Annotated in this window: 209 protein-coding genes, 1 tRNA gene, 1 other RNA gene and 2 riboswitches (1 of these 213 running past the window's edge); of the genes, 97 read left to right on the top strand and 114 right to left on the bottom strand. The window is 31.3% G+C overall.

The window, feature by feature from the left end; translation table 11 throughout:
- Window positions 1-2 precede the first annotated feature (2 nt).
- Window positions 3-1,619 (bottom strand): ABC transporter substrate-binding protein, encoded by a 1,617-nt coding sequence (locus H0I32_RS02985; protein WP_179314028.1) that lies wholly within the window; start codon window positions 1,617-1,619, stop codon window positions 3-5.
- 45 nt (window positions 1,620-1,664) lie between these two features.
- Here H0I32_RS02985 and mtaB point away from each other — a divergent pair, with 45 nt between their 5' ends.
- Complete coding sequence (mtaB, locus tag H0I32_RS02980) at window positions 1,665-2,999, top strand: tRNA (N(6)-L-threonylcarbamoyladenosine(37)-C(2))-methylthiotransferase MtaB (protein ID WP_179314027.1); 1,335 nt, start codon at window positions 1,665-1,667, stop codon at window positions 2,997-2,999.
- Between the two features lie 78 nt (window positions 3,000-3,077).
- Window positions 3,078-3,578, top strand: a complete 501-nt coding sequence (locus tag H0I32_RS02975; protein WP_173586739.1) for a hypothetical protein — start codon at window positions 3,078-3,080, stop codon at window positions 3,576-3,578.
- A gap of 74 nt (window positions 3,579-3,652) precedes the next feature.
- On the opposite strand, the gene H0I32_RS02970 is transcribed toward H0I32_RS02975, so the two are convergent.
- Window positions 3,653-3,949: an N-acetyltransferase gene (locus H0I32_RS02970; protein WP_173586740.1), complete on the bottom strand. Its 297-nt coding sequence runs from the start codon at window positions 3,947-3,949 to the stop codon at window positions 3,653-3,655.
- 184 nt (window positions 3,950-4,133) lie between these two features.
- Here H0I32_RS02970 and H0I32_RS02965 point away from each other — a divergent pair, with 184 nt between their 5' ends.
- The 4 genes from H0I32_RS02965 (at window position 4,134) to H0I32_RS02950 (ending at window position 8,877) form a co-directional block, all read left to right on the top strand.
- The gene (locus H0I32_RS02965; protein ID WP_179314026.1) at window positions 4,134-4,796 is read left to right on the top strand and encodes an alpha/beta hydrolase; all 663 of its coding nucleotides are present in this window, start codon (window positions 4,134-4,136) and stop codon (window positions 4,794-4,796) included.
- 137 nt (window positions 4,797-4,933) lie between these two features.
- The gene (locus H0I32_RS02960; protein WP_173586742.1) at window positions 4,934-5,890 is read left to right on the top strand and encodes a lytic transglycosylase domain-containing protein; all 957 of its coding nucleotides are present in this window, start codon (window positions 4,934-4,936) and stop codon (window positions 5,888-5,890) included.
- Between the two features lie 3 nt (window positions 5,891-5,893).
- On the top strand, window positions 5,894-7,342 hold the full coding sequence (cls, locus tag H0I32_RS02955; protein WP_218841353.1) for a cardiolipin synthase: 1,449 nt from the start codon (window positions 5,894-5,896) through the stop codon (window positions 7,340-7,342).
- Window positions 7,343-7,419: 77 nt separating this feature from the next.
- A riboswitch (SAM-I-IV-variant riboswitch) is annotated at window positions 7,420-7,515 on the top strand.
- A gap of 48 nt (window positions 7,516-7,563) precedes the next feature.
- Window positions 7,564-8,877, top strand: a complete 1,314-nt coding sequence (locus tag H0I32_RS02950; protein ID WP_173586743.1) for a Na+/H+ antiporter NhaC family protein — start codon at window positions 7,564-7,566, stop codon at window positions 8,875-8,877.
- Window positions 8,878-8,882: 5 nt separating this feature from the next.
- Here the strand turns inward: H0I32_RS02950 and H0I32_RS02945 are convergent, their stop codons facing one another.
- Complete coding sequence (locus tag H0I32_RS02945) at window positions 8,883-9,464, bottom strand: DUF2892 domain-containing protein (RefSeq protein ID WP_173586744.1); 582 nt, start codon at window positions 9,462-9,464, stop codon at window positions 8,883-8,885.
- Window positions 9,465-9,634: 170 nt separating this feature from the next.
- Between H0I32_RS02945 and rpmH the strand changes: the two genes are divergently transcribed.
- From rpmH to H0I32_RS02930, 3 genes are all read left to right on the top strand, one after another.
- Window positions 9,635-9,796, top strand: a complete 162-nt coding sequence (gene rpmH / locus H0I32_RS02940) for a 50S ribosomal protein L34 (RefSeq protein ID WP_173586745.1) — start codon at window positions 9,635-9,637, stop codon at window positions 9,794-9,796.
- 100 nt (window positions 9,797-9,896) lie between these two features.
- Window positions 9,897-12,749 (top strand): carbamoyl-phosphate synthase large subunit, encoded by a 2,853-nt coding sequence (carB, locus tag H0I32_RS02935; RefSeq protein WP_179314025.1) that lies wholly within the window; start codon window positions 9,897-9,899, stop codon window positions 12,747-12,749.
- Window positions 12,750-12,823: 74 nt separating this feature from the next.
- Window positions 12,824-13,132, top strand: coding sequence for a T9SS type A sorting domain-containing protein (locus H0I32_RS02930; RefSeq protein ID WP_179314024.1), 309 nt, complete (start codon window positions 12,824-12,826; stop codon window positions 13,130-13,132).
- A 223-nt stretch (window positions 13,133-13,355) separates the two neighbouring features.
- On the opposite strand, the gene H0I32_RS02925 is transcribed toward H0I32_RS02930, so the two are convergent.
- From H0I32_RS02925 to recF, 3 genes are read right to left on the bottom strand one after another with little or no spacing between them, the layout of a single operon-like run.
- Window positions 13,356-13,652: a DUF721 domain-containing protein gene (locus H0I32_RS02925; RefSeq protein WP_173586748.1), complete on the bottom strand. Its 297-nt coding sequence runs from the start codon at window positions 13,650-13,652 to the stop codon at window positions 13,356-13,358.
- 45 nt (window positions 13,653-13,697) lie between these two features.
- Window positions 13,698-14,123, bottom strand: a complete 426-nt coding sequence (locus H0I32_RS02920; protein WP_179314023.1) for a lipocalin family protein — start codon at window positions 14,121-14,123, stop codon at window positions 13,698-13,700.
- The gene (gene recF / locus H0I32_RS02915; protein ID WP_173586750.1) at window positions 14,120-15,199 is read right to left on the bottom strand and encodes a DNA replication/repair protein RecF; all 1,080 of its coding nucleotides are present in this window, start codon (window positions 15,197-15,199) and stop codon (window positions 14,120-14,122) included. The genes H0I32_RS02920 and recF overlap by 4 nt, the downstream gene beginning before the upstream one ends.
- Before the next feature lie 139 nt (window positions 15,200-15,338).
- On the opposite strand from recF, the gene H0I32_RS02910 reads away from it, so the two are divergent.
- The 8 genes from H0I32_RS02910 to H0I32_RS02875 all read left to right on the top strand — a co-directional run bounded on the left by H0I32_RS02910 (window position 15,339) and on the right by H0I32_RS02875 (window position 21,882).
- Window positions 15,339-16,112, top strand: a complete 774-nt coding sequence (locus tag H0I32_RS02910) for a tetratricopeptide repeat protein (RefSeq protein WP_173586751.1) — start codon at window positions 15,339-15,341, stop codon at window positions 16,110-16,112.
- 3 nt (window positions 16,113-16,115) lie between these two features.
- A complete protein-coding gene (gene ribH / locus H0I32_RS02905) occupies window positions 16,116-16,622 on the top strand; it encodes a 6,7-dimethyl-8-ribityllumazine synthase (RefSeq protein ID WP_179314022.1) in 507 nt (168 codons plus the stop codon).
- Between the two features lie 211 nt (window positions 16,623-16,833).
- Window positions 16,834-17,049: a hypothetical protein gene (locus H0I32_RS02900; RefSeq protein ID WP_179314021.1), complete on the top strand. Its 216-nt coding sequence runs from the start codon at window positions 16,834-16,836 to the stop codon at window positions 17,047-17,049.
- A 7-nt stretch (window positions 17,050-17,056) separates the two neighbouring features.
- Window positions 17,057-17,341 carry a riboflavin synthase subunit beta gene (locus tag H0I32_RS02895; protein WP_173586754.1) on the top strand — a complete coding sequence of 95 codons (285 nt, stop codon included), beginning with the start codon at window positions 17,057-17,059 and terminating at the stop codon, window positions 17,339-17,341.
- The gene (mutL, locus tag H0I32_RS02890; protein WP_179314020.1) at window positions 17,341-19,224 is read left to right on the top strand and encodes a DNA mismatch repair endonuclease MutL; all 1,884 of its coding nucleotides are present in this window, start codon (window positions 17,341-17,343) and stop codon (window positions 19,222-19,224) included. The genes H0I32_RS02895 and mutL overlap by 1 nt, the downstream gene beginning before the upstream one ends.
- Before the next feature lie 3 nt (window positions 19,225-19,227).
- Window positions 19,228-19,980 (top strand): rhomboid family intramembrane serine protease, encoded by a 753-nt coding sequence (locus tag H0I32_RS02885; protein ID WP_179314019.1) that lies wholly within the window; start codon window positions 19,228-19,230, stop codon window positions 19,978-19,980.
- A 2-nt stretch (window positions 19,981-19,982) separates the two neighbouring features.
- Window positions 19,983-20,855: a rhomboid family intramembrane serine protease gene (locus tag H0I32_RS02880; RefSeq protein WP_173586757.1), complete on the top strand. Its 873-nt coding sequence runs from the start codon at window positions 19,983-19,985 to the stop codon at window positions 20,853-20,855.
- 4 nt (window positions 20,856-20,859) lie between these two features.
- Window positions 20,860-21,882 (top strand): endonuclease/exonuclease/phosphatase family protein, encoded by a 1,023-nt coding sequence (locus H0I32_RS02875; protein WP_179314018.1) that lies wholly within the window; start codon window positions 20,860-20,862, stop codon window positions 21,880-21,882.
- On the opposite strand, the gene H0I32_RS02870 is transcribed toward H0I32_RS02875, so the two are convergent.
- From H0I32_RS02870 to H0I32_RS18140, 13 genes are all read right to left on the bottom strand, one after another.
- A complete protein-coding gene (locus tag H0I32_RS02870) occupies window positions 21,883-22,191 on the bottom strand; it encodes a DUF6122 family protein (protein ID WP_179314017.1) in 309 nt (102 codons plus the stop codon).
- Window positions 22,192-22,265: 74 nt separating this feature from the next.
- Window positions 22,266-22,886 carry a WbqC family protein gene (locus H0I32_RS02865; protein ID WP_179314016.1) on the bottom strand — a complete coding sequence of 207 codons (621 nt, stop codon included), beginning with the start codon at window positions 22,884-22,886 and terminating at the stop codon, window positions 22,266-22,268.
- A gap of 3 nt (window positions 22,887-22,889) precedes the next feature.
- The gene (lepB, locus tag H0I32_RS02860; RefSeq protein WP_179314015.1) at window positions 22,890-24,497 is read right to left on the bottom strand and encodes a signal peptidase I; all 1,608 of its coding nucleotides are present in this window, start codon (window positions 24,495-24,497) and stop codon (window positions 22,890-22,892) included.
- A 115-nt stretch (window positions 24,498-24,612) separates the two neighbouring features.
- Window positions 24,613-25,314: a 4-hydroxy-tetrahydrodipicolinate reductase gene (dapB, locus tag H0I32_RS02855; protein WP_179314014.1), complete on the bottom strand. Its 702-nt coding sequence runs from the start codon at window positions 25,312-25,314 to the stop codon at window positions 24,613-24,615.
- A 1-nt stretch (window position 25,315) separates the two neighbouring features.
- A complete protein-coding gene (locus H0I32_RS02850; protein ID WP_218841352.1) occupies window positions 25,316-25,861 on the bottom strand; it encodes a DUF5683 domain-containing protein in 546 nt (181 codons plus the stop codon).
- Window positions 25,862-25,895: 34 nt separating this feature from the next.
- The gene (locus tag H0I32_RS02845) at window positions 25,896-26,798 is read right to left on the bottom strand and encodes a ParB/RepB/Spo0J family partition protein (RefSeq protein ID WP_179314012.1); all 903 of its coding nucleotides are present in this window, start codon (window positions 26,796-26,798) and stop codon (window positions 25,896-25,898) included.
- Between the two features lie 3 nt (window positions 26,799-26,801).
- Entirely contained in the window at window positions 26,802-27,569 is a 768-nt protein-coding gene (locus H0I32_RS02840) for a ParA family protein (RefSeq protein WP_173586765.1), read from the bottom strand.
- Between the two features lie 229 nt (window positions 27,570-27,798).
- The gene (locus H0I32_RS02835; RefSeq protein WP_179314011.1) at window positions 27,799-30,642 is read right to left on the bottom strand and encodes a M16 family metallopeptidase; all 2,844 of its coding nucleotides are present in this window, start codon (window positions 30,640-30,642) and stop codon (window positions 27,799-27,801) included.
- A 401-nt stretch (window positions 30,643-31,043) separates the two neighbouring features.
- Window positions 31,044-33,167, bottom strand: coding sequence for a methylmalonyl-CoA mutase (gene scpA, locus H0I32_RS02830; protein WP_179314010.1), 2,124 nt, complete (start codon window positions 33,165-33,167; stop codon window positions 31,044-31,046).
- 47 nt (window positions 33,168-33,214) lie between these two features.
- On the bottom strand, window positions 33,215-34,582 hold the full coding sequence (locus tag H0I32_RS02825) for a methylmalonyl-CoA mutase subunit beta (protein WP_179314009.1): 1,368 nt from the start codon (window positions 34,580-34,582) through the stop codon (window positions 33,215-33,217).
- Window positions 34,575-34,901, bottom strand: coding sequence for an FtsB family cell division protein (locus H0I32_RS02820; protein WP_173586769.1), 327 nt, complete (start codon window positions 34,899-34,901; stop codon window positions 34,575-34,577). The genes H0I32_RS02825 and H0I32_RS02820 overlap by 8 nt, the downstream gene beginning before the upstream one ends.
- Window positions 34,901-35,506, bottom strand: coding sequence for a uridine kinase (gene udk / locus H0I32_RS02815; RefSeq protein ID WP_173586770.1), 606 nt, complete (start codon window positions 35,504-35,506; stop codon window positions 34,901-34,903). Before udk ends, H0I32_RS02820 begins: the two co-directional genes overlap by 1 nt.
- A gap of 55 nt (window positions 35,507-35,561) precedes the next feature.
- Window positions 35,562-35,873 (bottom strand): c-type cytochrome, encoded by a 312-nt coding sequence (locus tag H0I32_RS18140; protein WP_179314088.1) that lies wholly within the window; start codon window positions 35,871-35,873, stop codon window positions 35,562-35,564.
- 369 nt (window positions 35,874-36,242) lie between these two features.
- Between H0I32_RS18140 and H0I32_RS02805 the strand changes: the two genes are divergently transcribed.
- Window positions 36,243-36,317, top strand: a tRNA-Pro gene (locus tag H0I32_RS02805).
- A gap of 175 nt (window positions 36,318-36,492) precedes the next feature.
- Here H0I32_RS02805 and H0I32_RS02800 read toward each other — a convergent pair.
- From H0I32_RS02800 to H0I32_RS02740, 13 genes are all read right to left on the bottom strand, one after another.
- Window positions 36,493-37,467: a T9SS type A sorting domain-containing protein gene (locus H0I32_RS02800; RefSeq protein ID WP_179314008.1), complete on the bottom strand. Its 975-nt coding sequence runs from the start codon at window positions 37,465-37,467 to the stop codon at window positions 36,493-36,495.
- Entirely contained in the window at window positions 37,464-38,750 is a 1,287-nt protein-coding gene (locus H0I32_RS02795) for a YncE family protein (RefSeq protein WP_179314007.1), read from the bottom strand. The genes H0I32_RS02800 and H0I32_RS02795 overlap by 4 nt, the downstream gene beginning before the upstream one ends.
- Before the next feature lie 21 nt (window positions 38,751-38,771).
- Window positions 38,772-39,860 carry a YncE family protein gene (locus H0I32_RS02790; protein ID WP_179314006.1) on the bottom strand — a complete coding sequence of 363 codons (1,089 nt, stop codon included), beginning with the start codon at window positions 39,858-39,860 and terminating at the stop codon, window positions 38,772-38,774.
- A 3-nt stretch (window positions 39,861-39,863) separates the two neighbouring features.
- Window positions 39,864-41,651 (bottom strand): TonB-dependent receptor plug domain-containing protein, encoded by a 1,788-nt coding sequence (locus tag H0I32_RS02785; RefSeq protein ID WP_179314087.1) that lies wholly within the window; start codon window positions 41,649-41,651, stop codon window positions 39,864-39,866.
- An 81-nt stretch (window positions 41,652-41,732) separates the two neighbouring features.
- A riboswitch (cobalamin riboswitch) is annotated at window positions 41,733-41,963 on the bottom strand.
- 163 nt (window positions 41,964-42,126) lie between these two features.
- Window positions 42,127-43,311, bottom strand: a complete 1,185-nt coding sequence (locus H0I32_RS02780) for an ABC transporter permease (RefSeq protein ID WP_179314005.1) — start codon at window positions 43,309-43,311, stop codon at window positions 42,127-42,129.
- Window positions 43,308-44,453 (bottom strand): ABC transporter permease, encoded by a 1,146-nt coding sequence (locus tag H0I32_RS02775; protein ID WP_246293616.1) that lies wholly within the window; start codon window positions 44,451-44,453, stop codon window positions 43,308-43,310. Before H0I32_RS02775 ends, H0I32_RS02780 begins: the two co-directional genes overlap by 4 nt.
- Window positions 44,454-44,501: 48 nt before the next feature.
- Window positions 44,502-45,476: an HlyD family secretion protein gene (locus tag H0I32_RS02770; RefSeq protein ID WP_179314003.1), complete on the bottom strand. Its 975-nt coding sequence runs from the start codon at window positions 45,474-45,476 to the stop codon at window positions 44,502-44,504.
- On the bottom strand, window positions 45,473-46,942 hold the full coding sequence (locus H0I32_RS02765) for a TolC family protein (RefSeq protein ID WP_179314002.1): 1,470 nt from the start codon (window positions 46,940-46,942) through the stop codon (window positions 45,473-45,475). The genes H0I32_RS02770 and H0I32_RS02765 overlap by 4 nt, the downstream gene beginning before the upstream one ends.
- A 210-nt stretch (window positions 46,943-47,152) precedes the next feature.
- Window positions 47,153-47,635 (bottom strand): DUF4625 domain-containing protein, encoded by a 483-nt coding sequence (locus H0I32_RS02760; RefSeq protein ID WP_179314001.1) that lies wholly within the window; start codon window positions 47,633-47,635, stop codon window positions 47,153-47,155.
- Window positions 47,636-47,692: 57 nt separating this feature from the next.
- Window positions 47,693-48,490, bottom strand: coding sequence for a DUF4625 domain-containing protein (locus tag H0I32_RS02755; protein ID WP_246293615.1), 798 nt, complete (start codon window positions 48,488-48,490; stop codon window positions 47,693-47,695).
- Between the two features lie 25 nt (window positions 48,491-48,515).
- The gene (locus H0I32_RS02750) at window positions 48,516-50,885 is read right to left on the bottom strand and encodes a TonB-dependent receptor (RefSeq protein WP_179314000.1); all 2,370 of its coding nucleotides are present in this window, start codon (window positions 50,883-50,885) and stop codon (window positions 48,516-48,518) included.
- A gap of 188 nt (window positions 50,886-51,073) precedes the next feature.
- A complete protein-coding gene (locus H0I32_RS02745; protein ID WP_179313999.1) occupies window positions 51,074-51,367 on the bottom strand; it encodes a hypothetical protein in 294 nt (97 codons plus the stop codon).
- Window positions 51,368-51,434: 67 nt separating this feature from the next.
- A complete protein-coding gene (locus H0I32_RS02740; protein WP_179313998.1) occupies window positions 51,435-51,824 on the bottom strand; it encodes a MerC domain-containing protein in 390 nt (129 codons plus the stop codon).
- A 135-nt stretch (window positions 51,825-51,959) separates the two neighbouring features.
- On the opposite strand from H0I32_RS02740, the gene H0I32_RS02735 reads away from it, so the two are divergent.
- Entirely contained in the window at window positions 51,960-52,334 is a 375-nt protein-coding gene (locus tag H0I32_RS02735; protein WP_173586784.1) for a Fur family transcriptional regulator, read from the top strand.
- On the opposite strand, the gene H0I32_RS02730 is transcribed toward H0I32_RS02735, so the two are convergent.
- From H0I32_RS02730 to H0I32_RS02705, 6 genes are all read right to left on the bottom strand, one after another.
- Window positions 52,331-53,356, bottom strand: a complete 1,026-nt coding sequence (locus tag H0I32_RS02730; protein ID WP_179313997.1) for a cytochrome-c peroxidase — start codon at window positions 53,354-53,356, stop codon at window positions 52,331-52,333. The genes H0I32_RS02735 and H0I32_RS02730 overlap by 4 nt on opposite strands.
- Window positions 53,357-53,435: 79 nt before the next feature.
- Complete coding sequence (locus H0I32_RS02725) at window positions 53,436-54,302, bottom strand: MbnP family protein (RefSeq protein ID WP_173586786.1); 867 nt, start codon at window positions 54,300-54,302, stop codon at window positions 53,436-53,438.
- A gap of 58 nt (window positions 54,303-54,360) precedes the next feature.
- On the bottom strand, window positions 54,361-54,729 hold the full coding sequence (locus H0I32_RS02720; protein WP_179313996.1) for a hypothetical protein: 369 nt from the start codon (window positions 54,727-54,729) through the stop codon (window positions 54,361-54,363).
- A 5-nt stretch (window positions 54,730-54,734) separates the two neighbouring features.
- A complete protein-coding gene (locus H0I32_RS02715; protein WP_179313995.1) occupies window positions 54,735-56,723 on the bottom strand; it encodes a TonB-dependent receptor plug domain-containing protein in 1,989 nt (662 codons plus the stop codon).
- A 2-nt stretch (window positions 56,724-56,725) separates the two neighbouring features.
- Entirely contained in the window at window positions 56,726-57,649 is a 924-nt protein-coding gene (locus tag H0I32_RS02710; RefSeq protein ID WP_179313994.1) for a hypothetical protein, read from the bottom strand.
- A gap of 307 nt (window positions 57,650-57,956) precedes the next feature.
- On the bottom strand, window positions 57,957-58,322 hold the full coding sequence (locus H0I32_RS02705) for a hypothetical protein (RefSeq protein ID WP_179313993.1): 366 nt from the start codon (window positions 58,320-58,322) through the stop codon (window positions 57,957-57,959).
- A gap of 171 nt (window positions 58,323-58,493) precedes the next feature.
- Between H0I32_RS02705 and H0I32_RS02700 the strand changes: the two genes are divergently transcribed.
- On the top strand, window positions 58,494-59,453 hold the full coding sequence (locus H0I32_RS02700; protein ID WP_179313992.1) for a bile acid:sodium symporter family protein: 960 nt from the start codon (window positions 58,494-58,496) through the stop codon (window positions 59,451-59,453).
- Window positions 59,454-59,469: 16 nt separating this feature from the next.
- Here the strand turns inward: H0I32_RS02700 and H0I32_RS02695 are convergent, their stop codons facing one another.
- Window positions 59,470-59,622 carry a hypothetical protein gene (locus tag H0I32_RS02695; RefSeq protein ID WP_179313991.1) on the bottom strand — a complete coding sequence of 51 codons (153 nt, stop codon included), beginning with the start codon at window positions 59,620-59,622 and terminating at the stop codon, window positions 59,470-59,472.
- 11 nt (window positions 59,623-59,633) lie between these two features.
- A complete protein-coding gene (locus H0I32_RS02690) occupies window positions 59,634-60,998 on the bottom strand; it encodes an NAD-dependent succinate-semialdehyde dehydrogenase (RefSeq protein WP_179313990.1) in 1,365 nt (454 codons plus the stop codon).
- A 197-nt stretch (window positions 60,999-61,195) separates the two neighbouring features.
- On the opposite strand from H0I32_RS02690, the gene H0I32_RS02685 reads away from it, so the two are divergent.
- The 3 genes from H0I32_RS02685 to H0I32_RS02675 are packed head-to-tail and all read left to right on the top strand — an operon-like array spanning window position 61,196 to window position 62,119.
- On the top strand, window positions 61,196-61,528 hold the full coding sequence (locus H0I32_RS02685; protein WP_173586794.1) for a YtxH domain-containing protein: 333 nt from the start codon (window positions 61,196-61,198) through the stop codon (window positions 61,526-61,528).
- A 3-nt stretch (window positions 61,529-61,531) separates the two neighbouring features.
- Window positions 61,532-61,879, top strand: a complete 348-nt coding sequence (locus H0I32_RS02680) for a hypothetical protein (RefSeq protein WP_179313989.1) — start codon at window positions 61,532-61,534, stop codon at window positions 61,877-61,879.
- Window positions 61,880-61,915: 36 nt separating this feature from the next.
- Window positions 61,916-62,119, top strand: coding sequence for a DUF6327 family protein (locus H0I32_RS02675; RefSeq protein ID WP_173586796.1), 204 nt, complete (start codon window positions 61,916-61,918; stop codon window positions 62,117-62,119).
- A gap of 4 nt (window positions 62,120-62,123) precedes the next feature.
- On the opposite strand, the gene H0I32_RS02670 is transcribed toward H0I32_RS02675, so the two are convergent.
- Together H0I32_RS02670 and H0I32_RS02665 are read right to left on the bottom strand one after the other, a co-directional pair.
- Window positions 62,124-63,152 (bottom strand): helix-turn-helix domain-containing protein, encoded by a 1,029-nt coding sequence (locus H0I32_RS02670; protein ID WP_179313988.1) that lies wholly within the window; start codon window positions 63,150-63,152, stop codon window positions 62,124-62,126.
- Window positions 63,153-63,169: 17 nt separating this feature from the next.
- Window positions 63,170-63,712, bottom strand: coding sequence for a DUF2652 domain-containing protein (locus tag H0I32_RS02665; protein ID WP_256928780.1), 543 nt, complete (start codon window positions 63,710-63,712; stop codon window positions 63,170-63,172).
- Between the two features lie 238 nt (window positions 63,713-63,950).
- On the opposite strand from H0I32_RS02665, the gene H0I32_RS02660 reads away from it, so the two are divergent.
- The 12 genes from H0I32_RS02660 to H0I32_RS02605 all read left to right on the top strand — a co-directional run bounded on the left by H0I32_RS02660 (window position 63,951) and on the right by H0I32_RS02605 (window position 74,583).
- A complete protein-coding gene (locus tag H0I32_RS02660; protein ID WP_179313986.1) occupies window positions 63,951-64,385 on the top strand; it encodes a hemerythrin domain-containing protein in 435 nt (144 codons plus the stop codon).
- A gap of 311 nt (window positions 64,386-64,696) precedes the next feature.
- Window positions 64,697-65,146 (top strand): ferritin-like domain-containing protein, encoded by a 450-nt coding sequence (locus tag H0I32_RS02655; RefSeq protein WP_173586800.1) that lies wholly within the window; start codon window positions 64,697-64,699, stop codon window positions 65,144-65,146.
- A 177-nt stretch (window positions 65,147-65,323) separates the two neighbouring features.
- Window positions 65,324-66,031, top strand: coding sequence for an SOS response-associated peptidase family protein (locus H0I32_RS02650; RefSeq protein WP_179313985.1), 708 nt, complete (start codon window positions 65,324-65,326; stop codon window positions 66,029-66,031).
- Window positions 66,032-66,191: 160 nt separating this feature from the next.
- Entirely contained in the window at window positions 66,192-66,353 is a 162-nt protein-coding gene (locus H0I32_RS02645; protein ID WP_173586802.1) for a DUF1328 family protein, read from the top strand.
- A 203-nt stretch (window positions 66,354-66,556) separates the two neighbouring features.
- On the top strand, window positions 66,557-68,449 hold the full coding sequence (locus H0I32_RS02640) for a sensor histidine kinase (RefSeq protein ID WP_179313984.1): 1,893 nt from the start codon (window positions 66,557-66,559) through the stop codon (window positions 68,447-68,449).
- Window positions 68,450-68,452: 3 nt separating this feature from the next.
- Entirely contained in the window at window positions 68,453-69,100 is a 648-nt protein-coding gene (locus H0I32_RS02635; protein ID WP_179313983.1) for a response regulator transcription factor, read from the top strand.
- A 247-nt stretch (window positions 69,101-69,347) separates the two neighbouring features.
- Window positions 69,348-69,770: a hypothetical protein gene (locus tag H0I32_RS02630; protein WP_173586805.1), complete on the top strand. Its 423-nt coding sequence runs from the start codon at window positions 69,348-69,350 to the stop codon at window positions 69,768-69,770.
- Between the two features lie 50 nt (window positions 69,771-69,820).
- Entirely contained in the window at window positions 69,821-70,426 is a 606-nt protein-coding gene (locus H0I32_RS02625; protein ID WP_173586806.1) for an SIMPL domain-containing protein, read from the top strand.
- 434 nt (window positions 70,427-70,860) lie between these two features.
- The gene (gene trxB, locus H0I32_RS02620) at window positions 70,861-71,844 is read left to right on the top strand and encodes a thioredoxin-disulfide reductase (protein ID WP_173586807.1); all 984 of its coding nucleotides are present in this window, start codon (window positions 70,861-70,863) and stop codon (window positions 71,842-71,844) included.
- Between the two features lie 160 nt (window positions 71,845-72,004).
- Window positions 72,005-72,592 carry a YceI family protein gene (locus H0I32_RS02615; protein ID WP_179313982.1) on the top strand — a complete coding sequence of 196 codons (588 nt, stop codon included), beginning with the start codon at window positions 72,005-72,007 and terminating at the stop codon, window positions 72,590-72,592.
- A 49-nt stretch (window positions 72,593-72,641) separates the two neighbouring features.
- Window positions 72,642-73,919, top strand: a complete 1,278-nt coding sequence (locus tag H0I32_RS02610; protein ID WP_179313981.1) for a hypothetical protein — start codon at window positions 72,642-72,644, stop codon at window positions 73,917-73,919.
- A gap of 64 nt (window positions 73,920-73,983) precedes the next feature.
- The gene (locus H0I32_RS02605; protein ID WP_179313980.1) at window positions 73,984-74,583 is read left to right on the top strand and encodes a YceI family protein; all 600 of its coding nucleotides are present in this window, start codon (window positions 73,984-73,986) and stop codon (window positions 74,581-74,583) included.
- A 9-nt stretch (window positions 74,584-74,592) separates the two neighbouring features.
- Here the strand turns inward: H0I32_RS02605 and H0I32_RS02600 are convergent, their stop codons facing one another.
- Window positions 74,593-75,429 (bottom strand): GIN domain-containing protein, encoded by an 837-nt coding sequence (locus H0I32_RS02600; RefSeq protein ID WP_246293614.1) that lies wholly within the window; start codon window positions 75,427-75,429, stop codon window positions 74,593-74,595.
- A 384-nt stretch (window positions 75,430-75,813) separates the two neighbouring features.
- Here H0I32_RS02600 and H0I32_RS02595 point away from each other — a divergent pair, with 384 nt between their 5' ends.
- Window positions 75,814-78,030: an ATP-binding protein gene (locus H0I32_RS02595; protein WP_179313979.1), complete on the top strand. Its 2,217-nt coding sequence runs from the start codon at window positions 75,814-75,816 to the stop codon at window positions 78,028-78,030.
- Window positions 78,031-78,110: 80 nt separating this feature from the next.
- Here H0I32_RS02595 and H0I32_RS02590 read toward each other — a convergent pair whose 3' ends face one another.
- The 4 genes from H0I32_RS02590 to H0I32_RS02575 form a co-directional block, all read right to left on the bottom strand.
- Window positions 78,111-78,827 (bottom strand): head GIN domain-containing protein, encoded by a 717-nt coding sequence (locus H0I32_RS02590; RefSeq protein WP_179313978.1) that lies wholly within the window; start codon window positions 78,825-78,827, stop codon window positions 78,111-78,113.
- A 104-nt stretch (window positions 78,828-78,931) separates the two neighbouring features.
- The gene (locus tag H0I32_RS02585) at window positions 78,932-80,704 is read right to left on the bottom strand and encodes a PspC domain-containing protein (RefSeq protein ID WP_173586813.1); all 1,773 of its coding nucleotides are present in this window, start codon (window positions 80,702-80,704) and stop codon (window positions 78,932-78,934) included.
- Complete coding sequence (locus H0I32_RS02580) at window positions 80,701-81,042, bottom strand: PadR family transcriptional regulator (protein ID WP_173586814.1); 342 nt, start codon at window positions 81,040-81,042, stop codon at window positions 80,701-80,703. Before H0I32_RS02580 ends, H0I32_RS02585 begins: the two co-directional genes overlap by 4 nt.
- Window positions 81,043-81,179: 137 nt before the next feature.
- On the bottom strand, window positions 81,180-81,626 hold the full coding sequence (locus H0I32_RS02575) for a DUF4870 domain-containing protein (RefSeq protein ID WP_179313977.1): 447 nt from the start codon (window positions 81,624-81,626) through the stop codon (window positions 81,180-81,182).
- Window positions 81,627-81,804: 178 nt separating this feature from the next.
- Between H0I32_RS02575 and H0I32_RS02570 the strand changes: the two genes are divergently transcribed.
- From H0I32_RS02570 to H0I32_RS18055, 3 genes are all read left to right on the top strand, one after another.
- Window positions 81,805-82,260 carry a DUF4442 domain-containing protein gene (locus tag H0I32_RS02570; protein WP_179313976.1) on the top strand — a complete coding sequence of 152 codons (456 nt, stop codon included), beginning with the start codon at window positions 81,805-81,807 and terminating at the stop codon, window positions 82,258-82,260.
- Window positions 82,261-82,355: 95 nt separating this feature from the next.
- A complete protein-coding gene (locus H0I32_RS02565) occupies window positions 82,356-83,153 on the top strand; it encodes a TIGR00266 family protein (RefSeq protein ID WP_173586874.1) in 798 nt (265 codons plus the stop codon).
- 232 nt (window positions 83,154-83,385) lie between these two features.
- The gene (locus tag H0I32_RS18055) at window positions 83,386-83,583 is read left to right on the top strand and encodes a hypothetical protein (RefSeq protein WP_246293613.1); all 198 of its coding nucleotides are present in this window, start codon (window positions 83,386-83,388) and stop codon (window positions 83,581-83,583) included.
- A gap of 60 nt (window positions 83,584-83,643) precedes the next feature.
- On the opposite strand, the gene H0I32_RS02560 is transcribed toward H0I32_RS18055, so the two are convergent.
- Window positions 83,644-84,582: a LysR substrate-binding domain-containing protein gene (locus tag H0I32_RS02560; RefSeq protein ID WP_179313975.1), complete on the bottom strand. Its 939-nt coding sequence runs from the start codon at window positions 84,580-84,582 to the stop codon at window positions 83,644-83,646.
- A 101-nt stretch (window positions 84,583-84,683) separates the two neighbouring features.
- Between H0I32_RS02560 and H0I32_RS02555 the strand changes: the two genes are divergently transcribed.
- The 3 genes from H0I32_RS02555 to H0I32_RS02545 all read left to right on the top strand — a co-directional run bounded on the left by H0I32_RS02555 (window position 84,684) and on the right by H0I32_RS02545 (window position 88,131).
- Window positions 84,684-85,163: a Dps family protein gene (locus tag H0I32_RS02555; protein ID WP_173586877.1), complete on the top strand. Its 480-nt coding sequence runs from the start codon at window positions 84,684-84,686 to the stop codon at window positions 85,161-85,163.
- 312 nt (window positions 85,164-85,475) lie between these two features.
- Entirely contained in the window at window positions 85,476-86,606 is a 1,131-nt protein-coding gene (locus tag H0I32_RS02550; RefSeq protein WP_173586878.1) for a vWA domain-containing protein, read from the top strand.
- Window positions 86,607-86,667: 61 nt separating this feature from the next.
- Window positions 86,668-88,131: a magnesium chelatase gene (locus H0I32_RS02545; protein ID WP_173586879.1), complete on the top strand. Its 1,464-nt coding sequence runs from the start codon at window positions 86,668-86,670 to the stop codon at window positions 88,129-88,131.
- 2 nt (window positions 88,132-88,133) lie between these two features.
- Here H0I32_RS02545 and H0I32_RS02540 read toward each other — a convergent pair whose 3' ends face one another.
- Genes H0I32_RS02540 through H0I32_RS02525 form a run of 4 tightly spaced genes read right to left on the bottom strand, consistent with a single transcriptional unit; the run spans window position 88,134 to window position 93,938 of the window.
- Entirely contained in the window at window positions 88,134-88,706 is a 573-nt protein-coding gene (locus H0I32_RS02540) for a YdeI/OmpD-associated family protein (RefSeq protein ID WP_179313974.1), read from the bottom strand.
- Window positions 88,707-88,709: 3 nt separating this feature from the next.
- Window positions 88,710-90,344 carry a M1 family metallopeptidase gene (locus tag H0I32_RS02535; protein WP_179313973.1) on the bottom strand — a complete coding sequence of 545 codons (1,635 nt, stop codon included), beginning with the start codon at window positions 90,342-90,344 and terminating at the stop codon, window positions 88,710-88,712.
- Window positions 90,345-90,391: 47 nt separating this feature from the next.
- Entirely contained in the window at window positions 90,392-91,738 is a 1,347-nt protein-coding gene (locus tag H0I32_RS02530) for a M28 family peptidase (RefSeq protein WP_179313972.1), read from the bottom strand.
- Window positions 91,731-93,938, bottom strand: coding sequence for a bifunctional alpha,alpha-trehalose-phosphate synthase (UDP-forming)/trehalose-phosphatase (locus H0I32_RS02525; RefSeq protein WP_179313971.1), 2,208 nt, complete (start codon window positions 93,936-93,938; stop codon window positions 91,731-91,733). The genes H0I32_RS02530 and H0I32_RS02525 overlap by 8 nt, the downstream gene beginning before the upstream one ends.
- Before the next feature lie 82 nt (window positions 93,939-94,020).
- On the opposite strand from H0I32_RS02525, the gene H0I32_RS02520 reads away from it, so the two are divergent.
- Window positions 94,021-95,832, top strand: a complete 1,812-nt coding sequence (locus tag H0I32_RS02520) for a glycoside hydrolase family 15 protein (protein WP_179313970.1) — start codon at window positions 94,021-94,023, stop codon at window positions 95,830-95,832.
- On the opposite strand, the gene H0I32_RS02515 is transcribed toward H0I32_RS02520, so the two are convergent.
- Window positions 95,833-96,630, bottom strand: coding sequence for a sugar-binding protein (locus tag H0I32_RS02515; protein WP_179313969.1), 798 nt, complete (start codon window positions 96,628-96,630; stop codon window positions 95,833-95,835). It abuts the gene before it with no gap.
- 148 nt (window positions 96,631-96,778) lie between these two features.
- Here H0I32_RS02515 and H0I32_RS02510 point away from each other — a divergent pair, with 148 nt between their 5' ends.
- Both H0I32_RS02510 and H0I32_RS02505 read left to right on the top strand, forming a co-directional pair.
- Window positions 96,779-97,165 carry a BlaI/MecI/CopY family transcriptional regulator gene (locus tag H0I32_RS02510; protein WP_173586885.1) on the top strand — a complete coding sequence of 129 codons (387 nt, stop codon included), beginning with the start codon at window positions 96,779-96,781 and terminating at the stop codon, window positions 97,163-97,165.
- The gene (locus H0I32_RS02505; protein WP_179313968.1) at window positions 97,158-98,600 is read left to right on the top strand and encodes a M56/M15 family metallopeptidase; all 1,443 of its coding nucleotides are present in this window, start codon (window positions 97,158-97,160) and stop codon (window positions 98,598-98,600) included. The genes H0I32_RS02510 and H0I32_RS02505 overlap by 8 nt, the downstream gene beginning before the upstream one ends.
- Before the next feature lie 89 nt (window positions 98,601-98,689).
- Here H0I32_RS02505 and H0I32_RS02500 read toward each other — a convergent pair whose 3' ends face one another.
- From H0I32_RS02500 to H0I32_RS02475, 6 genes are all read right to left on the bottom strand, one after another.
- Entirely contained in the window at window positions 98,690-100,498 is a 1,809-nt protein-coding gene (locus tag H0I32_RS02500; protein ID WP_179313967.1) for an acyl-CoA dehydrogenase family protein, read from the bottom strand.
- A 43-nt stretch (window positions 100,499-100,541) separates the two neighbouring features.
- Entirely contained in the window at window positions 100,542-100,904 is a 363-nt protein-coding gene (locus H0I32_RS02495) for a four helix bundle protein (protein WP_179313966.1), read from the bottom strand.
- Between the two features lie 39 nt (window positions 100,905-100,943).
- Window positions 100,944-102,137 carry an acetyl-CoA C-acyltransferase gene (locus tag H0I32_RS02490; RefSeq protein ID WP_179313965.1) on the bottom strand — a complete coding sequence of 398 codons (1,194 nt, stop codon included), beginning with the start codon at window positions 102,135-102,137 and terminating at the stop codon, window positions 100,944-100,946.
- A 78-nt stretch (window positions 102,138-102,215) separates the two neighbouring features.
- Entirely contained in the window at window positions 102,216-104,624 is a 2,409-nt protein-coding gene (locus H0I32_RS02485) for a 3-hydroxyacyl-CoA dehydrogenase/enoyl-CoA hydratase family protein (protein WP_179313964.1), read from the bottom strand.
- 1 nt (window position 104,625) lies between these two features.
- Window positions 104,626-105,081 (bottom strand): MarR family winged helix-turn-helix transcriptional regulator, encoded by a 456-nt coding sequence (locus tag H0I32_RS02480; RefSeq protein WP_173586891.1) that lies wholly within the window; start codon window positions 105,079-105,081, stop codon window positions 104,626-104,628.
- A 406-nt stretch (window positions 105,082-105,487) separates the two neighbouring features.
- Window positions 105,488-107,260, bottom strand: coding sequence for an AMP-dependent synthetase/ligase (locus tag H0I32_RS02475; RefSeq protein ID WP_179313963.1), 1,773 nt, complete (start codon window positions 107,258-107,260; stop codon window positions 105,488-105,490).
- A gap of 271 nt (window positions 107,261-107,531) precedes the next feature.
- On the opposite strand from H0I32_RS02475, the gene H0I32_RS02470 reads away from it, so the two are divergent.
- Complete coding sequence (locus tag H0I32_RS02470) at window positions 107,532-110,153, top strand: chondroitinase-B domain-containing protein (protein WP_179313962.1); 2,622 nt, start codon at window positions 107,532-107,534, stop codon at window positions 110,151-110,153.
- Window positions 110,154-110,306: 153 nt separating this feature from the next.
- Here the strand turns inward: H0I32_RS02470 and H0I32_RS02465 are convergent, their stop codons facing one another.
- The 5 genes from H0I32_RS02465 to H0I32_RS02445 form a co-directional block, all read right to left on the bottom strand.
- Window positions 110,307-110,855, bottom strand: a complete 549-nt coding sequence (locus H0I32_RS02465; protein WP_173586894.1) for a carboxymuconolactone decarboxylase family protein — start codon at window positions 110,853-110,855, stop codon at window positions 110,307-110,309.
- Between the two features lie 66 nt (window positions 110,856-110,921).
- Window positions 110,922-111,485: a TetR/AcrR family transcriptional regulator gene (locus H0I32_RS02460; protein WP_179313961.1), complete on the bottom strand. Its 564-nt coding sequence runs from the start codon at window positions 111,483-111,485 to the stop codon at window positions 110,922-110,924.
- 121 nt (window positions 111,486-111,606) lie between these two features.
- Window positions 111,607-112,398 carry a hypothetical protein gene (locus H0I32_RS02455; RefSeq protein WP_179313960.1) on the bottom strand — a complete coding sequence of 264 codons (792 nt, stop codon included), beginning with the start codon at window positions 112,396-112,398 and terminating at the stop codon, window positions 111,607-111,609.
- Between the two features lie 113 nt (window positions 112,399-112,511).
- Window positions 112,512-113,741 (bottom strand): peptidase T, encoded by a 1,230-nt coding sequence (pepT, locus tag H0I32_RS02450; protein ID WP_179313959.1) that lies wholly within the window; start codon window positions 113,739-113,741, stop codon window positions 112,512-112,514.
- A gap of 21 nt (window positions 113,742-113,762) precedes the next feature.
- Window positions 113,763-114,593 (bottom strand): universal stress protein, encoded by an 831-nt coding sequence (locus H0I32_RS02445; protein ID WP_179313958.1) that lies wholly within the window; start codon window positions 114,591-114,593, stop codon window positions 113,763-113,765.
- A 148-nt stretch (window positions 114,594-114,741) separates the two neighbouring features.
- Between H0I32_RS02445 and H0I32_RS02440 the strand changes: the two genes are divergently transcribed.
- Genes H0I32_RS02440 through H0I32_RS02430 form a run of 3 tightly spaced genes read left to right on the top strand, consistent with a single transcriptional unit; the run spans window position 114,742 to window position 117,335 of the window.
- Window positions 114,742-115,770, top strand: a complete 1,029-nt coding sequence (locus tag H0I32_RS02440; protein ID WP_179313957.1) for a quinone-dependent dihydroorotate dehydrogenase — start codon at window positions 114,742-114,744, stop codon at window positions 115,768-115,770.
- Window positions 115,771-115,826: 56 nt separating this feature from the next.
- Complete coding sequence (locus H0I32_RS02435) at window positions 115,827-116,444, top strand: LysE family translocator (protein WP_173586900.1); 618 nt, start codon at window positions 115,827-115,829, stop codon at window positions 116,442-116,444.
- Between the two features lie 27 nt (window positions 116,445-116,471).
- Entirely contained in the window at window positions 116,472-117,335 is an 864-nt protein-coding gene (locus H0I32_RS02430) for a hydroxymethylglutaryl-CoA lyase (RefSeq protein WP_173587027.1), read from the top strand.
- A 63-nt stretch (window positions 117,336-117,398) separates the two neighbouring features.
- Here the strand turns inward: H0I32_RS02430 and H0I32_RS02425 are convergent, their stop codons facing one another.
- The 4 genes from H0I32_RS02425 to H0I32_RS02410 all read right to left on the bottom strand — a co-directional run bounded on the left by H0I32_RS02425 (window position 117,399) and on the right by H0I32_RS02410 (window position 123,671).
- Entirely contained in the window at window positions 117,399-118,844 is a 1,446-nt protein-coding gene (locus tag H0I32_RS02425; RefSeq protein WP_179313956.1) for a T9SS type A sorting domain-containing protein, read from the bottom strand.
- A 113-nt stretch (window positions 118,845-118,957) separates the two neighbouring features.
- Window positions 118,958-120,211: a T9SS type A sorting domain-containing protein gene (locus H0I32_RS02420; protein WP_179313955.1), complete on the bottom strand. Its 1,254-nt coding sequence runs from the start codon at window positions 120,209-120,211 to the stop codon at window positions 118,958-118,960.
- Window positions 120,212-120,324: 113 nt separating this feature from the next.
- Window positions 120,325-121,515, bottom strand: coding sequence for an HmuY family protein (locus H0I32_RS02415; RefSeq protein WP_179313954.1), 1,191 nt, complete (start codon window positions 121,513-121,515; stop codon window positions 120,325-120,327).
- A 5-nt stretch (window positions 121,516-121,520) separates the two neighbouring features.
- Window positions 121,521-123,671 carry a TonB-dependent receptor plug domain-containing protein gene (locus H0I32_RS02410; protein WP_179313953.1) on the bottom strand — a complete coding sequence of 717 codons (2,151 nt, stop codon included), beginning with the start codon at window positions 123,669-123,671 and terminating at the stop codon, window positions 121,521-121,523.
- A gap of 101 nt (window positions 123,672-123,772) precedes the next feature.
- Between H0I32_RS02410 and H0I32_RS02405 the strand changes: the two genes are divergently transcribed.
- From H0I32_RS02405 to H0I32_RS02365, 9 genes are all read left to right on the top strand, one after another.
- Complete coding sequence (locus H0I32_RS02405; RefSeq protein ID WP_179313952.1) at window positions 123,773-124,675, top strand: DUF6607 family protein; 903 nt, start codon at window positions 123,773-123,775, stop codon at window positions 124,673-124,675.
- 22 nt (window positions 124,676-124,697) lie between these two features.
- Window positions 124,698-126,185 carry an ankyrin repeat domain-containing protein gene (locus H0I32_RS02400; RefSeq protein ID WP_179313951.1) on the top strand — a complete coding sequence of 496 codons (1,488 nt, stop codon included), beginning with the start codon at window positions 124,698-124,700 and terminating at the stop codon, window positions 126,183-126,185.
- A 13-nt stretch (window positions 126,186-126,198) separates the two neighbouring features.
- The gene (locus H0I32_RS02395) at window positions 126,199-126,684 is read left to right on the top strand and encodes a DUF2271 domain-containing protein (protein ID WP_179313950.1); all 486 of its coding nucleotides are present in this window, start codon (window positions 126,199-126,201) and stop codon (window positions 126,682-126,684) included.
- Between the two features lie 11 nt (window positions 126,685-126,695).
- Window positions 126,696-128,888: a PepSY domain-containing protein gene (locus H0I32_RS02390; protein WP_179313949.1), complete on the top strand. Its 2,193-nt coding sequence runs from the start codon at window positions 126,696-126,698 to the stop codon at window positions 128,886-128,888.
- A gap of 12 nt (window positions 128,889-128,900) precedes the next feature.
- Window positions 128,901-129,254, top strand: a complete 354-nt coding sequence (locus tag H0I32_RS02385) for a DUF6686 family protein (RefSeq protein ID WP_179313948.1) — start codon at window positions 128,901-128,903, stop codon at window positions 129,252-129,254.
- A gap of 91 nt (window positions 129,255-129,345) precedes the next feature.
- The gene (locus H0I32_RS02380) at window positions 129,346-129,603 is read left to right on the top strand and encodes a hypothetical protein (protein WP_218747112.1); all 258 of its coding nucleotides are present in this window, start codon (window positions 129,346-129,348) and stop codon (window positions 129,601-129,603) included.
- Window positions 129,604-129,688: 85 nt separating this feature from the next.
- Window positions 129,689-130,819, top strand: coding sequence for an imelysin family protein (locus H0I32_RS02375; protein WP_179313946.1), 1,131 nt, complete (start codon window positions 129,689-129,691; stop codon window positions 130,817-130,819).
- Window positions 130,820-130,884: 65 nt separating this feature from the next.
- Window positions 130,885-132,249 carry an HTTM domain-containing protein gene (locus H0I32_RS02370; RefSeq protein ID WP_179313945.1) on the top strand — a complete coding sequence of 455 codons (1,365 nt, stop codon included), beginning with the start codon at window positions 130,885-130,887 and terminating at the stop codon, window positions 132,247-132,249.
- On the top strand, window positions 132,227-134,659 hold the full coding sequence (locus H0I32_RS02365) for a TonB-dependent receptor domain-containing protein (RefSeq protein ID WP_411292366.1): 2,433 nt from the start codon (window positions 132,227-132,229) through the stop codon (window positions 134,657-134,659). Before H0I32_RS02370 ends, H0I32_RS02365 begins: the two co-directional genes overlap by 23 nt.
- Before the next feature lie 255 nt (window positions 134,660-134,914).
- Here the strand turns inward: H0I32_RS02365 and H0I32_RS02360 are convergent, their stop codons facing one another.
- The 3 genes from H0I32_RS02360 to H0I32_RS02350 all read right to left on the bottom strand — a co-directional run bounded on the left by H0I32_RS02360 (window position 134,915) and on the right by H0I32_RS02350 (window position 138,709).
- Window positions 134,915-135,997 (bottom strand): imelysin family protein, encoded by a 1,083-nt coding sequence (locus H0I32_RS02360; protein WP_179313944.1) that lies wholly within the window; start codon window positions 135,995-135,997, stop codon window positions 134,915-134,917.
- Window positions 135,998-136,005: 8 nt separating this feature from the next.
- Window positions 136,006-137,379, bottom strand: a complete 1,374-nt coding sequence (locus H0I32_RS02355; protein WP_173586914.1) for a di-heme oxidoredictase family protein — start codon at window positions 137,377-137,379, stop codon at window positions 136,006-136,008.
- A gap of 118 nt (window positions 137,380-137,497) precedes the next feature.
- Window positions 137,498-138,709 (bottom strand): imelysin family protein, encoded by a 1,212-nt coding sequence (locus H0I32_RS02350; RefSeq protein ID WP_179313943.1) that lies wholly within the window; start codon window positions 138,707-138,709, stop codon window positions 137,498-137,500.
- Window positions 138,710-138,871: 162 nt separating this feature from the next.
- Here H0I32_RS02350 and H0I32_RS18135 point away from each other — a divergent pair, with 162 nt between their 5' ends.
- Together H0I32_RS18135 and guaB are read left to right on the top strand one after the other, a co-directional pair.
- Entirely contained in the window at window positions 138,872-139,051 is a 180-nt protein-coding gene (locus H0I32_RS18135) for a DUF6686 family protein (protein ID WP_394366308.1), read from the top strand.
- A 142-nt stretch (window positions 139,052-139,193) separates the two neighbouring features.
- A complete protein-coding gene (gene guaB / locus H0I32_RS02345) occupies window positions 139,194-140,666 on the top strand; it encodes an IMP dehydrogenase (RefSeq protein ID WP_173587029.1) in 1,473 nt (490 codons plus the stop codon).
- 101 nt (window positions 140,667-140,767) lie between these two features.
- Here the strand turns inward: guaB and H0I32_RS02340 are convergent, their stop codons facing one another.
- The 10 genes from H0I32_RS02340 to thrA form a co-directional block, all read right to left on the bottom strand.
- On the bottom strand, window positions 140,768-141,628 hold the full coding sequence (locus tag H0I32_RS02340) for an SDR family oxidoreductase (protein WP_179313942.1): 861 nt from the start codon (window positions 141,626-141,628) through the stop codon (window positions 140,768-140,770).
- A gap of 14 nt (window positions 141,629-141,642) precedes the next feature.
- Window positions 141,643-141,843: a hypothetical protein gene (locus H0I32_RS02335; RefSeq protein WP_179313941.1), complete on the bottom strand. Its 201-nt coding sequence runs from the start codon at window positions 141,841-141,843 to the stop codon at window positions 141,643-141,645.
- Window positions 141,844-141,931: 88 nt separating this feature from the next.
- Window positions 141,932-142,756, bottom strand: a complete 825-nt coding sequence (locus H0I32_RS02330; RefSeq protein ID WP_218747111.1) for a helix-turn-helix domain-containing protein — start codon at window positions 142,754-142,756, stop codon at window positions 141,932-141,934.
- Between the two features lie 223 nt (window positions 142,757-142,979).
- Complete coding sequence (locus H0I32_RS02325; protein ID WP_173586919.1) at window positions 142,980-143,747, bottom strand: thioredoxin family protein; 768 nt, start codon at window positions 143,745-143,747, stop codon at window positions 142,980-142,982.
- Window positions 143,748-143,761: 14 nt separating this feature from the next.
- Window positions 143,762-144,310 carry a TlpA family protein disulfide reductase gene (locus H0I32_RS02320; protein ID WP_179313939.1) on the bottom strand — a complete coding sequence of 183 codons (549 nt, stop codon included), beginning with the start codon at window positions 144,308-144,310 and terminating at the stop codon, window positions 143,762-143,764.
- Window positions 144,311-144,387: 77 nt separating this feature from the next.
- On the bottom strand, window positions 144,388-144,738 hold the full coding sequence (locus H0I32_RS02315) for a GIY-YIG nuclease family protein (RefSeq protein ID WP_173586921.1): 351 nt from the start codon (window positions 144,736-144,738) through the stop codon (window positions 144,388-144,390).
- 35 nt (window positions 144,739-144,773) lie between these two features.
- The gene (gene thrC / locus H0I32_RS02310) at window positions 144,774-146,063 is read right to left on the bottom strand and encodes a threonine synthase (protein WP_173586922.1); all 1,290 of its coding nucleotides are present in this window, start codon (window positions 146,061-146,063) and stop codon (window positions 144,774-144,776) included.
- A 50-nt stretch (window positions 146,064-146,113) separates the two neighbouring features.
- Entirely contained in the window at window positions 146,114-146,470 is a 357-nt protein-coding gene (locus tag H0I32_RS02305) for a four helix bundle protein (protein WP_179313938.1), read from the bottom strand.
- A gap of 46 nt (window positions 146,471-146,516) precedes the next feature.
- The gene (locus tag H0I32_RS02300; protein WP_173586924.1) at window positions 146,517-147,440 is read right to left on the bottom strand and encodes a homoserine kinase; all 924 of its coding nucleotides are present in this window, start codon (window positions 147,438-147,440) and stop codon (window positions 146,517-146,519) included.
- Window positions 147,441-147,443: 3 nt separating this feature from the next.
- Window positions 147,444-149,918 carry a bifunctional aspartate kinase/homoserine dehydrogenase I gene (gene thrA, locus H0I32_RS02295; protein ID WP_179313937.1) on the bottom strand — a complete coding sequence of 825 codons (2,475 nt, stop codon included), beginning with the start codon at window positions 149,916-149,918 and terminating at the stop codon, window positions 147,444-147,446.
- Between the two features lie 406 nt (window positions 149,919-150,324).
- Between thrA and H0I32_RS02290 the strand changes: the two genes are divergently transcribed.
- Complete coding sequence (locus H0I32_RS02290) at window positions 150,325-151,872, top strand: NAD(P)H-hydrate dehydratase (RefSeq protein WP_179313936.1); 1,548 nt, start codon at window positions 150,325-150,327, stop codon at window positions 151,870-151,872.
- An 81-nt stretch (window positions 151,873-151,953) separates the two neighbouring features.
- On the opposite strand, the gene H0I32_RS02285 is transcribed toward H0I32_RS02290, so the two are convergent.
- Complete coding sequence (locus tag H0I32_RS02285) at window positions 151,954-152,991, bottom strand: TlpA family protein disulfide reductase (RefSeq protein ID WP_173586927.1); 1,038 nt, start codon at window positions 152,989-152,991, stop codon at window positions 151,954-151,956.
- Between the two features lie 138 nt (window positions 152,992-153,129).
- Window positions 153,130-154,482: a TlpA family protein disulfide reductase gene (locus tag H0I32_RS02280; protein ID WP_179313935.1), complete on the bottom strand. Its 1,353-nt coding sequence runs from the start codon at window positions 154,480-154,482 to the stop codon at window positions 153,130-153,132.
- Between the two features lie 122 nt (window positions 154,483-154,604).
- Here H0I32_RS02280 and hutH point away from each other — a divergent pair, with 122 nt between their 5' ends.
- Window positions 154,605-156,134 (top strand): histidine ammonia-lyase, encoded by a 1,530-nt coding sequence (hutH, locus tag H0I32_RS02275; RefSeq protein WP_179313934.1) that lies wholly within the window; start codon window positions 154,605-154,607, stop codon window positions 156,132-156,134.
- Between the two features lie 31 nt (window positions 156,135-156,165).
- Here the strand turns inward: hutH and H0I32_RS02270 are convergent, their stop codons facing one another.
- Together H0I32_RS02270 and H0I32_RS02265 are read right to left on the bottom strand one after the other, a co-directional pair.
- Window positions 156,166-156,537 (bottom strand): hypothetical protein, encoded by a 372-nt coding sequence (locus H0I32_RS02270; RefSeq protein WP_179313933.1) that lies wholly within the window; start codon window positions 156,535-156,537, stop codon window positions 156,166-156,168.
- A gap of 84 nt (window positions 156,538-156,621) precedes the next feature.
- The gene (locus H0I32_RS02265) at window positions 156,622-159,174 is read right to left on the bottom strand and encodes an ATP-dependent Clp protease ATP-binding subunit (protein ID WP_173586931.1); all 2,553 of its coding nucleotides are present in this window, start codon (window positions 159,172-159,174) and stop codon (window positions 156,622-156,624) included.
- Between the two features lie 435 nt (window positions 159,175-159,609).
- Between H0I32_RS02265 and gyrA the strand changes: the two genes are divergently transcribed.
- Both gyrA and H0I32_RS02255 read left to right on the top strand, forming a co-directional pair.
- A complete protein-coding gene (gyrA, locus tag H0I32_RS02260; RefSeq protein ID WP_179313932.1) occupies window positions 159,610-162,150 on the top strand; it encodes a DNA gyrase subunit A in 2,541 nt (846 codons plus the stop codon).
- 27 nt (window positions 162,151-162,177) lie between these two features.
- Window positions 162,178-163,464: a tetratricopeptide repeat protein gene (locus tag H0I32_RS02255; protein ID WP_173586933.1), complete on the top strand. Its 1,287-nt coding sequence runs from the start codon at window positions 162,178-162,180 to the stop codon at window positions 163,462-163,464.
- Between the two features lie 153 nt (window positions 163,465-163,617).
- On the opposite strand, the gene H0I32_RS02250 is transcribed toward H0I32_RS02255, so the two are convergent.
- Window positions 163,618-164,172, bottom strand: a complete 555-nt coding sequence (locus H0I32_RS02250; protein ID WP_173586934.1) for a thioredoxin family protein — start codon at window positions 164,170-164,172, stop codon at window positions 163,618-163,620.
- Window positions 164,173-164,225: 53 nt separating this feature from the next.
- On the opposite strand from H0I32_RS02250, the gene H0I32_RS02245 reads away from it, so the two are divergent.
- Window positions 164,226-164,561 (top strand): tRNA-binding protein, encoded by a 336-nt coding sequence (locus tag H0I32_RS02245; protein ID WP_173586935.1) that lies wholly within the window; start codon window positions 164,226-164,228, stop codon window positions 164,559-164,561.
- A 73-nt stretch (window positions 164,562-164,634) separates the two neighbouring features.
- Here the strand turns inward: H0I32_RS02245 and H0I32_RS02240 are convergent, their stop codons facing one another.
- Window positions 164,635-165,015, bottom strand: coding sequence for a PUR family DNA/RNA-binding protein (locus H0I32_RS02240; RefSeq protein ID WP_173586936.1), 381 nt, complete (start codon window positions 165,013-165,015; stop codon window positions 164,635-164,637).
- A 64-nt stretch (window positions 165,016-165,079) separates the two neighbouring features.
- Window positions 165,080-166,834 (bottom strand): ABC transporter ATP-binding protein, encoded by a 1,755-nt coding sequence (locus H0I32_RS02235; RefSeq protein WP_173586937.1) that lies wholly within the window; start codon window positions 166,832-166,834, stop codon window positions 165,080-165,082.
- A gap of 132 nt (window positions 166,835-166,966) precedes the next feature.
- On the opposite strand from H0I32_RS02235, the gene H0I32_RS02230 reads away from it, so the two are divergent.
- The 4 genes from H0I32_RS02230 to yajC all read left to right on the top strand — a co-directional run bounded on the left by H0I32_RS02230 (window position 166,967) and on the right by yajC (window position 170,212).
- A complete protein-coding gene (locus tag H0I32_RS02230; protein WP_173586938.1) occupies window positions 166,967-168,070 on the top strand; it encodes a Glu/Leu/Phe/Val family dehydrogenase in 1,104 nt (367 codons plus the stop codon).
- A 108-nt stretch (window positions 168,071-168,178) separates the two neighbouring features.
- Window positions 168,179-169,123 (top strand): transcription antitermination factor NusB, encoded by a 945-nt coding sequence (nusB, locus tag H0I32_RS02225; protein WP_246293611.1) that lies wholly within the window; start codon window positions 168,179-168,181, stop codon window positions 169,121-169,123.
- Between the two features lie 207 nt (window positions 169,124-169,330).
- A complete protein-coding gene (locus H0I32_RS02220) occupies window positions 169,331-169,897 on the top strand; it encodes a DUF1573 domain-containing protein (protein ID WP_179313931.1) in 567 nt (188 codons plus the stop codon).
- A gap of 24 nt (window positions 169,898-169,921) precedes the next feature.
- Window positions 169,922-170,212 (top strand): preprotein translocase subunit YajC, encoded by a 291-nt coding sequence (yajC, locus tag H0I32_RS02215; RefSeq protein WP_179313930.1) that lies wholly within the window; start codon window positions 169,922-169,924, stop codon window positions 170,210-170,212.
- An 803-nt stretch (window positions 170,213-171,015) separates the two neighbouring features.
- Here the strand turns inward: yajC and H0I32_RS02210 are convergent.
- From H0I32_RS02210 to H0I32_RS02185, 6 genes are all read right to left on the bottom strand, one after another.
- Complete coding sequence (locus H0I32_RS02210) at window positions 171,016-171,648, bottom strand: response regulator (protein WP_179313929.1); 633 nt, start codon at window positions 171,646-171,648, stop codon at window positions 171,016-171,018.
- A gap of 3 nt (window positions 171,649-171,651) precedes the next feature.
- On the bottom strand, window positions 171,652-173,676 hold the full coding sequence (locus H0I32_RS02205) for a sensor histidine kinase (RefSeq protein WP_179313928.1): 2,025 nt from the start codon (window positions 173,674-173,676) through the stop codon (window positions 171,652-171,654).
- Window positions 173,677-173,711: 35 nt separating this feature from the next.
- Entirely contained in the window at window positions 173,712-177,401 is a 3,690-nt protein-coding gene (purL, locus tag H0I32_RS02200; protein WP_173586943.1) for a phosphoribosylformylglycinamidine synthase, read from the bottom strand.
- 203 nt (window positions 177,402-177,604) lie between these two features.
- Complete coding sequence (locus tag H0I32_RS02195; RefSeq protein ID WP_179313927.1) at window positions 177,605-178,696, bottom strand: hypothetical protein; 1,092 nt, start codon at window positions 178,694-178,696, stop codon at window positions 177,605-177,607.
- Complete coding sequence (locus tag H0I32_RS02190) at window positions 178,680-179,237, bottom strand: hypothetical protein (protein ID WP_173586945.1); 558 nt, start codon at window positions 179,235-179,237, stop codon at window positions 178,680-178,682. Before H0I32_RS02190 ends, H0I32_RS02195 begins: the two co-directional genes overlap by 17 nt.
- A 2-nt stretch (window positions 179,238-179,239) precedes the next feature.
- The gene (locus H0I32_RS02185; protein ID WP_173586946.1) at window positions 179,240-179,788 is read right to left on the bottom strand and encodes an RNA polymerase sigma factor; all 549 of its coding nucleotides are present in this window, start codon (window positions 179,786-179,788) and stop codon (window positions 179,240-179,242) included.
- 414 nt (window positions 179,789-180,202) lie between these two features.
- On the opposite strand from H0I32_RS02185, the gene lon reads away from it, so the two are divergent.
- The 4 genes from lon (at window position 180,203) to cmk (ending at window position 185,233) form a co-directional block, all read left to right on the top strand.
- Window positions 180,203-182,656, top strand: coding sequence for an endopeptidase La (lon, locus tag H0I32_RS02180; protein WP_179313926.1), 2,454 nt, complete (start codon window positions 180,203-180,205; stop codon window positions 182,654-182,656).
- On the top strand, window positions 182,640-183,422 hold the full coding sequence (locus H0I32_RS02175) for a LysM peptidoglycan-binding domain-containing protein (protein WP_179313925.1): 783 nt from the start codon (window positions 182,640-182,642) through the stop codon (window positions 183,420-183,422). Before lon ends, H0I32_RS02175 begins: the two co-directional genes overlap by 17 nt.
- 73 nt (window positions 183,423-183,495) lie before the next feature.
- Entirely contained in the window at window positions 183,496-184,527 is a 1,032-nt protein-coding gene (gene porQ, locus H0I32_RS02170; RefSeq protein ID WP_173586949.1) for a type IX secretion system protein PorQ, read from the top strand.
- Window positions 184,528-184,543: 16 nt separating this feature from the next.
- Window positions 184,544-185,233, top strand: a complete 690-nt coding sequence (gene cmk, locus H0I32_RS02165) for a (d)CMP kinase (protein ID WP_179313924.1) — start codon at window positions 184,544-184,546, stop codon at window positions 185,231-185,233.
- A gap of 71 nt (window positions 185,234-185,304) precedes the next feature.
- Here cmk and H0I32_RS02160 read toward each other — a convergent pair whose 3' ends face one another.
- The gene (locus H0I32_RS02160) at window positions 185,305-185,682 is read right to left on the bottom strand and encodes a LysM peptidoglycan-binding domain-containing protein (RefSeq protein ID WP_173586951.1); all 378 of its coding nucleotides are present in this window, start codon (window positions 185,680-185,682) and stop codon (window positions 185,305-185,307) included.
- Between the two features lie 296 nt (window positions 185,683-185,978).
- On the opposite strand from H0I32_RS02160, the gene rpsA reads away from it, so the two are divergent.
- The 5 genes from rpsA (at window position 185,979) to H0I32_RS02135 (ending at window position 190,901) form a co-directional block, all read left to right on the top strand.
- Window positions 185,979-187,805, top strand: coding sequence for a 30S ribosomal protein S1 (rpsA, locus tag H0I32_RS02155; RefSeq protein ID WP_173586952.1), 1,827 nt, complete (start codon window positions 185,979-185,981; stop codon window positions 187,803-187,805).
- A 231-nt stretch (window positions 187,806-188,036) separates the two neighbouring features.
- On the top strand, window positions 188,037-188,576 hold the full coding sequence (gene pyrR, locus H0I32_RS02150; RefSeq protein ID WP_173586953.1) for a bifunctional pyr operon transcriptional regulator/uracil phosphoribosyltransferase PyrR: 540 nt from the start codon (window positions 188,037-188,039) through the stop codon (window positions 188,574-188,576).
- 89 nt (window positions 188,577-188,665) lie between these two features.
- On the top strand, window positions 188,666-189,595 hold the full coding sequence (locus H0I32_RS02145) for an aspartate carbamoyltransferase catalytic subunit (protein ID WP_173586954.1): 930 nt from the start codon (window positions 188,666-188,668) through the stop codon (window positions 189,593-189,595).
- Between the two features lie 3 nt (window positions 189,596-189,598).
- The gene (locus tag H0I32_RS02140; RefSeq protein ID WP_173586955.1) at window positions 189,599-189,931 is read left to right on the top strand and encodes a ribonuclease Z; all 333 of its coding nucleotides are present in this window, start codon (window positions 189,599-189,601) and stop codon (window positions 189,929-189,931) included.
- Between the two features lie 61 nt (window positions 189,932-189,992).
- On the top strand, window positions 189,993-190,901 hold the full coding sequence (locus H0I32_RS02135; protein WP_179313923.1) for a ribonuclease Z: 909 nt from the start codon (window positions 189,993-189,995) through the stop codon (window positions 190,899-190,901).
- Here H0I32_RS02135 and H0I32_RS02130 read toward each other — a convergent pair.
- Window positions 190,888-191,307 carry a hypothetical protein gene (locus H0I32_RS02130; protein WP_173586957.1) on the bottom strand — a complete coding sequence of 140 codons (420 nt, stop codon included), beginning with the start codon at window positions 191,305-191,307 and terminating at the stop codon, window positions 190,888-190,890. The genes H0I32_RS02135 and H0I32_RS02130 overlap by 14 nt on opposite strands.
- A gap of 82 nt (window positions 191,308-191,389) precedes the next feature.
- Here H0I32_RS02130 and pdxH point away from each other — a divergent pair, with 82 nt between their 5' ends.
- Entirely contained in the window at window positions 191,390-192,037 is a 648-nt protein-coding gene (gene pdxH / locus H0I32_RS02125; RefSeq protein WP_179313922.1) for a pyridoxamine 5'-phosphate oxidase, read from the top strand.
- A 306-nt stretch (window positions 192,038-192,343) separates the two neighbouring features.
- Window positions 192,344-192,841, top strand: a complete 498-nt coding sequence (locus tag H0I32_RS02120) for a CAP domain-containing protein (RefSeq protein ID WP_173586959.1) — start codon at window positions 192,344-192,346, stop codon at window positions 192,839-192,841.
- Window positions 192,842-192,891: 50 nt separating this feature from the next.
- Here the strand turns inward: H0I32_RS02120 and H0I32_RS02115 are convergent, their stop codons facing one another.
- The 5 genes from H0I32_RS02115 to H0I32_RS02095 all read right to left on the bottom strand — a co-directional run bounded on the left by H0I32_RS02115 (window position 192,892) and on the right by H0I32_RS02095 (window position 202,027).
- A complete protein-coding gene (locus H0I32_RS02115) occupies window positions 192,892-193,287 on the bottom strand; it encodes a hypothetical protein (protein WP_179313921.1) in 396 nt (131 codons plus the stop codon).
- Between the two features lie 108 nt (window positions 193,288-193,395).
- Window positions 193,396-193,779 (bottom strand): carboxypeptidase-like regulatory domain-containing protein, encoded by a 384-nt coding sequence (locus H0I32_RS02110; protein WP_179313920.1) that lies wholly within the window; start codon window positions 193,777-193,779, stop codon window positions 193,396-193,398.
- Between the two features lie 141 nt (window positions 193,780-193,920).
- Window positions 193,921-195,843 carry an OmpA family protein gene (locus H0I32_RS02105; RefSeq protein ID WP_173586962.1) on the bottom strand — a complete coding sequence of 641 codons (1,923 nt, stop codon included), beginning with the start codon at window positions 195,841-195,843 and terminating at the stop codon, window positions 193,921-193,923.
- Window positions 195,844-195,856: 13 nt separating this feature from the next.
- Window positions 195,857-196,792: a type IX secretion system membrane protein PorP/SprF gene (locus H0I32_RS02100; protein WP_179313919.1), complete on the bottom strand. Its 936-nt coding sequence runs from the start codon at window positions 196,790-196,792 to the stop codon at window positions 195,857-195,859.
- Between the two features lie 15 nt (window positions 196,793-196,807).
- Window positions 196,808-202,027: a DUF6923 family protein gene (locus H0I32_RS02095; RefSeq protein WP_179313918.1), complete on the bottom strand. Its 5,220-nt coding sequence runs from the start codon at window positions 202,025-202,027 to the stop codon at window positions 196,808-196,810.
- Between the two features lie 601 nt (window positions 202,028-202,628).
- Between H0I32_RS02095 and H0I32_RS02090 the strand changes: the two genes are divergently transcribed.
- The 4 genes from H0I32_RS02090 (at window position 202,629) to H0I32_RS02075 (ending at window position 206,715) form a co-directional block, all read left to right on the top strand.
- Complete coding sequence (locus H0I32_RS02090; RefSeq protein ID WP_179313917.1) at window positions 202,629-203,114, top strand: SixA phosphatase family protein; 486 nt, start codon at window positions 202,629-202,631, stop codon at window positions 203,112-203,114.
- Window positions 203,114-205,168: a polyphosphate kinase 1 gene (gene ppk1 / locus H0I32_RS02085; protein WP_173586966.1), complete on the top strand. Its 2,055-nt coding sequence runs from the start codon at window positions 203,114-203,116 to the stop codon at window positions 205,166-205,168. Before H0I32_RS02090 ends, ppk1 begins: the two co-directional genes overlap by 1 nt.
- A gap of 4 nt (window positions 205,169-205,172) precedes the next feature.
- Window positions 205,173-206,078 carry a Ppx/GppA phosphatase family protein gene (locus H0I32_RS02080; RefSeq protein ID WP_173586967.1) on the top strand — a complete coding sequence of 302 codons (906 nt, stop codon included), beginning with the start codon at window positions 205,173-205,175 and terminating at the stop codon, window positions 206,076-206,078.
- Window positions 206,079-206,184: 106 nt separating this feature from the next.
- Window positions 206,185-206,715, top strand: coding sequence for a porin family protein (locus H0I32_RS02075; RefSeq protein ID WP_173586968.1), 531 nt, complete (start codon window positions 206,185-206,187; stop codon window positions 206,713-206,715).
- 89 nt (window positions 206,716-206,804) lie between these two features.
- Here H0I32_RS02075 and H0I32_RS02070 read toward each other — a convergent pair whose 3' ends face one another.
- The 3 genes from H0I32_RS02070 to dnaX are packed head-to-tail and all read right to left on the bottom strand — an operon-like array spanning window position 206,805 to window position 209,699.
- On the bottom strand, window positions 206,805-207,386 hold the full coding sequence (locus H0I32_RS02070; protein WP_173586969.1) for a tRNA-(ms[2]io[6]A)-hydroxylase: 582 nt from the start codon (window positions 207,384-207,386) through the stop codon (window positions 206,805-206,807).
- A gap of 2 nt (window positions 207,387-207,388) precedes the next feature.
- Complete coding sequence (locus H0I32_RS02065; protein WP_173586970.1) at window positions 207,389-207,973, bottom strand: hypothetical protein; 585 nt, start codon at window positions 207,971-207,973, stop codon at window positions 207,389-207,391.
- A 4-nt stretch (window positions 207,974-207,977) separates the two neighbouring features.
- The gene (gene dnaX / locus H0I32_RS02060) at window positions 207,978-209,699 is read right to left on the bottom strand and encodes a DNA polymerase III subunit gamma/tau (protein WP_179313916.1); all 1,722 of its coding nucleotides are present in this window, start codon (window positions 209,697-209,699) and stop codon (window positions 207,978-207,980) included.
- A 149-nt stretch (window positions 209,700-209,848) separates the two neighbouring features.
- Between dnaX and rnpB the strand changes: the two genes are divergently transcribed.
- An RNA gene (gene rnpB, locus H0I32_RS02055) (RNase P RNA component class A) lies at window positions 209,849-210,185 on the top strand.
- A gap of 51 nt (window positions 210,186-210,236) precedes the next feature.
- On the opposite strand, the gene H0I32_RS02050 is transcribed toward rnpB, so the two are convergent.
- From H0I32_RS02050 to H0I32_RS02040, 3 genes are read right to left on the bottom strand one after another with little or no spacing between them, the layout of a single operon-like run.
- Window positions 210,237-210,779 carry an RsmD family RNA methyltransferase gene (locus tag H0I32_RS02050; RefSeq protein WP_173586972.1) on the bottom strand — a complete coding sequence of 181 codons (543 nt, stop codon included), beginning with the start codon at window positions 210,777-210,779 and terminating at the stop codon, window positions 210,237-210,239.
- A complete protein-coding gene (locus H0I32_RS02045; RefSeq protein WP_179313915.1) occupies window positions 210,770-211,585 on the bottom strand; it encodes a DUF3822 family protein in 816 nt (271 codons plus the stop codon). Before H0I32_RS02045 ends, H0I32_RS02050 begins: the two co-directional genes overlap by 10 nt.
- Window positions 211,586-211,587: 2 nt before the next feature.
- A complete protein-coding gene (locus tag H0I32_RS02040) occupies window positions 211,588-212,313 on the bottom strand; it encodes a hypothetical protein (RefSeq protein ID WP_179313914.1) in 726 nt (241 codons plus the stop codon).
- Between the two features lie 153 nt (window positions 212,314-212,466).
- Here H0I32_RS02040 and H0I32_RS02035 point away from each other — a divergent pair, with 153 nt between their 5' ends.
- The 7 genes from H0I32_RS02035 to H0I32_RS02005 all read left to right on the top strand — a co-directional run bounded on the left by H0I32_RS02035 (window position 212,467) and on the right by H0I32_RS02005 (window position 218,363).
- On the top strand, window positions 212,467-213,906 hold the full coding sequence (locus tag H0I32_RS02035) for an ATP-dependent RecD-like DNA helicase (RefSeq protein ID WP_173586975.1): 1,440 nt from the start codon (window positions 212,467-212,469) through the stop codon (window positions 213,904-213,906).
- 44 nt (window positions 213,907-213,950) lie between these two features.
- A complete protein-coding gene (locus tag H0I32_RS02030) occupies window positions 213,951-214,511 on the top strand; it encodes a DUF4126 domain-containing protein (RefSeq protein WP_179314082.1) in 561 nt (186 codons plus the stop codon).
- Between the two features lie 62 nt (window positions 214,512-214,573).
- Window positions 214,574-215,302: a 3-deoxy-manno-octulosonate cytidylyltransferase gene (gene kdsB, locus H0I32_RS02025; RefSeq protein WP_179313913.1), complete on the top strand. Its 729-nt coding sequence runs from the start codon at window positions 214,574-214,576 to the stop codon at window positions 215,300-215,302.
- On the top strand, window positions 215,293-215,997 hold the full coding sequence (locus tag H0I32_RS02020) for an HAD family hydrolase (protein WP_179313912.1): 705 nt from the start codon (window positions 215,293-215,295) through the stop codon (window positions 215,995-215,997). The genes kdsB and H0I32_RS02020 overlap by 10 nt, the downstream gene beginning before the upstream one ends.
- Window positions 215,998-216,000: 3 nt before the next feature.
- Window positions 216,001-216,624 carry a CatA-like O-acetyltransferase gene (locus H0I32_RS02015; protein WP_179313911.1) on the top strand — a complete coding sequence of 208 codons (624 nt, stop codon included), beginning with the start codon at window positions 216,001-216,003 and terminating at the stop codon, window positions 216,622-216,624.
- 41 nt (window positions 216,625-216,665) lie between these two features.
- A complete protein-coding gene (locus H0I32_RS02010) occupies window positions 216,666-217,748 on the top strand; it encodes an iron-containing alcohol dehydrogenase family protein (RefSeq protein WP_179313910.1) in 1,083 nt (360 codons plus the stop codon).
- A gap of 60 nt (window positions 217,749-217,808) precedes the next feature.
- Entirely contained in the window at window positions 217,809-218,363 is a 555-nt protein-coding gene (locus H0I32_RS02005) for a 1-acyl-sn-glycerol-3-phosphate acyltransferase (RefSeq protein ID WP_179313909.1), read from the top strand.
- Window positions 218,364-218,418: 55 nt separating this feature from the next.
- Here the strand turns inward: H0I32_RS02005 and H0I32_RS02000 are convergent, their stop codons facing one another.
- The 3 genes from H0I32_RS02000 to H0I32_RS01990 all read right to left on the bottom strand — a co-directional run bounded on the left by H0I32_RS02000 (window position 218,419) and on the right by H0I32_RS01990 (window position 220,600).
- Window positions 218,419-218,892, bottom strand: a complete 474-nt coding sequence (locus tag H0I32_RS02000; protein WP_179313908.1) for a nuclear transport factor 2 family protein — start codon at window positions 218,890-218,892, stop codon at window positions 218,419-218,421.
- Between the two features lie 137 nt (window positions 218,893-219,029).
- Window positions 219,030-219,476: a hypothetical protein gene (locus H0I32_RS01995; RefSeq protein WP_179313907.1), complete on the bottom strand. Its 447-nt coding sequence runs from the start codon at window positions 219,474-219,476 to the stop codon at window positions 219,030-219,032.
- A 35-nt stretch (window positions 219,477-219,511) separates the two neighbouring features.
- Window positions 219,512-220,600, bottom strand: a complete 1,089-nt coding sequence (locus H0I32_RS01990) for a heparan-alpha-glucosaminide N-acetyltransferase domain-containing protein (protein WP_179313906.1) — start codon at window positions 220,598-220,600, stop codon at window positions 219,512-219,514.
- 220 nt (window positions 220,601-220,820) lie between these two features.
- On the opposite strand from H0I32_RS01990, the gene dhaK reads away from it, so the two are divergent.
- From dhaK to ptsP, 3 genes are read left to right on the top strand one after another with little or no spacing between them, the layout of a single operon-like run.
- Window positions 220,821-221,888 (top strand): dihydroxyacetone kinase subunit DhaK, encoded by a 1,068-nt coding sequence (gene dhaK / locus H0I32_RS01985; protein ID WP_179313905.1) that lies wholly within the window; start codon window positions 220,821-220,823, stop codon window positions 221,886-221,888.
- 38 nt (window positions 221,889-221,926) lie between these two features.
- On the top strand, window positions 221,927-222,562 hold the full coding sequence (dhaL, locus tag H0I32_RS01980; RefSeq protein WP_179313904.1) for a dihydroxyacetone kinase subunit DhaL: 636 nt from the start codon (window positions 221,927-221,929) through the stop codon (window positions 222,560-222,562).
- Between the two features lie 17 nt (window positions 222,563-222,579).
- Window positions 222,580-225,060, top strand: coding sequence for a phosphoenolpyruvate--protein phosphotransferase (ptsP, locus tag H0I32_RS01975; protein WP_179313903.1), 2,481 nt, complete (start codon window positions 222,580-222,582; stop codon window positions 225,058-225,060).
- Window positions 225,061-225,336: 276 nt separating this feature from the next.
- Here the strand turns inward: ptsP and H0I32_RS01970 are convergent, their stop codons facing one another.
- From H0I32_RS01970 to H0I32_RS01960, 3 genes are all read right to left on the bottom strand, one after another.
- Window positions 225,337-225,987, bottom strand: coding sequence for a peroxiredoxin-like family protein (locus tag H0I32_RS01970; protein ID WP_179313902.1), 651 nt, complete (start codon window positions 225,985-225,987; stop codon window positions 225,337-225,339).
- 150 nt (window positions 225,988-226,137) lie between these two features.
- Window positions 226,138-228,285 carry a M3 family metallopeptidase gene (locus H0I32_RS01965; RefSeq protein WP_179313901.1) on the bottom strand — a complete coding sequence of 716 codons (2,148 nt, stop codon included), beginning with the start codon at window positions 228,283-228,285 and terminating at the stop codon, window positions 226,138-226,140.
- A 105-nt stretch (window positions 228,286-228,390) separates the two neighbouring features.
- Complete coding sequence (locus tag H0I32_RS01960; protein WP_179313900.1) at window positions 228,391-229,104, bottom strand: peptidylprolyl isomerase; 714 nt, start codon at window positions 229,102-229,104, stop codon at window positions 228,391-228,393.
- A 2-nt stretch (window positions 229,105-229,106) separates the two neighbouring features.
- Between H0I32_RS01960 and H0I32_RS01955 the strand changes: the two genes are divergently transcribed.
- Window positions 229,107-229,751, top strand: a complete 645-nt coding sequence (locus H0I32_RS01955; RefSeq protein WP_173586989.1) for an NUDIX hydrolase — start codon at window positions 229,107-229,109, stop codon at window positions 229,749-229,751.
- A gap of 49 nt (window positions 229,752-229,800) precedes the next feature.
- Window positions 229,801-230,601: a lysophospholipid acyltransferase family protein gene (locus H0I32_RS01950; protein WP_173586990.1), complete on the top strand. Its 801-nt coding sequence runs from the start codon at window positions 229,801-229,803 to the stop codon at window positions 230,599-230,601.
- Window positions 230,602-230,684: 83 nt separating this feature from the next.
- Here the strand turns inward: H0I32_RS01950 and H0I32_RS01945 are convergent, their stop codons facing one another.
- A protein-coding gene (locus H0I32_RS01945) for a hypothetical protein (RefSeq protein WP_173586991.1) crosses the window boundary here: on the bottom strand, window positions 230,685-230,686 show a 2-nt sliver of it. The gene runs 631 nt beyond the window's last position; only 2 of the gene's 633 nt are visible here; its start codon lies beyond the right edge, outside the window; the stop codon is cut by the window's right edge — 2 of its three bases fall inside, at window positions 230,685-230,686.

Genomic DNA, 230,686 nt, shown 5'->3' with positions numbered 1-230,686 from the left:
ATTTAATCTTTTTTTACGGATTTTAGCTCTAGAAGGTTAGTGGCGTTAATGCCTAAGCCATCGACGTTTTTTCTAGTGAATCTAACAACTTCATCATAGAATAAAGGAACTATTGGTGCAGAATCCATAATTAAAGAATCCATTTTTGTGTAAAGTGCTTTTCGTTTTTCTGAATTCGTTTCTAGATAAGCAGCTTCATACATTTTATCGAACTGAGTATTTTTAAAGTGTGTGTAATTTGGGCCGTTTGGCGCAAAATTCTTGCTGTAATATAAAGAAAGATAATTTTCAGCATCAGGATAATCGGCAATCCAACTCGCTCTAAAAAAGTCTACTTGGCCATTAGCTTTGGCGTCTTTAAGACTTGAGGGCGGAATGACATCAACATTCACTAATAATCCTGTTTTTTGAAGTTCTCGTTGAATAAATTCGCAAAAACTTAAATAATTACTAGTTGTTGTAAGTGTGATTTCAGGATTCTTGTTTCCTGTTTCATCTTTATATTCTGAAACTAATTGTTTTGCTAATTCAGGTTGGTAAGTAAATCCGATGGTTTCATCATAACCTGGTAATCCCTTTGGTATAAAGCCACCATTTGCAGGAATTCCGATCCCATTTCTTAAATACATCATCATTTTATCACGATCAAAACCTACATTAATTGCTTTTCTTAATTTTTTAGACTGAATGGTGTTGACTTCAGTTTCCATAAAAAAGCCTAAATATTCGGTGTTTAAATAAGGACCTCTGATCATTTTTACCTCCTTGGCATAATCAGGTCTTAACTGACCATCAGTTGTTAGGATTTCATCTTTATAAGAACCATCTAATCCTGAAACAAAATCAATGTTTCCTTGTGCAAATTGTAAAAATTCACTTTGCTTATCTGGTAAAAAGGTAATGGCTACGGCTTCTAGATAAGGTAATTGTTGACCTATAGAATCTGTTTCAAAATAATGATTGTTTCGTCTAAAAACTAGTTTTAAATTTTCTTCCCAACGTTTAAATTTAAAAGGACCAGTACCAATAGGGTGAGATCTAAAGTCATTACCATAATGTTCAACAATTTCTTTTGGGACAACAGAACAATATTTCATGGTTAATAAACCTAAAAATGCAGGAAAAGGTTGTTTCAATTTAATTTGAAATACAGAATCATTGATAGCAAAGAAATCTTCTACTTTGTTTAAAACCCAACTTCCTGGTGAAGCAATGGTTTTATCTCTTAGCCTATTGAAGCTATATTCAAAATCTGAAGCATTAACCTGTCTTGTAGAATCTTTTCCGAATAATTCATGTTTATGAAAAAACACATCATTTCTAAGATTAAAAGTATAAACCGTTGCACTATCTGAAATTGTACATGTTTTAGAAATAGAGGGTTGCACATTTAATTGGTCGTCCATTTGTACCAATCCGTTAAATAACTGATTGGTAGCCCAAATATCTGCTAAGTCTTTTGAAAAAGCAGGATCTAAAGAACCTATGTTTTTATGTTCGTTGTATCTAAATACTTCAGTCGTTAATTGTGGATTTTCATTAGAATCACATGAGAAAACTAATAAAAAAAGCGAACAATAGAGTAGACTATGGAATAAGGAGGGTGTGAATTTTAGCATATAACTTATATGTTGTAAATTTGCAAACTTGGTAAAAGTACAAGAATGAATCCAACTAAAAAAGTCGCATTTTACACACTAGGTTGTAAACTTAATTTTTCTGAAACTTCTACAATAGCGAGAAGCTTTAGTGAGGAAGGGTTCGATCGTGTGGATTTTAAAGAATCAGCGGATATATATGTTATTAATACCTGCTCGGTTACCGAAAATGCAGACAAACGATTTAAGTCTATTGTAAAACAAGCTCAGAAGGTAAATCCGGATGCTTTTGTTGCTGCAATTGGTTGCTATGCGCAGTTAAAACCTGAAGAATTAGCAGATGTAAATGGTGTAGATTTAGTTTTAGGAGCTACTGAAAAATTCAAAATCACAGATTACCTTAATGATTTAACTAAAAATGATTTTGGTGAAGTGCATTCTTGCGAAATAGAAGATGCTGATTTTTATGTTGGTAGTTATTCTATTGGAGATAGAACCAGAGCATTTTTAAAGGTTCAAGACGGTTGTGATTACAAATGTACTTATTGTACCATTCCTTTAGCTAGAGGGATTTCTCGTAGTGATACTATGACGAGTGTACTTAAAAATGCTAAAGAAATCTCAGAACAAGGGATCAAAGAAATTGTACTCACAGGTGTTAATATTGGTGATTACGGTAAAGGTGAGTTTGGGAATAAAAAACACGAACATACTTTTTTAGATTTGGTTAGAGAATTAGATAAAGTAGAAGGTATTGAGCGTTTAAGAATTTCTTCAATTGAACCTAATTTACTTAAGAATGAAACTATCGATTTGGTTTCGAAATCTAGAGCATTTGTACCTCATTTTCATGTGCCATTGCAGAGTGGAAGTAACGTTATTCTTAAAAAGATGAAGCGTCGCTACATGAAAGAATTATATGTAGACCGTGTCACTAAAATTAAAGAAGTGATGCCAGATGCTTGTATTGGTGTTGATGTTATTGTTGGTTTTCCTGGAGAAACTAACGAAATCTTTTTAGAGACTTATAATTTTTTAAACGATTTAGATATTTCTTATTTACATGTGTTTATGTATTCGGAACGAGATAATACAGAAGCAGCCGAAATGGATGATGTAATAGCTAAGAATGTGAGAGCCAAGCGCAGTAAAATGTTAAGAGGTTTATCTGCAAAGAAACGTCGTGCTTTTTATGAAAATCAGTTAGACACTGACCGTACTGTTTTATTTGAAGGCGAAAATAAAGAAGGTTACATACATGGATTTACTGAAAACTATGTAAAAGTTAAAGCACCTTGGAATCCAGAATTGGTAAATACACTTCAAAAAGTCAGATTAACGAAGATAGATGAAGATGGTCTAGTTCGTTTTGATTTTCAACAAGATTTAGTTGCTAACTAACTGTGTTTTAATTTTTTTATTAAAGTTTATTAATAATAAGATATTTCGTTTTACCTTTAAAAATTGTAAATTACTATAATGAAAAATACAATTAAGGCTTTTTTTATTCTTTGTTTAGCAATTGCTATGAGTGCTTGTACTAAAAGTGATAAGTCTAAAGCAATAGGTGTTTGGCAATTAACGACCCGCACAACAGATATTCCTTTTGATGTTAATAGTGATGGTGTGTTTAACACTAACTTAGTTGATGAAATAGATTGTAATGAAATAGAAACTTTAACTTTTGAAGAAAACGGAACTGTTTTTTCAGGAAACGAAGCTTCTGTTATAATGAAGTATTTTAAGACTGCTGACACTAATTCTTATGGTCTTAATATTGATTGTAATAAAGAAGGAATTATTAGTTTTGCTTCTAGTTATAATGAGATTGATGAGGATACAATTCAGGTTTCAGGTAGAAATTATGTAATTGACAATAATACAATGACAACTATATTTAAAGATGCGGTAAAAGTTTATAATGAAGATTTTACTGAAATTATAGAAACAAGAGATTTAAAGCTTGTTTATAAAAAATAAATAGCTAATTATTAGGCCATAAAAAACTCGAAACACTTAAGTTTCGAGTTTTTTTTTATATTAATTTTTCTTTTTTATATACGAATACCTACTGGAAGCATGCGTTTATATTTTCTGTTTCGTCTTACAAATTTTGCGATTTCAGGACTTGTTGGTACTACACTAATGTCTCTTTCTTTTATATTACTAAAAACTAAATCTATAAACTCTAATTCTAGTTCATCTGTTCTAATAGCCTCAGGAATAATCATTTTAGTTAAGAATATTTTGCGTTCCTGCAAAGAATATTCAATAATAGCCATCTCATTTTCAACGTTTAATTCAAATTGACGTAAAAAATCATTATCAATCAGTTCAGCAGTTTCTGTCATATTTGTTTAATTTTTTAATTAGCAGTTGGAGAGTAGATACTATATTTTATATAGTTTTGTAAAACAAAGATACGCATAAATGAACTATAAACCTATGTGTCTAGTGTTAAAAGCTTGCTGAGTAATGATTTATAGTAATGTATTTAGATTTCTTTAACAAAAATATTGTCTAAAGCTAAAACAGATGAAAACAGACCTTACACATGTTTATTTAATGCCAGGTATGGCAGCTAACCCTACAATATTTGAGTACATTAAATTACCTGAAGACCAATATGAAATTCATTGGTTAAAATGGCAAATTCCGGATAAAGAAGAAACGCTTCAAGAATATGCACAACGCATGTGTAATTTTATAAAGCATGATAATATTGTTTTGTTAGGAGTCTCTTTTGGAGGGATTTTAGTACAAGAGATGTGTAAATTAATAAAAGTTAAAAAGTTATTTGTAGTTTCTAGTGTAAAATCTCATCATGAGTTACCCAAGCGATTCAAGCTTCTTAAAGTTACTAAAGCTTATAAGATTCTTCCAACCCAATTGGTTAGTAATATAGATTTATTAGCAAAGTATGCCTTTGGAGAAACGGTGAAAAAACGTGTAGATTTGTATAAAAAGTACCTTTCCGTTAATGATAAAACTTATTTAGATTGGTCTATTAAGCAAGTGGTGTGTTGGGACCAAGAAGAGCCAAATACTCAGGCTATTTATATTCATGGCGATAAGGATATTGTTTTTCCTCATTCTTGTACCGGAAATTGTATCGTTATTAGTGGCGGAACTCACATAATGATCATTAATAAGTATAAATGGTTTAACGAAAATTTACCAAAACTTATAGAGTCTTGAATTGAATACTGATTGAAGAATGAGTATATTTATAAAAAAGAGTTAGAAAAATAAAAACATAATACAAGCATCTTGCAGACCTTTATTAATCAGCGAAATGATAATAAACTTAGTTCTTGTATTTAAAAATGAATCACATGAAAATCATAAAAAATAGTTTAGCATTAGTCGGTATCGTTTGTGTATCTGGCTTATTTATTTTTGCAATGCAAAAATCCCCAGAACCAGATAATGCATTATCTGATTATATGTTGGGTAAAGATGATCCTATTGTCAATAATTATAATGTATATGCCTTAGAAATGCCTGAAGATTTAAACTTTGCAGGTGAAGCTGTACCAATTAATGATCCGGATATTTATGAGCGTATGGATAGAGAATTATTGGTTAATACCTATTGGCAATCTAATGGCTTATTAATGTTTAAGCGTGCTAAAAAATATTTTCCAATTATAGAACCTATTTTGAAGAAAAATGGAATTCCAGATGATTTTAAATACTTAGCTGTAATTGAAAGTGGATTAATTAAAACTGCAAAATCACCTGCAGGTGCTAGTGGTATGTGGCAAATTATGGCAGCTACAGGTAAAGAGAACGGCTTAGAGGTTAATTCTAATGTAGATGAACGTTATAACATTGAAAAGGCAACAGAAGTAGCTTGTGATTATTTAAAGAAAGCTAAAGCTAATTTAGGATCTTGGACAAAAGCTGCAGCAGCATATAATGCAGGTAATGCTGGTGTTTCTAGACGATTAAAAGAACAAGATGTTACTGGTTATTACGATTTATTATTAGGAGAAGAAACAGGACGTTATGTGTTTAGAATTGTAGCTTTAAAAGAAATTCTTTCAAACCCTGATAAGTATGGATTCAACTTTAATAAATCACATTTATACAAAGAAGTACCAACTTATAAGGTAAAAGTAGATACGGCAGTAACTGATTTTGCACAGTTTGCTAAACAATTCGGAATCAACTATAAAATTCTAAAACTTCATAACCCTTGGTTAAGAGAACCGTTTTTAAATAATAAATCGAGAAAACTTTATGAAATAGAAATTCCTAAAGAAGGATATTATAATACACTTCCTTAAATTTTGGAATTTATAAAAAATCATATTTGGCAAATTTTAATTGTATTCAATTATGCACTTGCATTATCTGCAGTGGCAACAATTTTGCTTAAAAAATTAAACCCAACAAAGGCTTTAAGCTACATCATAGGATTGTTAGCTCTACCTTTTTTGGGTTTAATTGTATACTATCTTTTTGGGCAAGAATACCGAAAGACTAAAATATTCAGTAGAAAGAATGTTTTAAATCAAACGATTATAAAAAAGATTCAAGATCAATTAGAATTAGATACCAAAGAGATTAATGAGGTTGATGATTTACTTGATCAAAAATCAAAATTAATCCCTTTACTATATAATAGTGAAAAATCAAAACTCACTATTAATAATGAAGTAAAGCTTATAAAAAATGGTGACGATAAGTTTAAATTGCTTTTTAAAGATATAAAAGAAGCAAAAGATCATATTCATTTAGAGTATTTTGTAATACAAGATGACCAAATAGGTACGGAGTTATTAAATCTATTATGTGAAAAATCACGAGAAGGCTTAGAGATTAGAATTGTTATTGATGATGTAGGGAGTTCTATTTCTTCTAAAATGAAGCGAAAAATAAAAGATTGTGGTATTCAAATGCATTCTTTTATGCCTGTCTTATTTTCAAAATTCACAGGTCAGATGAACTATCGTGATCATCGAAAGATTACCGTTATTGATGGTAAAATAGGATATGTTGGCGGAATAAATGTATCGGATCACTATGTAAATGCAAATAACGATAGGTATTGGCGTGACACACATATTCGTTTAGTAGGCGAGGCTGTTAAACCTTTGCAGATTTTATTTTTTACAACTTGGGATTTTGTGTCAGATGATGGATTAGAAATATCTAAATCTTATTTCCCTGATCACGATTGTAAAGAAAACGTACCACTTCAAATTGCAGCAAGCGGTCCAGATACGGATTGGTCTAATATAATGGAAGCTATTTTCGTTGCCATTACAAATGCAGAAGATCATGTGTATATTACTACACCGTATTTTATTCCTAATAGCGAGATTCTTACGGCACTACAAGTTATTGCGAGAAGTAATATTGAAGTGAAAATTATAGTTCCTAAAACTTCGGATTCCTGGATAGCAGAATATGCTACTAATTCTTATTTAGAAATGCTTTTAGAGGCAGGAGTAGAAGTTTATCATTACACAAAAGGATTTGTGCATGCAAAAACAATGGTTGTAGATGGTGTTTTTAGTACGGTTGGTACTACTAATATGGATTATAGAAGTTTCAATATTAATTTTGAAGTCAATGCTTTAATTTATAGTAAAAAAATTAGTAGTGAATTAACAGCGTTTTTTAATGAAGATTTAAAAGATTGTGAAAAACTAGAATTACAATCTTGGAAAAAACGTTCTAAACGCACAAAAATTATTGAAGCGATAGCGCGTTTAATGGCTCCGTTATTATAATAATTTCTTCAATTTTATAATAATGAGTTAAAATTGAAAGCAAATTTAATTATATATAATATATTTGCCGACTTAAAATAAATTATCAAGAATCTCAAAAGGAGATAGCAACCTGCATTAACAAGCAAGGTGCTAAAAGGATAAGCCAATACTTTGGAAAAAATGTTAATCTAATTTTTCTTTCTTATTTGCATTCTGTCTTCTTTTTAAGAAATAAAAGAATGAAGAAATTAAAAGAATCAGCACCAAACTTTACAGCATTAATTCCATTATTAGTTTTTGTAATTACCTTTTTAGGAATAGGTATTTATAAAGATGATTTTTATCTATTACCTGCGCCAATAGCAGTTATTGTTGGTATTGTCGTTGCCTTCTTGATCTTTAAACAATCTGTTAATGATAAGATAGCGATACTTTTAAAAGGTTGTGGAGATAATAAAATACTAACCATGTGTTTAATCTATTTGTTAGCAGGTGCTTTTGCTGCAATTACTAAATCTACAGGAAGTGTCGATGCTATTGTTAATCTGGGGATGGATTATATTGCTATTCAGTATATTTATTTAGGCATTTTTTTAATAGCAGCTTTTTTATCCATTTCAACAGGAACATCAGTAGGAGCTATTGTAACACTAGCTCCAATAGTAGTTGGCTTTTCAGGACATGGAGATATTTCTTTAGCTGTACTTTGTGGTGCTTTACTAGGTGGATCTATGTTTGGAGATAATTTATCCGTAATATCAGATACAACTATCGCTGCAACACAGTCTTTAGATTGTAAAATGAGTGATAAGTTTAAAGAAAATATTAAAATTGCACTTCCGGCAGCATTAATAACCTTGGTTATTTTAACGGTACAAGGTTTAGATTTAAGTTCTAATGTTTTAAATGATGTTCATTATGATTATTCAGTCATAAAAATTGTTCCTTATATATTAGTCATTATACTATCTGTAATAGGTGTAAATGTATTTGTAACGCTATTTTTTGGAATTATTTCAGCTATTGTATTAGGTGTTTTTGATGGCGATTTTACAGTAATGGAATCTACAAGAATTGCATATACAGGTTTTACAAATATGACAGAGATTTTCTTACTATCACTATTAACAGGTGGTTTAGCAGCTCTGGTAGAAAGAAATGGAGGTATAGACTATATTTTAAATAAAATAAAAATTCTTATTAAAAGTAAAAGGTCTGCTCAATTTGGTATTGCCGCTTTGGTGAGTACTATAAATATGGCGATTGCAAATAATACTGTATCTATAATTATATCGGGTTCTATTGCAAAAACAATAAATGATGAATATGGTTTAACGAATAGAAAAACAGCTTCAATCTTAGATATTTTTGCTTGTGTTATTCAGGGAATATTACCTTATGGAGCTCAGGTTTTAATGATTCTGAGCTTTTCTGAAGGTCAAATAGATTATATAGATTTAATACAAAACACGTGGTATTTGCTTATATTGTTTGTGACAACAATTTTATTAATAAGCTTTGAACCTTTGTTTGTTAAGAAAGTAAAGAAGTAAAAGAATTATCTTTTACTTCTTCTGTTTTGTCTAGATGATGTGGGTTGTCCGTACTGATGTTTAGGTATAGCAGAAGCTTTTTTCATTTGTTGCTTCATCATTTTAATTTGATCAGCTAACATATCACGTTTATCTAATTTTTCTGCTTCAGCTAATAATTTTTGAGCTTCTGGTTTTTTACGTTTAGAAAAAGCAATTCCGGCTAAGTTTAATTTTGCCATCGCTAAATCATGATCCATAGATAAACCTAAATCAATAGCTTTTTTAAAATAACCTTCGGCTTCATTCATATTAGTCTGAGAAACCATAATACCATTTAAATAGTTTAAATAACCTTGTTGCTTTTTAACTAAGGCACCTTCAGGGTTCTTTATTTTGTCTAACCATTTTTTAGAACCTTCAAAATCTTGTTTTCTAAGCTTTAAGAAAGCTAATAAAATCATTTCATTTTTAAAGTAAAGGAAAATAAATATTGTAGACAGTAATAGGTACATAATACCGTTACCTATATAACCTTCAGTAAATTGATATATTCCATAACCAATGATTAATGCAGCTATGACTAATTTTATATTTTTATTAAACATATTTCTGTGTATTTTTACAGTGCGCAAAGATAATAAAATCTAAGAGTTAAAATTCTATTCAAAATTTTTCTTTTGGTATTTGCTAATGTAAAAAGTTGTTGTATATTTGCACGCAGTTTTGGGATAGCTCTCAAAAGATAAAATGATTATAAGATTTAAAATATAAGAAAATGCCAAAAAGAACGTTTCAACCGTCAAAAAGAAAAAGAAGAAACAAACATGGTTTCAGAGAGAGAATGGCTTCTGTTAACGGAAGAAAAGTTTTAGCACGTAGAAGAGCTAAAGGCAGAAAGAGGATCTCTGTATCTTCAGAAACAAGACATAAAAAATAATGATTAACAATTGTTAATATATTAGGGCGTTACTTAGGTGTAACGCCTTTTTTTATACCCTAGAGATACTTATTTTTGCACACCATAACAATTATTACACATGCCGAAGAACAAAAACATTAAATCGATATTACTTATAGGATCTGGTCCAATCGTTATAGGACAAGCTTGTGAATTTGATTATTCAGGATCTCAAGCACTTAGATCGCTAAGAGAAGATGGAATTGAAACAATTCTTATCAATTCTAATCCTGCAACAATAATGACAGATCCAACGATGGCGGATCATGTTTATCTGTTGCCATTAACAACAAAATCGTTAATTCAGATATTAAAAGAACATCCGTATATAGATGCTGTTTTACCTACAATGGGAGGACAAACGGCTCTTAATCTTTGTATTGAAGCTGATGAAAAAGGGATTTGGGAAGATTTTGATGTAGATATTATAGGTGTAGATATCGATGCTATAAATATTACTGAGGATAGAGAACAATTTAGAGAATTAATGCTGAAAATTGGTGTCGGTATGGCGCCTCAAGCTACGGCAACATCTTACCTTAAGGGGAAAGAAATTGCACAAGAGTTTGGTTTTCCTTTAGTTATTAGAGCGTCTTATACATTAGGAGGTGAAGGTGCTTCTTTTGTACATAAAGAAGAAGATTTTGATAAATTATTAACGCGTGGATTAGAAGTATCTCCAATTCATGAAGTTATGATTGATAAAGCTTTAATTGGCTGGAAAGAATACGAATTAGAGCTACTTAGAGATAAAAATGATAATGTTGTAATTATCTGTACTATCGAGAATATGGACCCTATGGGAATCCATACAGGTGATTCTATTACGGTAGCACCAGCAATGACTTTATCTGATAAAACATACCAAAAAATGCGTGATATGGCAATCCATATGATGCGTAGTATTGGTGATTTTGCAGGTGGATGTAACGTTCAGTTTGCAGTAAGTCCTGATGATGAAGAGAATATAATTGCAATTGAAATTAATCCTCGTGTATCTCGTTCATCAGCATTAGCAAGTAAAGCAACAGGTTATCCTATTGCAAAAATTGCAGCAAAATTAGCCATTGGTTATAATTTAGATGAATTACATAACCAAATTACAAAATCTACTTCTGCCTTATTTGAACCAACGTTAGATTACGTTGTTGTTAAGATTCCACGTTGGAATTTCGATAAATTTGAAGGATCAGACAGAACTTTAGGTTTACAAATGAAAGCTGTAGGAGAGGTGATGGCTATTGGTCGTTCTTTCCAAGAAGCGCTACATAAAGCAACTCAATCTTTAGAGATTAAGAGAAATGGTTTAGGTGCAGATGGTAAAGGTTACACAGATTACGATACAGTAATAGAGAAATTGACTTTTGCAAGTTGGGATCGTGTTTTTGTAATTTACGATGCCATCGCTATGGGAATTCCTTTAAGTCGTATTCATGCTATTACTAAAATTGACATGTGGTATTTACGTCAGTATGAAGAATTATTTGAACTTCAGAAAGAAATTTCTACCTATACAATTGATACTTTAGATCGCGAATTATTATTAGAAGCGAAACAAAAAGGTTATGGTGACAGACAAATAGCACACATGTTAGGCTGTTTAGAAAGTGCCGTTTATAACAAACGTAGCGAGTTAAAGATAAATCGTGTATTTAAATTGGTAGATACTTGTGCTGCAGAATTTAAAGCACAGACACCATACTATTATTCAACATTCGAAAGTGAAGTAGAAACAGCTGATGGCGAAGTTTACGTTCAAAACGAAAGTGTTGTTACTGATAAAAAGAAAATTATAGTTTTAGGATCTGGTCCAAACAGAATTGGTCAAGGTATTGAGTTTGATTACTGTTGTGTTCATGGTGTTTTAGCTGCTGCTGAATGTGGTTATGAAACCATCATGATTAACTGTAACCCTGAAACGGTTTCTACAGATTTTGATATTGCTGATAAACTATATTTTGAACCAGTATTCTGGGAGCATATCTACGATATTATTCAACATGAAAAACCAGAAGGTGTCATTGTACAATTAGGTGGACAAACCGCATTGAAACTGGCAGAGAAATTAGAGAAATGGGGCGTTAAGATTATGGGAACTAGCTTCAAAGCTTTAGATTTAGCTGAAGATAGAGGTAGTTTTTCTAACATTTTAAAAGAACACAATATTCCTTATCCTGAGTTTGCAGTTGCTGAGACAGCAGATGAAGCTCTAGCAATCGCTGATGTTTTAGATTTTCCAATTTTAGTAAGACCTTCTTATGTTCTTGGTGGACAAGGAATGAAGATTGTTATTAATAAAAAGGATCTTGAAGAGCACGTAGTTGGATTATTAAAATCTATACCAGGAAATAAATTATTATTAGATCATTATTTAGATGGTGCTATTGAAGCTGAAGCAGATGCAATCTGTGATGGCGAAAATGTTTACATCATTGGTATTATGGAGCATATTGAGCCATGTGGAGTACACTCTGGTGATAGTAACGCAACGTTACCTCCGTTTAACTTAGGTGAATTTGTATTACAACAAATTAAAGATCATACTAAAACAATTGCTTTAGCTTTAAATACTGTTGGTTTAATTAACGTACAATTTGCGGTAAAAGATGATATTGTATATATTATTGAAGCTAACCCAAGAGCATCTCGTACGGTTCCTTTTATTGCAAAAGCGTATAAAGAACCTTATGTAAATTATGCTACAAAAGTGATGTTAGGTGAGAAAAAAGTAACTGATTTTGATTTCAATCCTCAATTAGAAGGATATGCAATTAAGCAACCGGTATTTTCATTTAATAAGTTCCCTAATGTAAATAAACAATTAGGACCTGAAATGAAAAGTACAGGTGAAAGTATCTTATTTATAGATAGTTTAAAGGACGATCAGTTTTATGATTTATATGCAAGAAGAAAAATGTATTTAAGTAAATAATGGCACGGTTTTCGATTAAGTGTAATTGTTATTTATTAATAATGACTAACTTAGTCCTTTAATCCCTACTTATTATGAAGCAAAAATTACTTATTTTATTATTTTTTATATCAGCATATTCTTTTGCTCAGGTATCTTCTGCTCAAATTGAAGAGTTTACGATATCTCCTAATCCTGCAAAAAGCAGTCTTAATATTACATTGTCAGATACTAATGATGATTTAAAATTGGAAGTTTTTGATGTTTTAGGAAAGCGAATATATAAAGGTGTAATCACTAAATTAGAGTCTTCAGTAAATGTCTCTAATTGGAAAAAAGGCGTCTATTTAGTTAGAGTCTCCGATGATAAAAAGACACAAACAAAGCGGTTTATAAAACAATAGTTTTAGAAACTGAAACAAAATAAAATACCAAATTCTTATAAAGTTTATTTAATTAACTTTTTATAGAATTTGGTATTTTTTTATGAAGTATAATGTCTTAAATAGTAACTGCTAAATTGGCAGCGCGAGAATTGTATATATATTAAATTCCGAATCGATAGAATTTCTTTTTTTTCTGAATTTATAATTTTAAAAGAAAACTTAATTCAATATAAAATGGCTTTTATCTAAGCACCAATTTTTTAACAACTTCTTTTCTTAGTGACTCATTAAGCATTTTTACAATCTTTTCTGTTCCATAACTTAATTCTTCACGCAGTACGCTAGAGCTAAGTTGTACATAGAGTGTATCGTGTTTTAATTCTATAGCAGTCGTGTAATTATTAACGCCATTTCCCATAAGGTTTGCCCATGCTTCTCGTACATCTACTTTATCTAAACCAGATTGTAGATTATTGGTTTTTACAAATTCTTTTAGAACGTCTTGTATAGTTTGATTGTCGTTATTGCGTTTTGCCATGTTCATTTACCTCTAATGAGGCGTCTCTTTTATTTGTGATTGATTTTATTTTTCTTCTAGGTCCAAATTTATTGGAACGTAACGTTTGTATAAATAGGTGTTTTCAGCTTCATTGGTAATTAAAAGACGTTCTGAAGTAGCTTCTAAAACAGTTTCTTTCCATTTTGAATATGGAGTTGTGTAATAGATATTTAAATCATTATCTTCAATTTTTAGTTGAATAGCTTCTGCATCATCAGATGTGTAATACGTATCATTTATTCCGGGTGTTAATTTTTTTCTAAAACCTTTTAAACTATCATTTACACTAATGAAATCTATGGTTTCATTGTATTTATATTCTTTTTTACTACCATCTGCCATAGTAACTTCCTGAATTTCCCAATAACCTTGTAGGTGTTCTATATTCGCTTCTTGATTTTTAGAACAGCTTAAGATAACAAGACAAATGAGCCAGAAATAATTTTTCATAATTTAAACATTTTATAAGATTGATGAGTTTGTTTTATCACATTTTCAGTTCGCTCTGCGTGTGTGTCGCTAATAAAAATCTGACCAAAATGTTCGTCATCTACGAGATTAATAATTTGCGCGACTCTGTTTTCATCTAATTTATCAAAAATATCGTCTAAAAGCAGAATAGGAGAGACGCCACTTTGTTGTTTTATAAAATCGAATTGCGCCAATTTTAAAGCAATTAAAAATGATTTTTGCTGTCCTTGACTTCCGAACTTTTTAATCGGAAAATCATCAATTAAAAATACTAAATCATCTTTATGTGTACCAACACTAGTGTAATGTAAAGCTCTATCTTTATTTATAGCATTGGTAAGTAAATTCTTTAATTCATTATCAAACAAATCACTTTTATATTGTAAGTCAATTACTTCTTTACTTTGACTGATGGCTTCATATCGCTCTTTAAAAATAGGAATAAAGGTTTTTAAAAAAGCATCTCGTTTTTTAAATATTTCAGTTCCGTAAGAGTGAAGTTGTTCGTTATATATATTAAGTGTGTCTGAATTAAAGGTATTGTTAAGTGCAAAATATTTTAAGAGCGCATTTCTTTGAGCTAATACCTTATTATAATTAATAAGTTCTAATAAATAGTATTTATCACTTTGCGAAATAACGCTGTCAATAAATTTACGTCGTGTGTCGCTACCTTCTATTATAAGGTCGCGATCCGCAGGCGAAATAATAACCAAAGGAATAAAGCCAATATGCTCGCTAAATTTTTCATAAGCTTTAGCATTTCGTTTAATTACTTTTTTTTGTCCACGCTTTAAAGAGACAATAATTTTTTCTGTACGTTCGTTTTTAGTGAAATTTCCATCAACGACAAAAAACTCAGCATTATGGTTGATATTTTGAACTGCAATAGGATTAAAGTAGCTTTTTCCGAACGCTAAATGATAAATTGCGTCTAAAGCATTTGTTTTTCCAATTCCATTGGCACCTACAAAACAATTGATTTTGGCGTCGAAATCGAAAACTTGACTTTCAAAATTTTTATAATTAACTAAAGATAGAGAGTTTAGATTCATGAAAACTTAACGTTATGCTTGGTTTTACTGCTGTAAAGGCACTTTTGAGTGAGTTTTTAATTATTCAAAAATAACAAATAAATAGGCTTTAAAATCCCAATAAAAATTTTATTTTTGCGCACGCACAAAATGACAGATTATGGCAACGTATAAGAAAAGAGGCTACAAACCAAAAACTAAAAAGGAAAAAGAGCAAGAGGAAATTATCGATGATAGTCACTCTACAACAGCTGAAGTATTTGATACTTTAGATGAAGGTGCTTCTAGAACTGAAGAATGGGCTGTAGCAAATCAGAAATATATTTTAGGTATTGTTGGAGCTATTGCTGTAGTAGTATTAGGATATTTAGGTTACAACAAGTTAGTATCAGAGCCACAACAAAAAGAGGCTATGAACGAAATGTACACAGCTAAAAAGTATTTTGACGATGCTGTTAGTGGTATCTCTTCAGATTCACTTTACAAAATGTCTTTAGAAGGTGGTGAAGGTAAATATGGTATGTTAGATATCGTTAGTGAGTATGGCGGAAGTCCTGCAGCTAACTTAGCAAACTATTACGCTGGTATGGCTTACTTAAACTTAAAAGATTACCAGAATGCAATTACTTATTTAAGTGATTTTTCTAGTGATGATAAAATGTTAAGTCCTATTGCTAAAGGTGGTATTGGTGATGCTTTTGTGCAATTAGATCAAAAATCTGATGCCTTAGGATATTACGAAGAAGCTTTTAAAGCTAACGTTAATGATTTTACAACACCTTTATACTTAATGAAAGCTGCACGTGTAGCTATTAGTTTAGGTGAAAATGATAAAGCTTTAAAATATTTAAAGCGTATTAAAACTGAATTTTCTGCTTCAACTGAAGCTAAAAAAGTAGATGTTTTAATAGGAAAAGTAGAAGCAAGCTTATAATATATGGCAACTGCAAATCATAATTTATCGGAATACGATAAAACAACAATCCCAAACGCGAAAGATTTTCGGTTTGGGATTGTTGTTTCAGAATGGAATGACGAGGTTACAGAAGGTTTATGGCAAGGTGCGTTTGACGCTCTTTTAGACTGTGGAGCAATTAAACAAAACATTGTTCGTTGGAATGTACCTGGAGCATTTGAGCTCACTTACGGTGCTGCTAGAATGAGTAAAAGCATTTATGCTAATTCTGGTATGTTAGACGCAATTATTGTTATAGGTTGTGTTATTCAAGGAGAAACTAAACACTTCGATTTTGTTTGTGAAGGTGTTACACAAGGTATTAAAGATCTTAATGTAAAAGGAGATATTCCTGTTATTTTCTGTGTACTTACAGATAATAATAAGCAACAATCTCTTGACCGCTCTGGTGGAATACATGGAAATAAAGGTACAGAAGCTGCGATCGCTGCTATTAAAATGGCCGTTTTACGCAAACATTCAGAATAAATTAAGTTCCTCTTTATTAATATAAAGATTACTATTTTAAAATAATCCACATCAATTATACTATTGGTGTGGATTATTTAATTTTAGAATACTATGTACTGCCATTCTACTCTTGGCACCCTTTTTGTTAATAATTTTAAGGAATCCTTAAGGGTTATTTCCTTGTATTTTCAGTACTTTTGAGATTAATCAAGTTTAAATTCAGAGTCATTTGTTTAAGCAAAGAAAAAATAAACGTTTTACTTACAAATCTCAACTTCAGGATTCCGATAAAAGCAAGTCGAAAGACGACTTCGAAACATTATGGAATGAAGCTAATGGTGGTAATAAACAACGTGGTAGTGCTTTAAAATCGTTACCCATACAGATTATTATCTTAGTTTTAATTTTTGTTTTAATTTATATCCTTGACGGATATATTAAATAAGAATACTATGGGGTTAATGAAATTAAAAAAAAATAAAAAGTATAACTATAAGCCAAGATATTATAAGGGTGATGGTAATCCTTTTGAGCTTAAACATAAGTTTGATGATCATAGAACAACGGTAAACCCTGAAAAGGGAATTAAAGGGAAATTTAATGCCGCTATTGACGATTATAGATACAATCAAGATGATAGTGTTAATAAGCGCGTCATTATTATAGTAGCAATATTAGTACTGTTATTTTTGTTTATTATTGGTTTTGATCTTACAATATTTTTCCCAAATAACTAATGTCAGATATTATTCAGCTTTTACCCGACCATGTTGCTAACCAAATTGCAGCTGGTGAGGTCGTTCAACGTCCAGCTTCTGTAGTTAAAGAGCTACTAGAAAATGCTATTGATGCTAATGCTACAGAAATAAAACTAATTGTTAAAGACGCAGGTAAAACACTCGTTCAAGTTATAGATAACGGAAAGGGCATGAGTGTTACTGATGCTCGCTTAAGTTTTGAGCGTCATGCTACTTCTAAAATTAAAAGTGCAGAAGACTTATTTCTATTAAATACAAAAGGATTTAGAGGAGAAGCTTTAGCTAGTATTGCGGCGATTGCACATGTGGAGCTAAAAACAAAACAGGCGGACGATGATTTAGGAACCACTATTGAAATAGAAGGGAGTGTTATTAAAACTCAAGAAGTTTCAGTAACACCTACCGGATCATCCGTGGCTGTGAAGCATTTGTTTTTTAACATTCCTGCAAGACGAAACTTTTTAAAATCAGATACTGTAGAATTACGTCATATTACAGATGAATTTCATCGTGTGGCTTTAGCGCACCCTAATATTGCATTTTCATTTTATCATAATGGAAGTGATATGTTTAATGTGCCAGAAGAGAATTACAGACAACGTGTGGTTCATATCTTTGGAACTAAAACGAATGAAAAATTAGTACCTGTTGAAGAAGAAACTGAAGTTTTAAAAATTTCAGGATTTGTTGGTAAACCCGAATTTTCTAAGAAAACAAAAACTGAACAATTTTTCTTTGTTAACCAACGCTTTATAAAAAGTCCATATCTTAATCACGCTATAAAATCGGCTTACGAAGGTTTGCTAAAGGATAGTTATCATCCTAGTTATTTTTTGAATTTAACAGTAGACCCTAAAACGATTGACATAAATATTCATCCTACAAAAACAGAAATTAAGTTCGATGATGAACATACGCTTTATGCTATTCTAAGAGCAGCTGTTAAACATAGTTTAGGGCAGTTTAATATTGCTCCGATTTTAGATTTTGAGCATCAAACAAATAACTTAAACACACCTTATGAATATAAGGATAAGTCGGCTTCAACACCGGCTATAGAAGTTGATCGTAGTTTTAACCCTTTTGCTGATGACTCTGGTTCAAGAATTTCTGGTAATGGAACAAGACAATCGGCTAAGAGTCCTAATACCGGATTTAAGTCGGCTCCAACAGCATCATGGGAGAGTTTATATGTTGGTTTAGAATCTAGAGGGAATAATTCTGAATCAGATTTTAGTCAAGTAACTTTTGAAAGTGAAGCAAAGGATACTTCTATTTTTGAAGATGCTTCTATTGAAACTACAAAAACAACATTTCAATTACAGCAAAAATATGTTGTAAGTACTCTAAAATCTGGGATGTTAATTATTGATCAAAATAGAGCACATCAACGTATCTTGTATGAGAATTTCTTAAAGCATATTACAATTAAAGAAGCGACAAGTCAGCAATTATTATTTCCGTTAGAATTACATTTTACACCGAGCGAGATTAATATTATTGAAGATTTAAAGTCCGATTTAGAGCATACAGGTTTTGTGTTTTCAGAGTTAGAAAATAAAACGGTAACCATAACAGGGGTTCCTGTAGGAGTACCAGAAAGTGAAGTGTCTATTATCTTAGAGCAATTGATTAGTGATGTAGAAAATGATGTGCCTGATGCCAATTTTAGTTCTACAGATTTATTAGCTAAATCTATGGCTAAAAGTTTAGCGATTAAAAACGGTCAATCTTTAAATAGTACAGAACAAGAACATATGGTAAATAGTTTATTTGCCTGCAAAGAACCTAATGTATCACCAGCTAATAGACCAACATTTATTACTATGGCTGTTGATGATATTGAAAAAAAATTCATGTAATTTATGAGACAAGGAATAACAGATGCTGTAAAGCATTTATTGATTATAAATGTTGTAATGTTCATAGGAACTATGACAATTGGAAATGGTGAAGCATTTTACCAATGGTTTGCGTTGTATTTTCCTCAGAATCCAAATTTTCAACCGTGGCAAATTTTAACTCACATGTTTATGCATGGTGGTTTTATGCATATTGCTTTTAATATGTTTGCATTATGGATGTTTGGTACTGCTGTAGAGCAAATATTTGGCTGGAAGAAATTTATTATATTTTATTTGCTTTCTGGTTTTGGAGCTGCTCTAATTCAGCTTGCATTTTTGTATTTTCAGTATAACATGGGGTTGACAACTTTAATAGATTCAGGCGTTTCTCAAACAGAAGTTGTTAGTATTTTAAGTGAAGGAAAATACAGTACTGCTTGGGTACCACTTTTAGGTGATCAGTTTGATAGTTTTGTAAGTGCATTTAATGGAACTATGGTTGGTGCTTCTGGTGCTATAATGGGGGTTTTAGTAGCTTTCGGAATGTTGTTTCCTGAGTCTAAATTGATGCTTATTTTCTTACCTGTGCCTATAAAAGCAAAGTATTTTATTCCTGGTATTATTGCCTTAGATTTATTCTCTGCAATTTCAGGTAGTTCTATATTTAGCCCTAGTAATACTGCTTTTATGGCACACGTTGGTGGTGCACTTACAGGTTTTCTTTTGATGTATTTTTGGAAGAAAAATGAAAATGATAAATACCGTTGGAACTAATTATGAGCACTTTTGATGATTTAAAATATAAGTTTAAGAATCTCGATGTTTTCGGTAAAATAATTGCCGTTAATGTTGTTGTATTCTTCATTGGTCTCATTTTTAAATCTTTACTAAGGTTTAATTTGTTTACCTATTTTGAACTGCCGTCTGGTATTATGGACTTTGTTTTTCAACCGTGGTCACTTATGACTTATGGTTTTCTGCATAATGGATTATTTCATATTGCATTTAACATGTTGTTTCTTTATTATTTATCTCAAATCACAACAAATTTATTTCGCTCAAAAATGATTCTAAATGTTTATTTTTTAGGAATTATTTTCGGTGGTTTAGCCTATTTAGCATTTAATAACTTATTACCATCATCTCTGGTAGGAGGTAATGGTGTATTGGTTGGTGCTTCTGCAGGTGTAAGTGCGTTATTAATTTTTGTAGCAGCTTATATGCCTAATAGTGAAATTAGGTTGTTTAACATGTTTAATGTAAAATGGAAACATGTTGCGATGGTTATTGTTGGTCTCGATTTAATTAGAATAATTATGGGGATTAATCAGGGAGGTTATGTAGCTCATTTTGGGGGGTATATTTTAGGTTATTTCTATGCAACCCAGTTAGTAAAAGGAACAGATATAGGAACCGGTTTTGAGCGTACTATGGATAAGTTTATGAATTTATTCAAACCCAAATCAAATCTAAAAACAGTTCATAAAAATAAGACTAAAAAGACGACTGTTAATAAGACTAAAAAGGATACTAGCGCGTTAGATAAACAGAAGAAAATAGATGTAATTCTCGATAAAATTAGTAAAAGCGGTTACGAAAGTTTAACGGCAGAAGAGAAGGCATTTTTATTTAAAGTGGGTAAAGATTAAAAGAATGAAGGGTTTAAAGTTAGGTAGTAAAATCATCTTTTTTATCAATTCGTTGGTGGCATTTTTATTGCTTATATCTTATGTTTTACCTTATATTCCACCAAATAATTTTGCTTCATTATCAGTCTTAAGTTTAGGAGTTCCATTACTTATTTTATTTAATATTATTTTCTTTTTATATTGGTTACTTCGTGTAAAGAAGCAATTACTATTATCATTGTTTGTTTTATTATTAGGGTGGAATCATATAAATTCTATGTATCATTTTTCATCTTCAGAACCTGTTAAGGATGATTCTGATTTTTCAGTAATGTCTTTTAATGTCAGACTTTTTAATAAGTTTGAATGGTTACCTAAAAAGACAATTAAAGAAGATATTTTAACTTTTATAAAGAAAGAACAACCCGATATTTTATGTCTTCAAGAATATAGAACATCAGAAGCTATTGATTTAGAAGGTTACTTTAGTTTTAATGCTAAACCTACTAAAGGTGTAAAAGGAGGTCAGGCTATTTTTTCAAAATTTTCAATAGTAAATTCGGGTTCTCTTGAATTTCCTAACACCTATAATAATGCCATTTTTGTAGATATTGTAAAGCAAAAAGACACGATTAGAGTTTATACAATGCATTTACAATCATCCGGAATTCAAACCGATGTAGAAAAGCTTAAAGAAGAAACATCAGATCATTTGTTTAAACAAGTAAGAACTACATTTAAGGCGCAACAAGATCAGGTTGAACTATATCTAAAGCATAAGTCAAAATCTCATTATAAAACAATTGTAACAGGTGATTTTAATAATACTTCTTATTCTTATATCTATAGAAAGGTAAAAGGGGACGATTTAAAAGATACATTTGAAGACGAAGGTGAAGGGTTTGGTAGAACTTATGATTTTAAATTCTTCCCAATGCGAATCGATTTTATTTTAGCTGATAAGGATTTTATAGTCAATAGCTTTAAAACTTTTGATGTTAAATTATCGGACCATTATCCTATTAAAACAACTTTAAAATTACCGTAATTACATTAGCGAACAATCTGCAATGTCCGCAATAATGTGTATTACTAATCCTAAGCCTATAAGTCTTGTTTTCTTTGGTATCAGTAATACTATATACAAAACAATGGCATAATAGCTGTGAAGTGGGTGAAAATTAATGCTACAGCGTCGCGGATCAAAGATAGGATTGGCCAATAGATGATCTAAATCTATGAGCATCCCTAAAAGCATAATTCCATAAGCCTTTAACCAATACGACTTGTAAAATAGAATAGCAATCACCAATGGTAATCCAAAATGTATACCGTAATGGATAGTAGATTGTAGCATCTTTTTCTTGTTGAATTATTATTTAAACTTCTTATAAAGTTAAGCAGATAACACGTTTCTAATTAAATAAAGATTTAGATACTTGGTAGCTGTTGTCGTTTTAAATACAATTCTGTATTTGGACCTTCATTAAATAAAAGGTCTAAAATACTCAGGTTAGGAATAAATCCGTGTTTCTCAGTAAATACTTGTGTGTAGGGTTGAAGTGATTTTACCTCTGCATTGCGTTTTACTAACTTTCTAAAGTCTGTTTTGTCAACAGGATTTTTTTCAAAATCAGTAGTGAACTCTGGTTTTATGTCTAATTGTATGCAATTTGCAATGACTTCAAAACTCTTCAAATTATAATCTAATATATAATTGAATTGTGTTTCAAAAAGTGGCATTAAATCATCTATATAATACTCAAAAAAAGGAGACATACTATAAGCCGATTGTAAAGACTTTAGTAGTAAAGGTTGCCATTGCTCTTCATTTGCAATTTTTACATCTTTATATAGTTGTCTGTTCTTCTGACTATAATTAACAGGTACAGTTAAGGCTAACTTACCGTTTGCACCATAGATTTCAACACGGTTTCTATATGATTGTTTTTGGTAATTATCACTCACTTCATAACACACCGTATCAGAATTAACTATGGTTAAAAATTGAGCAACGTTAGGAAAACAAGTCGGGTATATAAGACTTTTCAAAATCTAGCTTTGTTTAGCTTTTTTCTTTTTTCTCCATTTGTTGAAAAAAGTAATTCCTAAGACAAGTACAATAAAAGGAATTAAATAAGATGTTCTTTCATTACCTCCGCTAACGGTTGTAAAAATTCTATCCCATCTAAATTTCCAGTTTTTAACACCATCATTAATACCGTCAATACTCATCCAGATGAATACAGGTTTACCAAAAATATGATCGTTAGGTACAAATCCCCAATATCTACTATCAATAGAATTGTGTCTGTTATCTCCCATCATCCAATAGTAATCTTGTTTAAAAGTATAAGATGTTGCAGGTTGGTTATCAATAAAAATTTGATTACCTCTAGTTACAACTTCGTGACCTTCGTATTCTGAAATAGCACGTTTGTATATCGAAATGTTTTTAGTATTTATTTGTAAAGTTTCACCAGCTTTAGGAATCCACAGTGGTCCAAAGAAATCGGGGTTCCAATTGTAATTAGGATCTCTAGGGAAAATATTATCTCTTATACCTTCAGTTTCTTTAAATGGTACAATTGAAGCCACTTCAGGGTGTAATCTAAGCTTTGCAACAGCTTCATCTGTTGCAGCAGGGATTTTATAAGAACCTTCAGTAGAACCGTAACCTAAACCGTCTGTAATGTCATATTTTTTTAATATTTCTATTATTCTTGCAGGTTGTAATTGACGTTTAAAAGTGATGTCATAAGAAAATTGAAGGTGCGACCTTGGAGGTAGTTTGTTCTGTACTCCATTGATATACACATAACCATTTTTTATTTCTAAAGTATCACCAGCAACACCAACACATCGTTTTACTAAGTTGGTTTTTTTATCAATAGGCTTGTAGTAATTTCGTGCTGGATTAAAATTATTCATATCCAGCAATGTATCTGCAGGTTGATTAAATACCACAATATCATTACGCTCAACATTTTCAAAACCTGGAAGTCTTAAAAAAGGTAATTGAAGTTTATTAATCCAAGATGTTTTTCTTTCTTCAAAATTATCGTTGAATAAATATGATTTTTTTCCTAATACAGGAATTGTATCATGTACCATTGGTGCACCAACAGTAGTCATTGGTGTACGAGGTCCGTAATGTAATTTACTTACAATAAGGAAATCTCCGACTAATAAAGATTTTTCTAAAGATGAAGAAGGAATTACAAAAGGTTGAAAGAAATACGTGTGAACAATGGTAGCTGCAACTATGGCGAATAGGATAGAGGTTATCCATTCTCCTGTACCTGTTTTAGGTTTTAAGACTCTATTTTCAATGTAATTTACATCTGCGACATAGTTAAGGTAATACAAATAAAAACCTAGAGTAACAATACATAAAAGGGCATCTAACTTTGTGTCTTTTCCGTAAGCACGGGCCGTTTCTACCCAAGAAGCAGGAATCATTATAAGGTTTACAATTGGCAAAAACATTAAAATCACCCACCACCAAGGGCGAGAAATTATTTTCATTAATACCACAGCATTATAAATTGGGACAAATGCTTCCCAAGGTTTTTTACCAGCTTTAATGTATAACTTCCATGTTCCTAAACCATGAATAATTTGTATAATGAGTATAAAAATAAACCATTGTGTCCAGCTCATAACTTTATATTTTGTCTAAAATGTGTACTGCCAATTGAAATTCTAAAAAATCATTTTTGAATTTCAACTATTATAATTTTGAAATTATTTGAATTCGTTAATTTACGTTTGCAAATTAACCAATGTTTAATACATCTTTCATAGTAAAGATGCCTTTTTTATCTTTAATCCATTCTGCTGCAATTACTGCTCCCATGGCAAAACCTTGCCTACTGTGTGCCGTATGCTTAATACTTATAGAGTCTATCTCTGAATTGTAGGTGACTTCATGGGTTCCAGGAACTCCTTTAATACGTTTTGCATCGATATGGATTTCATTAGGTTTAGGGGCTTCTAGCGTCCAATTTTTATAATTAGTTTGTGCTATAATTTCTTCGGCTAAAGTAATCGCCGTACCACTTGGAGCATCTAATTTCTGGGTATGATGAATTTCTTCTATTTCTGTAGTATATTCATTAAAGCCCGATATTAATTCACTTAATCGTTTATTGATTTCGAAAAATATATTAACACCTAAACTAAAATTAGAAGCATATAGAAATGTTCCATTTTTAGATTTACAATAATTAGTAACATCTTCATATTGATCTAGCCAACCTGTTGTCCCTGAAATTACAGGAACTCCTGCATCTATTGCTTTTTTTATATTAGATACTGCTGCTGTTGGGATGCTAAAATCAATAGCAACATCAGCCTCAGAAAAATCATCATTAGAATCTGTATTAGATACCTTAAGTACGATACTATGGTTGCGTTCTATCGCTATAGTTTCAATGCTTTTTCCCATTCTGCCATAACCGAGTAAAGCTATTTTCATATTAAAATTTATAATTAAGTGTTAGTCCTAAATCCCCTGTGTTTTCCAATTGGTTATACTGGTAATGCGGACTTAAGCTTAGATTTTCATCAACATTAAATTGAAGTAAATGCGCATCTATGTTTGCGTCTAAAATATTTAAGGCATAAAAACCAAGGGTGACTAAAAGAGATAATTCTTTATTTTTTCTAAATTGTTCTTGTGCTCTAATAAGTCCGTCGTCTGAAATTAAATCATAAAACTCGTCATCTTTAAAACCAGCTAAACGTCTTTTGTAGGCATCTCTATAACGATCATATTGCTTATCGTTTCTAGAATAAAAGTAGATACTTGTACCAATAGCACCCCAAACAATAGGGATTTTCCAATATTTTTTATTGTATGCTTGTCCTAAACCTGGTAGAATCGCAGAATAAAAAGCCGCTTTAGAAGGGCGTAAAGGATCAATTTCTTTTTTTGTTAAAATAGAATCGGTAACTATAAAAGGACTTTCTTTTAAATCAATGCTAGTGCTGTCTTTTTCTTTTTGAGAAAATGATAATAGCATTGAAAATAAGCATAGTATAAGACTGTAAAAACCTTTATTTGTCACGCTGAACTAATTTTTTAATCCTGTTAAAATCTTCTTCAGAATGAAAAGGGATGGTTATTTTACCGCTTCCATTCTTCGCTACTTTAACGTCTATTTTGTGTCCAAAGTATTCCGAAAAATCCTTAACTCCACTTGTAATATTCTTTGGGATCTCTAATTGTGGTGTTTCAGGCTTAGAAGGTGTATCAGAATTTAGATTTTTTATTAATTGTTCTGTAGCTCTAACTGAAAGTTTGTTAGTGATTATTTTTTCATAGACATCAAGTTGGTCTTCCGGACTTTCAATATTAACCATCGCTCTACCGTGGCCCATACTTATAAAACCATCTCTCATTCCGGTTTGGATTATCGGATCTAATTTTAATAAGCGTAAGTAATTAGCAATCGTAGATCGTTTTTTTCCGACACGTTCACTCATTTGTTCTTGTGTTAATTGAATTTCATCAATTAAACGTTGGTAGGATAAGGCAATTTCAATAGGATCTAAATCTTGACGCTGAATGTTTTCTACCAATGCCATTTCTAAAGACTCTTGGTCATTAGCTATTCTTATATAAGCAGGTATAGCATCTAAACCAATTAATCTGGAAGCTCTAAAACGACGTTCTCCAGATACCAATTGGTATTTGTTAAAAGCTAATTTTCTAACAGTTATAGGTTGAATAACACCAAGTTCGCGAATGGATGAGGCGAGTTCTTTAAGTGAATCTTCATTGAAATTTGTTCTAGGTTGAAAAGGGTTGACCTCAATACTTTCTATATCGAGTTCTACTATGTTACCAACCACTTTATCAGCATTTGTATCTTCTGCAGAATTTATATCATTCTCAGGATCCTTCAATAATGCTGAAAGTCCACGTCCTAATGCTTGTTTTTTAATTGCCTTGGCCATTTATTATAATTCGTTTTTCTTTATAAGCTCTTTAGCTAAATTTAAATAATTTACTGCTCCTTTACTAGTTACGTCATAGTTTATAATGCTTTCACCATAACTAGGTGCTTCACCTAAACGCACATTACGTTGTATAATGGTATCGAAAACCATATCGCTAAAGTGTTTTTGTACTTCTTCTACAACTTGGTTTGAAAGACGTAAACGTGAATCAAACATAGTAAGTAATAAGCCTTCAATATCTAACGATGCATTATGTATTTTTTGTACACTTTTAATAGTATTTAACAGTTTACCTAAACCTTCAAGTGCAAAATATTCGCATTGGATAGGTATAATTACAGAATCTGCAGCTGTTAAAGCATTCAATGTTAGTAAACCTAGAGATGGAGCACAATCAATTAGAATGTAATCATATTCAGATTTTAAGTCTACAATTGCTTTTTTAAGCATGTATTCTCTTTGTTCTTTATCTACAAGTTCTATTTCGATAGCTACAAGATCAATATGTGCAGGCAGTATATCTACATTTGGAGCATTGGAAGCTACAATAGCTTCTTTTGCGGTAGCCGTATGTTCTAAAACTTGGTACGAACCTATTTCAACAGCATCTACGTCAAGACCTAAGCCCGAACTAGCATTGGCTTGTGGATCTGCATCGATAAGTAGAACCTTTTTCTCTAGTGCACCTAAAGAAGCGGCTAAATTTACTGAGGTTGTGGTTTTGCCAACACCTCCTTTTTGGTTTGCTATCGCAATGATTTTGCCCATTTTATATCTTGGATTCAGTTAATACCTTCTCATGTTATCGTCTGAGAGCCAATAAGCCTTGCTAGAAAGCAAAAGCTACGTCATTTCAGAACCGAATAATTCCATAATAAGTCCACGGTAAAAATACGATTATTTACGACTTTAAGAAATTGAAGTTGTTAACACTTGTATAAAAAAAGCAGCCTTCATAATCATGTTATGAAGGCTGCTAGGAACTAGAACTTTAATCTTATTTTTCAGGATTATGGATCCCTGTGATATGACCTTGTGTTAAATATTTTTTTGCTACACTATGTAAATCTTCAACAGTTAAACCGTTTACTGCATCTTCAAATTTTAAAATATCTTCTGCATCTTTTTTAAGATAATCTGCATTTTTTAGCTGTGATAACCAAAATCGATTTGTTTTTAAATCTTCTTTATAATCTAAAATTTGAGCTTTTTTTACTTTTTCTAAATCTTTGTCTGTCGGACCTTCTTTAATAAGTAAATCGACTTCTTTTAATGTTGCAGCTATTAGCTTATCTACATTTTCAGGTCCACAAGGAAAACTAATAGTAAATCTATACCAAGGGTAAGGCATGTTACTAATGCTTGCACCAGCACCAGCACCATAAACGCCACCTTCTTCTTCTCTTAATTTTTCAACCAATTTAATAGTGAGTACTTCGGCTAAACTTTTTAAGGCATGAGCTTCTTTTTCGTCATAATCTGTAGGACCATGATAAGTCATCCTAACAGAGCTTTTTGGATCTTCACCTTTTTCTATAATTTTTTGATGAGAACCCGTTAATGGTCTAAAATCCGTTACGTTATAAGTTTCTTTGCTATTAGTGCTTGGTAAACTCGCTAAGTATGTTTCGCAAAGTTCTACTAGTTTTTCTTCGTTAATATTACCTACAAAGTAAAAGTGAAAATCTCCTGCATCAGCAAAGCGCTCTTGGTATTTTTTGTAAGCTAAATCATAGTCCGCATTATCCATATCTTCTGCAGTTGGGAAGCCTGAGTATCTTGGACTTTTTCCATACATAAATTCAGACATTTTATCTTGAAAGTAGTATTGAGGATTAGATAAAAGGTTACCTAAAAATGCTTTTTGTTTTTCAGCAAAACTTTTAAATGCTTTTTCGTCTTTATTTAAAGCAGTAAAATATAAATGTGTTAATTGAAATAAAGTTTCTAAATCTTTTGGTGTTGTGCTTCCTGAAATTCCCTCGCTATAAGTCCCGATTGATGGTCTTACATAAGCAATTTTCCCAGACATCATTTTACTTAATTCTACCTTATTAAATCCGTTAACACCAGCTTCTGTTAAACCTCCGTTAGCATTAGAAGTTGCTTTGTAATCTTCAACAGAATATAAAGATGTTCCTCCGTAGCTAAATGCATCAAACAAAATTTCATCATTTTTAAAATCTGTTTTCTTGTAAGTAACCGTTGCTCCGTTGCTAAGCGTTAAGGTTGTTGTACCAAGTGTTTCGTCTGTCTTATAGTCTTTAATACTTCCTTTTGTTGGCGCATTTGTAATTAATGAAGAAGCTACAGCTTTATCTTCGTAAGGTTTTAAATCCATAGATTTAACCGTATCTAACAACTCGGTAACTTGTGCTTCTTTAACTGGTTCTAAATCTTCTTTTTCAGGACCTGTAAGAATAACCACTCTGTTATCTTCTTTAATATAAGATTTAATAAGTGCATTAACTTCTTCTAAGGTTATGGTTGGTAATTGCGAGTTCATAAAATCGAATCTCCAATCCATACTTGGCATAGGGCTTTGTTCTAAGAAATTGTTGATATATCGACCTACAATTCGGTTAGATTCCATTTTGTCTCTATCTTTATAAGCACGTTCCATATTGGCAATTAAGTCTTTTTTAGCACGATTAAATTCACCTTCAAAAAAACCGTGTTGACGAACACGTTCATTTTCTACTAAAAGTGTTTTTAGAGCATCTAATTGTCCAGTTGGACTTGTCATTGCAAAAGATTGAAATGCATTTTTTGTACGCGCATAAGTTCCGCCGTAATAAGAGTAACCATAAACAAAAGGTGGATTCTCTCCATTTCTAATTTCATCTAATCGGTTGTTTATCATTTGAGAAAATAAATTTTCTACCATAGATTTTCTATTGTCGGCATAAGTTAAATCGGGCTTAGAGTTAACCTTATCCTTAAACATTAATTGTACATTAGCAAAAGGCGCTTCTTTATCAGACTCGATTGCAATAAATGTTTCGCTATGATTAGGTAAATCGAATGAAGGTCTAGGTTTTGGATTTTTAGGATTTTTTATATGACTAAAATGAGATTTTATTTTCTCTTCAAGTGTAGCAACATCGATGTCACCAACAGCAATAACAGCCATTAAATCGGGTCTGTACCAATCTTTGTAAAAGCGTTTTAAACTTTCGTATTTAAATGTTTCTAGATTCTCTTTCGTTCCAATAGGAAGACGTTCTGCATACATAGAGCCATACATCATTTTAGGCAAGTATTCTTGCATCATACGCTCGTCAGCACCTTTTCCTAAACGGTATTCTTCTAAAACAACACCACGTTCATTATCAATTTCTTCGTCTGTTAATAAAGCATTATGTGCCCAATCTTCAATAATTTGAAATCCTTTTTCTAATTTTTCAGGATCATCACTAGGAATTGGTAGAATGTAAACAGTTTCGTCAAAACTAGTATATGCATTAAGGTGTGCACCAAATTTTACACCTATACTTTGAAGATAATCTACAAGTTCATTTTTTTCGAAATTTTTCGTTCCATTAAAACTCATATGTTCCATAAAATGAGCAAGACCTAATTGATCTTCATCTTCTAAAATAGAACCGGCATTGATAACCAGTCTTAATTCTACTTTGTTTTCTGGTTTAGGATTGTTCTGAATGTAATAGGTAAGTCCGTTTTTTAAAACTCCAGTTTTTACGTTTGGATCTGTAGGAATAGGATCTGAAGGATTGTATTTTAATTGAGTTTTAGATTTTGTGGCTATAACTTGAGCATTTATAGGAAATGCAAGTGTAAGGCACATTGTAATTAATGTACTAATAAATAATTTTTTCATTGATTGATGAGTTTAATGAATTAATATTAAATAAGGATTTGCTCCTAATTTAGATATAAAATTATGATTACTAAAACAATAACAATATTTTAACTAAAAGGTTAGTTGATTTTGAAGGCTTTTTTATTTAAAAAAAGAGGAAAAATTTAATGTTATTATCACTTTTGCTTTCGATTTAGCCTGAGTGTTTCGGATACTTCTATTTCTAGATTTTCTTTCCTTATTATACTATGAAAGTTTTCTTTAATTTTTTAAATAGGATGTAGGCTGTCTTTACCAGCATTACTAATTGGTATCAATTATATGATGATTTTACGCTGTTTTTTAATTTGAAAAACTTAATACTTTAAGTTTATAAAAAAATGTAATTGATTTCTTTTAAATTTAACTTCACTCAATAATTAATCGATTAAAATCTCTAAAATCTGAATGGCAGCATCACTAATTTTAGTTCCTGGTCCAAAAACGGCAGCAGCACCTGCATCTATTAAATAAGGATAATCTTGTTTTGGGATAACGCCACCTACAATAACCATTATATCATCACGGCCATATTTTTTAAGTTCTTCGATAACTTGTGGTACCAAAGTTTTATGTCCGGCAGCTAAGGAGGAGATACCTAAAATATGCACATCATTTTCAATGGCTTGTTTTGCGGCTTCTTTAGGGGTTTGAAATAAGGGGCCGATATCGACATCAAAACCAACATCTGCATAACTAGTAGCGATGACTTTTGCACCTCTATCATGCCCATCTTGTCCCATTTTTGCAATCATAATTCGAGGTCTACGGCCATCTTGTTCTGCAAATTTATCGGCAAGTTCTTTCGCTTTTTGAAAGCTTTTATCGTCTTTAATTTCTTTACTATACACGCCTGAAAATGATTTTATTTGTGCTTTATAGCGTCCAAATTCAACTTCTAAAGCATCGCTTATTTCTCCTAATGTTGCTCTTTTACGAGCTGCATCTATGGCTAAAGCTAATAAATTTTCATCACTTGTCTTAGCTGCTTCTGTTAATTTTAATAATGCTTCTTTGACTTCTGTCTGATTCCGAGTCGCTTTTATAGTGTTTAAGCGTTCTATTTGTTGTAATCGTACAGATTGGTTATCTACTTCTAAGGTAGAAATAGGATCTTCTTGCTCTAAACGATATTTATTAACACCAACAATAATATCTTGTGTAGAATCTATACGAGCTTGTTTACGAGCAGCAGCTTCTTCAATTCGTAACTTAGGTATACCAGCTTCAATAGCTTTGGTCATGCCGCCTAATTTTTCAACTTCTTGAATTAACTCCCAAGCTTTTTCTGTAATATCAGCGGTTAATTTTTCAACATAATAACTACCTGCCCAAGGATCTACCGTTTTTGTAATCTGCGTTTCTTCTTGTAAATAAATTTGTGTATTTCTCGCAATACGTGCAGAAAAATCTGTTGGTAAAGCAATGGCTTCATCTAGCGCATTGGTGTGTAAACTTTGTGTACCTCCAAAAGCTGCTGCAGAAGCTTCAATACAAGTTCTTGCTACATTATTAAAAGGATCTTGCTCGGTTAAACTCCAACCCGAGGTTTGGCAATGTGTTCTTAACGCTAATGATTTTTGGTTTTTAGGATTGAAGGGCTTTACTAATTTTGCCCATAGCATTCTTGCCGCTCTCATTTTAGCAATTTCCATAAAATGATTCATGCCAATAGCCCAAAAGAAAGATAGGCGAGGAGCAAAAGTATCAATGTCCATACCTGCCGCTAATCCTTTTCTAATATATTCTAATCCATCAGCTAAAGTATAGGCTAATTCTATATCACAGGTGGCACCAGCTTCTTGCATGTGATAACCTGAAATACTAATACTGTTGAATTTAGGCATGTTTTTACTCGTATATTCAAAAATATCAGAGATGATTTTCATTGAAGGTGTAGGTGGGTAGATGTAAGTGTTTCTCACCATAAATTCCTTTAAAATATCATTTTGAATTGTTCCTGCTAAGTCTTTAGCTTGTAGACCTTGTTCTTCTGCAGCTACAATATAAAATGCCATAATTGGTAATACGGCTCCATTCATAGTCATTGAAACCGACATTTTATCGAGTGGAATCTGGTCGAAGAGTATTTTCATATCTTCAACAGAATCGATGGCAACACCAGCTTTACCAACATCTCCTACCACGCGTTCGTGATCAGAATCATATCCTCTATGTGTTGCTAAATCGAATGCTACAGATAGTCCTTTTTGTCCTGCAGCGAGATTTCGTCTGTAAAAAGCATTACTTTCTTTAGCTGTTGAAAAACCAGCATATTGCCTAATAGTCCAAGGTCTTCTTACATACATTGTAGAGTAGGGACCACGAAGGTTTGGTGCTGTTCCGGCAACAAAATTGAGGTGTTCTAATCCTTCTAAGTCTTCTTTTGAATACGTTGATTTGATTGCAATACCTTCAGCTGTAAAAAAGTTTTTTTCTTTGTCCTTAGTCAAGGATTTTACTTCTGGTTTTAAAGCTATATGTTGAAGATTTTTTCTTGACATTAAGTTAAAGGTTAGAGATGAAAAAGAACTATAGAGTTGATTTCTATTTAGTGTTCTTCGTTATTTAGTCTTTTAATTTCTGTATTCTCAGATAATCTTTTTTGAATTACCGGAACAATTAAAGTTTTACGCTTTTCGATTTTTAAAAACGGACTTTTTTCAATTTCATTTTTCATTTTATCAGCAGAATTAGGATGTTTATTTGTTCCTAATAAAACTAATTTTTCAGTATCAAAATCAACTTGTTCTTTTGCGGCACTTTCTTTAATTTTTCTCTGAATAGTACCTTCTTTAAGTTGACTTAAAAAACCAGTATTAGCTTCAATATCTTTAAAAAGATCAAGTGCTTTTTCTGCCAATTGTTTTGTAATACTTTCTATATAATATGATCCATCTGCCGGGTTATTTACCTTATCAAAATAACTTTCATTTTTTAATATTAAAAGTTGATTTCTGGCAATACGTTCTCCAAATTCATTCGAATTATGAAAAAGAGTATCGTAAGGAGCATTACAAATTACATCTGCTCCTCCAAGAATAGCACTCATACATTCTGTAGTTGTACGCAACATATTAATATTGTAATCGTAAATAGTTTTGTTACGATTACTTGGTGTTGCTATGATTCTGCATGAATCATTAACACCGTATTCTGATGCTAAAGTGGACCATAATTGACGAAGTGCTCTGATTTTTGCCATCTCAAAGAAATAGTTTGTTCCTACGGCAATATTAAATGTTACTTGTAGGGATTGCTTGGCTTCGCTAGATCGTTTATTATCTAAATAATTTAAATATTCATTGGCATGAGCTAAAGAATATGCTAATTGCTGAACTATGGTAGCTCCTGCATTTTGGTATAAAGCAGAATCAATACTTAGTTGATTTGATGTTTTTACAATTTTTTCAAACTCACTATGATCAGCGTTAAGGTTTTTATACCAATTTCCTGTTTTAGCAAGTTGACCAATAATATCTGTTTGTATGTTTATAGAAGAAGCTTGAGGTGCTTTTTTTATAAAATCTACAGATAGAAAATCACATTTTAAATCAATGTTTGTTATATCTAAATCAATATTTTGAAATAGTTCTTTAAGTGATATCGATTCTGATTCTATATTAAAAATAATATTTTCAGCTCCACGCTTAATGGCATCTAAAGCTTTTAAATTACTGATTTTAGAATCTGTAACATTTATAGCCTGGCTGATTTTAAAATTAGTAGCTTTACTTTTAGAAACTTCGGGTAAGGTTTTAAATTCATCAGCATGGTAAAACGGTTTTACATTGATATTCTCATTGGTTTTCCAAATAAGTGTTTCGTTGTAATCTGCTCCTTTAAGATCAAATTGAATCTTTTGTTTCCACGCTTTTGAAGATACGGCTTCAAAATCCTTAAATAATGATTTACTCATCTCGTTTTTGTTTCGCGATACTGTCTTCATACTCTATAATAAAAATGTCTTCATTAGACTTTTTCATGTAATAGGTTTCTCTTGCTGTACGCTCAATACCCTCGTCTGTGCTCAGTTCTTTAATAGCTTTGTTATCTTTAGCCATCTCGTTTCTGTAATGTTCTTTTTGATATTCTAATTCCTCAATATCATTATTTAATTCATGATGAAATAACCATGAATGTGCATCAAAAAAGAACATCCAAACCAAAAACACGGCAAGAACAATAACGTAAATGTTCTTAAAAGGTTTGAGATATTTTTTATTGAATTTTGGCATTATAAACGTTCGTTAATTATGGTTTTAACGATATCTACAGCTACCGTGTTGTATTTGTTATTTGGAATAATAATGTCAGCGTATTCTTTCATTGGTTCAATAAATTGCTGATGCATTGGTTTTAATGTAGATTGGTAACGTTGAAGCACTTCGTTGATGTCTCTTCCACGTTCTGTAATATCACGCCTAAGTCTTCTAATTAAACGTTCGTCTGAATCTGCATGTACATATATTTTAATGTCAAATAGATCTCGGATCTCTGAATGCGATAAAATTAAAATCCCTTCTACAATCATTACTTTTCTAGGTTTAGTAACAATGACATCTCCTGTTCGGTTATGTTTTACAAAAGAATAAACGGGTTGATTAATAGATTTTCCTAGTTTTAAATCTTCAAGATGTTCTCTAAGTAAATCAAAATCTATAGATCTTGGGTGATCAAAATTTATTTTAACACGCTCTTCAAAACTTAAATGTGTGGTATCTTTATAGTAAGAATCTTGTGAAATCACACCGACTTCACCTTCTGGTAGTTCATTTAAAATTGTGTTGACAACTGTTGTTTTTCCACAGCCTGTACCACCTGCAATTCCTATTATAAGCATATTTAATTCAGATTAGTTTATGCTGCAAATTTATATTTTTTAAGTTGTATTGTGTTTATAATTCTGAAACTTTCTCAGGAGTTACAAAGTTGTCAATATTATTTCCCCAATTGTTATTGATATAATTAATAGCATCTGCGACTTCTTTATTTGAAAGACCAAGAGGTGACATTACACTATTATAATCAATACCATTAACTGTAATCTTGCCTGTAAGTCCGTGTTTAATAGCTTTAATACTTTCTGTTTGATTTTCTTGTAAGAAGTCAGAATCTACTAAAGGAGGGAATATTTTAGATACACCTTTTCCATCAGTTAGGTGATATGTAATGCATAACTTATTATAGATTATTTTACCGCGTTCTATACTTTCTTTTAGTAATGGTAAATCTTGTTTCGTTACACTATTATTTTGAGCTGTGTTTTTAGATTTTTCTCATTTGAATTGCATGCTATTAATACGAATAGAGAAATATTTATGATAATTATTTTTTTCATTCTTTGATTAATTTAGTGGGCCCATATAAATATAGTTATTTGGTTTCTTAAAAATACCTTATTGATTTTTCTAATTCTGTTTTTCTATTAAGCTGTAACGCAAATAGAAGGGCATATTATTAAATTTTAGATCTTTTTTAAGTTGTGGTTTTTTTAAAGTAAAATTTAAAACTAAAAAATATTGCTATTATGTAAATAAAAGATGTATATTTGCATTCCGAAATTGAGAATACAAATTCGGGGTGTAGCGTAGCCCGGTTATCGCGCCACGTTTGGGACGTGGAGGCCGCAGGTTCGAATCCTGCCACCCCGACTACTTTATTCCAAATAAAAAAACTCTGTAAGTCTAATGATTTACAGAGTTTTTTGTTTTTAATTATGACTTTAAGTTGTTGGTTATTAACAGTTAAAGTGTTTTTAATCAATGCGTTTTTATATGAAAAAATGCTTTCCAAAGTAGTAAGGAAAGCATTTATATAAATTATCTTCTAGTTTTTAATAAGTCTATGTTGACTTACTTTTCCTTTTGATGCAATTCTAACTAAGTAAATACCACTTTTAAGTTCTGATATTTCTATAGCATTATTAGAGTTAACTTCTTTTGAAATCACTAATTTACCAAGAATGTCATAAATACTTACTTCAACTTTTTCAGTAGAATTGATGTGTAATTCATTTGAAGCAGGATTAGGATAGATAGAGACTACTGAATATTCTTCATCATCGATACTTAAAGATTGCTGATTAATAACACCGATACCGTCTAAATCAAATCCACTAGAATAAAATGGCGTTGAAAAAGGGTCATTAATAGCATTGCCAAAACTATCATATCTAGCATAAGCAGGATCTATGCTTCCCACAACATCAATAATCTTTACGTGTGTAATATTATTTTTGTTTAACAAAGCATCATCATCTATATCAGATAAGTCAAAAGGTGTTCCGAAAAGACCTCTGTATTTTCCTGCAAGATTATTGATATATGTAGGATCAACATTTCCAAATCCTCCAACTTGTGTTTCTGTTTGTGTTTCGCTATGAGATGGAAATCTAAAATAATTAACACCATCAGAGCTCACTTCAACAAAAGCTAATTCTAGAAATGTATCACTAAAACTGTTTTCAAAAACAGCAAAATCAAAACCATCTTCATTAGCTATTGGTGTTTCAAAGGTTAGTACAGCTTCGCCAGCATCACCTAAGCTTACTACATTATTAGTTGCTATACCTAAAGCATCTTCTGCAACTCCATAAGTTGCATAATTACTACCTTCATGTTCTTGCGAAGGATTAGAGATATTTACATATCCACGTTGTAGTTCTATGCCGGTTGCCCAGGCTACAAAAACATCGCTGTCTGCAGCAATTGCTGTAGATCCTGCTTGACCCGCAGCAGGTGCGTAATTTTGTGCTTGTAAAACAAAGCTAGAACATAGGAAGAGAAAGATTACTTTGATCATTTTACGATTAATTTTAAAGTTGTAGAATTTCCTTTTACTTCCACATTAACTAAATACATACCAGCTTCGATACCGTCTAAAGCTATTGGCTGCGTGTTTGTGTATTTTACAGCTTTTACTAATTTACCAGAGACATCATACATTTTGATATTCGCATTTTCAGTAAGGTTTAATTCAAAACTTCCTGATGCTGGGTTAGGATATAAAGTTGTCGTTTCAAAAGCAAAATCATTTACACTTAAAGTACTTTCGCTTTTATAAACACCATTAGGTAATGGTCCTACAGTATATTCTGTAAGTAAACTTCCACTTTCATCATATACAAACACTTTTCCTGAGCTTACATAATCTACTGCATCTAATAAATAGAGTTTGTCGTCTATCTTATCGAATCCATAAGGTAATTGTGCATTATTAGATGAATTAAAAGCAACTGTTGGAAGTGCTGTATCTGTTAAAGCCATTTTATAAATGTCTCCATTGAGAACATAGTATAAATCAGTTTCGCCTAATGCTAAAAAACTTGGATGTTCTGTAGTTTGAAAATCAATTGTAACATGGTTGTCATAATCAGATAAATCTATTTTATGAATGCTACCAAGAGTTTCATCACCTGTCCATGATGGTTTTCCGCTAGATAAAACATAAAGATAATTGTCTTCAACTTTTATTGTAGATGGTACATCGCCTACGGTAATAGATTCTACTGTATTAGTAGCTATATCAATTACAGAAATAGTATTACCAAATCCGTAGCCACCTTGATGAGCAACAAATAGTTTTCCGTCTTTTTGTATAATTTCTTCCGGACCTTCTACAACAGATATTGTTGAAGTAACGGTATTTGTAGCTAAATCAATTACAGCAACATAATCGTCTGTAGTGTCAAAACCATCTCCCCAATTTGTTACATAACCATTTCCGTTATAGAAAGTAATGTTTCTAGGGTTGCTTATTTGATCTGTTATACTGGTTACAAATGCAAAAGTAGTACTGTTAATGATTTTTATTTCATTACTACCATTAAGTACCACGTAAGCATAATCGTCATTAAAGCCCATACCTTGTCCTGTATTTCCCAACGACATACTTGGATTTTGAGTGGTAAAAATATCATTATCTAATGTTCCACTTTCATTTATGTGAGAAAGAGAAGCTGTATCGGTACCATATAATCCTTCATTTAAGATAAATACACCACCAGAGTAGTCTTGTGCATAACTACTTGCAGAAAGTAGAATTGCTGTTAAAATGTAAAATGCTTTTTTGTAATTGTTTTTCATAATTTAATAGTTTTTAATTCGTTATAGATTGTTAAAATAAAATGCATTTGGAATGATTTGAACAGAAAATTGATTTTGTAAATCACCATTTAGATTATAAATAAATGCTTCGCCATTAGAAGTGTAATCTTTAGCGTCAGCAATATAAATAGCACCTTCATGTACCTTAAAAGCATAAAGAATCTCCACACCATCTGCTGCTGGTGAAAAATCGAAATTTTCTGGTAGTTGAAAAGCATTACTATCTATGGAGTAAACCTCATTATTTAAGGTGTAATACAAAATTCCATTTTCAAACTCTAGATAGCTAGGGTGTAGTTCTGCAGAGAAATTAAGTACTGTTATTTCATCTGTATTAGATAGATTGATCTTAAAAAGTTTAGCTAGGGTTTCGTCTCCTGTCCATGATGCTTTACCAGAGCACATCACATAAAGAAAACCGTTGTCAATAACCATTCCGTCTGGTACATCTGCTACAGTAATAGTATTCAAAACACTTTGTGATGCTACATCAATAACACTTATAGTGTTGCCATAGCCATAACCTCCTTTGTGAGTTACGTAAAGTTTACCGTTATCTAGTAGTATTTTTTCAGGACCCTCAGCTACCGGAATTGTAGCTTCTATAAGATTTGTGTCTAAATTTAAAACAGCAACATAATCGTCATTAACGTCATTTGGATCTCCCCAATTGGTTATATAACCTTTATTGTCACTAAATTCAATATATCTAGGATTTACAATCATATTGCTGACTGTTGCTATATATTCAAAAGTATAACGGTTAACAACTTCTATAGTAGCCGAATTATTTACTACGAGATATGCATTTTCACCATAAAAACCCATGCTTTGCGCTGTATCCCCAAGACCCATTCCGTTTACTTCAGAATAAATAGAATTATAAACTTCACCTGTGTTTTCAAAAAACGAAACAGAAGCATTAGAGTAACCGTATCCACCTTCATTCAAAATAAAAATTCCATCAGTGTAATCTCCAGATGGTGGTTGTACGGAAATAGGATCGTCTCTATCATCACTAGTACATGATGTCATAGTGATTAAAACTAACATTAGCAGACTTGCGAGTTTGTAAAAATATTTTTTCATTATTTAAAATTTTAGATGTAAATAGAAATTGAAATTCCGACCAGGCATTGGGCGGTTGAGAACGCTTTCGTAAGATTCGTTCCAGAAGTTTAATATTTGCGCTCCTATTTTATAGTCACGATTTTTTCCTAATGTGTATTCTGCTCCTAAATTAGCAACCATATAGCTGTCTAAAATATGTTCGGTAGCATGATCTGTGGTGGTAAAAACCTCATCGTTATTAAGGTATTGATAATAGGCCGAAATTCTTTTATAATTATACCCAAAAGAAGTCGTGAATTTGTAAAACGGAACATAGATGAGCTGTTTTCCTGTTTCTTTATTTTCTGAAACAGTATAAGCAAAGGTTGCAGAACCCGTGAATTTGTGATTTCCAAATGATTTCTGAGCTGTAACGACAGATTCTAGTCCGTAAATCTGAACTTTATTAGTGTTCTCTGGTCTAAAAATACCAGAGCTGTCAGGCACCCAACGTAATAAGTTTTCTACGTAATTATAATAACCTGTTAAGGAAATAGAAAGGTTTTTAAAATTGAAATTATTGCTAATTTCACCTTGATAAGATTCTTCTGGTTTTAAGTCAGGATTCCCAACACCTTGCCAATACAAATCGTTATAAGTCGGGATTCGGAAGTTTTTAGACGTATTAACTTTTAGTTGATAAAAATCAGTAAGCTTTGTGCTAAAACCTGCAGAATATAAAAGTGGATTTCCATATTGTTCATTCGTTTCTTGGCGTAATCCTAGTTCATAAAGAAACGTTTCTGAAAGTACATGTTTAAAACTGATTAAGGCAGCAGATAAGTTGCGTGTTTCTGAAGCAATATTAGAACCTTGACCATCATTGTGTGTGTAATTAATTCCTGCGGTAAGCAATATCTTATTAGAAAGGGCAAAATCTAGTCCGTATTTAGAAATAAAACTCGTCACTTTTCCGTAGGTGTAAAAATCATTGTCTATGTTACCGAAATAACGGTATTCTTCTGTTGTGGTTGCTATTTTTAGATTGGACTTAAACTTGCTGAAATGACTTTCCCATTCTACAAGAGAGCGTGTGTTAAAGTCAGTATATTTTGTTTTTAATGCGTTTGGTGTTGGTACTGAAAAATTTCGTCTACCATCATAAACATTCGCAAAAACTTTTAGGGTGTTATTTAAATTTAATTTCGAAGTTGCCGCTAAACTAATGTTAGTATTATGATACTGACCGTTAATATTGATGCGGTCTGTTTCTGGGTAGGGATAATCATTATCAGAAGCATTTCTGGCAATGCCTAAAAGCACACTAAATTTTTCTGATGAATAATTAGTTTGGTAATCTATGCCATAGGTGTTAAACTCTCCGTAGTTAGCAAAAAGTTCATTATGAAATCCTTTATTAAAACCGAGTTCATTTACCAGATTTATAGAGCCGCCAATAGCGCCACTTCCATCGGCAACACTAGAGCCGCCTGGTTTTATTTCTATTTTATTATAACCACGTGTATTTATGGTATTAAAATCGGTTTGTCCGGTGGTTTGTGAGTTAATGTTAATACCATTCCAAAGTACCGAAGTTTGTGATGCTGTTGTACCACGAAAAGAGGGTGAAGAAACCATACCTAAACCATTCTCCTTAAAATAAACCGTGCTATTAAAGTTTAGAAAATTAGTTAGAGAAGCTTGATTTTGTTTTAAGACACTATCTTTTACAATAGTTACATTTCTTGTATAGGTAGAATCTTTAAGTCGGTAGGCAATAAGGCGTACCTCTCTCAAAGCCGTGATGGAATCGGTTTGCGAATGAAGCATAGACGAAAAACCTATGCAAAATAATATGGTGCATACAAAATATCTCATAAACCCGATGCTTTTTACCCGAAAGCTGCTGTGTTAATTGTTGGTAAAATTGGCAGGTCTCCTGACTCGTGTCCGACTAATGTTCCTTCCCATTCAAAAAGAACAGTGGATGTTGAAGATTTTCATTAGTGGCATCCCAAAATGGGACTAAACTTACAGTTGCGGGAACAGTTCAGGATTATTTAGTTAACAACTATTTTACCTGATTCCCTTTTAATCATATCTATAAAAACACAGACATAAACCAATAGAGTGTAAAGGTAAATAATTGTATTTGAATTAAGATCAAAACAATCTCTTAATTAGTGAAAAAAAATCAGTTGATTTAAAGATGAATTAGATTCATTTTTCTTAAGCTCTAATCTATGTTTTAATAAACAAGATGCTATCGATTATTTATATATTGAGGTAGTTGAGGTTTTACAATTTAATTAGAAAGGTTAATAACCGATTTTTGAACTTTATTTCTCAAATAATTAAACCTTAAAAATGCTAAAACATACCCAACTAACAATAATATAAGAAGATGAATAATTTCATTATTATAGTAGGGACTATCTACCCCCATAATCGTTTGTTTTTTTAGGAATTCAAAATAAGGTCTAAGCGGTATAAGATTAGCGATACTTTGTAAAAAGAGAGGCATTTCTTTAAAAGACCAAGTAATTCCGGTAATTAAAAATACAGGATAAGAGGTGAATGCCATAATTTCCATAGCACTCGTCTGAGATTTAAAGAAAGAGGATATAAACCAAGTATAAAATATGGTGGTTATAAAAAATAAAAATGTTACTGTAAATAACGTAAATAAACTGCCGTTTAATGGTAAGTCTAAAGCAGGATATGCAACTAGAAAAGTTAGTGTCATATAAGCAAAATAGAGTGTCATATAGAAGCCTGTTTTTCCTAAAAAATAATTTAAAAAACTAAATTTACTGTCTTTAAAATTAATAAGAATTTGATTGTTTTCACAGTCAGAAGCTATACTTTCAGATAAGCTAATTAGTAAAGTTTGGTGTAGAATAAGTATCAATAATGCAGGTAATAAAAAATTACCGTAATTATTAGTCGGATTGTAAACCGCATGAATTTGCGCCGTTACAGGCTTTGCTTTGTTTTTGGCCGTTGAAGGGTTTATTCCTTTCGATTCAAAAAACTGTTGGCGTGAGTCTGAAGCATATTCCATAGCTACTAAATTAACAGCTTTGTTAATGTCGTTAGAAGATAGAAACTTAGAGTTATTAAGAATTAAACCAATTGGTGCACTTTCTTTGTTAATTAATTTTTTTTCAAATCCATTAGGGATTTCAACTATGGCTTGAACATCAAAATTATTGAATCCTTTTTCAGCTTCAACACGATTTATATACGTATCAGTAATATTTATTTTTTGAGTCGCATTAAGTTTTGTTAAGAACGCTTTACTGCTGTTAGAGTGATCTAAATCTACTATACCAACATTTACTTTTTCTTCATCTTTATTCATGTAGGTAGTCCCCATTAAAGCAAAATAGAGTAGAGGTGCTGCTAATAATGCTAATAGAATACTATGATCGGTTTGTATGAGTGTTGTTTCTCTTTTTAGCAATCTCCATATGATTTTTAGATTCATATTGCACTTGTTTTTGGTTGTAGAAAAATGATTTTTCTATTAATTATTAACCCTGTAATAATTATTAAAATACCAACGACGAGGAATATTGTAAGTTTTCTTAATTCAGGGACAATAGAATAGAAGGGCGTATCTAGTTGGTAAATTTTAAGAAAAGCAGTTAAAAAATGGGTGTAAGGTATCGCTTGTGCGTACATGCTATTAAACCAAGGCATAGCCCAAATTGGAAATGTAAATCCACTAAATACAAATGCAGGTGAATTGTAAAAAATAGCCATGTCTAAAGCAATAACTTCAGATTTAAAAATTAAAGAAATTCCGAAACCAAGGCATATATTAACCGTAAGGAATAGTAATAGTAGGAGTAATAAATAGCCGATGTTTCCATATATAGGAATACCAAAAACAGGAAATACAATAGTAAATATTAACCCACATAAACTTAAACCATAAATCATGTATGCTAAATATTTTCCAAAAAGTATGGTTAATATATTGCCGTTAGCAGTACGATACAAATCTTCATAAGTTCCTTCTTTCCATTCATTATTAAAAGCTCTTGTGGCAGCAAAAAAGATGATCATTTGCAATAAAACAGTCGCTAAACCAGGTAATAAATAATAGACATAATTATACTGTGGGTTGGCTAAAACTTTGGTGTTAACTTTAATTGGTAAAACGGTTCCTAATATTTTATCTGGATTAATTCCTAAAGGTGCAATGCTTTTAACCACAACTCCTGCGCTTACTAATTGTGTAATTTGCTCAGCTGATTTATACAGAAGATTTCCGAAAACAATATTGGTAGAGTTGGTATATATTTTTAATTGAACAGGAATACTTTTAAGGACATCTTTATGAAAATCTTTAGGGATATAAAATATACCTTGAACTTCATTTTTAACAAAAACATCTTCAATAGCATCGTTTGAAGACATATAATAAGTCACTTTTAGATTTGGTGAAGCTTCTAAATATCGAATATAAGTTCTACTAAGTTCACTATTATCATTATCATAGACAGCTACCGAAACCTCTCTTAATGCGCCTTTATAATATATTGAGCCTAGCACAAAGAAGACTATTATGGGAACTATTATAAATAAATTCCGAGTCGATTTTAGGCGTGCTAACCTGAGCATTTCTCGTTTGAAAATATGATAAAAAGGCAAATTCATGCTTTTTGGGACTTATTTTATTATTTGAATAGACATTCCAGGACGTAATTCTGAAATACGTTCTTGTGGTTTAAGGTGAATTTCGAAAGATTTCAATTCATATTCTCCTTTTGCTTTTATAGGAACCCACGTTGCAAAATCTGCCATTGGCGAGATATATGTCACTTTAAATTCTAAGGTGTCATTGCTTAATCCTGGGATTTTAGCTTTGTAGATTGTTCCCATTTTAAAGTCTACCAAATGATCTTCTCTAACATTAAAAATAGCATAGATATCTTCAGGTTTTTGAATGGTTAAAATAGGATAACCAGCAGCCATAACTTCACCTTCTTCAGCAATTTGATTGCTAATAACACCTGCGGTAGGGGCAACAATTTCTAGTTCATCATAAAAAGCTTCCATTTCACTATAGGCACCTTGAGCGCTTTCGTAGCTTCCATAAGCGGCTTTAATATCCTCTTTTCTTGTACCGCTTTTTCCCATGTTCCACATAGATTCAGCAGCGTTCATTTGTTCTTTTGCAGTATCATATTTAAATTGAATTTCGTCCATTTCTTGTTTAGAAATAATACTGTCATCATAGAGTGCTTGGTATCTTTTATATGTTTTTTCGGCAAAATCAAATTGACTTTTCGCCATTAAATATTGGTTTTTAAGAGCATTGACTTCCTCTTTACGTGCACCAGATTCTGCTTTTTCAATTAAAGATCGTGCCGCTTTAACCATCCCTTCAGCTTGTCCTTTTTTAGCATCTAAAACATCGGTTTCTAAAGTAGCTAATACTTGCCCTTTTTTTACGGTACTTCCCTTTTCTATTAAAATAGTATTGATTCGGCCTGCTATTTCAGAAGCAACGTTTACTTCTGTAGTCTCAAGCATACCAACGTATACGTCTTCTTTAGGTGTGGTAGCGCCTATTAAAAAATAGACAATAGAGAAGATGATTATTAATATAGGAATTGATAATACGATGTACGATTTTTTCATGGTAAATATTGGTTACTTAAAATTGGGATTATTTTTTCGGGTTCGCCTATGGCAGTGTATAAATTAGCGATGGCCTTATAATAACCATCAAGAGCAACGAGTTGTTCTATTTTAGATTTTTCGTAAAGTAAAGAAGCATCAATGACATCAATAGATTTTCCTATACCTTCTTCAAAACGTCTTCTGTTTATTCTAAAGTTTTCTTCTGCTAAATCTACGGTTGTTAATTGGCTATTGTATAATTTTTGCTGATTAAGTGTATTCCTATAATTACTTTCAACAAGAAGTTTAATTTGTTGGGTAGCGTATTGCTTTGCGTTTTTCACTTCCTCTTGAAGATGTTTACTCGCCTTTAATTTATTAATATCCTTAAACCCATTAAAAATGTTGATTTGCGCTTGTACACCAACAATGAATTTTGAAGGAATAATGGGTAAATCTTCACGAAACATATTATAAGTACCAAAAGCAGCGATGTTAGGCATGAATTTGGATTTCTCTAATGCATGAGATTGTTTAGCCATCACTTCTTTTTGATTGATGAGTTCTAAAGCAGGTTGATTGGTGTTTGCAGTTTCTAAAAGCTTACTGAAATCAAAATATAGATTTTGATAACCAATACTATCTATTGTTTTTAAGACTGTAGAATCGGGTAAATTCATTGTTGTACGCAATGCCATTTCTGCTAATTCAAGTTTGTTCTTATCATTGTTAAGATCCTTTTCAGCATTGGCTACAGCGACTTTTGCTCTTAATAAAACATGTTTGGCAAGGATTTCTAATTCAATAGCACGTTCGGTTTGCTCTTGGTGTTTTAGCATGCCTTCATATGCTTGTTGGCGTGTTTTTATCACTTGTTTTAAAAGGACTACGGTAAGATAACGGTCTATCAGTTCGTTAGCTATTTCGTTTTTAACTTGTTTTAATTCTATTTCTGATGATTCTAATTCTGCTTTTGCATAACGTTTTGCGGCAATAATTTTTCCACCTGTAAAAATGGGTTGTGTAGCTGTAATAGCAGCCGTTGGAATGTTCTGATTATCGACAACTAAATTGTAAGAAGGCAGTTGAGATAAAGAACTAACAATTGTGCTATAAGCAGATTCTGCAGGTAATGCTAAGCCTAATTCTTCACCATAAGCACTAATAAAAGCGGTTCCGTATTTACCAGCCAAGTCATCTATAGAATTTTTAACCTGAGAGGTGTTAATTTTCATATTTTCGCTGAGGTACGTGTAACCACCTATAAGATTTACGGAAGGTAAAAAGTTTCCTTTAGCAGCTTTATCTTCAAATATTTTTTGCTGAACACGTTCTTCATAACGTTTTATTTTCTCATTGTTGTTGTAACTTATTTCTAAGGCCTCAGAGATACTTGTTACTTTTTCTTGTCCGTAAGTGTAATAGGAACAGAGCAAAGTAATAAGGCTAATACGCAGAATTTGAGTTGTTTTTTTAGAAAACATATATGTCTTATTGATACAAAATTGAATAATGAATTTTTTGTAAAATTACGCTGTAGTATTAACAATAAATATGACCTAGGTCAGTGTTTGAGGTGATTTGATTATGATGACTAATTTATAAATAAAAAAGTGCCAATATTTTATTACTGGCACTTTAAGTAAACATAAAATGGACTAATTCAAATTATATTTGTACTAGGGATAGTTTTGTTATTCAATAATCTTAATATCAATAGAGGTTCTACTTTGCCAACCAGTTACATCTGTTACGGAATAAGCACAGTGGTAATCTCCGGTGTCAATATCATTAGGAATAGTTATGCTGATATCAATTTCATAAGTGGTTAATCCTTCTTCAATATTAAAATTCTGCATATATATGAAAGGATTTACAGCTACTTTTATAGGTTCTAAATCACATGTTTCACCTTGGTCATCATGCGTGTGATGGTCAAAATTATGGTGAAGATCTAAACTGTAAGAAGCTAACGATCTGTTGTCTGTTACTTGTGCTTTAAAAGTGTAAGTTTCCCCTTTTACAAGTTGTTCGCATGCCTGTGGAAAACCTTCTGTGTAGTTAATCGTAATTGTTGGTTTTTCTTCATCTATATTAATGCTATCATCACTAGAACACGATGTAATTAGTAACATTATAGAAAATACGAAGTAAAAATAAGTTGATGTTAATTTCATTTTATAGAGTATAAAACCGCATAGCATATTTAGTATACTATGCGGTATAATAATGTATTAAGACGCTGTAATATCTATGTGTGTTTCGTAAGATTTTGTGTTTCCATCTTCATCCTCAACAGTAAAAGTAACATGATATTCTCCTGCAGGTGCAGTTGTTGGTACATCAATATGTTCATGGAATTCAACGTCTGTTAGGTCATGGTAACCTTCTGAAAATACAATTTCTTCATCCCATTCTATTTCACCATCACCAACAGGAAGATCATGAGCGTGAATATCTACCGTTATATTATGGATGCCGTTTAAAGCACTTATCATAAATTCAGCATGAAAATCAGTGCCTTTAGCAGCTGTAGTATCTACAGAGTAATCACTTAATGTAATGTGATTTAAAATTTCTAAATGACCTTCAATTTCAGTGCTATTCCCTAACTCATCTATTACAGTTAATTCAATATGATATTCACCAGCTGGTATATCTGTTGGTACATCTACATGTTCATGGAAGGTTGGGTTTATTACTAGGTAACTAGCATCTGTGTATTCTTGGAAAAAATCCCACTCAACTTCACCATCTGCAAGCGTTAAATCGTGTGCATGGATAGAAAGCGTAATGCTGCTAACTACGGCTTCAGCATTAATTTCTGCTTCTAAATGAATGTCAGAGCCTTTAAAAGCAACTTGGTCTGTTGAGTGTACGCTGCCTTCACCGTATTCAAAACCAGTTATTTCTGGTGCATTTAAGCTAGATGATCCGTTGTCATCATCACTGCTACATGAGTTTAAAAGGATTCCGAAGAAAGCGATAATTGCTAAAAATTTAAAATTTGATTTCATAATGTTTGTTTTCATGGTTGTTAATTTATTATTGATTGTTTTAAAAGGTTTGTGTTAATGCTATTGAAATATTTCTTCCAGCTTCGGGCACATCGATTAAGCGATAAAAACTAGTGTGATCGTAATATTTAGTATCGAAAACATTATTGAGCTTAAATTTTACATCTAAAGGACGTTTTGTTTTAAAGAGCTCAATTTGTGTTAAAAGCGACATGTTTAAGACTTGATAACCATCCGTTTTTTCTTCTGGCGGAACAATTTCATTTTGTTTTGCTGTAATTCTATAATCTGCTATAAGTTGCGGTTGTTTAAAAAAAAGAAAATCTTTAAATTGGTAATTAGCCGAAAATAATCCTGATAATGGTGGAGAAAACGGAATAGTAAAGCCTTCTTTTGGTCCACTAGTTTGTCTTGAGTAGACATATTCTGCAGAAGCATTTAATTGAAGATTGTTGATTATGTTGGTGCTTGCTCTTAATTCTCCTCCAGCTCTAAATACTTTGTTTTGAGTATACTCATAAATTTGTAATGTCTCGTAATAGTTAGACGTTGGATTTAAATAAATAAAGTTTTCAAAAAAATTAACAAAAGGACTAATACCAAAGCTGTAGTTTTTTGTGGTATGATCTATGTCAATATCTAATTGATAAGATTCCTCAGGATCTAAATCTAGATTTCCTTTTTCATAACGGTACATGTGGTAATTAACACCATCAGAAGCCAATTCATTAGCTAATGGCATTCTAAAACTTTTGCCAATATTTATTTTGAAAGTTGTGTTTTTAACAAGGTAACTTAAACCTAAAGAAGCACTGATGTTTCCAAAATTCAGAATTTTATCTTGTGCTCTTTGTAAATACACATACGATGTAGAACCGTTGGCATTGTTGATGGTTGACGGATACCAATCAAAATAAGATTTGCTATTTATTTGTCCATAATCATAACGTACACCTGCTAAAAGGTGTAAATCTGAATTGATTTCGAATTGATCAAAAGCAAAAGAACCAATGGTAAAACGGTTATATTCAGGGATTAAAAATCCCCATCCACCAATCGTATTGTTTTGATATTCTAGGTTTATACCAGCAACAATATCGTGTTGTTCATTAGGTTTAAAAGCGTCTTTAATATTTAGAGAAAATGTGTTTTTATTAAAACTTCGCTCTTTGCTATTAGAAGGTGTTGGCATAAAACCATGAGGTACAGGTTCTGAATGTTCTTCTCTAATATTATTTTGAAAGCCTAAATCAGCATGAATAGTGTGTTTGTCTAAAGCTAATGAGGTGTTATTTGTAATTTTAAAATGGTTAACTTTATGATAGGGAAGGTCAATATCTCTGTTAGAGCTATCATAGTCTATACTAGATATTCTCACTTCTAAACCATGTGCATTGGCAAAAAAACCGTTTTTAGCGTTAACGTTACTAATCGTCGTTTCTGAGGTGAATTTATCAGTGACATAACCGAGACTTATGCTAGCGTTAGCTTCTCGTCCTGCTGTATTACGTAAATTATTATCGTGTAACTCAAAGATATAATTCTCGTAATTTATTTTATCTGTGGGTACTTTGTAGTCGCCATAATCTCTGTATGTAATACGTCCACGATAAAACCATTTTTCTTTTCTTGCTTGGATTCCTGCTGAAATTCCTAATAAATCATTATTACTTTCACCTAATACATTTACTTCACCACTAAAAGAATTAACAAGGGGTACTTTATTGGGTTGAATATCTACAACACCAGCAATAGCATCTGATCCGTAAACTAATGAAGCAGGCCCTTTTACAATCTGTATATTTTCAATTCCATATTGATCAATTTCTAACCCATGATCATTTCCCCATTGTTGAGCTTCGTGTTTTATACCATTTTGTACAACAACAACTCTGTTAAAACCTAAACCTCTAATGACAGGTTTAGATTGTCCGGATCCAATTTTAATAGTACTGACACCTGGAATTTTACTAAGCGTTTGCATCAGGCTATTCTCTCTGTTATTAGAAAGAAATTCTTTAGTTACTAGCTGTGAAACTACAGGTGATTCATTACGTTCTCTTTTTTTTGTTTTTCCATTAATTTCAATTTTATCAAGCGCAGTGGTAGATTCTTCTAAGAAAATTTTATGTGTTTCTTGATCGTTTCCTACGTCAACAGTTATAGTCTTAGAAGTAAAACCTAAATGCGATATGGTGAAAGTATAGTCGCCTTCAGAAATATTTTTTAAAGTAAAAAATCCTGTAGATGATGATGTAGAAAATGAACCTTTACCAATAATATTGGCACCTTCAATAGGTTGTAAGGTTTTTGCGTTTGCTACAATTCCTTTTATTTGAAAAGAATCTTGCGCAAACAATATTGAGCTAAAGCTAAAACATAGCCATAAACTCAGTGTTCTGTAAAACATAATGAAATACTATAAAATTTAATTAACTGTTCTTAAGATTGAACTTTAACAAAGCCTATATTTATTCGTATTAAATAGTTGCATCAATTACAATAATTTATAAAATCAACGTTGTTGAAATCTATAATGTAGCTTGAAGCGTTAAGTAGTTAAACGAAACTTATTTTAATAAAAAAGTATAGGATAATTTATAGTGAATAGGGTGGAGGCCGACCAAATAATTGGTTAGAAGCAATGGTATTAGAAGTTACAAAAGAGAAATGCTTTATTGTACTTCTATTAATGATTAGCTCGGTATTTTCAATTGAAAATTCTTGAGGTTCTAGTATAAAAGCAGGCGTTAAATTATGAATTGTTGCATTATCACAAACAACACAATGTGTAGCATCATCTTTATCATCTTCATGCGTTAATGCATGAATTCCTATCAACTTAATCGATAGAAAAAGAATAATAAAGAAATATGTGATGCTGTTTTTCATTTAAGACTAGAAATATTTTAGATTTTCGAACTTATTAATAAGTTTTAAATTTTATTAATGTTGTGATTTATTGTCTTTGTTTGGCTGTTTTTCTTAATAAATTCCAATTAATATAATGCGCAAAAGCGATTAAAGTAGCGCCAATAACGGTATTGCTAATTTCCCATAAATCGGTTAAGTGAAGTCTACTTATTGTTAAAAATAGAAAACCTAATAAAGCGACTTTTAAAGGCTTAGTTTTATGGTGGGTATTTTTATAACTAGGCCAAAGTGAAGTGAATATAAACACAAGACCTAGGCAAATAAAGGTCCACTCAATAATTGGGTTATTTAAAAAATATAAACTGCTAAAAGATGAAAACGAAAGCAATATTGGCAGAAAAGCACAATGAATAGCGCAAACTAATGAGCTTGTCATTGCTATAATATCGAGAGGGTTGTTTTTTGTTCTGCTCACGTTCTTCAATTTTATTTGACTTATATTGATTTGTTAAAGCGATTTTATCGCATTAGTAAGTTTTGCAAATATATTATTTATTTATAATATTGCAATGTTGTTGCAATAAATTATTGCAAATAAATCGCATTAATAATGAAAAGAAGAAATACGCCTAGTAAAGAAGCTGTTTTAAGTGTTATAACTAAGGCAGGGAAAGCGATGAGTCAAGATGCGATTGAGGAAGAAATTGCTATTGATATTAATAGGGCAACCATCTATCGTGTTTTAAATCGGTTTTGTGACGATGGTGTGCTTCATAAAGTCATGGCGGAAGATGGTAAGCAGTATTTTGCTTTGTGTGAAACTTATGACACCAAAGCCGCAACACATCAACATTTTCATTTTAAATGTACAAAATGTGATACCGTAGAGTGTCTTCCTAATCAGGTTAATTTTTCTATTCCAGATGGTTATTTGGTTGAAAGTGTAAATTGTGTTTTAACAGGGGTTTGTAAGAATTGTTCTTAATCATCAAGACTTATAAATTCAGAATCACTTAAAGTCTTCATAAAAGCTATTAGATCTATTTTTTCTTGTGCGGTAAGTGGAATTCTATTGTCATTATCTTTTAAAATAGGATCAAGATTATCGGCTTCTAAAACACCATTATTTAAATAATCGAGTACGTCTTCTAAGGTTGCAAATTGCCCAAAACTGCCGTAAGGTGATGTATATTCAATATTTCTTAAACTCGGTACACGGAAACTCATGTAATCTTCAGTACTTCCTGTAATTCTTGCTCGTCCTGCTTCTTCAGTGTCTGGGTTTATAGGAAATCCGATATTTCTATAGGTTTGATCCGTAAACAATTCTGTACTATGACAGCTGATACATTTTTCTTGAAAAACGGCAAATCCTTGAGCTTCACTTTCTGTGAATGTTTCACCTTCATTTCGTTTTACTTTATCGTATTTACTGTTTGTTGAAATCAATGTGTATTCATATTGCGCTATACTGTTATAAATTCCATCAGCAGTAATTCCTTCGCCATTAAAAGCATTCTTAAATAATTCAATATAAGATTCATCATTTTCAATCTTACCAATAACTTCTAAAATAGAAGAGTCCATTTCTTCATGTGTAATAATAGGGACTAATGGTTGATCTTCGAGTTGAAGTTTATTTCCATCCCAATTATAAACTTGCATAAATGCCATATTTTGAACAGGTGGTGCATTACGAAGTCCTATTCGTCCTTCAATACCTATGCCTTTCGGATTATGATCTGCAAAGGCACTTTCTTGTATATGGCAACTAGAGCAAGAAATTGTATTATCTGTACTTAAACGTACATCGGTAAATAGTTTTTTACCTAACTCTACACCAAATTCGGTAGGTATATTCGTGTAAAATGAACTGTTTAGTTCAGGGAAATCACTAGGGATATTTAATGACACCTCAGGATTGTTATAAGAAACAAGCTCTGAATCATCATTGCTACACGAAGACAATAACAGTACAATAAATAAGGTTCTTATGAGATTTTTCATTTGTAAGATATATGATGAAGAATAGTTAAAAAAGAGCCGGCTTGAGTTTTTCATCAAAACCGACTCATAAAATATAGATTTAGTTTTCTACAGAAGTAATAGAAAACATTCCTGTTGTATCAGTTGTTCCGTTGCCTCCAATATTCTCTACAAACTTCATCATTTCAGTTGCTGTATGAGCACTAGGTGTAGCGTTATTAGTAATATCTTCAGTAGTAACTAATGTTATAGTATAGTTTTCTCCACTTAATAAATAATCAAAATTAGCGTTAATAGCAATTGTTGGTGCACTATTACCAACAGTTGCTGTAGTAGGAAGACTTAATGTGATATCTCTATAAGCATCAACACCTTGTGTGTAATTACCTTCTTCTCCTTCTAAAGTACTTCCAGAATGGAAAGACAATTCTTTATTATCGGTATCGTAGAAACCTTCAATTTTAGTAAAACGGTATCCTGTTCCCCATTCCCAATGCATTTGTGTTTCATTAGATCCTGCGTTATCATAAAATTCAGGGAAACTAACTTGGTCTAAATCATTTAAATCAGATTTTACACCTAAACCAAACTTTATTTCAGTGTAATCTCCAACTGGGATATCACTTAATACATAGCTTAACGTTTCAGTATTTGCTTGGTTTATTACTGTTGCACCATTGTCTAAATCATTTACATTATAAGGAATTTCGGTTCCATCAGCTTTTATAAGACGAATGTTACTTACAACATATTTTAATTCAGAAAAATGGTGAACTTGTCCCATTTCAGAAGTGTTTTCTGTTGCATCAGCAGCAGTTGCATCTCCTAGAACAATTGTTGTATTGTTAAACGTGTTTGTAAATTCTAATGTCACATTGTTTGCAACGGCATCGTTATCATCACTACTACATGACATAAAACCGACTAATACTGCTGCTGATAAAATATAATTTTTAAGATTTTTCATTTTCGAAATTTTGTGTTTATTGATATGCGTGTTTTTATTTTTAGTATGCTACAAAAAACTAAACATATATGGGTGGTGGCACTAAAATTTCTAAATAAGGTTCTTTGTGTTGGGTTTCTTGGTAAATGACTAATTCCTTTTTTTTGGTGATTTTTTTTATGTCTATATGATATTCATAATTTGGATTGAGAACCAAATCAAAATTCTTTGTGTTAATTATTTTTTCGGAATCTTTATGTTCTTTTTTTTGTAATTCTTTATGTAAATAACACTTTCCGTTACATTGTAATTCGGGTTTATCTTGGTTAACACAGAATTGTTTGGCGATAATTTTTTGGTTGAGTTTAAAGTGCACCATAACGACTGCGCGTTGTGAAATCACAAGCAGAAACAGAAATGTTATAAGTAAACTAAAAACTCTTTTCATCTATTTTAGAAATTGAATTTTAAAGAAGTGAAAATATTACGACCCATCCGTGGAATGTTTCCCCAATCTGCATACGTACTGTAATATTCATTTAATACATTCTCTGCACCAACTTGAACTACCGTTTTATAATCTTTAATTTTGAAGGTGTAATCTGCAGATAGATTCCATATAGTGTATGATGGCGTTTGGTCTTCTCCGTATTCTGGACTGTAATGAATTTGTTCTAAATCGCCATTAATAGACGTTTGAAAACTAAGTTTGTTATACTGATAGTGTAATGAGGTTTGATAACTTAATGGTCTAATGAATGGCAAATTGTTTTCATTCTCATCTTTTCCTCTCGCGTAGGTTAAAGTCCCTTTCCAATGTAAATTATCTAAAATTGAATAGCTACCGTTTAATGAAAAATTAAATAAGGTTGAATAATCTAAAGAGGTATAACCTTTTACACCAATTGATTGATAATTCATTGGACTTCCCAAACTTAAAATACGACCAATAATGTAGTTTTCAATGTAGAAGTAATTTACATTGGCTTGTAAGCTAAATTTATCATTAGCATAGCCAGCACTTGCATTTCCTTCGTATGATATTTCATTGTCTAGATCCGGATTTCCAATATAATCGTAACGGTCAAAACTATTATAGATGTAATAGCCATAACCTTCAGAAACTGATGGAGCTCGGTGTCCGTAGCCACCTCCTACAGAAAAAATGAAATTATCAATGTTTAACTGATAGCCTGCGTGTAAACTAGGCAGTATTCTTGTTTTTTCTTGTGGTGTTCCTGGGTGAAAAATCCAGTTAAATTCCACATATTTAGAATGGTTATAATTGACACCTAAAGAACCACCAAAATTCAGTAAACTTTTATCCGAGATTTCCCAAGCGTTGTTTATAGATAAACCTGCAAATGTTGTTGTAACGCCAGGCCAACTATATGCAAACATAGTGCGTTCACTTCGGTCTTGCGGATACATGCGCATTTCTGCAGTAGATAAATTGTTGTAAGCATTCAGCTGAATTTCTGAACTAAAACGATTTTTTTTAATGTTAGCTTTAGATAACAAACCGTAAGTTGTACTCCAACCTGGCATATCCATATGAACTAAATTTTCAGGACGTGTGGTATCATCCATATAATGCTCAATAGCATTAAAATAGATTTTGGTATCTAAGGCTTTAAATAGTCCATTTTCAAATAATTGCTTATACGTTGCTGAGGTAATTAAGGCACGCGATAACCATAAATCCATTGGCAATGCAGGATAACCAACATCATTGGCTTGGTCATAAATTGCTTCTACTTTTACAGAAGCTAATTCACTGGTTTTATAAGCTAATCCTAATGATGCGTTGAACTTAGTAAATTGTGAGTGGTTTACTTCATCGTTATTTCCATCACTATAATTTTCTGCTTTTCTGTAGGCTAAACTTCCATCGGCTACAAATTTATTACTAGAATAAGAAGCATTTGCTAAGTTGAAAAACTGCTTGTTATTAAACTCAAAGCCGGTTTGGTAGGCACCTTTCCATTTTTTAGTCAAACTAAAAGGCGTGCTTTTTCGTTTTAAATCTATGCTTCCGGCAACAGTTGCACCATGCATGTTACCTTCTTGCCCCGATTTTATATCAATACCGGCTAAATTATTGCTTTCTACATAAGAGGTTATGGGATCCATTTTATCGGTACACGCGCCAAAAACATGCATGCCATCAATGGTAATGGTAGAACGTTCAGAACTCATGTTATTTAATAACGGTTCCCAAGCATAAGCGCCACGTTTTATAAAACTAATATTATCTGATGATGCTAAAAATTCATCAACTGAAACGGCCATTTTCATTTCGGTTTCAATCTTCTTTTTAATAACAGTGATTAGTTTAACTTCATCTAGAGCTATGATGCTGTCTTTCTTTTTATTAGTGTCTTGTGCATTGACAAAAATATTAGAAATTAAAAGTGTAAATATGATTAATAATCGCTTCATTCTTAAAATAATATATCGATGTGTAATTCACTTCTAGCACCTTCAATACCTGGTGTAAATTCTGTTGAAACTTCAGTTCCTTTTATAGTTTCACCAAACTGATTTTGAAAAATGAAATTTAAAGTCCAGTTGCCTGTCATCGTATAATTCACCACACCATAATATAAACCGTCATCTTGTTGTGTAAGGTCTACGTTATTTAAAGACGAATGATTTCCCATAGAAGGTTCTGGCATTCTAGGGTCTAACAATATGGTATAATCAGTAACTTCTGTATATGAAAACTGAGTAGGGTCAGGGAAAGTTCCGGCCTCATTTGTGGGCTGATTGTATTTATAAATACCTGCAACTAATTCGTTTTCTGCTATTGCAGGTTTCTGTGGTGCAACTAAAGCTATAAAATATTGTTCGCCATCATCAGCAGTAAAGGACGTCATGTTTAAATTCATGTTGGTTTGCTCTTCAACTGTAATAGCTTGTGTTACAGAATGTATTTCTTCATTATCAGTAAAAGTGATGTAAAGTTCCCAGTTTTGAGAATCATTACTTTCTTCAGTGAATACGGCATATCCTAAATAATAATCGTCAGCAGTATTGTAATCTAAGTTGTATTGATGTGGACAAGATGTGCTATTTCCACTATAATTAGTTATAAGTGGTAAAAATGTAACATCAGAGGTGTTTACATTTTCGTTGGTATCAGTATTAGTGATATTTAAACGGATTTCGTTATAACCTTTATAGAATGTTCCGTTTAAGGCAGCTACACTGATTAAATATTCATCTTTTGTGATGGAAACAACTTCTTCGTAATCAAAATGTTCTGTAACTACGGTGTTTATTTCATCTTCGTAATCGGTTTTATCTAGGGTACATGCGGTAACTGCAAATAGCATTGCAGCTATAAAAAAATGAATCTTTTTCATAACTAATAAAGTGTTTTTATTAAAACTCTTGAAATTATAGTTGCAACTATTGATGTCTAAAATATTACTAGACATATTGGTTTTAAGGTCAATACAATAATTGTATAACCAAGCATAACTATGAGAAATAAGGATAGATAACTCGTGCTTAGAGAACTGTGTCTAATGTTTTTGTATGGTTGTATTATATCATATTTTAAGAGGAATTAATTATTCCTTATTAAAATAATATATAGCATCGTTTGGCGAAATGAAAAATCATTTTGCTAAATACAAGTTCTTAAAAAAAAGAGTCTCTATGTTAAAACTAGACTAGTGGTGGATGAAAAATAGAATCTGTAAAATGGAATTTATAAATTCTGTTGTATGAAGTCACTATTTTAGAATTTTGTTCTTTAATAAAAGAAACAAGAGGAATTTTATAAGCATCATGAAAAAACACAACTTGGTGTTCTGAAGATGATGAGTGATTTTTGTCTTTACTATTTTCTGAATCGGAAGCTTTAGCTAATTCTTTTTTTAAATGACACTTACCGTTACATTGTAACATTGGTTTTTCTTTGTTAATACAAAGTTCATTTTTAATATAATCATAAAAGGCAGCGTATTCCAAAAATGGAATAATAGGCTTGAAAAGCATAAATAATGCTAAAAAAAGTGCTGCTGTTTTCACAATCGCGAAGTTCTCGCTTTTTTTTAGAATTTCCTAATCTTTATGTGACGCTTCAAATTTCTAGAATTTATAAAGAAATGAATGAACTAATTTTGTTATCAAAATTATTTGATGATATTTTAGAACATTAAATAAAAGATACTTTATTTAGCGGTTAGAAAGAAAAGATACATGAAAATAAAGATTGATAAATTTGTATTATCTATAATAGGAGTAATAATTGTAGCTTATTTTTTTCCGGAATGGGGAATAGAAAATAGTAAAATTCCTATCAACACTATTAGTGCCATGGGAATCTCACTTATTTTCTTTTTTTATGGTTTAAAATTAAGTCCTACGCAATTAAGAGCAGGACTTAAAAATTGGAAATTACACCTTTTAGTTCAAGGTTCTACGTTTCTAATGTTTCCTTTATTAGTCTTAATTTTTAGACCATTTATTCAAAATGAAGAACAAGAAACCATTTGGCTAGCTTTCTTTTTCTTAGCGGCTTTACCATCAACGGTATCTTCGTCAGTGGTTATGGTATCTATGGCAAAAGGAAATATACCAGCGGCTATTTTCAACGCGAGTATTTCTGGAATTATAGGAATTGCACTCACACCACTTTGGATGGGTTTATTTATAGATAGCTCTCAAACAGATTTCGACTTTACTGAGATATACTTAAAATTGATAATTCAGATTATTTTACCAGTCATTTTAGGACTGTTATTACAACGATTTTTTGGAGAGTTTGCTCGTAAACACAGTAGTAAACTGACCTTATTTGATAAATCTATTATCTTATTAATAATTTATAAAAGTTTTGCAGAATCCTTTTATAACAACATTTTTAGTGCGGTATCTTTTTTAGATTTACTTTTCCTTTTTATAGGTGTCGTTATATTGTTTGTGTCTGCTTTTTTTCTCACAGGACTTATTTCTAAAAATCTAGATTTTAGTAAAGAAGACCAAATTACAGCACAATTTTGTGGTACTAAAAAATCATTAGTACATGGTACGGTTTTCTCTAAAATACTATTTGGAAATATGGCAACCATAGGAATTATGCTATTGCCATTAATGTTATTTCATGCGACGCAAATACTTGTAATTAGCATTATAGCTTCAAAACATAAGATGAAATAATTTAAGATCCTAATTTTTAAAATAACTCAAAATGAATCGCAGAAGCGACAACGGCTCCAACAAGTATAATAAGTACTAAAATTATAAATTTAGCACCAAATTTTGTTTTAGTATCTTTTTGTAATATGTAATCTTTTCTTTCTTCGTCTTCATCTTTTACAAATTTCATAATTTCTGTTTTTAATGATTAATATAAACGGTTTTCTTATTGACAAATGCCAACATACCTTCTTTAGATAATTCTCTGCCGTATCCTGAAATTTTAGTACCACCAAAAGGTAATCTAGGGTCTGATTTTACCATTTCGTTAATGAAAAATCCACCATCTTCAATTTCTAAAATACGATCAGTTGCAGCATCATAATCTGCGGTAAAAACCATAGTTCCTAAGCCAAATTTAGAATTTGAAGCCATATGGTAAGCTTCATCTTCATCTTTCACTTTTATAATTGCAGCAATAGGGCCAAAGGTTTCTTCTTTAAAAACGGGCATATTTGGTGTAATGTCTGTAATGATTGTAGGTTTGTAAAAAGCACCATCACGTTTGTTTCCATATAAAACTTTAGCGCCAAGATCTATCGATTTTTTAACTTGATCTTCTAGTATCTCAGCTAAATCTTCACGAGCTAAACATGACAAAGTAGTTTCTTCATTCATTGGGTCACCATATTTTAAGGTTTTAACTTTATCTGTGAATTTCTCAATGAATTCATCATAAATAGCTTCAACAATAATAAAACGTTTGGCAGCAATACAACTTTGTCCGGCATTTTGCATACGTGCTTTTACCATAGTATCGATGTATTTGTCTAAGTCAGCATCTTCTAAAACTATACACGCATTATTTCCGCCCAATTCTAAAAGTGACGGTTTTAAATTCTTACCTGCAAGTTCTGCGATTTTTCTTCCTGCTTTTTCACTTCCTGTTAAGGATACTGCTTTTACAATATCATTACACATGATGGTTTCTATGGTTTTGTGATCTGTAATAAGTGTTTGAAAACAACCATCAGGAAAACCAGCATCTTCAAATAGTTTTTCAATAGCAACGGCACAACCTGTAACATTAGACGCATGTTTTAATATAGCTACATTACCTGCTGTTAGTGTTGGAACTGCAAACCTTAAGACTTGCCAAAATGGAAAATTCCAAGGCATTACCGCCAAAATACAACCCATAGGATCATAACTAATAAAGCTTTCGCTTGCATCTGTATCTATAAGGTCATCTTCTAAAAATTGATCTCCATTTTTGATGTAAAAATCGATAAGGTAGATGCATTTTTCAATTTCAGCTTTACTTTCAAGAATTGGTTTTCCCATTTCTTCTGTCATCAATTTACCTAAGTTATTTTTCCTTTGATGTAATTCATTGGCTAAACTTTGAAGTAACTCTATGCGTTCTTCAACTTCATATTGTTTCCATTCTTCAAAGGTTTCTTCGGCTAACTTCAACTTTTTATTTATTGATGCTTCAGAATCTAGTGTATATGTTTTTAAATGACTCCCATTATAAGGATTTTGTGTGTCTATAGTTGTGCTCATAATTAAATTTTATATGAATCAAAGATAATTGTTCTCCTTGTTTTTAGATGCTTTGAATGCTAGAATATTTAACGCAAATAATAAAATAGCATTACAGCTAATATTGATATGTATAGAGTTAAATAGAGGTGTGTTTATTGCGTATCTTTGAGTAACAGCAAAGCGCTGAACATTTAATTATAAAATAAAATAACATCATGAGTAATAACGGAAATACAGTTTTAGGAATTTTAGCGGGAACAGCAGTAGGAGCAGTTTTAGGAATCTTATTTGCACCAGATAAAGGAAGTGAAACGAGAAAAAGAATAGCAGATGAAGCTGCAACAAGAAGAGATCAAATGGCAGAGAAAGCTACAGAGTTGAGAGATTCTTTAGGAAACACAATATCTGCACAAAAAGATAATTTAGATCATCAGGTAGAAGCTATCGTATCTAACGCTAGTTATAAAGCAGAAGACGTAATAACTACACTTGAAGCAAGATTAAAAGAATTAAAAGATAAAAATAAAACGTTACAGAAAAAAGCATAATCCATGAGTGTATTTGAAGATATTAATCGCACAACGGATAAAGCATCAAATATCGGCGAGCGCTATGTTAAGGCGTCTCGCCAATATTTAAGGCTTAAGATATTTCAGCAACTTACCTTGTCATTAAGTATGGCGGCTAAGATGTTGGTTATTGGGGCCTTTGTATTTGGTGGATTCGTTTTTATTTCTATTGCTGCAGCTATTGAATTAAGCCATACAGTAGAAAGTTATGCCCTTGGGTTTTTATTGGTTGGTGGCATATATATGCTATTAGCGATTCTTGTTTATCTATTAAGATCTAAGTTTAACGCTTTCATTATTAAGAAAACAGGACGTAAGTTTTTTAGCTAATTCAAATTCTATTTTAAATAATTATAATTCAAAGACATGAAAACTTATACCTCATTTGAGCAAATTGATAACGATTTAAAGTTGCATAAACTAGAGCGTGACATTGCCTGGGAAGAACTTAAATTAGTAAAAGGTGAAATTAAACAAGATCTTAGTCCATTAAATTGGCTAAACTCGGCATTAAAATTAACAAGCAAATACAGCTTTGTTGCGCTTCTTAAAAAATGGTTTTTTAAATAGATGATTAGACTTCTACTTTAGCTGTAATTTGTTTTTTAAACTCATTTGGTGAGATATCATATTTTTCTTTATATATTTTAGAAAAATAACTTCGACTTGTAAAACCTATTGAGTATACAATTTGAGAAATGTTTAAATCTGTAGTTTTAATAAAATTTCTTGCCTGTTCTAAACGAATATGACGTATAAATTCTGTCACAGTTCGTTTGTAAAGAAATTTAAAACCATCTTGAAGTTTGGCCTGAGATAAACCATATTTTTCAGATAATTGATCTAGAGAGTATTGTTTAGCAGGCTCTTTTTGAATTAAATCGCAAATCTTCTTTATTGTTTTTAATTCTTTTTTAGTTAGAGAATTAGGCAACTCTTTTCCTGCAGTTTGTCTTTCGTGTTGTTGAATGTGTAAGGATAGAATTTCGTAAACCTTAGCTTCGATTTTTAAGACACGTAGCATGCCCTTAGCCTTAATTTTATGAATTTTACGTACATCGTCAGCCATTTTTAAGTTAAGCTCACCAAAATGCATGTATCTATTTTCGTAATCTCTATCTACAAACAATTCATATAATTTTTTATTCAAAGAAGCTACGTTAGTTGTACGCTTCTTCATGAATTCTTTTCTTACAATCTGAATAATATTTACCTCAAGTTTTTCATGCTTAGGGAAATGTAAATAGTTTATACCTTCAGATTTATTTGTGAATATTACCGATTGAAATTGTTCGGTTTGTCTTGCTGTATTTTGTTCCCCAAAGCGATGCGAGAAATAACCTTTTAGATTGTACATAAATCTGATAGGGTTAAAATCTTCTGCTTCAATCTTTAGAATAAATTCTTTATTAAAAGTAATATTCATATCCAGTAAATTTACGCCCCAATCAAATGGAATATAAATTATCTTTCCCTTCCCATTACTATTATCTATAGTCATGGTGTATTCTCCCCATTTCTCTTCAATTGTACCTCCTAAATGAGCACTAATTTGAGTTAAAATATCCTTTGTGTTTTCAGGATTTATTACAATTTCAATCATTCTATTTAATTCGTTGGTTATACTAGAGGCGTTAAATCTACGTAAGCGTAATTTACATCTCCAATATGTTTGTAATTTTCATCCCCTTGTTTAAGTTTTGCCCAAAATAATCTCTCGTCTAAATCTTCGTTTGCATATTGATCGAGCAAGGTTTCGGTGAATAAAATATATTCGTCTTTATCAATGGTGTTTTTAAGTAATTTATGAGCTATAATAACATCTTCGCCCATAAGCTTAATGTGTTTACCTATGTTAACAGCTTCAACATCCTCACCGTAATGTAAAATTATTTTTAAGCCAAGAGATGTTATAATTGGTTCTCCATTTGTTTCTTGCTTAAAGTGTTTATCTAAAGTAGCAAGCTGTTTATAAAATTCGGTATAAAATAAAGTACACTGATCAATTAATGTTTTTAAGGCTGGTAAATCACCTCTTTTATAAAAAAGGACAGCATCTCCCTCAATTTCAGAGACTCTTAATCCAATTTCATTCGAATATATAATTTGATTAAGTAAAGCAGGAACAACTTTAGCGCTCAGATCTGTTTCTGCTTCGCTCATAAATTTAGTAAAACCACTAATGTCGGGTATACAGATTAGCATAGTTTGAATTCGTTTTAAAGTAAAAATAGTTTAAATAAAAAGAGTATGTCTTAAAAAAATATAAAAAAGCGCTATAATTTATTTGTTCTACTATGGTTTATCAAATCCGTTAAGCTTCATCTTAATAGAGCAAATGATTCCTTTGTATTAGGTATATCTTTGAGATAAATCAATAAACAATTTAAATCAATACATCATGAATATTTACGAAGCTATACGCAATGATCACGATATACAACGCGACCTTTTAAAGCAATTGGTAGATACTTCTGGCGATACTAAAACAAGAAGCGATTTATTTAAAAAACTGAATAAAGAACTTTCTATACATGCCAACGCGGAGGAACGTCATTTTTATAAGCCGTTAATTCCTGTAGATATGATGCAAGAACATGCCAGACATGGAATTGCTGAACACCATGAGATTGATGAACTTATAGAAAGATTAGAACAGACAGATATGGACTCTTCTGCTTGGTTAAAAATTGCGAAAGATTTAAAACATAAAGTAGAACATCATTTAGAAGATGAAGAACATAGTTTTTTTCAGCTTTCGGGAAAGGTGTTCACTGACAAAGAAAAAGAAGAATTAGCTACAAAATATGTGAATTATATGAAAGCACATAGATAGTATCATTTTAGGTTAGGTTGGAGAGCTATCCTTTTAAAATTTCAAAAATGAGTATCAAAACTGATTATTGGGTTTTAAATGAGATAGCTCTTTTTTATGTGCTGATAATTAGTTTTTTTTAGCAGGTTTATTTTAATAAACGTTAAGATTTTAAGAACTGAGTAATAACGTTAATCTCTTCTTTAATTGAATTAATAGGTATTGAATTTCTTCATTAATTTTGAATAGAAGCTAAGTGAAAGCTTAGAGTTTAGGATGTATAACGGTAAACATCATTAAAAAAGTTACCTGTAATAAAAAAACAAAAAAAAATGGCAACATACACAGAAGAAGTAGGAAGTAAATTAAATAATTTATTAGAGAAAAATTATGACGCAGAAAAAGGCTATAAGAAAGCGGCAGAAAATGTAAATCACTTAGGTCTTAAAAATTACTTTAACCGTAAAGCAGAACAAAGGCGCACTTTTGGACATGATCTTAAATCAGAGATTAAAACATTTGGACAAGAGGTAGATAAAGGAGGTAGTATAACAGGATCTGCTCACAGAACATGGATGGATGTAAAATCTTGGTTGTCTCAAGACAATGAAGAGTCCATGTTAGAAGAAGCTATCAGAGGAGAAAAGGCTTCTGTAGATGAGTACCAAGATGTATTAATGGAAACGAGCTTGCCTAGTAGTACAAAATCAATTTTGCTATCTCAAAAAAAGAATATCGAAACAGATTTATCTGAGGTAAAATCTTTAGAAAATTTAAAATAAGTTTCAAATTAGACTTAATTAATTAAAAAGAGCGTGTATTCGTATAAAAACGAATACACGCTCTTTTTCGTTTGTACACCAGGCATTTAAAAAAATAGATTAGGTTATGGGCTAGTATTTTTTTTGTATCAGATAATGGATAAGGCTTTGTTTTAGTTACTTGCAGTAAAAAGAAAGATGTTCTACAAATTATCAAATACGACTGATATACTTCAATTAGAGGGTGATTTTGACGCAAAATTTAAATATCCTTTGCTTTACAGAACAACAGCAATTATTAATGGCCTTTTAGAAGAATCATTACCTGTAATAACAATGGAAACTCCAGGAGTTATAGACTATGCCATTTGGGGTTTACTTCCAGAAAATTACAGGGAAGATTGGCAAAGTTTTCAAAATTTAACAAATACATTAAATACCTCTATTAATGATCTAAATTCTTCTAATTGGTTAGAAGAAGATATAAAGTATCAACGTTGTGTGGTCATCGTTTCTGGTTTCTTCACCTCTTATTTGTATAACGGTGAAATTTATCCTTTTTACGTTTATGAAAAAGATCACAAACCATTTGCTCTTGCAGGTATTTATTCTAGATTGAGTGATGGTTTTTTATCATTTAGTCTTATTACAACTCCTGCAAAAAAACATAAGATAAAAGAGATTCATAATTTAGGTCCAGATTTTCCTATCGTTATTAGTTCAGATCACTATAAATCTTGGCTAGAGTATGATGTTGATTTAGAAACTTTTGGATATGGAGAAATAGGATCTGTAAATTTAAAAGCTCATACAATATCTAAAGAATTTTATAAAAACCAAATCATGTATCAAACCATTTTAGAGCCAGCGCACTATAATGATTTTCCTATGGCTACTTTAAAATAGTTCGGTTTTGTTTTACTGTATATTTACAGTTTGTGTTTCAACCTTTTGTGTTCCGAATAGGTTAATAATTAAATCATTAGAGCAAACGAATCCTATCTGTATCAGCGATATTTGTAATGAAGGTTAGAAGTTCTAATCTAATTAACTAAAACCAAAAAATATGTTACGTTGGACAATCACATTCGTTATAATAGCAATCATAGCAGCCGTACTTGGATTCGGAGGAATAGCAGGAGCAGCAGCAGGAATCGCTAAAATTATCTTCTTTATTTTTATAGTACTTTTTGTATTATCATTATTGAAAGGAGTATTGAAGAAATAAATAATTCAGTATATAATATTATTAATAGTCTTAAGAAGCGTAAAAACTTTTTAAGGCTATTTTTTTTCACTGAAATCAGTGACTAAAAGCCTATAGTGTTTGTTTAAATTGCATTTTAAACCTTTTAAAATAGTATTACGATCTAATGTTTAGAAATTAGAAAGTCTATATACTATTTTTGTAAAAAGATATAAAAATCAAAAATGCAAATTAAAAACACGTTTTATCTTTTATTAAGTATGCTTTGTTTTGTTGGCTTCGCTCAACAAAAGGATACTTTTAGAGCTTTTGGTGAATTACCTAGAATGGTGGATTATAAGCTTTATGAAAATTTAAAATATTCCAAAAATCAAGAAATTCGATTTAAATATTTAGATACTATTGCTATGATTTATTTAGAATCTGGTCATGCAGATTCTTTAATGCATTATGGACACCTTATTAAAAATGAAGCGCTCTATAAGGGGCGAAATATTAAAAATAGAGATGAGATTAAACTTAGTGGTTTATATTTTGAAGGTGTTGCCGCTCAAAAACTGGGATTATTAGAAGAATCAATTAAATCTTTAATTGAAGGTATTGAAAGCTCAAATTCAGAACAATCTATTCAAAAGTATTTAAAATTACAGTTAGCAGAAACTTATTTGCTTAAAAGCGAATTAGAAAAAGCTAAAGTATTACTAGAAGAATTACCGCAAGAAAAAGCACCTCATGATTTTTATTTGAAAAATGAAGTTGTTAAAAGTCAGTATTTAATCCAATCTAATGACTTGGACCTAGCTGAAATAATGATAAATAAAGCTTTATCTGAAGAATTTATCGATAACTACCAAAAATTAAAATTAGAATTACAACTCAATTTATCTGAAGTAGAGCTAAGACGAGGTCATTTTGAAAGTGTTTTAGAGACGGTAAATAAGATTAAAACTACGGCGTTAAATAGCGGGTTTTATGATGTATATATTGAAGCCACTTTAGAGATAGGCTTAAGCCATGCCATGTTAAAAGAGTATGATGCTTCTGAAGTTGTGTTAACTACAGCGTACATAAACACCATACAATGGAACCGTTTAGAGTTAGAACAAAAAGTTATAGGTGATTTAGTGAAGCTTTATAATGTTAAAGAAGATTATAAAAATGCTTATAATTTAATTACGCAATACCAAAGGGTAACAAAAGAAATAGCGGATAAGCAAAATCAACGTTTAGTAAAAGATTTAGAGTTAAAGTATGAAACTTTAAAAAAGGAAAAGGAGATTAGTCAATTGCAGGAAGATCAAATTTTGCAACAAGCAGAGATTGAACGTCAAAAAACTATAAAATATGCTTTCTTAATAGGCTTTTTAGTGATTCTTATTCCAATTATATTATTACTAATAGTTTATTATCAAAAGTTGCAAACCCAAAGTTTATTAAATAAACAACAGGAAGCGATTAATCAACAAGAGGTTACTACTTTATTGCAATCTCAAGAATTAGAATTGGCCAAAAATACGATTTCAGTACAATCTAAAGAACGAGACAGAATAGCCAGAGAATTACACGATAGTATTGGTGGTAATTTAGCGGGTATAAAATTAAAGATGAATAGTTTGGGTGATCATCAGCCAGAGTTTAGACAAATATTAAATTTACTAGACGCAACTTACAATCAGGTTCGTGAGATTTCACACAGTTTAATTCCTAAAGAATTTGAAGGTTCTGCATTTACAGATTTAGTAAATAGTTATTTAGATAGTATTAGTAAATATGCTTCCGTAAATTTACGTTTTGAAGCTTACCCTAATGATGAAGTAAACGCGATTGAGGTATCGCTTCAAGTATCTTTATTTAATATCATAAAAGAATTAGTAACTAATGCTTTAAAACATGCTAAAGCAGAAGAAATTAATGTTCAAATTACATCATTCTCAGAAGATAAAAGTATTGAGCTTTTGTATGAAGATGATGGGGTAGGGTTCGATTTAAATAAGACGAATAAAGGAATCGGTCTAAAGAATATGGAAACCAGAGTGGCTAATTTTAAAGGTCGAATTTCTATAGATACAGCAATAAACCGAGGAACCGTAATAAGTATAAGCTTACCACAAAATTAATTTATGAGTACATCATTTTCTATAATTATTGCCGATGACCATGCTATGTTTTTAGATGGGTTAACAAGTATTTTGGCAGAAGAAGCGTCTATTAATATTATTCTAACGGCTAAAACTGGAACTCAGGTTATAAAATATCTAAGAATTAATACAGACGAAAAAATAGATCTGGTAATTACAGATATTAATATGCCAGAAATGGATGGTGTAGAATTAAATACCGCTATTAAATCAGAGTTTCCTCAAATAAAAACTCTTGTGGTTAGCATGCTCGAAGATGCTAAAAAAATAAAAACACTTACCGAAGCCAATGTTAATGGCTATATCTCTAAAAATGCTGAGAAAACAGAATTATTAAAAGCTATAAAATCGATATTAGAAGGTGAAAATTATTTTTCACCACGTATTAAACAAGTCGTAATGGAAGCTATGTTTTCGGCAAAATCTAATCCAGAAATCTCACTAAGTAAACGTGAAACTGAAGTTTTAAAGTTTATAGCGCAAGAGTTCACAACACAAGAAATTGCAGATCAATTATTTTTAAGTAAACACACCATAGAGAGTTACCGTAAAAATCTTATTTCTAAGTTAGGTGTACGTAATTTAGCTGGTCTTACACGTTATGCTGTAGAAAAAGGGATGCTAGATTAATTACCTCTTTCTTTTTAGTAATTTACTTAAATATTAAGTTATTAGAATAACTCATAGAACATCATACTTTGATTTTATGAGTGACTAAGCATGTCTTTTAGCTTTATATATTTCCCAAATTATAGCAATAAAACTTTCCATCCCTGAAAACAGGGTAAGTATTTTTACTACTTACAGTACGTTTTAAAAGCACTAAAGATCCGAAATTTGCATCATAACAATAACTAAAACTAAAAAATTAGAACTTATGATTTACGGAATTACTTTAATCCTTTTAAGCATCATCGCAGTACCATCACTTATTTTATCAAAAAAACCTAACGCACAAGAGTTGTTAGATAAAGTAGCACCTTACCAAGGTTGGATTGGTCTTGTATTTTGCATTTTTGGAGTTTGGGGAATTATTTCAGCTTTACTTAATATAGCTTTATTGTCAATAGCCCCTATTTGGTGGATTACTTTATTAGCTGGTAGTGTAGTAGAAGCAGCACTTGGATTTATGTTAGGATTTGGTATGATAAACCAATTAATTTTAAGTAAAAATGAAGCAGCAAAAGCAAAAGGAGCAGCATTAAGAGAAAAATTAGCACCAAAGTTAGGTCAATTTGGAATCTTAGGATTAGTAGTAGGTGGTTGGATGATTGCAGCATCTTTCTTATTTACTATTTAATTATCAGAATAGATTAATTCACAAAATAAAATCAATAAAATATTAATATTATGAAACAGTTAATTTTAGCAATACTATTATGTATTTCTACATTAGGAATTGCACAAAACACATCAGGTAGACGCACTATAAGTGTTTACGGTGTTGCAGAAAAAACAACTCAAACTATTACTTATAAAACAGATGTAACGCTGACTTTAGATAATAGTTATTATACGGATGATCCTTATAATAGTTTAGACGAATTATTAGTGAAATACTACGAGAAAGTTGATGAGCTAAATATTGATAAATCAAAATTCACAGTAGACGAATTATCATATGTGTCTTCAGGATATAGAAAAGATGGAACTGTTCTTAGATTTGAAACTAGTGATAAGGAGGAAATCTTAAAATTAACAAGTATTAGAATGGCACAAGTAATGCCAGCTTATATTCAGGTGAAAACTAAAACACCTGAAGCAGATATGAAAAAGTTAATGACTAAAGCGTTAGAAAATGCTCGTGAAAAAGCAGAAATGTTAGCAGCTATTAGCGGAGATGAAATTGGCGAAATATGCTCAATAGTTAGTGATTATGATACATCTGATTACTGGCAATCACCAAATACAGATTCAGAATATGTAAGATTATCTGTTGTTTTTACATTGAAATAAAAATTTATTTAAGGGTGAAGTCTGCGTTGCGTTATTTTAATAATGCTCGCAGACTTTGTGATTTTAAAAACTTACGAGCTCCTATGTGCCATTTAGTTTTTTTTAATTAGAATTAGAAATTTCTTCTACTTAAAGAACCTTTGTTGTTAATTTATTATTGTTTTTACAAGAAGATATAAACACTGAGGTGAAACTTAAAATTAAAATATTGTATCTCATAATATCTATATTTTTACTTTTAGACTCCTATAAATTACTAAATTAAAGACAAAATCAAGATGTATTCAAAATATTTATAGCACTATAAATACTGTTAATAACTTATAAGTAAGGATTTAATGAAAAAACCTACTTTTGTTTTAGCTGCTTTTAACTGTTTGTTTAAATTTTAAATCAGTGAAATAGAAGCATAGTAAAATTTTAAAACACAAGATATGTCAGATACAATAGAAAAAGTAAAATGTTTAATTATAGGTTCAGGACCAGCAGGTTATACGGCTGCGGTTTATGCAGCTAGAGCAAATATGTCTCCTGTTTTGTATCAAGGTGAACAACCAGGTGGTCAATTAACAACAACTAATGATGTTGAGAATTTTCCTGGATACCCAGAAGGTATTACAGGTCCAGAAATGATGATGCAATTACAAAAGCAAGCTGAACGTTTTGGAACTGATGTACGTCATGGTTGGGTTTCTAAAGTTGATTTTTCTGGAGATGTGCATAAAGCATGGATTAATGAAGATAAAGAAATTCACGCGGATACTATTATTATTTCTACAGGTGCGTCTGCAAAATATTTAAACTTACCTTCAGAACAAAAATATTTAAAATTAGGTGGTGGTGTTTCTGCATGTGCAGTTTGTGATGGTTTTTTCTATAGAAATCAAGAAGTTGTAATTGTTGGAGCTGGAGATTCTGCTTGCGAAGAAGCACATTATTTATCTAAACTTTGTAAAAAAGTAACCATGTTAGTTAGACGTGATGAGTTTAGAGCTTCTAAAATTATGGCACAGCGTGTTATGAAAACAGAAAATATTGAAATCTTATTTAATACAGAAACAGACGAGGTTTTAGGTGATGGTCAAGTTGTAACAGGAGTAAGGGTTTATAATAATAAAACAAAACAAAAGCACGATATTGAAGCTACTGGTTTCTTTGTTGCTATTGGTCATAAACCTAATACAGATATTTTTAAAGATATTTTAGACTTAGACGAAACAGGTTATATCATTAATGCTGTTCCTGGAACAAGTAAAACAAATGTAGAAGGTGTTTTTGTTAGTGGAGATGCAGCAGATCATGTATACAGACAAGCAATTACTGCAGCCGGAACAGGGTGTATGGCAGCTTTAGATGCAGAGCGTTATTTAGCTGCTAAGGATGCTGATTTTGAGATTGCTACTTCAAGTTATAACTAATTTTTTTTTAACATATTTAAGAAGCCGAAGTTTTACACTTCGGCTTTTTTTATGTAAAATTTAAATATGTTAAATTTTTGAATAAATCTTAAATCATGATTTTCATCATAATTTAATGGTCTTTAATTGTAAATCTTTGCGGAAACAAAAAAACGTAACTATGAACAATTTAATTAAATCACAAGTATTTTTTCTAGCAGTATTTTTAAGTAGTCTGTTTTCTTTTCAGGTTGCTACATCTCAAAACTATACATTAAGCAATAGTAGTTCTTCTTTAGAAATACATGGCACATCTTCTTTACACGATTGGACAATAGAAACAGAAAAACAATCTGGGAAATTAGTGATTTCTAACACTGATAATTTAGAGATATCTAGTTTAAATATTACTGTAGAAGCTGAAAGTCTTGAAAGTGGTAAATCTGCCATGAATAAAAACACTTATAAGGCTTTAAATACAGATGATTATAAAACAATGACTTATAGTCTTACTTCTGTTTCTAATGTAATAAAAAACAGTGACACTTCTTATAAAGTTACCACAACTGGTAAAATGACTATCGCTGGTAAAACTAAAACCATTTCTATGGACATGACTGTTACTTTAAGCGGTGCTAAAGTTACTCTTGTAGGTGAAAAATCTTTTAATATGACTGATTTTGGTGTAGAACCACCAACAGCGATGTTTGGTACTATTAAAACAGGAGATGCTATTAAAATTACTTTTAATTCAGTGTTCAACAAATAATAATCAAGACCAATTAATAAATAACAACTAACAATTAAATTAGAAATTTATGAAATCAGTATTAAAACTAGCAACCTTTGCCATTGTTTTTACAATGGGATATTCAATATCTGCACAAACGGTTAATCCACGCGATTTTGACAATTACAGACAACCAGACCAAAGAGGTGTTAATGTATTTGAACCACAAAAAGATACACTTACAACTTTTGAAAACCTATATGTAAGAATAGGTGGGGCTTTTGCTCTTCAATATCAAGCATTAGATAATGAGAATTCAGGTGTAACACCTTTAGGAGAAGTAGGAAGTAACTTTAACTTAGCGACTGCTAATTTAGATTTAGATGTAGCACTTTATGATGGTGTAAGTATGCATTTAAGAACTTATTTATCTTCACGTCACCATAACGAACCTTATGTAAAAGGCGGATATTTTCAAATTGATAAATTAGATTTTATCCAAGAAGGTTTTTTAGGAGATCTTATGAGCCACACGACTATAAAAATTGGTCATATGGAAAATAACTATGGTGATACACACTTTAGAAGAACAGATAATGCAGAAGCTATTTACAATCCTTTTGTAGGAAACTTAATTATGGATTCATTTACTACTGAAGTAGGTGCTGAAGTTTATTATAATACAGGAAATGGATTTTTTGGAATGTTAGGTTTTACAAATGGTAAATTAAACCAAAGTGTAGAGGAATCTAACGGTACAACTGGTGGTGCTGCATTTTTAGCAAAATTAGGATATGATAAACAACTTTCAGATGATTTAAGAGTGCGTTTAACAGGTTCTTTATATAACACAGGTTATGCACAAAATGTATATTTATATTCTGCAGATAGAGCAGGTTCTAGATACTATGACATAATGCAGGATGCTACAGCAACTAGTGATAACTTTAGATCTGGACGTTTTGATCCTGGTTTCAAAAATCAAATTACTGCTATTATGATTAACCCATTTGTAAAGTACGGTGGTTTAGAGTTCTTTGGTACTGTTGAGTTATCTTCAGGGAAAGCATTAAGTGAAACTGACAGAAGAAATACAGAGCAGTATGCAGGTGAAGCTATTTACAGATTTGGAGAGAAAGAAAATGTATTTGTAGGAGCACGTTACAATACTGTAAGCTCAGAATTAGCTAGTGGTGACGATGTAAGTATTAATAGATTTCAATTAGGTGCAGGTTGGTTTATGACCAAAAACGTATTAATGAAAGCAGAATATGTTAATCAACAATATAATGATTTTGCAGCAGGAGATCTTCTTGAAGATGGACAGTTTGATGGAGTTATTTTAGAAGCTGTAATTAGTTTCTAAGAAATTAAGTTAATAAAAAGGCCTTTATTTTTGAAATAGAGGCCTTTATTTTTATATTTAAATCATGATTAGAACATTTTTATTTCTTTTTTTATTTTTACTAGGACCAGTAAAACAATCTGTTTCTGAGACAAAAGTTTTGGACTCAAAGGAGTCTGTTGTATTTTTTTCTTCTGATAGTTATTTAAAGATTAAAGGAAAAACCAATGTAAGTACTTTTGAGTGTAATTTTGATATGACCGCTATTTCAGAGGCGATTAAAATCAGTTATAAGGATTATGATAAGAAAATTAAATTTGATGACACTAAGTTAATTCTACCTAATTTAGAATTTAATTGTGGAGGGAAAATGATCAATAAGGATTTTAATGAATTATTGAATACAGAAGAGTTTCCTGAAATAACTTTAAAGCTAAAAGAGATTTCAAAAGTTAAAATTAATGACAATTCAATTACAGTTACTATAGAAATTAAAATTAGTGATATCATTAAAACTTATAAAATACCAGTTTCTATAACAGAAGATAGTAATCTACATGTAAATGGTGTAATGCCTTTAGATATTAATGATTTTAACTTAACGGCACCTACAAAAATGTTAGGTATGGTTAAAGTTTCTCCTCAAATTGAGATTCAGTTTTTACTTAAAATATTAGAGTCTTAAAGAAAATAATTATCGATTCTTCTTTTGCAATTTAGCTGTATCTTCAAACTTTGTAATCGTTATTGCAGGACTACTAAAAAGATAAATTTCACTATTACCCGATGCAGCAATAGAAATACTTTCCGTTGCAGAGATTGTTAAATCACTATTATCTTCTAACGTAACTTCTGTAGTCTTAACATCAAATTTAGCACCATTAAAGTTCGTAGAATTATCCATTCTAATAACCGAACTATTTGCATTACCTTCAATAACAGCATCAGATCTTAAATACAAATCAAAATCAGAAACTTTACTATTTATAAAGGCATCTAACTTGCTATTGTCACTTAATTCTATTTTTGTTTTATCTGCAGTAAGATTTAATCGTGTTTTAGATTTTCCGGTACTCTTATATGTGAAGTTTTGTGCATTAATATTCAAATAAGCTCTAGAGTTGTCTGAAGTTATTAAAGTAACGTCTGTAAGTTCCATAGAGGTTAAAGATCTAATTTCTCCATTTCCTCTGGTTTCAATAAGGCTAAGTTCATCGCCATAATTTACAGTGATATTTAGTTTCTTTTTAGAAGTGATTTTGGTAGTCTCTACAAAAGTAAGCACACCATCACTTACATTAAATTGAATAACTTCATGTAAATTATCATCAGCTTCAACATTTACAGATGGTTTACTGTTATAAACAACTTCAATCGAAAAATCTCCATCAACAATAATCGAGTGAAAATTATCAATATATGTTTGTTTAATCGTAACGTTTCTATCTCCTTTAATCTTTTCTTCTGATTGTGCTAATACTGTTGTTGTAGCTACAATCATTAAAAGTAAAATGGGTAATAATTTTTTCATTTTATAGGTTTTACAATCTCTTTTTAAGAGACCCAAAGTGTGCAAGATAGTCACTTATTTTAAGTTTAGAAATCATTATCATATTCTGATTGTCAATATTAATGATTTCTATTTAATTTTGGTCTAAGAAAAGGGATTATACTAAGATAAGCAAAAACCATCCCAAATTATATTTTTTATTTAAACTCACTTTTATAAGTGTTTATTTACTCCTTTATTTATGGTTTTTTTTAATAAAAAATGGTAAATTGTTCAATGTTTATTCTTTATATTTAACAAAGTAATAAGATTGTAATTCAACTGTTAAATTTGAAAGTATAATTATAAATACACCACTTTTACAAAATTAATAGTGATATTTTTGAAGTGTAATTTTCCCTATAAATGTTTTTAAACAATACAGAAAAAATATATCAAATATTAGATGAAGCTTATGTTTCTAGAACTAAAGATGTTTTAAATAGTATTGAGTTAACTAAAGAAGCACTTCAATTAAGTGAGCAAATTGATAATGAAGAATTAATCGGAAAGTGCTTAAATCGATTAGGGCTTTATTACATGATAATTTTTGAGTTTGAAAAGTCTAATGAATTTTCAGCAAGAGCATTACTTATTTATAAGTCCATTAATGTTAAAAATGGGATTGCAGATTCTCGTTATAATATTGGTAGTGTATTTTATAAAACAAATGATTATTATAGCGGTTTAATTCAACTTTTAGAAGCTCTAAAGTATTATAGAGAGGTCGATAATTTTCCAGGAGTCTGTAAAGTAGAGAAAGCTGTTGGTACTATTTACGAATATATTGGAGATAACGATAAAGCACATAAATCTTATGTTAGTGCTATTAATACAGCTATAAAATTATCGAATAAAAACTTAGAGTCTAATATTCTCACTAGTTTATCTGGTTTATACCTCAAAAAGAATAAAATAACTTTAGCAAAAGAGAAAATAGAACGCTCTATAGAATTAAAAAAAGAAACTAAAGATCTTAGAGGTTTAGGTTTTGCTATTTATGGGCGAGGTGATATTTTTTTAAAAACGGGTTCTTATAAAGAAGCAAAACAAGATTTTTTTAAAGCTTTGGATATACATATGGAAGTCAATGAGAAATTTGGTTCCGCATTGTGTTTGTCTAAACTTGGAGAAATGTATAATATTCTTGAGGATTTTGAAAAAGCTGAATATGTTTTAAAAGCAAGTGTAGAGATTGCTGTAGATATTAATGCAACAATAATTAAAATTAATAATTACAATCTGCTTTCTAAGATGTATAAAGCGCATCGTAACCATGTAGATGCACTTCGTTATCTAGAACTTCACGTCACAGAGAAAGAAAAAATAACGAAAAATCAGACTGTAAAAGTTATTGAGCATTATGACCTTATTAACCAAATGAATAATTTGGAAAATGAAGCCCGAATTAATAAGGAAAAACAAAAGGCTATTGACATCATTAATAAAGAAGAGAAAGAAGCTGTTAGATTAAGACAAGAGTTTTTATCTATAATGAGTCATGAAATTAGAACACCATTAAATGCGATTACAACTATCATTTCAATTTTAAAAGATAATATTGTAAACGATGATAAAGAGTTGTTTAGTAGTCTTCAATTTGCTTCTAAAAATTTAATAAATACAGTTAATGATACTTTAGATTTTACAAAACTAGACTCTAATAAATCAGTATTAGAAGTGCGTAATGTTAATCTTAAAGAATTATGCTTAAATGTTATTACTCTACATAATAACAATGCAAAACTAAAAGATCTTAATTTAGTTTTAGATAGTAGTATTCCTGAGAAAAGATATTATTCTTTAGATCAAGCCAAAATAGGTCAAATACTAGGTAATTTAATAAGTAATGCTATTAAATTTACTCATAGAGGAGATATTATACTAGCAACAACATTAGTCGATGAAGACAAAGTTTATGATACTATTCGTTTTAGTGTAACAGATTCAGGTGAAGGTATTTCTAAGGAGAATTTAGATGTTATATTTGATAGTTTTTCTCAAATTAAACCAGTTACTACAAGAGATCAAGGTGGTACAGGCTTAGGGCTTGCTATTGTTAAAAAGCTAGTAGAACTTCATCAGGGACAAATATTAGTTAAGAGTGATCTTGATATAGGATCTGAATTTTATTTTACACTGAAGTTAAAAAGAGTTGTAAATATTGTTGAGGAAGAACAAATTGATTACAGTAAACTTAAAGGTCAAAAAGCACTTATAGCAGACGATACTTTAATTAATGCCTTGCTTATGAAGAAGGTGTTGAAAAAATGGGATGTTACTTCAGATATTGTTAAAGATGGAAAAGAAGCTGTTGAAGCATCAAACATTAATAAGTATGATTTTATTTTAATGGATATTCACATGCCGGTTATGAATGGGGTGGAAGCAACAAAAATAATTAAGGGAAGCAGTAGTAAGAATAGTACTTCTCCGATTTTTGCAGTAACTGCAGATGTACAAACTAACGAGCACGAAGAAAACCGAATGTTATTTGACGCTATTTTATGGAAGCCTTTAGAAATTAAAAAACTTTACATTGCTTTATCTAAAAAGTATAATTTTAATGAAACTGAAGGATAGCTCTTTAGCTCATGTTAATTAAAAAAAGAATCCCGAAATCTATTAAGGATTCCGGGAGTTCTATGATTGATTGACGGTATTTAGTTTTGTTTTATGCTTCCTGCAGAATTATCCGTTTTATTGATTGTTTCAGGATTTCCAGAATATTTTATGTCACCACCACTTGTTGCATGGGCTGTTAATACTTTAGTACTATAAACATCGATGTCTGCTCCGCTAGTTACACTAACATCTGCTATTTTTGCAATTAATTGAGAAGCTTCAATATCACTTCCGCTTGTCGCTGAAGCAACAAGATTTATAGTAGATCCGCTTACGTCTATATCACTTCCACTTGTAGCATGGCAGTTTAAAGCTTCGGTCTTTACATTCAATTTTATATCAGCACCACTAGTACTGTTTAATTCTAAACTAGAAACTTTAATAGTATTGTTACCATAAACATCACTACCACTTGTGGCTGTGATTTTTGAAATTGTTTCAATATTTAGAGTCACTTTTCTTAAAGTTGATAGTCCTATATTTTCACTAGTATAGATTCTTAAAGTACCATCAACAACTTCTGTTATAATTAGATCATGAAGGTTTTCATCTGCTTCTACAGTTAATGCTTGGTTATCAGATTGTGTAATGTAAAGATCTAATGCATTACTTATTTTAATTTCGTTAATGTTTTGGTTAATAGTACGGTCTGTTTTTATAACATTACCATTGCCTTCTACGCCACCTGAGAAATTACAGGATAGTAAAAGTACGCTAATAATACTTATGGTGATAATTCTAGTTAATGTAGTCATGATTTCTGTTGGTTTTTTGATTGATGAATATTTTGTTTTTATAAATTTAAGCTAATTGTACTCAGTTGCATATTATAATTTGATGAGCTGTTAAATGTGTGGTATCAATTGTCATTAATTTTTATGTTAACGCCATCCTCATCGTTTATTTTAATACTAATTGCTGAGGTTTCATTTGTATTTGATGATTCTGTATCTATCATTTCTTCCTCTTCATTTTCAATTTTAAACTCTTTTATACAACCTAGGCATTCCACATCATCTTCAATTATTGTATAATAGTTATTTTGCATTTCACGCTTTAATAAATTATTAGACGAATTATATTGTCTCGTAAAACGCGAAGCATAGTTATCAGGATTAAAAACAGTTCCTTCTGGTAAATACAATGTAATTTCTATATGTTGATCACTAAATTTATTAGATGCCTCTGTAATTAAATAAGAGTCTAATCTTAGTTCATTTCCAATAGTTTTAAAATTGTAATCAATATTATCAGCACGTTTTCTAGCCAATTCATAATTGCTACCGCTAGCAAATGCACTCACTTTTAAATGGGCTAAAGAATCTGTAGTAGATTTTATTGTAAGTCTAATGTCTCTAGCAGATATAATACTACTGTTATTATCCTTAGGGCTTATTCTGTAATTATAATAATTGCTTTGTAAATGTTTATTATAGCTATCGTGGCTTATCATTTTTATCTTTAAGGTATCACCCGATTTAATATTCAAACTATCATCAAATTGTACAATATTTGCATCATAGGCTTGCTCTGTTGCCTGGCGTATACCAACAACAACGAGTCCTACTATAGCCATAGTCCAAATTCCTAATAATGTGAATTTAGCAATGTTTCCAATTGATTTTAAATTGTTAACTAAAATCTTCAATCCTAGATAGAATATAAAAAAGAAAGGAATTGCAATGGCAAAAAACAATAATAAAGACATTAACCAAATAGGAATATTTGCAGCGTTAGAAGCATTTATAAAATCTAATCCAGGAAAATGGACAGCGTTTGTTATACCTATTGTAAAAAAAGCGATTATAAAACCTATAATACAACTAAGACCAATAAAGATTAGTAAGATTCCAATAAATTTAGCAATCACTTTAAAGAAAAACATAATAATGTTTCCTATCGTTTCAAAAAAGGATTGTGAGCTCGATTTTAATTTACTGCTTTGCTTTTGAAAATCGACACCCTTCACGGTTTCAGAGACCTGATCAAAACCTTCTTTTATTTTATCTCCATGCTTTTTTAAATCTACATTTTTTAAATTTTCAGAAACAGTATCAATACCATCTTTAATTTTTTTCTCAATATTGCTAATGTTTACCGCATCTCCAGTCATGGTAAGCTTTTCAGCTGTTGTTTTAGCTTCAGGGATTAATGCCCAAAGTATAATGTATAAAAGTATACCTGTACCAAAACTAAAAAATAAAATCACCCAGAGAAGACGAATCCATAGCGCATCTAATCCAAAATAATGACCAATACCAGCAGCAACTCCACCAATATAAGAGTTATCTGTATCTCTAAAAAAACGTCGTGTAGCAGTCGTTTTTCTTTTGGATTGTTGCTGAGGTTCGTCTTCAAAAATTTCGTCATCCACTAAGTAATCTTCTGGCTGTCCCATAATGGCAATAACGTCGTCTACCAACTTAAGACCTACAACTTGTTTTTGGTTTTGAATACGTTCTGAAAACAATTCAGCAATTCTAGCTTCAATATCAGCAATGATTTCAGATTGACCTTGAGAGTCTGTAAATGAACGTTTAATAGCCTCAAGATAGCGTGATAATTTGAGGTAAGCATCTTCATCTATATGGAAGAATATACCTGCTAAATTTATATTGACTGTTTTATTCATTTTTTTGGTGTTTTAGTGTTGGTAACTAGGTTAACGGCATTTTGTAATTCACTCCAAGTGGTATCTAATTCGGTAAGAAATAGCTTTCCTGTTTCTGTAAGTCCGTAGTATTTTCTTGGCGGTCCTGAGGTAGATTCTTCCCAACGGTAGTTGAGTAATCCTGCGTTTTTTAATCTTGTTAATAGCGGATAAATTGTTCCTTCTACGACCAGCATTTTTGCGTCTTTAAGTGTGCCTAAAATTTCGGCAACATAAGCATCTTCATCGGCGAGTATAGATAATATGCAATACTCTAAAACACCTTTACGCATTTGTGCTTTTGTGTTTTCTATTTTCATATATGTTGTCTGTTATGTGTTAGGACTTTATGTGGATTGCACATTAGTTTAAGTCTTTTAATTTTAATTAAACTGTTCATTTTTTGATTGATTTGATTATTGATGAAATATGATGTTCTGAATAAATTCAGGATTGATTATTTTAAAAAATTGATAGTAAACGGATATTTAAACGCATTTCCGTCTCTAGCTGATAAACTCGCTTTAACAATAAGTGCTAATTCTACTATAAAGGCAATAACGGCTAAGAAACTTAATCCTCCACCAACATAGAATAGAGCAGAAGGCTCGCCAACATTAATATGAAAATTGTTTAACCCATTAAAGTCAATAACATCTAAACCGCCCAGTATTTTAAAAATAAAAAGAGGCACGCTCAATGTTCCTAATATAATAGCATAGAGTAATACACTAATTTGAAAATTAATAGCTTGTTTGCCATGTTGATCTACAAATTCAGATTTACTTTTATTAGCAGCCCATAGAACGATAGGTCCAATAAAGTTTCCAAAAGGAATCACAAATCTCAAAAAAGTAGACAAATGAATAAATGCTGCTAAGTTTTTATGGTGGTTATCAATCATTTTATAAAGTATATAATAGTTGCTTATACAAATATATGTCTTTAAAAAGGTAGTGTGTTACACATAGTACTTAATATTAACATTTTATTAACATTAGTTTGAGTTGATTTTTTCTCTTATTTTAGTGAAAACTAATATCAATTAGTAGCTCATTTTCAATGCTATAAAATAAATCTCTATGAATATTTCGCCATCTAAGCTCAATAAATTTTTAATGATAAAACTGCCTGCAGCGTATTTTACAGGTGTAAGAACAAAAACTTTAAATGATACAACATGTATTGTTACAGTAAAACATCGTTGGGTAAATCAAAATCCATTTAGATCTATGTTTTGGGCTGTACAAGGCATGGCAGCTGAGTTAACAACAGGTGCTTTGGTTATGAGAAAAATTAATGTAAGTGGTAAAAAGATATCGATGCTGGTTGCTAGTAATAATGCCACATTTACTAAAAAAGCAACAGGCATTATTACATTTACATGTAACGAAGGAGAGAAAATAAATGAGGCTATAAATAAAGCGATAGCATCTGGAGAAGGTCAGACTTTATGGCTTAATTCTAAAGGAATAAATAAAGAAGGCGTAGAGGTGTCAACTTTTAATTTTGAATGGACGCTTAAGGTGAAATCATAAAATGGTAAAGAAATAATAACTAGAAAGTTCAAAATGAATTGTAACAAATTATCAATTTCATCAACTTATATTTAAAACAACTAAATATTTTTATCATGACATCACACGAAATAGATTACCGCATTTACGGAGAAGAAATGCAATATGTAGAAATAGAATTAGATCCTCAAGAAGGGGTTATTGCAGAGTCTGGGAGTTTTATGATGATGGACGATGGTATTAAAATGGATACAATTTTTGGGGATGGTTCTCAAAAGGACACAGGGTTTCTAGGGAAGATATTAGGAGCAGGAAAACGAATCCTTACTGGTGAAAGTTTGTTTATGACAGCTTTCTATAATAATCTTACAGGTAAACGCAACGTCTCTTTTGCTTCACCTTATCCAGGAAAAATTATCCCTATTGACTTAACAGAGTACGGCGGTAAATTTATTTGTCAAAAAGATGCTTTTTTATGTGCAGCAAAAGGTGTTAGCATTGGTATTGAGTTTTCTAAAAAATTAGGTCGTGGACTTTTTGGAGGTGAAGGTTTTATTATGCAAAAGTTAGAAGGAGACGGAATGGCATTTGTACATGCAGGCGGAACCACAGCCGTAAAAACTTTAGCAGCAGGAGAGACTTTACGCGTAGACACAGGTTGTATTATTGGATTTACTCAAGGTATAGATTACGACATTGAATTTATAGGTGGTATTAAAAATTCGATATTTGGAGGAGAAGGTTTATTCTTTGCAAAGCTACAAGGACCAGGAAAAGTCTACATACAATCTTTACCATTTAGTAGATTAGCGGGGCGTGTATTAGCATCTATTCCTAATGGTGGTAAGTCTAAAGGAGAGGGTAGCGTTCTTGGTGGTTTAGGTAATTTGTTAGATGGGGATAATAGATTTTAAAAAGAAGCAAATGGCTTTAATTTATTGTTAATCAGTTTTTTATGTTATTTTTTTGATCTTATTAAATTGAGTAAATTCAATAATACAATATTAGGTTTTAACATAATAAGCTGTTAAATTTTTAAGTATATCAAATTTGAATTCAAAAAAAATGCTATCTTTAAATCATAAATCGAAACATTAGCTTATAGATTAAAATTACTTTTTGTCAACCTAAAAACATAAAATACTTATGGCGCGAGCAATGTTCGAGTACACTAAAACTGTGCTCAATAAAGTGAGTTTTGACGCAACATTATTTTGCAAAGAAGTGCAAAAAGCAGCAAAACGATTATTACCGCATGAACTAGAAGAACTAAGAATATTTATTAATTCTTTAATCCACCAAAATCCAGAATTAAATCAATGTTTGATTTATTTAAAAGCATAATAAAAAAAGCGACTCAATATTGAGTCGCTTTTTTTAAGAGTTTATAATTAATTGAACCTATTATTTAGCCTTTGGACTAATAATTTCTACATTTTGAAAAGCAATAGCTCCGCGAATAATACCTGAAATTACATCATGCATAGCATCAATAATTTGCATTTTTAATTCACTTTTATGATAAATAATACTCACTTCTCTAGCAGGTGAAGGTTCAGAAAAGAATTTTAAATGCAGACTTAGTTTTTCTTTAATATCTAGAGTGTGTAAATAAGGAAGAAGGGTCATCCCCATACCTTCATTAGATAATTTTATAAGTGTTTCAATACTTCCACTTTCAAGTTGAAACGTTTCATCAACCTGATCTTTAAACGTTTTACAAAGATTAATAACACCATCTCTAAAACAATGACCGTCTTCTAAAAGTAGCATATCATCAATACTTAAATCCGAAGTTTCAATGGTTTTCTTATCTTTTAATCTGTGATTATCTGGTATATAAGCAACAAATGGTTCGTAATATAATACGCGTTCTTTAATGTTTTCACTCTCCAAAGGTGTTGCTGCAATTGCAGCATCTAAGTGGCCATCGCTAATACGTGTTAAAATTTCATCGGTTGTTAATTCTTCAATTTTTAATTTAACTTTTGGATATTTTTTAATAAAACTCTTTAAAAACATCGGTAAAAGGGTAGGCATTACAGTTGGTATAATTCCTAATCTAAATTCTCCACCAATAAATCCTTTTTGTTGGTCTACGATATCTTGAATCCTGTCTGCTTCATTAACAATATTTCGGGCTTGATAAACAATTTTTCTCCCAACCTCAGTAAGTTCAATCGGTTTTTTACCTCTATCAAAAATAATGATATCTAATTCATCTTCTAACTTCTGAATCTGAGTACTTAAAGTCGGTTGTGTAACAAAACATTTTTCTGCGGCTTTAGTAAAATTCTTATGTTCTGCTATTGCTAAAGCATATTTTAGTTGCGTAATCGTCATGGCTATTAATTTAGACTATAAAAGTATAAAAAGTATTCATTATAACTATGATATTTTTGCCCTAAAAATCCGTAAATTTGATATAACAAAAAACAGATATTATGACATTAAATAGCATAGGTTTAGATACCAAAAAAACGAAAGTATTAGCTGACGATTTAAATCAGTTATTAGCAAATTTTCAATTGTATTATCAAAATTTAAGAGGAATACATTGGAACATTAGAGGGCGTGCTTTTTTTGATTTACATGTTAAATTTGAAGAGTTATATACAGATGCTAATCTAAAAGTAGATGAGATTGCAGAACGTATTTTAACGTTAGGAGCAACTCCATTACATACATTTGAAGACTATACGCAAGCAGCAAAAGTTCCTGTTGGGAAAAATATTTCTAAAGATGAGAAAGCTGTAGAGCTTATTGTTGAATCTTTAAGTGAACTATTAAAAATGGAACGTTCTATTTTAGAGTATGCAGGTGATGCAAATGATGAAGGTACAAATTCAATGATGAGCGATTTTATTACTGAACAAGAAAAAACAGTTTGGATGATGAAAGCTTGGTTGGGTGAAACAGTATAATCAAGGATTTATTTAGTAAAGTGATCGGTTGGGGCTTTTAAGTTTTAAAGCTTAAAAAATACCTTACCTTTTAATATTTAGAATCGCAGAGTTTTATAATCTCTGCGATTCTTTTTTTGTTTACTATTCAGTCGTTTTATTCAACATATTTGATATAGAGTTTTTAATATGTCAAATCAATAGCGATTTATTATTTTCTATTAATATTTTAAATTAAAATTTCAGTTTAAAAACATCAATTTAGAAGTTAACTTCTAAATTGATGTTAATACGTCTTATTAGGAACGTTAAAAGCATTATTTTTATAATGCTATGAAAGAAAAAACTAATAAATCTGGCTTTGTATTTAAAACTTACGAAGCACCAAATCAATCTCCTTTCGATAAACTTTTCGAAATATTTAAGGAATTAATTACGCATACTTCTGGTGATTTTGATGAAGCCATTGACTGGTTACGTCAGCTAGATAAAGAATATAAGTTAACCACACCAGATTATACTATTGATGATTTTATTGAAGACTTAAAGAATAAAGGCTACATCCAACAAGAAATTGATCCCGATGGTGCCGGAAATGGAGGTATCACCATTACTGCAAAAACAGAACGTGCCATTCGTCAACAAGCCTTAGACCAAATTTTCGGAAAAATTAAGCGTAGTGGTTCTGGGAATCATAAAAGCAAAGGTTCTGGTATTGGTGACGAACATACAGGCGATTTTAGAGCTTATCAGTTTGGTGACGGCTTGGATAAAGTATCGATGACCGAAAGTTTACGAAATGCTCAAATTAATAATGGTATCGGCAATTTTAGTCTCACAGAAGATGATTTGGTGGTAGAAGAAACACTTCATAAAAGCCAAATGAGTACCGTATTGATGATTGACATTAGTCACAGTATGATTCTCTATGGTGAAGACCGAATTACACCAGCTAAAAAAGTTGCTATGGCTTTAGCCGAAATGATTACCACACGCTATCCAAAAGACACTTTAGAGATTTTAGTTTTTGGTAATGATGCTTGGCCTATAAAAATTAAGGATTTACCATATTTAAAAGTAGGACCTTACCATACCAATACGGTTGCAGGTTTACAACTGGCAATGGATATGTTACGTAGAAAACGGAATACCAACAAACAGATTTTTATGATTACCGACGGAAAGCCAAGTTGTTTGCGTCTGCCAGACGGTCAATATTATAAAAACAGTAATGGTCTTGATCCATATATTACTAATAAGTGTTACGGAATGGCGCAACAAGCAAGGCGTTTGCATATTCCTATCACCACATTTATGATTGCTGAAGATCCTTATTTAATGCAATTTATTAGAGAATTTACAAAAGCGAATCGTGGAAAAGCATTTTACACCGGACTGAAAGGTTTAGGTGAAATGATTTTTGAAGATTACGAAAACAACAGAAAAAAAAGAATTAAAGGATAAAGAAAAAAGAAGATAGAAAAGAGACATTGCTAAGTCTATTTCTAATTTCAAAATAAAAGATATGAAAAAAGAAGACATAAAAACATTAGGTGAATTAAAAGCATCAGGTTACCAATCTAAATCTATAAAAGATGAATTGAGAGATAATTTGATTGAAAATATAAAAAATAAGAAAACTACATTTGAAGGGATTCACGGTTATGAAAATACTGTGATTCCAGAATTAGAACGCGCTATTTTGTCACGCCATAATATTAATTTATTAGGATTAAGAGGTCAGGCAAAAACACGTTTGGCGCGTAAGATGGTGACGCTTTTAGATGAATACATTCCGGTAGTAGAAGGTTCTGAGATTAATGATGATCCTTTAGCACCAATCTCTAGATTTGCAATAGAATTAATTGCAGAAAAAGGCGAAGAAACACCAATTACATGGTTACATCGTGATGATCGTTTTGCTGAAAAATTAGCAACACCAGATGTTACGGTTGCCGATCTTATTGGGGATGTAGATCCTATAAAAGCAGCGAATTTAAAATTAAGTTATGCCGATGATCGTGTGATTCATTATGGAATGATTCCACGTGCTAACCGTTGCATTTTTGTTATAAACGAATTACCCGATTTACAAGCACGTATTCAAGTAGCTTTATTTAATATTTTACAAGAAGGTGATATTCAAATTAGGGGTTTCAAATTACGATTAGCCTTGGATATGCAATTTGTTTTTACAGCAAACCCTGAAGATTATACTAATAGAGGAAGTATTGTAACTCCTTTAAAAGATAGAATTGGTTCTCAAATTTTAACGCACTATCCTGAAAATATAGAAATAGCGAGAACCATTACCTCACAAGAGGCAAAACTAGACAACAGACAATCAGAATCAGTTTATGTCCCTGAGTTAGCAAAAGATTTATTAGAACAAATTAGTTTTGAAGCGAGAGAGAGTGAATATGTAGACGTTAAAAGTGGTGTAAGTGCACGTATGAGTATTACAGCTTTTGAAAATCTATTAAGCACAGCAGAACGTCGTGCTTTAATTGCTGGTGACACAGAAACCGTGATTCGTTTATCTGATTTTGTAGGTGTCATTCCGGCCATTACAGGAAAAGTAGAATTGGTTTACGAAGGGGAACAAGAAGGTGCAGACTTTGTGGCAAATGCTTTAATGGAAGCCGCAGTAAAAACCTTATTTCCTAAATATTTCCCTAAAGTAGAAAAGTTAGAAAAACAAGGTGATGAAACTCCTTATGATGATTTAATTTCATGGTTTTTTAATGGTGATGGTTTTGAATTGTTAAATGAATTTAATGATGAAGCTTACAAAGCTAAAATAGATGAGGTAACACCTCTAGATGCTTTAATTGCGGATTATCAACCAGAACTAGATCCTAGAGATGTGTATTTTGAAAAAGAATTTATTCTTTGGGGTTTAACACAATTTAAAAAATTGAGTAAGTATAGTTATTCGGAAGGCATGCAATTCCAAGATCCTTATGGTAATTATATTAGTGGATTATAAATTTACCGATTACCACGATTTTTAATATTAGAATCGCAGAATTTTATAATCTCTGCGATTCTTTTTTGTTTTGTATCCTCGCGCTTGGCTTGGTTTAGCCAATATAAATATCCTTTTTTGTAACTCGGTGCAAAGTTGAGGAAATTGGTATAAGCATTTTTGTTTTTATTAAATGCAAGTTGAAGATCTTCAGGAATAATACCTTTTTCAACAGCGTCTAAAGCTGTCCAGCTTCCATTCTCTTTAGCAATCTTAATAGAATCAAGACCTTTTGGATGCATTAAGTTGTCTTTTTGTAATTCTTTTATATACGTTTTGTTAACCGCACTCCAAACACTTTTGGGCTTTCTAGGACAAAAATATTGTCTGCGTTTACCATCGCCTAAACTTTTTACGGTAGCATCTATCCAACCGTAACAAAGAGCTACTTTTACAGCTTCTTCCCAACGCATGGATTCTTTTTCGTGATCTACTTTATAGAAAATTAAGTGTATTGCTTTTTCAGAATCATGGTTTTTGTGTAACCACTTTCTCCATTCTGTATCTGTTTTAAAGTATAATTCAGGAATTTCCAATAATTATATTTTTTTTGCGTTGACATAAAAATCTCTATCGATGATAAAATCTTCTGAAGTTACTTTTTTAGATTGCCATTTCATTTTAGGAAATAACCATTCCGATTTCCCATTAATTTCAACTTGAATAGGCATATCAAAATTTTCAACCGTATTTATCCAACGGTATTTTAATTTACCTTTTTTAATGCGATATTCTAAAGTCGGAATTTTTATCGTTCTTAAATATTGATTAAAAAATGCGGTTAAGTCAATGCCTGTTTGTTCGCTTAAATAATCTTCAATTTGTTTAGTGGTAACGGTTTGGTGGTAAAACGTAGATGATAGCCCTCGTAGTATTTGTCGCCATTTTTCATCATCTTCTACCAATTGGCGAAGTGTGTGTATTAAATTTTCACCTTTATAATACATATCGCTAGACCCTTCGTTATTCACATCATAATAACCAATTAAAGGTCTATCGTTTTGAATGTTTTTACGTGTTCCTATAACATAATCTGCAGAAGCTTCTTTTCCATAGTAATAATCTAAAAACAGATTTTCAGAATAGGACGTAAACCCTTCATGAATCCACATGTCAGCAATATCCTTATTGGTAATATTATTAGCAAACCATTCGTGTCCGGCTTCATGAATAATAATAAAATCAAACTTCAACCCCCAACCTGTTCCTGATAAATCTCGACCTAAATAACCCTCTTTATATTGATTACCATAGGTTACTGAACTTTGGTGTTCCATACCTAAATAAGGCACTTCTACCAACTTAAAACTGTCTTCATAAAAAGGATAAGGACCAAACCAATATTCAAAAGCTTCCATCATTTTAGGGGCATCTTTAAAATGTGCTTTAGCTTTTTCAAGATTATCCTTTAAAACATAATAATTCATGTCTAAATCTCCTTTTTCGCCTTTATAAACTTCAGAGAAATTTGCATAATCACCTATGTTAATATTGACACCGTAATTATTAATTGGGTTGCTTACAAACCAATGCGAAGTTACCGTATCACCATTATCGATTAGCTTTCGTAAACGACCGTTAGAAACATTAGTGAGCCCTTTTGGGTTGGTAACACTAATGAGCATACTATCGACTTCATCATACATATGGTCCTTGTTTGGCCACCAAACACTAGCGCCTAAACCTTGGCAAGAGGTGGCTATAAAATCTTTGCCGTTGTGGTCTTTTTTCCAAGAAAACCCACCATCCCAAGGTGCGCGTTTGGCTTCTGTGGGGTGACCTTCATAAAAAACATCAATACTGTTAACTGTTCCAATTTTTTGTTGGTTAATTAGTGTTACAAAATGCGCATTACCATCATGTCTTATTTGTAATTCTTCACCATCTTGAAGAACTTTAGTGATTCGTAAAGGGGGTTGCAAATCTATTTGCATTACCTGATGCGGTTTTAATACTTTATATTGAATGGTGTTTTTTCCTGAAATAAATTTTGCGTCAGGTTTAACTTCAACATCTAAATGGTAATAGGTTAAATCCCACCATTCACGTTCTGGTGTAATGCTTCCTCTTAAAGTATCTTGATGTGTGAAGTTATTTTTTTCAGTAAGTAGCCCTTGACTTTGGCCGTTTAAAAATATAAACAATGTAAAAAGTACGAATACAATGGTTCTCATAGGGATTTTATAATCTTATTTCTGCCGTGAAAATAAAGGAAAGGTTTTTATCTTAAAATTTTATTTGGAAAAACAACAACGCTTTCGTGTCCGTCTTCTGCTACAGCAGCTACACCAAAGAAAGAATTATCAATAACAATACCATCTAGTGTGAATTCGGTTGTGTTTTCTACATAACGACTGTAATCCCAAGTTGGTGATGTTGTATCTCTCCAGTAAATTTTATAACCTTTTGCGCCTTCTACTTTTGTCCATTGCAATTTTGCAGAAGCTTCTACAATACCTCCAATGCTTACTTCTGTAGGCGATGGTGGGGCAAAAGCAAGGCTTGCCATAGTAATAGCATTCACCGTGGTTAATTTTTTACAGTAAGCAAAATTAACATGCTCAAACGTATCGCCGTAATTAATACCGTTTTCCGTTCTAATATCTTGGTGTTGTTGTGTGTAATTTTCGTGCGCTTCCATAATTCGAAGTGCTGGGAAACCAGCATCGTTAAAGGGTTTATGATGTCCGCCACGTCCAAAACGATCTAATCTATAAACTAACATCGGGTTCATTTCTGGCATATACGTTTTTGTCGTTTTATAAACATAGCGTGCCAATTGACGCGAAACACCATCAACTTCACCACCATAATAACGTCGGGCACTAGCTTGTTTGGCTAATTTTTCAGGATTAGTTTCTGCGGTAGTTATGGGTTCCGAAAAAATGCGAAATGTTCTATTATCAATAACACCATCTACGCCAGATATATTCCCAATCATGTCATTATTTAAAACACCTATAATATCCCAATGCTTTTCTTGTGCATATTGAGCTAAACCTTGTCCGCCAAATAAACCTTGTTCTTCACCTGAAAGTCCAACATAAATAATACTATTTTCAAATTTGTATTGCGATAATACTCTTGCCGCTTCCATAGTACCAGCCATACCAGTAGCATTGTCATTGGCTCCTGGTGCATCAGACGTATAATCATTAGGATCGGTAACTCTAGAGTCAATATCACCACTCATTATAATAAAGCGGTTTGGGTATTTTGTACCACGTTGTATGGCAACGACATTCACCACGTTGACATCTTTTATAATGCGTTGATTACTGCCTTTTTCTACAAAATTAGTTTGAAAGAAAACCTCTAAGCAATCTTTACAATCTTTAGAAATGTTATCGAATTCCGACTTTATCCAACGGCGAGCAGCACCAATACCTCTTGTTTCTGAAACGGTATCACTAAGCGTATGTCGTGTACCAAAATTAGCTAAGGTTTTTATGTCATTTTTAATGCGGTCTTCTGAAACGGCATTAATAATATCATAAATTTTAAGGTCTGTTTGTGCACTTAAATTAAAACAAAGTGCTAAGGTTAAAAGTAATAAGGCTTTATTCATTTAAAGTTAGTTTTTCAAGAAGTTCTCTTACTTTTTCAGGACCTTTAATTTGATATTTTGCTTTAGTTTTAATATAACCCACTTTTATGGTGGTTGCTAATTCTGGAGCTGCTTCAAACATATATTCGTCGGTCCAATCGTCTCCCATAATTAGGATAAAGTCGTAATCTTCCTTTCTTAATAACTGACTAGTCGCTCTACCTTTGTTAACATTACTACTTTTTATTTCAATAACCTTGTTGCCTTGTAAAACAGATAATTCATTATTAGCTACCATACTGGTTAAAACCGTATTAAGTTCCATGGTTCTAATTTGTGCCAATTCAGGATCTGCTGTTCTATAATGCCAAGCTAAAGAGTATTCTTTTTCTTCAATAAAAGTACCTGGTGTTCGGTCTACAAAAGTTTCGAGAATAGGTTTTATACTAGACATCCAATCGGTTTTAAGGATTTCTAAAGGTGTCCATTTTTTATGTTTACGCATCCAAACGCCATGATCTGTAATAAGATCGTAGTCTTTATGACCATACCATTGTTCAAAAGTGGCTTTGTCTCTTCCACTTATTAAACAAAGTTTTGTGTCTTTTTGATTTTGAAATTTATCTAAAAGGGCAAAAAGCTTGTCGTCAGGTTTGGCATCTTGTGGATTATCCTTAAAACCAACCAGAGTACCATCATAATCTAATAAAATTAATCGTTTTTTAGCTTTCTTGAAATTTTCAACAATATTATTTTCATCATTGTCGTTTAATTTTTTTGAAACAAAAACATCTTGTAATTCATTAGTGCTTTCTAAAGTTTTGAAAAATTCTTCCGCCCATTTTTCTACATCGTAACGTTTTAAACGTTTTTGTAAAATTTTCATTCGGCTTTTTTGCTCTTCCAAAGGCATGGTTAAAGCTTTGTCTAATGCAGTAGCAAAGTCTTCAAAACTATTTGGGTTAATAAGGATAGCTTCGTTCATTTCTTTAGCTGCACCAGCCATTTCACTTAAGATAAGAACACCATCTTGTTTTGTTCTTGTAGCGACGTATTCTTTGGCTACTAAATTCATTCCATCTCTTACAGGTGTGATTAATGCAACATCTGATGAGGTATATAAATCAATAAGATTTTCAAAAGGGAGTGATCTGTAGAAATACCAAATTGGTGTCCAACTTACGGTTGAAAATTCTCCATTTATACGTCCGACTAATTCATCCGTTTCACGTTTCAGTTTTTGATATTGTGGCACGTTAGAACGGGACGGAACCGCAAGCATAACCAATCTTACCTTTTCTTTATATTGAGGATAGGTGTTTAAAAAGTATTCAAAAGCTCTTAATCGATTTGGGATTCCTTTAGTGTAATCTAAACGATCAATAGTTAATATAAATTTTTGGTCGTCCCCTTCATTTAAATGAGTGTTTAATCGTTTTTGAAGTTCAGATTTTTGTGTGTTAGGATTATCATGTTCTTGTGCTGCATTGTAAAACTTACCGTAATCGATTCCCATTGGGAACGAATCTACTTTTACAATTCTATCTTCATAAGTAATTTCATTAAAATTAACTTCTAAACGTAAAATTCGTTTTACAGAACTTAAGAAATGACGCTCATAATCATAGGTGTGAAATCCAATTAAATCGGCACCAAGCATTCCTGTTAAGAGTTCTTTACGCCAAGGGAAGGTTCTAAAAATTTCATATGAAGGAAAAGGAATATGTAAAAAGAAACCAATAGTAACATCGGGTCTTTTTTCTTTAATAAGTTGTGGCAATAGTAATAATTGATAATCATGGACCCAAACGGTGTCGCCTTCTTCAATAGTATCTAAAACAACTTCGGCAAACTTTTGATTAACGCGTTTGTAAGCTTCCCATTGCTCAGTTTCAAATTTGGCATATTCTAAAAAATAATGAAATAAAGGCCAAAGTGTACGGTTACTAAATCCTAAATAAAAATCTTCTACATCAGCTTCTGTAAGTCCGACGGATCTACATTTTGCATTTTCAATTTTTTCATTGACTTTAGATTTTAGGTCTTCATCTAAATCTTCGTCTGTAATTCCAGACCAACCAACCCAAACCCCATTTCCATCTGCATGCACGGACTTCATTCCTGTTGCAAGTCCTCCAACACTGGGAGTTACATTGAGCTTGTCGTCTTCAATTGAAATTTGTAATGGTAATCTGTTTGAAACAATTATTGTTTTATTCATGATAATATTTTGGATGGTTTTCAAGTTTTTCGTTAATTTAAAGAAATTAGAATTTTTATCATCATTTTAAACCAAAAAATTAATGAATAATTTAGATTACGGAATTATAGGAAATTGTAGAAGTGCCGCTTTAGTATCAAAAGATGCGTCTATTGACTGGTGTTGTTTGCCTAAATTTGATTCTGCATCAGTATTCGCAAAATTGCTAGATGATAATATCGGAGGAAGCTTTGGTTTTATTGTTGATGACGGCTATACGACCGATCAGTTTTATCAAGAAAACACAGCCATATTAGTCACACGTTTTACCAAAGGCAACGATGTTTTTGAAGTTGTTGACTTTATGCCAAGATATCACAAGCCAAATGGAACGTATCATTCACCACCAGAATTTATTAGATATCTTAAATATGTTTCGGGTCAGCCAGAATTAAAAGTGGCTTACGATCCTAAGTTAGAATATGCAAAAGGAGTCACGTCTACTTATGTAAAAGATGATTTCATTGTAAGTCTTAATAATGAAGATACTTACGATACTTTATTTTTATACACAGATTTAGATAAAGAGGCGGTTTTAAATGGTGATACAATTGTATTAGATAGTGATCATTTCTTTTTAGTGGGATACAATGAGAAATTGTTTGTACCACACTTAAAATATGCAAGCTTAGAATACGAACGTACCAAAGTATATTGGTTAAATTGGTTAGAGCGCACACCAACTTACAAAAAGTTTAACGAGCAAATATCGCGTAGCGCAATGACTTTAAAGTTGTTGAGTTATGATAAAACAGGGGCCGTTTTAGCAGCTGCAACCACATCTTTACCAGAAACGATTGGTGAAGTTAGAAACTGGGATTATCGTTTTTGTTGGATTAGAGATGCCTCTATGGTGATTAAAGTGATGTCGCAATTAGGACATAAAAATATCGCCAGACGTTATCTTAAATTTATCATTGATCTGATGCCAGATAAGGATGAAAAGTTACAGATTATGTACGGTATTAGTGGTGAAAAGAAACTTACGGAAGAATCTTTAGACCATCTTTCTGGTTATAAAGGATCGAGTCCGGTTAGAGTAGGAAACGCCGCTTACATGCAAAAGCAGAATGACATTTATGGTATTTTAATGGATGTGATTCACCAATTACTCGTTAATTTTAGTAACGATATTGATAACGGTGAAGAGCTTTGGACCATGACTAAAGGTATTGTTTGGGTGGTAAGTAAGCATTGGCAAGAACCTGATAAAGGTATTTGGGAATTTAGAGAAGGCGATCAGCATTTTACATTCTCTAAAGTGTTATGTTGGACAGCTGTTGATAAGGCTTTAAAAGTGGCTAAACTTTTAGGTAAAACCTCTAAACTACCAAAATGGGAAGCTTTAGAAAAAGAAATACGTAAGGATATTATGGATAATGCTTGGAACGAAAAAGCGCAAGCATTTACCCAAGCTTATAATTCGGAAGATTTAGATGCTTCTGTTTTATTAATGGAATCTTATGGTTTTATAGATGCTAAACACCCAAAATTTGTAAGCACCGTAAAAGCCATTGAGCGTGATTTGTGTTATGAAGGTTTATTATACCGTTATAAAACCAAAGATGATTTTGGATTACCATCTTCGTCATTTACCATTTGTACCTTCTGGTTTATTAATAGTTTATACAAAATAGGTGAAGAGCAAAAAGCCACAGAGCAATTTGAAAAATTATTATCTTACAGTAATCATTTAGGTCTATTTAGTGAAGACATAGACTTTAAAACGAAACGTTTGTTAGGTAATTTTCCACAAGCTTATTCGCATTTAGCACTCATTGAAACGGCTATAAATTTATCTAACGTTACTACGGCCGAAGAAAATGTAAAAAATACAATTAGAACAAAGAATTAATTATTCTTTTAAAAGAAGTGTTCCGAAGATATTAGCATCGATCCAACCTCTGTTTTTATCTTCACCTTCTACAGGAATAGAACCAATAAAATTTTCACGTTCTAGGCTTTTGTCATTGTCACAGTAGGCAATGGCAAAGCCTATTTTTTTGTTAACGCTTAAATTCACAGGTGTATTAGAGCCTTTATCGTTGTAAGAATCATCATATAAAGACATTTTTACTTCCCAAATAGTTGTGTTTCCTAAGGTTTTATTTTTTGATTCTATATGTGAATTGTACAGTTTTCCTGTTTTTTCAGTAGACATATCAACCACATTACCATCTAAAGCAATATGATAGGCAAAGGCATTGTGATTATATTGATGTTCTCCACCACTATTGTCTTCATCTACAAAAATTTCTAAACAGTCATCATCCCACCATTTTACTAATGGATCTTCAATCTTATCTATTAGAGTATCGTCTTTTATTTCGGCTAAAATATAAAGAGCATCATTTGTCCAACTTAATTTAAAACGACCAGAATAATCCTCTTTGGTAAGTGAATCTCCCAACCAAACTTGGTCTAAAGCATACCATTTACTTTTTGCCCATGCAGAATCATTAGCCACAGCATCTACAATAATAGTGTCTTCAGATTTGTAAACTTCTCGTAGTTGCTTTTCAATTTTAGTAGAAGCTGTTTTCTGCGAAGGTTGTGGTGTTTCTTTATTTGCATTTATTTTCTCTGTTTTCGATTCATTTTTACAATTAAAAAGAAGCGTTAAAAGAAGTAGGAGGTAAGTGGCTTTTTTCATGGGTTATTTTTTGTAATTAAATTTTACTGTCTTTACAGTTTTAGACTTAGTTTTCTAAGTTTTAATAATGATCTCAAAGGTATATTTTTTAAGTTGAATTTGGATAATTAAATTATATTACTACATTTGTAGTATTAAAACTATAATTGTGGATATAAAACAACTTAATAAATCAGAGCTTCAGATAATGAAGTATTTATGGATGCTTGAAAAAGGATTTATGAAAGACATTGTAGAGAAATTTCCAGAACCGAGACCAGCTTATACTACTATTTCTACGTTATTAAAACGTATGACGGATAAGAATTATATTGGTTTTGAGCGTTTAGGTAGAGACAAAGCTTATTTTCCTATTCTTAAAAAGAACGATTATTTCACTAAGCAAGTTAACGGAATGATTCAACATTTTTTTAATGATTCTAAAGCACAATTTGCTTCGTTTTTTACAAAAAATGCAGATTTGTCTATGCAAGAGCTAGAAGAACTTCAAGCTTTATTAAAGCAGAAAATGGACCAAAAGAAAGCTAATGATTAATTATTTTATATATACCGTCATTAGCTTAGGCTGTTCTTATGCTGTTTATTTCTTGTTACTTAGAAAGCAAAAAACATTTCAATTTAATCGGTTTTTCCTAATTGGTTCTATCCTTTTGTGTTTGGTAGCTCCATTTATTGAAATAGAACTATTTAATGCCGTCCCTAGTATTACTGAAATACCTTTAGAGAAAATTACAGAGTCGACTTTTGAAACTCCACATATCGAAGCTATTACTTTTGATGAGGTTACACCAGTACATCAATCATCCATAAATCCTGTATTCATTATTTATTTGATGATTTCTGGTTTTTTTATGTTGCGATTTTTAAAGAATTTATTGAAGATTTATAAGTTGACAAGATACGATTATAAACGTGTTGAAAGGTTGAAATTAATTAAGGTTACCGATTCCGATATGGTATCTAGTTTTTTCAATTATATGTTTATTCCTGAAAATAATTACTTGTCTAAAAATGATTATTTAAGTGTTTTAGCACATGAAACCGTACATAGTGAAGAATACCACACTTTAGATATTATACTTTTAGAATTGTTGAAGTGTATATTTTGGTTCAATCCATTTGTATGGATGTACAATACATCTATTTTACAAAATCATGAATTTATAGCCGATGAACAATCCGTTTTATCTGGCATTGCCATCGAAAATTATTCTAATACCATTATTAATTTAGGACAAAAGGAATACCGCGTTCCTCTAACTAGCGGATTTAATTTCATTCAAATCAAAAATCGAATTATTATGTTACATCAATCAAAATCATCAGTATTCAAACGAACGTTAAAAATTACTTCTGTCATTTTGCTTTTTTCAGGCATCTTTGTGTTTAGTTCTTATAAAACATTAAAAGATCCACTAGTGGTGGTTATAGATGCAGGACATGGAGGGCATGACGCAGGTTCTGCTAATGAAAAAGATATCGTCCTAAATATTTCTAAGCAATTATCACTCTTAAGCAATGATGAGATTAAGTTTATTACCATAAGAGAAGGGGATGATTATTTGTCATTACAAGAAAGGACTCAATTTATAAATGGTCAAAACGCAGACATAATGCTTAGTTTGCATTGTAATAATGCTTCAAACTCTAATGCGAATGGTTTAGAGGTGTATTATACTAATGAAACTAAATACGAAAAAGCATCTATGGCAGTGGGATTTGCATTGTATAATCAACATCTAAAAAATAAACTGGTTGATAAGGCTAAAATGAAAACAGCTAATTTCTATTTATTGAAAAATATTAACTGTGCAGGTGTGATGGTAGAACTTGGGTTTTTATCAAATGAAAAGGACAGAAATAAACTTAACACTCATATGCATCAACAAGATATTGCCAAAACGTTGTACGAAGGCTTATTAGAATTTAAAGACAATAAAAAATTACAAGTTTTTTTAGAAAAGGACTGAAAGAGAACTTTACTAAAATAAAAAAGCCAATGCAACCCAAAATCATGAAAGGGAAGCATTGGCTTTTCTCAAACTTAACTTAATCTAATTTAAAAACAGTATTTCTTTTCTGCTTTTACTTTTTCTGCGATCTCAATACGTAAATCTACAATATCTGGGTAGTTAGCATATTTAGTAAAACGCTTAAGTCCCATTAACATCATACGTTGCTCGTCTCCTTCAGCAAAAGAAATAATACTTTCTTTTCCTTTTTGTTCAACGATATCTACAGCGTGATATAAATATAATTTTGCCATTGCAATTTGTGCAGATTGTGAGTCTTCACCAAAACGCTTCGCATTTTTCTCAGTTCTTAAAATTGCTGATTCTGCCATATAGATTTCAATTAAGATATCTGCAGCCGCAATTAATAATTGTTGGTGCTCTTCGAGTTGAGGTCCGAATTTTTGAACTGCTCCACCAGCAACCATTAAGAATGCTTTTTTAAGCTTTTGAATCATTACTTTTTCTTCTGAAAATAATTCAGAATAATCTGGTGTATCAAAAGAAGGAATACCCATTAGTTCTTCTTGTACTTTTGATGCAGGACCTAGTAAATCTACGTGACCTTTCATCGCTTTCTTTACTAACATACCAACACATAACATTCTGTTGATTTCGTTAGTTCCTTCATAGATACGTGCAATTCTAGCATCTCTCCAAGCAGATTCCATTGGTGCATCTTCCGAGAAGCCCATTCCTCCAAAAATTTGAATTCCTTCATCTGCAGAAGCTTGCACATCTTCAGATACGGCAACTTTTAAGATAGAACATTCAATAGCATATTCTTCTACACCTTTTAATTCTGCTTCTTGATGTGTATTTCCTGAAGCTTCTCGCATGGCAATTCTGTCTTCAATATTTTTTGCAGCTCTATAGGTTGCAGATTCACCAGCATAAGCATTGGCAGCCATTTCTGCTAATTTTGTTTTAATAGCGCCAAATTCTGCAATAGGGGTTTTAAATTGTTTACGCTCTGTAGCATAGTTTACTGCTGTAGTTAAAATTCTACGTTGCGAATCTAAACAAGCCGCAGCCAACTTAATACGACCTACATTTAGCGCATTCATAGCAATTTTGAAACCTTCACCACGACCTGCTAACATATTTTCTGAAGGAACAACAGTGTCATTAAAGAATACTTGACGTGTAGAAGACGCACGAATACCTAATTTATGTTCTTCTTCACCTAAAGTAATTCCGTTTGGATTTTCTTTATCAAATTCTACAATAAATCCAGTGATGTTTTTATCATCTTCAATACGTGCAAAAACAATCATCAAACTACAGAAACCTGCATTTGAGATCCACATTTTTTGTCCGTTAATTTTATAAGATTTTCCATCTTCAGATAAAGCAGCTGTTGTTTTACCAGAATTGGCATCCGATCCTGCATCAGGTTCTGTTAAACAGTAAGCACCAAACCACTCACCAGAAGCTAATTTTGGTACGTATTTTTGTTTTTGTTCTTCAGTTCCGTATAGTGTAATTGGCATGGTTCCAATTCCTGTATGCGCACCAAAAGCAGTACTAAAAGATCCTGTACCAGAAGAAATATAATCACAAGTTAAAACCGTAGATACAAAACCCATTCCCATTCCGCCATAAGCTTCAGGAACAGCAACACTTAAAAAGCCCATGTCACCAGCTTTACGCATGACTTCTTCAGTTAAAGCATAGTCTTTAGCTTCAAATCTGGCTTTATGTGCAATGATTTCACGATCGTTGAATTCCGTTACGGATTCTTTCATCATGGTTTGTTCTTCTGAAAAATCTTCAGGTGTAAAAACGTCTTCACAATTTGTTTCTTTTACCAAGAATTGTCCGCCTCTTAGTAAGTCTTTATCTGTTGTTTCCATAATTTTATATAGATTATAGAAGATAGAAAATAGAAGATAGACTCTAAGCGAGACTGTTTTGAAATCCCATTGTCATTCTTTGGAATTCTTCTATTTTATCTTCAAGTTTTTTTAATGCTTCGTTGTTTAAATATTGTCTATGTTTAGCTACTAATAATTGCGTTCCTAATTCAAATGAAGAACCTAGAGCAATGTCTAGAAAATGACTAAATGATTTATCTGTTCTAGAAGATCCTTCTGCAATGTTGCTAGGCATTGATACTGAACATCTACTAATTTGTGAACTTAAATCATACCTTTCGTGTTTTGGAAAATCTAACAAAACATCAGGAATATCATTTGTAATCTCTAAACCGAGTTTCCAAATTTTTAAGTTCTTGTAATTATGTCGTTGTTTAGCACACATAAGTCTTTTTTCTTTGTTCTATTCTCTCTTATCTATTTTCTAAGAAAGAAACTCAAATATGCCACAAGCTCCTTGACCTGTACCAACACACATGGTTACTGCACCATATTTACCACTCATATTTCGCTTACGCATTTCATCAAAAAGTTGAACTGATAATTTTGCTCCTGTACATCCTAAAGGGTGACCCAATGCAATGGCTCCACCGTTAACGTTAATGATATCTGGATTAAGGTCTAATTCTCTAATTACAGCCAAAGATTGTGAAGCAAAGGCTTCGTTTAATTCAATTAATTCTAAATCAGATTGTTTTAAACCAGCTTGTTTTAAGGCTTTCGGAATTGCTTTTACAGGTCCGATTCCCATGATACGAGGCTCAACACCTGCTGCAGCATAGTTTACCATTCTTGCAATAGGCTCTAAACCTAATTCTTTCACCATATCTTCACTCATTACCATAACAAATGCAGCACCGTCACTCATTTGAGATGAGTTACCAGCAGTAACACTTCCACCGGCAGCAAATACAGCTCTAAGTTTGGCTAAAGCCTCTTTACTTGTTCCGGCACGAGGACCTTCATCTTTAGTTACCGTATATGATCTGGTTGCTTTTTTTCCGTTGGCATCTATGTAAGTTTCATCGACTTCAATAGGTACTATTTGATCTTGAAAACGATTTTCTGCTTGTGCTCTTAAAGCTTTCATGTGCGAGTTGTAGGCAAACTCATCTTGGTCTTCACGAGATACTTTGAATTGGTTGGCTACTGCTTCAGCCGTATTTCCCATTCCCCAATAATAATCTTCATGACCTCCTTTTACAATTTCATCATAATTTAATTCAGGTTTAAAACCTGTCATAGGTACGCTACTCATGCTTTCTGCACCACCAGCTATGATACAATCTGCCATTCCGGCTTGAATCTTAGCTGTTGCCATACCAATTGTTTCTACTCCAGAAGAGCAAAAACGGTTAACCGTAACTCCAGGGACATCAACGATTTCTAATCCCATTAAAGAAATTAAACGCGCCATATTTAATCCTTGAGCTCCTTCGGGCATTGCGTTACCAACAATGACATCGTCAATACGTTTTGGGTCTAAATTAGGCAGTTCTTTCATCATATGTTTGATGGTTTCTGCGGCTAATTCATCTGTTCTTTTAAAGCGGAACACGCCTTTTGGTGCTTTACCAACTGCGGTTCTGTATGCTTTTACTATATATGCTGTTTTCATGTTAATTCGATTTTTAGATTATTCGATTTTTAGATATTTTAGATTTCCAATCATCTGGAAATCCGGTAATCCAATAATCTAGTTTCTTAATGGTTTCCCTTTAGTCAACATATGTTGAATTCTTTCTAACGTTTTACGTTCTGTACATAATGAAAGGAATGATTCACGTTCTAAATCCAATAAATACTGTTCGCTAACTAGAGTAGGTTCTGATAAATCTCCACCAGCCATAACGTAGGCTAATTTGTTTGCAATTTTCATATCGTGCTCACTAATGTACTTAGAGTCTTTCATAGAATCTGTTCCTACCATAAACATACCTAAAGCCTGTTTACCCAAAACTTTTACATCGGTACGTTTTACAGGTTGTGTATAACCCATATTTGCCATTAACATAGCGTGTTGTTTAGCAACAGCAATCTGACGGTCTTTATTAACAACCACAACATCTTTTCCTTTTTGAAGAATTCCTAAATCGAAAGCTTCGTAAGCAGAAGTTGCTACTTTAGCCATACCAATAGTTAAGAAGTATTCTTGAAGAGTATTTAATTGCACATCTCCTTTTTTGAAGGTGTCTGATGCTCTTAAAGCCATTTCTTTAGAACCACCACCACCAGGAATGACACCAACACCAAACTCTACCAATCCGATGTAAGTTTCTGCTGCTGCAACCACTTTATCTGCGTGCATAGAAAGTTCGCATCCACCACCAAGTGCCATACCGTGAGGCGCAGCAATTGTTGGAATAGAAGAGTAGCGCATGCGCATCATACTATCTTGGAAATATTTGATAGCCATGTTTAATTCATCATATTCTTGCTCTGCAGCCATCATAAAAATCATTCCAATGTTTGCACCAACCGAGAAGTTTGCAGCTTGATTACCAACAACCAATCCTGCGAAATCTTTTTCAGCAATATCAATAGCCTTATTTAATCCGGCTAAGACATCACCACCAATCGTATTCATTTTAGATTGGAATTCTAGATTTAAAATACCATCTCCTAAATCTTCTACAACAACACCCGAGTTTTTAAAGACTTCGGTTGTTTTTCTAATATTATCTAAGATGATAAAACTGTCTTGACCAGGAATTTTTTCTTGTGATTTCTTTGGAATATCATAAGCGTAGGTTGCTCCATCTTTCACGGTATAAAATGAATCACTTCCAGAAGCCAACATTTCAGTTACCCAAGCATTAGGTTCTAAACCTTCTGCTTGCATCATTTTAATTCCTTTTTGAACACCAATGGCATCCCAAATTTGAAAAGGACCATGTTCCCATCCAAATCCTGCTTTCATAGCATCATCGATTTTATATAAATCATCTGAAATTTCAGGAATACGGTTAGATACATAAGCAAATAAGGCAGCGAAGCTTTTTCTATAGAATTCGCCTGCTTTATCTTTTCCTTTTACTAATATTTTAAAACGATCAACAACTTTATCGACAGTCTTAGTCAATTCTAAAGTTGCAAATTTTGCGCGTTTAGAAGCACGGTATTCTAAGGTGTTTAAGTCTAAAGATAAAATTTCAGAAGAACCATCGGCTTTTTTTACTTTCTTATAAAATCCTTGACCTGTTTTACTTCCTAACCATTTATTTTCCATCATGGTATTGATGAAATCAGGTAATTTGAATAATTCTAAACGTTCATCTTTAGGACAGTTTTCACTAATTCCGTTAGCAACATGAACTAAAGTATCTAAACCTACAACATCAACCGTACGGAAAGTTGCCGATTTTGGACGACCAATTACAGGACCAGTAAGTTTATCAACCTCTTCTATGGTAAGATCTAAATCTTTAACTGTGTGAAATAAACTTTGAATACTAAAAATACCGATTCGGTTTCCTATAAAAGCAGGTGTATCTTTAGCTACAACTGAAGTTTTTCCTAAAAACTTTTCACCATATTCACTTAAGAAGTCTAAAACAGGTTGTTCTGTTTTAGGTCCAGGAATAATTTCGAATAATTTTAAGTAACGCGCCGGATTAAAGAAGTGTGTTCCACAGAAATGTTTCTGGAAATCTTCACTACGACCTTCGCTCATAAATTTAATAGGAATACCTGATGTGTTAGAGGTAATCAAGGTTCCTGGTGTTCTATATTTTTCAAGCTTTTCAAAAACTTGTTGTTTAATGTCTAGACGTTCTACAACGACTTCCATAATCCAATCTACATCTTTTACTTTTACGATATCATCTTCAAGATTACCTGTGGTGATACGGTTAGCAAATGAAGGATGGTAGAGTGGTGCAGGTTTTGATTTAATAGAAGCCGTTAAAGCATCGTTTACCATTCGGTTACGAACCACTTTGTCTTCTAAGGTTAAACCTTTAGCTTTTTCTTTATCATTTAATTCTCTTGGTACAATGTCTAATAGTAAGACATCGACACCAATATTGGCAAAATGGCATGCGATACCGCTTCCCATAATTCCGGAACCGATAATTGCTATTTTATTAATTCTACGTTTGCTCATATTATTTTATTGTTTGTTCCTTTTGATTGTATATTTGTTTGTTAGAGATCATGTTATTAATGACTTCGGCTACTTTTTGAAAGCTTGCCAATTCTTGCTCAGAAATATTTGCTTTAATGGTTTCATTAAAAGTGATTACTCTAGCTTTTGAATAATTTCTTTTTTCTAAACCAAACTCTGTTAAAAAGATTAAAACCCCACGTCCATCTTCGGGGTTAGGTCTACGTTCAATTAAGCCTTTTGTTTCCATCATTTTTAAAGTCCTTGAAAGGCTTGTTGCTTCCATTCCCATTTTTGGACCTAAAGAAGTTGATGGAGTTCCGTTTTCAGGATCAATACTTAGTAGGGCAAAACCGGTAGCCATGGTTGTATCAAATTTGGCAGCTTCTTCGTTATACATTTTGTTAACTGCTAGCCAAGTTGTTCTTAATATATAATCTATTGTTTTATCTTTCATTTATTGTCATTGGAATCCAAATATAACAAAAAACACTATGCACGCATAATAAATTAAGAAAATATTATTACTAATATTTTAATATTAAGATGGTAAAATTCACAGAAGTCTTTTTGTTGGGTGCTTTTTTTGCGATTATGACATAATTTTTAAATCACTAGAGAAAAGCGATTCAAAAATTAGTGAGTGTTAAAGGTTGTGAAAATAGGCTGATTTTTACTATGGAAATATAAAAAGGAGTTGAAAGAAACTCTTAATAATGATTTAGATTTTTTATTAGAAATCATAAGAAAAGTTCTAATAAAGGAGGTGTTTTAATACTTTAATACTTTAAAAATTTAATAAAAAAAAACCTTTTTTACAGTTTTGAAGTTTGTAAAAAAGGTTTTTTTGAAAATGTGTTAAATTATGATCGATAAATTTTATCATAAAGATCTTGATACATCTTTACAATAATGGCACGTTTCATTTTTAGTGTAGGAGTTAAATGACCTCCATCTATAGACCAAATATCTGGTGTAAGTTCAAAACGTTTAATTTGTTCCCATTTACCAAAATGTTTATTGTATTTGTCAACTTCTTTTTGAATACGATTCATTACGATTTCAGAATTCGCAATATCTTCATTTGTTTTTCCGATGTCATGTTTTTTAATATCAATCCAATCTCGTATAAAATCGAAATTCGGTTGAATTAAAGCAGCAGGCATTTTTTCACCTTCACCAACAACCATTATTTGTTCAATAAAATGTGATTGTTTCATGTCGTTTTCTAACAATGGAGGAATAACGTATTTACCTCCAGAGGTTTTAAACATTTCTTTTTTACGACCTGTAATTTTTAGAAAACCATCCGCATCAATTAATCCCTTATCTCCAGTATGAAAATAACCGTCAGTCATTACTTCTGCTGTTTTAACAGGATCTTTATAATAGGCTAACATAACGTTAGGTCCTTTTACTAATATCTCGCCATCATCTGCGATTTTAACTTCTACATTATCAATAGGTTTTCCTACAGTTCCTATTCTATAACTATTGTCTTTATATAAACCAACAGCTATTACAGGAGATGTTTCTGTTAATCCATAGCCTTCCATGACTTGCATTTTTGCAGCTCCAAATATTCGAGCTAATCGAGGTTGTAGTGCGGCACTACCAGAAACCATAGTGCTTATTTCGCCCCCAAGAGCATCTCTCCATTTATTAAATATAATTTTATTGGCTATTTTAAGTTGAAACTCGTACCACCAGCCATTAGCTTTATAAGGTTTCCATTGGCCTCCTAATTTAACAGCCCAAAAGAAAAGTGCTTTTTTTATACCGGAAAGCTCTTCGCCTTTAAACATAATTTTATCAAAAACTTTTTCAAGTAATCTAGGAACCACACTCATAAGATGAGGTTTAACTTCTTTGGCATTATCACCTATTTTATCAATGCCTTCTGCAAAATAGATAGAAAACCCTGCGTATTGATATATATATATAAGCACGCGTTCAAAAACATGACAAATTGGTAAGAAGCTTAAAACTCTGTTATTTCCTTCCTTAATAGGAACTCTAGGAGAACAATCTAAAGCATTACTTGTAATATTCCAATGAGAAAGCATAACACCTTTTGGCTTTCCTGTTGTACCAGAAGTATAAATTATAGTTGCTAAATCATCTGGTTTTACAGCATCTTTATGAGCTTCAACTTCAGGCTGATTACTTTCGTCTTTACCTAGCTCTAATAATTCAGAATAATGTTTACAACCTTTAATATAATCGAAAGAGTAGACCTCTTTTATTTTTGTTTTATCTTGAATTTTTCGAATTTTTTCTAAAACCTCTTCATCTGAAACAAAACAGTAAGTAGATTCACTATGGTTTAGAACATATTCATAATCTTCTGCTGAAATGGTTGGGTAAATAGGAATATTCTGTGCTCCAAGTTGAAGAATTCCAATGTCTGTTATGTTCCATTCCGTTCTATTTGTTGTAGAAATAACAGCAATTTTATCATCTTTTTTTACGCCTAATCGTAGCAAAGCTCTACTTATAGCATTTGATTTATCTACATATTCTTGTGTAGATGTAGCTTCCCATTCACCATTGTGTTTGGTTACTAATGATTTAGGATTAGGGTTATGTTTTAATTGATAATATGGAAAATCGAAAAGTCGAGTTACTTCTGTCATAGTTGTCAATGCTTATTTTAGTAAGAGAGAATACGAAAGTATAAAATTATTGAATACAAATTTAGTAATGTTAGTAAGAAAAATTTAAGAATTATTGATTTATGCTAGAGTAATGTGTGGTTATTTTTATGAAATATACAATAAAGTTCACTTTTTTTCATAAAATAATATTAAAAATAATCATTAATTTTTGTTATATTTGGATTAATATAATTGGTTTACCAATTTGGTAAACCAATTTATCTCTAACCAATTTTTTAATTAATAAACTATGACAACAATTTACTATTTACGGACAAAAATTCTAATGATACTTAGTCTTTTTTTATTCTCAACATTTAGTTTGTTTGCTCAAACAACACATAATATTGATAATATTGATGACCTAGAAGATTTAGTAGAAACACTTGCTGCGGGTGACACCGTTATTTTAGCAGATGGAACTTACACAACTGACGAAAGAATTAAATTTTCTCCTACAACAGGTACTGCAGAAATGCCTATTACATTTAAATCAGAAACCCCAGGAGGTGTTGAATTTACAGGAGGCTTGAGAATGAGCATTGGTGGAGATCACGTAATTATTGATGGTTTTTATTGGCACGGTGGTTATGGTGCTAGTGCCGTTATAGAATTTAGAGATGGTTATGATTATGCTAACCATAGTACAATTCAAAATTGTGCATTAGACGGTTTAACTGTTGATCCGGATGATTTTGATGCAACAAGTAGTGTAAAGCATAATTGGATCACATTATATGGAACTTATAATACTGTCATTAATTGTTCATTTATGAATAAGACTAATGCCGGTAATATGGTTCTTGTAGAGCTAGCATACAATGCTTATCCTCCGGTTGATGATGATGAACCAGAAATCAATACAAGTTGTGATATCGTTGGCCATACGATTAGCAATAATTATTTTTATAATTATGAAAAAATAGATTCAGATTTAACAAATTCTGGTGATAGTGAAACGATACGTATTGGTACAAGTTCTTATCAAAATGTTGATAGTAGTACTTTAGTGACTAATAATTATTTTGTACAAGCTGATGGTGAAAATGAAATTATCACTAATAAAAGTAAAAACAATACATTTATAAATAACACTTTTAGAAGAAGTAGAGGGTCTTTAGTGCTTCGTCATGGATCTAATGCTACAGTAGAAGGAAATTACTTTTTAGGTGAAAATGTAGACGGTACAGGTGGAATTAGAATTGTTGATAGTGAACATACGATTACTAATAATTATATTCAAGATTGTGTTACTGTTATCGATCAATCTATATGGAATAATGGTATAACATTTTTAGGTGGTAGTGCTAATAATTCTGTTGCTTGTACTTCTGATAATAATTCTAATGGGTATCAAAAAGTTGAAAATATTACACTTTCAAATAATTCTATTATAAATACTAATGCGCCTTTATTTTATAATGTAGATAAAGGTTCTACAGATCCAACAGGTGTTGTGTCTAATAACTTAATTTATTTTACTCCTGGTAATGAAAATATAACAGATGTTATTACAGGAGATGAAGCTGATGCCTATTCAGATTTAGGATCAGCATTAGATTACTCTGGTAATGTTTATGCAGGAACAAATTTAGGAGTTACAAATGCAGGCTTTGCTGAAGAAGCAGGAATTACAGCTACTGCAGAAGGAGAAATTTTTACTTTCTTAGGTGTAGGAGCAATAGGAAAAGGTGCAGATATGGGAGCTTATTTACCTACAACAGATGGTATGGTTGGTTCAGGAATAGGAGCTTGTTTTTTAAATAGTTTAGGTGTTAAGATTACAGATGGAGATTGTACTATTGAAATACCAGAATCTTTAACCGTTAGTGGATTACAAACACTTTCTCCAGAAGAAGGAAGTTATGATGTTTATGTTAATGCTAATGTAAGCTGGATAGCAGTTTCTAATGACGATTGGATTTCTATTGATACAATCTTTGGTACAGCTGATGCAACTATATCTGTTACAGTTACAGAAAACTCAGATACAAGTAGCAGAACAGGTTCTATTACTTTTACGCAAGATGCAGGAGGCGATGATATTGTAAGAGTTTTAAGCATTGTACAAGATGGTGCAGATTTAACGGATTTATATGATCTTATAAATACAGGTGTAATAGGCGAGGATCCTGTTACAATTCATTCTTTTTCTGAAGAAGAAGTCGATGGGGTTACTAAGTTTAATTATGCCTCTAATAGTTTAGATAAAGATAATAGTTCGGTTTGGACTGCAGATGATGGCGATATTTTATCGGGAGATTATAAAGGAGATGGTGAATATGTTATTTATGATTTAGGGAGTATTCATACCCTTAATTTAATTCAGTTTACAACTTCAAATAAATCGGATGCTTTTGGATTCCAATTTTTTGTTTCTACAACAGGAACTGAGGATTCAGATTTTTCAATGGTATTACCAACTACTGGTGATTTATTACTATCGGCTACTAGTACTACAGATTTTAATTTATACGAAGTAGATACAAGTACTAGATATGTAAAAGTATTAGGTTTTGGAAGATTTAATAGTGATGGAGATTCTAGAACAAGTGCTTGGGTTACACTTGGTGAAATTGAATTTTTTGGTAATGAAGTACTGTCTGTTAATGATTTTGATTACGATAAAAATGTAAAGATTTATCCGGTGCCTGCACAAAACAGTTTAACAGTTAAGGTTTTTGAAGCTATGGATATTGAAGTTGCAAAACTTTATAGTGTAGATGGTAAGTTGGTTATGAATAATAAAGTTGACTTTTTAGATTCTGAATTTACTATGAACGTTTCTAATATTGAAAATGGAACTTATATTCTTAACCTATCAGGTGCAACAGGTGTTAATGTTTCTAAATTTATAGTGATTAAAAACTAAATCATTAAAGTTTTATAAAAAAGGAATCGTTTAAAATTAATTTTTTAAACGATTTTTTTTTGCATCAATATCAAGCTTTATAAAAAGAATAAACCCTCCTAAATTATATAGGAAGGTCTACTCAATAAATCTGTAATTTAGGGAACTACATTTCTATTTTTTCCATGCAAAAGATTGGAAAGGTGCATCTACAGGTGTATTTGCAATATGATTAGTATAGTTACTAATTACTTTTTGAGATAATCCTAAAATAATCTCTAATACTTGTTGCTCACCATAACCAGCAGCATAAAATGTACTTAATTCTTCTTCAGTTACGTGTCCACGATTTCTAACAATAGTTAATGTCATAGTACGTAATGCTTCTAATTTAGCATCTGCTAAAGGCGTTTCGTTACGTAAAGCTTCAGTTATAGCATCATCAACTTTCATCATTTTTGCAATTCCTGTGTGAGCAGGTACACAATAATGACATGCATGTTCTACGTTTATAGCTTGCCATACTACTGTTAATTCTTCTTCGTTAAAAGAAGTTTGAGTAAATAACTCGTGTAATGTTTGGTAAGCTTCAAATGTTTTTGGAGCACTAGCTAAAACCCCATGTAAACCAGGAATCATACCAAAACCTTTTTGAGATTTTTCTAATAAAGCTTTGCTTTCTTCTGGTGCACTTTCGATGTTGTGAATTTTTAATGTTGTCATAATTTTTCTTTTTTATTTGTTGTATTTTTTCTAAACGTTCGGTTAGTTATGTCGTAAAAAAAAAGGTTATAAATTTTTAAAGGTCATTTCAATATAATCTTCTATTTCCTTTTTTGTGTTTACTCTTGCTGCTGCGGCTAAACCATGTTTTGCTAAAAGTAAAAAGTTAGCTTGTTTTATAATGGTTTCTTCGTCTTTAGAAGGATCCATTTTAAGCTTTTCAATAATAATAGTTTTTAAACCATCCATAAAAGAATTCATTTGCTCTTTTATTAATAGGTCTTCGCTTTCTGAAAATTCATTGTAAGTATTTGTAACCAAACACCCTTTTTCATTTCCTTCTTCAAAGTTAGAACTTACAGAATCATAAAAAAACTGCTTTATGTCTTCTATTCCGTTATCTGCTTTTCTAAACTTTTCAAAAATAGAATTGATTTTCGATTTATATTGCTTTAAACTTTCTAAGAATAAACCGTTTTTATTACCAAAACTAGAATATATTGAAAACTTATTAATGCCCATTTCTTTTTCAAGCATTTGCATTGATGTTGTTTGGTAGCCATTTCTCCAAAAGATATGCATTGCTTTCTCAACAACTTCAGTTTCGTTATATTCTTTTTTTCTTGCCATTTTTTTTATAATTAGAATCACTTAATTTCTAACTACAGTACAAAACTAACCAATTGTTTAGAAAAGAAAAAGGATTTAACATTTATTTAGTTTTTTAAAGAGGTTGATTAAAGATGAAGTATTAACGATTTACTGTTATACTTTTTAATTTTCTGTAAATTAATAGATAAACAGTAGCTGCTGCAAACGAAATAATGGTACCTACATAAATTCCGAACAAAGGATATACTATTGAGATCACTAAGGAATAAATTATTAATGAAAACATACCAATAGGGACATTTTTTATAATTGTATGCACATGTTCTTTTGAATAGGTAAAGTGAATAATTAAGATTAACGGAAATAGTGTTGTAGGAAAGGCAGAAAAAAGTCCTGCTAAATTTGGCCCTACAAATCTAGGAACACTCGTAATTAATAAAATAATTAAAGCAGCAAAAAAGGCTCGCACAAAAAGAATTCTATAATTAAGCTTTGCTTTAGTCTGGATATTAACATTCTTAATTTTTTTGAAAAGATAAATGTAAAGAAATGAAAATGTAACAGGTATTAATGCGGCTATATATTTATTGACATCAATAAGCTGTAATAGCGAAACAATGGCAAAATATCCTAGTATAGCAGATAATGAAGAAAGAAGGATATTGAATTTAGTAAAGAACTTAGAAGCCATGTAATAGATATATACAAATGATAAAGTTGCAGTTAACCCAATCATATTAAAAACAGCACTTTCTGCAGCGAAGTCAGGACTAACTTCTAATCCAAAGAAAAATAAAGTTATAGCAGAACCGGATGGGTATCCTGATAAAATACCTGCAATCTTTGTACTTACATTTTCGGCAAGAATAGATAAACCAATAACGAATAGAATGGCGACAATTAATTTAATTAAGATTAATAATTCGGGCATTTTATTAATTAATATTTACCTATTACTGATTTTATTTTAAAATATAAAAGCAGTAAACCTTAATATAAATTAAGTGTTTACTGCTAATAAAATATTGAGAATAAGATTAAATATTATTTTCTAGTCGCAGTTATCTCAGCTATTTTACAAATAACTTCAACAGCTTTCTGAATACTTTCTACTGGTACGTACTCATAACGTCCGTGGAAATTATGACCACCTGCAAAAATATTAGGACAAGGTAATCCCATGTAAGATAATTGAGAACCATCAGTACCTCCTCTAATTGCTTTTATAAGAGGTTTTATACCTACAGCTTTCATGGCTTCTTCTGCAATATCAACAATATGCATTACAGGTTCTACCTTTTCTTTCATGTTAAAGTATTGATCTTTGATTTCAATTTCAAATACTTCACTTTCGTATTTTGTATTTAAATCTAAAACAATCTTTTCCATTAAAGCTTTACGAGCTTCAAACTTGTCTTTATCATGATCGCGAATAATATACTGAAGTGTTGTTTCTTCAACTTCACCTATCATATTATGAAGATGGAAAAAACCTTCGTAGCCTTCAGTCGTTTCAGGAGTTTCTAATTTAGGTAATGTGTTAATAAATTCTGATGCATAATACATTGAATTTATCATTTTACCCTTAGCATATCCAGGATGTACTATTTTACCTTTTACCTTAATTACAGCACCTGCAGCATTAAAATTTTCATATTCTAATTCACCAACTTGGCTACCGTCCATAGTGTAAGCCCAATCTGCTCCAAATTTTTCAACATCAAATTTATGAGCACCTCTACCAATTTCTTCATCTGGAGTAAAGCCAACTTTAATCGTTCCATGCTTTATTTCAGGATGATTAATAAGGTATTCCATTGCCGTTACAATTTCTGTAATTCCGGCTTTATCATCTGCTCCTAAAAGAGTAGTACCATCAGTTGTTATTAACGTTTGACCTTTATACAGTAGTAAATCTTCAAAATAATCTGGAGATAAAATAATGTTTTGTTCAGCGTTTAAAACAATGTCTTTACCATCGTAATTCTTAATAATTTGAGGTTTTACATTCGCTCCTGTAAAATCAGGAGAGGTATCAAAATGTGAAATAAAACCAATAGTTGGTACTTTGTGATCTACGTTACTTGGTAAAGTTGCCATGATATAGGCATTCTCGTCAATAGTAACGTCACTCAATCCAATACCTTTTAACTCTTCAACTAATTTATTAGCTAAATCCCATTGCTTAGTTGTGCTTGGGGTTGCTTCAGAGTTTGGGTCAGATTCTGTGTCTATAGTAACATAGCCTATAAAACGATCTATGATATGCTGCATAATAATATTTAAATTGATAAATTAAAGTTTAAATGTAATAACAGGAAGTTTAACATGGTTCACAACATCTTCAGAAATACTACCTCCAAAGAAAAGATTTAATCCTTTTCTTCCGTGTGTAATCACAGATACTGCATCTACATGTGCTCTCTTTATAAAGCTAGATATACCATCTTCTACGCTGTGGTCAGAGATACGAGCTATAGAAATATCATCGTCACTTAATTTTGCTTTTTCTAAAAATACAGCAATTTTTGCGTCAATTTCATCAGTACTTAAAAATCCTAAATTAGGAGTATTGATATTTAACAATGATATTTTTTTTCCTAATATCTTTAATAACTCTAAAGCTTTTTTGATTGAAGGAACGCTTTCTTCAGAAAAATCAGTAGCTATTACAATATGTTCAAAATTAACAACTTTTGGTTTAGACTTAACGATTAAAACAGGTGTGTTGCTATGGCGTACAACTTTTTCTGTGTTAGATCCTGTAAATACACCATCGTAATCATTATGCCCTCTAGATCCCATAACAATAAGATCAGCATCAATTTCAGTAGCTACAGCAGCAACTTCATTTAATACTTTAAGGTATTTTATCACCGGAGTAACAGTAAGACCTTCAAGATATGGTTGATCTAAAAAAGTATCAAATTGCTTTTTAGCTACCAAAAGCATAAAAGCATTTTCATCATTACGCTCAGTAATAGAAGCTGAGAAGATAGATTCAGACAATTCTAGCATGTGCATAACAATCAATTCTGCATTGTGTTGTTTTGCTATTTCTGCAGCTGTTTCTAGTGCATATTCAGAATGCTTTGAAAAATCAACAGGAACGATAATTTTTTTCATGATATTTTGATTTTGGTTTGGATTCCAAAGTTAGTAAAATTCCTAAGGAAAAATAATGATATATAACAGTTTCTGTTAAAATTAATAGGATTATTTATCCTTTTTTATTAAGTTCAGATGCTTATTTTTGCACGGCAAAACTGTTATTATGTACAAAACTATTATTAGACCTATTTTATTTTGTTTCGATCCAGAAAAAGTGCATTATTTTACTTTTTCGTTAATTAGAACATTATCTAAAATCCCTGGAGTTAAAGGACTTTTTAGATCTATGTATGTCGTTGAAGATAAAAAGTTAGAACGTCATTTATTTGGACTTACATTTAAAAACCCGGTTGGTTTAGCTGCTGGTTTTGATAAAAATGCGGTACTTTATAATGACCTTGCTAATTTTGGTTTTGGTTTTATTGAAATAGGAACGGTAACACCTAAAGCTCAAGAAGGGAATCCTAAACAACGTTTATTTCGTTTAAAAGACGATAAAGGTATTATTAACCGAATGGGTTTTAATAATGAAGGATTACAAGCTGCCATTGTTCAACTTAAGAAAAATAAAGGGCAGTTAATTATTGGTGGAAATATTGGGAAAAATACCCAGACGCTTCCTGAAGATTATACTAAAGATTACTTAGAATGCTTTAAAGCATTGCATCCTTATGTAGATTACTTTGTGCTTAATGTTAGTTGTCCTAATGTAGGGAGCCATGCTAAATTAAATGATAAAGACTATTTATTAGAATTAATAGGTGCTGTTCAAAAAGCAAATTTAGCGTTCAGTAAGCAAAGACCAATTCTACTTAAAATTGCTCCAGATTTAAATGAAGTACAATTAGATGAAATTATTGAGTTGATTGCAGAAACAAATTTAGATGGTGTTATTGCAAGTAATACTTCTGTAGATCGATCTGGTTTAAGAACACCTGAATCTAGATTGGAAGCTATTGGAAACGGAGGTTTAAGTGGACAACCTATAAAAAAGAAATCAACAAAAGTGATTCAATATCTAGCAACAAAAAGTAATAAAGCCTTTCCTATTATTGGAGTAGGAGGTGTGCATTCTGCTGAAGATGCTTTAGAGAAATTAGAAGCTGGTGCAGATTTAGTACAAGTTTACACAGGTTTTATTTATGAGGGTCCATCACTAATTAAACGAATTAATAAGGCTTTATTGAAGTAGGAATTCTTCAAAAAGTATATTTATAATAAATTTAATTCTAACGCTATACTTTATAATTGAATTACGATATTTTAATCTCTTTTGCTTTAGCTACTTCCATTTTAGCAATTTCGCCAGGACCAGATAATATTTTTGTTTTAATACAAAGTATCACTAACGGTAAATCTTATGGATTGGCAACTGTTTGTGGTTTAATGTCGGGTTGTTTAGTACATACAACACTACTTGCTTTTGGTGTTTCTGCAGTTATAAAAGCTAATGATCATTTATTTTTTGGCATTAAATTACTAGGTGCTTTTTATTTGTTGTATTTGGCTTATAAAGTTTTTATGTCAGATGCTGAACTCAACTTAGAATCTAATGTTTCCTCTAAAAGAAGCTTAAAGGGATTATTTGTAAAAGGCTTTTTTATGAATGTCCTCAATCCTAAAGTCGCGATTTTCTTTTTAGCCTTTTTCCCTGGTTTTTTGTTTAGTAAAACAATGAATACTGTAGTTCAATTTTATGTTTTGGGAGGTGTTTTTGTATTGGTTTCATTTATTGTTTTCTCTTCTGTGGCACTATTAGCAGGCCAGATTAAAACCTATACGGTAAAGCATAAAAATTCTGGATTGGTTTTAAAATGGTTGCAGATTATAGTGTTTGTAGGGATTGCGATATTCATACTGTTGTAAAATATGAAAATGCCTATATTTGACCTAATGAATAAAGCGGTTAAAATAATAGAATGTCCTAGAGATGCTATGCAAGGCATTAAGGATTTTATACCTACTGAAAAGAAAGTTCAGTACATTCAATCCTTACTTCGTGTAGGTTTTGATACTATTGATTTTGGTAGTTTTGTATCTCCAAAAGCGATTCCGCAAATGGTAGATACAGCTGAGGTTTTAGCACAGTTAGATTTAAGTAAAACCGAAAGTAAACTCCTTTCTATCATTGCTAATACAAGAGGTGCAAATGATGCCTCTAAGCATAAAGAAATTGATTATTTAGGGTTTCCGTTTTCTATATCAGAAAACTTTCAGATGCGTAACACACATAAAACCATTGCAGAATCTGTGGTTACACTTTCTGAAATTTTAGAAATTGCAGATAAGAGTAATAAAGAAGTTGTAGTATACATTTCTATGGGTTTTGGTAACCCTTACGGTGATCCTTGGAATGTAGATATTGTAGGAGAGTGGACGGAACGTTTGTCTAAAATGGGAGTTCGTATTTTGTCTTTAAGTGATACCGTAGGAAGTTCTAATCCTGAAAATATAGAGTATTTATTTTCAAATTTAATTCCGCAGTATTCTAATATAGAATTTGGAGCACATTTACATACCACACCAACATCTTGGTTTGAAAAAGTAGATGTAGCTTATAAAGCTGGCTGCCGTCGTTTTGATGGCGCTATTCAAGGATTTGGAGGTTGCCCAATGGCAAAAGATGATCTAACAGGTAATATGCCTACTGAAAAAATGTTCTCATATTTTACGCAGAAAAAAGCACACGATCTTAATGCCATGTGTTTTGAGAGTTCTTATAACGAAGCGACTAAGATTTTTAAAAAATATCATTAAAAAGTAAAACCCTCACATATTCTTTGTGAGGGTTTTATAATTTTATATTATTAAAATAATCGACTACTTTAAGACTAGTTTCTTAGTGACACTATTATTTCCAGAAGTAAACTGTAAGACATAGATACCGCTAGCTAATGAAGACAAATCAAGAGATTTGTTGTAAAACCCTGAGTTTGTATTTAAGCTCGTTTGATATACTTTTTGACCTGTACTAGAATAGATTTTAATTGTATTTATAGAAGCGGTTAGTTGTTCCTCGTCATAAACCAGATTAACAGTTTTATCTGTTGTTGGGTTTGGGTAAATTGATAATTGAGTAGTATTGGCAAAATCTTCAATACTTAGACTTTCTTGTTGGTTAGTATAAACTTTAGTTATTGGTTCATTATCACTATTAAGACCACTTAAAACAAAGTCTAAATCTCCATCGTCATCGTAATCTGTCCAATCGGCAGAACTAACGTATGTACCATAAATTCCTATTTCAGCATTTGTGTCTTCATATAAAATTCCATTAGTATTTTTATAAAATTTAGCATGTGGAACTGTGTTAGAATCTGCACCAGATAAAAATAGGTCTAAATCTCCATCATTATCATAGTCTACAAAATTAGAAGCTCCCCAATAAAGTTGCTCTAATGTAACTGTAGTATTTTCTGTAAAGTTTCCGTGCTCATCATTGTTATATAATACTGTATAAGGAGCATAAGAAGAATTAAAACCAGATATTAATATATCGATATCTCCATCATTATCATAGTCAGCTGCGCTAGATGTTGAGAAATATACATCCGCTAATACTGCAGTACTTTCTGTAAAAATAGCAGTTCCGTCATTAAGATATAGTTTGGATTCTGGAATATAGCTGCTACTAAACCCTGTAAGTAATACGTCTATATTACCGTCATTATTAGCGTCGAATGTGGTAATACTACTATAAGTACTTCCAAAAAAAGGAGCTGTAGATTCTATAAAATCGCCTTCTACATTTTGTAAATATAACTTTGCAATATTATCATAGTTAGCATCAGACCCAGTTATAATTATATCATCTAATCCATCATTATTTAAATCCTCTATTTTTATTTTTCCATTAGTTGTTCCTTGAATATTTATATCTTGAATTGTATATGAACCATTTCCGTCACTTACATATAAAGTACTAGCTCCTTCATCATATGAGTTATATCCTATGATAATAAAATCGCTAACTCCATCATTATTATAGTCTAATTTTCCTATGGATGAAAAGTAATAAGGTTCAATAGTAATAGGTAATAATCCTATACTCCCTGATTGATATGAATAGAGTGCTGAAAAAGCCTCATAATTAGTGTCATATCCAGAAAGCAATAATTCTTCTTTATCAGTATTATCTATATTTATCCATTTTGCTTCTCCGTATAAAATACCTGTTAAATTTATTTCAGTGTTTTCGGTAAATTGTTGCGAATAAGTGCTTTGTAATATTGTAATAAATGCTATTAATATGAATAGTTTTTTCATAATGTTATATTAACTTTAATTCTTTTATTTAGAATGATTCTAAGATTTGTTTTTTTCGAAAAAAGAGAAGAGTTAATTTAAACTCTTCTCTTTCTATGATTAATTTATTGAGGTTACTTTAAAATAAGCTTCTTAGTCACACTATTATTTCCTGAAGTAAATTGTAAGACATAGATACCACTAGCTAATGAAGATAAATCAAGGGATTTATTATAAAACCCTGAGTTTATATTTAAGCTAGTTTGATATACTTTTTGACCTGTAGTTGAGAAAATAGAGACTTCATTGTTATTTGAAGCTAATGTATTTACATCATAAATTAAATTTACTTTTTTGTCTGTTGTAGGATTTGGATACATTCCGAAAGCAACAGAACTATTTACATCTTCGATACTTAAAGCATTCGTTACATTTTCAAAAGCAAAAGAAAGGTTTCCTGTACTGCTTCCTTCAAAGGCTGTAAAATACAATCTGTAAATAGTGTCGTCTGCATATTTTATGTAATAAGCCTGATTAGAGCTTACATCGTAAGCCCAAGCATCATTTAAATCTTTCCAATCGTAACCAATAGTATTGATGTCTTCAGAATAAGTTAATGTTGGGTTTGCTGGCATACCATTAACTTCATCATTTTGTGCCACAGTAACTTCATCACTATGTAAAACACCTGTTACTGGGTAGAAAAAACTTCCGTCACCAAAATAATCGTTTGCATATTTAGTGAATACAAAATCCCAATCAGCAATTGCAGGTTCAGCGACAACCTCTTCATTATTTTGTAAAGAGTAATAATTAAATTTATTTTCTGGATTATTTGTATTAGAAACCGTTGCAGTTTGGTCTTCGCTCCAAGTTGAAGTTTCGGCATTCCAAGTGGCATACTTAAAAATATAACCAGCAGCATAGCTTTCATTAATGAACTTTCTATAGGTTCCGTCTGCATATTTTAAAACAAATACAATAGATCCTACCACAGCATGAGTTGAAGGGTTGTATTCTCCAAAACCATAAGAAGCAGAACCTTGTTCAAAAGCGCCGCCACTCCAAGTGGTTTCACTGTTTTGAAGTGCTGTCCAATTAGCTTCATTTGTTACATCAATAGAGCTATAACTTGCAGCTGTGTTTGCAGCTTCAAAGACTTCAATACCAATACCGCTATTTACTCGCATACCGAATTCGAATGCACTTGTTCTTAAGAACGCTATATCCCATGAGTTTGCTGTAACAGATGTTGCTGTTTCTGTGCTTAATTTATAATAAATTTGATCTGAATAAGAGGGTTGCATTGATAAATCAACGACGGTTTCTTGTGCATTAGCTGTAATAAAGAATAATACTACGGTTAAAAATTGTAAAATTGTTTTCATGTCTTAAATTTTTATATGTTAATTTGGATTAAATAAAAATAACTTGTTGGGTTTTAAAAAAACCACCTCCGTAGAGATGGGTTTTTCAATTATATTATCTTATGACTTTTTGATTAGTTATCATTTACTAATAACTCATACTGAAATTGAGGATAACCGCGTTCACCTGTTTCGCTTTCTACTGCAGTAAATCTTAATTTATAGTAGTTACCATTATTGTCTTTTACAATATAGTATCTCCCTTCTGTTACTGAAGTTTCCCCTGTTGTGTAATCTAGACTTCTCCAATCACTACCAACTACGGCACGATCGGTATATACTAAACTAGATTCATTAACATCTGTTAATGTGAAATCCGTATAGCTTGGTGTGATGTCATCTTCAACGTTAATTTCGTATAAACTTACGCCACCTAGTGTGTTGTGTAGGGTATAATCCGAGTAGGTTAACCCTGCAGCTAAAGAACCTTGATTACCATAATAAGAAAATACACCTCCTAAATCGATATCCCAATCCGATGATTCTGGTTCTACACTAACAATTAGTCCATCTGTTAAACTTACCGCAGTAAGGTTGTAGTTGCTATCTTTTGTGACAACAATTTCAGAATAATCGACAGTATTGCTCAATTCTGCGTATTGAATAGTGTAGCTACTTCCATTAGATAAAACTCTAACTTTCATATAACCTCGAGGTTCACCTGTTGTGTTTAATGTGCCATTGTTAGTTGTCGGTATGTCGTTACCTAAATTCACAATGTAAACGTTATTTTCACTATTTGTAGTGGAAATCTCCCCGAATGCTGTGCCTGTTAATTCACCTTCTTTACTATCCGTAAATGAAATACCAGCATCTAAATCTCCATATTGGTAATAGCTAACAGGAAGCCCTTGCATCAGCTCAGTTACTGTAGAAATCGTTATCGTAGTTGGTGTAAATGTTTGATCTAATGCGTTTAAAGTTAATGGAGAAACTAAAGAAGTAGATGCTGTAACCGAAGTGATATCAGTAATCCCTTCTAATTCTGCTGCTGAAACTAATAGAGCATTATTTAAGTATACTCTGTTTTCAGAACCATTATATACAGCAATTTCCCATGAGTCTCTACGTGAAACCACTTGGTTACCTGTACTTAAATCGACATATACACGGTTTGGCTGATTAAAGCCACCAACTTCAGGATCTATAATTCCACCTGTAGACGGTGGCGTAGTTGTTGTCGATGAAACATCATCATCATTGCTACAACCTGTAAATAGGGCAACTCCTATAAATAGTATTAATGTTAAAAATTTGTTTATCATAATTGTTAGTGTTTAAAATTTAATTTATATGAAAGTTTTAAAAAATAAGATCGGCCATTACCGATTAATCGTGATGTTGATGTTGAGCTTGTATGCGCTCCAGACGAGGCAGCAGTATTTATATTTACAACATCAAGAATATTTCTAGCTCCGAGTGTGGCTTCGATTTGAGGTGTAATTTTAGTTCGGATGGAAGCGTTTAACCATGTAAAAGATTCTGTTATACCTGTAAAAGTTTCACCATCACTATCACTAAAAAGACCTTCGGTTTCACCTGTGTATTTTAATTGCGCAGAAACTGTAGTATTCCAGCTTGGTAGTTGGTAAGCTAAAGACGTTTGAAGATTAAAACTCCATAAATAGTCAGTGTCATTAGATTCAGATTCTTGGATGTTATTTTTAACTCCGAGATAGGTGCCTCCAAGACCAATATTCCAGTTTTTATAAATGAAACTATTATCTAAGGTAAACCCTAAACGTGAGCTATAATCGATATTGTCTTGTGTGAATAAGGTTCTACCATCAGCATCTTCTGTCGTAATACTAGCAATAGCATCTTTTAAATAGATATGAAAAAAATTGAAGTTGGTCTTTAAATACCCTTCTTTCGCTATTTTAAAGTTGTCTTTTAAATTAATAAAAACCGAAATACCATCTTCAGGTTGTAGGTCTTCGTTTCCTTGTACGTTATGATTGGCATCTACAAAATAAAAGAATAGTTCCTCAAAATTAGGGGCTCTGTAAGCCGAGCCCACAACTGCTTTTAATTTAAGTGTTTCAGTGAAATTGTAATTAGAAGATAATGACCAAATTAAGTGGTTATTAAATTGTGTACTACTTGTAAACCTTGCACCAGGATGTATTGAAAGTTTTTGAGTGGGTTGAAACTCAGCAATCCCGAATAACTCGTAATTAGTGATTGTGTTTTCTACAACCTCATTAGAATAAGCTCCAGACGCATTAGCATCAAACCCAGACTGATTGGTAAACTCGTAACCAAGTTGTAAATCAAACCAACGCGATTGCGCGACAATATTATTTACAAAAGTTTTAGAATACCATACTTCACTAGATTGGCTTAATGCATCGGTTTCTACAGATTGTGTTTGTTGTTCAAATATGTTGTAAACTAACTCTTTATAGTTCCGTTTTTGATTTTGATAGGACAACGAAAAATTATATTGCGTCGCACCATTTAAAGAACCTGAAACATTTAGGTTATTAACCCATCGATCTGTTTTATAGTTTTCATCTAATGCCGTTGGGTTTAATTGGCCGTTTTCATATCTCCCGTTAACACTATGGTTATAGATATCTAAATCCTCATTAAAATATTGTAATTTGTAAAATATATTGTGTTTACCTAAGTCTAAATCTACATTGGCAGAAGCCGTAATTTGTTCTTTAGGATTCCATTCCGTCCCACGTAAACTGTCATTAACCACTAAATTATCTTCAATATTGACATAGTTTTGGCCTTTATACCCATTGTAATACCCTGCAAAATCATTTCTAGAAACACCAAAAGTGTAGGATAGCTTTTCATTTACTTGATTTGTGGCTCTAAAATTTTGAATGTGTCTCCCTTCATCAAAAAACTCAAATTCATTACCTACAGTTTCTTCCTGTAAAGCCATTTGTAATTGCCAACCGTCTTCTTTTAAACCGCGTTTGGTAATTATATTTATGACACCAGCAACAGCGTTATCACCATATAATACTCCCATTGAGCCTTCTACGATTTCAACACGTTCTACATCATCTATATTTAGTTGCGAAATATCAATGTTATTTCCAAGACCGTTATCGCTAACCATAGGAATACCATCAAGTAAGATCTTTACATACTGTCCATCTAATCCGAATAAACTCACTGTAGAACGTCCTGAAGATGCATCTGGGTTTACGGTAATATTTAAGTTGTTAAATAAGATATCCGCTAAATTGGCTCCTGCTACATTATCAATATCAGATCTCTTAATTGTACTTACCGTAAATAGTTTCTTACTTACAGCAGTAATATTACTTTCGCCTACAACAACGACTTCTTTTAATTTTTCAGTTGCAGTGCTGTCTCGCTTTTTGTCTTGCGCATTTAAGAAACAACTTAAAAAAAGTAAAAAATAAAATGGATTTTTATTTTTAATTAGACTCATTCTATATAAATTTGTCGCAAATATATAATCTTATTTTAATTCATTCTAAATAAGAATAGTTTTTTTAATTTTTTTTCAAACACAATAATAAAATCTAACAGATGAAGAAATTCGTTCCAGTATTATCTATTATTCTAGCACTCTCTTTAAGTGCTAATGCTCAAAAGAAAAAGACACAAGATCAAGAATCCATTAAAGAAATGTGTGGTTGTTTTGAGGTGACTTTTAATTTTACTGAGACTTTCAATTACAGTAATGATTCACTTTATAGACCTTCAGAAACTAAAGTAGATAGAGGGTTAGAGTGGGCACAGTTAGTAGAGGACGATTCTAATAAAATATCTATTCAACATTTATTACAAGTAGGAAATCCAGATGATCCAATGATTATTAAACATTGGAGACAAGATTGGTTGTTTGAGAATCAAGATTTTTATATGTACAATGGTGATAATAATTGGACGTTTGAAAAAAAATCTAAAGACGATGTAAAAGGACAATGGACACAAAAAGTGTATCAAGTAGATGATAGTCCACGTTATGAAGGTTCTGGATCTTGGGTACATGTAGATGGAAAAAATTATTGGGAAAATACTACAACAGCACCATTACCAAGACGAGAATACACTAAACGTAGCGATTACAACATAACATTAAGAGGTAACCGCCACGAAATTACTAACTTTGGCTGGGTACATGACCAAGACAATGAAAAAGTAGTGCGTGTAGCAGGATCTGAAGATGTAATTATAGCGAAAGAAAAAGGTTATAATACCTATAAAAGAGTTGACGAAAGTAGATGTCAAGCTTCAAAAGATTGGTGGAAAGCACAAGAAGGAAAATGGAAATTGGTAAGATCTAAATGGGATGATGTATATGGAAGAGATAAAGATCTAACATTAGAAGAAAAAGTGGATAATAAAGTATTGTATAAATACTTATTTGATGATGAAATTACTGCTAAAAAAGATATCAATAAAATTATTGAATCTTTTGTAAAATAAGATTAAAAACAAACATTTATATATGAAAACAATTAAGTCCGTAGTAGTATTACTTCTTGTCATATTGGCATTACCTGCTTTTGCCCAAAAGAAGAGCGAAAACATCTTTTTAAATCGTGATTTTTGGGGAACAAAACCAAGTGTAGAAACGGTTAAAGCAAAGATAAAAGAAGGGAATAATCCTTCAGAATCAAATAAGGCTAGTTTTGATGCTGTTGTTTTTGCAACTTTACAAGACACACCGTTAGAAACCATTAAATTTCTCTTATCTCAAAAAGGTAATGATGTAAATAAACTAACTCACGATGGTAGAACTTACATTTTTTGGGCAGCATATAATGGTAACGATGAATTAGTAAAATACCTTTTAAAAACAGGAGCTAAAACAGATATTACGGATGATAAAGGAAGTTCTATAATTAATTTTGCAGCTTCAGCAGGACAACAAAACACTAAAGTTTATGACCTTATTTTAGAAAAAGGAGTCAATTTAAAAACAGACTTAACACCAAGTGGTGCAAATGCTTTATTATTAGCAGCGCCAAGTGATAAAGATTTTAAGCTTGTATCTTATTTTCAATCTAAAGGGTTAGATATTAAAAGTGTTGATAAAAATGGAAACGGAATTTTTAATTATACAACGAAAACCGGTCATATTGATGCTTTAAAATCTCTTGTAAAAAAAGGATTAAAAGGTACAGATCAAGCTTTTATTTTAACAGCTACTGGTGCAAGAAGATCATCTAATGGCATTGAGGTTTATGAATATTTAACAAGTATTGGCTTAAACCCAAATACAACGAACAAAGAAGGTGTAACACCATTGCATATTTTAGCTTCAAGAAGTAAAGATGTAAACATCATTAACTATTTACTTAAAAATGGATTAGATGTTAACCAAGAAGATCATAAAGGAAATACGCCTTTTATTAATGCCGCTTCTAGTAATGATTTAGAGGTTGTAGAAGTTTTATCTTCAAGTTTAAAAGACATAAATACTACAAACAAAAAAGGACAAACAGCTTTAGATTTAGCTGTGGCAGGTAACAATACTGATGTTGTAGCATTTTTAATTGAAAACAAAGCTGATACAAGTTTATTAGATGCAGATGGAAATAATTTAGGCTACTACCTTATTGATTCTTACTCAGAAAGAAATAAAAAGGAATTTTACAGTAAGAAGGAATTATTAACTGAGAGCAAAGTAGATTTAACTGCGACTCAAAAAGATGGAAATACATGGTTTCATTTAGCTGCAGAAAAAAACAGTTTGGAGTTATTAAAAATAGCTTTAGAGATGAAACAAGATATTAATGCTAAAAACAATGAAGGAAACACAGCATTGCATTTAGCGGCTCTAAAAGCTAAAGATGACAGTGTTTTAAAATTTCTATTAAAAAATGGTGCTAAGAAAGATGTTGTAACAGATTTTGAAGAGTCTGCTTACGACTTAGCTAAAGAGAACGAGTTATTAGCTAAGAATAATGTCTCAGTTGAATTTTTAAAGTAATATAATTTTAAATATGAAGAATATAAAACTTATAATTTTAGTCTTTACTATAGCTTTTGGCTTAGTATCTTTTAATACCTTATCTGAATCTTCAAAGTATAAATGTATGATTCAAATGACAAATTATACAGGTGAAGGCGCCTATATTGTCATTTCATTATTAAATCCTGAAGGTGAATATGTAGAAACCCTTAACGTTATTGGAGACGATGATGAATGGTATAATACCATAGAATCGTGGTGGGATTTCTACGGAAAAAAACGAAATGATATTGATGCGATTACTGGAGCAACGGTAAGTGGAGGTCAGCGTACTATAAATGTTATTGAAATAGATAACGATAAATTAGACAAAGGCTATAAACTTAGGTTTGAATCAGCAGTTGAAGATCAAGAATATTACGAAAGTGATGTCGAGTTAGAGTTAACTTCAGCTAATGTAAAAAGTAAAGTAGAAGGTAAAGGATTTATCCGTTACATACGTATGATGCCTCAATAAAAGCAATGCAAATGACCCTTTCTATTTGGAGATTTAGTCACCTTATGTTGGCTTTGGTATCTTCTCTTTTTATTGTTTTAGCTTCCATAACTGGTACCATTTTGGCTTTCGAGCCTATTTCTAATCAGTTGGAATCTTATCAAATTAATGAGGACACAACTTTAGCCACAACGATAGAAAGTTTAACTAATAACTATGACGAAATTATTACCATCTCAACGGATGAAAATGATTTTGTCATAGCGTCGGTTATTACAAATGAAGGTGATAGTGAAACCTTTTACATCAACCCAGAAACAGGGGAGAAGTTAGGTGAGCTTATTGAAAAATCACCACTTTTTAAGTTTACCACTAATTTACACCGTTCTTTATTTCTAAAATCTACAGGACGTTTTATTGTTGGTTTGGTGTCGTTTTTTTTAATATTAATGGCTCTTACAGGTTTGGTATTAATCGCCAAAAGACAAGGCGGAATTCGTCGTTTTTTTTCTAAAATAGTTAACGAGAATTTTGAACAATATTATCATGTAGAATTAGGACGTTGGTTTCTAATTCCTGTGATCATTGTCGCATTTACAGGCGTCTATTTATCATTAGAAAAGTTTTCTCTTTTACCAGAATCAAATATTACGCATACTTATCCTGAAGATGTATCTGAGGATATTGATAAAATACCATTTTCAGATTTTGAAGTTTTTAAGGCCACACCAATCTCTGAAGTTAAAAATTTAGAATTTCCTTTTTCTGATGATGTAGAAGATTACTTTTTTATCACATTAAAAGATAAAGAACTTTTAGTCAATCAAATTTCGGGCGAAATTGTAAGCGAACAGCGGTATACTTTGGTTCATATGTTATCGCAATGGAGTTTGTTTCTGCATACAGGCCAAGGCACTATTTTATGGTCTATTGTTTTAGCATTGGTTGGTGTTGTCTTGTTATTCTTTATTTATTCTGGTTTTGCTATGACTTTAAAACGTAGAAAGTCAGCAGTGAAAATCAAGAATAAATTTAAAAAAGAGGACGCAGAATATATTATTCTAGTAGGTTCAGAAACAGGAAGTACATTTAATTTTGCAATTTCATTTTACAAAGCTTTATTAGTTTTAGGCAAGAAGGCATACATCACAGAGTTAAATCAATATGCGACATATAATAAAGCAAAAGAGCTCATCATTTTTACAGCAACTTATGGCGAAGGAGATGCGCCAATAAATGCAACTAAATTTGAAAAGTTATTGGGAACAATTCAAAATTCTACGTTAGATTATTCTGTAGTTGGTTTTGGTTCTTTATTATATCCTGAATATTGTAAATACGCAGAAGAAGTTGATGAGCTGCTAAATGTGCATCCAAATTTTAATCGAAAATTAGAATTAGTAAAAATCAATAATCAATCTTTTGAAGCTTTTAAAAATTGGGTTTTACAATGGAATACCGTTTCTAATCAAAATCTGGTTATTACACAACCGACAGAAAAATTAAATTCAAAATATACACGAACGTTTAAAGTGGTAAAACGAACGGAGTTAAATATAGATGATACTTTCTTGTTGCAGTTAAGGCCATTAAAGAAGATTAAATTTCAGTCTGGTGATTTACTAGCATTTAAGCCTAATGAAGATGAAGCTGCCAGAGAATATTCAATTGCCAAAGTAGAAGGAGATATTCTTTTAAGTATTAAAAAACACGAAAAAGGACTGTGTTCTACCTATTTCAGCACACTAAATACCGCTGATACTATTACAGCAACGATAAGTGAAAATAAAGAATTTCATTTACCAGCTAAAACAAAAGATGTCATTTTAATAGCCAACGGAACCGGTATTGCACCATTTCTGGGGATGATTAACGACAATAAAAAACAAAAAAATATACACTTGTTTTGGGGAGGACGAACCAAGAGATCTTTAGAGTTGTATTCGGGTTTATTAGAAGAAGCAAAAAAGCAAAATAAACTAAACCAATTGCAAACAGCATTTTCTCAAGAACAAGCAGAGAAAATTTACGTCCAAGATCTTTTATTTCAAAATGAAGAATTTATTGCAAAGCATTTTCAGCAAAATGGAGTAGTCATGATTTGTGGGGCTATAGCCATGCAGAATCGTGTTTTAGATGTCTTAAATAATATTACCACAGAACAACTCAACAAACCATTAAGTGCATTTGAAAGTAACGGGCAAATTAAAATGGATTGTTATTAAAAAAGAGAACTTATGTGTCATAATATAAAAGTTTTATCAAAAGTTAGTAATGGTGAATTATCTATATGTAAAGAATGTAATATTTACCATTTAGAATTTAATAATATCTACTTTGAATTCACAGAAGAGCAATACCATCGATTTAAAACCTATTTATTAAAGATAGAAGAAGATTATTGGGAAGAGATGTATGCTGATGCAAAAGTGAAACGAAAAATTCCTATTCCATCTATTCAAGAGAATTTGGTTTTAATGTTTAATAAGCAAGAAATACTAGAGCTTAAAGCACTTTTTTGTCATAGAGGTAGTGTTTATGAAAATGAAATAACCTTAATTGATATTGATTATACTTTTATTTTGAACTAAAATGGATGAGATTGAGTTAATTTATGGTAATTATTTAGGTATTTCATTTTTTTTTAAACGATGCACTGTAAAGCAATGCAACAAAATACAGTTGGTATTTAATAAAATTGTTTTTGATGTAACGACTCTAGAATTAGAAAAATTACAGCAAACAATTAAATCTACCTTAAAGACTTTAGAACAATCTAAGCATCTTAATTTAGATTGTAACTTAAAAGATATTTATGTTTTATTTAAAAGTGAGAAACAAATTTCTTTTAACTTTCAAGAATTAAAAGCTTTTAAGAATCTTATAGATGGTACCGTTTTTAATTTAAATACTGTAATATACAGTCTAACATCTGCTTAAAATTTATTTAAAATTATTCTAAATTAACTTTGTGTTAATTATTTTCTGCTTTAAGTTTGCATCACAAAAAGTAATCAAAAGTTTTATGTTTAAAAAAGCATTAATTTTCTTAACAATTATTATTGTAGCTATAGCTTGTAGCTCTTCAGACGATAGTACAGGTAGCAATAATACCGATGATGGTTTTGACCGTACTGCACTTTTAACTAACGTTGCAGATAACATTATTATACCATCATTTCAAGACCTACAAAGTAAACTTTCAGCTTTAGATACAGCAAAAGAGGACTTTCTTAATGATAAATCTACTACTAATTTAGAAGCTTTAAGCAATACTTGGTTAGAGGCTTATAAGGTTTGGCAACACGTACAAATGTTTAATATTGGTGAAGCTGATAATGTTGGAGGTAGTGAAGAAAGAGGTTTTGTAAGTTTTTTTAATATTTATCCTGTTACAGTTGCAGATATTGAAAACTCAGCAAGTACAGGTGGGTATGATTTAAATACATCAGAATATTTTGATGCACAAGGTTTCCCTGCTTTAGATTACTTAATTCATGGTACAGCAACAGGAGATGTATTACCTTTAGAAAAGTTTACTACTAACAGTGATTTTAATGAATATTCAGCGTATTTAACTGACGTAGTGGCACAAATGATTACAAAAAATAATGCTATTGTTAATAATTGGGAATCTAGCTACAGAAATACATTTATAGCAAATTCAGTTAGTGGTCTTAATGGCTCTTTTAACATGTTAGCTAATGATTTTCTTTTCTTTTATGAGAAAGGATTTAGAGCCGAAAAATTTGGTATTCCTACAGGTATTTTTTCTAATGGAGGAACACTTCCTGAAAAAGTAGAAGCTTATTACAAAAATGATGTTTCTAAAGTATTAGCGTTAGAAGCGTTAACAGCAATTGAAAATGTTTTTAATGGTGTAAGTTATACCAATAACACTAGCGCAATTGGTATTAATACTTATTTAGAGTTTTTAGATAGAGAAGACTTAGTAACTGATATTAATAACCAATTTACAGCAGTAAGAAATACTGTTAACGGTTTAGATGCAAGTTTTTCTCAGCAAGTTATAGATAATAATATTCAAATGAATGCAGCTTATGATATTATACAAGCAGCAGTTCCGAAGTTAAAAGTTGATATGGCGCAATCTTTAAATATTGTTATAGATTTTAATGACAGTGATGGAGATTAATCTTTTTTTTTAATAAAACACTAGAGGTTGTCTTATGGCAACCTCTTTTTGTATTACATATAGAAATGCTAACTAAAATAAAAACATACTTAGATACAAATACTAACGCAGCACCTTTGTCTGTTTTTAGAATAGGTTTTGGTGTTATGATGTTAGCAAGTATTATAAGATTCTGGTCTTATGGTTGGATTGAAAAATTATATCTAGAACCTAAATTTCACTTTACTTTTTATGGTTTTGAATGGATAAAACCTATAGGGAATTACACTTATTTATTATTTGCAATATGTGGTTTAGCTGCCTTTTTTATACTTATAGGATTTAAATACAGAATTGCAATTATTACATTTTTTCTAAGCTTTACTTATATAGAATTAATGGATAAAACCACCTATTTAAATCATTACTATTTCATAACTGTATTAAGCTTTTTAATGTGTTTTTTACCTGCTAATGCTTATTTTTCTTTAGATGCATCAATCCGTAAAAAGCAGTATAAACAAATTCCGAAATGGACAATAGATAGTATTAAACTATTACTTGGTACAGTCTATTTATACGCAGGTTTAGCTAAATTAAATAATGATTGGTTGTTTAAAGCTATGCCATTAAAAATATGGTTACCATCTAAATACGATATTCCCATTATAGGAGAAACTTTAATGCATAAAGATTGGTTTCATTTTGCGATGAGTTGGTCTGGAATGTTTTACGATTTAGCAATTCCATTTTTACTACTCTATAAAAAAACAAGAACCTTAGCTTTTATAATAGTGGTAATTTTTCATGTGTTTACTAGGATTTTATTTCCAATTGGGATGTTTCCTTATATCATGATTGTTTCTACATTAATATTTTTTGATGCTACTGTACACGAGAAAATTTTAAATATTTTTAGAAAAGGGATTTCGTTTTTAAAATTCAAAACAATAGCATTATCAGATCAGGCATATCGCTATTCTTACAGAAAATTAGTGCATCCAATTTTAATAGTGTTTTTTGCATTGCAATTGGTGTTTCCATGGCGGTATTTAGTGTATCCAAACGAATTATTTTGGACCGAAGAAGGCTTTCGTTTTTCATGGCGTGTTATGCTAATGGAAAAGGCTGGTTATGCTAATTTTAAAATTGTAAATAGCGAAACCAATGATTTTTTCTATGTAGATAATACTGATTTCTTAACGCCTTTTCAAGAAAAGCAAATGAGTTTTCAGCCCGATTTTATTCTAGAATATGCCCATTATTTAGGCGATCATTTTAAAAGTCAAGGCCATCAAAATATACAAGTTTTTGTAGATTGTTATGTGGCATTAAATGGACGGTTAAGTCAACCTTATATCGATCCTAAAATAGATTTATACAAAGAAAAAGAATCATTTAAACATAAAAACTGGATACTACCATTCAATGATGAAATTAAAGGTTTATAATATATTAATCGTTTTATTAGTTTCAATTTCGACTGCTTTATCTCAAAATAAAGTATCAGGAATTGTAACTGAAAGTGAAACAAATAGTCCATTAGCTAATGTTGAAGTTTTTGAAAAATCTTCAGGGATGTTAGCAAAAACAGATGCTTCAGGTTATTTTGAGTTTACTACTAATAAAGAGAAGTTAACAATAGTGTTCTTTTCTTATGAATTTCAAGTTATAGAAGTTGAAGCTTTGATTAATGGTGAAACAAAAATTAACCAGAAATTAATACCAATAGGAGAGGAATTAACTGCAGTAGAGATCACTTCACGTAAATCTAAAGTCTTTGAATTAAGTCGCTTACGAGATGTGGAAGAAACTGCTATCTATGCAGGTAAAAAATCAGAAGTTATTTTAGTAGATCAGTCCATGGCTAATTTAGCAAGTAATAATGCCAGGCAAATTTATAGCCAAGTAGCAGGTTTAAACATTTTTCAGAATGATGATGCAGGCTTACAATTAAATATTGGTGGTCGTGGTTTAGATCCCAACCGAACTTCTAACTTTAATACACGGCAAAATGGTTATGATATTAGTGCTGATGTTTTAGGATATCCAGAAAGTTATTATACACCACCAGCTGAGGCTTTAGAGCAGATCCAAGTGGTGCGTGGTGCAGCATCATTGCAATATGGAACACAATTTGGAGGACTCGTAAATTTTAAGTTTAAAGAGCCTAACCCTAACAAACCTATAGAGTTTGTAACAAGAAATACAATAGGAAGCAACGGACTTTATACCAATTTTACCAGCTTAAGTGGTACCAAAAACAAGTTTAGTTATTATACTTATTTTAATTATAAAAAGGGAGATGGTTTTAGACCAAACTCAGAATTCGAATCTAAAAATGCTTTTTTACACTTAGGATATCAATTATCAGATAAAACTAAGATCTCTGCAGAGGTAACTTATTTACATTATTTAGCGCAACAGGCAGGTGGTTTAAGTGATGCGATGTTTAATGACGATGCTTTTCAAAGTAATAGAACACGTAATTGGTTTCAGGTAGATTGGTTATTGTATAATTTTAAATTAGCACATAAGTTTTCAGAAAAAACCAATTTTACATTTAACTTTTTTGGTTTGGATGCAGAGCGTAATGCATTAGGTTTTAGAACTAACCGACAAGATATACCTGACGATTTTAATGAACGCGATTTAATTAAAGGAGAATATAATAATTTTGGTTTTGAAGCCAGATTATTAAGTAAATACAAGCTTTTTGGTAAAGATGCTACAGGTTTAATTGGTTCTAAATTTTACAAAGCAAATAACACTTCTATTCAAGGACCCGGAAGTGATGGTATTGGTCCCGATTTTGATTTACAAACAGAAACTTACCCTAATTACGCCAGCCAATCTAATTTTACCAATCCTAATCTAAATATTTCTGTTTTCGGAGAAAATATTTTTTATCTCAATGATAAATGGTCTATAACACCTGGTTTTAGAGCTGAATATATAAAGACCGAAAGTGATGGTTTCTCTAAACGTATTAATTTAGATGGAGCAGGTAATGTAATTTTAAACGAAACCATATATTCCGATGATTTAAACGAGCGTTCTTTTGTATTGTTTGGCTTAGGCGGAAGCTATAAACCTAATGATAATGTAGAGTTTTATGCCAATGCCTCTCAGAATTATAGATCAGTTACGTTTTCAGATATCAATTTAGTGAACCCTAATTATAGTGTTAGACCTTTAGTTGATGAAACAGGATTAACAGCAGATATAGGATTTAGAGGGAATTATAAAGATGTTGTTTCTTTCGATTTTAGTGCTTTTAGCCTTTTTTATAACGACAGAATAGGAATTACTTTAGAAGTGCAAGAAGATAATAGCGTTACTAAAGTTAGAGACAATATAGGAGATGCTTTTATTTATGGATTAGAGTCTTTGATAGATTTTGATTTGAATAAACTCTTCATACAAAATAGTAAGTATAGACTGAATTACTTTGTGAATACTTCCATTATTAATTCAGAATATATAAAGTCAGAAGAAACAGGAGTAGAGGGTAATAAAGTAGAATTTGTACCACAGCTAAATATAAAAACAGGCTTGCGTTTTGCTTATGAAAACTTTCAGGCAAGTGTTCAATATACGTATTTAGCAGAACAGTTTTCTGATGCGACCAACTCTGGTAATGATCCACTTGGTAGTTCTGGGATAATAGGTTTAATTCCTTCTTATGATATTTTAGACTTATCGCTATCTTATCAACACAAACAGTTTAAATTAGAAACAGGAATTAATAATGTTTTAGATAATACTTACTTTACCAGAAGAGCCACAGGATATCCTGGCCCAGGTATATTACCATCATCACCAAGAAATTGGTACCTTACTTTAGATATTAAAATTTAGTGGTAGAATTAGAGTTAAATAGTGAGTTTTAAGCATTTATTTTACTCGTAAATGAAGCTTTATATGGCATTTAAATAAACCATCTTGTTTATGGCTTATAATGTTGCTTTTCCTATAACTATGGTGTTATAAAAAAGAAAACTCATTCCGTTTTACATTAAGTATAGTATAAAACGAAATGAGTTTTAAAGATAATTTTATAAGTGTTTTATAGAAATGAATTAACTATGAAACGCTTAAAATAATAGATGATTTTTAATCACCATCAGTATCCGTTGTTGTAATAACAATAGATAAAATACTTCTTACATCTACAGCAAATAAAATACGTAAATCTTCTAATTTAGAATGAAGATCTTCAACTAAAGAATGATTAACCTCTACAGCTTCACTTAATGGAATTGTTATAGCATCGAGAGCTGCGTAAATTTCTGTTATCTTAGTTTGTATAGCATTATTTAAATCTGTGGTATTAGTTATAGAAAATACATAATCATCAACACCTAATCCATTTGGGTTAAAATAGGCTGTTTCTACACTTTTTACACTAGCTTCTACTAAAGCTTTAGAAGTAGTGCTATAATATGCTTGAGCTAATTCAGGATTGATAACTTGTGAGTTTTCTAAACCAGCAGGCTTTCCTACTTTAGTTGTTTTAGTAACATCTATGGCGTTATACATTCCATTATAATATTGGTTAAAGGAACCTTGAATACCAGAATCGTCATTATTAATAAAAACAGTCGCATAATCTTCACTAGGATCGCTCCATATATCCTGAAGACGTTCTGCTCTTGAAGTAAGATAAACTGAAGATAATCTTAAATAATCTCTGCGTTTTTCAGAATTAATAAAACCAGAATTAATAGTTGTTAAATCTTCTGCAAATAATAAATACTCTAATGCAGCTAATGATTTAGCTTGTGCACTAATAGTTGCCATAAAATCAGCATCTATAGTATCATTATCAGAGATAAAAAACTCAATAGCACCACTTACTGTTGGCCAATTATAAATAGAAGAATTTATAAATTGACTTCTAGCAGTACCAATATGGTGTACATAAGTTTTTTCATAAGCAATAGCCGTCAACTTCCATTGTTCTCTTGCGATCTCTAAATTTGCTTCAGTAGTATTATTTACATAATCGCTTATGTTTTGTTCGAATGTATTTGCAGAATTTGTAAAAGTAGCAATAGAAGGTACAATTTGCTGATTTGTTACATCGGATAATAAGTCCTTAACTTTAAATCCATCATTAGAACTATCATCATTACTATTACAAGCAAAAAAGAGAAGAGTGCTTATAGTGAGCGTTAGAAATAAATGTTTTTTCATATTAATTTTTATAAGGAGTTAACGAAATCTATAACGCTTTCACGTTCTTCTTGCGATAAGTTTTTAAATGCATTTTTAATGTTTTCAGCTTCACCACCATGCCAAAGTATAGCTTCTTCTATATTTCTTGCACGACCATCATGTAAGAAAAATGTATGGTTATTCACAGTTGAAATTAGACCTATTCCCCATAACGGTTGTGTTCGCCATTCATTACCATTAGCATCAAAATCTGGTCTATTATCGGCTAAGTCATCACCCATATCATGTAATAAAAAATCAGAATATGGTTTTATTGTCACCCCTTCTAAAAGCGGATGAATTTCTGAAGTTCCTGTTGTTTGATTAATAGCATGGCAACTAACACAATTTAATTCATTAAAGAGTGCTTTTCCGTTTAATACAGATTGTTCTGTAAAATTCCTTCTGTTTGGTACAGCCAAAGTACCTTGATAAAATAGAACTTTTTCTAATTGATCATCGGTAACTTCTGGGTCTCCTCCGTTTGGTGCATCTATACAATCTTGTTGTGGAGAAGGACAATTGTTTTCAGTAAATAAAGAAGTGGTTAAACCCATATCTCCATGAAAAGCACCAGCAATTTGTTGTTTTAATGAAGGCATATTAGATTTCCAACCAAACCGTCCTAATTTATCAGTACCAGATGCTACATCATAAACATAATTTGGTTTACCCGAAATACCATCATTGTTAGTGTCAAACTCATCGACGTTTAGTAAAATTTGCTCTTCAGGTATAGCACTTATTAATCCTAGTCCAATAGTTTGTGTTGCTACTCTAGGAGACATTAATACACCAGCTAGGCTACCAAACTGTTCTTCACTAAAAGAATAAATTGGTTTTTGTAGTTGGTACGATGTACCATCTGCATATTCACCATCAATAGTTTCATAAGTAGCGATCACTTTTGCTTCAAAAGGAATACCATTATTAGATATATCTTGTATTTGTGTACTATAACTTGGTACAGGGTTTGGGTTTCCAAAAGCATCTTCCCCAGGTAAGCTAACACGCATTAAAAAACCATTAGAGTTTTCTCCATTAACAAGAGGTCCACCACGTCCATCTTTAAAGTGGCAACCAGCACATGCCCTCGCATTAAATGTTGGTCCTAAGCCATCTCTCCCTGTTGTAGAAGCAGGAGAGGAGACCCAATTTTGATTAAATAATGAGTTTCCGGTAGAAAATTGTCCGATTTCAGAAAAAGATAAACCATCTATTTCAAAACCAAATGCATTAGAACTAGTACTATTAACACCTAAAGAACCAGATAAATACTCTTCTCCTTCTTCATATGTATTTACAACAGCAGAGTAATTGTTGTCGTCAGAGTCACAGGATAAAAATCCTATAATTATCATTAAAAAAATGATGTTTTGTTTTCTTTTGAACAAAATATGTGTGGTTTTAAAAAATAGATAAATCCCAAAACGCGAAGTTCGGGATTTATCTAAGTTTAGAAAAATTAAATTTAAAAATTTAATTAAGGTTAATACCTATTACAGATGCTGAAGCACTAATTTCATCTGCTAAAATAAATAAAGCTTCTACAGCTTGCATTACTGGACCAGTAAGATCATCAGAAGTTTCTTGTGTAATTAAATAATCGAAAGGTTGTGCATTATCACCAACAACATTCACTTTAGTCATTGCGTTAGTCGCAGCTGTTTGTAAAGCTAGTGCTTGTGTTTCGTCTGCTTGGTTTACTAAATCGTAAAAAGAAGGTCCGTCAACAGATCCATAAGAACCATATATAACATTAATTACGCCTTGTGCATTAGCATATATATCTCTGTTTGTGTTATCAGAAAAACAAGAATGTTCATCTTCTTGACCTAAACCATTAATACCATCTGTAGAATCTACAGGAGCAATCATACGCTCAGAACTTAATTCATCACCCGCAATAAAGAAAGCACCATTAATAGCTTGTTGTAATGCTGTATCTGTATCTAAAGCTTCAAATACAGTTCTATAAGTACCACCTTCAGCCCAAGTATTAGTTAAGTCTAATAAATCACTAACTAATAAATCTGTTGTAACTGTTAAGTATAATGCTCTTCTATCTGCATTATCTGCAGTTGTATAATCCATGTAAGAACGTTGACCTGCTAAATTATCTGCAGGTACAGTATTGTCTTGTCCCCAAAGTAAAAATTCAATAGCATGCCATCCTGTACTAATTGACTTATCATTTTGATCTTCATTTAAACTAGATAAAGTAGCTTCGTCAATTGTAACGCTTAAATCACTTATAATACTATTGTAACTACCTGCATAATCTTCAGTACCAGTACTAACATAATCGATATAACTTTCATCTATAGGCCATGCATTCATAAGACCTTCTGTTCCTAATGACCAAAAATCACCTTCTGTATCTACAGGTCCATTAGTTTCTCTAAAAGCTTCTGTTTGTCCATATATTTCTCTAGCAGCAAACCAAGCATTTTTTGCAGTATTTAAAGTAGCGTCAGATGGAGATGCTACAAATGCTTCAATAGCAGTTTGCATAGTAACTGATGTATTATAGCTATCTAAATAAGATTGATAAACTAAATCTGCATAGTTAGAAATTACTTCTTCTTTTGTTACATCTGTACTCTCAGGGTTACTTTGGTTGTTATCATCATCACTTGAACATGCAAACGCAAATGAAACGGCTAGTAATAAAATTGAAATTTTTTTCATTTTGTTATTTAATTGTTAAATTTTATTTGGCGAATTTATTTTTTATCTCCGACATATCAAAATTTATTTAGACTAAATTTAAATAAGGATTTGGTGATTTAACTTTCTTTGCCTTATTTTTTATAAATTATCATTAATTGTTTGTGTGAATAATATGAAGAAATGTGTACAGGTACAAAAGTGAAACGAAAAATTCCCATACCATCAATTCATGAGAATTTGGTTTTAGTGTTTAATAAACAAGAAATACTAGAGCTCAAAACACTTTTTTGCCATAGAGGTAGTATTTATGAAAACTATATTTCGTTGAAAGACATAGAGTATACCTTAATTCTTAATTAATAAATGGTTTATTTTGATAAGATTTTTGCGCTAACTACAAGAGAATTTGTACTTAACAATAAAATAATCTTCAAAACCTCATATAAGCGTACTTGGTTGATATTAAATCCTTACCTTTGTGCGCAATTATATCTTAATTGCCATGACAGCACACGAAAATAAAATTGTTGGAGAAGGTCTTACTTACGATGACGTACTCTTAGTTCCAGCATATTCAGAAATACTTCCTAGAGAAGTTAGTATCAAAACCAAATTCACACGAAACATTACCATTAACATTCCTGTTATTTCAGCAGCAATGGATACGGTTACGGAAAGTAAAATGGCAATTGCCATGGCGCAAGAAGGTGGAATAGGAGTGTTACATAAAAACATGACTATTGCACAGCAAGCCGATAAGGTAAGGCGTGTAAAACGTGCTGAAAGCGGAATGATTATAGATCCTGTAACATTACCAATGACGGCAACTGTTTTTGATGCGAAATCAAATATGGCAGAACATAGTATTGGAGGAATTCCTATTGTAGATGAAGATGGAAAATTAAAAGGAATTGTTACTAATAGAGATTTACGTTTTGAACATGAAGGAACAAAACCAATTGTAGAAGTAATGACCAAAGAAAATTTGGTAACTGCTGCTGTTGGTACTTCATTAAAAGACGCAGAACAAATTCTACAACAAAACAAGATTGAAAAATTATTGATTGTTGATGATAATTTTAATCTAAAAGGACTTATTACGTTTAGAGATATTACTAAAGTAACTCAAAAACCAAATGCGAATAAAGATTCTTTTGGTAGATTAAGAGTTGCTGCTGCAATTGGTGTTACAGCAGATGCAGTAGAAAGAGCTTCGGCTTTAGTAGCTGCAGGCGTAGATGCTGTAATTATAGATACGGCTCACGGACACACTAAAGGTGTGGTTTCTGTATTGAAAGACATTAAAAAGAAGTTTCCTAAGCTCGATGTTATTGTTGGAAATATAGCAACAGGTGCTGCTGCTAAATATTTAGTGGAAGCAGGTGCAGATGCTGTAAAAGTAGGAATTGGTCCAGGTTCAATCTGTACAACAAGAGTTGTTGCAGGTGTTGGTTTTCCTCAGTTTTCAGCGGTGTTAGAAGTTGCTGCAGCGATAAAAGGTTCTGGAGTTCCTGTAATTGCAGATGGTGGTATTCGTTATACAGGAGATATTCCTAAAGCGATTGCAGCTGGTGCAGATACAGTAATGTTAGGTTCACTTTTAGCAGGAACTAAAGAAAGTCCTGGAGATACAATTATTTACGAAGGAAGAAAATTCAAATCTTACCGTGGAATGGGTTCTGTAGAAGCTATGAAACAAGGAAGTAAGGATCGTTATTTTCAAGATGTTGAAGACGATATTAAAAAATTAGTTCCTGAAGGAATTGTAGGTCGTGTACCATATAAAGGAGAACTAGTAGAAAGTATTCATCAATTTATTGGTGGACTTAGAGCTGGTATGGGATATTGTGGTGCTAAAGACATTGAAACTTTAAAAGAAAACGGACGCTTTGTTAAAATTACAAGTTCTGGGATAAATGAAAGTCATCCTCATGATGTAACGATTACAAATGAGTCACCTAATTATTCAAGATAACGAATTCCTGCGCAAGCAGGAATCTTATATAATAACAAAAAAACAGCATCTTCATAAGATGCTGTTTTTTTGTTATTAAATTTATATAAGGGGAATTAAATTTAGTTTTTAACGTGATTTAGATAGTAAGTCTCTATTAGTTTTAATGCCGATTTATGTACTCTACCTGCAGCTTTTTCATAATCAGAAGGTACATCATTAGCACCATTTTTAATGCCTTCATAAATTCCTGCGATAATGGTACCTAGAAATTCACCAAGTTCAGCTATTCTATCCGCTCTATAGGTTTCTACAGAAACTGAATTATAGATCAGGTTGGTGTTATAAACTTGATTGATATAAGTTGCAAGTTCCTTTTGAGAAATAGCCTCACCAACTAAGTTATAAATGTTACCATTATGCTTTTCTTCTAAAAGCATTTTTGAATATGCATAACCTAATTCTTCGCGACTCGTATAGTTACATTTTCCTTGGTCTGCAGAATTTCTTATTCCATCTTCTTTTATGTAAGTATCTATGTATTCTAAATCAGGTTCAATATAAATTCCATTTCTGCCAATAACCCATTGCAAACCAGAATTACGTATGTCTTCTTCAGTCTGACGATTGCTTTGAACTACAGGACTAAAGGCATTATTTTCTTCAGCTCCAATAATACTAGTATACACTATTTTTTGTACACCATTTTGTTTCGCAGCTTCAATGACATTACGGTGTTGTTGAATTCTTTTCTGAGGATCATCCATACCAGAAACGAGCAGTACGATGTCTATACCTTTTAAAGCAGTATTAAAATCTTCACGGTTATTATAATCTCCATTTCTAACTTCCACACCTAAGTGTTTTGCTTTTTCTGGTGTTCTCGCAATGGCTATTACTTGCTCTTTTTTAGTGGCTTTTAAAAGTGCTTTTACAATTTCGGACCCTAAATGTCCACTAGCTGATGTGACTGCAATCTTCATAATATTTAGTTATTTTAGGATGGATTAGATTTTAGTTCTTCCAACTCTTTTTCAAGTTGTTCGGCTTTAAATTTAAACTTTTCTAAAGCCTTTTTCATCTGACCAATTTTTTTAAAAGCTTCCTCATCTTGAACCACTTTATACGTGGTTTCTCCATCTTTTACTTTTATTTTTGAATGGCTCCCACATGTTGGGCATTTTGCGACTTCGCTCATAATATATTTTTAAGGCAAAGTTAGAAATATAACCAAGGTTGTAAAAGGTGAATCCGCTATTAAAAATGGTAAATATGAAACTTTAAAGCTAAAGTGTAGATTTGAATTCTTTAGGAGAAAGACCTGTATGCTTTTTAAAAAACTTCGTAAAATTAGTGACTTCATCAAAGCCGTTTTGATAAGAGACTTCTTTTAGACTTATAGTGCTACTAAAAATAACACGCTTAATTTCTAGAATGACATAGTTGTCAATAAAATGCTTTGCCGTATTTAGTGTAATGGCTCTAACTATAGTGTTGAGATGTTTTGTGGAGATGTTTAATGATTCTGCGTAATCTTTTACGTTCCGTGTTTTCGTATAATTTTCTTCTACTAAATTTTTAAAATCAATAAATAGCGTTTGATGTTTCTTATTGAAGGTTTTTAATGGTGAATTATAAGTTTCACGTTCTAATTTTAATAAAAAAAGTTCTAATATTTTGGCAACTATTTCATTTTGAGCATACGTGTTTTTACTGTTAATTTCTTCGGTAATACGTTCTAAAAAAAAGTTGTTTAAACTACTGTTTTCAACCAATGGATCAGAAATATGATAGTTGTATAAATGCGAAATAAATTCAATTGATGATTTTGAAAAATATTTTAAAACAAAATCCTCTGTAAATATGACTAGATAACCATCGTAGGTCGTATGATCTTTAAAAGCATTTACCTGACCTTTTGCAATTTTGAGAACAGACCCTTTTTTAATTTTGTAATTTTTTAAATCTACTTGATGTTCTCCTTCACCTTCTGTGACAAGCAATAAAGCAAAAAAAGAAATTCGGTGTGGCTGATGCGGATTATGGTTAGGGTCTTTTTTGATTCTTTCGAATATTTCGGCCACTTTAATAAAATCAAAGCCTGTAGACATAGAGCCTTTGGTAATTTTAAAAGATATATTGGGGAAATTATTCAATGTAGAATTTATTTATAGTTTTTGAATAAAAATAGTCATTATTATGGATTATTCCGAAGATATATAAAATGGTTAATTTGGGTATTATTGCCGAAGTTTTCTAGGCTATTTTATGAAAAGTAAAACAGCATCTGAAAAGATGCTGTTTTTTGTTATTATAAAACTTGATGTATATAAACTAAGCTTGGTTAGCTTTTATAGGACAACCAATAGCTTTTGTTAAACTAGGTTCTGGTTTCTCACCTTTTTCTAATGCTTCAATAGCATCTTCTACAAACTTCACTTTTACATCCTCTGGTGATTTTGCATTATCATCGATGGTACCAATATATTGCACTTTACGTTCAGCATCTAGTAAAAATACATGAGGAGTTCTAACAGCACCATATTGTGGGTATATTTTTTGACCTTCATCTACTAAATAAGGGAATGTAAATCCTTTTTCTTTAGCACGTGCTTGCATCGCTTCATAACCTTCTTTTACATTTTCAGGGCTATTAGGATTAATTGCAATTACAGGATATCCTTTTGGTGCATATTCATTATTTAAAGCAATTAATCGATCTTCATATAATTTAGAAAACGGACATTCATTACAAGTAAATGTTACAATATAACCTTTAGCATTTTCTAAACCTGCTAAAGAAACCATTGTGCCATCTACATTTTTAAGATTAAAATCTGTAGCAACATCTCCAATTTTGTAACCTCCAATTTCTTCTAAGGTTTTGGTTTGTTCAGGGCTACCTTGAGGTGGTCCTTTTTTATCACCACCATGTGGAGGTCCTTTTCGGTCTCCATCATGATGAGGAGGATGTTCTCCTTTATGTTCTTTATGTTGATTTTCAGCAGTAGGTTCTCCTGATTTTTTTTCTTCATTTTTACAAGATACAAGTACACTTGCCGATAAGCCAATAATGGCAATTAGAACACTGATTTTTTTCATGTTTGATTTAATTTTTAATTAAGTTTTCTTATTTGGTTTTCTAAATCTTCTAAATTTTCAAAAGAACGTTCGTAAAATAAGCGTTCATCTTTGTTGAACATAATAGTAAATGGAATGGCTCCAGACCAATTAGGATCTATTTTATCGATCCATGTGTTAGCATCTGGATCATCCAATAGTACAACTTTTCGGGTTATATTTTTTTTCTTTAAGAAAGGTTTAAGTTTTGTTTCTATTTCTTTTGGAAAATCTAAGCTTACCAAAATAACTTCTACATCTGGGTGTTTTGCTGCAAATTCTTCAATGTATGGTAATTCTTTGACACAAGGAGCACACCACATCGCCCAAAAATTAACGAGATATGTTTTATCGGATTCGGTGTAAATTAAAGGTTCAAATTCACTGAAGTCGTAAACAGGGATTTCTTTATTGACGTCAGTTACATTAGTACTTTCTACTTTTTTTTCTGACGTTGTATTATTACAATTAGTAGTAAGTAAAAGGATGAAAAACAATGTAAATATTGAAAATTTAGAGTGTTTTGATTGCTTTGTTTTGAGCATGTTTAAAATTTTGTATTCAATTTTATGAAAGTTTGACTTTGTAAAATAGTGAAGGTTTAATTGAAAATTAAATTTTTTTAGTTAGACCATACTGCATAGCCTTCTCTCCGCAATTCTAATGTGATTTGTGCTTCGGCTTTTAATGCTTCTGCTCTTGTAAAAAAAGGATCAATATGATTGAATAGACTAGGTCGTAAATAAGTGCCATATTTCTCAACAATATTTGCTGATATTTTATGGCCTTTTTTATTTCTATGTCCTGTTTTATGTTGAAGAAAACGTTCTTTAGGTGTTTTGGATGTCATGCCTACATACAAGCATTCCAAAACACCATTGAACTGTGGATTAGCATTTCTAAACTTTGTGTTTTGTGTAAAAACACGTTTAGATAACTCTATGACATATATGGTATAGAGCGTTTTTGCCATAAAATAGATGAATTAAATTCTAGAAGAATATTTAATTATTTTAATAAAAAGCTTTTTAAATCGTCATAAGAATCAATTTTTATAGAGACTTTTTCTTTGTGCATAACCGATTGAATTTGCGGTGGTAAATCAATATCTTCTTTAATAACATCAGTAACTACATTTAAAAACTTAGTAGGATGCGCTGTTTCTAAAAACACAACATGAGCATCATTTGATTTTAAGTATTCTTTGGCACCTAAATAACCAACAGCTCCATGAGGATCTGCAATATAATTCCAATCATGATAAATTTCTAAAAGCGCAGCTTTAGTTTCTTCATCCGTAAAACTATAAGAAGATAAATTAGCTTTTAAAGTATCATAATCATTGTTGTGTAACTCTTGTATTCTAATAAAATTACTAGGATTACCAACATCCATAGCATTACTTATAGTTTGCACTGAAGGTTTTGGATTATAAGACTGTGTAAGCATATAATTTACAATCGTATCATTGGCATTATTGGCTGCAATAAAATGTTTAATAGGTAAACCTAATTTTTGGGCTACCATACCTGCGCAAATATTTCCGAAGTTTCCACTAGGAACGGAGAATGCAAGGTCTTTATGTTTAGATTTTAATTGCTTGTAGGTAAACATAAAGTAAAATAGTTGTGGTAACCAACGTGCAATATTTATAGAATTTGCTGAGGTTAATTGCATTTTACTCGTCAATTCGGTATCCATAAATGCCTGTTTAACCATATCTTGGCAATCATCAAAAACACCATCAACTTCTAGAGCTGTAATATTTTGACCGAGTGTAGTTAATTGCTTTTCTTGAATATCGCTCACTTTTCCGTTAGGATAAAGAATAACAACATTCACACCTTTTACACCTAAAAAACCATTAGCAACTGCACCTCCTGTATCACCAGAAGTCGCAACCAAAACGGTAACATCTTTAGTATTTGTTTTGTTGAAATAGCCTAAACAACGTGCCATAAAACGCGCACCAACATCTTTAAAGGCCATTGTTGGTCCATGAAATAACTCTAAAGTAGAAATGTTTTCATTGATTTCTACAACAGGAAAGTCGAAGTTTAAGGTTTCTTCAATAATTGTTTTTAAAACGTCTTCAGGAATTTCTGGTGCAATAAATTGTTTAATCGCTTCGAAGGCAATTTCTGTATTCGATTTATCTTCAATCGTTTCAAAAAATGAAGGATCTAAGGGTGTTATCGATTTAGGAAAATACAAACCTTTATCTGGAGCTAGACCTCTAACAACAGCATCTTCAAAAGTTGTGTTAGGAGCTTTTTTATTTAGTGAGTAGTAATTCATAGTGTTTTGACAGAAGACGGAAGACTGATAACAGACTGCCGAATTCATTTTTAGTTAATATTTCTTTTAAATGCTGCCATTTTGTTCATTAAATGAAAAGCAGAATTGTATAATTTGATAAAAATTTCTTCCGAGATATAATTTCGTCGTTTTGTTTTAAATAAACAAGTTACAACTTCAGCTAATGAGCGAATAGAATAACCTATAAATTTTCTCTGTTCTGGATTTGATTGACCAATTGAACCTTCAGATATGTTAAGTGCAACAGAATCTACAGCTCTCATAATTTGAGATTTTAAATTAAACTTCTCTTTATCTGGAAATAGTTGAGAAATATCATTTATTACTTCTCCGTAATCCATAGCGTCTTGCCAAATAATCAGTTTTTCAAATTTGAATTTATTCATAATCTCAATTTTAAGTCTCGGCCATTTCTGTCTTCCGTCATTCTTTCTACAAAACCCGAATCCCTTCAATATTAATCTTAGAAACATAAGTTTCAAATTGTATATCTGTTGTTTCGTATACTTTTCTTATCGCTTTTTCGACTTCTTTTGCTGTAGCTTCACTTTTACTCAACATAAAAATTGAAGGTCCTGAGCCAGAAATAGCACAACCAAGTGCACCTGCCTCTAATGCTGCGCTTTTTACATCATCAAAATGCGGAATTAATTGTTTGCGATAAGGTTCTATAACCACATCAATTAATGAGTCTTTTATTAAATCGTAGTCTGAAGTATGTAAGGCATGTACCAAACTTCCAACATTAGCCCATTGTGCTATAGCATTACTTAGTGGAATCTCTTTTGGGAGAATAGCTCTAGATTCTGATGTTTTAATTTCAATTTGTGGATGAATTAATGTCGCAAATAAATCGGGTGGAGTAGGGAGCTCTAAAATTTGTAATGGACTTGCACTTTTTACAAGTGTAAAACCACCAAAAATAGCAGGTGCTAAATTATCAGCATGTTCACATTTACTCGCTAAAGCTTCCCCTTTCATGGCGAAATTTGTGAGTTGTGTTTTATCTAGCGGATAACCTAATAACGCATTCATCCCAAAAACACTTCCAGCTGCACTTGCAGAACTGCTTCCAATACCACTTCCTGGTTTTATCTTTTTATAGATTTCAATTTCAAAACCACAGTCGGGCTGTAAGGCATTATACATTGCTAAAGCAGAAACTCCAGCAACATTCTGTTCCGCTTCAAAAGGTAAATCGTAACCTTCAATTTTTGTGATTTTAATACCTTTTTCTTCAGTTTTTCTAATGATCATTTCATCACCAATAGTATCTAAACAGAAACCTAACACATCAAATCCGCAAGCAACATTAGCAACTGTAGCTGGAGAAAATATTTTTATTTCTTTATTCATCATTTAATTATTAGCGATTCTTATGATATCTGCAAATAATCCAGAAGCTGTAACGTCTGCACCAGCACCAGCACCTTTGATTATTAAAGGTTGCTCAGGGTAACGTTGTGTATAAAACATTACAATATTATCTTTTCCTTTTAAGTTGTAAAATGGGTGTCCTTCAGGGATTTCTTTTAATCCAACTTTAGCTTTACCGTCATTAAATTCTGCAACAAACTTAAGTTGACTGTTTTTTTCTTGAGCTGATTTAAAAAGACTTTGATAGTATGCTTCATCTTCTTTAAGTGTTGCTAAAAAATCATCAACACTATCTGAATTTAGACCTTTTTCTGTTAAGAAATTATCACTTTCAAGTTCTGATAATTCAATTTGATGACCACTTTCTCTAGCTAAAATTAAAATCTTTCTGGCGACGTCAATTCCACTTAAATCAATACGAGGATCTGGTTCTGTATAACCTTCTTCTTGTGCTTGTTTTACAACATCGTAAAATGTAGTTTCAGCATTAAAATTATTGAATATAAAATTAAGACTTCCAGATAAAACAGCTTGAATGGTATTTATTTTATCTCCAGATGTAATTAAATGACTTAATGTGTCTAAAACCGGTAAACCTGCACCAACATTGGTTTCAAATAAAAATGATGCATTGTATTGTCTTGATAAAGCTTTTAATTCATTATAATATTCAATATCACCAGAACATGCAATTTTGTTGCATGCAACAACCGAAATGCTTTGTTTAAGATAATCGCTATAAATATTAGAAACAGCTTTGTTTGCTGTAATATCTACAAAAATAGAATTTCTTAAATTTAAATTTTTAGCATGTTCTAAGAAACCATTTAAACTTGCTTTTTCTCCATTATCGAGCTCTTGTTTCCAGTTTTTTAAATTAATTCCATCGTCATTAACAACCATGTTTCTAGAATTAGATAAACCTGTGATTCTTAAATTAATTTTAAACTGTTCTTTAACGTATGCTTTTTGTTGTTTTATCTGGTCAATAAGCTTTTCTCCAACATTACCAACACCAGTAATAAATAGGTTAATTTGTTTTGTCTTTATTTCAAAGAATTGTTCGTGTAAACTGTTTAATGCTTTTTTCACGTCGTTTTTATGAATTACAGCAGAAATATTTCGTTCTGAAGCGCCTTGAGCAATAGCTCTAATGTTTACGTTATTTTTGCCAAGTGTACTAAACATTTTTCCACTTATACCTTGGTGATTTTTCATTTTGTCACCAATAACAGCAATGATAGATAAATCAGTTTCAACAACTATAGGATCTATTTTGTGTAATGAAATTTCATATTCAAAAACGGTATCTATTACAGATTTAGCACGTTCAGCATCATTTTCAGAAATTCCAAAACAGATGGTGTGTTCTGATGACGATTGTGTGATTAAAATGATATTAATCCTTTCTTGAGCTAAGGTTTCAAATAAACGTTTACTAAAACCAGGAACGCCAACCATACCATTCCCTTGTAAAGTTAATAGCGCAACATTCTCTATATTGCTAATACCTTTTACAGGTGAATTTTCGTTAGGTGTAACATTTTTTGTTATCGTTGTGCCAATAGCTTCTGGTTCTAAAGTATTTTTTATAACAATAGGAATTTTCTTTTTCAAAACAGGCATGACCGTTGGTGGATATAATACTTTCGCACCAAAATGAGATAATTCTACAGCTTCTTGATAAGACAACTCTACAATTGGAGATGCTTGTTTTACTAATTTAGGATTTGTTGTAAACATACCACTAACGTCGGTCCAGATTTGTAATTCATCAGCCTCTATAGCAGCAGCAATTATAGCTGCTGTGTAATCAGAGCCTCCTCGTCCTAGAGTAGTGATTTCTCCACTTGTAGATTTTGATACAAAACCAGGTAAAAGAACTATTGAACTCGAGTTTGAGTTAAAAAAAGACTGAATATTTGAATCCGTTTGGTCAAAATTAACAGTAGCATTGTTAAAGTTAGAATCTGTTACAATTAGTTCTTGTGAGTTTTTTAAAACGACATCTACCGATCTAGAACGTAACGTATGATAAATGATGGTAGACGATAATTTTTCGCCAAAACTTAATAATTTATCTTTTGTTTTGGGTGATAATTCATTAATGAGATAAATACCGTTTAATAGGCTTTTTAGGTCATTTAATTTATCAGATACTAATTCTTGTAAATCATCCTGTTGTTTTTTTAAAGCTTTATCATTTTCTGTATTTGGAAATAAACCATCAATGATTGAGTTGTGTAAAGACCAAATAACATCATATTTGTTTTTATAGTCTAGATTTTTATCACAAGCTAAATTTCCAGCTTCTAATAATTTATCAGTAATGCCGCCAACAGCAGATACAACTACAGCTATAGATGTTGTTTTAGATTGTTGATCTAAAATAGATATCACTTTATTTATGTTTTCGGCTGAACCTACAGATGTTCCACCAAATTTGAGAACTTTCATATAATTTATAGTTTAAAAAAGGAATAAAAAAATGTCTAAATAGACAAGAAGGGACGGAGAGATTATTACATATTACCCCAAAGGGTAATAATCATTGAAATAATAAACATAGACATAGACACAAACATTGTTTGTGTTAATACTTTTTCTGTTATGTTAATTTCTTTCTTCATTACATCTCAAATGTATTATTTTTATAACAATAAAAAAACAATTCGTTTCTTTTTAGTGATTTATTAAAAATAGAGCTTCAAATTATTAAAAACGGAACAAAACCTATTATTTGTAAAATTTTTTAAGGTTATACTTATGGAATTGACAATAAAAAGTTGTCTTTTTTAACGGAATCATTTTTGAGATTACACAAATAACATTTTAAAGCAACAGTAATAATTAAAATAGTTACATGAAATTATTTTCAAAAGAACAAATTTACGAAGGCGATCGTTTGACATCTGAACGTCAAAATATAGCTTCAACAGAATTAATGGAGCGTGCAGGAACTCAAATTTTTAATTGGATACATACACGATTGCAAGGTGCTCAGGTTCCTATTCATGTATTTTGTGGTATTGGTAATAATGGAGGGAATGGATTAGTATTAGCGAGACATTTAATTACACATGGATATAATGTAGAAACCTATGTTGTGAATTGTAGTGATAAGCGCACACAAGAGTTTTTAATTAACTACGACCATATTAAAAACGTTACTAAAAAGTGGCCAGAAATGTTGAGTTGTAAAGATGATTTTACAGCCATTGAAATTGATATTGAAGATATAATTGTAGATGCTGTTTTTGGTATTGGTTTTAATAGAGATCCTAATAATTGGGTTGCAGAGCTATTTCAAAAATTTAAAGCATCAAAAGCTTTTACGTTAGCTGTTGATATTCCATCGGGTTTATATACAGATGAAGCTGTAGAGGATGAAAATGCTGTAGTTTATGCTAATTATACATTAAGTTTTCAGTCTCCTAAATTAGTTTTCTTTTTACCTGATACGGCTAAATTTATTGGGCAATGGGAAATCTTAGATATTGGACTTGATCGTGAATATCTAATGCAAACGGAAACTAAAGCCGAATTAATTTTTAAGCAAGAAGTACTCCCATTATATAGGCCAAGAGATAAATTTTCTCATAAAGGTGATTTTGGACATGTAATGATTTTAGGAGGGAGTTATGGTAAAATTGGTTCCGTTAATTTGGCTAGTAAAGCTGCTTTACGTTCTGGTGCAGGCTTAGTAACGGCTTATATTCCTAAATGTGGTTACCATAGTTTGCAAACTTCGATTCCTGAAGTTATGGTTATTACAGATGAATCTGAAACTCATATTTCTAATATAAATTTTGATTTAGAACCTAATGTAATTGGTGTTGGAGTAGGGGTAGATACTTCGGAAGAAACAGTTAAAACATTTGAAGCTTTTCTGAAGAAAAATAAAACGCAGTTAGTAATTGATGCGGATGGTTTAAATATCTTATCGAAAAATAAAGCACTTTTAAAATTGTTACCTAAGCAGACAGTATTAACACCACATCCTAAAGAATTAGAAAGGTTAGTAGGGAAGTGGTCTAGTGATTTTGAGAAGTTAAAGAAAGTGCAAGCATTATCAAATAAGTATGATGTTGTTGTTTTAATTAAAGGCGCTAATTCTATGACGGTTTATAAAGATAAATTCTATATAAATTCAACAGGAAATCCAGGAATGGCAACAGCAGGAAGTGGAGATGTTTTAACCGGAATGATTTCAGGATTAATAGCACAAGGTTATTCGTCTTTAGCAGCAACAATTTTTGGGGTTTATTTACACGGAAAATCTGCTGATATCTCACTTGAATATTGTGGTTTTGAAAGTTTAATGGCTAGCCATATTATTGAAACTATTGGTGAAGCTTATATTGATTTGTTTAAACAACCAGAGCAACCAGAAAAAGAACAGAAAGAATAAAAAAGATGGTGTTATAAATGCCAAAAAGCCTATCTAAATTGATTTAGATAGGCTTTTTGTATATTGTGGTTTACAGAGAAATTAGATATTTAACTCATTAAATAATTTAATTAATTCTGAGCTTGAAGGTCTAGGAGCATCAGCAGATATAATATTTCCGTTAGGATCAATTAAAATGAATCTAGGAATACCATTAACTTTATAATCTTGTACAAACTTGGATCTAAATCCATCATCAGCTATTAATTGAATACCACCTAAATCTTTATCAGATACCATTTTTTTCCAACCATTATAAGCCGCAGCTTTATCGTTTTTGTAACCTCTTCCTTCATCTATAGAAATACTTACAAATTCTATATTTTTTCCTTCAAACTGTTTCTCTACATTTTTAAGTGAAGGGATTTCTTTAATACAAGGTCCACACCAAGTTGCCCATAAATCTATATAAACATATTTACCGTTTAAATCCGAAAGTGACATTGTACCTCCAGCATAATTTTCATAGTTCTCAAAACTAGGAGAAGGTGATCCTTCGGGAAAAGCATTAAGTGTTGCTTTTTTAGCTTTCATAAAATTATTAATCTGAGCTACTGTTCCGTTTATGTTTTTATCCATCATGGCAATATGAGTAGAATCAACATCCGTATATTTTGTTTTTAAATCTTCATAAGAAGATTTATAATTTTCAATAGCATCATTTACTTTGTCTAAATCATTAGATCCGACTAATTCTTCTGTAAAATGATTTTTTGAAATTAATAATGATTGTAATTTAAAATTATTAAGATCTGAATCGTCACCACTAAAAACCATAGAATCTACAAACGAATTATAATCAGTTTCAAAAGACGAAGTGTTATCGTTTTCTAAATAAATTTGTCCATATTCTTTTCCATGTTGAAAATAGAAATCTCCAGCAGCAACTTTTAACGTATCATTAAAAGAGCCATCATCATCCATGGTAATCGTTTTTTCATAATTTCGACCTTGAAAAACCTTTAGAATTTTGCTTTCATCTGGGTTTGTTATTTTTCCAGAAAGTGTAACATAATTTTTAGGTTCTCCTTTGCATGCCAATAACGAAGTAGCAACGCAAAGCAATAGTAATCGTTTCATAAATAGTATTTTGTTTGTCCTTCAAAAATAAGAATTTTAAAGGGATCTTAATTTTAAATTTATTATAAAGTTTGAGTTTTTTAAAACAAAAAAAGCCTTCAATTGAAGGCTTTTAGAATAATTTAAAGGTTATTTGACTTAAATTTTAAGGTCATCAAATAATTCAATTAATTCAGGATTTGATGGTCTTGGTGCATCGGCGCTAACAATATTTCCATCAGGATCAATTAAAATGAATCTAGGGATACCATCAATAGCATATTCAGTAACAAATAGAGATTTCCAATCCTTATTTGCCATTAATTGAATTCCGCCCAATTCTTTGTCAGTAACCATTTTCACCCATTTATCATGATCTTTTTCCCTGTCTATTGAAGCACTAATAAAAGCAATATTTTTTCCGTGATATTGTTTTTCTACTTTCTTTAAAGAAGGGATTTCTTTAATACAAGGTCCACACCAAGTTGCCCAAACATCTATATAGACAAATTGACCTTTAAGGTCATCTAAAGATGTTGTTCCTCCTTTATGATTTTCATAATTCACAAATTTTGGAGAAGGCATGCCTTTAGTTAGTTTTTTAACTTTATTATATTTATTAGTTAGGTCTTCTTTAAATTTTTCATCAGAAGACATTGTTATAATTCCATTATAGTAAGCTTCATTATTTTCGTAGTTAGGAGTTATTTGGTAACTTAAACTTTTTGCTAAATCTGTTTTTAGAGAAGGGAATGTTTGCTTGTTTATAGTTTCAAATACTTCTTTAGGGTTTTCTGTTTCATTAATTTTATTAGAGTAATAACGCTGTACTAAATTTTTGTAGTTGTCAATATTATTATAATCTACTTCATTGTTATAATCTATAGTATCAAGTGGTTTTAAGAATTCTAAAGAAGGTTTAAAATCTTCTTTTTTTGTGTAATACCCATGTGCCGAAGGATAACTTTGAATGCTGCTTAGATAATCATACTCAATATTTTTCTCTTCAAGAGTTATAAAGTTAAGATCTAAATCCTTTTGTTTTTTTAAGAATTCTAATTTAGAGTTTTTTATAGTATTTAATTCTTTAAGAAATTCAGTTTCTTCTTTAGAAAATAATTCGATATAATTTATATCTGCATTTTCATTAGCCATATATTTTTCAGCTAAGAAATTACTGTTTTCTGATCCTAATCCTGAATATTTTATGGTTTCATCAAATTTTTCAGTATTTAAAGTTACGATAATTTCATCTCCAGGAGATAAATACATTGCTGTCGTTTCATTTCCGTGACTTAAGTTGTAATAACCTGTTTCTATTTTTAAAGTGTCTATGAAAGTTCCTTCATTAGTTATAGAGACTTCTTTAATTTTCTTACTTCCTTTAAGTATTGTAAGTATTTCCTGTTTAGGATTGTCAATTTTTCCTGAAAATAAAACGTAATCTATTTTGACTTCTTTTTTGCAAGAAACAAATAAAATAGCAACGCATAGTGTAATTAATCTTTTCATAGTTAGGTGAGTTTTGAATAGGTGATAAAAATATGACTTCGAAGTTAAATTAAAGAATTGAATATTATTATGGTAAAACCCAAAATAATTCTCAAATTTGAAAACGAATAAAACTAAATTAAATGGACAATTACCATGTTATCTCTTCAGATGCTTTAGATATTGTAACGATTTACAATATTTTTTATGAAAATAAAAAATTGAAGCTTTCAGAAGCCTCTGCAAATGAGATTAAAAAATGTAAAACCTACTTAGATGCTAAATTAGCAAGTGAAAAAAAACCTATGTATGGTATAAATACAGGTTTTGGTTCATTATATAATGTAAAGATTTCAGACTCCGATTTAAGCCAGCTTCAAGAAAATTTAGTGATGTCTCATGCTTGTGGAACAGGTGATCGAGTACCAGAATCTATTGTTAAAGTGATGTTGCTTTTAAAGATTCAGTCGCTAAGTTATGGTCATAGTGGTGTACAGTTAGAAACCGTAAATAGACTTATTGACTTTTTTAATAACGATATATTTCCTTTTGTATTTACGCAAGGTTCTTTAGGAGCTTCTGGTGATTTGGCGCCGTTAGCACATTTGGCTTTGCCGTTACTTGGAAAAGGAAAAGTAGTACACAATAATAAAGAATATGATGCTAAGGCGCTTTTAGAAGAGTTTAATTGGGAGCCTGTAAAGCTAGAAGCAAAGGAAGGTTTAGCTTTGTTAAACGGAACTCAGTTTATGAGTGCTTATGGGGTTTATTTATTATTAATGTCTCATAAAACATCTTATTTAGCAGATATTATAGCAAGTGTTTCATTAGACGCTTTTGATGGACGATTAGATCCCTTTCATGATTTAGTACATGCGGTTAGGCCTCATCCAGGACAGCGAAAAGTAGCGAGACGTTTTAATGAGTTTTTAAAAGGAAGTGAGCTAATTGATCGTGAAAAAGAACATGTACAAGATCCTTATTCTTTTCGTTGTATTCCACAGGTTCATGGGGCAACAAAGGATACTTTAGATTTTGTTGAAAAAGTAATTTTAACAGAAATTAATTCGGTAACAGATAATCCTAATATTTTTCATGAAGAGGATTTAATAATTTCAGGAGGAAACTTTCATGGTCAGCCTTTAGCGTTAGCATTAGATTATTTAAAAATTGCTATGGCTGAAATAGGAAATATCTCTGAACGACGAGTGTTTCAGTTGGTTTCAGGATTAAGAGGTTTACCAGCGTTTTTAGTAGATAACCCAGGTTTAAATTCAGGGTTTATGATTCCGCAATATACGGCAGCAAGTATTGTTAGTGCTAACAAGCAAATGGCATCACCTGCCAGTGTAGATAGTATTGTGTCTAGTAACGGTCAAGAAGATCATGTAAGTATGGGGGCAAATGCAGCGACACAAGCTTATACTTTGGTTAAAAATGTAGAGCGCGTTATAGCTATTGAATTAATGAATGCATCACAAGCTTTAGAATTTAGAAGGCCTTTAAAAACGTCTCCTTTATTAGAATCTTTTTTGGAGCAATATAGAAAAGTTGTACCTTTTATAAAGGCAGATGAAGTACTGCATGATTCTATTGAAGCATCAATTCAGTTTTTAAAAGATGTAGATATTGAAATTGACGAGTTGTTTTTAAATCATTACGACCTAAAATAATTTTAGATATAAAATCCAGAGTGATGTTTGATCACTCTGGATTAATTATTTTATCGGCCCAGCTGATGGCTTCTTCTAATTCTGAAAAAATTTCAAAATGTTTTTTGAAAAACATTTTTTCAATTTTGGCATTAATCTTTGCTTGGTAATTATTTGAAACAATTGCTATTCCTTCTAAATTTTGAATTTCTGAAGTTTTTAAATAGACTTTAGGGTCAACTGAGTAGGAGTTTATTCTGTTTGATATATATATAAAGGGCTTATTTGAAAAATAAGTTTCAGTAATCTGAATTAATGTATTATTTCTGTTTGATGTAACGTTAATGCCTTCTTTTATGATAACGATAATATAATGGTCATAAATTGTTACATCACAAAAATCGAATGTTAGGGATTCGTTCATTTGTAAATGATAATTTAAAATAATTAGCAATAAAAAAAAACTCTTTCATTTCAGAAAGAGTTTTTTTGTCTATCTAATTAAAATTTAAGATTCAGTTGTTTCTTCAGAAGATTTAATTTTAATATTAAGTGCATCATTTTCTGTATCTAAATCCATGAAAATAGTATCTCCTTCATGAAGTTTAGAGTTAATGATTTCTTCGGCAAGGGCATCTTCTACATATTTTTGAATAGCTCTATTTAAAGGTCGTGCACCATATTGTTTATCAAATCCTTTTTCAGCAATATAATCTTTAGCTTTATCTGTAAGCTGAAGCTCGTAACCAAGTCCTTTTATTCTATCGATAAGTTTAATAAGTTCGATATCTATAATTTTTCCAATGTCTTCTTTTTCTAAGGCATTGAATACAATAACATCGTCAATTCTATTTAAGAATTCCGGAGCAAAAGCTTTTTTAAGAGCATTTTCTATAACTCCTTTTGCATGATCTGATTCTTGTGCTATTGTAGCCGAAGTACCAAAACCTACACCAGATCCAAAATCTTTTAGTTTTCGGGCTCCAATGTTAGATGTCATGATGATTATAGTGTTTCTAAAATCAATTTTACGACCTAAACTATCTGTTAAATAACCATCGTCTAAAACTTGTAATAGCATGTTAAATACATCTGGATGCGCTTTTTCTATCTCATCTAAAAGTACTACAGCGTATGGTTTACGGCGTATTTTTTCGGTCAATTGACCACCTTCTTCATAACCAACGTATCCCGGAGGCGCACCAACTAAACGAGAGATGGCAAATTTCTCCATGTATTCGCTCATGTCTATTCTAACTAAAGAATCTTCACTTTCAAATAATTCGCGAGCCAAAACTTTTGCTAATTGTGTTTTACCAACACCAGTTTGACCTAAAAAGATAAATGAACCAATTGGTTTATTAGGATCTTTAAGTCCAGCTCTGTTTCTTTGTATGGCTTTAACAACCTTTGCAACTGCTTGGTCTTGACCAATCACTTTTCCTTTAATAAGTTCTGGTAATTTAGACAATTTATTAATTTCAGTCTGCGCAATTTTATTTACAGGAATACCTGTCATCATAGAAACAACATCGGCCACACTCTCTTCTGTAACGATTTCTTTATGAAGTTTTGTTTCTTCTTCCCATTTTTCTTGAGCAGTAGCAAGTTCTTTTTCTAAGCGTTTTTCATCATCTCTAAGCTTTGCAGCTTCTTCATATTTCTGCTTCTTAACAACGCTATTCTTCGTTTCTTTAACTTCTTCAAGATTTTTCTCTAATTGAAGAATTTGTTTAGGAACATCAATATTTGTAATATGAACACGAGAACCTGCTTCATCTAAAGCATCAATAGCTTTGTCTGGAAGAAAACGTTCAGTCATATAGCGATTAGTTAACTTCACACATGCTTCAATAGCTTCTTGTGTATAATTAACATTGTGGTGTTCTTCGTACTTCCCTTTAATATTGTTAAGGATTTCTATCGTTTCTTCAACAGAAGTTGGTTCTACAATTACTTTTTGAAAACGACGCTCTAAAGCTCCATCTTTTTCAATGTACTGTCTATATTCATCTAAAGTTGTAGCTCCAATGCATTGTATCTCACCTCTTGCTAAGGCAGGTTTAAACATGTTAGAAGCATCTAAACTTCCTGTAGCTCCACCAGCTCCAACAATAGTATGGATTTCATCAATAAAAAGAATAATATCATCATTCTTTTCAAGCTCGTTCATTACCGCTTTCATGCGTTCTTCAAACTGACCTCTATATTTAGTTCCTGCAACTAAGCTCGCTAAATCTAAGGTAACAACGCGTTTGTTAAATAAGGTACGCGATACTTTACGTTTTATAATTCTTAACGCAAGTCCTTCTGCAATGGCAGATTTACCAACCCCGGGTTCACCGATTAATAAAGGGTTGTTTTTCTTTCTTCGACTTAAAATTTGAGAAACACGTTGTATTTCTTTTTCTCTACCAACAACAGGATCTAATTTCCCTTCTTCTGCTAGTACAGTTAAGTCTCTTCCAAAATTATCTAAAACAGGTGTTTTAGATTTTTTGTTTGTTTTGTTAGGTTGCCCTCCAAAAGGATTTTGTTTTGCGTCATCTTCTTCCTCATTAATATCGTCATCAGAAAACGATTCTGCCTTCGGAGTGTCTAAGTAATCATCTTCGCTAGTAATCATAGATTTGAATTCTTCTTTTACGTTATCATAATCAACTTTTAGCTTATTTAAAAGCTTAGTTGTTGGGTCATTTTCATTTCTTAAGATACACAATAATAAGTGGGCTGTATTAATTGAGGTACTTTGAAACAACTTAGCTTCTAAAAACGTTGTTTTTAAAGCACGCTCAGCTTGCCTTGTAAGGTGTAAGTTCTTTTTTTCATTAGATGTTGTAATGATATTAGGATTAGCAGGACTTAAAATCTCTACCTTTCTCCTTAAGTGATTAAGATCAATATCTAAAGCACTTAATATATCTATAGCTTTACCATCACCATCTCTTAATAAACCAAGCATTAAATGCTCAGTACCTATAAAATCATGACCTAAACGTAAAGCTTCTTCTTTGCTGTAAGCAATAACATCTTTTACTCTTGGGGAAAAATTATCATCCATATTATATTCCTTTCTCTTTCTTTCTGCATTAAAAATAATAAAAACATATTGAGTAAAGGTCAAAAACTGTACCTAAACCATGTGAATTTAAAAAAGAAGCACTAAATAATTTAAATTATACTGTACTAGCAATGATAAATAAGATTTAAGAGATGTTCTGTTAGAGTCTTATTTATTAGTGGTATATAAGTATAATAGAAAGAAATTATGTCAGGTCTTTCGATCTTTCTTTGGTGTTCAATAAATGTTTAAAACGAAGAGACTAAAAAAGCATTTTATCTCAAAGTTAATTCACAGATACTTATTAACTAAAAGGCTATTGTGTATTGTTAATAAAAAATACCAAAAATGATAATGAATTTGGGAATAAACAGTAGTATTTTGGTTATATTAGCATGTTAAGAAAACTTAGAAAAAAACTAATTAATTTTATATATGGCAGAAGGAGAAAAGCTCATTCCAATTAACATTGAAGATGAAATGAAATCGGCTTACATTGACTATTCAATGTCAGTCATTGTGTCACGTGCGTTACCAGATGTAAGAGATGGTTTAAAACCTGTACATAGACGTGTACTTTACGGTATGCACGAACTTGGTATTAGAGCAAATTCGGCACATAAAAAGTCAGCAAGAATTGTCGGTGAAGTTTTAGGAAAGTATCACCCACATGGAGATACCTCTGTTTATGATGCAATGGTACGTATGGCTCAAGAGTGGAGTTTACGTTACATGTTAGTCGATGGACAAGGTAACTTTGGATCTGTGGATGGTGATAGTCCTGCAGCAATGCGTTATACAGAAGCAAGAATGCGAAAGATATCTGAGGATATGTTAGCTGATATTGATAAAGAAACTGTAGATCATAAATTAAACTTTGATGATACGTTAAAAGAACCAACAGTTCTTCCTACACGTATTCCTGGTCTTTTAGTAAATGGAGCTTCGGGGATTGCTGTGGGTATGGCTACTAATATGCCTCCACATAACTTAACTGAAGTTGTAAATGGTACTATAGCTTACATTGAGAATAATGATATTGAAATAGATGAATTAATTCAACATATAAAAGCTCCAGATTTCCCAACAGGAGGAACTATTTATGGCTATGATGGAGTTAAGGAAGCTTTTCATACAGGACGTGGACGTATTGTAATGCGTGGTAAAGCGGTTATCGAAGAAGTACATGGTAGAGAATGTATTATTGTAACTGAAATTCCTTACCAAGTCAATAAGGCAGACATGATAAAAAAGACTGCTGATTTGGTTAACGATAAAAAAATGGAAGGTATTTCTTCTATACGTGATGAATCGGATAGAAATGGAATGCGTATTGTTTACATTTTAAAACGTGATGCAATACCTAATATCGTTCTTAATAAACTATATAAATATTCAGCACTACAAACATCTTTTAGTGTGAATAATATTGCGTTAGTTAATGGGCGTCCTCAGCTTTTAAACTTAAAAGAACTTATTCATTATTTCGTTGAGCATAGACATGAAGTTGTTGTAAGACGTACAACATATGAATTACGTAAGGCAGAAGAAAGAGCACATATCTTAGAAGGTTTAATTATCGCTTCAGATAATATTGATGAGGTAATTAAAATTATTAGAGCTTCTAATAATGCAGATGAAGCACGTAATAGTTTAATTGAACGTTTCAAACTTTCAGAGCTTCAAGCCAAAGCTATTGTTGAGATGCGATTACGTCAGTTAACAGGCTTAGAACAAGATAAATTACGTTCTGAATATGATGAAATAATGAAAACCATTATTGACCTTAAGGATATCCTAGACAGAAAAGAACGTCGAATGGCTATTATTAAGGAAGAATTAGAAGTTGTTAGAGAGAAATATGGAGATGAGCGTCGTTCTATAATTGAATATGCTGGTGGTGATTTAAGTATCGAAGATATGATTCCGGATGCGCAAGTTGTAATTACAATATCGCATGCAGGTTATATTAAAAGAACATCACTTAGTGAATACAAAACTCAGAATAGAGGCGGTGTTGGACAAAAAGCAACAACAACTCGTAATGAAGATTTCTTAGAACATTTATTTGTAGGTACAAACCATCAATACATGTTATTCTTTACTCAAAAAGGAAAATGTTTCTGGATGCGTGTTTACGAAATACCAGAAGGTTCTAAAACTTCAAAAGGTAGAGCAATTCAAAATCTAGTAAACATTGAGCAAGATGATAAAGTTATGGCTTTCATTTGTACTCAAGATTTAAAAGATGAAGAATACATTAATAGTCACTATGTCATAATGGCGACTAAAAAAGGTCAGGTTAAGAAAACATCTTTAGAACAATATTCTAGACCAAGATCAAACGGTATTAATGCGATTACTATTAAGGAAGACGATGTTTTATTAGAAGCAAAATTAACAACAGGCGAAAGTCAAGTGATGTTAGCGTTGAAATCTGGTAAGGCAATACGTTTTGAGGAAGCTAAAACTAGACCAATGGGTAGAGGAGCTTCTGGTGTTCGTGGAATTAGACTTCAAGACGAAAAAACGGATGAAGTTATCGGTATGATTGCTGTAGATGATATGGAAAGTAACATCTTAGTAGTTTCTGAAAATGGATACGGTAAACGATCTAGTTTAGAAGATTACAGAATTACCAATAGAGGTGGAAAAGGTGTAAAAACAATTTCTATCACAGAGAAAACAGGTAATTTAGTATCTATTAAAAATGTAACAGATGAAGATGATTTAATGATTATTAATAAATCTGGAATTGCAATTCGTATGGCTGTAGCTGATTTACGTGTCATGGGAAGAGCAACTCAAGGTGTTAAATTAATAAACCTTAAAGGGAATGATTCTATTGCTGCAGTAGCTAAAGTTATGAAAGATGACGAAGAGGTTATTGAAGATATAGAAGCTGAAATCATTGGAGATGGTGATACCACTGAAGATGATGGTACAGCTATTGATAATAATGAAACTGAAAACTAAATTAACAAATAAATTATTTATTACAAGATGAAAAAATTAATGACATTAATGCTACTCTTAGCTGTTTCGTCAATGTCCTTTGCTCAAAAAAATGAGGTAAAAGCAATTGAGAAGGCACTAAAGAATTCAAATTTTGGAGATGCCAAATCTGCAGTAACTTCAGCGGAAGCTCTGATTGGTAGTATGGACGATAAAACTAAAGCAAAGTTTTATTATTTAAAAGCTCAGGCTTTATATGCAGAAGGTAAAGGTACTGATGCTAATATTGATGAAGCGATAGTAAGTTTAGACAACTTAAAAGAATTAGAATCTAAAATGGGTAAATTAAAATATACCCAAGAAGCTAATGTAATGTCTGAAGGAATGGTTAATACATTTTTAACCAATGCCAATAATGCATTTTCAAGTAAAAATTATAAAGCTGCGGCTAAAGGTTTTGAAAAAGTTTATAGAATGTCTCCGCAAGATACATTGTATTTATATTATGCCGCTTCATCAGCAGTAACTGAACAAGATTATGATACTGCTTTAGATTATTATATTGAACTAAAGAATCTTGGTTACACAGGTATCAAAATGAATTATTTTGCAACCAATGCAGAAACAGGTGAGGAGGAACTTTTTCCAGATAAAGCACAAAGAACTTTTTCTTTAAAAGCTAAATTACATAACAAGCCTAGAGATGAAAAAAGTGAATCTAATGCCGCTGAAATTGTAAAAAATATAGCTTTAATTTATGTGTCTCAAGGAGAGAATGAAAAAGCATTAGCAGCAATGTCTGATGCTAGATCTCAAAACCCTGACGATATAGGGTTATTATTATCTGAAGCAAATGTTTATTTAAAAATGGGTAATAGAGATAAATTTAAGGAGTTAATGGAGCAAGCGACTCAGAAAGATCCAGATAATGCTGAACTACAGTATAACTTAGGTGTTTTAGCTGCTGAAGCTGGTAACTCAGAATCTGCTATTAAATATTACAATAAGGCTATTACAATTAACCCTAATTATGTGGATGCATATACTAATTTAGCTGTTGTTATTTTAGCAGGTGAAGCTGCAATTGTTGAAGAAATGAATGGTTTAGGTACAAGTTCTGCTGATAATAGAAAATATGATGAACTTAAAGAAAAGCGTTCTCAATTATATTCTGATGCTATTCCTTATCTAGAAAAATCATTAGAATTAAAAGAATCTAATATTGATGCTGCTAAAACATTAATGAATATCTATAGCGCATTAGGAGAAACAGATAAATTTAAAACTATGCGAGCTAGAGTTGAAGCAATGGAAGCTTCTGCTGCTGGTAACTAAAGTTTAGTAATATTCTTATTACAAGAACAAAAAAAATGGTCGGAAGAAATTCCGACCATTTTTTTTGTAAAGAATTAAGAGGCTAGAATAAATATATATTATATCTATATAGGCTATAAATAAGTAAATAGCTTTTTAATAATGCCGTGAAATTTATTTCCACTTAATGCTGCAACCCATACTTGGTTTTTGATCAGCGCTTATAGGCGTATTTGTTATTAAAGCAGTCATTGCAGCTCTAAGATCTTTTCCTGTTACAGGTTTGTCATTCTCAGGTCTAGAATCATCTAATTGACCTGTATAGACTAATTTTAAATCGGCATCGAATAAGAAAAAATCAGGTGTACAAGCAGCATTATAGGCTTTTGCAATATTTTGAGTTTGATCGTATAAATATGGAAATATATAATCTTCATTTATTGCGTATTTGGCCATTAAATCGGGTCTGTCTTGCGGATGGGTTAAGACATCATTACTAGAAATAGCAATACAGTTAATACCTTTTGAAATGTAATCTTTAGCTAATTGAGATAGTTCTGAGCTTACATGATTAACAAAGGGACAGTGGTTACATATAAACATCACCAATGTTCCTGTTGTACCTTTTAATTCGTTTAGAGATTTCTTTGTGTTATCTACACTATCTTTAAGTCTGAAGTGCGGTGCTATGGTGCCTAAGGGTAGCATGTTAGATTCTGTACGAGCCATTATTTCTTTATATTTGTTTTTATTAATCCGTTATATTGACCTTAGCAAAAGATATGGAAAAGATAGTAACATTTGAAGACTTTACAAAAGTAGATTTAAGAATAGGTACAATTGTAGAAGTGAATGCTTTTCCTAAAGCACATCGTTCAGCTTATCAATTAATTATAGATTTTGGTGTTTTAGGATTTAAAAAAACTTCTGCCCAAATTACAACTCAATATCAAAAAGAAGATTTAATAGATAGGCAAATTGTGGCTGTCGTTAATTTTCCTAAAAAGCAAATAGCTAATTTTATGAGTGAATGTTTAGTTGTTGGTGCAGTAAAATCAAATGATGTGTTTTTATTACATCCAGAAACTAAAGTTAAAAATGGGAGTCCTATTTCTTAAAAATCTATAATCTAAAAATAAAATTCCCTGATAAATTTTTATCAGGGGATTTTATAGTTTAATATAATTTATCTTAGATATCGTCAAAGCTAATATCTGTAAAACTTTCTGTGTCTCCTGATGTTTTTACTTCTTCAGTTACAAACTCATCTTCACGTTTAAAATCTTTTTGATGACGTTCGCTAATAACTTCCTGACCTTTTTCATTAATAATATAATCAGTCATTTCAGCTAAAATTTCTTTAAATTCGGTAAAGTCTTCTTTATATAAATAAATCTTATGTTTTTTGTAATAAAAAGATCCATCATCATTAGTGAACTTTTTACTTTCAGTAACTGTTAAATAATAATCCCCAGCTTTTGTTGCTCTAACATCAAAAAAATATGTTCTCCTTCCTGCACGTAATACTTTAGAATAGATTTCTTCTTTGTCCGTCATTTCATAATCACTCATAACTCAATCTTATTTTAATTTCAATCCAAAAATCTAAAAAAAAAGTAACCTAAACAACAAATAATTACTTTTCTTTTTCGGAGCGTTGTTTGTGGTATAATTCCTTGTAGTAACCATCAGTATTTATAAGGGTTTCGTGGTTCCCTGACTCTATAACTTTCCCGTCTTCTAAAATAATAATTTGATCAGCATTTTTCGCTGATGATATACGGTGACTTACAATAATTGTTGTCTTGTTTTTTGTCAGCTTAACAAGGTTATTTAATATCTTTTCTTCAGTTTCTGTATCAACCGCAGAAAGGCAATCATCAAATAATAAAATCTCTGGTTTTTTAATAATAGCTCTTGCAATAGATACACGCTGTTTTTGTCCTCCAGAAAGTGTAATTCCACGTTCACCTAATACGGTGTCGTAACCTCTATTGAAACCAATAATGTTTTTATGAACTTTAGCATTTGTTGCAGCGGCAATTACTTCTTCGTCAGTCGCATCTTCTTTACCAAACTTAATATTATTCTTTATAGTATCTGAAAACAAGAATGCATCTTGAGGTACATAACCTATACTTTCTCTTAAACTGAAGAGATTTAAGTCAGCTATGTTTTTATTATCAATTAAAAGAGCACCTTTATTAATATCATACAAACGACCAATTAAGTCTAAAATAGTAGATTTTCCTGAACCTGTTTTTCCTAAAATGGCTAATGTTTGTCCCGATTTTAATGTGAAACTGATGTCTTTTAATGCTTCTATATTTGTGTCTTGATAGGTAAAGGATACATTTTTAAATTCAATATCACCTTTAATAGGTGTTAAAGCAGTAGTTGTGTTTTTTATATCTGGTTCTGTATCTAAAAATTCGTTGATTCGTACTTGTGAAGCTTCGGCTTGTTGTACTAAAGAGGTTACCCAACCTACAGTTGCAACTGGCCAAGTTAGCATATTAACATATATAATAAATTCTGCAATAGTCCCTATTTTTTCAATTTCACCACTCATATATTGCATACCTCCTGCATAAATAACAATAAGGTTACTCACCCCAATTAATAATATCATCATTGGGAAAAATAAGGCCTGCACCTTTGTAAGACTAATTTGCTTCTGTCTGTTTTCTGAAGAAAGGTGTTCAAACTCGGCATTAGTTCTTGGTTCAATGCCATAAGATTTTATAACAGAAATTCCACTAAAAGTCTCCTGAGAATATGTAGATAACGTAGATAATGATTGTTGTACAATTGTACTACGTTTGTTAATTAAACGGCTTAACTTATAAATTACTACAGATAAAAAGGGTAGAGGTAGTAAGGTGTATAAAGTTAATGAAGGAGATCTATCCATCATATAAATGATTGCGATAACAAATAAAGTAATGGTGTTTATGGTATACATTATTGCAGGACCAACGTACATTCTAACTTTACCAACATCTTCACTAATTCGGTTCATTAAATCTCCAGTCCTATTTGTTTTATAAAAATTTAAAGACAGAATTTGGTAATGCTTATAAATTTCATTTTTAAGATCAAATTCAACATGGCGAGACACATTAATTATCGTTTGACGCATTAAAAATGTAAATATTCCAGCTATAATAGCGGCTCCAATAAGGTAAATGGTGTAAATTGTTAAGTCACTTTTAAAAATTTCATCTGAAATTTTTCCATCTAATCGGTCAGAAACAATATTAATACAAGCTCCAATTAATCTTGGGGTAAATAAGGCAAATACCTTGGCTATAATGGTGATAATGATACCAATGATTAATCTATATCTGTATTTGTAGAAGTATTTGTTAAGGTGTTTAAGTGCTTTCATTCTATAGTTTAGTGGCTCAAAAGTATTACTAGAATTGTATTTAATAGTTAATGTTTTGCTAATCCTTTAATTATAATTTACTTTTGCAAGCTGTTTTTAGAAACTCTAAAGACACCCTAAATTTTAAGTGATATGACTTCAGAAATTATAACTTCAAAAGAACTCAAAAAAATAGATCCGGTTTTCGGACAGCATTCTTTTGATGATCATGAGCAAATTGTTTTTTGCAATGACAAAGATACTGGTTTAAAAGCTATAATTGGTATTCATAACACAGTTTTAGGGCCTGCTTTAGGGGGTACAAGAATGTGGAATTATGCTAATGAATGGGAAGCTTTAAATGATGTATTGCGTTTATCTCGTGGTATGACATTTAAATCAGCCATTACAGGTTTAAATCTTGGTGGTGGTAAAGCGGTCATTATAGGTGATGCTAAAATACAGAAAACACCAGAATTAATGAAACGCTTTGGTGAGTTTGTAAATTCATTAGGCGGACGTTATATAACAGCAGAAGATGTTGGTATGACGACCGAAGATATGGATACTGTAAGAGAAGTGACGCCTTATGTTACAGGAATTTCCGAAAGTAAAGGAGGAGCTGGTAATCCATCTCCAATTACAGCTTATGGTGTTTTTATGGGAATGAAAGCGGCATCTAAATTCCAATTTGGTTCAGATATTTTAGAAAATAAAAATGTTTTTGTACAAGGAATCGGTAATGTAGGTGAAGCTTTAGTAGAACATTTAGTTAACGAAGGTGCCAATGTTACAATCTCAGATATTAGCCAAGAGCGTTTAGAAGAAGTGCGCTCTAAATATGGTGTAAATATTTATGGAGGTAACGACATTTATAGTGAAGATATGGATATTTATGCGCCTTGTGCATTAGGAGCAACGATTAATGACGATACAATTCATAAACTAAAAGCAAAAGTAATTGCAGGTGCAGCAAATAATCAATTAGCTGAGGAAAACAAGCACGGTTTAATTTTGCAAGAACGTGGTATTGTTTACGCACCAGATTTCTTAATAAACGCAGGTGGGATTATCAATGTTTATGCAGAATTAGAAAATTACGGAAGACAGGAAATAATGCGTAAAACAGAAAACATCTATAATACAACATTAGAAATTTTAGATAACGCCAAAGTGAATAATTTAACAACAAATGATGCCGCGTTAAACATCGCTAGAGAACGTATTGCGACTAGAAAGAGAGAAAACTTAAAATAGTCAAGATTAAATTCTAATATAAAAATTAAATAATAGTATTTTTGCAGGGTGAACTTTAAGTAGTTCACCTTTTTTTAATAATCAAAAAAATAAAGTAAGTTCTTACACATGCTAAACAGAAGACACATCAGAATTAAAGTTATGCAATCTATGTATGCTTTTAAAGGTACCGAAAGTGATGATTTAATAAAAGAACAAAAGTTTTTATTACACAGTCTAGATAACATGTACGATTTGTACCTATCGCTTTTAGCTTTATTAACCGAACTGCATAAAAAGAGTAAGAACCATAACGAGAAACTACAAAATAAACTCTTAGGTACTGCTGCAGATAAAAATCCAGATTTAAAATTTCAGGAGAATCAACTTCTTAATTGTATTAGTAGTAATACAATGCTGAAGGATGTTATTTCTAGTCATAAATTAAATTTTTGGGATTTAGAATTTGAATATGTTGATATTCTTTTTAAAGAAATTTTAAAAAGTGATATTTACAAAGCGTATACAGAAGAAGAAGAACCTAATTTTAAGAGAGACAAACAATTTGTTTTAGATATTTTTACTGAAATTATAGCACCAAATGAAAAGCTTTTTGACTTTTTTGAAGACAAAAAATTAACTTGGGTAGATGATTTACCAGTTGTAAATACAGCGATGCTAAAAGTTTTACGAAAATTAAAATTAACGTCACCAGAAACAGCTTTATTACCAGAGTTGTATAAAGATGAAGAGGATAAAGATTTTGCGATAGAGTTATTTAAAAAGACTTTTCTAAATAATTCTAAGTTTGCAGAAGAAATCAATGGGAAAACAACGAATTGGGATTCCGATCGTTTAGCAAGTTTAGATGGAGTGTTATTAAAAATGGCGCTTTGCGAATTTCAGAAATTTCCATCAATTCCACATAAAGTTACGATCAACGAATATTTAGAAATCGCAAAAGAATATTCTACTCCAAAGAGTAGTTATTTTATTAACGGTATTTTAGATAAAGTTGTAAAGGAATATCAGGCTGAGAATATTCATGTAAAAACAGGAAGAGGCTTAATGTAGTTTTAATTGGCCCTTTTCTATATCTAAAATAGAGTAAAGGTCATTAAATAATGATCATGCATTATGTTATCTATGATAATTTAGTCCTTTTTTGAAGCAGGTTATTTCTTACAAATATTGTGTTAACAAAGGACTAAAAATTTTAATACCTTAAAATAATCATTAACTTCGCTAGCTGTATATTAACTATCAAATATAAAATAAATAATGAAAAAAGTAATTTTAGGATTAAGTGCTTTATGTATGTTGGCTTTTTCATCTTGTAAGGATGATGCTGCTAGTAAAGTTAAAAACGAAAATGTTGCTGTTGCAGCAGAAAGAGATGCTAACGCTGGTGATTTTGCAGTGCTTACTTTAGATAAGACAGAGCATGATTTTGGAAACATTGTTAACGGAACTCCTGTTGAAACTATTTTTAAGTATACTAATACAGGAAACTCTATGTTAGTTGTAAGTGATATTAAAAGTACTTGTGGATGTACTGTACCTTCAAATTTTACTAAAGAAGTACAGCCAGGTGAAACGGGTCAATTTACTGTGAAATTTAATGGTAGAGGTAATGGTAAAGTAACAAAATCTTTAACTATGACCGCTAACACAGAAAAAGGTAAAATACCAGTTAGAATTACTGCTATGATTAGTGCTGATCCTAATGCTCCTGCAAAAGCAACAAAGACAGCAACAAGCAAGGTTAATCCTTTAGCTATTGATAATGCTGCAGCAACAAGAAAATCTTCTACGCAACCAGGTCACGAAGGTCATAACCACGATTAATAATTTTACATATAATAATTCCAAATGGACGCAATAGGATCATTTTTACCGTTTATCGCTATTTTTGCAGTGATGTATTTCTTTATGATTGCACCACAAATGAAACGCTCTAAACAAGAGAAAAAATTTGCTAGCGAATTAAAGCGTGGCGATCGTGTTATCACAAAAAGTGGTATGCACGGAAAAGTTGTAGAGTTGAATGAAAAAGATAGTAGCTGTGTTATTGAAACATTAGCTGGTAAAATTAAATTTGACCGTTCTGCAATTTCTATGGAAATGAGTAATAAATTAAATGCACCAGCTGTTGTAAAATAAGCCTACTGTATTGATTACAAATATTAGAAAAGCCATTCATTAATTTGAATGGCTTTTTTTTAGGTTGTTTAATGTGTAGATTTATAATGTATTTTTATTTAATATAAAAAAACAGGCTAAGCAAAAAAATGTCCTAACCTGCTCTCCCTCGATTAATAGCACTCTAAATATTTTCTTTTAAGTTTGGTCTTCTATTTCATACTGCTAAATTATATATTTTATTAAAAGGTAACAATGCGTAGGTCTACGTAGTGTTTAATAAAATGGCTTTATATTGACTAAGTGATAATCCAATATTTTGTTTAAATAGCAATTCAATATTATGAGAATTTGGATAACGTTTTTGAAATTGAAGTAGTAATTTATCTTCGGTTGTAGAGTTTAAATGAATTATAATATTGTCTAATACCGTAGGTGTAATTGTTTTTAATTTAGCACACGATAGATAAATTAAAAAAGCACTTGTTTTTTTAAGTCATTGTGATTTTGTGTCTTATTAAATAGCCGACATAAGTTGGTCTGCACTTAACAATATAATATGTCACTTTTTCTTTTGAGGTAAGTAATAAAGGGCTTATAAGAGGTTTATAGTATAATATAGTATTTACTTTTTCTGATTTTAAAACGATGTAACTATAGCCGTCTGGTTTTATAATATATATCTATTTAGCATTTCAATAGAAAAAATGTTTAAGATCCAGCAATTAATAGGTGTGTAATAATTGTGTATAGGAGCGATAATATAGTATGGTTAGCGGTTCCTTAAAACTATTATTTATTGAGCAATAGTAGCATACGTAGGTCTACGTATTAAGTATATTTGGATGTTTTTTTAGCCAAACAAAGAGTGCATTTTGGTTAGTGGTATCTATTTCTAATTTTTTAATAATATTACTGCGGTGTTTTTCAACGGTACGTCTAGATATAAATAATTCCTCTGCGATTTGAGTGCTGTTTAAGTTTTTGTCTAAATACTTTAAAATTTTAATTTCGGTCGTACTAAGTTTTTCAAAGTTAGGATCGGTATGACTACCAAAATGTATACTACTTTTTAATTTTTTACTAACATAATTAATGTTGTTATCTATGCTTTCTAAGCAGGCTTCCAATTCTTGTAAAGCACTGTCTTTTGTGATATATCCATGTATAGATCGCCCTACTTCCTTTAAGATAGACTCTTGTTTATGTAAGGTTAAAATGATAACTTTTGTGTTTATTTTATTGTATTTAATTTGGTATGCTATTTCTAAACCGTTCATTTTAGGCATATCAAAATCTAAAATAGCAATATCTGGCTTTAACTTTACAATTTTATTGTAAGCGGTGTTACCATCCGTAGCTGTAGCGATAACTTTAAACCATTTTTTTTCTAAAAATTCTTTAGTTCCGTTTAATAATAAAGGGTGATCATCTGCAAGTATAATAGAGGTTGGCATAACTTATTTTTTAAGAACTTTTATTTGAATGGTTGTTCCTTTTCCTTTAATAGAATCAATACTCAATTGCGCTCCAATAAGCTGTGCACGCTCTTTTATGGTTTTCATACCTAAACTATTAAGTAATTCAGTATTTTCGGTGAGATCAAAACCAATACCATTATCCTTTATTTGGAATAGAACCACATTCTTTAAATCCTCTACACTTATAGCACAAGCTTTTGCTTCTGAATGTTTTTCAACATTATTTAAGCATTCTTGTAGCATTCTATAAATAAAAATTTCATTGTCTTTAGGGATATTTAAAGTCTCAATATCTATATTTTCAGAATAAAAAATGTCTGAATTTTTCTGAAAGTTGGATACCGTATTTTTTATTGAATTTATTAAGCCTAGCTTTTCAAATTGAAAAGGGTGTAACTGTTGGGATATAGTTCTAACTTCATTAATAGCTCCATCGACCAAAGATGTATCGTTATTGCTTTCGTTTTCTAGAAAGATTTTGTTTTTAATGAGTAATAAGCTTTGGCCAACACTATCATGAAGTTCACTAGAGATGCGCTTACGTTCTGCTTCAACACTATGTACTAAATCTTGAGCAAAAGCTTTTTGAAGCTGAACATTCTTTTGAGTATACTTTTTAGAGCGCCATAAATAAACAATGGAAAATAAGGCTAGTAAAAGCATGATGCTTCCCCAAAATAATTCTGCTTTATGCTTGTTTTGTAAGTCTAAAAGTTCAATCTCATTCTTTTGGTTCTTAATTTTGTCATCACGTTTATTAGTTTCATAAAGGGTTTGATAATAGCTTAAAGCATTATTTTTTTGGACAGATTTTAAGGAGTCTTCAATTTTTTTTGCAGACTTTAAATGAGAATAAGCCTTACTGTATTCATTACGTTTTTCGTAAATCTTCGCTAAAAAAGCTTCTCCATCTTCTATATTTTCTATTTGATTAGAGGTTTTTACAATGTTAAGATATTTCAATCCCCAATTTAGTGCTTCATTGTAATCTTTTTCTGCAAAAGCTAAATACCCACAAGCTTTATAATATTTACTTTCATAAATACCTTCTATATTTTTTTTGTCTTTTATTAGTGTCTCAAAATAGGATTTGGCTTTAGCAATACTGTCGTTTTCTGCATAAGCGATAACTAATGAATGTAATAGTATAGGATTAAAATACTCAAAGTAGTTCGATTTTTTATTTACTGCAGCAGCCTTGTGTAAATGTTTTAACCGCTCTTTTTGTAGACCTTGTTTATTATTGTCTGCAGCGTAATTAGAATAAAGAGAGACGAGAAAACTATAATTTTTAGTGATTTTAGCTAAAGCAATGGCGTCATCACGCTCATGTTTTGCCTCTTTAATAAATCCATTAGTACTATATATAATAGATAACGCATTCTTTGAAGCAATAATGTTAAAGGTGTCTTTTACTGATGTGAAGATTCCCGATGCTTCTTGTATGTATTGGGATGCTTTTGCATATTCTGCTTCGTCGATGTAGGCATAGCCTTGGTTTAAAATAGCAAAGGCTTTTAAGCGGTCGTTACCTGCTTTTTCAGCATATAATTTAGCCTTGTTATAATAAGATATGGCAGTGTCTATTTCTTTTGTGGCATAAAAACTATCACCAGCATCTATATAAATGCCAGCCATATTTCTATCTGTAATATGATTTTTTAAGGTGTTAAAATAGGTATTGAATAGTGTAACACCTTTTGTGGGTTGCCCTAAAATATTATTGTGATAGTTAATAAGGTTTTGAATATTACGAGAGGCAATATTAAACGAATCTAATTGTATTGAATAATCTATAGTGACTCTAGAAATAGAGTCATAGCCTAATTTGGGATAATCAATAAGAAAATCGGTTACACTATCTAGTAATTTTAATTTTTTACCGCTGTTATTTTCGGTTTTTATAAGCGCTTTTAACGCCTCAACTTTATGTTGAGGCGTTGGGTCTTGCGCATAAGTAATGGAGTAAGTTAATAGTAAAAATACTATATATATAGTTTTCATTGATGTTATTTATAAAAACCTAAATTAGTGAAAATTTAGTCTTTAGAACCTTCAATCCATTTTTTAGCATTTACAAAAGCTTCTAGCCAAGGTGAAACTTCATCTTTTCTATCTTGTGGGTAATTGGCCCAGTTCCATTGAAAAATTGAACGTTCAATATGTGGCATAGTTGCTAAATGTCTTCCTGTTTTGTCACAAAGCATTGCAGTGTTAAAATCAGATCCATTTGGATTTGCAGGATATTCTGCATAACCATATTTAGCTACAATATTATATTTGTCTTCAGAATAAGGAAGCGTAAATTTTCCTTCTCCATGAGAAATCCAAACTCCTAAAGTAGCACCTTCTAAAGAAGAAAGCATAACTGAATTATTTTTCTGAATTTCTACAGATGTAAATCCACTTTCGTGTTTATGAGAATCATTATAAGTCAGTTTTCCATGAGTTTCATGCTCTGGGTTCACTAAATCTAATTCCATCCAAAGTTGTGCTCCATTACAAATTCCTACAGAAAGTGTATCTTCTCTTTTAAAGAAATCGTTGATCACTTTATTGGCTTTATCATTGTATTTAATGGCTCCGGCCCAACCTTTAGCAGAACCTAAAACATCCGAGTTACTAAAACCACCAACAGCTCCTAAAAACTGAATATCTTCTAATGTTTCACGACCAGAAATTAAGTCTGTCATATGAACATCTTTAACATCAAAACCTGCTAAATACATAGCGTTAGCCATTTCACGTTCAGAGTTAGATCCTTTTTCTCTTAAGATTGCCGCTTTAGGACGCGAATTGTCTGTAGTAAGCGCATCTTTTAATTTCCCTGTAAAATGAGATGGGAATTTAAAATCTAACGCTTGATTCTTATAGTTGTCAAAACGATCTTGTGCTAAATTATTAGCCGTTTGTTTTTGATCTAATAAGAAAGACGTTTTAAACCAAACATCTCTTAGTTCTGTAACATTAAAAGAGAAGTCGTCTTCGCTATTTTTAATCGTTACAATTCCTGACGTATTAGCTTCACCTATATTAAAAAATTCAATATTATTTTCTGATAAAACAGTTTCTACAGAAGCATCTGCTTGAAAAACAATTCCTGAATTTTCTGAGAATAAAACTTTAATAGAATCTTCTTCATTTAAAGATTTAATATTTAAATCTGCACCTAAATTAACATCTGCAAAACACATTTCTAATAAGGTTGTAATTAAACCTCCAGAAGCCACATCGTGTCCTGCTTTAATCTTATCTGCTTTAATTAAGTCTTGAATGGTATTAAATGTATTTTTTACAAAATCTGTATTTGTAACATCAGGAGTTTCATTTCCAATAGCATTTAATGCTTGGTTAAAAGAACTTCCTCCTAATTTAAAGTCATCTTGAGAAATATTGATGTAGTAAATATTTCCACCATCAATTTGTAAAACAGGTTCTACAACCTTAGTGATTTCATTACAGTTTCCTGCAGCAGAAATAATAACAGTTCCTGGAGAAATTACGTCTCCATCTGTATATTTCTGTTTCATAGATAAAGAATCTTTTCCTGTTGGGATATTAATTCCTAAACCAATAGAAAATTCTGAAACCGCTTTTACAGCTTTATATAAACGGGCATCTTCACCTTCATTTTTACAAGGCCACATCCAGTTTGCAGATAAAGAAACAGAATGTAAATTATCTTTTAAAGGTGCCCATATTAGGTTGGTTAAAGATTCTGTTATAGCATTTCTACTTCCTGCTTCTGGATTAATTAGTGCAGAAATAGGCGCATGCCCAATAGACGTTGCAACACCTTCTTTACCATTATAATCTAAAGCCATTACGCCAACGTTATTTAACGGAATTTGTAATGGGCCAACACATTGTTGCTTGGCAACTTTACCACCAACACAACGGTCTACTTTATTTGTTAACCAATCTTTACACGCAACAGCCTCAAGTTGTAAAACTTGTTTTAGATAGATTTCTAAATTTTTCGTTTTGTAACGTGGGTTTTTATATTTTCTGATAACAGTTTTATCTGTCATTATTGTTTTAGGAGATGAACCAAACATATCTTCTAAAGCTAAATCCATAGGTTTTTCACCTGTAGAATTAGATTCAAAAGTAAAGCGGTCATTTTCTGTAACTTCACCAACATCATAAATAGGAGAACGTTCTCTGTCAGCTATTTTATGTAAAGTTTCTAAATGTTGTTCACCAATAACTAATCCCATACGTTCTTGAGATTCATTACCAATAATTTCTTTAGCCGATAGGGTAGGGTCACCAACAGGAAGTTTGTCTAAATCAATTTTTCCACCTGTATCTTCAACAAGTTCAGATAAACAGTTAAGATGTCCACCAGCACCGTGATCGTGAATAGAAACAATAAAGTTTTCTTCACTTTCTACCATGCCACGAACCGCATTTGCAGCACGTTTTTGCATTTCTGGGTTAGAACGTTGTACTGCATTTAATTCAATTCCTGATGCAAATTCGCCTGTATCAGCAGAAGAAACAGCTGCGCCTCCCATACCAATTCTGTAGTTGTCACCACCTAGGATTACAATTTTATCTCCTTTTTTAGGAACATCTTTTATCGCCTGATCTGCTTTTCCGTAGCCAATACCACCCGCTTGCATAATCACTTTATCGTATCCTAATTTTCTTGCCGGAGAATCACTTACTGAAGCATTTTCTTGGTGCTCAAAAGTTAATACAGAACCTGTAATTAAAGGTTGTCCAAATTTGTTTCCAAAATCAGATGCTCCATTAGAGGCTTTTATTAAAATATCCATTGGTGTTTGATACAGCCATTCTCTAGCTTCAAATTTATTTTCCCAATGTCTGTTTTCTTCTAAACGAGAGTAAGAAGTCATGTAAACAGCGGTTCCTGCTAAAGGTAAAGAACCTTTTCCGCCAGCAAGTCTATCTCTAATTTCTCCACCAGAACCTGTTGCAGCTCCGTTAAAAGGCTCAACAGTTGTTGGAAAGTTATGTGTTTCTGCTTTTAATGAAATTACAGATTCATAATCTTTAGTTTCATAAAAATCGGGTTTATCTGCCGTTTTAGGTGCAAATTGCTCCACTTTAGGACCTTTTATAAAAGCAACATTATCTTTATATGCTGAAACAATATCGTTTGGAAATTGTTTAGATGTTTCCTTTATTAATTTGAATAATGAAGTTGGCATTTCTTCTCCATCAATTACAAAAGTTCCGTTGAATATTTTATGCCGACAATGTTCTGAGTTAACTTGAGAAAATCCAAAAACTTCAGAATCGGTTAATGGTCGATCTATTTTTTTAGAAACACTTTCTAAATATTCTACTTCTTCATCACTAAGCGATAAACCTTCTTGTTGATTGTAAGCCGAAATATCTTCAATATTTAAAATGGCTTCAGGTTGAATGTCAATTTTAAAAATACCTTGATTTAAACTCTTGTATTTTTCAGAAATCATAGGATCGTAATCCTTGTAATCTTCAACAACTGAAGTAAATTCTTCAATTCTTAAGATATCTGAAATACCCATATTCTGAGTGATTTCTACAGCATTTGTACTCCAAGGTGTAATCATCGCAGCTCTTGGTCCAACAAAAAAAGCATCGAGTGATGCTTGTTCTATTTTTGATTGGTCGCCAAATAACCATGTCAGTTTAGATATAGTTTCTGTTGATAATTCTTTTGTTGCTTGAACAGCAAAAACCTTACTGCTTTGGTTCCCGAAGAAATGAATCATTTATGTATTGTATTTGAGTTGTGTTTAATAAAAAGCAAATTTACTTTTTTTCTACGTGATTTAACATATAATATTCTAAGGAAAAAAGGGAGTTATTCACGATGTTTTAAACATAAAAAAAATGAACGAGCGTTGGTAAGTAAAAACAACGCATGTTCATTTATAAGGAATTGTATTTTTTATAGCTGTATTAGGTTTTGTGTTTAATTCTTTTTAAAAGTAATGCTGCCATATTCAGACTCTATGAGCACTAAATTCTCAGTGTTTTGATCACCATAATATCCGAGGTATTGTTTCCCAATATTGCCAGTGTTTTTTTCTTTATATGTAAAACCTTCAGGTTCTCTAAAGGACCCAAAGTCAATTCCAATATTGAAATTGAATTTGCAATCAGTTTCAAACCCAATTGTTATTCCTGTAAATTCAGAATTTATATCTACAGTCTTAGTTTTTGATACCAAACGGTCAATTTTTATAGAACCATAATCAGATCTAATTTTAACAGTTTTAAAGACAGTACCCAATCGTAAAGCTAAATAATCTCCATTACCATCTAAATTGTTAATGTTGTCAATTTTTACTGAACCATAATCACATTCGTAAACTACATTTTCAGCGATTTCAATTACAGAAGTTGTGTAATCGGCTTCTAGATTTAAATCTTTGGCTTTGGCGACGGTAAATTCGCTATAATCAGCTTCAATTGTTCCGTTGTTTATAAATTCAAAATAGCTGTTTTTAGTATAACTCAATCGTATTGTATTATCCTTACCCATCAATTCCTTGGTGGTTACTTTTCCATAATCACATTTTATATAAGCATTGCCTTCAATTCTATCTAGATTAATATAACCATAATCATTAAAGAGCTTTACGTTGTTTGTAATAGGCATTTTAACTAAATAGTTAATTTCTATATTTACATTATTACTTAATTTTTTGTTCCACCAAGACGTATCATAACTGTTGCCGCCAATTGAAGAAATTGCTGTAACTTTATGAGGTGCAGATTGCCAAGCAACATCTAATTCGTTCAATCTTTCGTTAACCTTGTTTTCATTATTACCACTTACTTTAATGGTGACTTGGATATCAATGCGGTTTTCGTCCCAAGTAATAATATCAATGTTCCCATATCTGCTGGTGATATTAAATGTAGCATCAGCATTTACATTAAATGATTTTTTTAAGGTTTTCTGTTTTTCGTGTTTTGCCACTTTAGGTTTCCCGTTTGTTGCTAACATAACTGTTGGTAGCAGTAGTAAAAAGAAAAAGAACTTATATAATGTTTTCATTTGAGTTGGATTTGAATTGTTTAACGGTTTCAATTTGTTCTAATACGGTATTTAAAATATCTATTCTATTTTGAAAGTTGGTAATCATTGCATAAATAACACGTTGGTTTTTTCCACTTTCTGTTAAATCTATTTTTAATTTTTTATAATCTTTTTCAAGTATTTGAATTTGTACCAAAGCATCTGTAATAATTTGTTCAGTTAAGGGAGAACGCTCTTTGTTTAATTTCTTTAATTCATTTTCAATAGTAACTGTAAAAAAGTCTTGTGTTTCAGACATTTCAGGTGATACGCTGGCTAAGTCTAAAGTTTCAGGTTGGTTTGGTAATGCTGTAAACAATCCGAAACAAATTACTATAGTTGCTGCAATTGCTAAAAAAGGTTTCCAGTTAAAACGAGATCGCTTTTTAATTTCAGTTGAATTGGAATTATGTGCTTTCAACTTTTCTAAAAATCTATGCTCATGATGGTTTTGAGGAGTTTCAATATTAAATTGATCCTTCAAATTATCAAATAAGCTTTCCAAATTATCTTTTTTCATAATTAATTCAATACTAATTTCTTGCGTAAACTCTCTTTTGCTCTAGAGATCATTGTTCTGCAATTGGCATATGTAATATCCATTATTTCGCAGATTTCTTCGTAATCGTAACCTTCAATTAAATGTAATGTTAGGCTTAAACTGTAATTAGATTTTAGCGTTTTCATAACATCTAAAATCTGTTTTGCTTTTTCGTTTATGGGTTCACTTTCAACAATACCCATATCATCTTCTACTTTATAAATCACAGTATCTAATGGTACTTCGTTTTGTTTTATAGTTTTGTTGTAATAGCTAATACTATTGTTTATCACGATTCGTTTCAACCATGAGCCAAACATATTAGCGTCTTCTAGCGTATTTAATTTTGTAAAAGCTGTTAAAAAAGATTCTTGCATTATGTCTTCAGCCTTAAAAGAATCTTTTATAATTCTGAGGGCTGTGTTATACATTGCTTTGTTATATCTGTTATAAATTTCCAACTGTGCACGTTGGTTTCCAGATTGACAAAGCTGTAATAACTGTTCGATATTTTGATTGGTTGATGTCAAAAAACAATTGCTTTTACTTATAGATGGTTACTTTTTTAAAGTGTTACAGTTTATTTTTAAATATTTTAATATCTGATCTCGTCAGTTCGATTATATTATGAAATTTTCAAAATCTAACATCAAGATGGCTAAGTAGAACTTCAGCAAAAATTCTCAAAAACATTTACTTAATTACTCTTCAATATTAATTTATCCGATTATCATTGTATCAATTCATTCAAAGTGACAATTTTATTTCTAATTTAAAACCTTTTTTGTCAATCAAAGGTAATGGCATAACAATTGAATTTAGAGTAGTGTGAATAACTTTAGATATCTTATAATGTTTTGATATTCAGTATGAAGTTAATTTTTAATACATTTAAAAGCATGTTATTCTGTGTGTAATAATGACAGAATGACTTAAATATATATATGGGAAAATCAAATTTTTTAAACTTAGACAATCTGTCATTTCAGGATTTTGATGAGAATTCAGAGTTAATTCCATTGATGACTCCAGAAGATGAAGAATTAATAAATAACGAATCTTTACCAAATTCTTTACCAATTTTGCCGTTGAGAAATACGGTTTTATTTCCAGGAGTTGTTATTCCGATTACAGCGGGAAGAGATGCATCTATAAAATTAATTAATGATGCTAATAAAGGTGGAAAAGTTATAGGGGTTGTGTCTCAGATTGATGAATCTGTAGAAAATCCTACAGCAAAAGATATTTATAAAACGGGTACTGTTGCACGTATCTTAAAAGTTTTAAAAATGCCTGATGGTAACACAACAGTTGTTATTCAGGGTAAAAAACGTTTTGAGATTAACGAAGTTATTTCAGAAAAACCATATTTAACAGCTACAATTTCTGATATTGAAGAAGCTAAACCGGCAAAAGATAACGAGGAATTTAAAGCGATTATAGATTCTATTAAAGATTTGTCTTTAGAGATTATAAAGGAAAGTCCAAATATTCCTTCGGAAGCTAGTTTTGCTATTAAAAATATTGAAAGTGATTCATTCTTAGTCAACTTTGTGTCGTCTAACATGAACCTCAATGTAGAGGAGAAGCAAGAGCTGTTAAAGATTAATGATCTTAAAGAACGTGCGCTTCAAACTTTGAAATTCATGAATCTTGAATTTCAGAAGTTAGAACTTAAAAACGATATTCAGTCTAAGGTTCAAAGTGATATGAACCAACAGCAACGCGAATATTTCTTACACCAACAAATGAAAACGATCCAAGAGGAGTTGGGTGGAGGTGTGTCTGCAGGTGAAGAAATTGAAGAAATGAAAACACGTGCTAAGAAAAAGAAGTGGGACGATAAAGTAAAAGCGCATTTTGAAAAAGAATTAGCAAAAATGCAACGTATGAATCCTCAGGTTGCAGAATATTCTATTCAACGTAATTATTTAGATCTATTTTTAGATTTACCTTGGAATGAGTTTAGCAAGGATAAATTTGATTTAAAACGTGCCGAAAAAATATTAAACCGTGACCATTTCGGACTTGAAGATGTTAAGAAAAGAATCATCGAGTATTTAGCAGTATTAAAACTTCGTAATGATATGAAGTCTCCAATTATATGTCTTTACGGACCTCCAGGTGTTGGTAAAACATCTTTAGGTAAATCTGTTGCAGAAGCATTGGGTAGAGAATATGTGAGAATTTCACTAGGTGGTTTACGTGATGAAGCAGAAATTCGTGGTCATAGAAAAACCTATATTGGTGCAATGCCAGGACGAATTATTCAGAGTTTGAAAAAAGCAAAAACATCAAACCCTGTATTTGTATTAGATGAAATAGATAAACTTTCTACAGGAAGTCAAGGCGATCCATCTTCTGCTATGTTAGAGGTTTTAGATCCTGAGCAAAACAGTGAATTTTACGACAATTTCTTAGAAATGGGGTATGATTTATCTAAGGTGATGTTCATTGCGACTTCTAATAGCATGAATACCATTCAACCTGCATTAAGAGACCGTATGGAAATCATTAATGTAACAGGTTATACTATTGAAGAAAAAGTTGAAATTGCAAAAAGACATTTATTACCAAAGCAATTAACAGAGCATGGTTTAGATAGCTCTTCTTTAAAAATAGCAAAACCACAACTCGAAAAAATAGTTGAAGGTTATACACGAGAATCAGGAGTAAGAGGGTTAGAGAAGCAAATTGCAAAAATGGTGCGTTATGCTGCTAAAAATATTGCAATGGAAGAAGAATATAATATTAAAATTTCTAATGAAGATATTATAGAAATCTTAGGTAGTCCTAGAATGGAGCGCGATAAATATGAAAATAATGATGTTGCTGGAGTTGTAACAGGTTTAGCTTGGACAAGTGTTGGTGGTGATATTTTATTTATAGAATCTATTTTGTCTAAAGGAAAAGGAACTTTATCTATCACAGGTAATTTAGGTAAAGTAATGAAGGAGTCTGCAACAATTGCTATGGAATACATTAAAGCAAATGCTGAAGAATTTGGAATAAACCCTGAGATTTTTAGTAAGTATAATGTTCATATTCACGTGCCAGAAGGAGCAACTCCTAAAGATGGACCTAGTGCAGGTGTAACAATGTTAACGTCTTTAGTTTCTTTATTTACACAACGTAAAGTGAAAAAGAGCTTAGCCATGACAGGTGAAATTACTTTGAGAGGTAAAGTATTGCCTGTAGGTGGAATTAAAGAAAAAATATTAGCAGCAAAACGTGCGCGTATTAAAGAAATTTTACTTTGTGAAGATAACCGAAGAGATATCGAAGAAATTAAACAAGAATATCTAAAAGGTTTAACATTTCATTATGTAAAAGACATGAGTGATGTTTTAAAACTTGCGTTAACAAAACAGAAAGTAGAAAATGCAAAAAAGCTTTAAACTAATCGTAACATTTTTAATCAATCTTATAGCTTGCGTACAAGTTATTGCTCAAGAAGAAACAAATTTTAAAGATGTTATATTAGATGGTGAACCAGCAATATTTGATGTAGTTACAGGAGAAATTACTGTCGTAAAACTAGAAAATATTGTTTCAGGTACTAAAATAGATTCTGTTAATACATCGTCGATTTACACTAAAAAATCAGGCGTAAATGAAATTTTAGATTCAAATATTGTAGAATTTCATAGTGTAAAAGAAGGAGAGACTTTGTTAGATTTATCTAAAAAATATAAAGTCTCTCTAACAGAATTAATGCGTGCCAATAAACTAGAAACCACATTAATTGATGTGGGACAAAAGCTTTGGGTTAAAAATTTAGATTTTCAACTTTACCCAATAAAGGAAGCAGTAGTAAAAGAAAAAAGTGCAGCGAGTTCTTTAGGGAATTTAACTTCAAATTTTTATATTGTAAAATCAGGAAATACTTTATATGGTATATCTAATCAATTCCATTTAAGCGTACAAAAGTTAAAACGCATAAATAATTTAAACTCTAATCTTATACGTGTTGGTAAAAAACTTCGTGTTAAAAGTTTAGAAATTAAAAATCAAACTAAAAATAATCCTGTTTATGTAGTTAAAAGAGGAGATAATTTATATCGTATTGCTCTTAATAATGGAATTACTGTAAAGATTATTAAAGAATTAAACGGTTTGACTAGTGATTTAATAATTATTGGACAAAAATTGAAATTAAATTAGAAAAGAACAGCTTTCAAAAAATAAAAAAATCATCTCATCGTTTTAAGATAGATTTAGTTATTTTGCAAAATCTATGATTAAAAGGATTTCCATTTTACTTTGTATGCTTATAGCTCTGCCTGCATTCGCGCAATTAGGAGGCGAAGCTACATACCAATTTTTAAATTTGGTATCCTCGCCTAGGCAAGCAGCTTTAGGAGGTAAGATAATTACAAACTTTGATGATGATGTTACAGAAGCACTTTACAATCCTGCTTCTATTAATTATAAAATGAGTAATCAGTTAGCTGTAAATTACTCGAGTTACTTGGGTGACATAAGTTACGGAACTGCAGCTTACGCATACACTTGGGATAGGCACGTACAGACGTTTCATATTGGTGTTACCTATATTAATTACGGTTCGTTTGATGGTTATGATGTTGATGGAAATTCAACAGGAACATTCAGTGGTAATGAAACAGCCATTTCTGCAGGCTATAATTATAACATTCCATACACAGATTTTTATGTTGGTGCCAATGTTAAAATTATTACTTCGGCATTAGAACAGTATAATTCAGTTGGAGGCGCAATAGATTTTGGAGGGATGTATATAAATGAAAAACTAGATTTTCATGCTGCATTAACCATTAGGAATATAGGAACTCAGTTTTCTACCTATGCAGGCGAAAAAGAACCTTTGCCGTTAGAAGTTAATTTTGGGATGTCTCAAACTTTAGAAAATGTACCAATACGTTGGCATCTTACTTTAGAGAATTTACAAAAATGGCCAATAGCAGTTTCAAATCCAGCAAGAGCTACAACAGATTTAGAAGGTAATCAAACCCAAGAGAAAGTTAGTTTTATTAGTGAAGGATTACGACATCTTATTTTAGGAGCAGAATTATTTCCTGAAGGAGGTTTCAATGTTAGATTAGGCTATAACTTTAGACGTGCAGAAGAATTACGAATTGTAGACCAAAGAAACTTCTCAGGTCTTTCAGTTGGTATAGGAATTAAATTAAACAAAATGCGATTTAGTTATACGCATGCGAGATATAGTGGCGCTTCAAATACAAGTTTCTTTGGGCTTCAAATAGATTTAGATAGTCGAAGACGATAAATTAAATGATACAATAATGAGTAAAATTATCATTGCTATAGATGGTTTTTCATCTACAGGAAAAAGTACAGTAGCTAAACAATTAGCAAAAAAACTGAACTATATTTATGTAGATACAGGTGCGATGTATAGAGCGGTAGCATATTTTGCTTTAGAAAACGAATATATCGGTGAAGGTTTCTTTAAAGAGGAAGCTTTAATAGGGAGTTTAGAACAGATAAATATTACTTTTAAGTTTAATGAAACCTTAGCCTTTGCTGAAGTTTATTTAAACGGAAAGAATATTGAATCAGATATTAGAACACTTAAAGTTTCAAAATATGTAAGTCCAGTAGCTACATTATCTGAAGTGAGAAGTAAGTTGGTAGAGCAACAACAAATCATGGGAAAAGATAAAGGTATTGTAATGGATGGACGTGATATTGGAACTGTTGTTTTTCCTGAAGCCGAATTAAAAATATTTATGACTGCATCAGCAGAAACCAGAGCAACACGTCGTTATAAAGAATTATTAGAGCGTGGTCATGATTTAAGTTATGAAGATGTGCTTGAAAATGTAACAACAAGAGATCATATAGATTCTACAAGAGAAGATTCTCCTTTGGTAAAAGCGGAAGATGCTATTGAAATTGATAATTCATATTTAACAATAGAAGAACAATTAGCTTCTATTAGTGAAATGGCTAATCAATTAATTTTAAAATAAAAAAAAGCAACTTATCTCATTACATTTAGTAATTGATAAGTCGCTTTTCTTTTTAGAATGCTTTATTCCTATTATAAATTAGGAATAATTAATTCTTGACCAGGATGAATTACATCAGGATTCTTTAAAATATCAGTATTTGCCTCAAATATTTTTTGATATTTAGCTGGCTGACCATAATATTGCTTAGCAATTTTCCCTAAAGTTTCACCAGAAGTTACAGTATGTCTTGCGAAAACTGATTCATCTTCAACTTTAATATCTGCTACGATATCTGCTGGGTTATCACCACCAATTTCTTTAATCTTATCCCAAATTAAGTTTTTGTCATAAGGCGTTGCTGCTGTTCCCCAAACTTTTAATTTTCCGTCAGCTTCTTCAACTTTACCTTCTTTAATGTTTAATTTTTCTCCTAAGTCAAGAACATCTTGATATTTTGCTTTTACCATAATAGTATGTAGTTTAAATTGTTATAATGTTTATATGTAAATATACCAATTATTAATGAATTAAAATTTAGAACTATAAGTCATAAACAGGTATCTTATTAATTAAGACACACTAATTAAAATAAAGTCACATAATTTAGTGTTTGGTTTTCAGAATAATAAGTAGTACTTTTGCACTCCTTTTTAGCGAATACAAGAAAGTAAGGAAAGGGATAAAAACAAATTTAATAATAACTTCTGTAAATTTTTCGCAAATCTTTCAAAAGATACAGAATACAAATTTTTATTCAGAACAAATGTCTGAAAAAGAAACAAACCAAGCTGAAGTTGAAGCAACTGAAGCAGCAGCTCCAGTAATCTCTGAAGCACAAGCAAACCCAGAAAAATTCTTAAAAGAATTCGATTGGCACAATTACGAAGAAGGAATTGAGCAAGTAGCGGATACTAAATTAGAAGAGTTCGAAAAATTAGTATCAGAAAATTTCGTTGACACTTTAGATGACGAAGTAGTAGAAGGTACTGTAATTACTATCACTGACCGTGATGCTATTATTGATATTAACGCAAAATCTGAAGGTGTAATTTCACTTAACGAATTCCGTTACAATCCTAACTTAGCTGTAGGTGATAAAGTAGAAGTATTAATTGATGTGCGTGAAGATGCAACTGGTCAATTAGTATTATCGCACAGAAAAGCGCGTGTTATTAAAGCATGGGAACGTGTAAATAACGCACATGATACTGGCGAAATCGTAAACGGTTTTGTAAAATGCAGAACTAAAGGTGGTATGATCGTTGACGTATTTGGTATTGAAGCATTCTTACCAGGTTCTCAAATTGATGTGAAGCCTATTAGAGATTACGATCAGTATGTAAACAAAACTATGGAGTTTAAAGTTGTGAAAATCAACCACGAATTCAAGAATATAGTTGTTTCTCATAAAGCGTTAATCGAAGCTGATATCGAAGAACAAAAGAAAGAAATCATTGGTCAACTAGAAAAAGGACAAGTATTAGAAGGTATTGTAAAAAATATTACTTCTTATGGTGTGTTTATCGATCTTGGTGGTGTAGATGGTTTAGTTCACATTACAGATTTATCTTGGTCTCGTATCAACCATCCAAATGAGATTGTTGAGTTAGATCAGAAATTAAATGTTGTAATCCTTGATTTTGATGAAAACAAATCAAGAATCCAATTAGGTCTTAAACAATTATCTAAACATCCTTGGGAAGCTTTAGGAGAAACTGTAAAAGTTGGAGATAAAGTAAAAGGTAAAGTTGTTGTAATCGCTGATTACGGTGCTTTTGTTGAAGTAGAAGAAGGTGTAGAAGGATTAGTTCACGTAAGTGAAATGTCTTGGTCAACTCATTTACGTTCAGCTCAAGATTTCGTATCTGTAGGAGATGAAATCGATGCTGTTATCTTAACTTTAGATAGAGAAGACAGAAAAATGTCTCTTGGTATTAAGCAATTAACACCAGATCCATGGACTGATATCACTACTAAGTATCCTGTAGGTTCTAAGCATTCAGGTATTGTACGTAACTTTACAAACTTTGGTGTTTTTGTTGAATTAGAAGAAGGAATTGACGGGTTAATTTATATCTCTGATTTATCTTGGACTAAGAAAATTAAGCATCCATCAGAATTCTGTAACGTAGGTGATACTTTAGATGTTGTTGTATTAGAATTAGATGTTGAAGGTCGTAAATTATCTTTAGGTCATAAACAAACTGAGGAAAACCCTTGGGATAAATATGAAACTGAATATGCTTTAGGTACAACTCACAAAGCTGCGATCACTGAGATGGTAGATAAAGGAGCAACAATTGATTTTAACGAAGATATCGTTGCATTTGTACCAGCACGTCATTTAGAGAAAGAAGACGGTTCTAAACTTGTTAAAGGTGAAGAAACTGAATTCAAGATCATTGAATTTAATAAAGAATTCAAACGTGTTGTAGCATCTCATACTGCTCTATTTAGAGAAGAAGAAGCTAAAATTGTTAAGCAAGCTGTAAGAAAAGCAGAAGCTCAAGCAGCTGAATCTAAACCAACTTTAGGTGATGCAAATGATGCTTTACAAGCTCTTAAAGATAAAATGGACGGGAAAAAATAATCCCAAATTCTTATAACATAAGAATTTCATTAATCTATTATATTAAGCCTCTCGATTTTCGAGAGGCTTTTTTTTGTTTAAATTCTAACTTTTCAAATAATTCTTTGTGAATCTTTCAGTACATCTTTGTTACTCAAGGTAACAGTAATAAACAACGAAACACATTAAAATAACTATTGTAAATAATTTTTTTTAGCTTAACTTTGTTAACCAACAATGCTTGGAAATTATATGAGTCAGAAAGTACTACTTAACTCTAAAGAAGTCAATATTACCCTTCACAGATTGGCTTGTCAACTCATTGAAAATCATGATGATTTTTCTGAAACAGTATTAATTGGTATTCAACCAAGAGGGAAGTTTTTAGCCGATCGTTTAGCAAAAATGCTAACCGAAGAGTACAAGATTAAGAATATTCAACTTGGACATTTAGATATTACATTTTTTAGAGACGACTTTAGAAGAGGGGATAAACCTTTAGAAGCTAATACCACTATCATTAATTTTATAGTAGAAGATAAAAATGTAGTCTTTATTGATGATGTTTTATATACCGGTAGAAGTATAAGGTCTGCACTGACAGCCATTCAGTCTTTTGGAAGACCTAAGGATATTGAGTTATTAACTCTTATAGATAGACGTTTTAGTAGACATTTACCTATTCAACCTAATTATAAAGGACAACAAGTAGATGCCATTGATAATCAGAAAGTGATTGTTAAATGGGCAGAAAACGAAGGAGAAGATGCTGTTTATTTAGTAGATAAATAGATCACATTGAACTCGAAAATAAAAATATAAACAATTAGGTAGTGATTTCAGGGTGAATACTGAATACTGCCAACTGAAGACTTAAAAAGATGAGCGAATTAAGTGTGAATCACTTATTAGGAATTAAATATCTTAAGAAACAAGATATCGACCTTATTTTTGAAACTGCAGATCAGTTTAAAGAAGTGATTAATAGACCTATTAAAAAGGTACCTTCACTTAGAGATATAACGATTGCAAATCTGTTTTTTGAAAATTCTACACGTACAAAGTTATCATTTGAACTTGCTGAAAAAAGATTATCAGCAGATGTTATTAATTTTTCGGCATCTCAATCTTCAGTTAAAAAAGGTGAAACTTTAATCGATACTGTAAATAATATTTTATCAATGAAGGTAGATATGGTTGTGATGCGTCACCCAAATCCTGGTGCAGGAGTCTTTCTTTCAAAACATGTAAATGCAAGTATTATTAATGCCGGTGATGGAGCACATGAACATCCTACACAAGCCTTGTTAGATTCTTACTCAATAAGAGAAACATTAGGAAGTGTTAAAGGTAAAAATGTAGTAATTGTCGGAGATATATTACATAGTAGAGTTGCGCTTTCAAATATATATGCATTGCAATTACAAGGTGCTAATGTTATGGTTTGTGGACCAAAAACGTTAATTCCTAAGTACATTAAAGATTTAGGTGTTAAGGTAGAAACCAATCTAAGAAAAGCTTTACAGTGGTGCGATGTTGCTAATATGCTTAGAGTTCAGAATGAGCGAATGGATATTAGTTATTTTCCTTCTACTAGAGAATATACACAACAATTTGGCGTTAATAAACAGCTATTAGATAGTTTAGATAAAGAGATTGTGATTATGCACCCAGGACCCATAAATAGAGGTGTAGAAATAACAAGTGATGTAGCAGATTCTAAGCAAGCCATTATTTTAAATCAAGTAGAAAATGGAGTAGCGGTTAGGATGGCAGCTATTTATCTTTTAGCATCTAAAATAAAACAATAGAATATGATTATAGGAAGAGACGGAAATACAACAATAATTACTCAAGAAATAACATCAGTAAAGGCTTTAGTTAATAAGATTGAAGGTATTTATGATGCACATAAAAATTACCACCTTATTATTAAACTTTCTAGTTTAGAAAAAATACCAAAAGAAGATATATTAGAATTTTTACGTTTAAGCAACAATCATAGGGCATCTAAAAAGAGCTTTGTTATTGTATCTGAGAAAGTTGATTTAGATCAAGTCCCAGATGAACTCGCTGTTGTTCCAACCCTGCAAGAAGCTTATGATCTTATTGAAATGGAAGATATAGAGCGCGATTTAGGATTCTAAAAGTAGCTTTGAGTTTGTTTTTAAGTTTATAAACTCTAAACATAAACGCATAAACTATTTAATGAAATTAACTATTCTAGGTTGTCATAGTGCAACACCTCGTACCAATACCAACCCTACGTCACAGGTTTTAGAAATTAAAAACCATATGTTTCTTATTGATTGTGGAGAAGGTACTCAGGTAGAGTTAAGACGCAATAAGGTTAAGTTTTCTAGAATTAAGCACATTTTTATTTCACATTTACACGGTGATCATTATTTTGGATTGATTGGTTTAGTTAATACGTTTAGTCTTTTAACTAGAGAAACAGAACTTCATATTTATGCACCAAAAGGTTTAAAAGAACTTATTACACTTCAAATGAAGTTGTCTGGTAGTTGGACAAATTATCCTTTAATTTTTCATGAATTAGAATCTAAATCTTCAGAATTAATTTACGAAGATGATAAAGTTGAAGTACACACAATTCCTTTAAAACATCGTATTTATACTAATGGATTTTTTTTTAAAGAAAAAGAGAATGAACGTAAATTAGATATTAATTTAGTTAATGAAGCTAATATTGATATGGCTTATTACAGAAAATTAAAACAAGGGTTTGATGTTGTTAATGAAGACGGAGTTTTAATTAGCAATGAAAAAGTTACAAAAGATGCAATACCAGCAAAGAGTTATGCCTTTTGTAGTGATACTGCTTATCATGAAGAAATAATTCCAATAATTAAGAATTGTACAGTATTATATCATGAATCTACATTTTTAGAGAAGAATGAAAACCTTTGCAAGCCAACAAGGCACAGTACGGCAAAACAAGCAGCTACAATCGCTAAAAAAGCAAATGTTGGCACATTAGTACTCGGACATTATTCTACGCGTTATAATGACTATAATGAGTTTAAAACAGAAGCTCAAACTGTTTTTAACAATGTAGATTTAGCAAAAGATGGTAAAGCGTTTAATTTTGATTAAGTTCTTCTAAACTCATTACCCATTCTATAGCTTCATCTAAACTTTTACAACGCTTGAGACTTTTATTAAAAAATTGTTTTTCTAAAGAAGCGTTGAGATAACTGAAATCTGTATAGGTTACAATAGCAGACGCAATAAAAGTATCATATTCATTATTAAACTCAGCCCAAATTTGTGGTTTAATAGAATAAGAATTGATACGATTTGAGATATAACAAATCTTAATTCCTTTGTCTATATAGTCACTAAACCTTGAAACTATTTGTCCGGCAATATCATAATCTACATGTATACCTTCATTTAATTCAGATAATAAAAAATATTTAGTGGCATAAAAAATACCAAAAGAAAATTCGACTTTTTCATAAGCTACATGCTTAGAATATTTACTGTATTCAAACTTCATTTATATATTTTAATCCTTAAATTTATCATGAATAAAGCAATTGTAGAAATTATTTCAGTAGAAAATCATAAAATAAAATGTAATGAATACAGACCTAGGTAATTATAGAAAGTCTTACGAAAAGCAAGAACTACTAGAAGAGAACATTAATGATAATCCAATGGAGTTATTTCAAAAATGGTTTTATGAAATAGATAATAATTTTGATGTTGAAGAAGCTAATGCAATGACGGTATCAACAATAGGTTTAGATGGATATCCAAAGAGTAGAGTAGTGCTACTTAAAAAATATACTTATGAAGGTTTCATCTTCTATACCAATTATAATAGTGAAAAAGGAAAGGCTATTATAGAAAACCCTAATGTTTGTTTATCATTTTTTTGGCCATCTGCAGAACGACAAATTATTATAAAAGGTAAAGCCGAAAAGATTTCAGAGAATTTAAGTGATGGTTATTTTGAATCACGACCTAGAGGAAGTCAAATAGGAGCCATTGTTTCTAATCAAAGTGATGTCGTAAAAGATAGAGCTGAATTAGAAAATAAGCTTAAAGTTTTAGAGACAAAGTTTAAAGGTCAAGAAATTGAACGTCCTAAGCATTGGGGTGGGTTTATTATTAAACCTGTTGAAATTGAATTTTGGCAAGGAAGACCAAACAGGCTTCACGATAGAATTCGATACCAATTACAAGAAGATTTTAATTGGAAAATTGAACGTTTAGCACCTTGATTATAACTAAAACGAGATGTTTTATATTTTTTTATTAAAATTTTCTACAATTTTAAAATGTGAAATAGTTTCAATTTGTCTAATCTTTATGAATAGTTTCTCTGTAGAATATAATTATCTAAAACCGATGAAATACTTTTTTTTTACGCTGTAATTCATGTTTTTGTTTATGAAAAAGGTATTTCATCGATTATTCGCATTAAAAATCGATGAAATACATGTTGTTTGTCGATTTTAACATTTTATTAACAGTTTACCACAGTTATGAGGTTAATTTAGCAGTCCCAAACCTAATTAACCTACATTATGAAAATTACTAAACTACTACCTATACTGGTTGTTTTAGCCCTACTTAGTATTACATCATGCGCAACAGATAGCATGGATGAAGATGTTGTTAACTCTATAGAAATTCCGACGCCACCTGATGCAAAAGAAATTGAAATAGAAATAATGGAACTTATTAATGCCTATAGAATTAATGAAGGCTTAAGTTTGTTAGAGCAACACACAACGGTTAAAGCTGTAGCTTCTACACATACGGATTATATGATTGAAGTAAATAATGTGTCTCATGATAATTTCTTTTTGAGAAAACAGAGTTTAGAAGAGAATGCAAGTGCAAATCACGTTTCAGAAAATGTAGCTTATGGTTTTAATTCTGCAGAATCAGTTGTAAATGCTTGGATAGCTAGTCCTAGTCATTTAGAAAATATTGTTGGTGATTTTACTCATTTTGATGTGTCAGCAGAACAAAACAGTAATGGAAAATGGTATTTTACAAATATGTTTATCAATAAATAAATTTCTGTTTATTTTATTCTTAATTTGATTAATCTTTGTCTTTTCCTACACTACTTTGATCTCAATAAAAGGAACAGCGTACAATTTTTTTTTAAAACAGATTTTCGTGTTTTCTTGTTCCAATTATTAGAACGATAACGTGAATATTCTAAATTTTGTTTTGAATGTGTATAAAGAATATTTGGAGTTGTTAGATACATTGATGTCTCTAGTTTAACACTATTTGGCTTTACTGTCTCAATGCCTATAAATATTCCTTTTTCTGTATAAGGAATTGTTTTATCTTCTAAATTTAGTTTGTGATTTCTTGTATTTATATCTGGTTTTATAATGATATTTTCATAATATAAAATCTCTCCAGGATATCCATTATCTTTTATAGCATAAAAAGCTAATCTGTAATAGGTTTGATATGTCTTATAATCTTCATTACTTATATAATTCAATTTTAAATGAAGTTCAGTTAATTTTCCTTTTTTATGTTTTGGGTTTTTAATTAATGTTGCTGTTTCTGAACCATCGGTTACTGAAGCAGGAAATGTTTGTTTTCTTGTTCAAGTTGAAAGATTTACTTTTTTATTTTCATATTTCTTTATTTTATTAAAAATCAAAACTTCATCTAAAGCTTCTATCATAGGTTCAAGTTCTATGTTATATATCGAATCTACTATATTAATAAAGCTTTTTAAGCTTCGTTTTATTGTTTGGTAACCGATAAGTGATATTACTAGTGTTTCTTTAATAAATGCTTTAGAAACAGAAATATCATGCTTACCATTTTCATTACTATAAGTGCCTATATTCTTACCTTTAATAACAAAATTAGCATAGGTTAGGTGTTCTTTAGTTTCTTTGTATAAAATGCTTCCTTTTAAGTTTTGAGAATGAATAGTTAGATTTATGAAAAGCAAGATTAATAATAATATATGTTTCATCATTTTAATTGCTTTTACTTTTTTTAATACCAAACTCAGATTGCCCTTTATTAATATCTGTTTTTTTGATATTAAAATTGTAACAAATAAAAAAAGCAAGCCTATATAGGCTTGCTTTTTTTATTGTATTAAAGTTTTGTGATTTTATTCTTGAACACTATCAATAATATAAAAATAAGAACGTCTATTTAATTGATGTTCTTCTTTAGTACATTTAGAACCATTTCCACAGTCATTAAGAAGTTGTGTTTCACCATAACCTATAGCGCTTTCAATTCTATCAGAACTAATATCTCTAGATAAAATATAATCTCTAGTTGATTTTGCACGTCTATCAGATAATTTTAAGTTGTATTTATCACGACCTCTACTATCTGTATGAGATTCAATTTTAATAATCATTTCTGGGTGTTTACGAAGTACATCTACTATGTTTTCTAATTCGTATTCAGCATCCGTTCTTATATCTGATTTATCAAAGTCAAAGAATATAGGATTAATAACAATTTGATTTTCCATTATTAATGGTCTCAATGATAAATCTAAAGTGTTTACTTTTTCATTTTCATTACCTGTAGTAATAGAAGCTTTATCATCCGCATAATCAGATTTTGTACCTAATAGCGTATATGATTTGTCACATTCAACATCAAATGTATAAGCTCCATCTTCTGTTGTAATAACTTCTTCAATAATTTTACCAGTTTCGTCAATAAGTTGAATAGTAACACCACTTAAAATAATATCTGTTCTTTGTTCTCTTGCAACACCTGTTATTTGTTGGTTACATTCAGTTATAGAATAACTATAGATATCATCACTTCCTTTACCTTCTGGTCTATTAGAAGAGAAGTAACCTTTTTGAGTTTCACTATCTATAAAATATGCGAAATCATCATAACCACTATTAAAAGGTGCTCCAATATTTACAGGGCTTGAAGGTATTTCAACTTGTAATATATCAGACTTAAAAATGTCTAATAATCCTAAGTTTAGATGTCCATCAGAAGAAAAGTAAAATGTGTTATCATCACTTACAAAAGGAAACATTTCTCTTCCTTCAGTATTAACATCTTCTCCTAGATTTGTAGGTTCTCCATAAGTCCCATCCTCATTAATTGTAACGGAATATATATCTGTTTGACCAAAACCACCTTCACGATCAGAAACAAAAAATAATGTTTTGTTATCAGTACTTAAAGCTGGGTGACCTGTAGAATATAAATCATTGTTAAAAGGAAGTTCTTCTACATTAGACCATTGTTCATCAACTAACGTTGCTTTAAAAATCTTAAGGTGAGTCGTTCCTTCCTTATCGTATTTTAAGCGATTTCTTTTACTAGTATTATCTCTAGTAAAATACATAGTTTGACCATCATTTGTAATCGCTATAGAAGCTTCATGATAATCTGTATTTATTCCTTTTGCATTAATTTCGCTAGAAGTACCATAAGTTTGAGTTCCATCTTCTTCGATAGTAACTTCAGTTTGAAATATATCTAAGAAAGGTTCCTTATTCCAATTATATACTTTTTTATCATTACTATTTGCAGAAGCAAAGTAAAGAGTGTTATTAAACATATAAGGTCCAAAATCAGAATTTTCAGTATTGAAATCTAAATTTTCAATTTCTACTACAACATCATTATTCTTAGATGTTAATTTATCAAAGATATCAACTTCATCAGGGTTATAACCTGTAAGTCTACTGTCTCCATGTTGTGCTTCGCTAAGTTTTTTAAACCATACATCTGCTTCTTTGTAGTTTCCTACACTTCTAAGCGATTGTATATATTTATAAATATACTCAGTTTCAATATCGTCATGTTCTTCTAATGCTTTCTGATACCAGTAAACGGCTTTTTCAGAATTAGAATTATTGTAATATGCATCACCCAAACGTGTTAATACGTGGGCACTATTACTTCCTTTTTCAACTGCTTTTTCGTATAATTCTATGGCCTTTACATAACCATAGTTCTCAAAAAATTTATCTGCCAATTTTGTTTGGGCAAAAGAGAAAGAACTACTTAAAACTATAACGAGCGCTAATATTTTGGTCTTCATAATTGGGGTCTTTTTAGAAATATCTAGGCGATTTAATACGTTTACTTTTAAAGACTTCAAACATTAGTAATACTTCATGTGTACCACTAGTGTATGGTCTTATATCTGAAATTGGATATTCGTATGCGTAACCAATTCTTAATTGTTTTGATATTTGAAAATCTGCAATACCACCAAAAGCAGCTGCATTTTCATTAACTCTATAGGCACCGCCTAACCAAAGTTTATCATTGAACAGAAAGTTTGCTGAAATATCAAAAGATAAAGGAGCTCCGTTTGTAGCTTTTAACAATGCTGAAGGTTTTAGCTTTACGTTTTTACTTAAATCAAAAACATAACCACCAGTAAAGTAATAACTATTACGTTCTGTAGCAACATAATCAACAGAACCATTTTCTCCTTTATTGTAATCTGTGCTTAGTATTCTTGGAGAAGAAAGTCCAAGGTACCAACGCGATGAATGCAAATACAAACCTGCACCAAAATTTGGACTCCAACGATTAGATACATCATTGAAAAATTGGTCATTTACTACAGATGGATCAGTTAACAACTCTTCGTCTAAACTGTAATGTGTTAGACCTCCTTTTACTCCAAATGCTAATTTTACATTTTCACTAGCTTTAATGGTGTATGAATAATCTGCATATAGGTATGAAAAATTTTCATAACCTAGTTTATCATTGATAAAGGATAAACCTACACCCATGTTTTCATTTCTTAAAGGAGAATGAACTGATAATGTTTGTGTTTCGGGGCCGCCTTCTAAACCGACCCATTGGCTTCTATGTAAACCTACAACACTTAGTGTTTCTCTACTTCCTGCATATGCCGGATTTATAGAAATAGTGTTAAACATATACTGCGTAAATTGAGGTAACTGCTGAGCAAAGGCAGTAGAAACACTCAAAAATAGTATCGCAATACTTATAATTTTTGATAACTTCATTGGTTAAGTTTTTTATTAATTTGTAGCTACGTAAATTGGACCAGCAAAAGGTTTCAATCCACTATTTTTTAGGTTAATAATATAATAATAAGTACCAGTTGGAACTTTTCCAGAACTTCCAATAGAAGAACTATGAGATTGTCCATTCCAATCGTTTAAGTAATTGTTTGATTTATATATTTCGGCACCCCAACGATTAAATATTTGAAGTTCAATTACAAATCCACAATCTTCTACTCCTGTAACAGTGAAGAATTCATTATGAACATCTCCGTTAGCTGTAACTGTTTTAGATATTACTAAGTCGTCTTCACCACATGCTAATACAACACAATCATCATCTAATGTTACATTAACTTCAATATCTGCAGGACAAACATCGTCAGTAATAGAGTACATAAAAGTATACTCACCAACTACTGCTGTAGAAGGATCAAATAAACTTCCATCTATAGTAGCATCGCCAGAAACAACACTCCAAGTTCCGCTCATGTCAAAGTCACCAGATAATAAATCGAATAAATCAAATTCAGAATCAAGAATACAACGACTAGCGTCTGTAGTTTGAATTGTATTTGTTAGTTCAACATTAATATTCTGCGTAAATAAAGCTTGATTTCCACAATCGTCTGTAACAGTCCATGTTCTAGTAATTGTATAGTTTTCAGCATTATTAGTTTGAGTTGATTCTTCATTAAAACTAATATCTACATTATCAGAACAAGAATCTTCAAATTCTAAAGCTGGTACATCAGGAATATCATTACATAATACATTGATGTTTTCTTCAAAATCAGTTATAGCTGTTGGAGCCGTGTTATCTTGAACATTAATAATCTGTGTATGTATAGCTTCATTACCACAACTATCTGTTGCAGTCCATGTACGTTCAATAATATAATCTCCTATACATGAGCCATCAGTTATTTCTTCAACAAAAGTAACATCTGCTGTTCCACAGTTATCAGTAGCAGTTAATGTTTCTGCTGTTGGTACAGTATCACACTCAGCAACTAAATCAGCTGGTAAAGTTTCATTAAAAGCAGGTGCTGTTGTATCTTGAACAGTAATTGTTTGAACAAACATTGTAGTATTGTCACAGTTGTCAGTTAAAGACCAAGTTCTAGTGATAATAGAAGCACTAGGACAAGTCCCTTCTTCAACGCTATCCGTATAAGTAGCTTCAAGACCTGTTGTACAGTTATCATTTTCATCAGTAACATCACCTGTAAGTGTTAAGTCAGTTACATCAATATCACATTCTATCGTGATATCTGCAGGAACTGAGAAAGTTGGTGCTGTTGTATCTTGAACAGTGATTGTTTGTACAAACTCTGTTGTATTTTCACAGCTATCAGTTAATGACCATGTTCTTGAAATAATTGATAAGCTAGGACAATCTCCTTGTTCAACGCTATCTGTATAAGTAGCCTCAAGATCTGTTGTACAGTTATCATTTTCATCAGTAACATCACCAATAAGTGTTAAGTCAGTTACATCAACATCACACTCTATTGTGATATCTGCTGGCACTGTGAAAGTTGGTGCTATATTATCGTTTACAATAATTGATTGTAAACATTCTTGGCTATTTAAAACTGTCGTTTCATCTTCGTCACGTACACCGTTAGCATTTGTATCTTCATAAGATGTAACAGTATAAGTACGTGTAATAGTCTGTTCGCATGTTCCTTGATCACTGCTATTTTGAGCAGTAATTTCAATAATTCCACAAGCATTATTTCCTACAATACCATCTCCATTACCTAAAGCTTCAAACGCTTCAATAGTATATGATGTTTCTGTTGGTATATCTCCGTAACAAGCTACAGTTGTTTCTTCAAATGTTGGGCAAGTCACTTCAAATTCACAGCATATTGCTGCTTCACCAGATAAGGTAATAATGTTACATGAATTAGCATCTTGTATTTCAACATTATAAGGCTGATCACCAGAAATTGCTTCAGATGTCCAAGTATATGTACCATTATCATTTGTAACCCAAGTTCCAGGTTGTCCAACTCCATTTGCTGTAAAAGGAGCAGTTCCGGTAAATGTAGCAACTACAGTGTAAGTAGTACCATCTTCAGAACATTCTAATTCTTCTGTTGCTACTAAAGTAATATCATCTGTAAAGTTAACTGTAACCGCTAATCTTTCTAAACTCTCACATCCTTGTAATGTCGTTTGAGTTCCATAATAAGTTTCTTCATCTATTAAAGCTTCAGAAGAATCAATAGGTGTTGTATCTGTTTCACTTGCGTACCATTGAATGTTTTCTCCGGTTGCATTTAAGTCAGCTATAGTAGGCTCACTAGATTCACAAAACTCCTGAACATCTTCTCCTGTAGGTGTAGCTGTTTCATTTAAACTCACCGTAATAGTTGCAGGCGATGATATGGATCCAATGATATCTGCAATTGTATATTCTACAGAAGCTCCTGTAAAGCTTGGTAAAACTTCAAAGACTACAATGCCGTTGCTACCTACTGTAAATGTTCCTTGTCCAGAAATAGTTACTGTATTAGTCGCTGTTAATGTAATTGGATCTATAAGTAGAACAGAGTTAGGATCTATACTGTAAGTACCTTCAGTGTCATTTTCTAAAACATTGATTTCAATTTCTGTATTTTCTTCAATAAAGCAAATAGAATCATCATCAGCCATCGGAGTTACTATCTGAGAAGGGCATCGAGCACCATCTCCAGGTTGTACATCAATTAGACTACTAAATAGTGTTGCAGCCAAATTTCCTGTGTGTGGTGTAGCAATCCTATAAATATTTCCAGAACTGTTGTTTGCAATAAACATGTTTCCAAGAATATCCATGTAAGCGGTTCCAAAAGAATTATTAGTTTCTGAACTTAAACCAGTTACTAAACCAAGGTCGTCTACTGTATTAGTATTGGTATTAAAACGCAATAACTTTCTGTTAGTTGTACTTGTAACCATGTAGAAATTACCATCTACAGGATTGTGCGTTAAATCATTTATATTTACTGTGTAGTTTAATAATGTTGTAGCTGTTAAGTAATTAGGGCTTGACGGGTTTAAGTCAATAGAAACAAATTTGTTTTCTCCATATAAAACCAAGATTCCATTATCGTCTATATCTCCAGAACTGTAATCACCGATAGTAAATGAACCAGTAATAGGAAGAAGCTCAACATTAGCAGAGGCATCAATTTTTACAACATTATTGGTTGATTGTTGTAAACCATAAATATTATTATCTAAAGTGTTGTAACCTATGCCGTTAACAAATTGAGATACTGAGGTGTCTTCAATTAATGGCGCTTTTATTAAGGTTTGAGTATGTGTTGCTAAATCATAAGAATATAATCCTGAAACATAATTATTTTGACTGTCTCTTTCATTAACAATAATATAAGCAAAACCATCGTCACAATCAAAAGGTGTATTTAAACATTCAGAAGGTGATGAACCTGTTAAATCAAGTGATCCACATTCATCAGATATAGTAACATTATAAGTTTCAACAGTACTTTCAATTTCACTAGAAAGCCAAGTTGTTGTTCCATCATTGTTATCTGTAAAAGTACCTGGTTGCCCATCTCCAGAAGCTGTAAATGGTGCAGTTCCGTTAAATGTAGCTTCAATAGTATAAATAGTTCCTAAATATGTAACACAACTTGTTTCTACAGTACCAACTAAAGAAATTTCATCGTTATAATTAACTGTAACAGCTAATCTTTCTATACTTTCACATCCTGCAGTACTAGTTTGAGAAGCGTAATAAGTAGCTCCTTCACTTATAGTGGTATCAGAACTTAAAGGATTATCACTATCTGCATTAGCATACCAAATTATATCGTTTCCGGAAGCTTGTAAATCAGCTACAGTAGGATTTTGGCTTTCACAAAATTCTTGAGTAGCTAAACCTGTTGGTGCTTCAGTGTCGTTTAAGTTGATAGTAATAACTCCTGGTGTAGAAGTAAACCCTATAACATCAAGAATTGTATATTCAATAGAAGTCCCTGTAAAACTAGTTAAAGGTTGAAATGTAACCTCTCCATTTGAACCTAAAGTAAATGTACCTTGGCCAGAAATTGTTACAGAGCTAGAAGGTAGCGAAGTAATAGGATCTGTAAGTTGTACAGAGTTTGCATCAATTGCGTAAGTTCCTTCAGAGTCATTGTTAGCTACATTAATGGTAACCTCTGTAGTCTCAGGAGTTATACAAACATCATCAGCAATAGCCATTGGTTTAGTAGGTTGCGAAGGGCAACGTGCACCATCACCAGGGCTAACACCTGGTAAATTACTGTAATAAGTCGCTGATAAACCACCTAAATGAGGTGTTGCTATTTTATAAGTATTACCCGATACGTTATTTGCAACATACATATTACCTAGACCATCCATGTAAGCTGTACCAAATGAATTAGACAACGTCTCAGATTCTAAACCAGATACAATACCTAAGTTAACAATTGTATTAGTTACAGGGTCAAATTCATATAAGAACCTTGTTGTAGAACTCGTTAACATATACAATTTATTATTAACGGGGTTAAATGCTACATCATTAACGCTAATAGAATTTTGTAATTGTAATACTGTGTTGGCAACTAGGTAGTTTGAACTAGAAGGGTTTAAGTCAATAGAGACAAATTTGTTGCCTCCGAATAAATAAAGGATACCGTTTTCATCGATGTCTCCAGCGGCATAAGTATTGCCATTGTAATTCGTTAAACCTGTAACTTGTAATAATTCTAGATCTCCGTTACTATCAATTTTAACAACCTTATCAGTTTGTTGTAATAAACCATATAAATAATTATCCACAACATTGTAACCAATTGCGTTTACAAACTGAGAGGTTGTAGTATTCGGGATAAGTGGATCTTTAATTAAACTAAGTGTGTTTGAAGATAAATCAAATGCATATAAACCCGTAACGTACACATTAGAAGTTATTACGTTTGTTAGAATATATCCAGAACCATCTGTACAACTAAAAGGAACATTTGCTTCTCCGCTTAAGGTTTGTTTTAAATCATCGTAGTTAGATTCAGGAAAGTCTCTATAAAATAAGGAAGTTTCATTCATGTCCTCTAAGGGGACTTGATTTAGTATGGAAGAGTTTTGATTCATTGGATTCAAAACTTGACCAAAAGAGTTAAAACTTATCATAACTAATGTCATGACAAACACTAAAGACATCAGAGGTCTTGAGAGTGTTTTTGATTTGGGTTTGTATAAGTGTTTCATTTTAAGCTTTTTAGATTAATCGGGCTATGATTGCTTTAAAAATTGTTTATATATTAAAAATTAGGATAATGTTTGATTAAAGTAAGTATATGGTTTAGATGGGTTAATAACTTTATTAGGTCTTATATCTGTAGAATCTATATTATTTGTTTTCAAATAGTGAAGATTATATACATGTTTTTTTTGATCTTTAAAAATTTTAAACAAAAGATTAAAAGTCTTAAAAGCTTGCTTATGTAGCTCAATGTTTTTTTCTAATTCCATTACATTTATATTAAAATTAATATGTCGCTATTTTGTTGTTAGGTTATTAGAGTGTCTAATTTTAAAATTTATCATTTCATTTTTAAACAGATCTATGACCTAATTTGCGTAACTATAATATTTTAGAGGGAGGGAGTTTGGTGTTTTTTATCCTAAATACCAAAAATGGATTTATTAATATATTTTTTGTTTTGAGGTCTTTTACATTAATTTTACAATACAAAATAACTTATATCTAAAAGGATACACAAATATTTGTGTTGAAGTGACAATATACTCGTCAAAACGGATATACGTAACCTTTTGTCGAAAAAAAAACACACTTAATCGATACGTTATGAAGTCAATTATACTTGTTAGGCATGGTAAATCATCTTGGGAATTTGATGTTATAGATCATGATAGGCCATTAAAACAGAGGGGTGAGAGCGATTCTGAATTGGTTGCAAAAGCCTTAAAACTAAAAGATTGCACACCTGATGTTTGGTTGTCTAGTCCAGCAAAAAGAGCATTAAGTACATGTGAAATTTTTGAAAAAATCTTGAATTTTACTAAAAATCAAACAATTGTTGATGAAGAATTGTATGATTTTGATGGAGAAAGTGTAATTCGCTATATAAAAAGGTTATCAAATGAATTAAATGAGGTCATGATTTTTGGTCATAATCATTCTTTCACGTCAATTTCTAATATATTTGGAGATGTATTAATAGACAATCTTCCTACAAGTGGTTTAGTGAAAATTAATTTTGATATTGAAGATTGGAAAGATTTAAAAAAGGGGGCTACAGAATTTATTATAATTCCAAAGGATTTAAAATAATGACAAAAGATAAAAATATTTATATTAATAGAGAGTTAAGTTGGTTAAAATTTAATGAACGTGTTTTACAAGAAGCAGCAGATAAAGATGTGCCGCTTATTGAGCGTTTACGTTTTTTAGGTATTTTTTCTAATAATTTAGATGAATTTTTTAAGGTACGTTATGCGACTGTAAAACGTATTTATGAAGCGGGTAAAGGTGGTAAATCTGAATTAGGTGGTATCAGAGCAGGTGATCTTTTAGAAGAAATAACCCAAATTGTTATTGAGCAACAAACCTATAGTTTAGAGATTTTAGATGAGATTGATTTAGAACTTCAGAAAGAAAATATCTATGTTATAAATGAAACAGAAATAAGCGAGAGTCAACATGAATTTATCAAAAATTATTTCTACCAAGAGCTAAGTCCGGCTTTAGTTGTTATAATGTTAAATGAGGATATTGCTTTGCCAGAACTCATGGATATTTCAGCTTATTTAACAGTTAAAATGTCTAGAGAGGGTGTTAAAGATCAAGTTGCTTTAATTGAAATTTCATCAGCGATGGATCGTTTTGTCGTTTTGCCTAGTGATGGTGATGCTGACTATATTATTATGGTAGATGATATTCTAAGATATTGCTTAGACGATATTTTTAATATTTTTGAATACGATAGTATAAGTGCTCACATGATAAAGATTACAAGAGATGGTGAGCTCGATTTTGATAGTGATTTAAGTAAGAGTTTTATAGATAAGCTTTCAGAAAGTGTTAAAGATAGACAAAGCGGAGCTCCTGTACGTTTTATCTATGATATGAGTATTGACCAGCGCACTTTAGATTTTCTATTAAAGCACATGGCTATTGATGAAAAAGAAAGTATTATTCCTGGTGGACGCTATCATAATCGTAGAGATTACATGAGTTTTCCAAGTTTAGGTAGAACAGACTTGCTCTACGATAAAATTAAGCCACTTCCGGTAAAAGGGCTTAGTTTAGAAGAAAGTATATTTAAAACGATTGCGACTAAAGATTATATGGTTTATACGCCTTATCATACTTTTTCTTATATCGTTAAGTTTCTAAGAGAAGCTGCTTTAGATCCAAAAGTAAAAACGATAAAAATAACTATATATAGGTTAGCTCAGATATCGCATGTGGCCAGTTCTTTAATTAATGCTGCTAAAAATGGAAAAAAAGTAACTGTTTCTATTGAGCTTAGAGCACGTTTTGATGAAGAAGCAAATATTAATTATGCTGAGCAAATGCAAGATGAAGGTATAAAGATGCTTTTTGGTGTGCCAGGATTAAAGGTGCACAGTAAAATGTGTGTTATAGAGCGTGAGGAGAATGAAAAATTAGTGAGATATGGATTTATAAGTACCGGTAACTTTAACGAGTCTACAGCTAAAATCTATACAGACTTTACATTAATGACTTCAGATGCAAAGATTTTAAAAGATGTAAATAAAGTATTCAATTTCTTTGAGGTCAATTATATTGTTAATCGATATAAGCACATCATCGCATCACCTCATTATACAAAAACTAAGATATTTTCTTTAATAGATAAAGAAATAGAATGTGCTAAAAAAGGAAAACCAGCTTATATAAAACTAAAATTGAATAGCATTAGTAGCTATAAAATGATAGATAAATTATATGAAGCGAGTAGAGCAGGTGTAAAAATTCAGATGATAGTTAGAGGTATTTGTTGTTTAGTGCCAGGTGTAAAAGGCATGAGTGAAAATATCGAAATCATAAGTATTATCGATAAATTTTTAGAACATACTAGATTGTATATCTTTTCTAATCATAATGACCCTAAAATTTATATTTCTTCAGCAGATTGGATGACAAGAAATATTGATAATAGAGTAGAGGTTAGCTGTCCTATATACGATGAAGATATAAAGCAAGAACTTCTAGATTTATATAAAATTTGCTGGAATGATAATGTTAAAGCAAGAATAATTGACGAAACCCAAAATAATACTTATCTTAGAAACGACAACCCAAAAATAAGGGCTCAATTTGAAACATATAAGTATTATTTAAATAAATTAGAAGTGTAAGAGGATGTTGAAAATACAAAAATATGCAGCTATCGATATAGGTTCTAATGCTGTACGATTATTAATATCAAACATAATAGAACAAGGTGACGCCCCGGTAGTATTTAAGAAAAATTCATTAGTTCGTGTTCCTATTAGATTAGGAGCAGATGTATTTCTAAAAGGTGAAATATCAGAATATAACCAAGAAAGAATGTTAGATACCATGAAAGCGTTTAGTCTATTAATAAAATCACATGGTGTTGTGCGTTATAAAGCATGTGCAACTTCTGCAATGAGAGAAGCAAATAACAGTTCTCCATTAATTGAAAAAATATTAAAGACATCTGGTATTAGTATTGATGTTATTGAAGGAGAGGAAGAAGCTGCTATAATTGCTGCAACAGATTTGCAATCTTTTATAGACCCAGATAAAACGTATCTTTATGTAGATGTTGGTGGTGGTAGTACAGAATTTTCGGTGATACATAATGGAGATAAAAAAATATCTAGATCATTTAAAATAGGAACTGTAAGACTTTTAAATGATATTGTTAAAAATGAAACATGGCAAGAATTAGAAAGATGGATTAAAGGAAACACCGGTCAGTATGATAAAATAGAATTAATTGGTTCTGGTGGTAACATTAATAAAATCTTTAAAATTTCAGGAAAAGCGATAGGTAAACCATTGACCTATTTTTATTTAACGAGCTATTATAAAATGCTTCAAAATTATTCTTATGAAGAACGTATAACTGAGCTAAACTTAAATCAAGATAGAGCAGATGTTATTATTCCGGCGACAAGAATTTATTTGTCAGCCATGAAATGGAGTGGAGCAAAAGATATATATGTTCCAAAAATTGGACTTTCAGATGGGATAATAAAAAGTATGTATTTTGAAACAGTTTCTAGTGTTACAGTCTAATTTTTAGCACAAAACGTTCCATTTACCCGATTTTTTTAATTGTATATCTATTAATTAATTAAGAGGCTCATTATTTATATATATTAGTCCTCTCAAATTGAAAATTATGAAAAAATATTTTATTGCCTTGTTATTTGTGTCTGTGACTTCTTTCGGAATGTCTCAAGAGATTTTTTATGGAGTTAGAGGTGCTTTAAATGTGTCGAATCTAGATTTTGACCCTGATGCTAGTTTTGAAAACCAACACCGTAACGGTTTTGCTTTTGCTGGTTTTGTTGATTTTGGAATTACAGAAAATGTATCTTTATTAACAGAGTTACAATGGTCTGCAGAAGGAGGAAAGGATTCTGAATTAAGAGCAGATTATCTTAAGTTACCTATTCAATTAAGATTTTCACTTTCAGATAATCTTAAGGTTGGATTTGGTCCTCAGATAGCTTTAAAGACTTGGGAATATGAAGATAGTTTTTCTACATTCGTTTTTTCTGGTGTTGCCGGAGCAGAATATATGATTACTGATGAGTTATTCTTAGATGTTAGATATTATTACGGAATTACTAATATTTTAGATGAAGACTTAACGAGTGTTGAAGCTAAAAATCATGTTTTACAATTTGGTTTTGGTATCAAAATTTAAAACTCTACTAAACACTATAAAAAAAAAGCCTTAACTTTTAAAGTTAAGGCTTTTTTTATGTTGTAAAATGATAGACTATAATATTGGTTTTATCCATGTATAGTTTCCTTATTACCTAAATTTTTCATTATTTCAGCTTCAAAATCTAGTAAGTCCTCCCATTTTTGATCAACTTCAGCTCTATCACCGTATTTACGAGCAAAATTTAAAAACATTGTATAATGTCCGGCTTCGCTAATCATTAATTTTCTATAAAATTTAGCTAGTTTTTTGTCTTCTAATGCTTCCGATAGTAATCTGAAACGTTCGCAACTGCGAGCTTCTATTAATGCTGCATACAATAGTCTATGTACTAACTGGGTTGTTCTACTGCCTCCTTTAGGAAAGAATTGAATTAAAGCAATAACATAATCGTCTTTACGATCTCTACCAAGTGTCCAACCGTTTTCTAATATAAGATCATGCACCATTTTAAAATGGCTCATTTCTTCATTGACCAATTCTATCATTTCTTGTACGAGTTCTGTATATTCAGGGAAACCTACAATTAATGAAATAGCTGTACTCGCAGCTTTTTGCTCGCAATAGGCATGATCGATTAAAATATCTTCGATGTTTTTTTCAACAATATTAACCCATCTTGGATCCGTTGGTAATTTTAGTCCTAGCATAATCATTTTACTTCAATTTGAACAATATTTGACTTTCCTTTACTATTTATAAATAGAGTGTGAGAGGCCGACTTATCTGACTCAGGAATAGCATATAAAATATCTATAACTACCATGTTTTTATAAGTGGGATCATCATTAACCTGAATAAATTTTAAAATAGCTAATTTATCAAAATTATATAAATCTGATCCCTCAACTAAATTAGGGTTATAGTTAAAGGCTTTATTTACTTTTTCTTTATTAAAATTCTCTTGGTAAATTACCTTTTCATTTTTGGAGACGGTAATATCAAATTTGAAATTTCTGTAATATGTTTGGTAGTTAATAGTGTCTTTTATTTTAGAGAATAAAACGCTATTAGACATATCTGTATAGGTTTTGATTTTTACGCGGTAACCGTTGCTTATTAAGGTATCTACTTCGTGTTCAAAATAAGTATCAGGGATAAAGACGTTAGTTTCTAGATTAACGGTTTTTTTAAATTCTTTTACACTTTCAGATAAAGCTTGAGATTTAGATTTTCTGTTTTCACAACTTGTAAAACCAATAACTATAATTATTAAGAAGATTAAATAGTTTTTCATAGTATTAAATGTCTAACCCAAATGTCTGTCTCAATACCTCAATATTTGGATTTTTTTCTTTTAATTTTTCATACTTTTCCTGAGGTGTGTAAGCGAATTTTTTTGCAATTTCCTCATTAACCGTAATGTCTAATTTAAGATCGTAATTAAGCAGTTTTTTCTTTATAAAAGACATTAAAGGAGATTCTGCTCGTTCTAATTCAATCTTATTTGTAGTATTAGAGTACGTTAAATGAATTGTAGTACCTTCTAATTTTGGATGATCCATTTGTAAAATGGATGCCATAATTTTTTCTCCTTTTTTATCTAATTGGTCCGTGTACTCTTTCCAAGCTGCTGATAAGGCTTCTTGTGTTACGGGTTCTTTGGGTAAGTTATCTTCATCAATAACCACATCCATTTGGCGTAGTTGATGTTCTTTTTTTTCTCTTATGCTTTTTAAAGAAAAACCTGAAGTACGTTTACTCGGGTGATCTAGTGATATTTTAGGTGTAGGAGTTGGTGTAGCAACCGTTTCTTTTTTTTTAGCTGAAACTACTGGTGTCGTTTTTGGAGACTCAGAATGTTTTACTTCTGTAGGTTTTGGTTTTGAAACAGAAATAGGTGTAATACCCTTTGCTCTAAAATACGAAGGTGGAATTATGAAATGCTTAGAATTTTTTTTTTCTCCATCAAAAGTGATAGAGGCAAGTTGCATAAGTGTTAACTCAACGAGTAAGCGTTGATTTTTACTGGTCTTATATTTGAGATCGCAGTCATTGGCGAGCCGTATACCTTCCATTAAAAACTCATGTGATGTTTTCTGAGATTGTTCCTGATATTTAAGACTGGTGTCTTCTCCAACTTCAAGTAAAGGAATCGTCACTGGGTTTTTGCAGACCATTAAGTCTCTAAAATGAGAAGCTAAACCAGCAATGTAATGATGCCCGTCAAATCCTTTAGAAAGAATAGTGTTGAATTGCACTAGTAATTCAGGAATCTTATTCTCTAAAATAAAATCCGTACTTGTAAAGTATGTTTCGTAATCTAATACGTTTAAGTTTTCTGTAACAGCTTGTCTGGTTAAATGTTTACCAGAGAAACTTACAACACGATCAAAAATAGATAAAGCATCACGCATGGCACCATCTGCTTTTTGAGCAATAATATGCAATGCATCATCTTCAGCTTCAATACCTTGTTCTTTTGCTATATATTTAAGATATTCTTTAGCGTCAGAAACCGTAATACGTTTAAAATCAAAAATCTGACAACGTGATAATATTGTTGGAATGATTTTATGCTTTTCAGTTGTTGCTAAAATAAAAATACAATGCTTTGGTGGCTCTTCTAATGTCTTTAAAAAAGCATTAAAAGCTGCTTGAGACAACATGTGTACCTCATCAATAATATAAACTTTATATTTTCCTACTTGTGGAGGAATACGAACTTGGTCGGTTAAGCTTCTAATATCATCTACAGAGTTATTAGAGGCGGCATCGAGTTCAAATATATTAAAAGCAAAATCTTCATCTTCACTTGTATTGCCATCACTATTTATCATTTTAGACAAAATACGAGCACATGTTGTTTTACCAACTCCTCTTGGTCCTGTAAATAATAAAGCTTGTGCTAAGTGATTGTTTTCAATAGCATTCAGTAAAGTATTAGTAATAGCTTGTTGGCCTACAACATCCTTAAAGGTTTGTGGTCTGTATTTACGAGCCGATACTACAAAGTGTTCCAATGCTTACTGAACTTATTTTACACCTTTCGGTGCTGTGAGATTAATTATTTTTGAATACTGAATTACAAATTTAAGAATAAGGAATTAAATGGTCTTTATAAGTCGTGAAATTTAATATGAGTTATTAACAATTTATGTATTTTTGCAGGCTAGTAGATCGCCTTATCGATTCTAAATTTATTTAGGGTAGGAAAGTCCGAACACCATAGTGCAATCATAGTGGCTAACAGCCATCCATCGAAAGGTGAGGAAAAGTGCAGCAGAAAGTATGTACAGGTAATGCTGTAGTGAAACCAGGTAAACTCTATGTGGTGCAATGTCATGTATACTAACGTTTGAGCGTACACGCGCGATTGTTAGAGGGTGGGCAGCTAAAGTTTGCTGGTAACAGTAAGCGTAGATAAATGATAAGGGCTTTTTTTTATTTTGAAATTTATTTCTTAAAAAGAAAAAGTACAGAATTCGGCTTATAGATTTACTTAAACAAACAAGCTTCATGTTTTTACATGAAGCTTTGTTTTTTATATGTTATAAAGGTTAAGATTTATATTCAAAAAAACTGAACATATTACCACCGTAACTTTTTGAATAAGCATAATTTTCTAAATGACTTATGTCGGTATGTTTAGAATGTTCTACAACTAATATACCCTCGTCTTCTAGTAATTCATTTTTGAACACTAATTCTGGAATCTTAGAAAAAGCTTCAACATCAAAATCATAAGGAGGATCTGCAAATATAATGGTATGCTTTAGTTTCGATTTTTCAAGAAACTTAAAGACATCACTTTTTATAGTGGTGATATTCATTTCAAAATCTTCTGCAGTTTCGTTAATAAATTTAATACAACCAAAATGAGCATCAACAGCTGTGACTGTTTCTGTACCTCTTGAAGCAAACTCGTAACTAATATTACCAGTACCAGAGAAAAGATCTAAAACAGAAATGTCATCAAAATAATATTGATTATTTAGAATATTAAATAAGGCTTCTTTCGCCATATCTGTAGTTGGTCTTACAGGTAATTTTTTAGGAGCCGATATACGTCTGCCTTTAAATAATCCAGAAATTATTCGCATTCAAAGGAATTTAAAATTAAAAAATATTGATATAAGTTGTTTTTGTCTATGCTGTCTGCTATTGAAAACGGATACTCTTTATTAATGAAGTTAACATATCTTACATAGTTATATAGTAAGTTATAAAGTTCATCTTCTAATTCTATATTACCAGATAATTCAATAGGTGTTGTCTCTGTATCTAGTTTTAATTGTTCAAAAACAAATAAGATATAATAAAGAAAATCTTCTTTACTATGATATTCAAAAACATTAAAGAGTTGAATTTTATTGTTTTCTACAACAAGTAATTCAACTGTAGTTTTATTAATGTTAATGAAAACTATCGGTGTTTCTTCAGCTTTTACATTTTGTAAAATAGAATCTATTAGTATGCTTGATGAATGTTTGTATTCAAATTCTCCAAAGGTGTCAAAAATATAATTATTGATATTTACGTAAGGTACATAAACATTTACGCTTTTATTAAAAGGAATTTCGTCTTCTGTAATAAAATCGTTTCGTAATATTTTTGAATTAAATTTTAAATAATCGGCTTTATGGCTAGCGTCGTATAATTCTTCAGGAACTAATGTAGATAATTCATTTTGATGTATAACATATACAGCATTGAAGTCGTCTGAAAAAACAATGTTACTACTTAGTTCTGTTTTTAAATGACAGAGAACCTCGTCTGGAGTCTGTTTTTGCTCAAACGGAATCATTTTGAGAAACTCAATAGTATTTTGAGTTTTGTTTAGTATACAAAAAGAAAGCCCATTCAAATTAATTTGAATGGACAGCTCTTTAATATTATTTATTTTCAAACTTATTCTTTATTTGTGTAACTTTTTGGCCAATTTCCTTTAGTGAATACTTCATCCATAGAACCTACTTTTAAAGAAGTTCCGTTAACACCATCTACAGATATTACTTGATTTTCTTTTTCTATTAAGTATGATTCTTGACCATCTAAGATAACCGATTTTTCTACACTTGCTTCAAAAACAGGGAATTCATCAATTTTACCTGCTTTTAATATAAATTTAGCACCTTCTTTACCTACACCAACATTCATCATTTTTTTGTAACGATCACTTCCTTTAAATAAAGAATCTTTAACAGAGTAGTAACTTAAAGTGTCAATAAGAGTAAGTGTCTTCATTGTTTCAACACCTCCAAATGCAGCAGTACGCTCTTCATCTAGTACTAAAGTATCACGTCTTTGTGTAATTGGAACTTTACCAGTTTCAACAAATTTAATTAAAGTATCAAAGTTATTAGTGTAAGTTCCTTTAACATCTTTATATGCTAATTCAGAATCTCTAATATCAATAAGACGATCAATAACTACAGCAAAACGCTTTTCTTTCAATTGGTTAAATGCAATTTCTCTGTAAACAGACATGTAGGTGATATAACCTAGAAAAATAATTAAACACCATAATAATATGTTTAATACGGGTTTTATTTTCTTAGGAACAAATTTGTCAATTAACCATACAATTCCTACGGTTAAAATTATAATAACTACAATTGCTATAATTACTTTCATACTAGTTTTATTTATTAGGTCTATCGCAAATCTACAATTTTTTTTTGGTGCTAAAAACTATCTAAAAAAAAAAAAATAATAATTTTGAACTTAATTGATTTTGAGCTTAAAAAATAGAGAATAATATTACCTTGCTATATATATTTATTCTCTATGATTTCTAATGCTTCAGCATTCTATTCGTTATTAAAATCTAAATTCCCATTTACGCCAACATCTAAGCAAGATATGGTGTTAATGCAATTGTCTCAGTTTATTTTTGATACTAATAAAAGCTCTATATATTTATTAAAAGGTTATGCCGGTACAGGTAAAACAAGTATAATTGGTACTGTGGTTTCTAATCTATGGCAAGCTAAAAAAAGTGCTGTATTATTAGCACCAACAGGTCGGGCTGCCAAGGTGATTTCTAACTATTCTAAGAAAGAGGCATTTACCATTCATAAAAAAATATATTTTCCTAAAAAAGATAAAGGTGGAGGTGTCAATTTTGTCATTCAACCTAATAAACATGTTAATACTATTTTTATTGTAGATGAAGCTTCAATGATTCCAGATACGCCTTCAGATTCACAATCATTTGATAGTAATTCGTTACTAGATGATTTAATGTCTTATGTATATTCTGGTCAAAACTGTAAATTACTTTTAATAGGTGATAAAGCACAGTTACCACCTGTAAAATCTGATTTAAGTCCTGCATTAGATGAAAATAAACTTAGTTTAAATTATAATAAGGATGTTATAGGTCTTGAGCTAGACGAAGTGGTAAGACAAGAGCAAGGTTCTGGTATTTTGAGTAATGCAACAGAATTAAGGGCTGTTTTAGATTCTAATTTCTACGAAAGTTTTAAATTTGACTTAAATGGTTTCACAGATAGTGTGCGTTTAATTGATGGTTACGAAATCATGGACGCCATTAATGATGCTTATAGTGAAGATGGTTACGAAGAAACCGCCATTATTGTTAGAAGTAACAAACGTGCAAATATGTACAACCAGCAAATTCGCCAGCGTATTTTATTTAATGAAACAGAGCTTTCTTCGGGCGATTATTTAATGGTTGTTAAGAACAACTATTTTTGGATTAAACCAAATACGGAAGCAGGGTTTATTGCCAATGGTGATATTATTGAAGTTCTTGAGATATTCAGTATCAAAGAATTATATGGGTTTCGATTTGCTGAAGTAAAAATAAGAATGGTAGATTACCCTAATATGAAACCTTTTGAAACCGTATTGATTTTAGATACTATTGAAGTTGAAAGTGCTTCATTAAGTTATGAGGAATCTAATAGGTTATATCAAGAAGTTTCAAAGGATTATGAAGATGAAACAAAATATAAACGCTTCTTAGGCGTAAAGAATAATAAGTTTTTTAATGCTTTACAGGTTAAGTTTTCATATGCTATAACCTGTCATAAATCACAAGGTGGGCAGTGGAATACCATTTTTGTAGAACAACCGTATTTACCAAATGGAATGGATAGAGATTATATTCGTTGGTTGTATACCGCAATTACAAGAGCAAAAGGAAAACTTTATTTAATTGGTTTTAAGGATGAAATGTTTGTAGAAAAAGAAGAGTATTAGAAACATCTCTTTTTGCATTTATGAGCTGATTATAAAAATAAGAAATCATGATAGAAACAATTTTAAGTATCTTTTTGGGTATCGGACTTTCGGCTTCAGTAGGTTTTAGAGTGTTTTTACCTTTATTTGCTTTGAGTTTAGCCGCCTATTTTAATATTTGGGAGTTAAATGAATCTTGGATGTGGATTGGTAGTACAACTGCTGTAATCATACTCGGAATTGCGACTATAGTAGAAATTGTGGCTTATTATATACCTGTAGTAGATAATTTATTAGATACCATTGCTATTCCCTTAGCTACAGTTGCGGGGACAGCAATTATGGTTTCTACAGTTGCAGATTTAAGTCCTGTAATAACTTGGGCTTTAGCTATTATTGCCGGTGGAGGAACTGCTGCTGCCGTAAAAAGTTCTGCAAGTGCTACACGATTGGGTTCTACCGTATCGACAGCTGGTTTTGGTAATCCTATTGTTTCAACCCTAGAAACAGGATCCTCCGTCGTAATGTCTATTGTGTCAATCTTTTTACCAATTTTAGCGATTATTTTAGTTGTCTTTTTATTTTATATCGTTCATAGACTCTATAAAAAGATACGGAGAAATTGAATGATATTAGCTTTAAAATCTTACTTTTGAAGTTGAATACTTTCATGACACAAATTACATAGATGAAAATTATATCCATGATTCCTGCACGTTATAGTGCGTCGCGTTTTCCAGGTAAATTAATGCAAAACTTAGCTGGAAAATCTGTTATCCTTAGAACTTATGAAGCTACCGTAGCCACTAAATTATTTAATGAAGTCTATGTCGTTACAGATAGTGATATTATTTATGATGAGATTGTAAATAACGGAGGGAAAGCTATTATGAGTAAAACAGAGCATGAGTCCGGCAGTGATAGAATAGCAGAAGCTGTAGCAGATGTAGATTGTGATATTGTAGTTAATGTACAAGGTGATGAACCTTTTACGGAAGGCGAAAGCTTAGCTAAAGTACTCGATGTTTTTAGAGACGATGAAAAGAAGGAAATTGATTTAGCTTCTTTAATGGTAGAAATAAAAGATTGGGACGAAATTAATAATCCTAACTCCGTAAAGGTAATTGTAGATCAAGAGAATTTTGCTTTATATTTTTCACGTAGTCCAATTCCATATCCTAGAGATAAAGAAGTAGGAGCACGTTATTTTAAACATAAAGGAATTTATGCTTTTAGAAAAGAAGCTTTATTAGATTTTACTGTTTTACCTATGAAGTTTCTTGAGGCTTCAGAAAAAATTGAATGTATACGTTATTTAGAATATGGTAAACGCATTAAAATGGTTGAAACCGAGATTCAAGGTGTAGAAATTGATACACCAGAAGATTTGGAAAAAGCAAAGCGTTTGTGGAAGTAGATTATAAAAACATAAAAGTTATAGGTTTCGATGCCGATGATACGCTTTGGGTTAATGAAACCTATTTTAGAGAAGCTGAAGAGGAAGTTGGTGCCCTGTTATCTCATTTTGAAACACCCAATAAAATAGATCAAGAACTTTTTAAAATTGAAATTAAAAACCTACCAACTTACGGTTACGGTGTAAAAGGTTTTATACTTTCTATGATTGAATTAGCTCTAGAATTATCTAATAATACGGTTTCTAACGACATTATTGGCAAAATTTTAGAGATAGGAAAAAGTATGATTAATAAGCCTATTGAATTACTTGAAGGTGTAGAAGAAGTTCTTATTGAGCTTTCTAAAGATTACAAGTTAATCGTGGTTACAAAAGGAGATTTATTAGATCAAGAACGAAAGTTAGAGAAATCTGGACTCTTAAAACATTTCCACCATATTGAGGTGTTAAGTGAAAAACACGATACCAATTACAGACAATTATTAAAACGTTTAGATATAGAACCCAAATCATTTTTAATGATAGGGAATTCATTAAAATCAGATGTTTTACCATTAGTAAAAGTAGGAGCACAGGCAATTCATATGCCGTTTCATACCACATGGCAACATGAAAAAGTTACAAAAAAAGAAGCTAATGGTTCAGAGTATACAACCGTTGAGAAGTTAACTGAAATTTTAGATTTATTTAATTAAGATTTGAAAATAATCAATAAGCATACCTGGAATAGACGTTCTCATTTTGAGTTTTTTAACACATTTGTAGATCCTTTTTTTAGTGTCAGTTTTAAGGTAGACGTAACTAAAGCTTATCAGTTTTCAAAGGTTAATAATGTGTCTTTTTTTGTTACATATTTACATGCAACCATGAAAGCTATAAACGAAGTTGAAAATTTTAGATATAGAATAAATGAGGCTAATGATATTGTTGTATTTGATACAATTCATGCGGCTCCAACAATATTAAGGCCTAATAAAACATTTGGATTTTCGTTTGTTAATTATGAAGAAGATATTTTTAAGTTTCAAGCTAATTTTTTAAAAGAGAAAGAAAGAGTATTTAATACAAATGGTTTGTTTTCAACCGTGAACTCTATGGATTGTGTGCACTGTTCATCTTTGCCATGGATAGATTTCACTGGACATAAAGAACCGTTTAAGGGAGATAAAGATTCCATACCTAAATTAGCCTTTAGTAAAATGAAAAATTTAAGCTCAAAAAAAGAAATACAAGTAGCTATCAGTGTTAACCATGCATTGGTAGATGGCTACCATGTTGGACTTTTTAATGAAAGGTTACAATTTCATTTAAATTGTCAATAAATAGAAACTAAGTTATTATTTTTGTTAAAGATATAAAGTAAATGAAATTCAAAAATTATCCAATGGTGTCCAGCGTTGTCTTTGGGCGAGGAAGTTTTAATCAACTTGATGAAATTCTAGCAACAAAACGAAAAGGACAAAATGCACCATTTATATTTTATGTTGATGATGTTTTTAAAGGCAATCATTGGCTAACTTCTAGAATAACACTATCCTATAAAGATAAAATAGTGTATGTGCCAACTTTACATGAGCCTTCTACAGATCAAATAGATCAATTGGTTGAAGATGTTATTTTAGAGCACAGTGAATTACCATCGGGAATTATTGGTATTGGTGGAGGTATTGTTTTAGATACTTCAAAAGCGGTGTCTTTAATGCTTACCAACAAGGGAGAATCTAAAGATTATCAAGGTTGGGATTTAATTAAGCAACCTTCAATATACCATGTTGGTATTCCTACACTATCAGGAACAGGAGCTGAAGTTTCTAGAACAACGATTTTAACAGGGCCTGTAAGGAAATTAGGGATAAATAGTGATTATACACCTTTTGATCAGGTTATTTTAGACCCAGAATTAACGAAAGATGTACCAAAAGATCAATGGTTTTTTACAGGGATGGACTGTTATATACATTGTATAGAGTCTTTAACCGGTACTTACTTAAATGCATTTAGTCAAAGTTATGGTGAAAAAGCATTAGAATTATGTAAAGAGATCTTTTTAGAAGATACGCTTAGTAAAGAAGAAGCACAAGATAAGTTAATGATGGCATCTTGGCACGGAGGTATGAGTATTGCTTACTCTCAAGTAGGTGTTGCACATGCAATGAGTTATGGTTTAGGTTACCTTTTAGGGATTAAGCACGGTGTAGGTAACTGTATTGTTTTTGATCATTTAGAAGATTATTACCCTGAAGGTGTTGCTATCTTTAAGCAGATGAAAGCCAAACATAATATTCAATTACCTCAAGGTATTTGTGCTGATTTAAGTCAAGATCAATTTGATAAAATGATTGATGTTGCTTTAAGTTTAGAGCCTCTTTGGGAAAATGCAATTGGAAAAAATTGGAAAACAATTATAACAAGACAAAAACTACTAGATCTGTATAAAAAGATGTAATTCTTAAAAAGTATTACCCTTAATTAGGGCTTAATAAATTAATTTAATACATAGTTCTAGATGCGCTGGTTAGCAAAATTTATATACTTCAAATTATTAGGGTGGAAAGTAGTAGGTAATACTAGCTTTTCAAAAGATACCGTAAAAAAATCTATTATAATTGCGGTGCCGCATACCAGTTGGCACGATTTCTATATTGGTGTACTACTTAGAAAAATAGCAGATGTTAAAACTAATTTTGTTGGTAAGAAAGAATTATTTGTTTGGCCTTTAGGCTATTATTTCAGAGCTGTTGGTGGACGATCACTAGATAGAACTTCTGGGCAGAATAAGGTAGATGCAATAGCGAAATTATTTGAGTCAACAGATGAGTTTAGACTAACATTAGCGCCAGAAGGAACAAGAAAAAAAGTTAAAGAGTGGAAAACAGGATTCTATTACATTGCTAAAAAAGCAAATGTGCCCATTATTATGTTTACTATGGATTTTAAGAATAAGCAAAATAAGATTTCAGAACCTTTTTATCCAACCGATGATATTGATGCGGATTTTAAAGCCATGAAAACCTTTTTTAAAGGTGTAGAAGGAAAAGTTAAGGAATATAGTTACGATTAATATAACGAGATTAAATATTAGCTTATTTTGAGCCAAACAATAAAAAGCTGTCTAATTAGACAGCTTTTTTCTTTACGATATAAGCATCTAAGGCAGAATTTGTCTGAACCTGAACTTTGTTTTTAAAGAATTTCATTCCTCCAAATAAAAGTCCCTTAATTCCCATAGCTTGTTTTGCCCATTTGTGTAAGTTAAATTCATCCGTATGCTTTATGATTAACCCATCTTTAAATTCAAATGAGGCATCAACTTTATTATGAACTTTTCGTCCTGTTTTGCTAAAAACGTATTTAGCTTCCCAGTGTGCAGAACCGTTATTTTCTGTAGTTTCTATTTTTGAAAATTCAATACTAAAGTTATCTCCATTTTGTGATCCACATAACATTAACCACATTGCTTTGGCACGTTCTCCTTCTAAAATACCAAAAGTAGGATCTTTAAATACTACATCGTCATGGTAGCAAGAAGCCATTGTTGGACCATCACAATTATTTAAAGCAGTATAAAATGTTTCTAAGATGTTTTTCATGAAATAATGATAATTAATTATAAAACCAGCTATTATAAATATACGTAGGTATAGTGTTGTTATTTCTAATTCTCTTATCGAATGGGATCTAATTGCTATGAAAAGGAAATGGTCGTCTAAATATAAGATGACCTTTTTTATTCAATAATAATTTTATTTCTAAAACCTATATCTGTACGTTCGTCAAATATAAAATCAAAATAACTAGCGCTTCTTTGTGCTCCAATAATAACTGTTGTAGCTCTACCAATTTCAAATCCAGATTTATTATATACTTTGGCAGTTACATTGTCTTTAAAATTTTCCTGAAAAATAAGATATAAAGTAAGTTTGTTTTTCTTGTTATTAGATTGGCTATCTATGCTATAAGTTCCGGTTTTTAAGCCTTTATTTTTTAGGCTTTCAGAGAGCTCAATTTTACAATCTAAAGTATTATCTACTCCTTTAGAAATACCATCAAAAAATTCTGTAGCAGTTTCTCCAACAACTTCTCCACCTCTGTTAATACCTTCTTTGGTTTTGTCAGCAAGGCGGTTACAAGAGAAAAAAATTAAGAGCAAAATAATTGATAGGTATGTTTTCAAAATTGCGTTTTTTATTTAAAAATGATTTTATCAGACTATTTATTTATTCGGTCCATTAGTTTCTGTATGTTAAAATACAAAAAAGCATTTGTTTTAGCATAGTAAAAGGAAATGAAGCAGACAACAGCAAGAAAAATTATGGCTCCTATAATAGCTTGTAAAGGATCTAATGTTCGCCCAATAATTGTGTTTAAGCCAAGTCCTGTAAAACTACCATAGATGATGATAAAGTGAATTACATAAATTGATAATGTCTTTTGACCAATTCGTAGAACTAGCGGTTGTTTAACATAGTTTTCAGCTAAATAAAATATAGAGAATATAACTAAGACATTTCCTAGCCTAATAAATAAATAATTGTAGATAGCAATTTCTGTAAATAAAGGGATATTAAAAATTGAATCAATAAGCAGAAATAAATCAGACGATAGATGAATTAAGAGGATGCCTACAATAAAAAAACTAGATACAATAGCTGTTTTAAATTTAGGATGTTCTACGTATTTATAAAATAAAGTTGAAATAAAGGCTCCAAAAGCAACATAGCCAAACCAAGGAATAATATTAAACACAGAACCATTTGCTTTAATAAAATAGTTTGAAATAAATAAAGGGACTCCAGGTAATTCTAAGGTTCTATAAAGCGGTTCTGTTATAAAAATAGAGAAGCCTAAAACAAACATTGTGATAGAGAATAGTAATGTTTTTTTCAAGACTAGCTTATAGATAAATACAATTAAAATTAAAGATAATCCAATACATTGTAAGACATCAACAACAAGGAAGTAATCGTTGAATATCCCTAAAAACCATTCAAAAATAGGAGCTCGTAATAAATAGCCTATGCCAATAAGCATCAAACCTCTACTTAGCCCTTTGTGAATGCGCTCTTTAATTTTTCCTTTTTGTTTCGCTTTAATTAATAAAAAAGAAAAGATAAGACCAGAAATAGTGAAAAAAGTAGGAGCTGTAATTCCTCTAAAATACTCCCAAATTCTATATGCTGTATAGCTATGATCTCTGTAGGTCGTTTCTAAAAGCGTATCTATGAAGTGACCTTGTAACATCATTAGGATAGCAAATGCTCTTACAGCATCAATAAAGTATAGTCGATTGGTACTCAAAAATTAGTTTTTGGAGTGTAAAGGTAGTTTTTTGTGTTGAAATTAAAATTTTTTGTGTTTCAAAATTAAATAAGATATGAGATGATATGAAAACACAGATTTATTATAAGGTTTTTAAGAGTAATAAAATTATAAAATGTTACCTTAGTAGATGTAAAAAAATAGCGTTTTTACTTACAAATAAAGAACTAATAAATCAACAACAAAATATTTACTTATCATGAAAAAACTTATCAATAAAGTAGAAGATGTAATTACCGAACAAATGGAAGGTATGGCAGCTGCACATGCAAATATTCAAATAAATTTAGAGCCCAAATATGTTTGGCGTACTAAAGAAACTAAAAAAGGAAAAGTTGCTATTATTTCAGGAGGAGGTAGTGGTCATGAACCTATGCATGCTGGCTTTGTAGGTGTTGGTATGTTAGATGCAGCTTGCCCAGGAGAAGTTTTTACGTCGCCTACGCCAGATCAAATGTACGAATGTGCTAAAAAAGTAGAAAATGGTGGTGGTGTGTTATTTCTTGTGAAAAATTATACAGGAGATGTTATGAATTTTGAAATGGCTGCAGAAATGCTAAATGGAGAAGGAATTAAAACACAAAATATTTTAATTGATGATGATGTAGCGGTAAAAGATAGTCTTTATACAGCAGGAAGACGTGGTGTTGGTACAACAGTAATTATGGAAAAGATTGTTGGTGCTGCTGCAGAAGCAGGTTATAATTTAGAACAATGTGCAGAGTTAGCTAAAAAAGTAAACTCAAGAGGACGATCTATGGGGATGGCACTTACTTCTTGTATTGTACCAGCTGCAGGAAAACCAAATTTTGATATCGCAGAAGATGAAATAGAAATAGGAGTTGGTATCCACGGAGAACCAGGTAGAAGAAGAATACCAATTACAACAGCTGATGAGATTACAACAATTTTAACAGAAGCAATTTTTGAAGATAAAGATTACTCTAGATTATTAAGAGGTTGGAATTTTACAACAAATGATTGGGAAGATAAGGAACTTGTAAGTAAAGCTTTTGCTTCAGGAGATAAAATGATAGCTTTAGTAAATGGGTTAGGAGGTACACCTTTATCTGAACTGTATTGTGTTTACCGTAAACTAGATGAAATTTGTAAAGCAAAAAATGTAGAACTGTCTAGGAACCTTGTTGGTTCTTACATTACAGCATTAGATATGCAAGGATGTTCTATTACACTTGTACGTGCAGACGAAGAAATACTTAAGTTTTGGGATGCAGCTGTAGATACACCAGCATTACATTGGGCTTAAAAACATTTTAGAAATAATATTGACAAATTAATAGCAGAATGGAAACAATAAAACTAACACAACTAATCACTTGGTTAGAGAAAACTGCAGCATATATGCAGGAAAATAAAACATATTTAACAGAACTAGACTCTGCAATTGGAGATGCCGATCATGGTTTTAATATGGAGAGAGGATTTCAGAAAGTTATAGGGAAAATAGAAGAATTAAAGCAGAGTAAAGATGCTTCTGTATTACTAAAAAATACAGGAATGACTTTAATCTCGAGTATTGGAGGAGCATCAGGTCCACTTTATGGAACTTTTTTCTTACAGGCTAGTATGGTGTTAAAGGATAAAAATGAATTAACGTTAGAAGATTTAAAGTCTAGCTTCGAAAATGGTTTAAAAGGAATAAAGTCTAGAGGTAGAGCAGCTACAGGAGAAAAAACGATGATAGATGTTTTAGAACCTGTGGTAACAACTTTAATAACATCAGCAGAACAGAATTTAACGATTAATGATGCACTAACAAATATGTTGGCGGCTGCAGAAAAAGGGATGAAATCAACAATTGATATGCTTGCCACTAAAGGACGCGCTAGTTATTTAGGAGAGCGTAGTGTAGGGCATCAAGATCCTGGAGCAACCTCAAGCTATTTTATTGTTAAAGCATTAAAGGAAAGCATCAATTAAAGTTTCTAAAAACAAATATGGTAAGTATTGTTATTGTATCACATAGTAAAAAATTAGCAGAAGGTGTTAAAGAATTAGCCGAACAAATGTCTCAAAATAAGGTTAAGATTGCTGCTGCTGGTGGTCTTGATGACGAATCTAGTCCTATAGGAACAGATGCTTTTAAAATTATGGAAGCGATTGAACTTGTAGATTCTGAAGATGGTATTCTTGTTTTAATGGATATTGGTAGCGCCGTAATGAATGCCGAGTTGGCAACAGAAATGCTTCCAGAAGAAATTATGAAAAGAGTACTGCTTTGTGAAGCTCCTTTAGTTGAAGGTGCTATTGCTGCAGCAGCACAATCTATGGTTGGTGCTAATTTAGAAGCTGTGGTTAAAGAAGCTAGGAGAGGTCTCCAGGGAAAGCAAAGCTTAATAGGTCCTCAGGAAGTAGAAACGGAATTAGAGACACCAATACTTACTAATGGTAAAGAAATTAGCATAACGGTCCCAAATAAACTGGGGCTTCATGCTAGACCAGCGGTTAGACTTGTAGAAATCACCAATAAGTTTAATAATGAGGTAAGCGTAAGTGTTAATAATAAACCATTTGTTTCTGCAACGAGCATTAGTCAAGTAGGGACACTTGGCGCGAAAAAAGGAGATATTCTTGTTTTTAAAGTTAAAGGAGATGAGTTTTTAGAGTTTGAAAAAGCATTAAAACAATTTGAATTTGACAATTTTGGAGATACAAAAGAAGATGTTTTTAAGAAGGAAGAAACTAAAAAAACTTTAAAAGTTAGTGCTTCTAATGACGATTGCATTCAAGGAATTTCTGCTTCTAAGGGAGTTGCTATAGGTAAAGCAAAAGTGTTTTTAAATACATCTATTTCTGTAGATGAAGAGATTGTAGAAAATAGCTTAGATGAGATTAGTAAATTTCAAAAGGCTATAAAAAATATAATTTCGGAAACGGAAGCTATAAAGGAGAAAACTTTACGTTTACATGGTAAAGAGAATGCTGAAATTTTCAATTTTCATTTGTTATTATTAAATGATAATGAAAAATTAAAAGAAGTAGAAAAATTAATAACAGAGAATCATTTTAGTGCATCTTATGCTTGGTTTAAAGTCTTTACCAATTTAGAAGATATGTATAAAAACATGTCGGATCAATATCTAAGAGAGCGTGCTTCCGATATTGTAGAGATAAGGAATAAAGTAATTGCTGAAATTTCGGGTTCTCAGGAAATGGAAATTACGCTCAGTGAACCTTCCATATTAGTTGTAAATGAAATCGGACCAGCGCAAACCTTAAGTTTAGATATTGATAACGTGCTAGGTATAATTTCTCAAAAAGGAGGAGAAACATCACATGCTACTATTTTGGCAAGATCATTAGGTATACCATCTATAACAGGTTTAGAAAATAGAATAGATGGTATTAATAATGGAGATATTATTGGAGTTGATGGCACTAATGGAATCATTTATTTAGAAAAAAATCATCCTGAAAAAATTAAAGCACTACGAGAAGAGAAGAAGGTTGAGGAAGATCTATTTAAAGAAAGTTTATCAAAAGCTAAGCTTCCTGCATTAAGTAGTGATGGTATAGAATTTCAAATTTTAGCAAATATAAGTAGTCCAAAAGAAGCAGAAAAAGCATTTGCTAATGGTGCAGATGGTATAGGATTATATAGAACTGAGTTTCTATATATGAATAGAGAAATACCACCAAAAGAGGAGGAGCAATATGAGATTTATAAGCAGGTTTGCGAGAATATGCAAGGGTTGCCTATAACCATTAGAACTTTAGATGTTGGAGGAGACAAACCTATTCCGTATTTAGGTATTCCAGAAGAAACAAATCCATTTCTTGGTTTAAGAGGTATTCGTTACTGTCTAAAAAATAAAGTTATTTTTAAAGCACAACTTAGAGCTTTATATAGAATATCAGCAGATTATAACATACGTGTTATGTTTCCAATGGTTGGTATGTTAGAAGAAGTTATTGAGGCTAAAGAAATACTAGCAGAAGTTAGAAAAGAATTAGACGCAGAGCATATTGCTTACTCTAAAGAAATGAAAATAGGTATAATGGTTGAGGTTCCTTCGGTAATTTTTATTTTACCTCAGTTAGCTAAACACCTAGATTTTTTAAGCATTGGTACCAATGACTTAACGCAATACCTTTTAGCAATGGATAGAGAGAGTACTTTTTTATCCAAACACTACAGTGCTTTACATCCAGCAGTCTTAAATGCATTATTAAAAATAATAGCTACAGCAAATAAAGAACAAATAGATGTTAGTTTATGTGGTGAGTTAGCTAGTAATCCTAAAGCTACAGCTTTATTAAGTGCATTAGGTTTACGTAAATTTAGTGTGTCAGGTCCTGTAATTCCAAGGGTTAAAGAAGCTATAAGAGTTATGGATGTTTCAAATAATAATAAAATATTTAAGGATATTATAGCTTGTAATACTTTAAACGAAGTAGAAAAGATGATCCATATATAATTTGTGAGGATTTAAAATAGTCAAATAGAATATAATTGACTTGTTAGAGGATTAACTTTTAAGTTTTACAACTAATTTAAATAAGAAATTGAATGATTTTTTTGCTGTTTACTTTGTGTAGATATTAAAATTAGTATGACTGTTTTAGATATTTAAAAATTAGAACAACCTTTTTTATCTATAATTCCCAAAAAAATGTTTCACATCATATAAAAATAATTTTAATGACGTTTAATTATTTTTATATGATGTGATTTTTTGAGAAACAATAAGCTTCTAAGATAAGTTCTCTAAGGCCTTAATAATTTCATCAGGTTCAGAGCGTGTTCTGTAATCTACATTAACATAGCTCCATTTTACTATTCCGTCACTTCCTAATATAAAAGTTGCCGGAATCGGTAATATAGTATCATTTCCGTTATTGATCTTTTTTAAATCAAGATTACGATCTACTCGCATATGTTCCATTAAAAATTCTGGAACTTCCCAAGCAACACCATATTGAGAGGCTACTTTAGCATTTTGGTCAGATAATACAATAAACTCCATTTTACTTATTTCATCATTTGTCAATGTGCCATCTGGTGTTTCTGGGCTAATAGCAACCAATGTGGCTCCTAATGCTTTAATTTTACTTAGTTTTGCTTGAAGTGCTCTAAGTTGTAAGTTACAATATGGACACCAGCTACCACGATAAAATGTAACAACAACTGGGCCTTTGTCAATAAGATTAGATAATGAAATTAAATTTCCTTGAGGATTGGGAAGCTTGAAATCAGTAGCTTTTTCTCCGATTTTAATGGCGTTTTTGCCTTGTTGAAATTCTTTTGCTTTAGTAATAATATCATCAACACCTTTCATGAAGTTAGGATTGTTTTTTCTTCCCATTTCAATTTTAGCATCAGTTTGTTCTCTTAGTTTTTTCATTCTTTTCCTTTAGTTATGTTGTGTCTTAAAGTTTTTAGTTAAGCTTTATTTTTAATAAAGAATAGCCTGATTAAATCAAAAAAAAACAATAGCAGTCTAAGCTTATAATAAGCTAGACTACCATTGTTCTCTGTAGATATATCCTTTAATTTATTCAGTTATAGGAAATCCACGATCTCTCATTAAAGCTTCAATATTAGCATCACGTCCTCTAAATTTTCTGTAAGCTTCAGCAGGATCCATAGCATTACGTGGAGCAAATAAATATTTCAATAATTTATCTGCAACGGCTTTATCATAAAATCCACCTTCTGCTTCTTTAAATGCTTCAGCAGCATCACTTGTTAAAACATCTGCCCACATATAACCGTAATATGCAGTAGCATAACCTTCACCAGAAAATACATGTCCAAATTGTGGTGTTCTATGACGCATTGGCAATTCTTTAGGCATTCCTAATTCGTCTAAAGTTTCGCGCTCAAAAGTATCAATGTCAATATTTGATGGATCTGCTAAGTGTAATTTCATATCCATTAATGCAGAAGCTAAATATTCTGTAGTTCCAAATCCTTGATTAAAAGTTGAAGCTTTCTTTATTTTTTCAACTAAAGAAGCCGGAATCGGTTCGCCTGTTTTGTAATGCACTAAATATTTGTTAATTACTTTATCTGTAGATAACCAGCGTTCTAATAATTGCGATTGGAATTCTGTATAATCTCTAACACCACCGTTTAAAGTTGGATATTTTACATCTGCAGAAAAGAAATGTAAGGCATGGCCAAACTCATGGAAAAATGTAGTAGCATCATCCCAAGATACTAAAACAGCTTCTCCTGGTGCAGGTTTTACAAAGTTAGAATTGTTAGAGGCTAAAACATTTTTTTCGCCTTCAAACGAATCTGAACTTCTGTAGGTCGTTGCCCAAGCTCCAGAACGTTTACCTTGACGTGCATAAGGGTCTAAATACCATAAGCCAATATGTTTACCCGATTCTTTATTGGTAACTTCCCAAACCTTTACATCTTCATTAAATACAGGAACAGAACCTTCTGCAACAGGTGTAAATTTGTAATCAAACAATTCGCCTGCAACAAAAAACATGGCTTCTCTTAATTTATCTAATTGTAAGTATTGTTTCACTTCATCGCTGTCTAAATCATATTTCTTTTTACGTACTTTTTCAGCATAATATCTGTAATCCCATGGTTCTATAGTAATATTGTCACCAAGTTCATTAGCTACGGTTTGCATATCTACAACTTCTTCTTTTACGCGTGCAGTTGCAGCTGGCCAAACAGCCATCATTAAATCCATAGCATTTTCTGGTGTTTTTGCCATTCTGTCTTGTAAACGCCATTCTGCATAATTAGCGTACCCCATTAAGCCTACGCGCTCTTTACGTAATCTTAATATTTTTGCGATGATATCGTTATTATCAAACTCGTCACCGTTATCACCTCTAGAATAGTAGTTTTCCCAAACTTTTTGTCTTAATTGGCGTTCGGTAGAATAGGTAAGGAACGGATCCATTGAAGACCTTGTGTTTGTAATGGCATATTTTCCTTCTTGACCTTTATCTGTAGCTATTTTTGCAGCAGATTTTATAAAACCATCAGCTAAACCTACTAATTGATCTTGGCTTAAATAAGTGATGTAGTTTTCTTCGTCGTGTAAAATATTATTTGCAAAATCCGTATAAAGTGATGATAGCTCTTTGTTTATTTCGGCGTAGCGTTTTTTCTTTTCAGCATCAAGATTGGCGCCATTCATTTCAAAACGTTTATAAGTTAAATCTACGACACGCTGTGCTTGCGGCTCTAAAGGTGTTTTTTGAGAGTCTTCATAAACCGTTTTTATACGTTGAAATAGTTTTTCGTTTTGCGAAATCTGAGATCTAAAGTCAGATAATTTTGGTGCTAACTCTACTTGTATTGCTCTAAATTCTGGAGATGAAACATTTCCTCCCATAATACCGTAATAAGTACTAACTCTATCTAGGGCTTTACCTGCACTTTCCATAGCAGCAATAGTGTTTTCAAAAGTTGCAGCTTCTGTGTTGTTGGCAATAGCATCAATTTCTGCTAGATTAAGCTTCATAGCTTCTTCCATTGCAGGTTTTATAGCTTCTACAGAAATTTTATCAAAAGCAGGAACGCCATCAAAAGGTCCCGTCCATTCTTGGATAAGTACATTATTGCTCATAGCTTTTTCAGTTGTTTTAGGATTACTATCTTCTTTGCAGCTTGCTAAAAGAATCATACTGCAAATAATAGTAGATGTAATGGATTTATTTATCATGGGTAATCATTTTGGTTTATTGAATAGAGGTTGAATTATATCAAGGAAACAAGATACTGAAATTACAGAAGATGTTTCTGAATTTTTGATAATTTATGTGTATTGTTAGTTAATCAATTCTACTTTTCTAATATAAACATTACTCAAAGGCCAATCGCCTTCATCTGTTTTTACATTAGCAATTTTATCTACAACGTCCATACCCGAAGTAACTTCACCAAAAACAGTATAATCTCCGTCTAAATAGTTTGCACCTCCCTCGCGTTGAATAATAAAAAACTGAAAAGGTGAGGCTAATTTGTAGGCATTTTCAATTTCACTACTTGGCATAGATATCGCACCTCTTTTGTGTGTGTAACCTCTCTTGGTGTCCGGTGGTAACAAGTAATGTCCTATTTTTTTTCGTCTTTTAGCAATATTATAATCATCACTACTACCGCCTTGAATTACAAAGTTTTTTACCACTCTGTAAAATTGGGTGTTGTTAAAATAATTGCGTTTAGTGAGGTAAACAAAATTAGCTCTGTGAAATTTGGTTTTATTGTATAATTGAATTTCAATAATGCCAAAATCGGTAGTGATTCTAACTTTATCTTCAGGATTTTCTTTTTCATATTCTAAAAAGAATTCCATAGCATTGTTATCAGTAAGCACTGGGAATTCTGGCTCTGTTTTTAATTTTGGTTTACTTTTAATTTTAGAAATGATAGAATCTTTTGCAATGGACGTGTTTTTATCTTTTGAAGTTTGTTTATCTTCACAACTCATAAGTAATAAACCAATGCCGATAACCATCGGGAATAATAATTGAAATTTCATAAATGCTATTTAGTCGATTTTTAGAATCTGTAGTAAAAATAAAACATCTTGAGCTTCTTGGCGAAGAGTCTCATGCTAAAATGTCTCCACCTTACCGGTTAGAATTGGCAGATAAAATGAGAGAAAAGTCAGAAACAACTAGGAGAGCAGGTGTTATGGCATTGTTTTATCCTAAAACGAACGACGAAACTTATCTGGTTCTTATTCTTCGTAAAACTTATAAAGGCGTTCATTCTGGGCAAGTTGGGTTTCCTGGCGGGAAATATGAAGATGAAGATGAAAATGACTTAAAGGAAACGGCTATACGAGAAACGGAAGAGGAAGTTGGAGTTTCTCGTACACACATTAATGTTTTAAAAGCGATGTCTCCTATATATGTACCACCGAGTAATTTTATGGTTTATCCTTTTGTGGGGATTTCTGAAGAATATTTAATTTTTACAAAACAAGACGAAGAAGTAGAAGCTGTGATTGAAGTGAAGTTGAGTGATTTTTTAAGTGAAAGTAATACGTTAACTACATTGGTGCCAACATCTCTAGGTGTTAGAGTCGATGTGCCTGCGTTTAAATTTAACGGTCATATTGTTTGGGGGGCAACAGCAATGATGCTTGGTGAGATTAAAGACTTGTTAAAAATCGCCCTATAATTTAACATTATGTTTACATTTGTGATTAAGATAAACTAGAATTATTATTATGGGATTATTTAAAAGAAATCCTTTTGGACATATACTTTGGGTTAAAAAATGGTTAATTAGAATCTTGGGTGCTTTAACGCATCGTCGTTTTAGAGGTTTTAATGAACTACAAATTGAAGGCTCTGAGATTATTAAAGATTTACCAGAAACGAATGTTTTGTTCATTTCTAATCATCAAACTTATTTTGCAGATGTAATCTCTATGTTTCATGTATTCAACGCAAGTTTGAGTAATCGTGAAGATTCTATTAAAAACATCGGTTATTTATGGAACCCGAAGCTTAATATATATTATGTAGCGGCTAAGGAGACTATGAGATCAGGACTTTTACCTAAAATTTTGGCTTATGTAGGCTCTATTAGTATTGAGCGTACTTGGAGATCACAAGGTAAAGATGTTAATAGACAGGTGAAAATGAGCGATATTTCTAGTATCGGAAAAGCGCTAAATGATGGTTGGGTTATTACATTTCCACAAGGAACAACAACTCCTTTTAAACCTATTAGAAAAGGAACTGCGCATATTATAAAACGTTATAAACCTGTAGTTGTACCAATAGTAATTGATGGTTTTAGACGTTCTTTTGATAAGAAAGGACTTAGAATTAAAAAGAAAAATATCTTTCAGTCTTTTGAAATTAAACAACCGTTAGAAATAGATTACGAAAATGAATCTATTGATAGTATTGTAGAAAAAATAGAATATGCTATTGAACAACATCCTTCATTCTTAAAAGTTATTCCACAAGATATCCTTGAAGAAAATGAACGTTTAAATAGAGAATTACGTGATATGTAATTAAAAAGATTAAGTTTTAATTTACACAAAAAAAGTCAGCAATTTAATTGCTGACTTTTTTGTTTTGATACATAGTGTTATTTTT

Origin of the sequence: Winogradskyella sp. HaHa_3_26, assembly GCF_019278425.1 — a bacterium.
Classification (GTDB): Bacteria; Bacteroidota; Bacteroidia; order Flavobacteriales; family Flavobacteriaceae; genus Winogradskyella; species Winogradskyella undariae.
The sequence above is the reverse complement of the archived record's forward strand: the minus strand, read 5'-3'. Positions and strand labels throughout refer to the sequence as shown.

Bases quoted from the DNA above. Each gene is read 5' to 3' on its own strand.
- H0I32_RS02985 (WP_179314028.1), bottom strand. From the start codon at position 1,619: ATGCTAAAATTCACACCCTCCTTATTCCATAGTCTACTCTATTGTTCG.
- mtaB (WP_179314027.1), top strand. From the start codon at position 1,665: ATGAATCCAACTAAAAAAGTCGCATTTTACACACTAGGTTGTAAACTT.
- H0I32_RS02975 (WP_173586739.1), top strand. From the start codon at position 3,078: ATGAAAAATACAATTAAGGCTTTTTTTATTCTTTGTTTAGCAATTGCT.
- H0I32_RS02970 (WP_173586740.1), bottom strand. From the start codon at position 3,949: ATGACAGAAACTGCTGAACTGATTGATAATGATTTTTTACGTCAATTT.
- H0I32_RS02965 (WP_179314026.1), top strand. From the start codon at position 4,134: ATGAAAACAGACCTTACACATGTTTATTTAATGCCAGGTATGGCAGCT.
- H0I32_RS02960 (WP_173586742.1), top strand. From the start codon at position 4,934: ATGAAAATCATAAAAAATAGTTTAGCATTAGTCGGTATCGTTTGTGTA.
- H0I32_RS02950 (WP_173586743.1), top strand. From the start codon at position 7,564: ATGAAGAAATTAAAAGAATCAGCACCAAACTTTACAGCATTAATTCCA.
- H0I32_RS02945 (WP_173586744.1), bottom strand. From the start codon at position 9,464: ATGTTTAATAAAAATATAAAATTAGTCATAGCTGCATTAATCATTGGT.
- rpmH (WP_173586745.1), top strand. From the start codon at position 9,635: ATGCCAAAAAGAACGTTTCAACCGTCAAAAAGAAAAAGAAGAAACAAA.
- carB (WP_179314025.1), top strand. From the start codon at position 9,897: ATGCCGAAGAACAAAAACATTAAATCGATATTACTTATAGGATCTGGT.
- H0I32_RS02930 (WP_179314024.1), top strand. From the start codon at position 12,824: ATGAAGCAAAAATTACTTATTTTATTATTTTTTATATCAGCATATTCT.
- H0I32_RS02925 (WP_173586748.1), bottom strand. From the start codon at position 13,652: ATGGCAAAACGCAATAACGACAATCAAACTATACAAGACGTTCTAAAA.
- H0I32_RS02920 (WP_179314023.1), bottom strand. From the start codon at position 14,123: ATGAAAAATTATTTCTGGCTCATTTGTCTTGTTATCTTAAGCTGTTCT.
- recF (WP_173586750.1), bottom strand. From the start codon at position 15,199: ATGAATCTAAACTCTCTATCTTTAGTTAATTATAAAAATTTTGAAAGT.
- H0I32_RS02910 (WP_173586751.1), top strand. From the start codon at position 15,339: ATGGCAACGTATAAGAAAAGAGGCTACAAACCAAAAACTAAAAAGGAA.
- ribH (WP_179314022.1), top strand. From the start codon at position 16,116: ATGGCAACTGCAAATCATAATTTATCGGAATACGATAAAACAACAATC.
- H0I32_RS02895 (WP_173586754.1), top strand. From the start codon at position 17,057: ATGGGGTTAATGAAATTAAAAAAAAATAAAAAGTATAACTATAAGCCA.
- mutL (WP_179314020.1), top strand. From the start codon at position 17,341: ATGTCAGATATTATTCAGCTTTTACCCGACCATGTTGCTAACCAAATT.
- H0I32_RS02885 (WP_179314019.1), top strand. From the start codon at position 19,228: ATGAGACAAGGAATAACAGATGCTGTAAAGCATTTATTGATTATAAAT.
- H0I32_RS02880 (WP_173586757.1), top strand. From the start codon at position 19,983: ATGAGCACTTTTGATGATTTAAAATATAAGTTTAAGAATCTCGATGTT.
- H0I32_RS02875 (WP_179314018.1), top strand. From the start codon at position 20,860: ATGAAGGGTTTAAAGTTAGGTAGTAAAATCATCTTTTTTATCAATTCG.
- H0I32_RS02870 (WP_179314017.1), bottom strand. From the start codon at position 22,191: ATGCTACAATCTACTATCCATTACGGTATACATTTTGGATTACCATTG.
- lepB (WP_179314015.1), bottom strand. From the start codon at position 24,497: ATGAGCTGGACACAATGGTTTATTTTTATACTCATTATACAAATTATT.
- dapB (WP_179314014.1), bottom strand. From the start codon at position 25,314: ATGAAAATAGCTTTACTCGGTTATGGCAGAATGGGAAAAAGCATTGAA.
- H0I32_RS02850 (WP_218841352.1), bottom strand. From the start codon at position 25,861: ATGCTATTATCATTTTCTCAAAAAGAAAAAGACAGCACTAGCATTGAT.
- H0I32_RS02845 (WP_179314012.1), bottom strand. From the start codon at position 26,798: ATGGCCAAGGCAATTAAAAAACAAGCATTAGGACGTGGACTTTCAGCA.
- H0I32_RS02840 (WP_173586765.1), bottom strand. From the start codon at position 27,569: ATGGGCAAAATCATTGCGATAGCAAACCAAAAAGGAGGTGTTGGCAAA.
- H0I32_RS02835 (WP_179314011.1), bottom strand. From the start codon at position 30,642: ATGAAAAAATTATTTATTAGTACATTAATTACAATGTGCCTTACACTT.
- scpA (WP_179314010.1), bottom strand. From the start codon at position 33,167: ATGTCAAGAAAAAATCTTCAACATATAGCTTTAAAACCAGAAGTAAAA.
- H0I32_RS02825 (WP_179314009.1), bottom strand. From the start codon at position 34,582: ATGAGTAAATCATTATTTAAGGATTTTGAAGCCGTATCTTCAAAAGCG.
- H0I32_RS02820 (WP_173586769.1), bottom strand. From the start codon at position 34,901: ATGCCAAAATTCAATAAAAAATATCTCAAACCTTTTAAGAACATTTAC.
- udk (WP_173586770.1), bottom strand. From the start codon at position 35,506: ATGCTTATAATAGGAATTGCAGGTGGTACAGGCTGTGGAAAAACAACA.
- H0I32_RS02800 (WP_179314008.1), bottom strand. From the start codon at position 37,467: ATGATCAAAGTAATCTTTCTCTTCCTATGTTCTAGCTTTGTTTTACAA.
- H0I32_RS02795 (WP_179314007.1), bottom strand. From the start codon at position 38,750: ATGAAAAACAATTACAAAAAAGCATTTTACATTTTAACAGCAATTCTA.
- H0I32_RS02790 (WP_179314006.1), bottom strand. From the start codon at position 39,860: ATGAAAAAATATTTTTACAAACTCGCAAGTCTGCTAATGTTAGTTTTA.
- H0I32_RS02785 (WP_179314087.1), bottom strand. From the start codon at position 41,651: ATGCTTCATTCGCAAACCGATTCCATCACGGCTTTGAGAGAGGTACGC.
- H0I32_RS02780 (WP_179314005.1), bottom strand. From the start codon at position 43,311: ATGAATCTAAAAATCATATGGAGATTGCTAAAAAGAGAAACAACACTC.
- H0I32_RS02775 (WP_246293616.1), bottom strand. From the start codon at position 44,453: ATGCTCAGGTTAGCACGCCTAAAATCGACTCGGAATTTATTTATAATA.
- H0I32_RS02770 (WP_179314003.1), bottom strand. From the start codon at position 45,476: ATGAAAAAATCGTACATCGTATTATCAATTCCTATATTAATAATCATC.
- H0I32_RS02765 (WP_179314002.1), bottom strand. From the start codon at position 46,942: ATGTTTTCTAAAAAAACAACTCAAATTCTGCGTATTAGCCTTATTACT.
- H0I32_RS02760 (WP_179314001.1), bottom strand. From the start codon at position 47,635: ATGAAATTAACATCAACTTATTTTTACTTCGTATTTTCTATAATGTTA.
- H0I32_RS02755 (WP_246293615.1), bottom strand. From the start codon at position 48,490: ATGAAAACAAACATTATGAAATCAAATTTTAAATTTTTAGCAATTATC.
- H0I32_RS02750 (WP_179314000.1), bottom strand. From the start codon at position 50,885: ATGTTTTACAGAACACTGAGTTTATGGCTATGTTTTAGCTTTAGCTCA.
- H0I32_RS02745 (WP_179313999.1), bottom strand. From the start codon at position 51,367: ATGAAAAACAGCATCACATATTTCTTTATTATTCTTTTTCTATCGATT.
- H0I32_RS02735 (WP_173586784.1), top strand. From the start codon at position 51,960: ATGAAAAGAAGAAATACGCCTAGTAAAGAAGCTGTTTTAAGTGTTATA.
- H0I32_RS02730 (WP_179313997.1), bottom strand. From the start codon at position 53,356: ATGAAAAATCTCATAAGAACCTTATTTATTGTACTGTTATTGTCTTCG.
- H0I32_RS02725 (WP_173586786.1), bottom strand. From the start codon at position 54,302: ATGAAAAATCTTAAAAATTATATTTTATCAGCAGCAGTATTAGTCGGT.
- H0I32_RS02720 (WP_179313996.1), bottom strand. From the start codon at position 54,729: ATGAAAAGAGTTTTTAGTTTACTTATAACATTTCTGTTTCTGCTTGTG.
- H0I32_RS02715 (WP_179313995.1), bottom strand. From the start codon at position 56,723: ATGAAGCGATTATTAATCATATTTACACTTTTAATTTCTAATATTTTT.
- H0I32_RS02710 (WP_179313994.1), bottom strand. From the start codon at position 57,649: ATGAAAAAGATTCATTTTTTTATAGCTGCAATGCTATTTGCAGTTACC.
- H0I32_RS02700 (WP_179313992.1), top strand. From the start codon at position 58,494: ATGAAAATAAAGATTGATAAATTTGTATTATCTATAATAGGAGTAATA.
- H0I32_RS02695 (WP_179313991.1), bottom strand. From the start codon at position 59,622: ATGAAATTTGTAAAAGATGAAGACGAAGAAAGAAAAGATTACATATTA.
- H0I32_RS02690 (WP_179313990.1), bottom strand. From the start codon at position 60,998: ATGAGCACAACTATAGACACACAAAATCCTTATAATGGGAGTCATTTA.
- H0I32_RS02685 (WP_173586794.1), top strand. From the start codon at position 61,196: ATGAGTAATAACGGAAATACAGTTTTAGGAATTTTAGCGGGAACAGCA.
- H0I32_RS02680 (WP_179313989.1), top strand. From the start codon at position 61,532: ATGAGTGTATTTGAAGATATTAATCGCACAACGGATAAAGCATCAAAT.
- H0I32_RS02675 (WP_173586796.1), top strand. From the start codon at position 61,916: ATGAAAACTTATACCTCATTTGAGCAAATTGATAACGATTTAAAGTTG.
- H0I32_RS02670 (WP_179313988.1), bottom strand. From the start codon at position 63,152: ATGATTGAAATTGTAATAAATCCTGAAAACACAAAGGATATTTTAACT.
- H0I32_RS02665 (WP_256928780.1), bottom strand. From the start codon at position 63,712: ATGAGCGAAGCAGAAACAGATCTGAGCGCTAAAGTTGTTCCTGCTTTA.
- H0I32_RS02660 (WP_179313986.1), top strand. From the start codon at position 63,951: ATGAATATTTACGAAGCTATACGCAATGATCACGATATACAACGCGAC.
- H0I32_RS02655 (WP_173586800.1), top strand. From the start codon at position 64,697: ATGGCAACATACACAGAAGAAGTAGGAAGTAAATTAAATAATTTATTA.
- H0I32_RS02650 (WP_179313985.1), top strand. From the start codon at position 65,324: ATGTTCTACAAATTATCAAATACGACTGATATACTTCAATTAGAGGGT.
- H0I32_RS02645 (WP_173586802.1), top strand. From the start codon at position 66,192: ATGTTACGTTGGACAATCACATTCGTTATAATAGCAATCATAGCAGCC.
- H0I32_RS02640 (WP_179313984.1), top strand. From the start codon at position 66,557: ATGCAAATTAAAAACACGTTTTATCTTTTATTAAGTATGCTTTGTTTT.
- H0I32_RS02635 (WP_179313983.1), top strand. From the start codon at position 68,453: ATGAGTACATCATTTTCTATAATTATTGCCGATGACCATGCTATGTTT.
- H0I32_RS02630 (WP_173586805.1), top strand. From the start codon at position 69,348: ATGATTTACGGAATTACTTTAATCCTTTTAAGCATCATCGCAGTACCA.
- H0I32_RS02625 (WP_173586806.1), top strand. From the start codon at position 69,821: ATGAAACAGTTAATTTTAGCAATACTATTATGTATTTCTACATTAGGA.
- trxB (WP_173586807.1), top strand. From the start codon at position 70,861: ATGTCAGATACAATAGAAAAAGTAAAATGTTTAATTATAGGTTCAGGA.
- H0I32_RS02615 (WP_179313982.1), top strand. From the start codon at position 72,005: ATGAACAATTTAATTAAATCACAAGTATTTTTTCTAGCAGTATTTTTA.
- H0I32_RS02610 (WP_179313981.1), top strand. From the start codon at position 72,642: ATGAAATCAGTATTAAAACTAGCAACCTTTGCCATTGTTTTTACAATG.
- H0I32_RS02605 (WP_179313980.1), top strand. From the start codon at position 73,984: ATGATTAGAACATTTTTATTTCTTTTTTTATTTTTACTAGGACCAGTA.
- H0I32_RS02600 (WP_246293614.1), bottom strand. From the start codon at position 75,429: ATGAAAAAATTATTACCCATTTTACTTTTAATGATTGTAGCTACAACA.
- H0I32_RS02595 (WP_179313979.1), top strand. From the start codon at position 75,814: ATGTTTTTAAACAATACAGAAAAAATATATCAAATATTAGATGAAGCT.
- H0I32_RS02590 (WP_179313978.1), bottom strand. From the start codon at position 78,827: ATGACTACATTAACTAGAATTATCACCATAAGTATTATTAGCGTACTT.
- H0I32_RS02585 (WP_173586813.1), bottom strand. From the start codon at position 80,704: ATGAATAAAACAGTCAATATAAATTTAGCAGGTATATTCTTCCATATA.
- H0I32_RS02580 (WP_173586814.1), bottom strand. From the start codon at position 81,042: ATGAAAATAGAAAACACAAAAGCACAAATGCGTAAAGGTGTTTTAGAG.
- H0I32_RS02575 (WP_179313977.1), bottom strand. From the start codon at position 81,626: ATGATTGATAACCACCATAAAAACTTAGCAGCATTTATTCATTTGTCT.
- H0I32_RS02570 (WP_179313976.1), top strand. From the start codon at position 81,805: ATGAATATTTCGCCATCTAAGCTCAATAAATTTTTAATGATAAAACTG.
- H0I32_RS02565 (WP_173586874.1), top strand. From the start codon at position 82,356: ATGACATCACACGAAATAGATTACCGCATTTACGGAGAAGAAATGCAA.
- H0I32_RS18055 (WP_246293613.1), top strand. From the start codon at position 83,386: ATGGCGCGAGCAATGTTCGAGTACACTAAAACTGTGCTCAATAAAGTG.
- H0I32_RS02560 (WP_179313975.1), bottom strand. From the start codon at position 84,582: ATGACGATTACGCAACTAAAATATGCTTTAGCAATAGCAGAACATAAG.
- H0I32_RS02555 (WP_173586877.1), top strand. From the start codon at position 84,684: ATGACATTAAATAGCATAGGTTTAGATACCAAAAAAACGAAAGTATTA.
- H0I32_RS02550 (WP_173586878.1), top strand. From the start codon at position 85,476: ATGAAAGAAAAAACTAATAAATCTGGCTTTGTATTTAAAACTTACGAA.
- H0I32_RS02545 (WP_173586879.1), top strand. From the start codon at position 86,668: ATGAAAAAAGAAGACATAAAAACATTAGGTGAATTAAAAGCATCAGGT.
- H0I32_RS02535 (WP_179313973.1), bottom strand. From the start codon at position 90,344: ATGAGAACCATTGTATTCGTACTTTTTACATTGTTTATATTTTTAAAC.
- H0I32_RS02530 (WP_179313972.1), bottom strand. From the start codon at position 91,738: ATGAATAAAGCCTTATTACTTTTAACCTTAGCACTTTGTTTTAATTTA.
- H0I32_RS02525 (WP_179313971.1), bottom strand. From the start codon at position 93,938: ATGAATAAAACAATAATTGTTTCAAACAGATTACCATTACAAATTTCA.
- H0I32_RS02520 (WP_179313970.1), top strand. From the start codon at position 94,021: ATGAATAATTTAGATTACGGAATTATAGGAAATTGTAGAAGTGCCGCT.
- H0I32_RS02515 (WP_179313969.1), bottom strand. From the start codon at position 96,630: ATGAAAAAAGCCACTTACCTCCTACTTCTTTTAACGCTTCTTTTTAAT.
- H0I32_RS02505 (WP_179313968.1), top strand. From the start codon at position 97,158: ATGATTAATTATTTTATATATACCGTCATTAGCTTAGGCTGTTCTTAT.
- H0I32_RS02500 (WP_179313967.1), bottom strand. From the start codon at position 100,498: ATGGAAACAACAGATAAAGACTTACTAAGAGGCGGACAATTCTTGGTA.
- H0I32_RS02495 (WP_179313966.1), bottom strand. From the start codon at position 100,904: ATGTGTGCTAAACAACGACATAATTACAAGAACTTAAAAATTTGGAAA.
- H0I32_RS02490 (WP_179313965.1), bottom strand. From the start codon at position 102,137: ATGAAAACAGCATATATAGTAAAAGCATACAGAACCGCAGTTGGTAAA.
- H0I32_RS02485 (WP_179313964.1), bottom strand. From the start codon at position 104,624: ATGAGCAAACGTAGAATTAATAAAATAGCAATTATCGGTTCCGGAATT.
- H0I32_RS02480 (WP_173586891.1), bottom strand. From the start codon at position 105,081: ATGAAAGATAAAACAATAGATTATATATTAAGAACAACTTGGCTAGCA.
- H0I32_RS02475 (WP_179313963.1), bottom strand. From the start codon at position 107,260: ATGACAGAAGTAACTCGACTTTTCGATTTTCCATATTATCAATTAAAA.
- H0I32_RS02470 (WP_179313962.1), top strand. From the start codon at position 107,532: ATGACAACAATTTACTATTTACGGACAAAAATTCTAATGATACTTAGT.
- H0I32_RS02465 (WP_173586894.1), bottom strand. From the start codon at position 110,855: ATGACAACATTAAAAATTCACAACATCGAAAGTGCACCAGAAGAAAGC.
- H0I32_RS02460 (WP_179313961.1), bottom strand. From the start codon at position 111,485: ATGGCAAGAAAAAAAGAATATAACGAAACTGAAGTTGTTGAGAAAGCA.
- H0I32_RS02455 (WP_179313960.1), bottom strand. From the start codon at position 112,398: ATGCCCGAATTATTAATCTTAATTAAATTAATTGTCGCCATTCTATTC.
- pepT (WP_179313959.1), bottom strand. From the start codon at position 113,741: ATGCAGCATATCATAGATCGTTTTATAGGCTATGTTACTATAGACACA.
- H0I32_RS02445 (WP_179313958.1), bottom strand. From the start codon at position 114,593: ATGAAAAAAATTATCGTTCCTGTTGATTTTTCAAAGCATTCTGAATAT.
- H0I32_RS02440 (WP_179313957.1), top strand. From the start codon at position 114,742: ATGTACAAAACTATTATTAGACCTATTTTATTTTGTTTCGATCCAGAA.
- H0I32_RS02430 (WP_173587027.1), top strand. From the start codon at position 116,472: ATGAATAAAGCGGTTAAAATAATAGAATGTCCTAGAGATGCTATGCAA.
- H0I32_RS02425 (WP_179313956.1), bottom strand. From the start codon at position 118,844: ATGAAAAAACTATTCATATTAATAGCATTTATTACAATATTACAAAGC.
- H0I32_RS02420 (WP_179313955.1), bottom strand. From the start codon at position 120,211: ATGAAAACAATTTTACAATTTTTAACCGTAGTATTATTCTTTATTACA.
- H0I32_RS02415 (WP_179313954.1), bottom strand. From the start codon at position 121,515: ATGATAAACAAATTTTTAACATTAATACTATTTATAGGAGTTGCCCTA.
- H0I32_RS02410 (WP_179313953.1), bottom strand. From the start codon at position 123,671: ATGAGTCTAATTAAAAATAAAAATCCATTTTATTTTTTACTTTTTTTA.
- H0I32_RS02405 (WP_179313952.1), top strand. From the start codon at position 123,773: ATGAAGAAATTCGTTCCAGTATTATCTATTATTCTAGCACTCTCTTTA.
- H0I32_RS02400 (WP_179313951.1), top strand. From the start codon at position 124,698: ATGAAAACAATTAAGTCCGTAGTAGTATTACTTCTTGTCATATTGGCA.
- H0I32_RS02395 (WP_179313950.1), top strand. From the start codon at position 126,199: ATGAAGAATATAAAACTTATAATTTTAGTCTTTACTATAGCTTTTGGC.
- H0I32_RS02390 (WP_179313949.1), top strand. From the start codon at position 126,696: ATGACCCTTTCTATTTGGAGATTTAGTCACCTTATGTTGGCTTTGGTA.
- H0I32_RS02385 (WP_179313948.1), top strand. From the start codon at position 128,901: ATGTGTCATAATATAAAAGTTTTATCAAAAGTTAGTAATGGTGAATTA.
- H0I32_RS02375 (WP_179313946.1), top strand. From the start codon at position 129,689: ATGTTTAAAAAAGCATTAATTTTCTTAACAATTATTATTGTAGCTATA.
- H0I32_RS02370 (WP_179313945.1), top strand. From the start codon at position 130,885: ATGCTAACTAAAATAAAAACATACTTAGATACAAATACTAACGCAGCA.
- H0I32_RS02365 (WP_411292366.1), top strand. From the start codon at position 132,227: ATGATGAAATTAAAGGTTTATAATATATTAATCGTTTTATTAGTTTCA.
- H0I32_RS02360 (WP_179313944.1), bottom strand. From the start codon at position 135,997: ATGAAAAAACATTTATTTCTAACGCTCACTATAAGCACTCTTCTCTTT.
- H0I32_RS02355 (WP_173586914.1), bottom strand. From the start codon at position 137,379: ATGATAATTATAGGATTTTTATCCTGTGACTCTGACGACAACAATTAC.
- H0I32_RS02350 (WP_179313943.1), bottom strand. From the start codon at position 138,709: ATGAAAAAAATTTCAATTTTATTACTAGCCGTTTCATTTGCGTTTGCA.
- H0I32_RS18135 (WP_394366308.1), top strand. From the start codon at position 138,872: ATGTGTACAGGTACAAAAGTGAAACGAAAAATTCCCATACCATCAATT.
- guaB (WP_173587029.1), top strand. From the start codon at position 139,194: ATGACAGCACACGAAAATAAAATTGTTGGAGAAGGTCTTACTTACGAT.
- H0I32_RS02340 (WP_179313942.1), bottom strand. From the start codon at position 141,628: ATGAAGATTGCAGTCACATCAGCTAGTGGACATTTAGGGTCCGAAATT.
- H0I32_RS02335 (WP_179313941.1), bottom strand. From the start codon at position 141,843: ATGAGCGAAGTCGCAAAATGCCCAACATGTGGGAGCCATTCAAAAATA.
- H0I32_RS02330 (WP_218747111.1), bottom strand. From the start codon at position 142,756: ATGTCTACAGGCTTTGATTTTATTAAAGTGGCCGAAATATTCGAAAGA.
- H0I32_RS02325 (WP_173586919.1), bottom strand. From the start codon at position 143,747: ATGAAAAAAATCAGTGTTCTAATTGCCATTATTGGCTTATCGGCAAGT.
- H0I32_RS02320 (WP_179313939.1), bottom strand. From the start codon at position 144,310: ATGCTCAAAACAAAGCAATCAAAACACTCTAAATTTTCAATATTTACA.
- H0I32_RS02315 (WP_173586921.1), bottom strand. From the start codon at position 144,738: ATGGCAAAAACGCTCTATACCATATATGTCATAGAGTTATCTAAACGT.
- thrC (WP_173586922.1), bottom strand. From the start codon at position 146,063: ATGAATTACTACTCACTAAATAAAAAAGCTCCTAACACAACTTTTGAA.
- H0I32_RS02305 (WP_179313938.1), bottom strand. From the start codon at position 146,470: ATGAATAAATTCAAATTTGAAAAACTGATTATTTGGCAAGACGCTATG.
- H0I32_RS02300 (WP_173586924.1), bottom strand. From the start codon at position 147,440: ATGAATAAAGAAATAAAAATATTTTCTCCAGCTACAGTTGCTAATGTT.
- thrA (WP_179313937.1), bottom strand. From the start codon at position 149,918: ATGAAAGTTCTCAAATTTGGTGGAACATCTGTAGGTTCAGCCGAAAAC.
- H0I32_RS02290 (WP_179313936.1), top strand. From the start codon at position 150,325: ATGAAATTATTTTCAAAAGAACAAATTTACGAAGGCGATCGTTTGACA.
- H0I32_RS02285 (WP_173586927.1), bottom strand. From the start codon at position 152,991: ATGAAACGATTACTATTGCTTTGCGTTGCTACTTCGTTATTGGCATGC.
- H0I32_RS02280 (WP_179313935.1), bottom strand. From the start codon at position 154,482: ATGAAAAGATTAATTACACTATGCGTTGCTATTTTATTTGTTTCTTGC.
- hutH (WP_179313934.1), top strand. From the start codon at position 154,605: ATGGACAATTACCATGTTATCTCTTCAGATGCTTTAGATATTGTAACG.
- H0I32_RS02270 (WP_179313933.1), bottom strand. From the start codon at position 156,537: ATGAACGAATCCCTAACATTCGATTTTTGTGATGTAACAATTTATGAC.
- H0I32_RS02265 (WP_173586931.1), bottom strand. From the start codon at position 159,174: ATGGATGATAATTTTTCCCCAAGAGTAAAAGATGTTATTGCTTACAGC.
- gyrA (WP_179313932.1), top strand. From the start codon at position 159,610: ATGGCAGAAGGAGAAAAGCTCATTCCAATTAACATTGAAGATGAAATG.
- H0I32_RS02255 (WP_173586933.1), top strand. From the start codon at position 162,178: ATGAAAAAATTAATGACATTAATGCTACTCTTAGCTGTTTCGTCAATG.
- H0I32_RS02250 (WP_173586934.1), bottom strand. From the start codon at position 164,172: ATGGCTCGTACAGAATCTAACATGCTACCCTTAGGCACCATAGCACCG.
- H0I32_RS02245 (WP_173586935.1), top strand. From the start codon at position 164,226: ATGGAAAAGATAGTAACATTTGAAGACTTTACAAAAGTAGATTTAAGA.
- H0I32_RS02240 (WP_173586936.1), bottom strand. From the start codon at position 165,015: ATGAGTGATTATGAAATGACGGACAAAGAAGAAATCTATTCTAAAGTA.
- H0I32_RS02235 (WP_173586937.1), bottom strand. From the start codon at position 166,834: ATGAAAGCACTTAAACACCTTAACAAATACTTCTACAAATACAGATAT.
- H0I32_RS02230 (WP_173586938.1), top strand. From the start codon at position 166,967: ATGACTTCAGAAATTATAACTTCAAAAGAACTCAAAAAAATAGATCCG.
- nusB (WP_246293611.1), top strand. From the start codon at position 168,179: ATGCTAAACAGAAGACACATCAGAATTAAAGTTATGCAATCTATGTAT.
- H0I32_RS02220 (WP_179313931.1), top strand. From the start codon at position 169,331: ATGAAAAAAGTAATTTTAGGATTAAGTGCTTTATGTATGTTGGCTTTT.
- yajC (WP_179313930.1), top strand. From the start codon at position 169,922: ATGGACGCAATAGGATCATTTTTACCGTTTATCGCTATTTTTGCAGTG.
- H0I32_RS02210 (WP_179313929.1), bottom strand. From the start codon at position 171,648: ATGCCAACCTCTATTATACTTGCAGATGATCACCCTTTATTATTAAAC.
- H0I32_RS02205 (WP_179313928.1), bottom strand. From the start codon at position 173,676: ATGAAAACTATATATATAGTATTTTTACTATTAACTTACTCCATTACT.
- purL (WP_173586943.1), bottom strand. From the start codon at position 177,401: ATGATTCATTTCTTCGGGAACCAAAGCAGTAAGGTTTTTGCTGTTCAA.
- H0I32_RS02195 (WP_179313927.1), bottom strand. From the start codon at position 178,696: ATGAAAACATTATATAAGTTCTTTTTCTTTTTACTACTGCTACCAACA.
- H0I32_RS02190 (WP_173586945.1), bottom strand. From the start codon at position 179,237: ATGAAAAAAGATAATTTGGAAAGCTTATTTGATAATTTGAAGGATCAA.
- lon (WP_179313926.1), top strand. From the start codon at position 180,203: ATGGGAAAATCAAATTTTTTAAACTTAGACAATCTGTCATTTCAGGAT.
- H0I32_RS02175 (WP_179313925.1), top strand. From the start codon at position 182,640: ATGCAAAAAAGCTTTAAACTAATCGTAACATTTTTAATCAATCTTATA.
- porQ (WP_173586949.1), top strand. From the start codon at position 183,496: ATGATTAAAAGGATTTCCATTTTACTTTGTATGCTTATAGCTCTGCCT.
- cmk (WP_179313924.1), top strand. From the start codon at position 184,544: ATGAGTAAAATTATCATTGCTATAGATGGTTTTTCATCTACAGGAAAA.
- H0I32_RS02160 (WP_173586951.1), bottom strand. From the start codon at position 185,682: ATGGTAAAAGCAAAATATCAAGATGTTCTTGACTTAGGAGAAAAATTA.
- rpsA (WP_173586952.1), top strand. From the start codon at position 185,979: ATGTCTGAAAAAGAAACAAACCAAGCTGAAGTTGAAGCAACTGAAGCA.
- pyrR (WP_173586953.1), top strand. From the start codon at position 188,037: ATGAGTCAGAAAGTACTACTTAACTCTAAAGAAGTCAATATTACCCTT.
- H0I32_RS02145 (WP_173586954.1), top strand. From the start codon at position 188,666: ATGAGCGAATTAAGTGTGAATCACTTATTAGGAATTAAATATCTTAAG.
- H0I32_RS02140 (WP_173586955.1), top strand. From the start codon at position 189,599: ATGATTATAGGAAGAGACGGAAATACAACAATAATTACTCAAGAAATA.
- H0I32_RS02135 (WP_179313923.1), top strand. From the start codon at position 189,993: ATGAAATTAACTATTCTAGGTTGTCATAGTGCAACACCTCGTACCAAT.
- H0I32_RS02130 (WP_173586957.1), bottom strand. From the start codon at position 191,307: ATGAAGTTTGAATACAGTAAATATTCTAAGCATGTAGCTTATGAAAAA.
- pdxH (WP_179313922.1), top strand. From the start codon at position 191,390: ATGAATACAGACCTAGGTAATTATAGAAAGTCTTACGAAAAGCAAGAA.
- H0I32_RS02120 (WP_173586959.1), top strand. From the start codon at position 192,344: ATGAAAATTACTAAACTACTACCTATACTGGTTGTTTTAGCCCTACTT.
- H0I32_RS02110 (WP_179313920.1), bottom strand. From the start codon at position 193,779: ATGATGAAACATATATTATTATTAATCTTGCTTTTCATAAATCTAACT.
- H0I32_RS02105 (WP_173586962.1), bottom strand. From the start codon at position 195,843: ATGAAGACCAAAATATTAGCGCTCGTTATAGTTTTAAGTAGTTCTTTC.
- H0I32_RS02100 (WP_179313919.1), bottom strand. From the start codon at position 196,792: ATGAAGTTATCAAAAATTATAAGTATTGCGATACTATTTTTGAGTGTT.
- H0I32_RS02095 (WP_179313918.1), bottom strand. From the start codon at position 202,027: ATGAAACACTTATACAAACCCAAATCAAAAACACTCTCAAGACCTCTG.
- H0I32_RS02090 (WP_179313917.1), top strand. From the start codon at position 202,629: ATGAAGTCAATTATACTTGTTAGGCATGGTAAATCATCTTGGGAATTT.
- ppk1 (WP_173586966.1), top strand. From the start codon at position 203,114: ATGACAAAAGATAAAAATATTTATATTAATAGAGAGTTAAGTTGGTTA.
- H0I32_RS02080 (WP_173586967.1), top strand. From the start codon at position 205,173: ATGTTGAAAATACAAAAATATGCAGCTATCGATATAGGTTCTAATGCT.
- H0I32_RS02075 (WP_173586968.1), top strand. From the start codon at position 206,185: ATGAAAAAATATTTTATTGCCTTGTTATTTGTGTCTGTGACTTCTTTC.
- H0I32_RS02070 (WP_173586969.1), bottom strand. From the start codon at position 207,386: ATGCTAGGACTAAAATTACCAACGGATCCAAGATGGGTTAATATTGTT.
- H0I32_RS02065 (WP_173586970.1), bottom strand. From the start codon at position 207,973: ATGAAAAACTATTTAATCTTCTTAATAATTATAGTTATTGGTTTTACA.
- H0I32_RS02050 (WP_173586972.1), bottom strand. From the start codon at position 210,779: ATGCGAATAATTTCTGGATTATTTAAAGGCAGACGTATATCGGCTCCT.
- H0I32_RS02040 (WP_179313914.1), bottom strand. From the start codon at position 212,313: ATGAAAGTAATTATAGCAATTGTAGTTATTATAATTTTAACCGTAGGA.
- H0I32_RS02035 (WP_173586975.1), top strand. From the start codon at position 212,467: ATGATTTCTAATGCTTCAGCATTCTATTCGTTATTAAAATCTAAATTC.
- kdsB (WP_179313913.1), top strand. From the start codon at position 214,574: ATGAAAATTATATCCATGATTCCTGCACGTTATAGTGCGTCGCGTTTT.
- H0I32_RS02010 (WP_179313910.1), top strand. From the start codon at position 216,666: ATGAAATTCAAAAATTATCCAATGGTGTCCAGCGTTGTCTTTGGGCGA.
- H0I32_RS02005 (WP_179313909.1), top strand. From the start codon at position 217,809: ATGCGCTGGTTAGCAAAATTTATATACTTCAAATTATTAGGGTGGAAA.
- H0I32_RS02000 (WP_179313908.1), bottom strand. From the start codon at position 218,892: ATGAAAAACATCTTAGAAACATTTTATACTGCTTTAAATAATTGTGAT.
- dhaK (WP_179313905.1), top strand. From the start codon at position 220,821: ATGAAAAAACTTATCAATAAAGTAGAAGATGTAATTACCGAACAAATG.
- dhaL (WP_179313904.1), top strand. From the start codon at position 221,927: ATGGAAACAATAAAACTAACACAACTAATCACTTGGTTAGAGAAAACT.
- ptsP (WP_179313903.1), top strand. From the start codon at position 222,580: ATGGTAAGTATTGTTATTGTATCACATAGTAAAAAATTAGCAGAAGGT.
- H0I32_RS01970 (WP_179313902.1), bottom strand. From the start codon at position 225,987: ATGAAAAAACTAAGAGAACAAACTGATGCTAAAATTGAAATGGGAAGA.
- H0I32_RS01965 (WP_179313901.1), bottom strand. From the start codon at position 228,285: ATGATAAATAAATCCATTACATCTACTATTATTTGCAGTATGATTCTT.
- H0I32_RS01960 (WP_179313900.1), bottom strand. From the start codon at position 229,104: ATGAAATTTCAATTATTATTCCCGATGGTTATCGGCATTGGTTTATTA.
- H0I32_RS01955 (WP_173586989.1), top strand. From the start codon at position 229,107: ATGCTATTTAGTCGATTTTTAGAATCTGTAGTAAAAATAAAACATCTT.
- H0I32_RS01950 (WP_173586990.1), top strand. From the start codon at position 229,801: ATGGGATTATTTAAAAGAAATCCTTTTGGACATATACTTTGGGTTAAA.